226 protein-coding genes, 6 tRNA genes, 1 other RNA gene, 3 pseudogenes and 1 riboswitch (2 of these 237 cut by a window edge) are annotated in these 227512 nt (G+C 60.1%); of the genes and pseudogenes, 104 read left to right on the top strand and 132 right to left on the bottom strand.

What is annotated here, in order from left to right; translation table 11 throughout:
* The 6 genes from FBY10_RS01785 to rsmI all read right to left on the bottom strand — a co-directional run.
* Positions 1-920, bottom strand: partial view of a penicillin-binding protein 2 gene (locus FBY10_RS01785; protein ID WP_178116719.1) — the 5' portion only. 823 nt of this gene lie to the left of the window's left edge; only the first 920 of its 1743 coding nucleotides appear in the window; it begins with the start codon at positions 918-920; its stop codon lies beyond the left edge, outside the window.
* Complete coding sequence (ftsL, locus tag FBY10_RS01780) at positions 920-1213, bottom strand: cell division protein FtsL (protein ID WP_003216203.1); 294 nt, start codon at positions 1211-1213, stop codon at positions 920-922. The genes FBY10_RS01785 and ftsL overlap by 1 nt, the downstream gene beginning before the upstream one ends.
* Positions 1210-2157: a 16S rRNA (cytosine(1402)-N(4))-methyltransferase RsmH gene (rsmH, locus tag FBY10_RS01775; protein WP_010213048.1), complete on the bottom strand. Its 948-nt coding sequence runs from the start codon at positions 2155-2157 to the stop codon at positions 1210-1212. The genes ftsL and rsmH overlap by 4 nt, the downstream gene beginning before the upstream one ends.
* On the bottom strand, positions 2154-2609 hold the full coding sequence (mraZ, locus tag FBY10_RS01770) for a division/cell wall cluster transcriptional repressor MraZ (RefSeq protein ID WP_003171868.1): 456 nt from the start codon (positions 2607-2609) through the stop codon (positions 2154-2156). Before mraZ ends, rsmH begins: the two co-directional genes overlap by 4 nt.
* A gap of 354 nt (positions 2610-2963) precedes the next feature.
* An RNA gene (rnpB, locus tag FBY10_RS01765) (RNase P RNA component class A) lies at positions 2964-3317 on the bottom strand.
* A 96-nt stretch (positions 3318-3413) separates the two neighbouring features.
* Entirely contained in the window at positions 3414-4286 is an 873-nt protein-coding gene (rsmI, locus tag FBY10_RS01760; protein WP_078731724.1) for a 16S rRNA (cytidine(1402)-2'-O)-methyltransferase, read from the bottom strand.
* Positions 4287-4495: 209 nt separating this feature from the next.
* Between rsmI and FBY10_RS01755 the strand changes: the two genes are divergently transcribed.
* From FBY10_RS01755 to FBY10_RS01740, 4 genes are all read left to right on the top strand, one after another.
* The gene (locus FBY10_RS01755; RefSeq protein ID WP_131698387.1) at positions 4496-6307 is read left to right on the top strand and encodes a penicillin-binding protein activator; all 1812 of its coding nucleotides are present in this window, start codon (positions 4496-4498) and stop codon (positions 6305-6307) included.
* Positions 6307-6678 carry a YraN family protein gene (locus tag FBY10_RS01750; RefSeq protein WP_074843924.1) on the top strand — a complete coding sequence of 124 codons (372 nt, stop codon included), beginning with the start codon at positions 6307-6309 and terminating at the stop codon, positions 6676-6678. Before FBY10_RS01755 ends, FBY10_RS01750 begins: the two co-directional genes overlap by 1 nt.
* A 92-nt stretch (positions 6679-6770) precedes the next feature.
* The gene (locus tag FBY10_RS01745) at positions 6771-7364 is read left to right on the top strand and encodes a phosphoheptose isomerase (protein ID WP_007904374.1); all 594 of its coding nucleotides are present in this window, start codon (positions 6771-6773) and stop codon (positions 7362-7364) included.
* Positions 7361-7942 carry a BON domain-containing protein gene (locus FBY10_RS01740; RefSeq protein ID WP_027604770.1) on the top strand — a complete coding sequence of 194 codons (582 nt, stop codon included), beginning with the start codon at positions 7361-7363 and terminating at the stop codon, positions 7940-7942. Before FBY10_RS01745 ends, FBY10_RS01740 begins: the two co-directional genes overlap by 4 nt.
* A gap of 68 nt (positions 7943-8010) precedes the next feature.
* Here FBY10_RS01740 and FBY10_RS01735 read toward each other — a convergent pair whose 3' ends face one another.
* Both FBY10_RS01735 and FBY10_RS01730 read right to left on the bottom strand, forming a co-directional pair.
* Entirely contained in the window at positions 8011-8784 is a 774-nt protein-coding gene (locus tag FBY10_RS01735) for an OmpA family protein (RefSeq protein WP_131698388.1), read from the bottom strand.
* A 215-nt stretch (positions 8785-8999) separates the two neighbouring features.
* On the bottom strand, positions 9000-9644 hold the full coding sequence (locus FBY10_RS01730) for an MBL fold metallo-hydrolase (protein WP_145335313.1): 645 nt from the start codon (positions 9642-9644) through the stop codon (positions 9000-9002).
* Between the two features lie 144 nt (positions 9645-9788).
* Between FBY10_RS01730 and FBY10_RS01725 the strand changes: the two genes are divergently transcribed.
* From FBY10_RS01725 to FBY10_RS01710, 4 genes are read left to right on the top strand one after another with little or no spacing between them, the layout of a single operon-like run.
* On the top strand, positions 9789-10379 hold the full coding sequence (locus FBY10_RS01725) for a paraquat-inducible protein A (RefSeq protein WP_131698390.1): 591 nt from the start codon (positions 9789-9791) through the stop codon (positions 10377-10379).
* On the top strand, positions 10376-11020 hold the full coding sequence (locus FBY10_RS01720) for a paraquat-inducible protein A (RefSeq protein WP_145335315.1): 645 nt from the start codon (positions 10376-10378) through the stop codon (positions 11018-11020). Before FBY10_RS01725 ends, FBY10_RS01720 begins: the two co-directional genes overlap by 4 nt.
* Positions 11001-12656 carry an intermembrane transport protein PqiB gene (locus FBY10_RS01715; RefSeq protein ID WP_145335317.1) on the top strand — a complete coding sequence of 552 codons (1656 nt, stop codon included), beginning with the start codon at positions 11001-11003 and terminating at the stop codon, positions 12654-12656. The genes FBY10_RS01720 and FBY10_RS01715 overlap by 20 nt, the downstream gene beginning before the upstream one ends.
* A 17-nt stretch (positions 12657-12673) precedes the next feature.
* Entirely contained in the window at positions 12674-13234 is a 561-nt protein-coding gene (locus tag FBY10_RS01710) for a membrane integrity-associated transporter subunit PqiC (protein WP_131698393.1), read from the top strand.
* A gap of 12 nt (positions 13235-13246) precedes the next feature.
* On the opposite strand, the gene FBY10_RS01705 is transcribed toward FBY10_RS01710, so the two are convergent.
* The 5 genes from FBY10_RS01705 to FBY10_RS01685 form a co-directional block, all read right to left on the bottom strand.
* On the bottom strand, positions 13247-15976 hold the full coding sequence (locus FBY10_RS01705; RefSeq protein WP_145335320.1) for a LuxR C-terminal-related transcriptional regulator: 2730 nt from the start codon (positions 15974-15976) through the stop codon (positions 13247-13249).
* Positions 15977-16218: 242 nt separating this feature from the next.
* A complete protein-coding gene (locus FBY10_RS01700; protein WP_131698395.1) occupies positions 16219-17583 on the bottom strand; it encodes a DUF1329 domain-containing protein in 1365 nt (454 codons plus the stop codon).
* Positions 17584-17612: 29 nt separating this feature from the next.
* Positions 17613-19487 carry a DUF1302 domain-containing protein gene (locus FBY10_RS01695; protein WP_131698396.1) on the bottom strand — a complete coding sequence of 625 codons (1875 nt, stop codon included), beginning with the start codon at positions 19485-19487 and terminating at the stop codon, positions 17613-17615.
* A 330-nt stretch (positions 19488-19817) separates the two neighbouring features.
* The gene (locus tag FBY10_RS01690) at positions 19818-21500 is read right to left on the bottom strand and encodes a fatty acid--CoA ligase (RefSeq protein ID WP_131698397.1); all 1683 of its coding nucleotides are present in this window, start codon (positions 21498-21500) and stop codon (positions 19818-19820) included.
* A 131-nt stretch (positions 21501-21631) separates the two neighbouring features.
* Positions 21632-22264, bottom strand: a complete 633-nt coding sequence (locus FBY10_RS01685; protein WP_131698398.1) for a LysE family translocator — start codon at positions 22262-22264, stop codon at positions 21632-21634.
* Between the two features lie 84 nt (positions 22265-22348).
* On the opposite strand from FBY10_RS01685, the gene FBY10_RS01680 reads away from it, so the two are divergent.
* The 3 genes from FBY10_RS01680 (at position 22349) to FBY10_RS01670 (ending at position 25188) form a co-directional block, all read left to right on the top strand.
* Complete coding sequence (locus FBY10_RS01680; RefSeq protein ID WP_145335322.1) at positions 22349-23314, top strand: 2-hydroxyacid dehydrogenase; 966 nt, start codon at positions 22349-22351, stop codon at positions 23312-23314.
* Between the two features lie 30 nt (positions 23315-23344).
* Positions 23345-24343, top strand: coding sequence for a class I SAM-dependent methyltransferase (locus FBY10_RS01675; protein ID WP_145335324.1), 999 nt, complete (start codon positions 23345-23347; stop codon positions 24341-24343).
* A gap of 51 nt (positions 24344-24394) precedes the next feature.
* Positions 24395-24514, top strand: a riboswitch (yybP-ykoY riboswitch).
* An 89-nt stretch (positions 24515-24603) separates the two neighbouring features.
* Complete coding sequence (locus FBY10_RS01670; RefSeq protein WP_092487038.1) at positions 24604-25188, top strand: TMEM165/GDT1 family protein; 585 nt, start codon at positions 24604-24606, stop codon at positions 25186-25188.
* Positions 25189-25269: 81 nt separating this feature from the next.
* Here FBY10_RS01670 and FBY10_RS01665 read toward each other — a convergent pair whose 3' ends face one another.
* The 4 genes from FBY10_RS01665 to FBY10_RS01650 all read right to left on the bottom strand — a co-directional run bounded on the left by FBY10_RS01665 (position 25270) and on the right by FBY10_RS01650 (position 27350).
* Positions 25270-26088 carry a M48 family metallopeptidase gene (locus FBY10_RS01665; protein WP_131698401.1) on the bottom strand — a complete coding sequence of 273 codons (819 nt, stop codon included), beginning with the start codon at positions 26086-26088 and terminating at the stop codon, positions 25270-25272.
* A 150-nt stretch (positions 26089-26238) separates the two neighbouring features.
* Positions 26239-26859, bottom strand: coding sequence for an SOS response-associated peptidase (locus FBY10_RS01660; RefSeq protein ID WP_131698402.1), 621 nt, complete (start codon positions 26857-26859; stop codon positions 26239-26241).
* A gap of 36 nt (positions 26860-26895) precedes the next feature.
* Positions 26896-27156, bottom strand: coding sequence for a putative signal transducing protein (locus FBY10_RS01655; protein ID WP_131698403.1), 261 nt, complete (start codon positions 27154-27156; stop codon positions 26896-26898).
* Between the two features lie 11 nt (positions 27157-27167).
* The gene (locus tag FBY10_RS01650) at positions 27168-27350 is read right to left on the bottom strand and encodes a CPXCG motif-containing cysteine-rich protein (RefSeq protein ID WP_027604787.1); all 183 of its coding nucleotides are present in this window, start codon (positions 27348-27350) and stop codon (positions 27168-27170) included.
* 133 nt (positions 27351-27483) lie between these two features.
* Between FBY10_RS01650 and FBY10_RS01645 the strand changes: the two genes are divergently transcribed.
* Positions 27484-28647: a 1-acyl-sn-glycerol-3-phosphate acyltransferase gene (locus FBY10_RS01645; RefSeq protein WP_178116709.1), complete on the top strand. Its 1164-nt coding sequence runs from the start codon at positions 27484-27486 to the stop codon at positions 28645-28647.
* Positions 28648-28681: 34 nt separating this feature from the next.
* Here the strand turns inward: FBY10_RS01645 and FBY10_RS01640 are convergent, their stop codons facing one another.
* Positions 28682-28939, bottom strand: coding sequence for a hypothetical protein (locus FBY10_RS01640; protein WP_131698405.1), 258 nt, complete (start codon positions 28937-28939; stop codon positions 28682-28684).
* Positions 28940-29121: 182 nt separating this feature from the next.
* On the opposite strand from FBY10_RS01640, the gene FBY10_RS01635 reads away from it, so the two are divergent.
* Entirely contained in the window at positions 29122-29331 is a 210-nt protein-coding gene (locus FBY10_RS01635; protein ID WP_090409383.1) for a hypothetical protein, read from the top strand.
* 58 nt (positions 29332-29389) lie between these two features.
* Here the strand turns inward: FBY10_RS01635 and FBY10_RS01630 are convergent, their stop codons facing one another.
* Positions 29390-29977 carry a YajG family lipoprotein gene (locus FBY10_RS01630; protein WP_131698406.1) on the bottom strand — a complete coding sequence of 196 codons (588 nt, stop codon included), beginning with the start codon at positions 29975-29977 and terminating at the stop codon, positions 29390-29392.
* A 194-nt stretch (positions 29978-30171) separates the two neighbouring features.
* Between FBY10_RS01630 and FBY10_RS01625 the strand changes: the two genes are divergently transcribed.
* Entirely contained in the window at positions 30172-30405 is a 234-nt protein-coding gene (locus tag FBY10_RS01625) for a hypothetical protein (protein WP_145335326.1), read from the top strand.
* A 729-nt stretch (positions 30406-31134) separates the two neighbouring features.
* Positions 31135-32661 carry a malate dehydrogenase (quinone) gene (gene mqo / locus FBY10_RS01620; RefSeq protein ID WP_131698408.1) on the top strand — a complete coding sequence of 509 codons (1527 nt, stop codon included), beginning with the start codon at positions 31135-31137 and terminating at the stop codon, positions 32659-32661.
* 130 nt (positions 32662-32791) lie between these two features.
* Here mqo and FBY10_RS01615 read toward each other — a convergent pair whose 3' ends face one another.
* From FBY10_RS01615 to FBY10_RS01600, 4 genes are all read right to left on the bottom strand, one after another.
* The gene (locus tag FBY10_RS01615; protein WP_145335328.1) at positions 32792-33079 is read right to left on the bottom strand and encodes a PA4642 family protein; all 288 of its coding nucleotides are present in this window, start codon (positions 33077-33079) and stop codon (positions 32792-32794) included.
* A 132-nt stretch (positions 33080-33211) separates the two neighbouring features.
* Positions 33212-33697 (bottom strand): hypothetical protein, encoded by a 486-nt coding sequence (locus FBY10_RS01610; protein WP_145335330.1) that lies wholly within the window; start codon positions 33695-33697, stop codon positions 33212-33214.
* 35 nt (positions 33698-33732) lie between these two features.
* Entirely contained in the window at positions 33733-34200 is a 468-nt protein-coding gene (locus tag FBY10_RS01605) for a WbuC family cupin fold metalloprotein (protein ID WP_131698411.1), read from the bottom strand.
* A 3-nt stretch (positions 34201-34203) separates the two neighbouring features.
* Positions 34204-34761, bottom strand: coding sequence for a hypoxanthine-guanine phosphoribosyltransferase (locus FBY10_RS01600; protein ID WP_131698412.1), 558 nt, complete (start codon positions 34759-34761; stop codon positions 34204-34206).
* Positions 34762-34924: 163 nt separating this feature from the next.
* Between FBY10_RS01600 and upp the strand changes: the two genes are divergently transcribed.
* The gene (upp, locus tag FBY10_RS01595; RefSeq protein WP_027604798.1) at positions 34925-35563 is read left to right on the top strand and encodes a uracil phosphoribosyltransferase; all 639 of its coding nucleotides are present in this window, start codon (positions 34925-34927) and stop codon (positions 35561-35563) included.
* A gap of 2 nt (positions 35564-35565) precedes the next feature.
* On the top strand, positions 35566-36840 hold the full coding sequence (locus FBY10_RS01590; RefSeq protein WP_131698413.1) for a uracil-xanthine permease family protein: 1275 nt from the start codon (positions 35566-35568) through the stop codon (positions 36838-36840).
* 130 nt (positions 36841-36970) lie between these two features.
* Here FBY10_RS01590 and hisC read toward each other — a convergent pair whose 3' ends face one another.
* The 10 genes from hisC to FBY10_RS01540 all read right to left on the bottom strand — a co-directional run bounded on the left by hisC (position 36971) and on the right by FBY10_RS01540 (position 45001).
* Positions 36971-38023, bottom strand: a complete 1053-nt coding sequence (gene hisC, locus FBY10_RS01585; protein ID WP_131698414.1) for a histidinol-phosphate transaminase — start codon at positions 38021-38023, stop codon at positions 36971-36973.
* A 3-nt stretch (positions 38024-38026) separates the two neighbouring features.
* Positions 38027-39346: a histidinol dehydrogenase gene (gene hisD, locus FBY10_RS01580; protein WP_131698415.1), complete on the bottom strand. Its 1320-nt coding sequence runs from the start codon at positions 39344-39346 to the stop codon at positions 38027-38029.
* A 128-nt stretch (positions 39347-39474) separates the two neighbouring features.
* Positions 39475-40110 carry an ATP phosphoribosyltransferase gene (hisG, locus tag FBY10_RS01575; RefSeq protein ID WP_027604802.1) on the bottom strand — a complete coding sequence of 212 codons (636 nt, stop codon included), beginning with the start codon at positions 40108-40110 and terminating at the stop codon, positions 39475-39477.
* Positions 40111-40323: 213 nt separating this feature from the next.
* Complete coding sequence (gene murA, locus FBY10_RS01570) at positions 40324-41589, bottom strand: UDP-N-acetylglucosamine 1-carboxyvinyltransferase (RefSeq protein WP_024073479.1); 1266 nt, start codon at positions 41587-41589, stop codon at positions 40324-40326.
* A gap of 23 nt (positions 41590-41612) precedes the next feature.
* Positions 41613-41852 carry a BolA family protein gene (locus FBY10_RS01565; protein ID WP_027604803.1) on the bottom strand — a complete coding sequence of 80 codons (240 nt, stop codon included), beginning with the start codon at positions 41850-41852 and terminating at the stop codon, positions 41613-41615.
* 114 nt (positions 41853-41966) lie between these two features.
* Positions 41967-42272, bottom strand: coding sequence for a lipid asymmetry maintenance protein MlaB (locus FBY10_RS01560; protein WP_145335332.1), 306 nt, complete (start codon positions 42270-42272; stop codon positions 41967-41969).
* Entirely contained in the window at positions 42269-42916 is a 648-nt protein-coding gene (locus FBY10_RS01555) for a phospholipid-binding protein MlaC (RefSeq protein WP_131698417.1), read from the bottom strand. The genes FBY10_RS01560 and FBY10_RS01555 overlap by 4 nt, the downstream gene beginning before the upstream one ends.
* Before the next feature lie 11 nt (positions 42917-42927).
* Complete coding sequence (gene mlaD / locus FBY10_RS01550) at positions 42928-43395, bottom strand: outer membrane lipid asymmetry maintenance protein MlaD (protein ID WP_131698418.1); 468 nt, start codon at positions 43393-43395, stop codon at positions 42928-42930.
* Positions 43395-44192, bottom strand: a complete 798-nt coding sequence (gene mlaE, locus FBY10_RS01545; protein ID WP_131698419.1) for a lipid asymmetry maintenance ABC transporter permease subunit MlaE — start codon at positions 44190-44192, stop codon at positions 43395-43397. Before mlaE ends, mlaD begins: the two co-directional genes overlap by 1 nt.
* On the bottom strand, positions 44192-45001 hold the full coding sequence (locus FBY10_RS01540) for an ATP-binding cassette domain-containing protein (protein ID WP_003171811.1): 810 nt from the start codon (positions 44999-45001) through the stop codon (positions 44192-44194). Before FBY10_RS01540 ends, mlaE begins: the two co-directional genes overlap by 1 nt.
* Positions 45002-45312: 311 nt before the next feature.
* Between FBY10_RS01540 and FBY10_RS01535 the strand changes: the two genes are divergently transcribed.
* The 10 genes from FBY10_RS01535 (at position 45313) to FBY10_RS01490 (ending at position 52322) form a co-directional block, all read left to right on the top strand.
* Positions 45313-46287 (top strand): KpsF/GutQ family sugar-phosphate isomerase, encoded by a 975-nt coding sequence (locus FBY10_RS01535; RefSeq protein WP_131698420.1) that lies wholly within the window; start codon positions 45313-45315, stop codon positions 46285-46287.
* Positions 46288-46812 (top strand): HAD family hydrolase, encoded by a 525-nt coding sequence (locus FBY10_RS01530; RefSeq protein ID WP_131698421.1) that lies wholly within the window; start codon positions 46288-46290, stop codon positions 46810-46812.
* Positions 46813-46820: 8 nt separating this feature from the next.
* A complete protein-coding gene (gene lptC / locus FBY10_RS01525) occupies positions 46821-47393 on the top strand; it encodes an LPS export ABC transporter periplasmic protein LptC (protein ID WP_131698422.1) in 573 nt (190 codons plus the stop codon).
* Complete coding sequence (gene lptA, locus FBY10_RS01520) at positions 47380-47913, top strand: lipopolysaccharide transport periplasmic protein LptA (RefSeq protein ID WP_027604809.1); 534 nt, start codon at positions 47380-47382, stop codon at positions 47911-47913. The genes lptC and lptA overlap by 14 nt, the downstream gene beginning before the upstream one ends.
* The gene (gene lptB / locus FBY10_RS01515; protein WP_027604810.1) at positions 47913-48638 is read left to right on the top strand and encodes an LPS export ABC transporter ATP-binding protein; all 726 of its coding nucleotides are present in this window, start codon (positions 47913-47915) and stop codon (positions 48636-48638) included. Before lptA ends, lptB begins: the two co-directional genes overlap by 1 nt.
* Positions 48639-48823: 185 nt before the next feature.
* Positions 48824-50317, top strand: a complete 1494-nt coding sequence (locus FBY10_RS01510) for an RNA polymerase factor sigma-54 (protein ID WP_065924292.1) — start codon at positions 48824-48826, stop codon at positions 50315-50317.
* 75 nt (positions 50318-50392) lie between these two features.
* Positions 50393-50698, top strand: coding sequence for a ribosome hibernation-promoting factor, HPF/YfiA family (hpf, locus tag FBY10_RS01505; protein WP_090409416.1), 306 nt, complete (start codon positions 50393-50395; stop codon positions 50696-50698).
* Between the two features lie 10 nt (positions 50699-50708).
* A complete protein-coding gene (ptsN, locus tag FBY10_RS01500; protein WP_145335334.1) occupies positions 50709-51173 on the top strand; it encodes a PTS IIA-like nitrogen regulatory protein PtsN in 465 nt (154 codons plus the stop codon).
* A 2-nt stretch (positions 51174-51175) separates the two neighbouring features.
* Positions 51176-52033: an RNase adapter RapZ gene (gene rapZ, locus FBY10_RS01495; protein WP_027604814.1), complete on the top strand. Its 858-nt coding sequence runs from the start codon at positions 51176-51178 to the stop codon at positions 52031-52033.
* A 16-nt stretch (positions 52034-52049) separates the two neighbouring features.
* Complete coding sequence (locus FBY10_RS01490) at positions 52050-52322, top strand: HPr family phosphocarrier protein (protein ID WP_131698424.1); 273 nt, start codon at positions 52050-52052, stop codon at positions 52320-52322.
* Positions 52323-52358: 36 nt separating this feature from the next.
* On the opposite strand, the gene FBY10_RS01485 is transcribed toward FBY10_RS01490, so the two are convergent.
* The 6 genes from FBY10_RS01485 to pmbA all read right to left on the bottom strand — a co-directional run bounded on the left by FBY10_RS01485 (position 52359) and on the right by pmbA (position 57613).
* Positions 52359-53252, bottom strand: coding sequence for a ZIP family metal transporter (locus FBY10_RS01485; RefSeq protein WP_145335336.1), 894 nt, complete (start codon positions 53250-53252; stop codon positions 52359-52361).
* Between the two features lie 33 nt (positions 53253-53285).
* Positions 53286-53897 carry a superoxide dismutase gene (locus FBY10_RS01480; RefSeq protein WP_131698426.1) on the bottom strand — a complete coding sequence of 204 codons (612 nt, stop codon included), beginning with the start codon at positions 53895-53897 and terminating at the stop codon, positions 53286-53288.
* 1 nt (position 53898) lies between these two features.
* A complete protein-coding gene (locus FBY10_RS01475; protein ID WP_131698427.1) occupies positions 53899-54327 on the bottom strand; it encodes a hypothetical protein in 429 nt (142 codons plus the stop codon).
* A gap of 27 nt (positions 54328-54354) precedes the next feature.
* Complete coding sequence (locus FBY10_RS01470; RefSeq protein WP_131698428.1) at positions 54355-55731, bottom strand: aspartate ammonia-lyase; 1377 nt, start codon at positions 55729-55731, stop codon at positions 54355-54357.
* Positions 55724-56119, bottom strand: coding sequence for a FagA protein (locus FBY10_RS01465; protein ID WP_131698429.1), 396 nt, complete (start codon positions 56117-56119; stop codon positions 55724-55726). The genes FBY10_RS01470 and FBY10_RS01465 overlap by 8 nt, the downstream gene beginning before the upstream one ends.
* A 147-nt stretch (positions 56120-56266) precedes the next feature.
* Positions 56267-57613: a metalloprotease PmbA gene (pmbA, locus tag FBY10_RS01460; protein WP_131698430.1), complete on the bottom strand. Its 1347-nt coding sequence runs from the start codon at positions 57611-57613 to the stop codon at positions 56267-56269.
* Between the two features lie 108 nt (positions 57614-57721).
* Between pmbA and yjgA the strand changes: the two genes are divergently transcribed.
* Complete coding sequence (gene yjgA / locus FBY10_RS01455; RefSeq protein ID WP_017138246.1) at positions 57722-58243, top strand: ribosome biogenesis factor YjgA; 522 nt, start codon at positions 57722-57724, stop codon at positions 58241-58243.
* A gap of 45 nt (positions 58244-58288) precedes the next feature.
* On the opposite strand, the gene tldD is transcribed toward yjgA, so the two are convergent.
* The 8 genes from tldD to mreB all read right to left on the bottom strand — a co-directional run bounded on the left by tldD (position 58289) and on the right by mreB (position 69498).
* Entirely contained in the window at positions 58289-59731 is a 1443-nt protein-coding gene (tldD, locus tag FBY10_RS01450; protein ID WP_131698431.1) for a metalloprotease TldD, read from the bottom strand.
* A gap of 16 nt (positions 59732-59747) precedes the next feature.
* Positions 59748-60596, bottom strand: a complete 849-nt coding sequence (locus FBY10_RS01445; RefSeq protein WP_131698432.1) for a carbon-nitrogen hydrolase family protein — start codon at positions 60594-60596, stop codon at positions 59748-59750.
* Positions 60597-60644: 48 nt separating this feature from the next.
* Positions 60645-64460 carry a YhdP family protein gene (locus tag FBY10_RS01440; RefSeq protein WP_145335338.1) on the bottom strand — a complete coding sequence of 1272 codons (3816 nt, stop codon included), beginning with the start codon at positions 64458-64460 and terminating at the stop codon, positions 60645-60647.
* Positions 64461-64536: 76 nt separating this feature from the next.
* On the bottom strand, positions 64537-65994 hold the full coding sequence (gene rng, locus FBY10_RS01435; RefSeq protein ID WP_010213134.1) for a ribonuclease G: 1458 nt from the start codon (positions 65992-65994) through the stop codon (positions 64537-64539).
* Between the two features lie 70 nt (positions 65995-66064).
* A complete protein-coding gene (locus FBY10_RS01430) occupies positions 66065-66661 on the bottom strand; it encodes a nucleoside triphosphate pyrophosphatase (RefSeq protein WP_145335340.1) in 597 nt (198 codons plus the stop codon).
* Between the two features lie 51 nt (positions 66662-66712).
* Complete coding sequence (gene mreD / locus FBY10_RS01425) at positions 66713-67201, bottom strand: rod shape-determining protein MreD (RefSeq protein ID WP_131698435.1); 489 nt, start codon at positions 67199-67201, stop codon at positions 66713-66715.
* Positions 67201-68322, bottom strand: coding sequence for a rod shape-determining protein MreC (gene mreC, locus FBY10_RS01420; RefSeq protein WP_145335341.1), 1122 nt, complete (start codon positions 68320-68322; stop codon positions 67201-67203). Before mreC ends, mreD begins: the two co-directional genes overlap by 1 nt.
* 138 nt (positions 68323-68460) lie before the next feature.
* Entirely contained in the window at positions 68461-69498 is a 1038-nt protein-coding gene (gene mreB, locus FBY10_RS01415) for a rod shape-determining protein MreB (RefSeq protein WP_002555108.1), read from the bottom strand.
* A gap of 210 nt (positions 69499-69708) precedes the next feature.
* Here mreB and gatC point away from each other — a divergent pair, with 210 nt between their 5' ends.
* From gatC to FBY10_RS01385, 6 genes are all read left to right on the top strand, one after another.
* Positions 69709-69996, top strand: coding sequence for an Asp-tRNA(Asn)/Glu-tRNA(Gln) amidotransferase subunit GatC (gatC, locus tag FBY10_RS01410; protein ID WP_003171764.1), 288 nt, complete (start codon positions 69709-69711; stop codon positions 69994-69996).
* A gap of 16 nt (positions 69997-70012) precedes the next feature.
* A complete protein-coding gene (gatA, locus tag FBY10_RS01405; protein WP_145335343.1) occupies positions 70013-71464 on the top strand; it encodes an Asp-tRNA(Asn)/Glu-tRNA(Gln) amidotransferase subunit GatA in 1452 nt (483 codons plus the stop codon).
* Between the two features lie 10 nt (positions 71465-71474).
* Positions 71475-72920: an Asp-tRNA(Asn)/Glu-tRNA(Gln) amidotransferase subunit GatB gene (gatB, locus tag FBY10_RS01400; RefSeq protein WP_131698438.1), complete on the top strand. Its 1446-nt coding sequence runs from the start codon at positions 71475-71477 to the stop codon at positions 72918-72920.
* A 113-nt stretch (positions 72921-73033) separates the two neighbouring features.
* Complete coding sequence (locus FBY10_RS01395) at positions 73034-73405, top strand: septal ring lytic transglycosylase RlpA family protein (protein ID WP_131698439.1); 372 nt, start codon at positions 73034-73036, stop codon at positions 73403-73405.
* A gap of 58 nt (positions 73406-73463) precedes the next feature.
* Entirely contained in the window at positions 73464-74510 is a 1047-nt protein-coding gene (locus FBY10_RS01390; RefSeq protein ID WP_145335656.1) for a calcium/sodium antiporter, read from the top strand.
* Complete coding sequence (locus FBY10_RS01385; RefSeq protein ID WP_065924306.1) at positions 74507-74887, top strand: carboxymuconolactone decarboxylase family protein; 381 nt, start codon at positions 74507-74509, stop codon at positions 74885-74887. The genes FBY10_RS01390 and FBY10_RS01385 overlap by 4 nt, the downstream gene beginning before the upstream one ends.
* Here FBY10_RS01385 and FBY10_RS01380 read toward each other — a convergent pair.
* From FBY10_RS01380 to kdgD, 5 genes are all read right to left on the bottom strand, one after another.
* The gene (locus FBY10_RS01380; protein ID WP_131698440.1) at positions 74884-75825 is read right to left on the bottom strand and encodes an AEC family transporter; all 942 of its coding nucleotides are present in this window, start codon (positions 75823-75825) and stop codon (positions 74884-74886) included. The two genes, FBY10_RS01385 and FBY10_RS01380, sit on opposite strands and share 4 nt — an antisense overlap.
* A 163-nt stretch (positions 75826-75988) precedes the next feature.
* A complete protein-coding gene (garD, locus tag FBY10_RS01375) occupies positions 75989-77542 on the bottom strand; it encodes a galactarate dehydratase (RefSeq protein WP_065924307.1) in 1554 nt (517 codons plus the stop codon).
* A gap of 11 nt (positions 77543-77553) precedes the next feature.
* Positions 77554-78918: an MFS transporter gene (locus FBY10_RS01370; protein ID WP_131698442.1), complete on the bottom strand. Its 1365-nt coding sequence runs from the start codon at positions 78916-78918 to the stop codon at positions 77554-77556.
* 99 nt (positions 78919-79017) lie between these two features.
* Positions 79018-80463 carry an aldehyde dehydrogenase family protein gene (locus tag FBY10_RS01365; RefSeq protein WP_027604836.1) on the bottom strand — a complete coding sequence of 482 codons (1446 nt, stop codon included), beginning with the start codon at positions 80461-80463 and terminating at the stop codon, positions 79018-79020.
* 54 nt (positions 80464-80517) lie between these two features.
* Positions 80518-81429 (bottom strand): 5-dehydro-4-deoxyglucarate dehydratase, encoded by a 912-nt coding sequence (gene kdgD / locus FBY10_RS01360; protein WP_027604837.1) that lies wholly within the window; start codon positions 81427-81429, stop codon positions 80518-80520.
* Positions 81430-81671: 242 nt separating this feature from the next.
* On the opposite strand from kdgD, the gene FBY10_RS01355 reads away from it, so the two are divergent.
* Both FBY10_RS01355 and FBY10_RS01350 read left to right on the top strand, forming a co-directional pair.
* Positions 81672-82844 (top strand): phospholipase, encoded by a 1173-nt coding sequence (locus FBY10_RS01355; RefSeq protein ID WP_131698444.1) that lies wholly within the window; start codon positions 81672-81674, stop codon positions 82842-82844.
* A 110-nt stretch (positions 82845-82954) separates the two neighbouring features.
* Positions 82955-83368 (top strand): hypothetical protein, encoded by a 414-nt coding sequence (locus FBY10_RS01350; RefSeq protein WP_131698445.1) that lies wholly within the window; start codon positions 82955-82957, stop codon positions 83366-83368.
* A gap of 16 nt (positions 83369-83384) precedes the next feature.
* Here FBY10_RS01350 and FBY10_RS01345 read toward each other — a convergent pair whose 3' ends face one another.
* A complete protein-coding gene (locus FBY10_RS01345; protein WP_131698446.1) occupies positions 83385-84134 on the bottom strand; it encodes a FadR/GntR family transcriptional regulator in 750 nt (249 codons plus the stop codon).
* A gap of 278 nt (positions 84135-84412) precedes the next feature.
* Here FBY10_RS01345 and FBY10_RS01340 point away from each other — a divergent pair, with 278 nt between their 5' ends.
* The gene (locus FBY10_RS01340) at positions 84413-86002 is read left to right on the top strand and encodes a glucan 1,4-alpha-maltotetraohydrolase domain-containing protein (protein WP_145335345.1); all 1590 of its coding nucleotides are present in this window, start codon (positions 84413-84415) and stop codon (positions 86000-86002) included.
* A gap of 61 nt (positions 86003-86063) precedes the next feature.
* Here FBY10_RS01340 and FBY10_RS01335 read toward each other — a convergent pair whose 3' ends face one another.
* The 7 genes from FBY10_RS01335 to rplM all read right to left on the bottom strand — a co-directional run bounded on the left by FBY10_RS01335 (position 86064) and on the right by rplM (position 90952).
* A complete protein-coding gene (locus tag FBY10_RS01335; protein ID WP_131698448.1) occupies positions 86064-86483 on the bottom strand; it encodes a ClpXP protease specificity-enhancing factor in 420 nt (139 codons plus the stop codon).
* 17 nt (positions 86484-86500) lie between these two features.
* Positions 86501-87118, bottom strand: a complete 618-nt coding sequence (locus tag FBY10_RS01330; protein WP_027604841.1) for a glutathione S-transferase N-terminal domain-containing protein — start codon at positions 87116-87118, stop codon at positions 86501-86503.
* A 148-nt stretch (positions 87119-87266) separates the two neighbouring features.
* Positions 87267-88046, bottom strand: coding sequence for a cytochrome c1 (locus FBY10_RS01325; RefSeq protein WP_145335348.1), 780 nt, complete (start codon positions 88044-88046; stop codon positions 87267-87269).
* A complete protein-coding gene (locus FBY10_RS01320; protein WP_003171746.1) occupies positions 88046-89257 on the bottom strand; it encodes a cytochrome bc complex cytochrome b subunit in 1212 nt (403 codons plus the stop codon). The genes FBY10_RS01325 and FBY10_RS01320 overlap by 1 nt, the downstream gene beginning before the upstream one ends.
* Complete coding sequence (gene petA, locus FBY10_RS01315) at positions 89257-89850, bottom strand: ubiquinol-cytochrome c reductase iron-sulfur subunit (RefSeq protein ID WP_027604843.1); 594 nt, start codon at positions 89848-89850, stop codon at positions 89257-89259. Before petA ends, FBY10_RS01320 begins: the two co-directional genes overlap by 1 nt.
* A gap of 266 nt (positions 89851-90116) precedes the next feature.
* On the bottom strand, positions 90117-90509 hold the full coding sequence (rpsI, locus tag FBY10_RS01310; RefSeq protein WP_003171743.1) for a 30S ribosomal protein S9: 393 nt from the start codon (positions 90507-90509) through the stop codon (positions 90117-90119).
* 14 nt (positions 90510-90523) lie between these two features.
* Complete coding sequence (gene rplM / locus FBY10_RS01305; protein ID WP_003171742.1) at positions 90524-90952, bottom strand: 50S ribosomal protein L13; 429 nt, start codon at positions 90950-90952, stop codon at positions 90524-90526.
* Between the two features lie 248 nt (positions 90953-91200).
* Here rplM and FBY10_RS01300 point away from each other — a divergent pair, with 248 nt between their 5' ends.
* Positions 91201-92241: an NADP(H)-dependent aldo-keto reductase gene (locus FBY10_RS01300; RefSeq protein ID WP_131698449.1), complete on the top strand. Its 1041-nt coding sequence runs from the start codon at positions 91201-91203 to the stop codon at positions 92239-92241.
* A 77-nt stretch (positions 92242-92318) separates the two neighbouring features.
* On the opposite strand, the gene FBY10_RS01295 is transcribed toward FBY10_RS01300, so the two are convergent.
* Positions 92319-93455, bottom strand: coding sequence for an acyl-CoA dehydrogenase family protein (locus FBY10_RS01295; RefSeq protein WP_145335350.1), 1137 nt, complete (start codon positions 93453-93455; stop codon positions 92319-92321).
* Positions 93456-93675: 220 nt separating this feature from the next.
* On the opposite strand from FBY10_RS01295, the gene FBY10_RS01290 reads away from it, so the two are divergent.
* Entirely contained in the window at positions 93676-94596 is a 921-nt protein-coding gene (locus FBY10_RS01290; protein WP_178116718.1) for a GlxA family transcriptional regulator, read from the top strand.
* Between the two features lie 111 nt (positions 94597-94707).
* On the opposite strand, the gene zapE is transcribed toward FBY10_RS01290, so the two are convergent.
* The 3 genes from zapE to FBY10_RS01275 all read right to left on the bottom strand — a co-directional run bounded on the left by zapE (position 94708) and on the right by FBY10_RS01275 (position 97891).
* On the bottom strand, positions 94708-95802 hold the full coding sequence (gene zapE / locus FBY10_RS01285) for a cell division protein ZapE (protein ID WP_053131627.1): 1095 nt from the start codon (positions 95800-95802) through the stop codon (positions 94708-94710).
* A gap of 79 nt (positions 95803-95881) precedes the next feature.
* On the bottom strand, positions 95882-97237 hold the full coding sequence (locus tag FBY10_RS01280) for a tryptophan--tRNA ligase (protein WP_145335354.1): 1356 nt from the start codon (positions 97235-97237) through the stop codon (positions 95882-95884).
* Between the two features lie 24 nt (positions 97238-97261).
* Positions 97262-97891 (bottom strand): alpha/beta hydrolase, encoded by a 630-nt coding sequence (locus FBY10_RS01275; protein ID WP_145335355.1) that lies wholly within the window; start codon positions 97889-97891, stop codon positions 97262-97264.
* A 147-nt stretch (positions 97892-98038) separates the two neighbouring features.
* On the opposite strand from FBY10_RS01275, the gene FBY10_RS01270 reads away from it, so the two are divergent.
* The gene (locus tag FBY10_RS01270; protein WP_003171734.1) at positions 98039-98476 is read left to right on the top strand and encodes a YhcB family protein; all 438 of its coding nucleotides are present in this window, start codon (positions 98039-98041) and stop codon (positions 98474-98476) included.
* 68 nt (positions 98477-98544) lie between these two features.
* Here FBY10_RS01270 and FBY10_RS01265 read toward each other — a convergent pair whose 3' ends face one another.
* The 3 genes from FBY10_RS01265 to FBY10_RS01255 form a co-directional block, all read right to left on the bottom strand.
* The gene (locus FBY10_RS01265; protein ID WP_145335357.1) at positions 98545-100269 is read right to left on the bottom strand and encodes an ABC transporter ATP-binding protein/permease; all 1725 of its coding nucleotides are present in this window, start codon (positions 100267-100269) and stop codon (positions 98545-98547) included.
* A 100-nt stretch (positions 100270-100369) separates the two neighbouring features.
* Positions 100370-100930 (bottom strand): response regulator transcription factor, encoded by a 561-nt coding sequence (locus FBY10_RS01260; protein WP_003171731.1) that lies wholly within the window; start codon positions 100928-100930, stop codon positions 100370-100372.
* On the bottom strand, positions 100923-102185 hold the full coding sequence (locus tag FBY10_RS01255) for an ATP-binding protein (protein ID WP_090409478.1): 1263 nt from the start codon (positions 102183-102185) through the stop codon (positions 100923-100925). Before FBY10_RS01255 ends, FBY10_RS01260 begins: the two co-directional genes overlap by 8 nt.
* A gap of 204 nt (positions 102186-102389) precedes the next feature.
* On the opposite strand from FBY10_RS01255, the gene FBY10_RS01250 reads away from it, so the two are divergent.
* The 10 genes from FBY10_RS01250 (at position 102390) to FBY10_RS01205 (ending at position 115797) form a co-directional block, all read left to right on the top strand.
* A complete protein-coding gene (locus FBY10_RS01250; protein WP_145335359.1) occupies positions 102390-103103 on the top strand; it encodes an SIMPL domain-containing protein in 714 nt (237 codons plus the stop codon).
* A gap of 92 nt (positions 103104-103195) precedes the next feature.
* Complete coding sequence (locus tag FBY10_RS01245; RefSeq protein ID WP_131698455.1) at positions 103196-104797, top strand: ABC transporter substrate-binding protein; 1602 nt, start codon at positions 103196-103198, stop codon at positions 104795-104797.
* A 258-nt stretch (positions 104798-105055) separates the two neighbouring features.
* Positions 105056-106684, top strand: a complete 1629-nt coding sequence (locus tag FBY10_RS01240) for an ABC transporter substrate-binding protein (protein ID WP_131698456.1) — start codon at positions 105056-105058, stop codon at positions 106682-106684.
* 304 nt (positions 106685-106988) lie between these two features.
* Positions 106989-108593 carry an ABC transporter substrate-binding protein gene (locus FBY10_RS01235; RefSeq protein ID WP_131698457.1) on the top strand — a complete coding sequence of 535 codons (1605 nt, stop codon included), beginning with the start codon at positions 106989-106991 and terminating at the stop codon, positions 108591-108593.
* Between the two features lie 171 nt (positions 108594-108764).
* Complete coding sequence (locus FBY10_RS01230) at positions 108765-110162, top strand: OprD family outer membrane porin (protein WP_131698458.1); 1398 nt, start codon at positions 108765-108767, stop codon at positions 110160-110162.
* A gap of 80 nt (positions 110163-110242) precedes the next feature.
* Complete coding sequence (locus tag FBY10_RS01225) at positions 110243-111838, top strand: ABC transporter substrate-binding protein (RefSeq protein ID WP_131698459.1); 1596 nt, start codon at positions 110243-110245, stop codon at positions 111836-111838.
* A 76-nt stretch (positions 111839-111914) separates the two neighbouring features.
* Positions 111915-112925, top strand: a complete 1011-nt coding sequence (locus FBY10_RS01220; RefSeq protein ID WP_003171721.1) for an ABC transporter permease subunit — start codon at positions 111915-111917, stop codon at positions 112923-112925.
* A gap of 10 nt (positions 112926-112935) precedes the next feature.
* On the top strand, positions 112936-113847 hold the full coding sequence (locus tag FBY10_RS01215; protein WP_131698460.1) for an ABC transporter permease subunit: 912 nt from the start codon (positions 112936-112938) through the stop codon (positions 113845-113847).
* Positions 113848-113857: 10 nt separating this feature from the next.
* Positions 113858-114826, top strand: a complete 969-nt coding sequence (locus tag FBY10_RS01210) for an ABC transporter ATP-binding protein (protein WP_131698461.1) — start codon at positions 113858-113860, stop codon at positions 114824-114826.
* A complete protein-coding gene (locus tag FBY10_RS01205; RefSeq protein ID WP_017138288.1) occupies positions 114826-115797 on the top strand; it encodes a peptide ABC transporter ATP-binding protein in 972 nt (323 codons plus the stop codon). Before FBY10_RS01210 ends, FBY10_RS01205 begins: the two co-directional genes overlap by 1 nt.
* Before the next feature lie 129 nt (positions 115798-115926).
* On the opposite strand, the gene FBY10_RS01200 is transcribed toward FBY10_RS01205, so the two are convergent.
* Both FBY10_RS01200 and FBY10_RS01195 read right to left on the bottom strand, forming a co-directional pair.
* Positions 115927-116172: a hypothetical protein gene (locus tag FBY10_RS01200; RefSeq protein ID WP_131698462.1), complete on the bottom strand. Its 246-nt coding sequence runs from the start codon at positions 116170-116172 to the stop codon at positions 115927-115929.
* A 195-nt stretch (positions 116173-116367) separates the two neighbouring features.
* The gene (locus FBY10_RS01195; protein ID WP_131698463.1) at positions 116368-117951 is read right to left on the bottom strand and encodes a peptide chain release factor 3; all 1584 of its coding nucleotides are present in this window, start codon (positions 117949-117951) and stop codon (positions 116368-116370) included.
* Between the two features lie 331 nt (positions 117952-118282).
* Here FBY10_RS01195 and FBY10_RS01190 point away from each other — a divergent pair, with 331 nt between their 5' ends.
* The 5 genes from FBY10_RS01190 to FBY10_RS01170 all read left to right on the top strand — a co-directional run bounded on the left by FBY10_RS01190 (position 118283) and on the right by FBY10_RS01170 (position 123356).
* Positions 118283-118999 (top strand): ABC transporter permease, encoded by a 717-nt coding sequence (locus FBY10_RS01190; protein ID WP_145335361.1) that lies wholly within the window; start codon positions 118283-118285, stop codon positions 118997-118999.
* 20 nt (positions 119000-119019) lie between these two features.
* The gene (locus FBY10_RS01185) at positions 119020-119913 is read left to right on the top strand and encodes a glycine betaine ABC transporter substrate-binding protein (protein WP_145335363.1); all 894 of its coding nucleotides are present in this window, start codon (positions 119020-119022) and stop codon (positions 119911-119913) included.
* A gap of 12 nt (positions 119914-119925) precedes the next feature.
* Positions 119926-120579: an ABC transporter permease gene (locus FBY10_RS01180; protein WP_131698465.1), complete on the top strand. Its 654-nt coding sequence runs from the start codon at positions 119926-119928 to the stop codon at positions 120577-120579.
* A complete protein-coding gene (locus tag FBY10_RS01175; RefSeq protein ID WP_053131666.1) occupies positions 120576-121733 on the top strand; it encodes a betaine/proline/choline family ABC transporter ATP-binding protein in 1158 nt (385 codons plus the stop codon). Before FBY10_RS01180 ends, FBY10_RS01175 begins: the two co-directional genes overlap by 4 nt.
* Before the next feature lie 459 nt (positions 121734-122192).
* Positions 122193-123356: a type III PLP-dependent enzyme gene (locus FBY10_RS01170; protein WP_014716890.1), complete on the top strand. Its 1164-nt coding sequence runs from the start codon at positions 122193-122195 to the stop codon at positions 123354-123356.
* A gap of 49 nt (positions 123357-123405) precedes the next feature.
* Here FBY10_RS01170 and FBY10_RS01165 read toward each other — a convergent pair whose 3' ends face one another.
* On the bottom strand, positions 123406-124155 hold the full coding sequence (locus FBY10_RS01165) for a tetratricopeptide repeat protein (RefSeq protein ID WP_131698466.1): 750 nt from the start codon (positions 124153-124155) through the stop codon (positions 123406-123408).
* A gap of 1 nt (position 124156) precedes the next feature.
* On the bottom strand, positions 124157-124837 hold the full coding sequence (locus tag FBY10_RS01160) for a Fe2+-dependent dioxygenase (protein WP_145335365.1): 681 nt from the start codon (positions 124835-124837) through the stop codon (positions 124157-124159).
* 206 nt (positions 124838-125043) lie between these two features.
* Between FBY10_RS01160 and FBY10_RS01155 the strand changes: the two genes are divergently transcribed.
* Together FBY10_RS01155 and FBY10_RS01150 are read left to right on the top strand one after the other, a co-directional pair.
* A complete protein-coding gene (locus tag FBY10_RS01155) occupies positions 125044-127347 on the top strand; it encodes a TonB-dependent siderophore receptor (protein ID WP_145335367.1) in 2304 nt (767 codons plus the stop codon).
* A gap of 132 nt (positions 127348-127479) precedes the next feature.
* Complete coding sequence (locus tag FBY10_RS01150) at positions 127480-130005, top strand: sulfite reductase flavoprotein subunit alpha (protein ID WP_145335369.1); 2526 nt, start codon at positions 127480-127482, stop codon at positions 130003-130005.
* A gap of 56 nt (positions 130006-130061) precedes the next feature.
* Here the strand turns inward: FBY10_RS01150 and FBY10_RS01145 are convergent, their stop codons facing one another.
* The 4 genes from FBY10_RS01145 to ptsP are packed head-to-tail and all read right to left on the bottom strand — an operon-like array spanning position 130062 to position 137154.
* Positions 130062-131603, bottom strand: a complete 1542-nt coding sequence (locus FBY10_RS01145; protein WP_145335371.1) for an alkaline phosphatase — start codon at positions 131601-131603, stop codon at positions 130062-130064.
* 44 nt (positions 131604-131647) lie between these two features.
* Entirely contained in the window at positions 131648-133363 is a 1716-nt protein-coding gene (locus tag FBY10_RS01140) for a PTS fructose-like transporter subunit IIB (RefSeq protein WP_131698471.1), read from the bottom strand.
* 11 nt (positions 133364-133374) lie between these two features.
* Positions 133375-134295, bottom strand: coding sequence for a 1-phosphofructokinase (gene pfkB / locus FBY10_RS01135; RefSeq protein ID WP_131698472.1), 921 nt, complete (start codon positions 134293-134295; stop codon positions 133375-133377).
* On the bottom strand, positions 134296-137154 hold the full coding sequence (gene ptsP, locus FBY10_RS01130; RefSeq protein WP_145335373.1) for a phosphoenolpyruvate--protein phosphotransferase: 2859 nt from the start codon (positions 137152-137154) through the stop codon (positions 134296-134298).
* Between the two features lie 294 nt (positions 137155-137448).
* Here ptsP and cra point away from each other — a divergent pair, with 294 nt between their 5' ends.
* Positions 137449-138444, top strand: a complete 996-nt coding sequence (gene cra / locus FBY10_RS01125) for a catabolite repressor/activator (protein WP_131698474.1) — start codon at positions 137449-137451, stop codon at positions 138442-138444.
* 2 nt (positions 138445-138446) lie between these two features.
* The gene (locus tag FBY10_RS01120; protein ID WP_145335375.1) at positions 138447-139223 is read left to right on the top strand and encodes a TatD family hydrolase; all 777 of its coding nucleotides are present in this window, start codon (positions 138447-138449) and stop codon (positions 139221-139223) included.
* On the opposite strand, the gene FBY10_RS01115 is transcribed toward FBY10_RS01120, so the two are convergent.
* From FBY10_RS01115 to FBY10_RS01095, 6 genes and pseudogenes are all read right to left on the bottom strand, one after another.
* Positions 139170-139601, bottom strand: a complete 432-nt coding sequence (locus FBY10_RS01115) for a hypothetical protein (protein ID WP_145335377.1) — start codon at positions 139599-139601, stop codon at positions 139170-139172. The two genes, FBY10_RS01120 and FBY10_RS01115, sit on opposite strands and share 54 nt — an antisense overlap.
* 126 nt (positions 139602-139727) lie before the next feature.
* Positions 139728-140432: a methyl-accepting chemotaxis protein gene (locus FBY10_RS32095; RefSeq protein ID WP_371920961.1), complete on the bottom strand. Its 705-nt coding sequence runs from the start codon at positions 140430-140432 to the stop codon at positions 139728-139730.
* A gap of 153 nt (positions 140433-140585) precedes the next feature.
* Positions 140586-140783: pseudogene (locus tag FBY10_RS32090) on the bottom strand (HAMP domain-containing protein); the annotation flags it as partial.
* 1157 nt (positions 140784-141940) lie between these two features.
* On the bottom strand, positions 141941-142777 hold the full coding sequence (ampE, locus tag FBY10_RS01105) for a regulatory signaling modulator protein AmpE (protein WP_145335381.1): 837 nt from the start codon (positions 142775-142777) through the stop codon (positions 141941-141943).
* The gene (gene ampD, locus FBY10_RS01100) at positions 142774-143337 is read right to left on the bottom strand and encodes a 1,6-anhydro-N-acetylmuramyl-L-alanine amidase AmpD (RefSeq protein WP_145335383.1); all 564 of its coding nucleotides are present in this window, start codon (positions 143335-143337) and stop codon (positions 142774-142776) included. The genes ampE and ampD overlap by 4 nt, the downstream gene beginning before the upstream one ends.
* Before the next feature lie 61 nt (positions 143338-143398).
* Positions 143399-145549, bottom strand: a complete 2151-nt coding sequence (locus FBY10_RS01095; protein ID WP_145335385.1) for a DUF1631 domain-containing protein — start codon at positions 145547-145549, stop codon at positions 143399-143401.
* 245 nt (positions 145550-145794) lie between these two features.
* On the opposite strand from FBY10_RS01095, the gene nadC reads away from it, so the two are divergent.
* Positions 145795-146643 (top strand): carboxylating nicotinate-nucleotide diphosphorylase, encoded by an 849-nt coding sequence (gene nadC, locus FBY10_RS01090; protein WP_131698480.1) that lies wholly within the window; start codon positions 145795-145797, stop codon positions 146641-146643.
* Positions 146644-146650: 7 nt separating this feature from the next.
* On the opposite strand, the pseudogene FBY10_RS31995 reads toward nadC, so the two are convergent.
* The 5 genes and pseudogenes from FBY10_RS31995 to FBY10_RS01070 all read right to left on the bottom strand — a co-directional run.
* A pseudogene (locus tag FBY10_RS31995) lies at positions 146651-146740 on the bottom strand (outer membrane lipoprotein carrier protein LolA); the annotation flags it as partial.
* A 21-nt stretch (positions 146741-146761) separates the two neighbouring features.
* The gene (locus FBY10_RS01085) at positions 146762-147067 is read right to left on the bottom strand and encodes a DUF6388 family protein (RefSeq protein ID WP_027604882.1); all 306 of its coding nucleotides are present in this window, start codon (positions 147065-147067) and stop codon (positions 146762-146764) included.
* Between the two features lie 178 nt (positions 147068-147245).
* Positions 147246-147318, bottom strand: a tRNA-Thr gene (locus FBY10_RS01080).
* Between the two features lie 48 nt (positions 147319-147366).
* Positions 147367-148767, bottom strand: a complete 1401-nt coding sequence (locus tag FBY10_RS01075; RefSeq protein WP_131698481.1) for an O-antigen ligase — start codon at positions 148765-148767, stop codon at positions 147367-147369.
* A 35-nt stretch (positions 148768-148802) separates the two neighbouring features.
* Positions 148803-149213 (bottom strand): pilin, encoded by a 411-nt coding sequence (locus FBY10_RS01070; RefSeq protein ID WP_131698538.1) that lies wholly within the window; start codon positions 149211-149213, stop codon positions 148803-148805.
* A gap of 202 nt (positions 149214-149415) precedes the next feature.
* On the opposite strand from FBY10_RS01070, the gene FBY10_RS01065 reads away from it, so the two are divergent.
* From FBY10_RS01065 to yacG, 4 genes are read left to right on the top strand one after another with little or no spacing between them, the layout of a single operon-like run.
* A complete protein-coding gene (locus FBY10_RS01065; RefSeq protein WP_145335387.1) occupies positions 149416-150624 on the top strand; it encodes a type II secretion system F family protein in 1209 nt (402 codons plus the stop codon).
* Complete coding sequence (locus FBY10_RS01060) at positions 150621-151487, top strand: A24 family peptidase (RefSeq protein WP_145335389.1); 867 nt, start codon at positions 150621-150623, stop codon at positions 151485-151487. Before FBY10_RS01065 ends, FBY10_RS01060 begins: the two co-directional genes overlap by 4 nt.
* Positions 151484-152107 carry a dephospho-CoA kinase gene (gene coaE / locus FBY10_RS01055; protein ID WP_027604887.1) on the top strand — a complete coding sequence of 208 codons (624 nt, stop codon included), beginning with the start codon at positions 151484-151486 and terminating at the stop codon, positions 152105-152107. The genes FBY10_RS01060 and coaE overlap by 4 nt, the downstream gene beginning before the upstream one ends.
* Positions 152104-152304, top strand: a complete 201-nt coding sequence (yacG, locus tag FBY10_RS01050) for a DNA gyrase inhibitor YacG (protein WP_003188437.1) — start codon at positions 152104-152106, stop codon at positions 152302-152304. The genes coaE and yacG overlap by 4 nt, the downstream gene beginning before the upstream one ends.
* On the opposite strand, the gene FBY10_RS01045 is transcribed toward yacG, so the two are convergent.
* The 3 genes from FBY10_RS01045 to FBY10_RS01035 all read right to left on the bottom strand — a co-directional run bounded on the left by FBY10_RS01045 (position 152301) and on the right by FBY10_RS01035 (position 153745).
* Entirely contained in the window at positions 152301-152516 is a 216-nt protein-coding gene (locus FBY10_RS01045) for a hypothetical protein (RefSeq protein ID WP_003171680.1), read from the bottom strand. The two genes, yacG and FBY10_RS01045, sit on opposite strands and share 4 nt — an antisense overlap.
* A 75-nt stretch (positions 152517-152591) precedes the next feature.
* Positions 152592-153281, bottom strand: coding sequence for an energy-coupling factor ABC transporter permease (locus tag FBY10_RS01040; protein ID WP_145335391.1), 690 nt, complete (start codon positions 153279-153281; stop codon positions 152592-152594).
* Complete coding sequence (locus FBY10_RS01035; protein ID WP_145335392.1) at positions 153278-153745, bottom strand: FAD/FMN-containing dehydrogenase; 468 nt, start codon at positions 153743-153745, stop codon at positions 153278-153280. Before FBY10_RS01035 ends, FBY10_RS01040 begins: the two co-directional genes overlap by 4 nt.
* A 104-nt stretch (positions 153746-153849) precedes the next feature.
* Between FBY10_RS01035 and FBY10_RS01030 the strand changes: the two genes are divergently transcribed.
* The 3 genes from FBY10_RS01030 to FBY10_RS01020 are packed head-to-tail and all read left to right on the top strand — an operon-like array spanning position 153850 to position 156066.
* Complete coding sequence (locus FBY10_RS01030) at positions 153850-154479, top strand: DUF1780 domain-containing protein (protein WP_027604891.1); 630 nt, start codon at positions 153850-153852, stop codon at positions 154477-154479.
* Between the two features lie 54 nt (positions 154480-154533).
* The gene (locus FBY10_RS01025; protein WP_145335395.1) at positions 154534-154707 is read left to right on the top strand and encodes a DUF3094 family protein; all 174 of its coding nucleotides are present in this window, start codon (positions 154534-154536) and stop codon (positions 154705-154707) included.
* Between the two features lie 60 nt (positions 154708-154767).
* Positions 154768-156066 carry an NAD(P)/FAD-dependent oxidoreductase gene (locus FBY10_RS01020; protein WP_145335397.1) on the top strand — a complete coding sequence of 433 codons (1299 nt, stop codon included), beginning with the start codon at positions 154768-154770 and terminating at the stop codon, positions 156064-156066.
* Positions 156067-156197: 131 nt separating this feature from the next.
* Here the strand turns inward: FBY10_RS01020 and FBY10_RS01015 are convergent.
* From FBY10_RS01015 to rluD, 7 genes are all read right to left on the bottom strand, one after another.
* Positions 156198-156274 (bottom strand) — tRNA-Pro (locus tag FBY10_RS01015).
* Between the two features lie 92 nt (positions 156275-156366).
* Positions 156367-156442: transfer RNA gene (locus FBY10_RS01010), tRNA-Lys, on the bottom strand.
* A gap of 5 nt (positions 156443-156447) precedes the next feature.
* Positions 156448-156524, bottom strand: a tRNA-Pro gene (locus FBY10_RS01005).
* Positions 156525-156533: 9 nt separating this feature from the next.
* A tRNA-Asn gene (locus FBY10_RS01000) sits at positions 156534-156609 on the bottom strand.
* Positions 156610-156912: 303 nt separating this feature from the next.
* Positions 156913-159477 carry an ATP-dependent chaperone ClpB gene (gene clpB / locus FBY10_RS00995; protein WP_131698487.1) on the bottom strand — a complete coding sequence of 855 codons (2565 nt, stop codon included), beginning with the start codon at positions 159475-159477 and terminating at the stop codon, positions 156913-156915.
* 146 nt (positions 159478-159623) lie between these two features.
* On the bottom strand, positions 159624-160349 hold the full coding sequence (pgeF, locus tag FBY10_RS00990; RefSeq protein WP_131698488.1) for a peptidoglycan editing factor PgeF: 726 nt from the start codon (positions 160347-160349) through the stop codon (positions 159624-159626).
* Complete coding sequence (gene rluD / locus FBY10_RS00985) at positions 160346-161308, bottom strand: 23S rRNA pseudouridine(1911/1915/1917) synthase RluD (protein WP_090409564.1); 963 nt, start codon at positions 161306-161308, stop codon at positions 160346-160348. Before rluD ends, pgeF begins: the two co-directional genes overlap by 4 nt.
* 149 nt (positions 161309-161457) lie before the next feature.
* Here rluD and FBY10_RS00980 point away from each other — a divergent pair, with 149 nt between their 5' ends.
* Both FBY10_RS00980 and FBY10_RS00975 read left to right on the top strand, forming a co-directional pair.
* A complete protein-coding gene (locus FBY10_RS00980) occupies positions 161458-162483 on the top strand; it encodes an outer membrane protein assembly factor BamD (RefSeq protein WP_131698489.1) in 1026 nt (341 codons plus the stop codon).
* Between the two features lie 126 nt (positions 162484-162609).
* A complete protein-coding gene (locus FBY10_RS00975) occupies positions 162610-162843 on the top strand; it encodes a PP0621 family protein (protein WP_145335399.1) in 234 nt (77 codons plus the stop codon).
* On the opposite strand, the gene thiO is transcribed toward FBY10_RS00975, so the two are convergent.
* The 5 genes from thiO to pilV all read right to left on the bottom strand — a co-directional run bounded on the left by thiO (position 162830) and on the right by pilV (position 166136).
* Positions 162830-163939, bottom strand: coding sequence for a glycine oxidase ThiO (gene thiO / locus FBY10_RS00970; protein ID WP_145335401.1), 1110 nt, complete (start codon positions 163937-163939; stop codon positions 162830-162832). The two genes, FBY10_RS00975 and thiO, sit on opposite strands and share 14 nt — an antisense overlap.
* 62 nt (positions 163940-164001) lie before the next feature.
* A complete protein-coding gene (locus FBY10_RS00965; RefSeq protein WP_145335403.1) occupies positions 164002-164403 on the bottom strand; it encodes a type IV pilin protein in 402 nt (133 codons plus the stop codon).
* Between the two features lie 11 nt (positions 164404-164414).
* The gene (locus tag FBY10_RS00960; protein WP_371920954.1) at positions 164415-164942 is read right to left on the bottom strand and encodes a PilX N-terminal domain-containing pilus assembly protein; all 528 of its coding nucleotides are present in this window, start codon (positions 164940-164942) and stop codon (positions 164415-164417) included.
* Positions 164943-164952: 10 nt separating this feature from the next.
* Positions 164953-165654, bottom strand: coding sequence for a prepilin-type N-terminal cleavage/methylation domain-containing protein (locus tag FBY10_RS00955; protein WP_145335407.1), 702 nt, complete (start codon positions 165652-165654; stop codon positions 164953-164955).
* The gene (gene pilV / locus FBY10_RS00950) at positions 165651-166136 is read right to left on the bottom strand and encodes a type IV pilus modification protein PilV (protein ID WP_145335409.1); all 486 of its coding nucleotides are present in this window, start codon (positions 166134-166136) and stop codon (positions 165651-165653) included. Before pilV ends, FBY10_RS00955 begins: the two co-directional genes overlap by 4 nt.
* A gap of 204 nt (positions 166137-166340) precedes the next feature.
* Here pilV and FBY10_RS00945 point away from each other — a divergent pair, with 204 nt between their 5' ends.
* Positions 166341-166922 (top strand): GspH/FimT family pseudopilin, encoded by a 582-nt coding sequence (locus tag FBY10_RS00945; protein WP_145335411.1) that lies wholly within the window; start codon positions 166341-166343, stop codon positions 166920-166922.
* Here FBY10_RS00945 and ispH read toward each other — a convergent pair.
* The 6 genes from ispH to murJ all read right to left on the bottom strand — a co-directional run bounded on the left by ispH (position 166876) and on the right by murJ (position 174342).
* On the bottom strand, positions 166876-167823 hold the full coding sequence (ispH, locus tag FBY10_RS00940; RefSeq protein ID WP_027606852.1) for a 4-hydroxy-3-methylbut-2-enyl diphosphate reductase: 948 nt from the start codon (positions 167821-167823) through the stop codon (positions 166876-166878). The two genes, FBY10_RS00945 and ispH, sit on opposite strands and share 47 nt — an antisense overlap.
* Before the next feature lie 126 nt (positions 167824-167949).
* A complete protein-coding gene (gene fkpB, locus FBY10_RS00935; protein WP_174244855.1) occupies positions 167950-168387 on the bottom strand; it encodes an FKBP-type peptidyl-prolyl cis-trans isomerase in 438 nt (145 codons plus the stop codon).
* A 7-nt stretch (positions 168388-168394) separates the two neighbouring features.
* Positions 168395-168907, bottom strand: coding sequence for a signal peptidase II (gene lspA / locus FBY10_RS00930; RefSeq protein WP_131698498.1), 513 nt, complete (start codon positions 168905-168907; stop codon positions 168395-168397).
* Positions 168900-171731, bottom strand: a complete 2832-nt coding sequence (gene ileS / locus FBY10_RS00925) for an isoleucine--tRNA ligase (protein WP_131698499.1) — start codon at positions 171729-171731, stop codon at positions 168900-168902. The genes lspA and ileS overlap by 8 nt, the downstream gene beginning before the upstream one ends.
* Before the next feature lie 14 nt (positions 171732-171745).
* Positions 171746-172684: a bifunctional riboflavin kinase/FAD synthetase gene (gene ribF / locus FBY10_RS00920; protein ID WP_065924072.1), complete on the bottom strand. Its 939-nt coding sequence runs from the start codon at positions 172682-172684 to the stop codon at positions 171746-171748.
* Between the two features lie 119 nt (positions 172685-172803).
* Positions 172804-174342, bottom strand: a complete 1539-nt coding sequence (gene murJ, locus FBY10_RS00915; protein ID WP_131698501.1) for a murein biosynthesis integral membrane protein MurJ — start codon at positions 174340-174342, stop codon at positions 172804-172806.
* A gap of 253 nt (positions 174343-174595) precedes the next feature.
* Between murJ and rpsT the strand changes: the two genes are divergently transcribed.
* Entirely contained in the window at positions 174596-174874 is a 279-nt protein-coding gene (rpsT, locus tag FBY10_RS00910) for a 30S ribosomal protein S20 (protein ID WP_145335413.1), read from the top strand.
* Between the two features lie 202 nt (positions 174875-175076).
* Here rpsT and FBY10_RS00905 read toward each other — a convergent pair whose 3' ends face one another.
* Entirely contained in the window at positions 175077-175562 is a 486-nt protein-coding gene (locus FBY10_RS00905; RefSeq protein ID WP_027606858.1) for a peptidylprolyl isomerase, read from the bottom strand.
* Between FBY10_RS00905 and FBY10_RS00900 the strand changes: the two genes are divergently transcribed.
* The 3 genes from FBY10_RS00900 to FBY10_RS00890 all read left to right on the top strand — a co-directional run bounded on the left by FBY10_RS00900 (position 175561) and on the right by FBY10_RS00890 (position 178930).
* Entirely contained in the window at positions 175561-175851 is a 291-nt protein-coding gene (locus tag FBY10_RS00900; RefSeq protein WP_306100277.1) for a DUF3565 domain-containing protein, read from the top strand. The two genes, FBY10_RS00905 and FBY10_RS00900, sit on opposite strands and share 2 nt — an antisense overlap.
* 79 nt (positions 175852-175930) lie before the next feature.
* A complete protein-coding gene (gene pta, locus FBY10_RS00895) occupies positions 175931-178030 on the top strand; it encodes a phosphate acetyltransferase (RefSeq protein WP_053131777.1) in 2100 nt (699 codons plus the stop codon).
* Complete coding sequence (locus tag FBY10_RS00890) at positions 178031-178930, top strand: acyltransferase (protein ID WP_145335417.1); 900 nt, start codon at positions 178031-178033, stop codon at positions 178928-178930.
* 112 nt (positions 178931-179042) lie between these two features.
* Here FBY10_RS00890 and cysN read toward each other — a convergent pair whose 3' ends face one another.
* From cysN to FBY10_RS00870, 3 genes are all read right to left on the bottom strand, one after another.
* Complete coding sequence (cysN, locus tag FBY10_RS00885) at positions 179043-180941, bottom strand: sulfate adenylyltransferase subunit CysN (protein ID WP_131698504.1); 1899 nt, start codon at positions 180939-180941, stop codon at positions 179043-179045.
* A 9-nt stretch (positions 180942-180950) separates the two neighbouring features.
* Positions 180951-181868, bottom strand: coding sequence for a sulfate adenylyltransferase subunit CysD (gene cysD, locus FBY10_RS00880; protein ID WP_017137614.1), 918 nt, complete (start codon positions 181866-181868; stop codon positions 180951-180953).
* Positions 181869-182004: 136 nt separating this feature from the next.
* Positions 182005-182763: a Nif3-like dinuclear metal center hexameric protein gene (locus FBY10_RS00870; RefSeq protein ID WP_131698506.1), complete on the bottom strand. Its 759-nt coding sequence runs from the start codon at positions 182761-182763 to the stop codon at positions 182005-182007.
* 102 nt (positions 182764-182865) lie between these two features.
* On the opposite strand from FBY10_RS00870, the gene algW reads away from it, so the two are divergent.
* Both algW and FBY10_RS00860 read left to right on the top strand, forming a co-directional pair.
* On the top strand, positions 182866-184020 hold the full coding sequence (gene algW, locus FBY10_RS00865; protein WP_145335419.1) for a Do family serine endopeptidase AlgW: 1155 nt from the start codon (positions 182866-182868) through the stop codon (positions 184018-184020).
* A gap of 112 nt (positions 184021-184132) precedes the next feature.
* Positions 184133-186229: a TonB-dependent siderophore receptor gene (locus tag FBY10_RS00860; RefSeq protein ID WP_145335421.1), complete on the top strand. Its 2097-nt coding sequence runs from the start codon at positions 184133-184135 to the stop codon at positions 186227-186229.
* A gap of 89 nt (positions 186230-186318) precedes the next feature.
* Here FBY10_RS00860 and hemH read toward each other — a convergent pair whose 3' ends face one another.
* A complete protein-coding gene (gene hemH / locus FBY10_RS00850) occupies positions 186319-187344 on the bottom strand; it encodes a ferrochelatase (protein ID WP_131698509.1) in 1026 nt (341 codons plus the stop codon).
* 15 nt (positions 187345-187359) lie between these two features.
* Positions 187360-188259: a TIGR01777 family oxidoreductase gene (locus FBY10_RS00845; protein ID WP_145335423.1), complete on the bottom strand. Its 900-nt coding sequence runs from the start codon at positions 188257-188259 to the stop codon at positions 187360-187362.
* Positions 188260-188471: 212 nt separating this feature from the next.
* On the opposite strand from FBY10_RS00845, the gene FBY10_RS00840 reads away from it, so the two are divergent.
* From FBY10_RS00840 to FBY10_RS00785, 12 genes are all read left to right on the top strand, one after another.
* Entirely contained in the window at positions 188472-189458 is a 987-nt protein-coding gene (locus FBY10_RS00840; RefSeq protein WP_145335425.1) for an NAD(P)/FAD-dependent oxidoreductase, read from the top strand.
* Positions 189455-189670 (top strand): TIGR02450 family Trp-rich protein, encoded by a 216-nt coding sequence (locus FBY10_RS00835; protein ID WP_131698512.1) that lies wholly within the window; start codon positions 189455-189457, stop codon positions 189668-189670. The genes FBY10_RS00840 and FBY10_RS00835 overlap by 4 nt, the downstream gene beginning before the upstream one ends.
* 112 nt (positions 189671-189782) lie before the next feature.
* Complete coding sequence (locus FBY10_RS00830) at positions 189783-190748, top strand: DUF523 and DUF1722 domain-containing protein (protein WP_145335427.1); 966 nt, start codon at positions 189783-189785, stop codon at positions 190746-190748.
* A 15-nt stretch (positions 190749-190763) separates the two neighbouring features.
* On the top strand, positions 190764-191693 hold the full coding sequence (locus tag FBY10_RS00825; protein WP_131698514.1) for a MerR family transcriptional regulator: 930 nt from the start codon (positions 190764-190766) through the stop codon (positions 191691-191693).
* Complete coding sequence (phrB, locus tag FBY10_RS00820; protein WP_145335429.1) at positions 191694-193136, top strand: deoxyribodipyrimidine photo-lyase; 1443 nt, start codon at positions 191694-191696, stop codon at positions 193134-193136.
* A complete protein-coding gene (locus FBY10_RS00815; RefSeq protein ID WP_145335431.1) occupies positions 193129-193551 on the top strand; it encodes a nuclear transport factor 2 family protein in 423 nt (140 codons plus the stop codon). The genes phrB and FBY10_RS00815 overlap by 8 nt, the downstream gene beginning before the upstream one ends.
* Entirely contained in the window at positions 193548-194330 is a 783-nt protein-coding gene (locus FBY10_RS00810) for an SDR family oxidoreductase (RefSeq protein ID WP_145335433.1), read from the top strand. The genes FBY10_RS00815 and FBY10_RS00810 overlap by 4 nt, the downstream gene beginning before the upstream one ends.
* Positions 194327-195574: an NAD(P)/FAD-dependent oxidoreductase gene (locus FBY10_RS00805; protein ID WP_145335435.1), complete on the top strand. Its 1248-nt coding sequence runs from the start codon at positions 194327-194329 to the stop codon at positions 195572-195574. The genes FBY10_RS00810 and FBY10_RS00805 overlap by 4 nt, the downstream gene beginning before the upstream one ends.
* Positions 195571-196380, top strand: a complete 810-nt coding sequence (locus FBY10_RS00800) for a DUF1365 domain-containing protein (protein ID WP_131698519.1) — start codon at positions 195571-195573, stop codon at positions 196378-196380. Before FBY10_RS00805 ends, FBY10_RS00800 begins: the two co-directional genes overlap by 4 nt.
* Positions 196367-197638: a cyclopropane-fatty-acyl-phospholipid synthase family protein gene (locus FBY10_RS00795; protein WP_145335437.1), complete on the top strand. Its 1272-nt coding sequence runs from the start codon at positions 196367-196369 to the stop codon at positions 197636-197638. Before FBY10_RS00800 ends, FBY10_RS00795 begins: the two co-directional genes overlap by 14 nt.
* On the top strand, positions 197631-198110 hold the full coding sequence (locus FBY10_RS00790; RefSeq protein ID WP_145335439.1) for a DUF2878 domain-containing protein: 480 nt from the start codon (positions 197631-197633) through the stop codon (positions 198108-198110). The genes FBY10_RS00795 and FBY10_RS00790 overlap by 8 nt, the downstream gene beginning before the upstream one ends.
* A gap of 54 nt (positions 198111-198164) precedes the next feature.
* A complete protein-coding gene (locus FBY10_RS00785; protein ID WP_016977069.1) occupies positions 198165-198470 on the top strand; it encodes a YkgJ family cysteine cluster protein in 306 nt (101 codons plus the stop codon).
* Between the two features lie 136 nt (positions 198471-198606).
* Here the strand turns inward: FBY10_RS00785 and FBY10_RS00780 are convergent, their stop codons facing one another.
* The 6 genes from FBY10_RS00780 to hemA form a co-directional block, all read right to left on the bottom strand.
* Entirely contained in the window at positions 198607-199125 is a 519-nt protein-coding gene (locus tag FBY10_RS00780) for an acyloxyacyl hydrolase (RefSeq protein WP_131698522.1), read from the bottom strand.
* 102 nt (positions 199126-199227) lie between these two features.
* Entirely contained in the window at positions 199228-200022 is a 795-nt protein-coding gene (gene murI, locus FBY10_RS00775; RefSeq protein WP_145335441.1) for a glutamate racemase, read from the bottom strand.
* Positions 200015-200770: a molybdopterin-synthase adenylyltransferase MoeB gene (locus tag FBY10_RS00770; RefSeq protein WP_145335443.1), complete on the bottom strand. Its 756-nt coding sequence runs from the start codon at positions 200768-200770 to the stop codon at positions 200015-200017. Before FBY10_RS00770 ends, murI begins: the two co-directional genes overlap by 8 nt.
* Positions 200764-201594, bottom strand: coding sequence for a peptide chain release factor N(5)-glutamine methyltransferase (prmC, locus tag FBY10_RS00765; protein WP_131698525.1), 831 nt, complete (start codon positions 201592-201594; stop codon positions 200764-200766). The genes FBY10_RS00770 and prmC overlap by 7 nt, the downstream gene beginning before the upstream one ends.
* Entirely contained in the window at positions 201595-202677 is a 1083-nt protein-coding gene (prfA, locus tag FBY10_RS00760; RefSeq protein ID WP_027606884.1) for a peptide chain release factor 1, read from the bottom strand. It lies immediately after the preceding gene.
* Positions 202674-203960, bottom strand: a complete 1287-nt coding sequence (gene hemA / locus FBY10_RS00755) for a glutamyl-tRNA reductase (RefSeq protein ID WP_145335445.1) — start codon at positions 203958-203960, stop codon at positions 202674-202676. Before hemA ends, prfA begins: the two co-directional genes overlap by 4 nt.
* Positions 203961-204234: 274 nt before the next feature.
* On the opposite strand from hemA, the gene FBY10_RS00750 reads away from it, so the two are divergent.
* The 16 genes from FBY10_RS00750 to FBY10_RS00670 all read left to right on the top strand — a co-directional run bounded on the left by FBY10_RS00750 (position 204235) and on the right by FBY10_RS00670 (position 218718).
* Complete coding sequence (locus FBY10_RS00750; protein ID WP_145335447.1) at positions 204235-205959, top strand: tetratricopeptide repeat protein; 1725 nt, start codon at positions 204235-204237, stop codon at positions 205957-205959.
* Positions 205960-205963: 4 nt separating this feature from the next.
* Entirely contained in the window at positions 205964-206581 is a 618-nt protein-coding gene (lolB, locus tag FBY10_RS00745; RefSeq protein ID WP_131698528.1) for a lipoprotein insertase outer membrane protein LolB, read from the top strand.
* Between the two features lie 49 nt (positions 206582-206630).
* A complete protein-coding gene (gene ispE / locus FBY10_RS00740) occupies positions 206631-207434 on the top strand; it encodes a 4-(cytidine 5'-diphospho)-2-C-methyl-D-erythritol kinase (protein WP_256663403.1) in 804 nt (267 codons plus the stop codon).
* Between the two features lie 37 nt (positions 207435-207471).
* Positions 207472-207546, top strand: a tRNA-Gln gene (locus tag FBY10_RS00735).
* A gap of 46 nt (positions 207547-207592) precedes the next feature.
* Complete coding sequence (locus FBY10_RS00730) at positions 207593-208534, top strand: ribose-phosphate pyrophosphokinase (RefSeq protein WP_003171603.1); 942 nt, start codon at positions 207593-207595, stop codon at positions 208532-208534.
* A 138-nt stretch (positions 208535-208672) separates the two neighbouring features.
* Positions 208673-209272 carry a 50S ribosomal protein L25/general stress protein Ctc gene (locus FBY10_RS00725; protein ID WP_131698529.1) on the top strand — a complete coding sequence of 200 codons (600 nt, stop codon included), beginning with the start codon at positions 208673-208675 and terminating at the stop codon, positions 209270-209272.
* Between the two features lie 167 nt (positions 209273-209439).
* Positions 209440-210024: an aminoacyl-tRNA hydrolase gene (pth, locus tag FBY10_RS00720; protein WP_131698530.1), complete on the top strand. Its 585-nt coding sequence runs from the start codon at positions 209440-209442 to the stop codon at positions 210022-210024.
* A gap of 22 nt (positions 210025-210046) precedes the next feature.
* The gene (gene ychF, locus FBY10_RS00715; protein WP_065924046.1) at positions 210047-211147 is read left to right on the top strand and encodes a redox-regulated ATPase YchF; all 1101 of its coding nucleotides are present in this window, start codon (positions 210047-210049) and stop codon (positions 211145-211147) included.
* A gap of 314 nt (positions 211148-211461) precedes the next feature.
* Positions 211462-212385, top strand: coding sequence for a sigma 54-interacting transcriptional regulator (locus tag FBY10_RS00710; protein ID WP_131700406.1), 924 nt, complete (start codon positions 211462-211464; stop codon positions 212383-212385).
* Between the two features lie 966 nt (positions 212386-213351).
* On the top strand, positions 213352-214152 hold the full coding sequence (sctJ, locus tag FBY10_RS00705; protein ID WP_122309105.1) for a type III secretion system inner membrane ring lipoprotein SctJ: 801 nt from the start codon (positions 213352-213354) through the stop codon (positions 214150-214152).
* A gap of 573 nt (positions 214153-214725) precedes the next feature.
* On the top strand, positions 214726-215298 hold the full coding sequence (sctL, locus tag FBY10_RS00695) for a type III secretion system stator protein SctL (protein WP_145335450.1): 573 nt from the start codon (positions 214726-214728) through the stop codon (positions 215296-215298).
* A 107-nt stretch (positions 215299-215405) separates the two neighbouring features.
* Positions 215406-215612 (top strand): hypothetical protein, encoded by a 207-nt coding sequence (locus tag FBY10_RS00690; RefSeq protein ID WP_145335452.1) that lies wholly within the window; start codon positions 215406-215408, stop codon positions 215610-215612.
* 1 nt (position 215613) lies between these two features.
* Positions 215614-216006, top strand: coding sequence for a type III secretion protein (locus FBY10_RS00685; RefSeq protein ID WP_145335453.1), 393 nt, complete (start codon positions 215614-215616; stop codon positions 216004-216006).
* 14 nt (positions 216007-216020) lie between these two features.
* Positions 216021-218156: a type III secretion system outer membrane ring subunit SctC gene (gene sctC / locus FBY10_RS00680; RefSeq protein WP_131700411.1), complete on the top strand. Its 2136-nt coding sequence runs from the start codon at positions 216021-216023 to the stop codon at positions 218154-218156.
* A complete protein-coding gene (hrpT, locus tag FBY10_RS31650) occupies positions 218153-218356 on the top strand; it encodes an HrpT family type III secretion system protein (protein ID WP_145335455.1) in 204 nt (67 codons plus the stop codon). Before sctC ends, hrpT begins: the two co-directional genes overlap by 4 nt.
* A gap of 11 nt (positions 218357-218367) precedes the next feature.
* Positions 218368-218718 (top strand): transcriptional regulator, encoded by a 351-nt coding sequence (locus tag FBY10_RS00670; RefSeq protein WP_145335457.1) that lies wholly within the window; start codon positions 218368-218370, stop codon positions 218716-218718.
* On the opposite strand, the gene sctU is transcribed toward FBY10_RS00670, so the two are convergent.
* The 13 genes and pseudogenes from sctU to FBY10_RS00605 form a co-directional block, all read right to left on the bottom strand.
* Positions 218719-219816, bottom strand: coding sequence for a type III secretion system export apparatus subunit SctU (sctU, locus tag FBY10_RS00665; RefSeq protein WP_131700414.1), 1098 nt, complete (start codon positions 219814-219816; stop codon positions 218719-218721). It abuts the gene before it with no gap.
* A complete protein-coding gene (gene sctT / locus FBY10_RS00660) occupies positions 219813-220601 on the bottom strand; it encodes a type III secretion system export apparatus subunit SctT (RefSeq protein ID WP_131700415.1) in 789 nt (262 codons plus the stop codon). The genes sctU and sctT overlap by 4 nt, the downstream gene beginning before the upstream one ends.
* Before the next feature lie 10 nt (positions 220602-220611).
* Entirely contained in the window at positions 220612-220875 is a 264-nt protein-coding gene (gene sctS, locus FBY10_RS00655; protein ID WP_065938437.1) for a type III secretion system export apparatus subunit SctS, read from the bottom strand.
* Between the two features lie 7 nt (positions 220876-220882).
* A complete protein-coding gene (gene sctR / locus FBY10_RS00650; RefSeq protein ID WP_115486563.1) occupies positions 220883-221536 on the bottom strand; it encodes a type III secretion system export apparatus subunit SctR in 654 nt (217 codons plus the stop codon).
* Positions 221533-221745: pseudogene (locus tag FBY10_RS00645) on the bottom strand (FliM/FliN family flagellar motor switch protein); the annotation flags it as partial. The pseudogene FBY10_RS00645 and the gene sctR, both read right to left, overlap by 4 nt.
* 177 nt (positions 221746-221922) lie before the next feature.
* Positions 221923-222285, bottom strand: a complete 363-nt coding sequence (locus FBY10_RS00640) for a Mor transcription activator family protein (protein ID WP_145335459.1) — start codon at positions 222283-222285, stop codon at positions 221923-221925.
* On the bottom strand, positions 222282-222722 hold the full coding sequence (locus FBY10_RS00635) for a gp16 family protein (RefSeq protein ID WP_218571033.1): 441 nt from the start codon (positions 222720-222722) through the stop codon (positions 222282-222284). Before FBY10_RS00635 ends, FBY10_RS00640 begins: the two co-directional genes overlap by 4 nt.
* A 183-nt stretch (positions 222723-222905) precedes the next feature.
* A complete protein-coding gene (locus FBY10_RS00630; RefSeq protein ID WP_145335461.1) occupies positions 222906-223595 on the bottom strand; it encodes a DUF2786 domain-containing protein in 690 nt (229 codons plus the stop codon).
* Position 223596: 1 nt separating this feature from the next.
* Positions 223597-224046 carry a hypothetical protein gene (locus FBY10_RS00625; RefSeq protein ID WP_145335463.1) on the bottom strand — a complete coding sequence of 150 codons (450 nt, stop codon included), beginning with the start codon at positions 224044-224046 and terminating at the stop codon, positions 223597-223599.
* Position 224047: 1 nt separating this feature from the next.
* Positions 224048-224725, bottom strand: coding sequence for a DUF3164 family protein (locus FBY10_RS00620; protein ID WP_256663394.1), 678 nt, complete (start codon positions 224723-224725; stop codon positions 224048-224050).
* Positions 224722-224970 carry a hypothetical protein gene (locus FBY10_RS00615; RefSeq protein ID WP_256663395.1) on the bottom strand — a complete coding sequence of 83 codons (249 nt, stop codon included), beginning with the start codon at positions 224968-224970 and terminating at the stop codon, positions 224722-224724. Before FBY10_RS00615 ends, FBY10_RS00620 begins: the two co-directional genes overlap by 4 nt.
* 70 nt (positions 224971-225040) lie before the next feature.
* On the bottom strand, positions 225041-226222 hold the full coding sequence (locus FBY10_RS00610) for an ExeA family protein (RefSeq protein WP_145335467.1): 1182 nt from the start codon (positions 226220-226222) through the stop codon (positions 225041-225043).
* On the bottom strand, positions 226222-227512 hold the 3' portion of the coding sequence (locus FBY10_RS00605) for a DDE-type integrase/transposase/recombinase (RefSeq protein WP_145335469.1). The gene runs 485 nt beyond the window's last position; the window shows 1291 of its 1776 coding nt (coding positions 486-1776); the start codon falls outside the window, past its right edge; it ends in the stop codon at positions 226222-226224. Before FBY10_RS00605 ends, FBY10_RS00610 begins: the two co-directional genes overlap by 1 nt.

Here is a 227512-nt window from a genome sequence, read left to right as displayed (position 1 = left end):
CAGCGACCGGTTTCCAGGGCGGCACTCATGGAGATGGCTTTCATGGTCGAACCCGGCTCGAACACGTCGATCATTGCGCGGTTACGCATCATCGCCGGTTGCAGGTTGCGACGGTTGTTCGGGTTGTAGGTCGGCTGGTTGACCATGGCGAGGATCTCGCCGGTCTTCACGTCCATGATCACAAGGCTACCGGCCTTGGCGCCGTTCTCGATGATCGCGTTACGCAGCTCGCGGTTGGCCAGATATTGCAGGCGCAGGTCAATCGACAACGCCAAGGGCTTACCGGCCTTGGCGTTCTTGGTGACCTGGACATCCTTGATCAGTCTGCCGCGCCGATCCTTGATGACTTGTCGTTTGCCGGGAACCCCGGCGAGCCATTCATCGTAGGCGAGTTCCACGCCTTCACGACCGTGATCATCGATGTCGGTAAAACCCACCATATGGGCAGTGGTTTCACCGGCCGGGTAGAAACGACGGAATTCCTCGATGCCGTAGACACCGGGGACTTTAAGGTCGAGCACTTGCTGGCCTTGCTCGGGGGTAAGGCCGCGAACGAGGTAGATAAATTCTTTATTTGCCTGGGCTTCAAGGCGCTCGGCCAAGGCTTTCGGGTCCTGGCCCAGGGCGGCAGCCAGTTGCGGCCACCTGTCCTTGGCAACCTGCAATTCCTTGGCGTTGGCCCACAGGGTGGTCACCGGCGTACTCACCGCCAACGGCTCGCCGTTACGGTCGGTGATCAGGCCGCGGTGCGCAGGGATCGGAATATGACGCAGGCTACGGGCATCGCCCTGGCCGATCAGGAAGTCACGATCGACCACTTGCAGGTCGATGATCCGCCAGGTAATCGCCCCCACCATCAATGCCAGCAAGCCGAGCATCAGGCGGAAGCGCCATGGGTAGAGTGCACCTTCAAGTTTCATCATGGCGCCACCATGCGAACTTCGGCCGCGCCCGGGATGTGCATTTTCAGCTGTTCGGTGGCCAGCACTTCGATACGGCTATGGGCCGTCCAGGTGCTTTGCTCGAGGATCAACCGGCCCCACTCCGCCTGCGCTTTGTCACGCACGCTCAATTCCCCATAGAGGGTATTGAGCAGTTGACGGTTGTAGTGGGCGCTGTAGGACACCGCAATTGCGGACACCAGCACGCCGACAAACAGCAGCAACATAAAGAAGCTGCCGCCCGGGAGGGGCTTGGCGAAAAGCTTGCTCACCGCAGCTTCTCCGCAACGCGCATGACGGCGCTACGGGAACGTGGGTTGGCCTTGAGTTCGGCTTCGGAAGCGAACTGCGCTTTGCCATGGATTTTGATTTTCGGCACAAAGGCTTCGAAACGTACCGGCAGGTTGCGCGGCAGGTTATCGGACTCGCCCTTGACCAGGCGGCGCATGAACAGCTTGACGATGCGATCTTCCAGGGAGTGGAAACTGATCACCACCAGGCGACCGCCCACTTCCAGCGCCTCAAGGGCAGCCTCAAGGCCAGCCTCCAGGTCGCCCAATTCGTTGTTGACGTGAATACGCAGGCCCTGGAACGCACGGGTCGCCGGGTTTTTGCCCTTTTCCCACGCTGGGTTGGCGACTTTAAGCACTTCGGCCAGGTCGGCGGTGCGCTCGAACGGCTGGATTTCGCGGCGCTCCACCACGGCACGGGCCATGCGGCCGGCGAAGCGTTCTTCACCGTATTCCTTGAACACGCGGGCAATTTCTTCCACCGGCGCGGTGGCAATGAACTGCGCGGCACTGACGCCACGGGTCGGGTCCATGCGCATGTCGAGGGGGCCGTCGTTCATGAAGCTGAACCCGCGCTCCGGGTCATCGAGCTGCGGCGAAGACACGCCCAGGTCGAGCAAAACCCCGGCCACCTTGCCCGCCATGCCGCGCTCGGCGACTTCGGCACCCAGCTCGGCAAAGCTGCGCTGCACAACGACAAAGCGGCCGTCTTCGGCCGCTAGCGCTTGCCCGGTGGCAATCGCTTGGGGGTCTTTGTCAAACCCGAGGAGCTTGCCGTCGGGCCCGAGCTGGCTGAGTATCAACCGGCTATGCCCGCCCCTGCCGAAGGTACCGTCCAAATAGCAGCCATCCGCGCGTACGGCGAGAGCCTCAACGGCTTCGTCAAGCAGTACGGTGATGTGGTTAAAGCCGCTATCAATAGTCACAGGATCAAATCACGCAGTTCATCAGGCATGGCGCCCGGTTGTTGAATAGCAGCCAGGTCAGCTGCAGAAACAGCATCCCAGGCATCTTCGTCCCACAATTGGAACTTGTTCAGTTGGCCGACCAGCATCGCGCGCTTATCCAGCTTGGCGTACTCGCGCAAGCGCGGGGGCACCAGGAAACGACCACTGCCATCGAGCTCGAGGTCGACGGCATTACCAATCAGCAAACGCTGCAGGCGGCGGTTTTCTTCACGCAATGAAGGCAGGGCACGCAACTTGGTCTCAATCAACTCCCACTCATCGAGGGGGTAAACACATAAACAAGGGTCAACGGCATCAATGGTGATGATCAACTGCCCGGAACTTCGCGAAATCAGCTCGTCACGATACCGGCTCGGCATGGCGAGACGGCCTTTTGCATCGAGACTGATAGCGTTAGCTCCGCGAAACACAGATGCGTTTCTCCAAATTTTAGCGTTTTACGTTCAAAAAACCCACTTTGTGCCACTTTCCGCCACTTGCGCACACTATAGGAATGCGCCCACCACACCGTCAAGGCGCGGATTCAAGGAAAAGCCTTACAGATCGGAGATTTAGGAGCGTAAAAGGAGGAGAAACCAGAGTTCGGCGGTGTTTTTGGCTCGATAAGCACAAATAGCTCAAAGAGCTACAGCTCAAAGTTAAAGTAATTTATTAAGAGTAAGATTTTTTTGGTATTACGAAGATGCATCTGCCAATGATTTGGCAGGGAGGGTTTCTTGCGTTACTACCGGTTTTCTGTCCGAGATTCGCACAGAAGGAAAAAGGTGGAGAGTCGATCTATAAGCCGGGTTCTGTCTTGAACAGTCATTCGTCTACGATGGCCATCACTGGACATCTTTAGCAACCTACCCGGTCCCAGCGCGGGCCACGCCTTGGGACCCTATTTGGTCTTGCTCCAAGTGGGGTTTACCTAGCCACGAACTGTTGCCAGTCGTGCGGTGCGCTCTTACCGCACCTTTTCACCCTTACCGGCACCGAAATGCTTAGGCGGTTATTTTCTGTGGCACTTTCCGTAGGCTCACGCCCCCCAGGCATTACCTGGCACTTCGCCCTATGGAGCCCGGACTTTCCTCCCCCCCCTAATTTTCATAGAGGGCAGCGACTGTCCAATCGACTCTCCGCCGCGCAGGTTAACGGCACGGCGGCCTCAGGACAAGTATTAAAAGTGCAGCATTGCCATCACGTTCGGACGGAATACCGGTTTAACCCCGGAACTATTCGGCTTTCTGTTTATCCAGCGCAACTTGATACAGCACATTCTTGCGTACACCGGTAATTTCCGCCGCCAACGCCGCCGCGCGCTTGAGGGGCATCTCCTTGAGCAACAGGTCGAGGACACGCATGGCCTCGCTGCCGACTGCGTCTTCCGCCTCCGGTGCTGTCCAGCCTGCCACCAGCACCACGCACTCTCCACGCTGCTGATTGCTGTCGCCTTCGACAAACGCGCGCAGTTCTTCCAGCGGCAAGCCCTTGAGGGTTTCGAACGTCTTGGTCAGTTCACGCGCCAGCAACGCAAGACGCTCGCCACCAAACACCAGCTCCATGTCCTGCAGGCATTCGAGGATACGGTGCGGGGCTTCGTAGAAGATCAGGGTGCGCGGTTCTTCCTTTACCGCCTGGAGACGGGCACGGCGCCCCACCGCCTTGGCCGGCAGGAAACCTTCGAAGATAAAGCGATCCGAGGGCAGGCCCGCCGCCGACAACGCCGCTATCAGCGCGCACGCCCCGGGAACAGGTACTACATTGATACCTGCGGCCCGCGCCTGGCGAACCAGGTGATAGCCCGGATCGGAGATCAGCGGCGTACCCGCATCGGAGATCAGTGCGACATCGTCACCGGCCAACAGGCGGACAATAAAGCGGCTGCCTTCTTCGCGCTCATTGTGTTCGTGGCAGGCCGCCAGTGGTGTGCTGATACCAAAATGCTGCATCAAGCGCTGGGAGTGCCGGGTGTCTTCGGCCGCGATCAATTTAACCTCGCGCAACACTTTCAGTGCTCGGGCACTGATGTCGTCCAGGTTGCCAATGGGCGTCGCCACGACAAAAAGCGAGCCTGCAGTGGAATTCAAAGGACCTGGAGCAGTCAAAGCGCACACCTCGATGGTTGGCAAAAGCCATATTGTAGCGCGTAGGCGCCTTGAAAATATGCCATCACGGCCGATGCCTTTTCTGCCATCAATTGCCAACAGCAACATTTGCACGACCTAAATCAAAGGTTTCACGCCAGTAACATCGCGCCTGGGCCAGTGCTTGGGTACAATTCCACGCTAATTTGATCGGTATCAGGAACACTTACATGATCGCTTGCCTGCGGCTGCTCTCCGCCCTCTGCCTCGCTGCCTTACTGGCCGCTTGCGCCAGCTCGCCCTCGTCCAGCCTTGGCGACCTTCCACGGACCCCGGACGCCAGTATCGAGCAACTGCTCGAACAGGCCACCACCGCCAAGACACCAGAAAAGGCCGCATTGCTGCGCCTGAGTGCGGCAGACATGGCCTACCGCCAGAACAACCCCGGCCGCTCGTCGCAGATTCTTGCGCAAGTGTCCCTGGATGTCCTCAAGCCAGCCGCGCAAGTCTTTGCCAGCACCCTGGCCGCCGAATTGGCCATGACGCGCAACCAGCCCAAGGCCGCGTTGACCGCCTTGAACCATCCGAGCCTGCAAAGCCTGAAGGAGCTGCCGACCGAACAGCAGATCCGCACCGGCACCGTGCACGCCCGCGCTTATGAAGCCGATGGCCAGACCCTGGCCGCTGCTCGCGAGCGCGTTGCCATGGCGTCACTGCTCAGCGGCGATGCGGCTAAAAGCAATCACGACGCCATCTGGACCTTGATTGCCGCACTGCCTGCAGAACAACTGCAAGCCAGCGGCAACCCGACCCTGGACGGCTGGATCACCCTGGCCCAGGCGGTCAAGGGCGCCGGTACGCTCGAGCAACAACAGGCCGCTATCGACACCTGGCGCGCACAGAACCCAGGCCACCCGGCCGCCGTGCAACTGCCAACCCCGCTGACCAAGCTCAAGGAGCTGGCCAGCCAGCCCTTGAACAAGATCGCCCTGCTACTGCCGCAGGAAGGCCCACTGGCCTCCGTCGGCAAGGCGCTGCGCGAAGGCTTCATGGCGGCGCACTACCAGGCTGAACAAGCCGGGCAGAAGCCACCGGCCATCGAGTTCTATGACAGTTCGCGCCTGACCTCCATCGACGACTTCTACGCCAAGGCCCAGGCCGCCGGCGTGCAACTGGTGGTCGGCCCGCTGGAGAAGCCGCTGGTCAAACAACTCAGTGCGCGCCCTCAATTGCCGATCACCACCCTCGCGCTGAACTACAGCGAAACCGACCAGAGCCCACCGCAACTGTTCCAGTTCGGCCTGGCCGCTGAAGACGAAGCCCGCGAAGTGTCGCGCCGCGCCCGTGCCGATGGCCTGCATCGCGCTGCTGCCATGGTGCCCCGTGGCGAATGGGGCGAGCGTGTCTACAAGGCCTTCCGCCAGGATTGGGAAGCCAACGGTGGCACGGTTGTCGGTGTTGAGTATGTCGACCAGCCGGTCGCCCTCGCCCAGCAAATCGCCGACCTGTTCCAACTGCGTAAAAGCGAAGGTCGCGCCAAGAGCCTGCAAAGCACAGTGGGCACAGACGTAGCGGCACAGCCGTCACGTCGCCAGGACATCGAGTTCATCTTCCTGGCCGTTACCCCGCAGCTGGCCCAGCAGATCAAGCCGACCCTGAACTTCCAGTACGCCGGTGATGTGCCGGTGTACGCCACGTCCCATGTATTCAGCGCCAGCGGCGACAAGAACCAGTACCTGGACATGACCAACGTGATGTTCTGCGAAACCCCTTGGCTGCTCAACACCACTGACCCGCTGCGCAACCAGGTTGCCGCACAATGGCCGCAAGCCAATGGCAGCCTTGGCCGCCTGTACGCGATGGGCGTCGACGCTTACCGCCTGGCACCGCGCCTGGGCCAGTTGAAGGCGCTGCCGGATACACGGGTTGACGGTCTCTCGGGCAACCTGGGCATCAGCACCAACCAGCGCGTCGATCGCCAGATGCCATGGGCGAAGTTCGTCGGTGGCGAGATCCAACGCCTGCCGGACACCCCGCGCTGATGCCGGAGCGGTCCACTGCACAAAGCGGCAAGGATGCCGAGCTTCAAGCGCTGAAACACTTGCAACAACAGGGTCTGCGCCTGCTGGCGCAGAACTGGTTGTGTAAACGCGGCGAGCTTGATCTGGTCATGCTTGACGGCGATACAGTAGTATTCGTCGAAGTCCGCTACAGAAAACACGCACAATGGGGTGGCGCGCTCGCCAGTATCGACGGGCGCAAGCGTCAGAAGCTGATACTCGCTGCGCAGTTTTTCCTGCAAAAAGAGCATCGCTGGGCCGACGCCCCCTGCCGTTTCGATGTAGTTGCCATGGAAAGCACACCGTCTGGTCAAGTTGATCTGAACTGGCTGCAAAATGCCTTCGACAGCTGATTCGCCGGACACCTTCATCACACACTTTTGCTCTTTGCTTTGCGGGCTGCACATTTCTGTGCCAAACAGCCGCGCTACTTAAGGTCACACAGATGGACATGCAATCCCGAATTCGCCAGCTTTTCCAGGCCAGCATCGACACCAAGCAACAGGCGATGGACGTACTTGCACCGCACATCGAGCAAGCCAGTCAGGTCATGGTCAATGCCTTGCTCAACGAGGGCAAAATGCTTTCGTGCGGCAACGGCGGTTCGGCCGGCGATGCCCAGCATTTTTCGTCGGAGTTGCTCAACCGCTTCGAGCGTGAGCGCCCGAGCCTGCCGGCCATCGCCTTGACCACCGATTCGTCGACGATCACCTCGATCGCCAACGACTACAGCTACAACGAAATTTTCTCCAAGCAGATCCGCGCCCTGGGCCAACCAGGCGATGTGCTGCTGGCGATTTCCACCAGCGGCAACTCGGCGAATATTATTCAAGCGATCCAGGCCGCACATGATCGCGAAATGATTGTCGTAGCATTGACCGGACGCGACGGCGGCGGCATGGCCTCGCTGCTGCTGCCCGAAGATGTGGAGATTCGCGTCCCGGCCAATGTCACCGCACGTATTCAGGAAGTCCACCTGCTGGCGATCCACTGCCTGTGCGATCTGATCGACAGCCAACTGTTTGGGAGTGAAGAATGACCGTTAACCGCCTCGGCCTTTTGGCCATTACGTTGTGCCTCGGCATCAGCGGCTGCAGCACGGCAATCACTGCAACACGTGACACCCCTATTCAGGATGACAAGGGCACCCGCACCTTCGGCAGCAAGATTGACGACTCGCTGATCGAAACCAAGGTCGAAGTCAACATTGCCAAAGCCGCCACGGACCTGGGCAACGGTGCTTCACGTATCGTCGTGACCAGCTTCAACGGCGTGGTACTGCTCGCAGGCCAAACGCCACGCGCCGACCTCAAGGCCCAGGCCGAACAAGCCGCCTCGGCCGTACAACGAGTCAAGAAGGTCCACAACGAATTGCAGGTGATGGACCCGATCACCCTATTGGCCATCAGCAACGACGCCCTGCTGACTACCAAGATCAAGGCGCAGATGCTGACCGACAACGCGATTCCCGGCTCGCGGATCAAAGTCGTTACCGATAACGGCATCGTCTACCTGATGGGCCTGCTGACCCAGGCGGAAGCCACGCGCGCAGCCAACCTGGTTCAGGGCGTGTCCGGCGTGCAGAAGATCGTGAAGGTGTTCGAATACATCGATTGATGTAAGCGGCAGCTATAAAAAAGGGCGCCATGCATTCACTGCATGGCGCCCTTTTTAGTGAGCAGCGTTTATTGGTACTGCTGGTACGGGTTGCCCTGGAACTGGTTGTTCTGCTGCGGCACTTGTTGCTGCGCGCCAGGTTGGCCGTACTGCTGGCCCGGGATCGGACCGAGGTTCACTTCTACCCGACGGTTCTGGGCACGGCCATTGACGTCGGCGTTGCTGGCAATCGGGTTATCCGGGCCGGCACCGCGTGCGCTGAGGTTCGCACCATTGACGCCTTGGGAAGTCAGGTAGTTGGCCACGCTCTGGGCACGGCGCTGGGACAGGTCCATATTCAGTTGGCGGCTGCCGGTGCTATCGGTGTAACCCACGATCTGGATGGTGTTCTGGTTGAACTGCTTGAGGGAGTTGGCCAAGTTGTTCAGCGGCTGGTAAAAGCTGCTGGAGATCGCGTCCGAGTTGGTGGCGAAGGTGATGTTACCCGGCATGATCAGCTTGATCTGGTCGCCCTGGCGCTGAACTTCAACCCCGGTATTGGCCATGCTTTCGCGCAGTTTCTTTTCCTGCTGGTCGGCGTAGTAGCCATAGCCCGCGGCGCCGGCACCCGCAACCACTGCGCCAATGAGCGCGCCCTTGCCACGGTTGTTATGGTCGATGGCAGCCCCCGCCAATGCACCGGCCAGGGCACCCAGGCCACCGTACTTGGCGGTCTTGCTCATACCGCTGGATTCATTATTCGCCTGTCCCTGGCTGCTGCCGTCATAAGGATTAGGTGAAGCGCAGCCGGACAACAAGGCTACGGCGGTAGCGACAACAAGCAGACGACGCGGAGTGAACATGAAGGGAGCTCCTACTTTTTGCATTCTGTGGTGCAAAGGACATTGGCAATGGACCCGTGCCGAGTTTGGAACGCGACAAACGGTAAAAATTCCGTGTACACGCCCCGACCTGTAACAAAACGTTCGGGACTTGCGTTGCTACAGAAACCGTAGCAGACACATGCTGAACGCGGCCTGTGTTTTTGCTACAGCGGATTGCCGTTTGAACCATCGCTTCACGCCCGCACAAACGGGTTCTCACGCATCTCGTCACCCAGGCGCGTGTCCGGGCCATGCCCGGTCACCACCGTCGCGCCTTCATCCAGCGTGTAGAGCCGTTGCTTGATCGAACGCACGATCGTCGCCTGGTCCCCGCCCCACAAATCCGTACGCCCTACCCCGCGCCGAAACAGCGTGTCCCCGGCAATCAGTAGTTGGGCATCGGCAAACCAGAAGCTCATCGAGCCTGGCGTATGCCCCGGTGTATGCAGCGCCACACCGCACCCACAGGCCAACTCTTCATCATCGGCCAGCCAGCGATCCGGCGACGGCACCGGAGTGTAGGGCACACCAAACATCTGGCACTGCATCTCCAGATTGTCCCAGAGAAACTGGTCTTCCTTGTGCAGGTGCAGGGTGGCACCGGTCTTCTCCTTCAATTGCCCCGAGGCCAGGAAGTGATCGAGATGGGCATGGGTGTGAATGATGCTCACCACTTTCAGGCCCAGTGCATCGAGACGTGCCAGGATCAATTCATGATTGCCACCCGGGTCGACCACGATGGCCTTTTTGGTGATGGGGTCGCCAATGATCGTGCAGTTGCACTGCAACGGGCCGACCGGGAAGGTTTCGCGGATCAGCGCGGCTTTTTCAATATTCATCGGTGCTCCTGCGGGCTCTATGGCATATTCCGCACAGTATGGTTGACGAGGTGCCAGACCTGAAGAGCAGCGACTGCTAAGCTTGCCCACACCATCGAAAAACAACCCAGCCCCCCGCCACTGTGCCGCGTTGGAGCGATCTCCATGGCGAATCAACTGATCATCTGCGAGCACTGCGACTGTGTTTACGAAAAAGTCACGCTCGCCAGACATCAAAAAGCCCACTGCATACGGTGCGCTGGCGTACTCCAGCGCTACAACGGCCTGTCGGTGCAACAGCGCCTCGCCCTGACCCTGACGGCTGCGGTGCTGTGGACTTTCGCCAATTTCTATCCCGTGATGAGTATCAGCCTGCAAGGCCTGAAAAGCAGCGCCACGTTATGGGATTCGGTAGTAGCGCTGAGCCTGGGGCCGATCACCTTTATCGCGCTGGTGGCGGCCATTTCCATCATCATCGCGCCCGTGTTCCAGTTGCTGCTATTGACGTGGGTCTTGAGTTTCGCCCTCGCGGGCAAGCGCTCACCGGCGTTCCGGCTGTGCATGCGTTGGCTGGAGGCGCTCCGGCCCTGGAGCATGCTGGAGGTGTGCCTGCTCGGGGCAATGGTGGCGGTGTTCAAGCTGGCCGGCATGCTTGATGTGATACCCGGCACCGGCCTGTTTGCCCTGGCCGTGCTCAGCCTGTTGCTGATCCGCATTGCCGGACGTGATGTGCGCGACCTATGGGACACCGTATGAACACACCACCGACGGCCAGTGAGCTCGATCTGTGCCTCTGTCACAGCTGCGGATTGTCCTGCGACATGCGCGCCGGGCCGACCGAATGCGAACGCTGCGGTGCGCCCTTGCACCGGCGCAAGGTCAGTTCCCTGACACGCACCTGGGCCTACATGCTCACCGCGCTGGCGTTCTATGTGCCGGCCAACCTCCTGCCGGTGATGAACACCACCATGCTCGGCTCAGGGGCGGACAGCACCATCATGAGCGGGGTCCTGGAGTTCTGGCAGCATGGCGCGTGGGACATTGCGCTGATTATTTTCATCGCCAGCATCGCAGTGCCCGGCATCAAGTTTGTGTCCCTGACCCTGCTGCTGGTCACCGTGCAGCGCAATAGCCTTTGGGCACGCAAGGAACGTTCGAAGCTGTTCCGCTTCGTCGAACTGATTGGTTACTGGTCCATGCTGGATGTCATCGTGGTTGCGCTGGTGGCCGCACTGGTGAAGTTCCAGGCCCTGGGCACCATCGAGCCGCGCCTGGGCATCCTGTTTTTCGGCCTGGTGGTGGTGTTTACCATGCTGGCCGCCATGAGCTTCGATCCGAGGCTGATCTGGGAAAACCCGCACAACAAGGAGACCTCGGATGACGTCACATCCCACTGACACCCCCCAAGCCCTAGGGTCACCTGCGATCAAGACACGGCGCTTCAGCGTTTCGCTGGTGTGGATCGTGCCGATCGTCGCGGTGCTGGTGGGGATTTCGCTGGTGGTACACAGCGTCCTCCAGCAGGGCCCGACCATCACCCTCAATTTCAAGACCGGCAGCGGTTTGACCGCGAATAAAACCGAGGTCAAGTACCGCAACGTGGTGATCGGCCAGGTCACCGACGTCGCCTTGAGTGACGACCAGAAAAGCGTCAACGCCACCGTTCAACTGGCCAAGCAGGCCGAAAGCTTCACCCGCGCCGACTCGCAGTTCTGGGTGGTGCGCCCGCGTATCGGCGCCGGCGGTGTATCCGGCATCGACACCCTGCTCTCCGGCGACTACATCGGTGCCGACATCGGCCAATCGGAGACACGTGCCAAGCAGTTCAAAGGCCTGGAAAACCCGCCGCCCATCACCTACGGCGAACCGGGCAAGCGTTTCACGCTGCACACGCAGACCCTTGGTTCGCTGGATATCGGCTCACCGGTGTACTACCGCAAAATCGAGGTCGGCCAGGTGGTGGCCTACGAGCTGGATGCCGAAGGCAAGGGTGTCAATGTCGAGGTGTTCGTGCATGCGCCCAATGATGCCTATGTCACCGAAAACACGCGTTTCTGGAATGCCAGCGGGGTTGACCTGAGCGTGGGCGCCAATGGCTTTGCGCTGAAGACCGAATCGCTCTCGTCCATGCTGGTCGGTGGCATCGCCTTTCGGGCGCCGCCGTACAGCCCGAACGACAAACCGGCCGACGAAGCACGTACCTTTGAGCTCTTCGACGATCAAGACAGCGCCCTCGCCCCACCCAGCGGCGAGGGCCAATACATGGTCCTGCGATTCGACCAGGCATTGCGCGGGCTCAAGGTCGGTGCGCCAGTGGAATTCCTCGGTGTCGAGTTTGGCAAAGTGGTGTCGATCAACCTGGACTTCGATGCTAATAAACGCAGCTTCCCACTCAACGTCGGCATCGTGATCTATCCACAGTTGCTCGGGCAGGCCCACACCAAGCTGCTCAAGGTCATGAACCATAATCCCAACGACGAGGCCGCCGGCGTACGTCTGATCGGTTCGTTCATCGAAAATGGCCTGCGCGCCCAGGCGCGCAGCGGAAATCTGCTGACCGGCCAGTTATACATCGCGCTGGACTTTTACCCGAAAGCCGAGAAGGTCAAATTTGACCCCAGCCTGCGCCCAGTCGCCATTCCAACCATTCCCGGCAACCTGGAGCAGTTGCAGGAAAAACTCGAGAGCATCGTCAACAAGATCAACCAACTGCCGATCGAACGCATTGCCGGCAACCTCGACAGCAACCTGGTCGAGCTGCGCAAAGGCCTGACCCAATTCAACGCCAAAACCCTGCCCGGCGTTCAGAACACCCTGGCTGACGTGAGCAAGACGCTGCAATCGGCCAGCTCGACCCTGGCCGAGGATTCACCGCAGCGCGAGCAGCTGACCCAGACCCTGGATGAACTGGGCCGTATGTCGCGCTCGCTGCGCGAACTGTCGGACTACCTGGGCCGTCACCCGGAATCGCTGATACGCGGTCGCCCCGACAACGCCGCGCCCCTGGACCTGCAAGGACCTCCGCGCAAATGACCCCTGGAGCAAGCGCCATGACGTTTCCGTTGAAAATCACCTTGATCGGCATGTTCATGTTGCTGGCGGCGTGCAGCAGTACTCCGATTACCTTTCATACGCTGACCCCGGCGCACTGGAATACGGCCACTGGAGCCGACGCAGGCACCCTCCGGATTGAAAGCATCACCGTTCCACCCCAGGTCGACCGACCGCAGATTGTGATCCGCCAGGGCGACAGTGGCGTGGCGATCCTGGAAACCCAGTGGTGGGCCGCGAGCCTCGCGGATGAGTTGAGGAGTGCGCTGGTGGACCAACTGGCCAACAGCAAACCTCGGCAATCGATGTTGCTGCGTCTTGAAGTACAGCGCTTTGACTCCGTACCCGGCCAGTACGCGCTGCTCGACGTCAAATGGCGCCTACGCCCGGCCGGCGGCACCGAGCGCCCGCCGCTGACCTGCCGGACCACATTGCAGTCGCCCGCCGGGCCGAGCATCGATGACGTGGTGCTCGCCCATCAAAACAATATCAAGCGCTTTGCCGCTCAGGTCAGGCAGGCGGTCGACAGGTCAGCCGGCCAGTGCCCGACGGCACCGTAAACCGCCCAGCACTTACGCCAGCAAGCCCATCGCCTTGGCTCGCGCCACGGCCTGGGTGCGCCGCTCCACCCCAAGTTTGCTGTTGATGTGGCTGGCGTGGGTCTTGACGGTGTGCAGGGAGATAAACAGCTGGTTGCTGATCTCCTGGTTAGAGCAGCCTTGGGCGATCAGTTGCAAGACCGCCAGCTCGCGCGTGCTCAGGGTTTCGTGGCTGGTCGTGACCTCGGGCGTCACAACCGCCGGGAGAAGTGCGAGCAGCCTCTGGTGCAGCGGACCTTGCGGGTCTTTGCCCAATTGCTCGCGCATCCAGTCCGGATACCCGTCCAACAAGCGTTGGAACGGCTGTAACGCGCCCCCGGCGCCCGCCTCAAACGCCTGGGCCAGCACCGGCCGCGCCCTGGCTTCCTGACCGCACTCGAGCAGCAACTGGGCCTGCTGGGTCAGCGCCATCAGAGCAATCATCTGGCGCCCGCTGTTGCGGGCCTGTTGCGCCAATTCTTCAAGCCGCTCCAGCGCCGCCTGGGGCTGATGGCGCACGGCATCGAGGGCGGCTTGTTGCAGCCCGATATGTTGCGGCAGGTGCGGGTGGAATTCCGGTGCAGCGGCGGCTTTTTCGCCGTTGTAGGTCTGGCCCAGCCGCGTCAGCCAGGCATCCGCCAGGTCGGTGCGGCCTTGGGCCAGCCACAGTTCGCATTTGATCAGGGTAATCATCGCCAGGTAGTAGATCGGCGGCACATCCCAGATATGCATCAAACGCTCGGCTTCGGCGAGTTCGGCGAAGGCTCTGGGAAAGTCATGGCGCCGCCCTTCGAAGCTGGCGATCACGCAATGGCCGATCAGCACGCTGATATCGCGACAGGCCCGCGCCTCGGCCACGCCCGCGCGCAGGTGGGCGATGCCGGCTTCGGACTGGTTACGCACCAACAGCAAGTAGCCTTCGTAGAGCGACAGCCGCGCACGCACCGCATACAGTCGCTGCGGTGCCAGGCCGTGCAGGCGCTGCTGACCCTGGCGCACCTCATCGAGGGCGCGCAGGATTTCGCCACGGGCCTGTAACACCCGTGCACGGTCGTAATGGGCCAGGGCTTCGAACAATGGGTTGCCGACGCGCTGCGCCAGTTCCAGGGATTCACGGTTCAGGCCACGGGCGCGCCACAAATCGCCATCGGCGATGGCCAGGTTGGACAGGGTCGACAGGCACACCAGGCGCTGGCCGTAACGCCGTTGCGGCAGGCTTTCCAACGCCTCGCTGCAATAGCGCTGAGTCAACTCACGCTCACCTCGGCCGCGGGCGATAATCCCGCTCAGCGCCAGCCACTGGGCCAGCATCGAGCGCTGTGCAGTGGCCGAGGGCGCCGGCAGGAAGCGACTGAGGTACGCGGATAACTCCTCCGCCGCATCCAACTGGCAGGCCAACCCCAATGCCCAGCTGTACAGCACAATCAGACGCGGCGTGCTGATCAGCAGGCTGTCGGGCAAGTCCATTTTCCAGCGCAGCAACATGCCGACATTCTGCTCGGCCAGCAGTTGTTCTTCGGACAGGTTCTGTACCAGGTTGGCCGCCACGTCGAGGTGCCCGGCGCGCAATGCTTGCTCCACCGCCTCGTCGATCAAGCCCTGGGCGTTGAACCAACGGCACGCGCGCAGGTGCAGGCTGGCGGCCGGCAATACATTGCTGCTCGCGCGGCGGGTGCGCAGCAGGTCGGAGAACAAATGGTGATAACGGTACCAATGCCCCTGTTCGTCCAAGGGCACCAGGAACACCTGGTGGGCTTGCAGGTAACGCAGGATCTCGGCGCTGTCATGAGCTTCGCGCACGGCATCGCACAACTCGCTGCAAAAACGGTCCTGGGGCGCGGTGTCGAACAGGAACGCTTGCACTTCGGGTGGCAGGCAGTCGATCACTTCTTCCAGCAGGTAATCGCGGATCAGCCCTTCCCCACCGTGCAGGCTTTGCGGCAGGGCGTCCTCGTTGCCGGCTTCGGAGGCCGCCAGCAACCAAAAGCGCAGGCCGGCCACCCAGCCTTCGCTGCGGCGGATGAGGTTGTCGAGGGCTTCACCACTCAAGGAGTTGCTGTGGCGATCCAGCAAGGCCTGGGATTCGGCATGGGTCAGGCGCAGGTCTTGCTCGTGCAACTCCAGCAAATGCCGTGACAACCGCAAGCGCGCCAGATGCCAGTCCGGGCGCTGGCGGCTGGTGACCAGCAGCACCAGGCCATCGGGCAAATGGTTGAGGAAAAACTGCAGGCAACGGTCCAGCACCGGTCCCTGGGCCAGATGGTAGTCATCCAGCACCAGCAATAAAGGCGCACGGGTCGACAGGTGCACGGTCAGCTCATCGAGCAGACCATCGAGCCATTCTTCAAATGCAAAGGGTTGGTGCCGCTGGCGCATTTTCAGCAGGCCCAGGGATTGGGTGCCGAGTGACGGGAAGTAGTGCTGCAACCCTTCGAGCAGACGCTCAAGAAAACGCCCGGGCTCGTTGTCCCGGGGGCTCAGGCCCAGCCACAGGCTTTGCCAGTGAGCCGGCAGGCCCTGGCAGAACTCCACCGCCAACGAACTCTTGCCGAACCCAGCCGGTGCGCTGACCAGCAGCAACCGCCCTTCCAGGCCGGCGCTCAGCCGTTCACACAGCCGCGGGCGCAGCACGTAGCCGTCGGGTAGAGGAGGCCTGTAGAAGCGGCCTTCCAGGGTCGGGATTACCGCACTGGCGGGCCCTTGGATTCGGGACAGATCAGTCATCGCCGGGCTCTTGTAGAAGGCTGTTGTCGGCATTGCAGATGACCGCAGACTAGCGGTAAAAGCGGCGAGTTTGTAGATCTTTGCAACATTTGCCTGAAAAAGAACTGAGACAAGAAATATCGCCACAAACAAAAAGTGGGAGGGGGCTTGCTCCCGATAGAGGCGGATCAGTCAATGCATGCGCTGACTGTCACATCGCTATCGGGGGCAAGCCCCCTCCCATATTGAGGCGCTAGTGGAATTTAGCGAACACCTTCCTGGCGCAGGGCCGCTGGGGTGAAGTCGCTGGTGGTGGCGGTGAAGCCGAAGTCATAGGCCTGTTTCTCTTCGTTCTTCATGCCCAGTGCCAGGTAACGGCCGGACTGCAGGTCGTAGAGGGTTTCGAGGGCGTACCACGGTACTTGCTTGTCGTAGTAGTTCTCGGCATGGGCCTCGGCAACGCGCCACAGTTGGCCACGGCCGTCGTAGTGGTCGATCACTGCGGCTTGCCAGGTGTCTTCGTCGATGTAAAAGTCACGCTTGGCATAGATATGGCGCTGGCCTTCCTTCAAGGTGGCGACCACGTGCCAGACACGGCGCAGCTCGTAGCGTGTCAGGTCCTGGTTGATGTGGCCGGCCTTGATGATGTCGGCGTACTTGAGCTTCGGATCGTCGATCTTGTAGCTGTTGGAGGCGATGTAGATTTCCTTCTTGCCTTCCAGTTTCCAGTCGTAGCGGTCCGGCGCACCGTTGTACATGTCGAGGTTGTCGGAGGTCCGCAGGCCATCGGCGGCGGTACCCGGCCCGTCATAGGACACTTGCGGTGCCCGGCGCACACGGCGCTGGCCGGCGTTGTAGACCCACGCCGAACGCGGCTCCTTCACCTGGTCCAGGGTTTCGTGCACCAGCAGCACACCACCGGCCAGACGTGCCGGAGCGGTCACTTGCTGCTTGAAGTAGAACAGGATGTTGCCTGGGTTTTTCGGGTCGAAGTCCTTCATCTTGTCGCGGAACACGAACTGGTCGCGGAAGTACACCAGGCTGTAGGAACCGTTGGTTTGCGGCGTGGCCTGGGTCACCAGACGAGTCACGCTGCCACCGCGATAACGGGTGATGTGGTTCCAGATCACTTCCACACCGCTTTTCGGGATAGGGAACGGTATGGCGGTTTCGAAGTTCTCCAGGCCGTTGCCGCCAGACACCAGGTTGGTGGTGGTGGCGTTCTTCTTGATGGATGCGAACACATCGGCCGGCACGGTAGCGCCGCGATGAGTTGGGTAGACCGGCATCTTGAAGGTTTCCGGGTAACGCTTGAACATCGCGTACTGCCCCGGTGCCAGCTTGTCTTTGTACTGCTCGACGTTCTGCGCGGTGATGGTGAACTGCGGCTGCTCACTGGCGTAAGGGTTGGCGAGGAAACCTTTGGCATCCACGGCGCCGGCGTTGGTCGGCATCGGCGACCATTTCGGGATGGTGCCGGCGGCGTTACCGGCCATTTCCGCACCCATCGGTGTCAGGGTCGTGCCCAGCTTGGCGGCTTCATCCGCCGACACTGCCGCCATGACATTGCTCGCCAGGATCGACAGTCCAAGCACACCCACGTGCAACAGACTTTTGGTTATTTTCATGTTCTGGTCTTCCTGAAAATACAGTGTGCTTAGAAGTTCGCGCCGAAGCTCAGGGCGACGAAGTCGCGGTCACTCGAGGTATTGAAGTCGCCCCCAAAGAAGTTGGTATAGGCAAGGCTCGCTGTGTAGGTGTTCTGATACTCAGCATCCAACCCCAGGCTCACCGCTTTGCGACCCTCTTCAAAGTTGCCACCAGGACCTGGCGAATAACCGCTCACGTCATGGGACCACGCCACGTTGGGTTTGAGATTCACACCGGCAAAGACATCCGGGTATTCCCAGATTGCGCGGCCACGGTAGCCCCAGGAAGTGGAGGTGGTGAAGCCATCATTGTTGCAGTTAGCCGTACGGTTGCTGGCATCGGCACCAGGACCGGCACCGGTGATCGTGCCGGAGTTAAGCGTTGCACAGAGAGCACCTTGTCCAGGGCCGTACACAGGGTCACGCCCGTAACGCGCTTTGTCGCGGCTTTCCAAGCCCCCCACATGCGTCACGCCCACTTCGCCGACCAGCGTAAGACGACTGGCACCCATGACCTGATCGAAAAAGTGCGTGAAGGTTGTCTGGAACTGAGTGATTTCCTTACGGCGATAGCCGTTCAGGTCCGTGTCGGCAGCACCCTTGAGCGGAGAAGCAGCGCCCAGACCAATCAGCGGCGTGACGCCCGCGTAGAGGATGTCAGTGGTATTGAGTTGCACCGGAGCGTTTGGTCGGTAGCTGAGTTCTCCGCTCCATGCCGTGCCGGTAGGTAACGTCGTGGAGAAGCTCAAGCCATAAAGGCGGATATCCTCTGGGTACTCGACAAAGTAGCTGGAGTTACCCGCGACAATGAGCGGACGCAGGCCCACCGCCGGCGTAGGTGTCAGAGAGTTGGCCGCTGCATAAGTCGCAGCCGACGCCCCCCGCGCACTGAAAATCGGAGCCCGGCTGTGATAGTTCATGAAGTAGGCGCCGAACTCGGTGTCCAGCGGTTCGTAGTTATAGTGAAACGCCACGCCGAATTGACCACTGTCGCGCGCATCACGATCAGGCCCACGCTTGACCAGCACGCCCTCTTCGTTAACGTTGACCCCAAAGTTGTTCAGCAGCGGTAACGCGCCAGGCTGAGTCGCGAGGAACGAACGTTTGCTGAGCAGTCGGAGGTTGTCCGTACAGCCATCGGAAATAACATCAGGCTGAGAGAAGAACGTCCCGCAGTTATCCGTAACGGTCTGGTCCCATTCCAACTGATAAAACGCTTCTGCCGACAAGTTATCGGTCAGGGTTTGCGACACATAGAACATGTTGACCGGAATCAAGCCTTCCTTGATTTCGGCACCCGGACGACGGAATGCGGACACGTCGATCGGGTTGACGGAGTTGATGCCGCCGCCGATGAAGGTGCTTTCACCCCAGCTCACTACCTGCTTGCCGAACCGCACGTTGCCGGGCTGATCGGCAATGGAATAGTTGTGGTAGATAAACGCATCAAGAATCTGCCCACCAGAAGACTTGGCGCCCTCTTTGCGGTTGTTATCGCTGATGTCCTTGAACTCACGGCTTTCATCCTTGAGTTCGAAGTCATACCAGTACTTGCCGCGCACAAACACACCGGTATCGCCGTACTTCAGTTCCAGATCGTGGATACCCTTGAATATCTTCGAAAACGTTTCCCCACGCTTGAAGTTCAAGTGGCCGTCATCGGAGGTCTGGGACAATCCCTTGCCACCATTGTTGACGCCAATGAGGTCACGGTTGGGCTTGGCTGTCGACCAGCTCGCCCCCACAGACAGCGACGAGTCAAAACTCCCTTCGATTTCACCGATATTGAAACTGACGCCGAATGCGGGCCCGGCGAGCGTAGAGGCGAGACTGACGGCCAGGGGCAGTCTTGCCCGGCGCCAGAACTGGTTTACTGAGGTCATCGACGCTACTCCATGTGCATTATTGTTATGGCAGTGAGTTCTTTCTGTGATGCTTGTAACGGCCGGAATACAACGATTCCAATGCCGCCTGGCAACTGAACCTCCATGGCCCGAAGCGACGCATCCTTGAAAAACTCTGGGTGGGACTATAGCCAGCAGGGGGTACCGCTTGATCCCTCTAAAGTGTGATTTGCATCACCAACCCGTCTGCCACAGTCCTTTCGCCATGTCGGCGAAGGCCGACGCGGCAAGGATGGCTGAAAATTGGCAAATCACAAGTGAAGGCGCGAGATAGAGCATCGCCGTGCCACGAGGGCACGGCAAATCAGCTCAGAGGGTGGACAGGAAGGTGCTGTTGTTGGCCTGCCATTCAATGATGTCAACGCGGATACGTTTTTTGTCGAGCTTGCCGACACTGGTCTTGGGAATTTCCGTAACAACGGCAATCTGGCTCGGAATCGCCCACTTGCTCAAATGGCCCAATTCGACAAAAGGCTTGAGATGTTCCTTGAGCTCGCGAGCCCCAATCTCATGGCCATCACGCACCACCAACAACGCAAACGGGCGCTCGCCCCACTGCGGGTCGGCGATGCCCACCACCGCTACTTCGCGTACCGCCGGGTGACGGCTTACCAAGTCTTCGAGGGCCAGGGAGGAGATCCACTCGCCGCCGGTCTTGATCACATCCTTGATGCGGTCGCGAATATCGATCACGCCAAATGCATCGAGGGTGGCCACGTCGCCCGTGTGCATCCAGCCGCCCGCCCACAGCTCAGCGCCCTTCTGCGGCTCGTTGTAATAACCCTCGGTCAGCCACGGCGCGCGCAGGACCAACTCGCCCTGGGACTCGCCGTCGGCGGGCAGAAAGTTACCCTCAGCGTCCATGATCGCCGCCTCCACCAATGGCCCAGGCACACCGGCCTTGATGCGGTAGGTGATGCGCTCGTCCTCGGTGCCGGCCATCAGTTCTTCGTTGAGGTGGGCGCAGGACACCAGCGGACCGGTCTCGGACATGCCGTACGCGGCGGTCAGTTGAATCCCACGAGCCTTTGCCGCCTCATACAGCGTACGGTTGAGGGCGCTGCCACCGATGACGATTTTCCAACCGCCAAAATCCACGCCTTGGGCGGCCTTGGCGTTGAGCACCATTTGCAGGATGGTCGGCACGCAGTGGGAGAAGGTGACCTTCTCCTTGCGCCACAGCTCCACCAGGTATTCCGGGTCGTAGCGGCCGGGGTAGACCTGTTTCAGGCCGAGCATGGTCGCCACATACGGCAGGCCCCAGGCATGCACGTGGAACATCGGCGTGATCGGCATGTACACGTCGTTGGTGCCCAGCAGGCGCACGCTGTCGACGCTGCCCATGATGGTCGCCACGCCGATGGTGTGCAGCACCAGCTGGCGATGGGTGAAGTACACGCCCTTGGGGTTACCGGTGGTGCCGGTGGTGTAGAAGGTGGTGGCGACGGAGTGTTCGTCGAAGTCCTGGAAGTCGTACTTCGGGCTGGCGGCAGCCAACAGGGTTTCATACTCACCCACCAGGTTGGGCAGCTCGGCGGTCTTGGCTTCGCCGTCAGTGAGCAGCAGGGTCTTGTCGACGGTGGTGAGCTGCCCGGCAATGGCCTGGTAGAGCCCCACGAACTCGCTGTTGACCAGTACGAAGCGGTCCTCGGCGTGGTTCATGGTGTAGAGAATCTGTTCCGGCGACAGGCGCACGTTGATGGTGTGGATTACCGCGCCGATCATCGGGATGGCGAACATGCATTCCAGGTAACGATGACTGTCCCAATCCATCACCGCCACCGTGTCACCGGCCTTGACCCCGGCTTCGGTGAGCACGTTAGCCAAGCGCGCGACCCGCTCGATCAAGGTCGGGTAGGTGTAGCGCAGCTTGTCGCGGTAGACGATTTCCCGGGTCTTCTCGTAACGGGTACCGGACATCAACAGGCGCTTGATCAACAGCGGGTATTGATACGCACCTTCGGCGGGCGGAATAACACGGGTCTGCAACATACGAATCCCTTTTATGACTGCACGGTCTTGGCTTGAAGACCTGCACTGTAGAGAGGTTATGTTTCAGCTAAATCAGCCAAAGGAATGATTTGCAGACCGCCGCAAATGCTAGCTTTGCGCCAGCATCCGCCCTATTTCACGCTGGTAAACGCCAACTTCACCCCAATCGCAATCAACACCGCTCCCATGGTCCGATCAAACCAATGCCCCATCCGCGCAAAACCCGCGCGCACGCGTTGCTGGCTGAACAGCATGGCCACCAGGCAGAACCACAACGCCGTCGCCACCGCCAGGTACACGCCGTAACCGGCCTGGATCGCCAGCGGCGTGTGCGGGTTGATCACCACGGTGAACAGCGACAGGAAGAACAACGTCGCCTTGGGGTTCAGGCCGTTGGTGACGAAGCCTGCGGTAAACGCGCCACGCGGGGTACGCTCGCCCGCTTCGCGGTGCAACTCGCCCTCGGCGGCAGGCTTGGCTGGTTTGGCGCGCAGGGCCTTGAAGCCGATGTACAGCAGGTAGGCGGCGGCCGCCCATTTCAGTGCGTTGAACAACACGATGGACTGGGACACGATCAGGCCGATGCCGAGCAACGAATAGCCCACGTGCAGGAAAATCGCCGAGCCCACGCCCAACGCAGTCCAGGTTCCGGCGCGGCGGCCGTGGGTCACACTCTCGCGCACTACCACCGCGAAATCCGGGCCGGGGCTGGCCACCGCCAGCAAGTGAATCAGGGCTACGGTCAAAAACTCGGCGGCGTACATACTCACTCCATTAAGTAACGGATTATTTCATCTGATAGGCTCGGCAGATTACGCCTTCGAACCCTGTCGCAAAAGGTACAGTTGATGACGAACAATCGCCGCGCCGTCTTCCTTGATCACCCCTCCCTGGATCTGGGCGACCTCGACCTCAGCGAGTTGCGGGACAGTTTCAGCGACTTGCAGCTGTTGACGGGCACCACGCCGCAGAATGTGGTCGAGCGCCTGCAAGGCGCGCAGGTGGCGATCAGTAACAAAATCCCACTCAATCGCGAAACCCTGGCGGCCTGCCCGGAACTCAAGTTGATCTTGGTTTCGGCCACCGGCACCAACAACATTGACCTGGAAGCCGCCCGCGCCCATGGCATCACCGTGAGCAACTGCCAGGGCTACGGCACACCGTCGGTGGCGCAGCACACGATCATGCTGTTGCTCAACCTGGCGACGCGGCTGAAGGACTATCAGCGGGATGTGACTGCCGGCAAATGGCAGGAGGCCAAGCAGTTCTGCCTGCTGGACCACCCGATTGTCGAGCTGGAAGGCAAGACCCTCGGCCTGCTGGGCCATGGCGAGTTGGGCAGTGCCGTGGCGCGCCTGGCCGAAGCCTTCGGGATGCGCGTGCTACTCGGCGCGATTCCCGGGCGCCCTGCCCGTGCCGACCGCGTGCCGCTGGATGAATTGCTGGCGCAGGTGGACGCACTCACCTTGCACTGCCCGCTCAATGAACACACCCGTGACCTCATCAGCGCCCGTGAATTGGCGCTGCTCAAGCCCGGCGCGTTTATCGTCAACACCGCCCGTGGTGGTTTGATCAACGAACAAGCCCTGGTCGATGCCTTGCGCAGCGGCCACTTGGGCGGCGCAGCGACCGATGTGCTGAGTGTTGAGCCTCCGGTCAATGGCAACCCGTTGCTGGCCGGCGATATTCCTCGATTGATCGTCACGCCCCACAATGCCTGGGGCAGCCGTGAAGCGCGCCAGCGTATCGTCGGCCAACTGGCAGAAAACGCCCGGGGCTTTTTCAGCGGCGCCCCGCTGCGCGTCGTCAGTTGATAAACTGCGCCCCTTTTCAAGGAGCAGACCATGGATCCGCGCAGTGAAGTACTGCTTCGTCAGGCCGAACTTTTTCAAGGCAACCTGCTGCTGGTGGGCTTGCCCGCCGATGACCTGCTGGGTCGGCTGCCCAACGCCCACGGCTGGTGCTGGCATGCCGGCGACCAGGCGGCGCTCGAAGCACGCTTCCCGGAGCGCAGCCAATTCGGCGTGAACGTGCCCGAGCGTGGGTTTGATGCGGCAGTGATCTTCCTGCCCAAATCCAAGGACCTCACCGACTACCTGCTCAACGCCGTGGCAGCGCGACTGCCCGGCGCCGAGCTGTTCCTGGTGGGGGAGAAAAAAGGCGGTATCGAAAGTGCCGCCAAACAGATGATTCCCTTCGGCAAACCACGCAAGCTCGACAGCGCGCGGCATTGCCAGCTGTGGCAAATCACCGTGGCCAACGCGCCGCAAGCGGTCGAGCTGGAGAGCCTGGCGCAGGTGTTTGAGGTGCCCCTGGCGGAGGGACCGCTGAAGGTGGTGAGCCTGCCGGGCGTGTTCAGCCACGGCCGTCTGGATCGCGGCACCGAGTTATTGCTGGAGCACTTGGACAAACTGCCGAGCGGCCATTTGCTCGACTTCGGTTGCGGCGCTGGTGTACTGGGGGCGGCGGTCAAACGTCGCTACCCGCACAATACCGTGACGATGCTGGATGTGGATGCTTTCGCCGCCGCCAGCAGCCGCTTGACCCTGGCCGCCAACGGCCTGGAAGCGGAGGTATTGACCGGTGACGGCATCGACGCCGCGCCGATGGGGTTGAATGCAATCTTGAGCAACCCACCGTTCCATGTCGGCGTGCACACCGACTATTTCGCCACCGAGAACCTGCTGCGAAAAGCGGCGAAACATCTGGCAAAAGGTGGCGAACTTCGCCTGGTTGCCAACAGTTTCCTGAAATACCAGCCGTTGATCGAGGAGCACCTGGGCGTGTGTGCAGTCAAGGCCGAGGGCAATGGTTTTCGCATCTACCGCGCCAAGCGAGGCTGATGGCTATTTGAAAAAGAAGGCTTGCCGAATGGATTTTGCCTAGGCAGAATCCGCTCCGTCCTAGGGGAGTAGTCTCCCACGAGCGCCACGCTCGTCCGGCATACGTCAACATACTTGGTCAACAGGCCATGGCGTATGCGACCCAGGAGTCCGCACAGACGGACCGGGGTTTGACAAGACCTATGACACGCACACCTTACCCGGGGCGGGAAGGCTGTACGTGTCATAGCCGTGTCGACCCGCCCCTGGAAGCCTACCTGATGCTGGATTCATTACTCGTTCCTACCGCAATCGTTGCCTTGGCCGAAATCGGCGACAAGACGCAACTGCTCGCGCTCATCCTTGCCGCACGCTTTCGCAAGCCCTGGCCGATCATCGCCGGCATCGTTGCCGCGACCCTGGCCAACCATGCGGCGGCCGGTGCCGTGGGGGCCTGGTTCGGAAGTTTCTTCTCGGATGCGGTATTGCACTGGATTCTCGCGGCCAGCTTCTGCGCCACCGCGCTGTGGACCCTGGTGCCAGATAAACTCGACGATGACGAAGCCAGCACCTCCCGCAAGTTCGGGCCGTTCCTGACCACACTGATTGCATTCTTCCTGGCGGAAATCGGGGACAAGACCCAGATCGCCACGGTGATGCTGGCGGCGCAATATCCGGAGCTGTGGCTGGTAATTATCGGCACCACCCTGGGCATGCTGATTGCCAACGTACCGGTGGTTCTGGCGGGGAATTTTGCGGCGGAGAAACTGCCGCTGACGTTGATTCGTCGACTGGCGGCTACGGCGTTTTTTGTCCTGGCCATCGTGGCGGTGTACAAGGCCATGCAGAGCAGTGGCTGGATCTAGCTGCAAGCTTCAAGCCTCAAGTTGCAGGAAGAAGCAGTGCTTTTTCTTGCAGCTTGAGGCTTGCTACTTGTAGTTGAAGTCTTAGGACTTCTTGGCCTTCTGGTAGAGCGGCATCACCTTCGGAATCGCCGCCTGCAACGAGGCGATCCGGCTGTCGGAGGCCGGGTGAGTGCTCATGAATTCAGGCGGCGCGCCTTCCGAAGCCTTGGCCATCTTGTTCCACAGCGTGATGGCCGCGTTCGGGTTGTAGCCGGCGCGAGCCGCCAGTTCCAGACCGATCAGGTCCGCTTCGTTTTCATTGCTGCGGCTGTTGGGCAAGGTCATGCCGTAGTTGGCCACGGTATCGGCCAGCGCCAGGCTGTCCTGGCCCAGGCCGAACAGCGCACCGGCGCCCTGCTTGGCCATCTCGATGCCGTAGGCCTTGGACATGGCTTCGCGGCCGTGCTCACGCAAGGCGTGGGCGATTTCATGGCCCATCACCGCAGCCAGTTCATCATCGGTGAGCTTGAGGTTGTCGATCAACGCGCTGTACACGAAAATCTTGCCGCCAGGCCCGCAGTTGGCGTTCATCTCATCGCTCTTGATCAGGTTCACTTCCCACTTCCACTGCGCCGCATCCGGGCGGAAGGTGGGCGCCTGGGCGATCAGGCGATTGGCGATCGCCTGCACGCGCTTGGCATTGGCGCTGGTCTTGTCCAGCTGGCCTTTGCTACTGGCCTCGCCCAGGGTCTGCTGGTAGGACTGGGCGTACATCTGGTCGACTTCCTGGCTCGACAGCATGCTGAACATATACTGCTTGCGCTCAACCCCGACGGCGCCGCCGCTGGTGGTGTTGACCGACTGACACCCGGCCAGCAGCATCGCCGCAGCCAATACACTTACCGCCAATGATTTCTTCATCAATACACTCTCCCTGAAAAGACGCCCTGAAAACATGGCGCGTATCGTAGGCGCTCATTTGTATCGGCGCCAGATACACCAGACGCGTAACCGATGAATTTCGGATACATCTCACACATCCGACAATTCAGCGAGCAATCGGCCTCAGGCTCAGGCCGGGGTCAGGCACTCCGGCCCGTTGAGCTTGGGATCATTGACCATGTTGGCCAGGACCCGCTCGCGCAACGCGACCGGCTCACTGGCCAACAAGCCTTGCAACACATGCAAGGGCGTCTCGGGATCGAGCCAGGCGGCTTGCCCCGCCGCATCCAGAATCAACGGCCGGCGCTGACTCTGGGCGGCCTGGGTCACCACTGCCGTGCTCAGCCACACCTGCTCCTGCACCGGGTATGCCTCCCAGATCGCGGCAAAAAACAAGGTGGAGCCCTCCCCCGGCGTCAGCCAGTACGGGCGTTTGCGCTGGGTGCCGCGCCATTCATAGAAACCGTTGGCCGGCAGCAGGCAACGGCGCTGGCGAAACGCTTCGCGAAACATCGGTTGTTCGGCCAGGGTTTCGGCACGGGCATGGGCCGGCGTGCGGGAAAGGTCCGTCAGCCAGGGCGGCGTCAGGCCCCAGCGCGCCCGGGCCAGGGTGCGCTGGCCTTCGTTCTGGCGCTGGATCAGCACCGAATCATTCGGGGAGATGTTCCACTGGGCCTGCTGGTCGGCCGGGAAGCCAGGCAAGGCAGCAAAGGTAGGGTTCCAGCGAAACAGGGCATAACGTCCACACATGGGCTAACACGACTCTTGGGTAAACCGACCGACAGCCTAACAGACCAATACGTCAGGGAAGCTGTCGGGTTCATCGCCGGGCAGGGGTTGCGCGCCGATATAGGCGGTAATCAGCTCGCGGGCTTCAGCCGCCCGGTCGTTAGCCACTTCCAGCCCCAGCAGGCCAAAGATCGGCAACTCCCCCGTACCGCCGAGCAAATGGCGCCCTACCAGGTGCGCCTCGATGCCCTCGCTGGCAAGCATTTGTTGCAGCAGCTCGCCTTCCATCAGGTTTTCCGGTTCGTAGATTCGCTGCATGGGCGTACCTGTTATTCGTTTTCACTGCGGGTTTCGAGCATCCACTCTTCACCATGGACCTGCAGGTTGAAAATAATCGGTCGGCAACACACCTGACAGTCTTCTATGTACGTCTGATCACCGCCGGATAGATCCACCGCGGTCTCTACCGCTTCACCACAATAAGGACAATCGTACAGCGCAGTTTCCAGCATCGCAGTCTCCCAAGTGACTTGTGCGTATAATCGCCGGTCTATTTACAGGGCTATTTTCCGGCCGGGTCAATTACCTGGGCCACACCCTGGTATTTCCTTTACTTACCCTAGCCGTTTCTAACAAGAGAGCATGATGGGCGAATTCGATACCATCCGACCTTACAACGACAGCGAAGTCCCGGCAGTGCTGGCACGGCTGTTCAGTGACAAGGCCTTTCTGGACATCCTGACCCACTTCCGCTTCCCGCGCTTTGCCGGCACTCTTGGCTGGCTGCTCAAGCCGATGATCGCGCGCAAACTGCGCCGTGAGTTCGCCGGTGTCACCACCGTGGCCACGCTGCAGGACAAAGTCGAGTATTACGTCGACCACACCATTGACCGGGCGACCGACGGCGTGACCTATACCGGCGTGGAACAGCTCAAATCGGGCACTGCCTATGTGTTTCTGGCCAACCATCGCGACATCGTGATGGATCCGGCCTTTGTCAACTATGCCGTCTACCACGCCGGCCTGCCGACGCCACGCATCGCCATCGGCGACAACCTGCTGCAAAAGCCATTTGTCAGCGACCTGATGCGCCTGAACAAGAGCTTCATCGTGCACCGCTCGATCACCGGGCGAAAGGAGAAAATGGCGGCGTTCAACCTGCTGTCGGCCTACATCAACCATTCGATCCGCAACGACTGCCAGTCGATCTGGATCGCCCAGGCCGAAGGCCGCGCCAAGGATGGGGATGACCGCACCGAGTCGGCGATTCTCAAGATGTTCCATGTCAGCCGCAAGGACGAGCCGTTTGCTGAGGTGATCCAGTCACTTAACCTGACGCCGGTGTCCATCAGCTACGAGTACGACCCGTGCGATGCCGCCAAAGCACGTGAGCTGTATATTCGCGCCACCACCGGCACCTACGTCAAGGCACCGGGCGAAGATGACGTCAGTATTGCCCTGGGCATCACTGGCTACAAAGGCCGTGTACATATCAACTTTGCACCGCCGATTACCGAGCGCTTCGAAGACACCAAAGTGCTGGCCGTGGAAATGGATCGGCAGATTCTCGGCGGCTATCGGCTGTTCCCGGTGCACTACCTGGCCTACGCCCAATGGAGCGATGCCGACCCGCAGTTGCAGGTGCCAAAGGCGGCCGACGTGTTCCCGGCGGACGAACTGGCCAAGGCAAAGGCAGAGTGGGAGCGGCGCCTGAGCGAATGCCCGGCCGAGCACCGGCCGTTCCTGGTGGTGCAATACGCGACGCCAGTGCGCAATCAGTATCGGGTCAAGGCTGGAATCCCGCTGTAACCACCGATCAAAAAAATGTGGGAGCGGCGGTTTTTTAGATTCGGGTGCTGAGCCAGGAAATAGCCAGCGCCAACCCAAGGCAGGCGAACCCAATGCGGTAAGCCACACGATTCGCCCGCTCGGTGCGCACATCCAGGAACAGCATGGGCTGGTCAATTGCGCGCTCTTCACTTTGCGCAGCCAGATCAGCCATGGCGCGTTGCTGGCGCAGGCGGGTGATGAACAGCAGCGCTGCGCCTGGGCAGGCCACCAATAAAGCCACAACATTGATCAACAGTGCGGGCAGCGCCATCGCAAACCTCGGGTGAAACGGTGTCTGGGTATCGGTCAGATATCAACCTGAACGGTAGTGGCAGCCAGCGCCAAACCGCTCCCTCTCCCATGGACGGCTAATGTATCCAGTAATTTACGGCGTCACCTGAACGTCACCTTAACAAGCCACTCTGTTGCCCTTCGAACATTCAGGAGCTTGTCATGCTGCACGCGCACAACCAGGATCGGCTGTATCTGATAGCCCCAAGCGACGAGCAAGAGGCGCTGATCGGCGGCCTCGCGTTCAACGTGCAGGACCGCCACTGGCTGGTGTATTGCGCCCTTGGCGGGCACCAGCATGCGGACTTGCCGGAGGCCGATCTGTTGACGGGGGTGAGCATGCTGGACTTTTGTATCGACACGGCCGCGTGAAACTGAAGGCATAAAAAAACCGGACTCATCGCTGAGCCCGGTTTTTTTGTTTGAGCGGTTACTGCGCGCTGAGCAATGAACCGATGCTTGGGTCCTTGAACAGGCGGGTCAAGGCGTCACTCAGGACGTCGCTGACCAGCTTGGTGTTGGTTTCCTGGTTAGGCGACATGCCGAAACGCTGGTTTAGCGAAGCACCGTAACGGCCGCTGTAGCGACGAGTGCCGGCGGTGACGTCGGACTTGAAGGTGGCGCCAATGGACGCCTCGGTCACGTAAAGACCGTCTTTAGGCGACTGATACTTCAATTCGGCCAGGGTGATCGTCAACTGCGGAGCGCCCGGCGCGTTGGGGCTGGGGGTGAACCCCAGCAGGCGCACAGCTGCTTCGGCCTGGGCTTGCAGCTTGGGCAGCACGTCTTGAGCGTTCACCGACACCAGGGCGGTTTCCGGGTACAGGCCACCGCGCGAACCGAGTGTCGGCGAAGGACGACCGTCCACCACCCGTACCGACACCGGCTGGCCGTGGCCCACCGGGGCCAGTTGCGTGGTGATTTTCGGTTCCGGGCTCAGTTGCTGCGGGCTGTTGGCGCAGCCAACCAGGGTCAAGCTGGTCACAGTGATCAAACCGAACAACAGGCGTTGCAACATGCGCTTCTCTCCAGAAATCAGGTACCGACAGGCGGGCAGTATAGCGGGGCGCGCCCGCAGGGAACTAGCGTCAGTTACAACCTATGACCGGGCGCCCCGGCGGCGGTTCGTTGTCACCGATATGTAATAGCCGTTACATCCGCTCGTCATCCCCGACGGGCATGCTTGGCCCCAATCTTAGGAGGTCTATCGCCATGCATTTTCTCTGGTCGCTGTTTACGCGCAAGCCCGCCCTTCGCCAGTTTGCCCTGCTCGATGCGCAAGGCCGTTGCCAGGCCTTCAAAGAGTGCTGCCAGCCTCCCGTCGGCGAAGGCTGGGTGGAAATCGAAGAAATTCGCCTGAGCTGGATGCATCATCCATTGCCGGCCCGCGCCCGTGTAAGCCCACGCCAGGCGCGGTCGTCCCGCCACCAGGCGTTGGCCGCCTGACCGAACGCCTAATAAAAGTCATAAAACACGTCCATTTCCCTGACGTTCTTCGCTACAATCTCCCCCCGATTATAAGGACGTCTCCTGATCGGGCCTCGCAGCATCGTTAATGCCTCGGTATTAACCCCCAAGAATCGCCCACAGAGAGCCGCCCACACAGATCGAGTGAAGCTGGCGCGCTTGCTGTTTCCTTTGCAAACCACCCGCCTTTACCGAATCTGCCAGAGCTGCCATTGCGCTCGGCCACTTGAGTTGTTTGCCCGTTTTGCCGCGTGTCGGCAGAGGTTTGCGGGCCAGGTGCCAGGCCGGGGTAGCCCTTTTTTGAGGTTCACGTCTTCAAAAGAGCGTGAAAAAAACGGGTTTTCACAACTTCACAAGAGTGTGGCGAGCAAATGAATAGTTTGGCGTTTGTACAAGCACCATCAGCGTCTGGAACAGCCCAACCACACAGGCCCGAGTACTCCGCAAACACCGGAGCTTGAGCCTGTCCGCTACGGATTGATTGCACGAATCGCACGCTTTGACCATAAGTCGAATTGCCACAGCCGCCCATGAATGCGTTCATAGGCAGATCAGGCCGGGCAGGAAGCGTGCGCTGAAGTTGCAAAGAATTGCGAAACGGACATGGCGATCCTGGCCATGGGTACCCTGGGGCAACACGTGAACCGCCCCGTCACTCCTGGCAGCCATGCCGTCAATTTGGTGCTGCAGATTTTGGAGACGCGTTAAATGGCGCATAACGAAGCAGTCGACGTAGTACTGGTAGGGGCCGGCATCATGAGTGCCACCCTGGCCGTACTGCTCAAAGAGCTCGACCCCGGCCTCAAGCTGGAAGTCGTTGAGCTGATGGACTCGGGTGCCGCGGAGAGTTCCAACCCGTGGAACAACGCCGGTACCGGCCACGCCGGGCTGTGTGAGCTGAACTACACGCCCCAGGCCGCCGATGGCTCCATCGACATCAAGAAAGCCGTACACATCAACACCCAGTTCGAGGTGTCGAAGCAGTTCTGGGCCTACCTGACCAAGAAGGGCACCTTTGGCTCGTCCAAGTCCTTTATCAGCCCGGTGCCGCACCTGAGCTTCGTGCAGGGCGAAAAAGGCGTGGAGTTCCTCAGGAAGCGCTTTGAAACCCTCAGCCAGCACCATGCGTTCTCGGACATGCACTACACCGAAGACCGCAACGAGATGGCCGAGTGGATGCCACTGATGATGCCGGGCCGCCCGCTTGACGAAAAAATCGCGGCCACCCGCGTGATGAACGGCACCGACGTCAACTTCGGCGCCCTGACCAACCAGTTGCTCGCTCACCTGACCAGCTCCCCGGACGCCCAGGTCAAGTACAGCAAGCGCGTGACCGGCCTCAAGCGTAACGGTGCGGGCTGGACCGTGAGCATCAAGGACGTCAACAGCGGCAACAGCCGCGAAGTGGACGCCAAGTTCGTGTTCCTCGGCGCCGGTGGCGCGGCCCTGCCGCTGCTGCAAGCCTCGGGTATCGAAGAAAGCAAAGGGTTTGGCGGTTTCCCGGTCAGCGGCCAGTGGTTGCGTTGCGACAACCCGGAAGTGGTCAAGCACCACCAGGCCAAGGTCTACAGCCAGGCTGCCGTGGGCTCGCCGCCGATGTCCGTGCCGCACCTGGACACCCGCGTAGTCGACGGCAAGAAATCCCTGCTGTTCGGGCCATACGCCGGCTTCACCACCAAGTTCCTCAAGCACGGCTCGTTCCTCGACCTGCCTCTGTCGGTTCGCGCCGGCAACATCGGCCCGATGCTTGCTGTGGCCCGCGATAACATGGACCTGACCAAGTACCTGGTCAGCGAAGTGATGCAATCGATGGAGCAGCGCCTGGAATCCCTGCGTCGTTTCTACCCGGAAGCCAAAGCTGAAGACTGGCGCCTGGAAGTGGCCGGCCAACGGGTGCAGATCATCAAGAAGGACCCGAAGAAAGGCGGCGTGCTGCAATTTGGCACCGAGCTGGTCGCGGCCAAGGACGGTTCACTGGCAGCGCTGCTGGGTGCCTCCCCAGGCGCTTCGGTGACGGTGTCGATCATGCTGGACCTGATCGAGCGTTGCTTCCCGCAGAAAGCTGCCGGTGAGTGGGCGACCAAGCTGCACGAGATCTTCCCGGCTCGGGAGAAGGTCCTGGAGACTGATGCTGAGCTGTATCGCAAGATCAACGCGCAGAACAACATCAGCCTGGAGCTGGTTGAACCTGCCGCCGAGACCGATAGGAGCGAGCTTGCTCGCGAAGATCGTTAACGCTAACGCCGCGCATCTGGTTTAACGCGGCGTTCTCTGGTTTTTCGCGAGCAAGCTCGCTCCTACAGTAAAAAGCAAAAACGCCCCGTTCTCGCGATGAGAACGGGGCGTTTTTTATGGCCAGGAAGCATCAGCCGCGGGCGTTGTCGATCAGCTCGATGTACTCGGCGGCGTTACGCTGGTCCTTGATCAGGTCGACGAAGGTCTGGCCGTGCTCATCCTTGCCATCCAGGTCCAAACCGGCTTCCTTGAAGAAAACCAGGAAGCGCTCGAAGTCGTCGATACGCAGGCCACGGTAGGCCTTGATCAGTTTGTGCAAGGACGGGGAAATCGCGTCAACCGGCTCGAAGTCCAGGAACAACTTGATCTGATCGTCGCCGATCTCGTCACCAATCACCTGTTTCTTATCTTTACGCATTACCGACTCCAGCCAGCAGACATTTACACGGGGTTTGAAGTCTACCTGTGCAACACAGGCTTCGAAAGCGCTCGAGGACCAATGCGGGACGGGACTTGCCCCCATCCCACACTTGGATCTTCAGTGTTTTTGCTATTTGCTACGAACAGCACCGGTATGCAAATCCGCCCAGATATGCCCGTTGGCGTAACTGAGGAACTGCACATACACCGTGTCATTGCGCAGCAAGTCGACAATCACTCGGTACTGGGCCACCGGGTACGACAGGATCAAGGTTTTACTCTTCTCATCGTATGCCGGCTTTTTCAGGCTTTTGCTTTCGGCATCGAAGTTGAGCACCACCTGGTTGATGGTCGCGCCCTTGTTCAGGGACTTGCCCTTGAGGCGGATCATCAGCGGTGAGGTCACGGGGATCGGTTGCTGGTTGGATTGACGTTGGTTGCCCACCACCACGGTGTACTCGGTGACTTGCAGCAACTGCTGCTGGTCAGGCGCCTCGGCGCGCAGGGCAAGGTCGTCGGCCGGCAGGAATTGGTTGTGCATCGGTGCAGGAGCAGCCGCCAGGGGCAAACTGACGGTCAACGCCAGGGCGGCGCAGGTGCGTATCAACAGGCTCATGGGCCGCTCCGCAAGAGGTGGCCCAGCACTGTAGCTCAATCGAACTGGGCAAGCATCCAGCGTTGATACTCGGCCACGTTGGCGTCGCCTTCGCGGGGCGCCCAATCGGCCAGTTCGCCCTCGCCCACCGGCCGATAAGGCCCGGCCTTGCACTCGAACATCACCGTGTCGGGCGCGAGCACCACCAGGCCATGAAACACGCCAGGCGGCAGGTCGACGCCCGAGCATTCGCCGCCGGCCTGCATCACCCGCTTGGCGAGCACCTCGCCGGTATCGCTGAACACCAGCAAGCCCAAGCGCCCCTGGAGGACCAGCAAGGTTTCCGCCTTGTCAGCGCTCAAGTGCCGATGTGGCGGCACATACGTGTTGGGCTGCAGACCCACGGCCAGGCGATGGCACGGCTCTTCCATTTGATGGAAGTTGTGATGATGCCGACCACGCGGGCTGGCGCCCGCTTTCTCGGCCAGCTCGGCAAACAGCGTCTGATCAAGAAAGCGCGTCATACGTTACATACCTTTGACGGCGTAGATTCCATTGGCGTTGCGCCAGTAGCCTTTGTAATCCATACCGTAACCGAAGATGTAGCGATCGATGCATGGCAAGCCGACGAAATCGGCTTTCAACTCGGGACGGGCCTTGCGGTCGTGGTCTTTGTCGATCAGCACGGCGGTGTGCACTTTGCGTGCGCCAGCGTGTTTGCAGAAGTCGATGATCGCACCCAGGGTGTGGCCCTCATCGAGGATGTCGTCGATGATCAACACGTCGCGGTCGATAAACGAGACTTCCGGCTTGGCTTTCCAGAACAGGTCGCCGCCGGTGGTTTCGTTGCGATAGCGAGTGGCGTGCAGGTAAGACGCTTCCAACGGGAATTGCAGGTGAGTCAGCAATTTGCCGGCGAAAATCAGGCCACCGTTCATCACGCAGAAGACCACCGGGTTGGTGTCGGCCATTTCGCGGGTGATGTGTGCGCCAACCTTGGCGATCGCTGCTTCGACTTGCGCTTCGGTGTACAGGCAGTCAGCCTCGCGCATGATTTGACGGATATGCTCGAGATCAGCGGACATGGCGCTCTCCAAGGGGTGCTGTGGCAAGAAAAGCGGGCAAAGGTACGCATGTGAGGCGCAACGATCAAGCCTTAATGGACTAACGTACTAGATGTCTATAGGACAACACCCTCGGATAGATTAATCTAGGCCGGTTTTTTTGCCCGCCGCCGGAGCCTTTCCCATGCCCACTCGCGAGATCCGCCACCCGCTGATCCGACACAAACTCGGCCTTATGCGCCGTGCCGACATTAGCACGAAGAATTTCCGTGAGCTTGCTCAGGAAGTTGGAGCGCTGCTCACTTACGAAGCCACCAAAGATTTGCCTCTGGAAACCTACGACATCGAAGGTTGGGCAGGCACCGTTCAGGTCGAGAAGATCGCCGGTAAGAAAATCACCGTGGTGCCGATCCTGCGCGCCGGTATCGGCATGCTCGAAGGCGTGCTCAGCCTGATTCCGGGCGCCAAGGTCAGCGCCGTCGGCGTAGCCCGCAACGAAGAAACCCTGCAGGCCCACACCTACCTGGAAAAACTCGTACCGGAAATCAACGAGCGCCTGGCCATGATCATCGACCCGATGCTCGCCACCGGCAGCTCCATGGTTGCCACCATCGACCTGCTGAAAAAAGCCGGTTGCCGGGACATCCGCGCCATGGTGCTGGTGGCCGCGCCCGAAGGCATCGCGGCCGTCGAGAAAGCCCATCCGGACGTGCAGATCTACACCGCCTCCATCGATGAGCGCCTGAACGAACACGGTTACATCATCCCAGGCCTGGGCGATGCCGGTGACAAGATCTTCGGCACCAAGCAGAAGGACGCGTGAGCATGCAGGATGAATTCAACGACCCGCTTTGGCGCCAGATCCTGTCTGGCGCACAGATGCTCTTCGTCGCATTTGGCGCGCTGGTGTTGATGCCACTGATCACAGGTCTTGATCCAAACGTCGCACTGTTCACCGCCGGCCTGGGCACGCTGTTGTTCCAGGTGGTGACAGGGCGGCAGGTGCCGGTCTTCCTGGCGTCGAGCTTTGCCTTCATCACCCCGATTATTCTCGCCAAGGGCCAGTTCGGCCTCGCAGCGACCATGGGCGGGGTGATGGCAGCCGGGTTTGTCTATACCTTCCTCGGCCTGGCCGTGAAGATCAAAGGCACCGGTTTCATCGACCGCCTGCTGCCTCCGGTGGTCATCGGCCCGGTGATTATTTCCATCGGACTGGCCATGGCACCGATCGCCGCGAATATGGCGATGGGGAAATCCGGCGATGGCGCCGAACTGATTCATTACCAGACGGCGATGATGATCTCGATGCCTGCGCTGCTCACCACGTTGATCGTGGCGGTGTTCGGCAAGGGTATCTTCCGCCTGGTGCCGATCATCTCCGGCGTGCTGGTGGGCTTTGCCATGGCCTTCTACTTTGGCGTGGTCGACACGGCGAAAATCGCCGCCGCACCGTGGTTCGCCCTGCCCCACTTCACCGCGCCGGAGTTCAACTGGCAGGCGATCCTGTTTATCGTCCCGGTAGCGCTGGCGCCGGCGATCGAACATATCGGCGGTGTGATTGCAGTAGGCAGCGTGACCGGTCGCGACTACCTGAAGAAGCCTGGCCTGCACCGCACCTTGCTCGGTGACGGCATTGCCACCACCGCCGCCGGCCTGTTTGGCGGCCCACCGAACACCACGTACGCCGAAGTAACGGGCGCGGTGATGCTGACCAAGAACTACAACCCGAAGATCATGACCTGGGCGGCAGTGTTTGCCATCAGCCTGGCGTTCATCGGCAAGTTCGGTGCACTGCTGCAAAGCATCCCGGTGCCGGTGATGGGCGGGATCCTGTGCCTGCTGTTCGGCTCGATTGCTGCGGTGGGGATGAACACGTTGATCCGCCACAGGATCGACCTGGGTGAAGCGCGCAATCTGGTGATTGTGTCGGTGACCCTGGTGTTCGGCATTGGCGGTGTGCTGGTGGGGACCGGTACGGGTCCGGATGACTTCGGCCTGAAGGGCATTGCACTGTGTGCGGTGGTAGCGATTGGCTTGAACCTGCTGCTGCCGGGCAATGATGGCTGGAAGAACAAGAAGCCGGAAGAGCCGCTGATCTAACACATATGGCAGAACCTAATGCGGGAGGGGGCTTGCTCCCGATGGCAGTGTGTCAGTCAATTCATTAGCTGACTGATACACCGCTATCGGGGGCAAGCCCCCTCCCACATTTTTTGATCTTCAGTGTGGCTTAGAGCTCACCCAACCCATCGATCAGCGCCTGGTTCTGCTCCGGCGTACCGATGCTGATCCGCAGGAACTGGGCAATCCGCTCCTGCTTGAAGTGCCGCACAATCACCCCTTGCTCACGCAACTTGGCCGCCAGGCCGGCAGCGTCGTGCCGTGGGTGGCGGGCAAAGATAAAGTTGGCCGCTGACGGCAACACTTCAAAGCCTTTACCTTCCAGTTGCGCGACCAGCTGGTTGCGACTATCGATAACCAACTGGCACGTCTTCTCGAAGTACTCACGATCCTCGAAGGCCGCTGCCGCGCCGACAATCGCCAGGCGATCCAGCGGGTAGGAGTTGAAGCTGTTCTTGACCCGCTCCAGCGCTTCGATGAGGTCCGGGTGGCCCACGGCCAGGCCCACACGCAAACCGGCCAGTGAGCGCGACTTGGACAGGGTCTGGGTCACCAGCAGGTTCGGGTAACGGTCCACCAGACTGATGGCGGTTTCGCCACCGAAGTCGATATAGGCTTCATCGACCACCACCACCGAATCCGGGCTGGCCTTGAGGATCTGCTCCACGGCGTCCAGCGCCAGGACGCAGCCGGTGGGCGCGTTCGGGTTGGGGAAGATGATCCCGCCGTTGGGCTTGGCGTAGTCCGCGACGCGGATCTGGAACTGCTCGTCCAACGGCACCGGGTTGGACTTGATGCCGTAGAGACCGCAGTACACCGGATAGAAGCTGTAGCTGATATCCGGGAACAGCAGCGGCAGCTCGTGCTGGAACAAGCCGTGGAAGATGTGCGCCAGGACTTCATCGGAACCGTTGCCAAGGAACACCTTGCCGGCGTCGATCCCGTAATACTTGGCCACGGCCTGCTTGAGCAGGTCGCTGTTGGGGTCCGGGTACAGGCGCAGGTTGTCGTTCAACTCGGCCTGCATCGCGGCCAGCGCCTTGGGAGACGGGCCGTAGGGGTTTTCATTGGTGTTGAGCTTGACCAGTTTGGTCAGCTTCGGTTGCTCGCCGGGCACGTAAGGCACGAGGTCCTTGACGAAGGGGCTCCAGAATTTGCTCATGTGTTATTTCCCCTCTTCCAGGATTCGATACTCAGCACTACGGGCGTGGGCGCTCAGGGATTCACCACGGGCCAGCACCGAGGCGGTCTTGCCCAATTCGGAAGCGCCTTGTGGAGAGCAAAAGATGATCGACGAACGTTTCTGGAAGTCATACACCCCCAGCGGCGACGAGAAGCGCGCGGTGCCGGAAGTCGGCAGCACGTGGTTAGGGCCGGCGCAGTAGTCGCCCAGCGCTTCGCTGGTGTGGCGGCCCATGAAGATCGCACCCGCATGGCGAATCGACGGCAGCCAGGCCTGCGGATCGGCCACGGACAGCTCCAGGTGCTCCGGCGCGATACGGTTGGCCACTTCGATGGCCTGTTCCATGTCACGCACCAGGATCAGCGCACCACGACCATTGATCGACTTCTCGATGATCTCGGCGCGGTCCATGGTCGGCAGCAGCTTATTGATGCTGGCGGCGACCTTGTCGAGGAACTCGGCGTCGGGGCTGACCAGAATCGCCTGGGCGTCTTCGTCGTGCTCGGCCTGGGAGAACAGGTCCATGGCGATCCAGTCCGGGTCGGTCTGGCCGTCGCACACCACGAGGATTTCCGAAGGGCCGGCGATCATGTCGATACCGACCTGGCCGAACACATGGCGCTTGGCAGTGGCGACGTAGATGTTGCCGGGACCGACCACCTTGTCGACCTTCGGCACGCTTTCGGTGCCATAAGCCAGGGCGGCAACCGCTTGGGCACCGCCGATGGTGAACACGCGGTCGACACCGGCAATACAGGCGGCAGCCAGTACCAGTTCGTTGATTTCACCGCGCGGGGTCGGTACCACCATGACCACTTCGGTCACGCCGGCCACTTTGGCCGGGATCGCGTTCATCAATACTGAGGACGGGTAAGAAGCTTTCCCGCCCGGTACGTACAGACCAGCACGGTCCAGCGGCGTGACCTTCTGGCCCAGCACGGTGCCGTCGGCCTCGGTGTAGCTCCAGGAGTCCTGCTTCTGTTTTTCGTGGTAGCTGCGCACTCGGCTCGCGGCGACTTCGAGGGCTTCGCGCTGTGGCGCGGTGATGCGCGTCAGGGCCAGTTCCAGGCGTTCGCGAGGCAGGATCAGGTCAGACATGGACTTGACGTCCAGACCGTCGAACTGGCGGGTGAAGTCCACCAACGCCGCATCACCGCGCTCGCGCACGGCCTTGATAATGTCGAGCACCCGCTGGTTGACCGAGTCGTCGGACACGCTTTCCCAGCTCAGCAGATGATCCAGATGATGGGCGAAATCCGGGTCGGCAGCATTGAGTCGGGCAATTGCAGTGGACGTGGTCATAGCGAGGGCCTCAATAGAATTGGCAAAAACTCAGGCGCCCTAAACTAGCAGTCGTTTCCGCTTGGGCACCTGAGAATTCTGGCTATGAGGCGGATAGACGGGCGCAGCTTTTCAGCTACGCAGGTGAGTCAACCGCGGTGTCGAGACTCCACTGCCTGGCGCAGGGTGTCGATCAACGCCTGGATACGGGCGTGTTGCATCTTCATCGACGCTTTGTTGACGATCAGCCGAGAGCTGATATCGGCGATAAAATCCTGTGGTTCGAGACCGTTGGCACGCAGGGTGTTGCCGGTGTCGACCACGTCGATGATCTTGTCAGCCAGGCCGATCAGCGGCGCCAGCTCCATCGAGCCGTAGAGCTTGATGATGTCGACCTGACGGCCTTGTTCGGCGTAGTAACGCTTGGCAACGTTGACGAACTTGGTGGCCACGCGCAGGCGGCCTTTAGGCTCGACATCACCGACACGGCCGGCGGTCATCAGCTTGCACAGGGCAATGCGCAGGTCCAGCGGCTCGTACAGGCCTTGGCCGCCGTATTCCATCAGCACGTCTTTACCGGCGACACCGAGGTCGGCCGCGCCATGTTCAACGTAAGTCGGCACGTCGGTAGCCCGTACGATCAGCAGGCGAACGTCGTCCTGGGTCGTAGGGATGATCAGCTTGCGGCTCTTGTCCGGATTCTCGGTCGGCACGATGCCCGCTTCAGCCAGAAGCGGCAAAGTGTCGTCAAGGATGCGGCCCTTGGACAGTGCGATGGTCAACATGGGAAACGTCAATCCTTCATCAGGCTATTGCTGTCCGGTCGCAAACGGCGCCAGACACAGATCGAGGCCATGACAGCCTCGACTTGAAACAAATCAGTGTATGTAGGAGCGAGCTTGCTCGTGAAAAACGTCAACGATAACGCGTTTATTCAGACTCAACGCGGTGCCCACGAGTTCTTCGCGAGCAAGCTCGCTCCTACAATGCAGTGGGGACTAGCCCGGTACGCGGCGGATTTTCGCGCCGAGCATCTGCAGTTTTTCCTCGATGCACTCGTAACCACGGTCGATGTGGTAGATGCGGTCGATCAGGGTATCGCCTTCGGCGATCAGCGCCGAGATCACCAGGCTGGCCGAAGCGCGCAGGTCGGTGGCCATGACTGGCGCGCCCTTGAGCTTCTCGGTGCCGGTAACGATGGCAGTGTTGCCTTCAACCTGGATCTTCGCGCCCATGCGGTGCAGTTCGTACACGTGCATGAAGCGGTTTTCGAAGATGGTCTCGATCACTGCACCCGTGCCTTCGGCAATGGCGTTCAAGGAGATGAACTGCGCCTGCATGTCGGTCGGGAACGCCGGGTACGGAGCGGTACGCACGTTAACGGCTTTTGGCCGCTTGCCGTGCATGTTCAGCTCGATCCAGTCTTCACCGGTGGTGATTTCGGCACCGGCTTCGCGCAGTTTTTCCAGGACCGCTTCCAGAATGGTCGGATCGGTGTCCTTGACCTTGACGCGACCACCGGTGACGGCGGCAGCAACCAGGTAGGTACCGGTCTCGATACGGTCCGGCATCACTTTGTAGGTGGCAGGGTGCAGGCGTTTCACACCGTCAATGGTGATGGTGTCGGTGCCGGCGCCGGTGATGTTGGCACCCATGGCGATCAGGAAGTTGGCCAGGTCGACCACTTCAGGCTCGCGCGCAGCGTTTTGCAGAACACTGCGGCCGTTGGCCAGGGCAGCGGCCATCATGATGTTTTCGGTACCGGTCACGCTGACGGTATCAAAGAAGAAGTTCGCGCCACGCAGGCCGCCTTCCGGCGCCTTGGCCTTGATGTAGCCGCCTTCGACGTCGATGGTCGCGCCCATGGCTTCAAGGCCACGGATGTGCAGGTCCACCGGACGCGAGCCAATGGCGCAACCGCCAGGCAATGCGACTTCGGCCTCGCCGAAACGGGCGACCATCGGGCCCAATACCAAGATCGACGCACGCATGGTTTTCACCAGTTCGTACGGGGCGATCAGGGTCTTGATGGTGCGCGGATCGATTTCGACGGACAGCTTCTCGTCGATTACCGGCTCAATACCCATGCGACCAAACAGCTCGATCATGGTGGTGATGTCGTGCAGGTGCGGCAGGTTGGCTACGGTTACCGGGCCATCGCACAGCAAGGTCGCGGCCAGGATCGGCAAGGCAGAGTTTTTCGCACCGGAAATGCGAATCTCGCCATCGAGGCGGGCACCGCCGGTAATAATCAATTTATCCATAAGAATCTCGACGCCTTGGGGGCTCAGGTGCGCTCGGCCCAGGCCGCGCGACTGAAAAATTTCATAGTGACCGCGTGGATGCTGCCATCGGTGATCCACGGGTTCAAATGGGCATAGATCTGCTGCTGACGCTTGACCGGGCTGAGTGCCGCCAGTTCATCGCTAATCACGTTCAGCTGGAAGTTGCAGCCTTCGCCTTCAACTTCTACGTTCGTATCCGGCAGCTTTCCTTCGAGAAAGCTCTTAACTTCTAGGGCCTGCATGATCAACCTCTATCGGCGCCCAGTGCGCACGGGTCGCACATCATACAAAAAAGCCCCGCGCCTGCGAACCCCGCATAGCAGGACTCTGACGGGGGGCTTCATCGATAATGTGTATTAAGGATGCGCCAATAGCTCGGTCAAACCGGAAACTTCGGCGATTTCACGCATGTCTTCAGGCAATGCACGGATGCTGACCGGTTTTTTGGCCGCCTCAGCATCACGCATGAAGCACAGCAGCAACGACAAGCCGACGCTGCTGGACTTGGTTACCGCCGAGCAATCCAGCACCAACGCAGGGGCAGTGCTGGCCTTGATCAGCGCCTGGCCCTGCTTGCGCAGGTCAGGCCCGGTGCGGTAATCCAGCACGCCGCTGAGGAACAACTCGCCAGCGTCGCCGAGACGAACAGCCGACTCGGTCATTGCGCAGGCTTCCCTGCAGTTTTATCGGTCTCTTCCTTGGCCTTGGCGACTTCACCGGCCCAACCATTGATGGTTTTGTCCAGGTCGTTGCCATTGCGCTGCATGGCGTCGGCGAACTGGTCACGGAACAGCTTGCCGATGTTGATACCGTTGATGATCACGTTGCGCAGTTTCCACTCGCCACTGATCTTCTCCAGCGTGTACTGCACCGGGTAAACGGCACCATTGTTGCCCTTGACGCTCATGTTGACACTGGTGCGGTCACCCGACTCATCCCCGGCAGGAGCGACGGTGATGCCCTGGTTGTTGTACTCAAGCAAAGCGTTGCCATAAAACTGGAACAGGCCGCGCTTGAAGTTTTCCTGGAACGTTTGCATTTGCGCAGGAGTGGCCTTGCGCGAATATTTGACCGTCATGATGCTTTTGGAGATACCTTCAGCATCCACCACGGGACCAACAATAGTGTTGAGCGCTTCATAAAACTTGGAAGGGTCTTGCTTGTACTGCTCTTTATTGGCAGTCAGGTCAGCCAACATCCTGTTGGTAGTGTCCTGCACCAGTTCGTGCGCAGAACCTGCTGCGTTGGCCATCAACGGCAGCGCTGCAAGCAGTACCAGGAGACCACGTCGCAAGGTAGAGATCATGTACAGATTCCTCATTTAGCGTCTTTATTGACCGTATTGAGCAGGAATTTACCGATCAGGTCTTCAAGCACCAACGACGACTGTGTGTCGTGGATTGTCGAGCCATCCTTGAGCAGGGCTGTTTCCCCGCCCACGCTGACACCGATGTATTTCTCGCCCAGCAGACCCGCAGTGAGGATAGATGCAGTGGAATCGGTAGGCAGATTATCTACCTTCTTATCCAGCTGCATCGTCACTCGACCCGTGAAGCTGTCATGATCCAGATCGATTGCCGTGACCTTGCCGATGGTGACACCGGCCATGGTCACTTTAGCTCTGACAGTCAAACCAGCGATATTGTCGAAGTAAGCGTAAAGTTTATAAGTATCGGCGGTCGGGCTGGCGGAAAGGCCACTGACTCGCAGGGCCAGCAACAGTAAAGCCAGGATGCCAGCCAGCAAGAAAAGGCCGACACCGATTTCCACAGTGCGGTTTTGCATCAGAAATCTCCAAACATCAAGGCGGTCAAAATGAAGTCAAGGCCCAGTACCGCCAGTGAGGCGTACACAACGGTCTTGGTGGTGGCGCGACTGATCCCTTCTGAAGTGGGCTCACAGTCATAGCCTTGGAATACGGCGATCCAGGTCACTACAAAGGCGAAGACGATGCTCTTTATGACGCCATTGAGCACGTCACCGCTGAAAGTCACGCTGTTTTGCATGTTGGCCCAGTAGGAGCCGTCGTAGACGCCCAGCCAGTCCACTGCCACCCAGGAGCCGCCCCAGATACCGACCACGCTGAAGATCATCGCCAGCAAAGGCAGGGAAATAAAGCCGGCCCACAGGCGCGGGGCAACAATGTACTTGAGCGGGTCCACGCCGATCATTTCCAGGCTGGACAACTGCTCGGTGGACTTCATGTTGCCGATTTCGGCAGTCAACGCGGAACCCGCTCGTCCGGCGAACAGCAACGCGGTCACGACCGGCCCCAACTCACGCAGCAGCGTCAGGGCAACCATCTGCCCCACCGCCTGCTCCGAACCGTAGCTGGACAGGATATTGAAGCCCTGCAACGCCAGCACCATCCCGATGAACATCCCGGAGACCACAATGATCACCAGGGACATCACGCCCACCGAATGCAGTTGCTTGATCAACAGGCCGAAGCCGCCACCAATGCCACCGCGGCCGAGCAAGGCGTGAAACAGGAAAATTGTCGAGCGACCCAGCACTTCGACGATGTCGATACCGGATCGACCGAAAAGGCGAACCTTCTCGATGAGAGATGTCTTGCGCATCAGCGCTTCCCCAGAAGGTCTGAGCGGTAATCCGCTGCCGGAAAGTGAAAAGGCACAGGGCCATCGGGATCGCCGGTCATGAATTGGCGAATACGCGGGTTGTCGGCGTTCATCAGTTCTTCAGGCGTACCCTGCCCCAGCACCTGGCCATCGCCGACTACATAGAGGTAATCGGCAATGCTCGCGGTTTCTGCAAGGTCGTGAGAGACCACGATGCTGGTGATACCCAGCGCATCGTTGAGCAGACGAATCAGGCGCACCAGCACACCCATGGCAATCGGATCCTGGCCGACGAAAGGCTCGTCGTACATGAGGATCTGCGGGTCGAGGGCGATGGCACGCGCCAGAGCCACACGGCGCTTCATGCCGCCGGACAGTTCGTCGGGCATCAGGTCGATGGCACCACGAAGGCCTACGGCCTGCAATTTCAGCAACACAATGTCACGAATCATTTCGTCGGACAGCTGGGTATGCACCCGCAACGGAAACGCCACGTTCTCGAACACATCGAGGTCGGTAAACAGCGCACCGCTCTGGAACAGCACGCCCATATGCTTGCGAGCATCGAACAGATCGCTGCGCGACAAGGTCGGCAGGTTCTGGCCGTTGACCCACACTTCACCGGCGCTGGGGCGCAATTGCATGCCCATCAGACGCAACAGCGTGGTCTTGCCGCAACCGGACGGACCCATGATGCCCGTGACCTTGCCGCGGGGAATGCGAATATCGACGTTATTGAAGATGCTGCGCGTCCCGCGCTTGAAGGTCAGTCCCTTCAGCTCGACCGCGTAGGCGTTATCGGCACTCATCTAAACTCCTTGGGATGCAGCCTCTCACTCAGACACCATGCATGCGACAAACGTTTGCAACGGTGACGCATATAGATAGCCTCATGGGCTGGGCGGACTGAACTGGCGGCGAACTATATCACTGCTGGTACAGGGCGCCCAAGGCCGGAACAGCGCTAGTTCAGTTTAGGGACAGGGAAAAAAGGTTGCTGGCTATGTTACTGAGGATCGATCTCAGGTATTCGTTGAATAAAGCCTGACGAACTTGCGTGAGGGAATTGATCATTACCGCTATAATCGCCGACTTTTCGTCAGGCTATACGACTTCAGACATGAGCCAATCCAGCGACCTTATTCAATCCGCGCAACGCACCATCCGCCTCGAAGTTGAAGCCGTAGAAGGCTTACTGGCCCATATCGACGCAGATTTCGTACGCGCCTGCGAGATGATTCTGGCCAGCAAGGGCCGTGTTGTCGTGGTCGGCATGGGCAAGTCGGGCCACGTCGGCAACAAGATCGCCGCCACCCTGGCCAGCACCGGGACCACCGCATTTTTCGTACATCCGGCCGAAGCCAGCCACGGCGACATGGGCATGATCACCAAGGATGACATCATCCTGGCGCTGTCCAACTCCGGCACCACCAACGAAATCGTGACCCTGCTGCCGCTGATCAAGCGCCTGGGCATCAAGATGATCAGCGTCACCGGCAACCCGGAATCAACGCTGGCCAAGGCCGGCGACGTGAACCTGAATGTTCACGTGGACCACGAGGCCTGCCCGCTGAACCTGGCGCCGACCTCCTCCACCACCGCAGCCCTTGTCATGGGCGACGCCTTGGCCGTAGCGCTGCTGGAAGCCCGCGGATTCACCGCTGAAGACTTCGCGTTTTCCCACCCAGGTGGTGCCCTGGGCCGCCGTCTGTTGCTGAAAGTGGAAAATGTCATGCATTCGGGCGAGGAATTGCCCCACGTCCAGCGCGGCACCCTGCTGAAGGACGCGCTGATGGAAATGACCCGCAAGGGCCTGGGTATGACCGTGATCCTGGAAGCCGATGGGCGCCTGGCCGGGGTATTCACTGACGGTGATTTGCGCCGCACCCTGGACCGCACCATCGATATCCGCACCGCGACCATCGACGCCGTGATGACCCCCCATGGCAAGACTGCACGCCCTGAAATGCTGGCAGCCGAAGCATTGAAGATCATGGAAGACCACAAGATCGGCGCACTGGTGGTGATCGATAGCGACGACCACCCGATTGGCGCCCTGAACATGCACGACTTGCTGCGTGCGGGAGTGATGTAAATGACCAGCGACCTGTTGCAACGCGGCAAACACATCAAACTGGCGATTTTCGACGTTGACGGCGTACTGACCGATGGCCGCCTGTACTTTCTCGAAGACGGCAGCGAATTCAAGACGTTCAACACCCTCGACGGCCAGGGCATCAAGATGCTGATGGCTTCGGGCGTGCAAACGGCGATTATCAGCGGCAGAAAAACCCCGGTTGTGGAACGCCGCGCACAAAACCTCGGTATTCCTCACCTGTATCAGGGCCGCGAGGATAAACTGGTGGTTCTGGACGAGCTTCTTGGCAAACTCAACCTAAGCTATGAGCAGGTCGCCTATCTGGGCGATGATCTGCCTGACTTGCCGGTCATTCGCCGAGTAGGCCTGGGCATGGCCGTCGCCAATGCGGCGACATTTGTTCGCGAGCACGCCCACGGCATCACCACCGCCCGCGGCGGCGAAGGTGCCGCCCGCGAGTTCTGTGAACTGATCCTGCGAGCCCAAGGCAGTCTTGAAGCGGCCCACGCCGCCTACCTATAGAGCGTTTTATGCTGAGCAAAAAGATTCGCAACTTCCTGCTATTCGGAGTCATCGCCGCGCTGTTCCTTGCGGTGGGCTACTGGAATATCAGCCCGGGGCGCTTCCTCGACCAGCCTGCCGCGCAGGTTGACGACGGGGCCATCGACTATTACGCCACCAATGCCTATAGCGTGCAGTTCTTGCCCGACGGCAAGGTGCAGTACGAAATGACGTCGGACAAAGTCGAGCACTTGAAGGCCACGGAAGTCACCCTGCTGACCAACCCGGACCTGAACCTGTACCGCGGCACCGAGTTTCCGTGGCATGTCACGAGCAAGCGTGGCGAGGTGAACCCGGACGGCACCGAGGTAGAACTGATTGACTCGGTACGCGTTGCGCGTACTGACGCCAAAAACCGTGACACCGTGATTACCAGCAGTCGCATGACCGTATTCCCACAGAAGCAATATGCGCAGACCGAGCAAGACGTTAGAATCGACGGCGCTGGCGGTGTATCGACTGGCAAGGGAATGAAAGCGTATTTGAAAGAAAGCAGGATACACCTGCTATCGAACGTAAGAGGACAGTATGAGGCTCGTTAAAACTCTCCCTATTTTGCTCGGCCTGGGCGCAGCACTGGGAAGCGTGAGCGCCTGGGCTCTGCCGAACGATAGCCAGCAACCGATCCACATCTCGGCTGACGATGCGCAACTGGATGACAAGCAAGGCGTCGCCACCTATACCGGCGGCGTGATCATCACCCAGGGTTCGATGAAGATCACCGGCAACACGGTGACACTGACGCGCACCCAAGCGGGCGATATCGACGTGGTGACATCGGTGGGCAACCTGGCTTACTTCGAACAGAAGCAGTCGGCTACCGACACCGGCCCGATGAAGGGCTACGGCAAGACCATCCAGTATCACGCCCAGCAGAATCGCATCGTGCTGATCGACCAGGCCAAGGTACTCAGCCCCGATGGCAACTCCACGGAAGGTGAAAAGATCACCTATGACACCGTGAAGCAGATTGCCAACGCCGGTCGCGCCAATGGCAGCAAGGTCACCGCGCCACGCCCCCGTATCGATATGGTTATCCAGCCGAAGAAGAAGGCCGAGTAATGGCAACCCTGAAAGCCCAGCATCTGGCCAAGGCCTATAAAAGCCGTCAGGTCGTGCGCGACGTCAGCCTGTCGATCGACAGCGGCCAGATCGTCGGCTTGCTTGGCCCCAACGGCGCCGGCAAGACCACCTGCTTCTACATGATTGTCGGCCTGGTCCAGGCGGACCAAGGTCGCGTACTGATCGACGACCTGGATGTGAGCCACCAGCCAATGCACGGGCGCGCCCGTGCCGGTATCGGCTATCTTCCGCAGGAAGCGTCGATCTTCCGCAAGCTGTCGGTATCCGACAACATCATGGCCATCCTTGAAACCCGCAAGGAACTCGACCGTGAAGGCCGCCGCAAAGAATTGGAAAGCCTGCTTCAGGAATTCCACATCAACCACATTCGAGACAACCTTGGCATGAGCCTGTCCGGTGGTGAGCGGCGTCGCGTGGAAATCGCCCGCGCCCTGGCCACCGCCCCCAAGTTCATCCTGCTGGACGAACCGTTTGCCGGCGTCGACCCCATCTCGGTCGGCGACATCAAGCAGATCATCCATCACCTCAAGGCCAAGGGCATCGGTGTACTGATCACCGACCACAACGTGCGTGAGACCCTCGACATCTGTGAAACCGCGTATATCGTCAACGATGGTCAGCTGATCGCCGAAGGCGACTCTGCCACCATCCTGGCCAACGAGCTGGTCAAGGAAGTGTACCTGGGTCACGAGTTCCGCCTGTAAACACCGTGGTGTCACGGCCGCTCGCCAAAGCGCGCGGGAGTCAATGAAAACCTCCGGATTTTTATTGTTACCGCGCTCTAGGCAAAGCCCCCGATATCAGGCATATAATTTGCTTATGTTTGGCGCTCACGCGCCCTGTCGTGGATGGCGCATTGCGCCGGCGAATAAGGTGTTAAGCCCCTGCCATGAAACCATCGCTAGTCCTGAGAATGGGCCAGCAGCTGACGATGACACCGCAGCTGCAACAGGCCATCCGCCTGCTCCAATTGTCGACCCTGGACCTGCAACAGGAAATCCAGGAGGCCCTGGAGTCCAATCCGATGCTCGAACGCCAGGAAGAAGGCGACGACTTCGATAATGCAGACCCACTGGCCGACAACATCGAGCAAAAACCCAATTCCGACGTACAGGAACCCTCCTACCAGGAAACCGCCCCCACGGTGGATAACCTTGAGGAAGGCGATTGGAACGAACGTATTCCCAACGAGCTCCCGGTGGACACCGCCTGGGAGGATGTCTACCAGACCAGCGCCAGCAGCCTGCCCAGCAATGACGATGACGAGTGGGACTTCACCACCCGCACTTCCGCCGGCGAGAGCCTGCAGAGCCATCTGCTGTGGCAACTGAACCTCGCGCCGATGTCGGACACCGATCGCCTGATCGCCGTGACCCTGATCGACTGCATCAATAACCAGGGCTATCTGGACGAGACGCTCGAAGAGATTCTCGAGGCCTTTGACCCGGAACTGGATATCGAGCTGGACGAAATCGAAGCGGTCCTGCACCGCATCCAACAATTCGAGCCCGCCGGCATCGGTGCCCGCACCCTGAGCGAATGCCTGCTGCTGCAACTGCGTCAGTTGCCCGCCAAGACCCCATGGCTCGCCGAGGCCCAGCGCCTGGTCACCGACTACATTGACCTGCTGGGCAGCCGCGACTACAGCCAGTTGATGCGGCGCATGAAGCTCAAGGAAGACGACCTGCGCCAGGTCATCGAGCTGGTGCAAAGCCTCAACCCGCGTCCAGGCTCGCAGATTGAGTCCAGCGAAGCCGAATACGTCGTTCCCGACGTGATCGTGCGCAAGGACAACGAACGCTGGCTGGTGGAACTGAACCAGGAATCGGTGCCGCGCCTGCGGGTCAACCCGCAATATGCCGGTTTTGTGCGCCGCGCCGACACCAGTGCCGACAACACCTTCATGCGCAACCAGTTGCAGGAAGCCCGCTGGTTCATCAAGAGCCTGCAGAGCCGCAACGAAACCCTGATGAAAGTGGCCACCCAGATCGTCGAGCACCAGCGCGGCTTCCTGGAATATGGTGACGAGGCGATGAAGCCGCTGGTCCTGCACGACATCGCAGAAGCAGTGGGCATGCACGAATCGACGATTTCCCGGGTGACCACACAAAAATTCATGCATACCCCACGGGGTATTTATGAGTTGAAATACTTTTTCTCCAGTCATGTCAGCACCTCGGAAGGTGGTGAATGCTCGTCCACGGCAATCCGCGCGATCATCAAAAAACTGGTTGCTGCGGAAAATCAGAAAAAGCCGTTGAGTGACAGCAAGATCGCTGGTTTACTGGAAGCACAAGGCATTCAGGTCGCCCGTCGAACCGTCGCCAAGTACCGCGAATCCCTTGGGATCGCGCCTTCCAGCGAGCGTAAGCGTTTGATGTGACGGGCGGGCCACAGCGTTCCAGTGGCGGGTATTCCTACCCGCCGCTTTATGCACTGGCAACGAAGGAGAAGCTGTATGCAAGTCAACATCAGTGGACACCATATAGAAGTCACCCCTCCACTACGCGACTACGTCGAGCAGAAGCTGAGGAAGCTTGAGGGCCATTTCGACAAGATCACCAACGTGCAGGTCATCATGAAGGTCGACAAGCTTCAGCAGAAAATCGAAGCGACACTTCAGATACCCGGTGGAGAAGTGGTCGCCAATGCCGAACATGAAGACATGTATGCATCAATCGACTTGCTCACAGACAAGCTTGACCGCCAACTCAAAAAGCATAAGGAAAAGAATCTGAGCCTGCTTCAGGGCACAGGTCGTTAACTCTCCCCCCATGATCCGACTTGAAACCATCCTGCCCCCCGGCCGTTCCCTCGTGAACGTGCCGGGCGGCAGCAAGAAGAAAGCCCTCGAACAAATTGCCAACCTGATCAGCAGCCAAGTGCCTGATCTGGAGATGCAGGATGTCTTTGAGGCTCTGATCGCCCGTGAAAAACTCGGTTCCACCGGTTTTGGCAACGGCATCGCCATTCCTCACTGCCGCCTCAAAGGCTGCGAGACACCTGTCAGCGCCCTGCTGCACTTGGACGCACCTATCGATTTCGACGCGATCGACGGTGCCCCGGTGGACCTGCTTTTTGTTCTGCTGGTCCCACAGGCCGCCACCGATGCACACCTGGAACTGCTTCGGCAGATCGCAAGCATGCTCGACCGCAAGGAAGTACGCGACAAACTGCGCAGTGCCAGTAGCAACGAGGCGCTGTACCAAGTTGTCCTGGATGAGCAAAACGGGCAGTAATCATGCGTTTGATCATCGTCAGCGGCCGCTCCGGCTCGGGTAAAAGTACTGCCCTCAACGTTCTTGAGGACAACGGATTCTATTGCATCGACAACTTGCCGGCCGGACTGCTCCCGGAATTGGCAGAGCGGGCACTGATCCATACCGAATTGGCGCAACCCCTGGTCGCCGTTTCGATTGACGCCCGCAACCTGCCGAGCCACCTCACGCGTTTTCCGGAATTGCTCGAAGAAGTGCGCGCCAAGCACATTCACTGCGATGTGCTGTATCTGGACGCCGACGAAGAAACCCTGCTTAAGCGCTTCTCAGAGACCCGTCGACGTCACCCCCTCAGCAGCCCACACCGTTCTCTGGCCGAAGCCATCGAGGATGAAACCAAGCTGCTGGGGCCGATCATTGACCTCGCCGATCTCAAGATCAACACCACCAGCCTCAACCTGTATCAGTTGCGCGATGCCATCAAGCTACGCCTGCTGAACCAGCCGGAGCCTGGCACGGCATTTCTGGTCGAGTCCTTTGGGTTCAAGCGTGGCATGCCGGTGGATGCCGACCTGGTGTTCGACGTGCGCTGCCTGCCCAATCCTTATTGGAAGCCGGAACTGCGTGACCAATCGGGGCTGGATCAGCCAGTGGCCGATTACCTGGCCGCGCAACCGGATGTGGAGGAGATGTTCCAGGACATTTCCAGCTACCTGCTCAAATGGTTGCCGCGTTTTGCCGCGAGCAATCGAGCCTATGTCACCATTGCCATCGGCTGCACCGGCGGCCACCACCGTTCCGTCTACCTGACCGAGCGCCTGGGCCAGGTGCTGCAACAAACCCTCAAGAACGTCCAGGTTCGCCACCGCGACCTTAGCTGAAAGGAACACCCCCGCGATGCCCGCTCTGGAAATTGAAATCATCAACAAGCTGGGCCTGCATGCCCGCGCCTCGGCCAAATTCGTCGGTATTGCCGGGCAGTTCCCTTGCCAGGTCCGCGCCGGGCGCACACCGGAGAGCATGGTCGATGGCAAAAGCATCATGGCGATGATGATGTTGGCGGCCGGCAAGGGCACAAAGATTCATTTGAGCACCGAGGGCGAGCAAGAGCAGGAAGCAATGGACGCCCTGGTGGCGCTGATCAACAACTTCTTTGATGAGGGTGAGTAAAACCCACCCGTTGAGGCGGGTGTGAAGCAAGAGGCTTCACCCCAAGGCGGTATCCATCACCATCATCAAGCAGAACCCCATGCACAACCCCAGGCTCGCAAGCTTTTCGTGACCATTGCGGCGCGACTCCGGGATCACTTCGTGGGTGACCACCAACAACATCGCGCCAGCGGCCAGCGCCAGGCCCAACGGCAACAGCACCTCGGCCAGGCTCACCAGCCAGGCGCAAAGCACGGCGAACACCGGTTCCACCAAGCCTGACGCGGCGCCGATCAGGAATGCCTTGACCCGCGACATCCCTGCCCCCGCCAATACCAACGCAATCACCAGACCTTCTGGCACATCCTGCAAGGCAATGCCCATGGCCAGGCTGTCGGCATCCGGCATGCCGCCGCCGGCTGAGACGCCAACCGCCATGCCTTCGGGGATGTTGTGGGCGATGATGGCAAACACGAACAGCCAGATACGCGGTGGAATCACCGGTTTATCCGGCGTACCCACCAACATCTCCGGGCTGGCGCCGGAGACCTTGCGATCCACCAGATACAGACCGAACGCCCCCAGCATGATGCCGAAGCTGATCAGCCCCCCTGCCCCCCAGGGCGAAAGACCAATCGCTTCGGCAGCGGCAATACCCGGTACGACCAGCGAAAAGGCGGTCGCCGCCAGCATCACGCCAGCACCGAAGCCCAACAAGGTATCGCTCAACGCCAGCGGCATCCGTCGAATCACCAAGACCGGAACTGCCCCCAGCGCCGTGCCAAGCGCGCAAATCGCCCCGCCCTGCAAGGCGCGCATGATGCGCGGCTCCAGATCCAGCCAGGCCAGCCCGTGAGCCACCAGCAATGCAGTACCTGCCAATAGCAGCAACGAGCCAAACGCATAACGAAACATTCGCACGCTGCTGATCGCCAGTGTTTCAGTGCCCATAGTCGGCCTTAGATCTTGTTATCGAAGGGAATGTCAGGCCAACGCGGCCTGATAGCGTGCGGCAACTTCCGGCCAGTTAATAACACTGTAGAAGGCATTGATGTATTCAGGACGACGGTTCTGGTACCGCAGGTAATAAGCATGCTCCCAGACGTCCAGGCCGAGGATCGGCGTATTGCCATTCATCAGTGGGCTGTCCTGGTTGCCGCTGCTTTCCACTATCAGCATCTTTTGCGGGGTGACGCTCAGCCAGGCCCAGCCGCTGCCGAAACGGGTCAAGGCGGCTTTGGTGAAGGCCTCCTTGAAACTGTCGAAACCGCCGAGTTGTTCTTCAACAGCTTTTCCCAACGCACCGTCGGGCTTGCCGCCACCTTTAGGTGACATAACCGCCCAGAACAGTGAGTGGTTGGCATGGCCGCCGCCTTGGTTGATGACGGCCGCACGTAGTTTTTCCGGCAGCTGCTGCACGCTGGACACCAGTTTCTCTACAGGCCAGCCCGCAAATTCGGTGCCCTCGACCGCAGCATTGAGGTTATTGATGTAGGTCTGGTGGTGCTTGGTGTAGTGAATCTCCATGGTTTGCGCATCGATATGCGGTTCCAGGGCATCGTAGGCATAGGGCAAGGCAGGCAAGGTGTAGGTCATATCAATGTGCTCCGTATTGAGACGTGGTCGGCTGCACCGCAGCACCGCCCAGTAAGCGATGGGTGCGCGGGTACTCACCGTGATCGCTGATGAAATTCAACAGTTCGACGTAAGTCTTGCTGCTCTGGCGCAGGGCCGCTTCGCGCAGCTGCGGGCTCAGGCGCACGTCCTGCATGGCCTGCAGCAAGCGCTGGTGAATAGCGCAGAGGTATTCGGCACTTTCCTCGGGCTGATTCAGGCGCAGGTGCAGGTCTGCCAGGTTGTGATGGGAAATGACACAAGCCGCGACTGCTTCGTCGGCATTCGCCCAGCGTTCGAACAGCACTTGAGCCAGGGCCAGGGCCTGCAGATAGGCCTCGCGAGCGTCAACCAACTCGCCCTGCATAAAGCAGTGATTAGCGCGTTCGATCGTGCGTTTCCAGTGCTCCATGGTGAGCCTCCAAAGCAGGGTCGGTGATTACACCCCGCCAGCCGTGAGTTTTTCCGGATCCAACAGGACTTCCAGTTGGTTACGGGGCAGGTCGGTGTGCTCAAGGGCCACCTCAATCACCGGACGGCCTTGCTGATAAGCCTTCTTGGCAATCTCGGCGGCCTTTTGGTAACCAATGATCGGGTTGAGTGCGGTGACCAGGATCGGGTTGCGCGACAACGCTTCCTTGAGCTTGGCTTCGTTGACCTTGAAGCTGGCGATGGCCTTGTCCGCCAGCAGGCGGCTGGCGTTGGCCAGCAATTCGAGACTGCTGAGCAGGTTCTGGGCAATGATCGGCAGCATCACGTTCAATTCGAAGTTGCCGGATTGGCCGGCAACGGTAATCACCGTGTCATTGCCGATGACTTGTGCAGCCACCATGGCCGTGGCTTCCGGAATCACCGGGTTGACCTTGCCTGGCATGATCGAGGACCCCGGCTGCAGGCCTTCCAGTTCGATCTCCCCCAGGCCGGCCAGCGGGCCGGAGTTCATCCAGCGCAGGTCGTTGGCGATTTTCATCAGCGATACGGCGGTGGTCTTCAACTGGCCGGAGACGGCGACGGCAGTGTCCTGGGAGCCGATCAGCGCGAACAGGTTCTTGCCGGGCGTGAATTTCACGCCGGTCAGGCTGCTCAGCTGTTGGCTGAAACGTGCCGAAAACTCCGGATGTGCGTTGATCCCGGTGCCAACAGCGGTACCGCCCTGGGCCAGAGCCTGCAGGGCCGGCAACAAGTCCTGCAGGTGGCCGATATTGGCCTTGAGTTGCTGCGCCCAGCCGTTGAGCACTTGGCTCATGCGCACGGGCATGGCATCCATCAGATGAGTACGGCCGGTCTTGATGAACGGGTGAACCTCTTCGGCTTTCTGCTCGATCACTTGCACCAGATGCTGCAAGGCCGGCAGCGTTTGCTCGTGCAGCACCAGCGCAGCACTGACGTGGATGGTGGTCGGAATGATGTCGTTGCTGCTTTGGCCACAGTTCACATGATCGTTGGGATTGACCGCTTCGCCAAGCAAACGGCTGGCGAGCGTCGCAATCACTTCGTTGGCGTTCATGTTCGAACTGGTGCCGGAACCGGTCTGGAAGATATCCACCGGGAAGTGCTGCATATAATCGCCTTCGAGCAAGCCTTGGGCGGCATCGACGATGGCTTTGCCCTGCCCTTCACTGATCTGCTTGAGGTCGACGTTGACCTTGGCAGCAGCCGCCTTGGCCAGGATCAGTGCGCGAATGAATTGCGCCGGCATGCGTTGGTGGCTGATCGGAAAGTTGTTCACCGCGCGCTGGGTTTGCGCACCGTACAAGGCCTCGGCGGGGACTTGCAGTTCGCCCATGCTGTCGCGTTCGATACGGGTGTTACTCATCGTTAGATCCTTGCACCAAGTCGGAGTGAGAGATTGATGGCAGCAATTCGCAGGTCGCCAATTGCCAGGCAAAGGTCTGCCAGCGCTTGAGGCGGCAGGCACAGTGAGAGAGTTTTTCCAGGTCGCGTAATGGGCGCCAGGCCTGGTCAAGGCAAATGGAGCGCCAATGCCACGGCAGTGCAATATCGCTGGCGGTGTCGATCAGCAGGCGGAATGAGGTTTCAGCGATGGTCCACGGATGGGTCGCGGTACAACACGCCAGGTATCGGCCCTCGTTGAGGTAATGTTCGATCAGGCGAGGTTCATTGGGATCCAGACCACAGCGAATCTGGCGACTCATCCAGCGCCAGCTTTCCAGGTAAGGATCCTCATGCAGGACAGAACTCATGATCCACACTCATCCGGTAATGATATTTATTATTAAATGATATTGAGAATCAAAACAAGAGCGACACCTCAAACCTCCTGAAACACGTCCACAAAAAAGGCGCGCCATCCGTAAGAAGGCGCGCCTTTTTGTGAAGCTGCAGCGGGATTAACTGCCTGCGACGGTCATCCGCTCGATCAGCACCGAGCCTGTGCGAATATTGCTGCGCAGCTCCAGGTCATTCCCCACGGCAACGATCTGCTTGAACATATCGCGCATATTGCCGGCGATGGTCACTTCCTGGACGGCGAACTGAATCTCACCGTTTTCCACCCAGAAACCCGCCGCACCACGTGAATAATCCCCAGTGACCATATTCAGGCCATGGCCCATCAATTCGGTCACCAAAAGACCACGTCCCATGCGACGCAACAGCGCCGCCTGGTCTTCGTCGCCATGGGTCACGAACAGGTTATGCACGCCGCCGGCGTTGGCAGTGCTTGGCAGGCCGAGTTTGCGGCCTGAATAGGTGCCGAGTACGTAAGACACCAGCTCACCGTTTTCGACGAACGGCTTGGCATACGTGGCCAGGCCGTCCCCGTCGAACGCCGAACTGCCCATGGCACGCATCAAGTGCGGACGCTCATCGATGGTCAGCCACTCGGGAAACAACGTCTGGCCGATCGCCCCTTCAAGGAACGAAGACTTGCGATAAAGATTGCCGCCAGAAATGGCCCCCAGGAAACTGCCGAACAAACCGCCTGCCAGCTCCGCCGAAAACAGTACAGGCACTTCACACGTCGGCACCGGGCGCGCGCCCAGGCGGCTCGCGGCACGTTGTGCGGCACGTTGACCAATACTGACCGGGTCTGCCAGCAATTCACCCTGACGACTTACGTCGTACCAGTAATCACGCTGCATCTGGCCATTGGCCTCGGCGATCATCACGCAACTCAAACTATGGCGAGTGGACGCATACCCGCCAATAAACCCGTGGCTGTTGCCGTATACGCGACAGCCCTGGTGAGTGTTCAACGTGGTTCCATCGGCGTTCTTGATGCGGGTATCGGCATCGAACGCTGCCGCTTCACAGGTCAGCGCCAGCTCGATGGCCCGCTCGGGCGTGATATCCCAGGCATGGAACAGATCGAAATCCTTCAAGTCCTTGGCCATCAGCGCCTTATCGGCCAAGCCCGAGCTTTCATCCTCGGAGGTGTGCTGGGCAATCGCCAACGCGGCGGCAACCGTTTCGCGTATAGCCTCCGGGCCGCTGGCCGACGTACTGGCCGAACCTTTGCGCTGCCCCACGTACAAGGTGATGCCAAAGCCCTGATCACGGTTGAATTCGACGGTCTCCACTTCCCGTTGACGGACCGACGTCGACAACCCCTGCTCCAGCGACACCGCCACTTCACAGGCACTGGCCCCCTGGCGCTTGGCCTCGGCAAGGATCTGCTCGACTTGTTCCTGCAGGGCCGGTAACGCTTGCGGACCGACGCTTTGGGCTGCACTCATGGTTTTCTCCACTCAAATTCTGCTTTCGGTTAAGGCCATCGAGCGACCGGGCCGGACAAGCGGCCCCCGACTGGTTATCATGGCGGCGTTTCTTTGCGGACTGCCACCATGGTTGATTCTTACGACGACTCCCTCGATGGGGAGAAAAGCAAAACCCAGGTCAAACGTGAGCTGCATGCTCTGGTTGACCTGGGCGAGCGCCTTACAACGCTCAAGAAAGACTTGATTGCAAAACTGCCACTGACCGACGAAATGCGCCGGGCGCTTGCGGACGCGCCCAAGCACACCGCGAATATCGCGCGTAAACGGCACATCATGTTTATCGGCAAGCTGATGCGCGATCAGGACACTGACGCCATTCTCGCCTTGCTTGATCAAACCGATGCCTCCACTCGCCAGTACAACGAACGTTTCCATAACCTGGAACGTTGGCGTGACCGCCTGATCTCGGGCGATGACGCGGTGCTGGAGAAATTCGTGCTGGATTACCCGGACGCGGACCGCCAGCAACTGCGCTCCCTGATCCGTCAGGCCCAGCACGAGCAAGCGCATAACAAGGCGCCGGCCACCAGCCGTAAAATCTTCAAATACATCCGTGAGCTGGACGAGACTCAACGCGGCCTGCGTTGATGCCCTTCCCCGGGTGGCGATCTTCGCCACCCGAAGCTCCACCCCTTACGACCCCGTGCCACCCACGGTGATCGCATCAATTTTCAGCGTTGGCTGGCCGACCCCTACCGGCACCGACTGCCCATCTTTCCCGCACATGCCCACACCACTGTCCAGGGCCAGGTCGTTGCCGACCATCGACACCTTGCTCATGGCTTCAGGGCCATTGCCAATCAACGTTGCCCCTTTGACCGGCGCGGTAATCTTGCCGTCTTCGATCAGGTACGCCTCGCTGGTGGAGAACACGAACTTGCCGCTGGTGATATCCACCTGGCCGCCGCCGAGGTTGGCGCAGTAGATACCGCGCTTCACCGAGGCGATGATCTCCGCCGGGTCGCTTTCGCCACCGAGCATGTAGGTGTTGGTCATGCGTGGCATCGGCAGGTGCGCATAAGATTCGCGACGGCCATTACCGGTGCGTGCCACGCCCATCAGACGGGCATTGAGCTTGTCTTGCATGTAGCCCTTGAGCACACCGTTTTCAATCAAGGTGGTGCATTCGGTCGGCGTGCCTTCATCATCGACGCTCAGCGAGCCACGGCGACCGGCCAGGGTGCCATCATCGACAATGGTGCAGAGCTTGGACGCAACCATCTCGCCCATGCGCCCGCTGTAGGCGGAACTGCCCTTGCGGTTGAAGTCGCCTTCCAGGCCATGGCCCACGGCTTCGTGCAGCAATACGCCGGACCAGCCTGAGCCCAACACCACCGGCAACGTGCCGGCTGGCGCCGGAATGGCTTCGAGGTTCACCAACGCCTGGCGCAAGGCTTCACGGGCATAGCCCATCGCACGGTCGTCGGTGAGGAAGTACCGGTAGTCGGTACGCCCGCCGCCGCCATGGCCGCCACGCTCGCGGCGGCCGTTCTGCTCGACGATCACGCTGACGTTGAAACGCACCAGCGGCCGTACGTCCGCCGCCAGGCCACCGTCGGTGGACGCCACCAGGATGCGCTCCCACACACCGGCCATGCTCACGGAGACCTGCTGGATACGCGGGTCCAGGGCGCGAGTGGCGGCGTCGACACGCTTGAGCAGCTCGACCTTTTCCGCGCGGCTGATCACTTCCAAGGGGTTGTCCGGGGCATACAACTGCGCCACGTCCTGGGTACTGAACGCCTGCACGGTGCCATTTTGGCCCGCACGGGAGATCGAACGCGCAGCACGCGCGGCCAGGCCCAACGCCTCCAGGGTGATCGCGTTACTGTAGGCGAAACCGGTCTTTTCACCGGATTGCGCACGTACGCCTACACCTTGGTCAAGATTGAAACTGCCTTCCTTGACGATGCCATCTTCCAGGGCCCAGGACTCGGAGATCTGCCCCTGGAAATACAGGTCGGCGGCATCGATGCCTGGCCCGGCCAGGTCGCCAAGCACGGTTTGCAAGCTTTCGATGGTCACGCCACCGGGCGCCAGGAGGTGTTCACTGACTGAGGACAACAACTCGCTCATAGGTTTGGCCTTAAATTCATCGTTCTGAAGCAGGTCGCTGTGCGCCCTGCGAGAAAAAGCGCCGATGGTTCACCACCGGCATGCGCGCCCGTATCGACGCCTGTTCACTGCTATCGCGTTCGGCCAGCAACACCGCTTCGCCTTGATCCTGTTGTGTCAGCAGCCGACCCCACGGGTCGACAATCGCCGCATGTCCATAGGTTTCCCGTGGCCCCGGATGCACACCGCCCTGGGCGGCCGCCAGCAGGTAACACTGGGTCTCGATGGCCCGCGCACGAATCAGCACGTCCCAGTGGGCAGCGCCGGTGACGGCGGTAAAGGCCGAGGGCGCGGTGATCAATTCAGCCCCCGCTGCGCGTAGCTCGCTGTACAGCTCAGGGAAGCGCAGGTCGTAACAGACCGTCAGGCCCAAACGGCCAACCGGCGTATCCGCCACCACCACATTCCTTCCGAAAGCATAGTCATCGGATTCCCGATAGCGACCCCGGGCGTCCGCCACATCCACATCGAACAAATGCAGCTTGTCGTAACGGGCAACGACTTCGCCGCGATCATCAATCAGCAGCGAGCAGGCGTTGGGCTTGGCGTGTGGATGGTCCTTGGGCGGCAACGGTAATGTGCCAGCCACTATCCATAAGGTGAGGTCACGGGCGGTCTGTTTCAACCACGGCAGGATCGGACCTTCGCCCAGTGCCTCGGCGCGGCCAATATCCGCGGCGTCGCGGCGGCCCATGGCGGCAAAGTTTTCCGGCAGCACCGCCAGCTTCGCACCGCGCGCCGCCGCTTGCTCCAACAAGCGCCGGGCCTGGACCAGGTTGGCCAGCACATCGCTCTGACTGACCATTTGAATTACCGCAAAGGACATGGGCCGATACTCCATAAAAGGCATGGGGCCATGCTACTCCACAGGCTCTCAGTTTGGTTTTTCAAAGGGCTTGTCGAAGGTGATTTTTGGATCCTTCCATGGGCCTTCCACCTTGTATTGCACGCTGGCGAAACGCGAAACACGGTCACCGATCAGCTTGTCGATCAGGAACAGTGCGCCACCAATCGCCGGCGCGCCCACGATCAGCGCGGCAATCGGCAGGTTGTTGGTCACCGGCAACGTCACCAGCAACTTGGCATCGACACGATCAGCCACCAGGTCCAGGGTGCCATTGAGCTCCAGGTTGCTCGACGGGCCTGTCATGGTGATCGGCTCGCGCGTCACGAACACGCCATTGCTGGCGACCAATTGCCCCTTGACCCGGTCATAACTCAAGCCCTTGCCCAGCAGGTCGGAGAAGTCCAGGCGCAGGCGGCGCCCGATGGAGTTGAAGTTGAGCAGGCCGAATACCCGCAGCGCCTGGGCGCCACCTTCCACCTCGACAAACTGACCTTTACGGAACGCCGCATCCAGGCTGCCGGAAAAACGCTTTGGCCCGACCCAGGCCGGCGAACCCGGCCAACGCCCATCCACATCCAGGTGGAAGTTCTCGCTGGTGACCGTGGGCGCATAGCCCCAGCCTTTGAGTACGTCGGCGATGTTCTTGCCGTCCAGGCGGCCCTTGTACCAGCTGCTGCTGTCACCCGGAGCCCCTTCCCATCCGCCGGCGCCCTTGAGTTGCATGCCCTTGAGACCCAGGTCCAGCGTATTGAACGCCAGGCCCTTGGCAGTTGGTCGGATCTTGAGCGACCAGGCGCCAATCAGGTCCGGCCCCTGAAACAGCTGGTCAATGGCAATATCCAGCGCGGGAATATCCTTGGGATCAATACTGGCCAACGGGTCCGGTGCATTTTCATCAGCCTGTACCGTCGGGTCCACCGCCGGCAGCTTCACGTATTGCAGGTTGACCGCAATCGGCGCGCCCTTGGCATCCGGCAGGTTCACGGCCCCCTTGGCCTGCTGGCTGTCGAACTGTAAGCCCCAGGCAGCGGACTTGCGATCCAGCAGCAGGTTGACCTGATCGAACTGGGTACCCAGACCGGTTAGCTTGCCAATCTTGAATTCGGCACCGCTCAGCAGTTGCTTGGCACTGCCACCAGGGTCATTGCCAGCATACTGGTTCACCAGCTTTTTCCATGGGTCGATATCCAGTTCCGAGAGCACGCCGCGGATGCGCAAACCCTTGGCGCCTGGCAGTACGGCATCACCATCGCCGAGGAACAACTCGCCACGGCCGTCATTGAGTTTGTCTGGCGGCGCGGCGAAGGTGAAGTTGGCCAACTCACCATAATCGAACCAGTAGCGGCGCTCAGCCCCCTGCAAGGTCATGCGGAATACGCTGTCACGTCCCTGGCTGGCAGGCATGCCGAACGGCGCAGGCAAATCCACCGCAACGCCCTTGAGATTGGAGCTGACCATCAGTTGGCTGTCGGCACCGTCCAGGTTGAGCTGCAACTGATACGAAATATCACCGGACACCGGCAACGGCTGGCTGACTTTCAACCAATCCGTCAAGCGCTTGACCGTCACCTGCCCCCTGGCGGCGACACGGGTACTGATATTACCCGGCTTGCCATCGGCAAATATCTGCGCGGTGATCGGCCGGTCAAATGCCTGGGCTGTAATCTTTTCGCCGCTCAGGCCCTTGGCGCTGTCGAAGCGGAAACTGCCCTTGAGCTGCGTCAGGTCCAGGGGCGGCTCCGCCAATTGCAGGCGCGCCTTGTCAGTCTGGAAATCCACCACGATCCTGGGCTCGATACCCTTGACCAGCGGAACGTCCAGATCCAGCGTGCCTTGCAGGTCTCCTTCGCCTTTCCAGCCGGCGAAGGTGGATGCCGTGCCAATTGGCGCTTCCTGGAGGATCTTCAGCCCATCACCCAGGCCACCGGCAAAACCACCGGTAAGCAACAGATGACTTTCCTTGCCGGACGGCGCGTGGGGAATATTGACGTAGACGTCCTTGACCTTGGTGTCGAGCAACTGCCCCTTGCTGGCCAGGATGCGTACGCCAGTCTCCTCGACAAACACTTCACCATTGACCTTGTTCACATGGGGCCAGCCCGGCTGGAAAGCCAGTTCTGCGTCATGCACCTTGAAGAACAGGCTGATATTGCGCGCGGCTGGCAACGCGTCGTGGTTCAGCGACCCCTGGTACTGGAAGAACCCCTGATCCACCGCGCCCTTGAGAATTGCCGTGCGCAGCCACTCATCCAACGCGGGGCTCAGCACGGCCGGCAGGTATTTAGGGGTAAAGCGTCCATCGCCATCGACCATACCGACCCGCAGGTCCATATAGTCTTCCTGGCTGTGGTCGAAATGCAGGCGAATCAGGAAATCGGCGGCGATCTTGCCTTCTTCCCCCAGCACCTTGATATACGGGGCGATCAGGGTGAAGCCTTCTTTATCCAGCTTCCACGTCAGGCGTGCATTGGCCTGGAGATACTGCCAGGGCTTGGCGAAGATCGGATCGAGGTGCAGGGAAAAATCCTTGCTGTCCATGCGCAACTCGCCACGGCCCAGGTCGCCGCTGATGCTGCCGGAAACGTTGCGCGCAGCCGGCGCACCGAAGTAGGCATCAAACCCGACCCGCTCCAGGTTGGCGGCAAAGCTGACTTTTTGATCCGTAGTGTCTTGAGGACGGAAATCCACCAGCACATTACGCAGCAGGCCGGTGGCCTTCAGATGCTCGACGGTCTTGGCGACACCTTCCGGCAGCGGCGCCAGGGCGTTGAGCAACGGTGTGATGGGGGTCAGGTCGAGGCGGTCAGCCTGCAGCTTCCAGGCTTCCTGAGCCTTGTCGGTAGCCAGTGTCTGCTGCAATTGCAGGCGCGATTCCCATCGGGTCTCGCCCAGGCTCATCGCCAGGGAATCAAACAACACCTTCAAGCCGGTATCACTGCGTTGCAGATAGGCCGTAAGTGCAAGGTTTTCGATATGGACCGGCTTGCGCTCGGCGTAGCTGCCCTTCACTTGCGGCGAGTTGAGGCGCACTACTGCACTTTGCACAGTGCCTTTACCCCAGCTCAGCCAGAATTCACCACCGGCCTTGAACTGCGTGAGTTTCCACTGCTGGGTCAGCCTGGCGGGAATCCACTTGGCCCAGTCGCTTTGGGGCAGGCTCAGGTAGGCCTCGACTTCAGCGTCCTTCCACTGGCTCGCGCGAATACGACTGCGCAGGCTCAGGGCAAGGGGCTGGCCGTCGGGCAAGGTCAGGCGAGCGTCCAGGCGCTGGCGGGTGACGCCCGTGTGCAGGCTCAGGCCCACATACGTCAGGGTCAGCGGCGCCTGATCGAACGGTTGCAGGGTGACCTGGCTGTCGAGCAGCGACACGCGCTTGACCATCTGCATGCGCTTGAGCAATTGCTCCGGATCCAGCGGCTGGTCATCCTGCATCGGCAAGCCTTGCAGGGCCCAATGGCCGTCCTTGTCTTCCTTGGCGTTCAGTTGCAGGCCACTGACTTCCAGGTGCGCAATACGCACTTCGCGCGCCATCAGGCTCGCCCATATATCCGGCACCACTTCGACCTGATCCAGGCGCAAGGCACTGCTACCCTCGCCGACCATCACGTCGTGGGCCAGCAACATGGGCGCGAAGCCGCTCCAACGGCCTTCAAGGCTGCCGATGTGCACAGGCATGTCCACCGCAGCCTGGGCCTTGGCTTCGATTTCCGCGCGGTATTCGGCCACCAGCGGGGTCAATTCACGCCCCAGGCTCACATACACCGCCGCCAACACCAGCAGCAAGGCGCACAGCCCAAGGCCCCAACGGGTCAAAGCGGCAAAAAAGCGTATCAGACGCTCCATGTCAGGCGACCCTCAAGGCAGTAGACGGACTGCAGATCAAGGCCTGCGAGTCGCGTAAAGAGAAAGCGAATGGGGATCAGAGCAGCACCACGTCATATTGTTCCTGGGAATACATGGTTTCGACCTGGAAGCGAATCGTACGCCCGATAAAACCCTCCAGTTCAGCCACGTTACCGGACTCTTCATCCAGCAGGCGGTCAACCACTTTCTGGTTGGCCAACACTCTATAACCTTCGGCCTGATAGGCCCGCGCCTCTCGCAGGATTTCCCGGAAAATCTCGTAGCAAACCGTTTCCGGGGTCTTCAACTTGCCGCGGCCCTGGCAACTGCTGCACGGCTCGCACAGCACCTGCTCCAGGCTCTCGCGGGTGCGCTTGCGGGTCATCTGCACCAGGCCCAGCTCAGTGATGCCGATGATATTGGTCTTGGCGTGATCGCGCTCCAGCTGCTTTTCGAGGGTGCGCAGCACCTGACGCTGGTGCTCTTCATCTTCCATGTCGATGAAGTCGATGATGATGATACCGCCCAGGTTACGCAGGCGCAGTTGGCGAGCAATGGCCGTGGCCGCTTCGAGATTGGTCTTGAAGATGGTCTCTTCAAGGTTGCGATGGCCAACGAACGCACCGGTGTTGACGTCGATGGTGGTCATGGCTTCCGCCGGGTCCACCACCAGGTAACCGCCGGACTTAAGCGGCACCTTGCGCTCCAGGGCTTTCTGGATTTCGTCCTCGACGCCATACAGGTCGAAGATCGGCCGTTCGCCAGGGTAGTGCTCCAGGCGATCGGCAATTTCCGGCATCAGCTCGGCAACAAATTGCGTGGTGCGCTGGAAGGTTTCCCGCGAGTCGATGCGAATTTTCTCAATCTTGGGGCTGACCAGGTCGCGCAATGTGCGCAGGGCCAGGCCCAGGTCTTCGTAGATCACGCTCGGCGCGCCGATGGTCTTTATCTGTGCGCCGATCTGGTCCCACAGGCGCCGCAGGTAGCGAATGTCCATGAGAATTTCGTCAGCGCCGGCGCCCTCGGCAGCGGTGCGCAGGATAAAACCACCCGCTTCCTTGATACCTTCGGCGGCCACGCAGTCGCTGACCACCTTTTTCAGGCGCTCGCGCTCTGCTTCATCTTCAATCTTCAGGGAAATGCCGACATGGGCGGTGCGCGGCATATACACCAGGTAGCGCGACGGAATCGACAGCTGAGTCGTCAGCCGCGCGCCCTTGGAACCGATGGGGTCCTTGGTGACTTGCACCACCAGGCTCTGCCCCTCATGCACCAAGGCACTGATGCTTTCCACTGCCGGCCCTTCGCGCAGGGAGATCTCCGAGGCGTGGATAAACGCCGCCCGGTCCAGGCCGATGTCGACAAATGCCGCCTGCATGCCCGGCAACACCCGCACCACCTTGCCCTTGTAGATATTGCCGACGATCCCGCGTTTCTGGGTGCGCTCGACATGCACTTCTTGCAGAACACCGTTCTCTACCACCGCCACGCGCGATTCCATCGGCGTGATATTGATCAGAATCTCTTCACTCATGGCTGGGTCTCGTTCAGGCGTTTTCACAATAGTGACCGATCGCTTAAGGCTGGGCGCTGACGTCACGCGCTCAGCGCACGGTAAGGTGTTGCCAACAGGGTATGCCGAATTGGGCCAGCAGTTGCGCGGTTTCGCACACCGGCAGGCCTACCACGGCGGAATAGCTGCCATTGAGCCCGGCCACAAACACCGACCCAAGCCCTTGAATAGCATAGCCGCCCGCTTTGTCCTGGGGTTCGCCGCTGTGCCAGTAGGTTGTAGCCTCCTCGACAGAAATCCCACGAAAAAGTACACGACTACTGACACATCGGGTTTCACAGCGCAGACCATCAGTGAGCGCGATGGCGGTGAGGACTTCATGCTCACGCCCCGCCAAGGCCATCAACATCGCCAGGGCATCGGCCTGGTCCACAGGCTTGCCAAGGATCTGGCCGTCCACAACCACCGCCGTATCGGCGCCCAGCACGCAAGCACCTGGCTCTTCCCCAAGCGCAGCAAATCCCGCCGCCGCCTTGCCGCGCGCAAGACGCTCAACGTAGGCAACAGCCGATTCATTGATAAGGGGAGTTTCATCAATCGCGGCGCTGACCACAGTGAAAGGCACGCCGATCTGGGTCAGCAGTTCACGCCGCCTCGGGGAGCCCGAGGCCAGATAAAGCGAATTCATTGCAGACTCTCCCTGTGGGGTTCGATAACCAGGCAGAGCCTCGCAATCCATTCAATTGATTTTATAGCGGCGACGTAACCCGCGCAGGCCAAAACTGATCCACGGCCACAGCAGCGCACTGACCAGGGCCGGTAACACGAGCGCCAGGGTTGGCTGGCGGTTACCGGTCAAGGCACTGAGCCACAGCTGTACCAACTGCGCCAGGCCGAAGATCACCAGGATCACGAGGCATTGCTGCCACATCGGGAACATCCGCAGGCGCTGCTGCAACGACAGTATCAGGAAGGTAATCAGGGTCAGGATCAACGCGTTCTGGCCCAGCAAGGTGCCATACAGCACATCTTCCGCCAAGCCCAGGAACATGGCCGTAACCATGCCCACTTTATGCGGCAGGTTCAGCGACCAGAATGCCAGCAGCAATGCCAGCCACAGCGGACGCAGGATCTCCATGAATTGCGGCAGCGGCGAAACGCTGAGCAGCAAGCCGATGGCGAATGTCAGCCAGACGATCCAGCCATTGCTCGAATGGGTACCGGCCATTATTCCTCCCTCTGCCGTGTGGTTGCCGGGGCGGCGGCTGGAGGCTTCGCAGCAGGCGTCGTGGTGGCAGGTGTGGTGGCAGGTGGTTTCGCAGCCGTCGGTTTTACCGGGTGCGCGCTATGGGCTGCAGGCTTGACCGGCGTGGCCACAGGCGCCGTAGCTGCCGGAGTTGCCGCCGGTACAACGGGGGTAGTCGACTGAGGCTTGGGCACGGTCGCAGGAATGATCGGCGCAGTGCCGTTCTTCTTGTCTTCCGCTTCCTGGGCCTGGGCGGCGTCGTTGGCACGCTCTTCCGGGGTCCGGTTGTCGCTGAACACCAGCAGCAGGTAGCGGCTGCGGTTCAGGGCGGCAGTGGGCACGGCGCGCACAATGGCGAATGGCTGGCCGGAGTCGTGGATCACCTCCTTGACCGTTGCCACCGGGTAACCCGCCGGGAACCGCTGGCCCAGGCCGGAGCTGACCAGCAGGTCGCCTTCCTTGATGTCGGCCGTGTCCGCGACGTGACGCAATTCCAGGCGCTCGGGGTTACCGGTACCGCTGGCAATCGCGCGCAAGCCGTTACGGTTGACCTGCACCGGAATGCTGTGGGTGGTGTCCGTCAGCAACAGGACGCGCGAGGTGTAGGGCATCAACTCTACGACCTGCCCCATCAGTCCCCGAGCATCCAGTACCGGCTGACCAAGCACCACGCCGTCGCGCTCACCCTTGTTGATGATGATGCGATGGGTAAAGGGGTTGGGGTCCATGCCGATCAACTCGGCGACTTCGACCTTCTCGTTGACCAACGCGGAAGAGTTGAGCAACTCGCGCAGCCGAACGTTCTGCTCGGTGAGGGCCGCCAGCTTTTGCATGCGCCCCTGCAACAGCAGGTTTTCGGTCTTGAGTTTTTCGTTCTCGGCAACCAGCTCGGTGCGGCTGCCAAATTGGCTGGCCACGCCCTGGTAGAGACGTTGCGGTAGGTCGGTGATCCAGTAGGTCTGCATCAACACCAGCGACATTTGGCTACGCACCGGCTTGAGCAGCGCAAAGCGGGCGTCGACCACCATCAATGCGACCGAAAGCACGACCAGCACCAATAAGCGCACGCCCAATGAGGGGCCTTTGGCGAAAAGCGGTTTAATAAGCCGCTCCTCCCAGGCAAATGTTCTCTTTATTCATACGGCATCTAACCGGCCTGGATGCAGATTGAAGACGATAAACGCCAACAGGCAGCACTGCAAAGTGCTGCCTGCGGGCGAAACATGGTGCAACCAACGATCTTATTCGCTGGAGAGCAGGTCCATGGTGTGTTTATCCATCATTTCCAGTGCACGACCGCCACCACGGGCAACGCAGGTCAGCGGGTCTTCGGCGACGATCACCGGCAGGCCGGTTTCCTGGGCCAGCAGCTTGTCGAGGTCGCGCAACAGGGCGCCACCACCGGTCAGCACCAGGCCTCGCTCGGCGATGTCGGAAGCCAGTTCCGGCGGCGATTGCTCCAGGGCGCTCTTCACAGCCTGAACGATAGTGGCCAGGGACTCTTGCAGAGCTTCCAGCACTTCATTGGAGTTCAGGGTGAAGGCACGTGGAACGCCTTCGGCCAGGTTGCGACCGCGAACATCGACTTCGCGAACTTCGCCGCCCGGGTAAGCGGTACCGATTTCCTGCTTGATGCGCTCGGCGGTGGATTCGCCGATCAGGCTGCCGTAGTTGCGACGGACATAAGTGATGATCGCTTCGTCGAAACGGTCGCCGCCTACGCGTACGGATTCGGCATACACCACACCGTTCAGGGAAATCAGGGCGATTTCAGTGGTACCACCACCGATATCCACCACCATCGAACCGCGCGCTTCTTCAACCGGCAGGCCGGCACCGATCGCAGCAGCCATCGGCTCTTCGATCAGGAACACTTCGCGGGCACCGGCGCCAAGGGCCGATTCACGGATGGCACGACGCTCCACCTGGGTGGATTTGCACGGAACGCAGATCAGCACACGAGGGCTCGGCTGCAGGAAACTGTTTTCGTGAACCTTGTTGATGAAGTACTGCAGCATCTTCTCGCAGACGCTGAAGTCGGCGATCACGCCGTCCTTCATCGGACGAATGGCAGCAATATTGCCTGGTGTTCGACCGAGCATGCGCTTGGCCTCGGTGCCGACGGCAACGACACTTTTCTGATTACCATGGGTCCGAATGGCCACAACCGATGGCTCATTCAGAACGATACCGCGCTCGCGCACGTAAATAAGGGTGTTGGCAGTGCCCAGGTCAATGGAAAGATCGCTGGAAAACATGCCACGCAGTTTCTTGAACATGGGGAAAGGACCCTAGGCAACGCGTGGGTAAAAAAGTGCGGCAAACTCTAACAACGACAGGGATTTTGGGCAAGGCGCCAATGTGCTAAATTGGCCGACTTTCTGTGCACCAACCCCCACAATCGCGGCCGTAAGACCGTAGAAATGCGGTAGTGTTCCGACAATCTAACACACGGACAGCCTCCGTTCTGTTTTCCACTGGAGATTCCCATGGCGCTTGAACGCTCCGACGTGGAAAAAATCGCTCATCTGGCCTCGCTTGGCCTGAATGAAGCCGATCTTCCACAGACCACCGCAGCCCTGAACAGCATTCTAGGGCTGGTTGACCAAATGCAGGCCGTGAATACCGACGGCATCGAGCCCCTGGCTCACCCGCTGGAAGCCAGCCAGCGCCTGCGCGCAGACGTCGTGACCGAACGCAATAATCGCGAGGCCTACCAGTCCATCGCGCCAGCGGTCGAAAACGGCCTGTACCTGGTTCCGAAAGTCATCGACTAAAGGGAAAGAGCCTGCAATGCATCACATGACTCTGGCCGAGATCGCCCGCGGTCTCGCCGACAAAAAGTTTTCTTCCGAAGAGCTGACCAAGACCCTGCTTGCGCGTATCGCCGAGCTGGATCCCAAGGTCAACAGCTTCATCAGCCTCACCGAAGAGCTGGCCCTGAGCCAGGCCAAGGCTGCGGATGTACGCCGCGCCAACGGTGAAAACGGTGCCCTGCTGGGCGCACCTATCGCCCACAAGGATCTGTTCTGCACCCAGGGCATTCGCACCAGTTGCGGCTCGAAGATGCTCGACAACTTCAAGGCGCCCTACGACGCCACCGTGGTCGCCAAGCTGGCCGCTGCCGGGGCCGTGCCCCTGGGCAAGACCAACATGGACGAATTCGCCATGGGTTCGGCCAACGAGTCGAGCTACTACGGTGCGGTGAAGAACCCCTGGAATCTGGAACACGTGCCCGGCGGTTCGTCCGGTGGTTCGGCTGCGGCCGTTGCCGCGCGCTTCCTGCCGGCCGCCACGGCCACCGACACCGGCGGCTCGATCCGCCAGCCGGCGGCCTTCACCAACCTCACCGGCCTGAAGCCGACCTACGGTCGCGTTTCCCGCTGGGGCATGATCGCCTACGCCTCAAGCCTCGATCAGGGCGGCACACTGGCCCGCACGGCCGAAGACTGCGCGATTTTGTTACAAGGCATGGCAGGCTTCGACACGCAGGACTCCACCAGCATCGATGAACCGGTGCCGGACTACAGCGCCAGCCTCAACACTTCGCTCAAGGGCCTGCGCATCGGTGTGCCGAAGGAATACTTCAGCGCCGGTCTCGACCCGCGCATTGCCGAATTGGTGCACAACAGCGTCAAAGAGTTGGAAAAGCTCGGCGCGGTGGTCAAGGAAATCAGCCTGCCGAACAACCAGCACGCGATTCCTGCCTACTACGTGATCGCGCCGGCGGAAGCCTCCTCCAACCTGTCGCGTTTCGACGGCGTGCGCTTCGGCTACCGCTGCGAAAACCCGAAGGACCTGACCGACCTGTACAAACGCTCCCGTGGCGAAGGCTTCGGTGCCGAAGTTCAACGCCGGATCATGGTCGGTGCCTACGCCCTGTCCGCCGGCTATTACGACGCGTACTACCTCAAGGCGCAAAAGATCCGGCGCCTGATCAAGAACGACTTCATGGCGGCCTTTGAAGAAGTCGACGTGATCCTCGGTCCAACCACGCCGAACCCGGCCTGGAAGATCGGCGCCAAGACCGGCGACCCGATTGCCGAGTACCTGGAAGACCTCTACACCATCACCGCCAACCTCGCGGGCCTGCCGGGCTTGTCCATGCCTGCCGGCTTCGTCGATGGCCTGCCGGTGGGCGTGCAATTGCTCGCCCCGTATTTCCAGGAAGGCCGCCTGCTCAATGTGGCGCACCAGTACCAGTTGAACACCGACTGGCACACTCGCACCCCTACCGGCTTCTGAGGAGAACACTATGCAATGGGAAGTTGTGATCGGGCTGGAGATTCATACCCAGCTCGCCACCCAATCGAAGATTTTCTCCGGTAGCGCCACCACGTTCGGCTCCGAACCCAACACCCAGGCCAGCCTGGTAGACCTGGGCATGCCCGGCGTACTGCCGGTGTTGAACCAGGAAGCCGTGCGCATGGCAGTGATGTTCGGCCTGGCGATTGACGCCGAGATCGGCCAGCACAACGTGTTCGCGCGCAAGAACTACTTCTACCCGGACCTGCCCAAGGGCTACCAGATCAGCCAGATGGAATTGCCGATCGTCGGCAAGGGCTACCTGGACATCCCGCTGGAAGACGGCACCATCAAGCGTGTCGGCGTCACCCGTGCGCACCTGGAAGAAGACGCCGGCAAGAGCCTGCACGAAGAATTCAACGGTGCCACCGGTATCGACCTGAACCGTGCCGGCACGCCGCTGCTGGAGATCGTGTCCGAGCCGGACATGCGCAGCGCCAAGGAAGCCGTGGCCTACGTCAAAACGATCCACGCGCTGGTGCGTTACCTGGGTATCTGTGACGGCAACATGGCCGAAGGCTCGCTGCGTTGCGACTGCAACGTGTCGGTGCGGCCAAAAGGCCAGGCCGAGTACGGCACTCGCTGCGAGATCAAGAACGTCAACTCGTTCCGCTTTATCGAGAAGGCGATCAACACCGAAGTGCGGCGCCAGATCGAATTGATCGAGGACGGCGGCAAGGTGATCCAGCAAACGCGCCTGTACGACCCGAACAAAGACGAAACCCGCGCCATGCGCAGCAAAGAGGAAGCCAACGACTACCGTTACTTCCCCGATCCGGACCTGTTGCCGGTGGTGCTTGAGGATTCGTTCCTCAATGACATCCGCGCCACCCTGCCGGAATTGCCACCGCAAAAACGCGAGCGCTTCCAGGCGCAGTTCGGCCTGTCGGTCTACGATGCCAGCGTGCTGGCTTCGAGCCGTGAGCAAGCCGACTACTTCGAAAAAGTCGTGAGCATTGCCGGTGACGCCAAGCTGGCGGCCAACTGGGTGATGGTCGAGCTGGGCAGCCTGTTGAACAAACAAGGCCTGGAGATCGATGAAGCGCCGGTGTCGGCCGAGCAACTGGGCGGCATGCTGCTGCGCATCAAGGACAACACCATCTCCGGCAAAATCGCCAAGACCGTGTTCGAAGCCATGGCCAACGGTGAAGGCAGCGCCGACGAGATCATCGACAAGCGCGGTCTCAAGCAAGTCACCGACAGCGGCGCTATCTCGGCCGTGCTGGATGAAATGCTGGCGGCCAACGCCGAGCAGGTCGAACAGTACCGTGCGGCAGACGAAGCCAAGCGCGGCAAGATGTTCGGCTTCTTTGTCGGCCAGGCGATGAAAGCCTCCAAAGGCAAGGCCAACCCGCAACAGGTGAACGAACTGCTGAAAAGCAAGCTCGAAGGCTGATTGCGATGAATAGCCCGAGGCAGATTTCATGATTGCCTCGGACCCTGTGGGAGGGGGCAAGCCCCCTCCCACATAAGCCCGCGCCCATATTCGATACAGGGGTAACCTTGGAAATGAAGCGTTTACTCGGCCTTTTAGCCCTGTTCTCACTGCTGGCCGGCTGCGCCAGCGGCCTCATCGACCCCAACGGCTACGACGAAACCGGCACCGCCTCTTATTACGGCGCCAGGCACCATGGCAAGAAAACCGCCAGTGGTGAACCCTTCAACCAGAACGCCCTGACCGCTGCCCACCGGCGACTGCCCTTCGGCACCCAGGTCAAGGTCACCAATCTCGACAACGACAAATCCGTCGTGGTCCGTATCAACGATCGCGGCCCGCATACCCGTGGGCGCTTGATCGATCTATCACGCAAGGCTGCCGAGCAACTGGGTATGCTGAGCAGTGGCACCGCACGCGTTCGCGTGCAAGCCCTGCGCAATTGAAGACGGAGCCCTGGCCATTTTCGGATTAACCGCCCTCTCGCCCTGGAGCCTGCTCGAACTGGTCAGCGGCCTGCTGCTGCTGATCATCGGCGCCGAAATTCTGGTGCGCGCCGCCGTGCGCCTGGCCGCCAGCCTCAAGGTGCGGCCGCTGATCATCGGCCTTACGGTCGTCGCGTTCGGCAGCAGCGCGCCACAGATGACCGTCAGCCTGCAGGCCACCCTGGCCGGTAATACCGACATTGCCGTGGGCAGCGTGATCGGCAGCAGCATCTTCAACATCCTCGTGACCCTGGGCCTGTCGGCGCTGATCATCCCCCTGCGCGTCTCGCGACAGCTGGTGCGCGTGGATATTCCGGTGATGATCCTCGCCGGGTTGCTGGTGTTTACCCTGGCGGCCAATGAAGAACTGACGCCGGTCGATGGCCTGTTGCTGCTGATTGCCCTGCTGGCCTACCTCGGCGTGCTGCATTACCAGACTCGCCATTCGCGCCGCCCGCGCACCCTGGATACCGTCGCCCGGGCGCCCTGGCTGAGCAGTGTGCTGCAGATGCTGGGCGGGCTGTTGATCCTGGTGCTGGCCGGGCACTTGCTGCTCGGTGCGGCGGTGGATGTGGCGGCTGACCTGGGCCTGTCGGAGCGCATCATCGGCCTGACGCTGATCGGCGTCGGCACCTCCCTGCCATGCCTGGCCACCTCACTGATTGCCGCCCTGCGCGGCCAGCGGGACATTGCCGTGGGCAACGTGATCGGCAGCAACCTGTTCAACCTGCTGGGCGTATTGGGGCTGACCGCGCTGCTCGCGTCCTCGCCGCTGTCGGTGTCGCCCAACGCCCTGGACTTCGACCTGCCGGTGATGCTTGGCGTGGTGGTGTTGTGCCTGCCGGTGTTTTATACCGGCTACCGCGTCACCCGCGCCGAAGGCCTGGTGTTGCTGGGCCTGTACCTGGCGTATGGGCTGCACGTGATGTCATTCACCACCGGCATGCCCCTGGCCAACAAGCTTGAACAACTGATGCTGTATTACGTCCTGCCAGTGCTGGTGGCTTTCCTGTTGTTCAGCACGCTGCGAGCCTGGCGCCGCCAACACAAGAGGGAATCGCAATGACCGATCAGAAAAAGCCCGGGGTTGAAATGCGTCGCCAGGTGATGGGCGATGTGTTCGTCGACCGCGCCCTGGGCAACGCCACCGAGTTCACCCAGCCGCTGCAGGACTTCGTCAACGAACATGCCTGGGGCAGCGTGTGGACCCGCGAAGGCTTGCCGCTGAAGACGCGCAGCCTGATCACCCTGGCCGCCCTCACCGCACTCAAGTGCCCGCAGGAGCTCAAGGGCCACGTGCGTGGCGCGTTGAACAACGGCTGTACGGTGGAGGAAATTCGCGAGGCGCTGCTGCATTGCGCGGTGTATGCCGGCGTACCGGCGGCGATTGATGCGTTTCGGGCGGCGCAGGAAGTCATCGACACCTATCAGAAAGAAGGCTAGATCCAGCCACCCGCCTGCAACACGAAAATCCCGATATTCGTGGTCACTGCCGCCATCAGCGTGGTGATCACGATAATCGCCGCCGCCAGTTCATGATTGCCCTCGGCCGCCCTGGCCATCACGAAGCTCGCCGCGGCGGTCGGTGCGCCGAAGTACAGGAACAGAATCCCCAATTCCGGCCCGCGAAAGCCCAGCAGCCACGCCCCTAAGGTCGCGACCACCGGCAGCCAGACCATCTTCATCAAGCTCGCGCTCAGCGCCATATTGCCGCTCTTGCGCAACGCCGCCAGGGACAAGGTGCCGCCAATGCAGATCAATGCCAGCGGCAAGGTGGTGTCCGCCAGGTACTGCATGGATTTTTCCAGCCAGCCGGGCAGGCCAATCTGAAAATAGGCGAACGGCGCCGCCACGATGACGCTGATGATCAGCGGGTTGGCCACGACACTTTTGCAGATACTCCACGGGTCGGACTTGATCACCGGGCTGTACACCGCCAGCACAATGGTCGACAGCGTGTTGTAGAACAGGATCACCAGCGCCGCGAGGATCGCGCCGAGGGAGATGCCGTAGTCGCCATACATGCTGGCGGCCAGGGCCAGGCCGATCACCCCGTTATTGCCGCGAAACGCGCCCTGGGTGTAGATGCCCCGGTCTTCACGCTTGCAGCGAAAAATCGCCCAGCCCCAAGCCAGCGCAAAGCTCACCAGTGTGGCAATGGAGAAGTAGATCAGCAAACCCGGCTTGAGCGCCGAGTGCAGGTCGGCGTGGAGGATGCCGAGGAACAGCAACGCCGGCATGGTGACGTTGAACACCAGGGACGAAGCCGTGTGGATAAAGTTGTCGTTGATCCAGTTGATGCGCTTGAGCAGCACACCCAGGAACAGCATGGCGAATACCGGCGCGGTGATGGTGAGGGTGGTGAGGAAGATAGCCAGCATGCCGGGGAGAACCTTGGTGAGCGTCGTCAGGTGGCTAATGATAAGCCATACAGCCCAACGGCGCCTGATAGACCGCTATCGGGGGCAAGCTCCCTCCCACAGTTTGAATGGTGAATACCTTCAGTGTGAGAGGGGGGCTTGCTCCGATGCAGGCGACTCGGTCTCAGGTAATCGGCGCCGGGTTGAACAAGGTGATGTCGTTATGCAGCTTGTGATGCTCCGCCCAGGTCTGCTTCTTACCGCTGGCCACGTCCAGATAGAAGTGGAACAACTCCCAGCCCAACTCCTCAATGGTCGCGCGCCCGGTGGCAATGCGCCCGGCGTCGATATCGATGAGGTCCGGCCAGCGCTGCGCCAGCTCCGTACGCGTCGAGACCTTCACCACCGGCGCCATCGCCAGCCCGTATGGCGTGCCGCGCCCGGTGGTGAACACATGCAGGTTCATCCCCGCCGCCAATTGCAGGGTGCCGCAGACAAAGTCACTGGCCGGCGTCGCGCAAAAGATCAGGCCCTTGCTTTTGAAGCGCTCGCCCGGGCCCAGCACGCCGTTGATCGCGCTGCTGCCGGACTTGACGATGGAGCCCAGGGACTTCTCGACAATGTTCGACAACCCGCCCTTCTTGTTGCCCGGTGTGGTATTGGCACTGCGATCCGCCTCTCCCTTGGCCAGGTAACGGTCGTACCAGTCCATTTCCCTGACCAACTCTTCGGCAACTTCCTTCGTCTCTGCGCGCGAAGTCAGCAGGTAAATGGCATCACGCACTTCGGTGACTTCAGAAAACATCACCGTCGCCCCCGCCCGCAGCAACAAATCCGAGGCATAGCCCAGCGCCGGGTTGGCGGTGATGCCGGAAAACGCATCACTGCCTCCGCACTGCATGCCCAGGATCAGCTCGGACGCCGGCACGGTTTCCCGGCGGCGCTGGTCGAGCTTCTTCAGGCGCACTTCGGCCAGGTCCATGATCTGCTCGATCATCTCGGTAAAGCCATGGCTGGAATCCTGCAACCGATACAGCCACGGCTCGCTGAGGTCGACGGAGCTGTCGTTGTCGTGCATCACCTGCCCGGCCTGCAACTTCTCGCAGCCCAGGCTGATCACCAGGGCTTCGCCCCCCAGGTTCGGGTTGCGCGCCAGGTTACGGACGGTACGGATCGGGATGTAGGCATCCGTCGCGGTAATCGCCACCCCGCAGCCGTAGCTGTGGGTCAGCGCCACCACGTCATCGACGTGGGGGTATTTGGGCAGCAATTCGTCCTTGATGCGCTTGACCGCATGGTCCAGCACGCCCGTCACACACTGCACCGTGGTGGTGATGCCGAGGATATTGCGCGTGCCCACAGTACCGTCGGCGTTGCGATAGCCCTCGAAGGTAAACCCCTCCAACGGTGCCTGGGCTTCAGGCACCTCGGTGGACAGCGGCAAGCTGTCCAGCGGTGGCGCGGTGGGCATGCGCAGTTGATCTTCCTGGACCCAACTGCCGCGCGGAATCGGCGCCAGGGCGTAACCGATGGTCTGGCCGTAGCGAATAATCTGACCGCCTTCGGGGATGTCTTCCAGGGTCACTTTGTGGCTCTGGGGGATGAAATCCACGGTCACCAGGCCGTCCGGGAACTCGGTCCCGGCCGGTACGCCCTGGTCGTTGACCACGATCACCACGTTGTCGCGCTCGTGCAGGCGAATGGAGCGCGGCGAGTCGGCATGTTCAATCAACTGCATCACGGGGCCCCTCAGGAATGCGCTTCGGTTAGGTTGGTCAACTCAGGCCCCTTGCTTGGCGGCTCTTTGAGTACTACACGCTTGATCGGGCCGACGATGACCAGATAGCTGAACACCGCCACCAGTGCGTTGGCGCCGACAAACACCAGGGCCCACTTGAACGAGCCGGTGGTGCTGATGATGTAGCCGATGACAATCGGCGTGGTGATCGACGCGAGGTTACCGAAGGTGTTGAACAAGCCGCCACTGAGCCCGGCGATTTGTTTCGGCGAGGTGTCGGATACGACCGCCCAGCCCAGTGCGCCAACGCCTTTGCCGAAGAAGGCCAAAGCCATGAAACCCACCACCATCCATTCAACGTCAACGTAGTTACACGCGATGATGCTACTGGAGACCAGCAGGCCTGCAATGATCGGCGCCTTGCGGGCGAACGTCAGCGAATGGCCTTTGCGCAGCAGATAGTCGGAAATCACCCCGCCCAGCACACCACCGATAAACCCGCAGATCGCCGGCAACGAGGCGATGAAACCGGCCTTGAGGATGGTCATGCCGCGGTCCTGCACCAGGTAAACCGGGAACCAGGTCAGGAAGAAGTAGGTGATGCCGTTGATGCAGTACTGGCCCAGGTACACGCCAAGCATCATGCGGTTGGTCAGCAACTGACGGATGTAATCCCACTTCGGACCGTCGGTTTTCTTACCCTTGCCCTTGTCCTGATCCATATCGACCATCGCGCCATTGGCGGCGATGTGATTGAGCTCGGCTTCGTTGATCATCGGGTGCTGGCGCGGACTGTGGATAACTTTCAGCCAGATCAGCGAGAACACGATGCCGATCACGCCCATCACGATAAACACGTGCTGCCAGCCGAAGCTGTAGACGATCCAGCCCATCAACGGCGCGAACAACACGGTGGCGAAGTACTGCGCCGAGTTGAAAATCGCCGAAGCCGTACCGCGTTCGGCGGTCGGGAACCAGGCAGCAACAATGCGCGCGTTACCTGGGAAGGACGGCGCCTCAGCCAGGCCCACCATGAAGCGCAGCATGAACAGCGCAACCACTGCGGTGGAGACACCGAACTCACCGACATAGCCTTGCAGCACGGTGAACAGTGACCAGGTGAAGATGCTCAGGGCATAGACTTTTTTCGAGCCGAATCGGTCCAGCAGCCAGCCGCCGGGGATTTGCCCGGCCACGTAGGCCCAACCGAATGCGGAGAAGATATAACCGAGGGTGACCGCGTCGATGCCGAGGTCTTTTTGCAGGCTGGAGCCCGCGATTGCAATGGTCGCCCGGTCGGCGTAGTTGATCGTGGTCACCAGGAACAGCATGAGCAGGATCAAATAGCGGACATGGGTCGGCTTGGTCGCTTGCATGTAGCAGTACTCCCACTAATTATTTTTTTTGCGGGTAATGGTTTTCTATATTTTGTCGTGGGGACCGGCAGGCCTCCGGCCCCCACTGGGTGTTGCGTATTACGAACCGATGTAGCTGGTTTTCACCACGGTGTAGAACTCCTGCGCATAGCGACCCTGCTCCCGCGAGCCATAGGACGAGCCTTTACGGCCACCGAATGGAACGTGGTAATCCACACCTGCCGTCGGCAGATTGACCATCACCATCCCCGCCTGGGAATGACGCTTGAAGTGGTTGGCGTACTTCAACGATGTGGTGGCAATACCCGCCGACAAACCGAACTCGGTGTCGTTGGCCATGGCCAGTGCCGCCTCGTAGTCAGCCACGCGCACGACGTTGGCGACCGGGCCGAAGATCTCTTCACGGCTGATACGCATGGCGGCTTCGCTGTCGGCAAACAGCGTCGGCGCCAGGTAGTAGCCTTCGGTGTCACACGTCACCAGGCCACCACCGCTCACCAGCCGCGCGCCTTCGCTTTGGCCGATGTCGATGTACTTCATGTCCTGGTCCAGTTGGGCCTGGGAAACCACCGGGCCGATGTCGGTGCCGCTTTTCAGCGCATGGCCGACCTTGATCGACTTCATGCGCTCGGCCATGGCCGCGACGAACTGGTCGTGAATACCGGCGGTGACAATCAGGCGGCTGGACGCCGTGCAACGCTGGCCGGTGGAGTAGAACGCGCTCTGTACCGACAACTCGACGGCCTGCTTGAGGTCGGCGTCGTCGAGAATGATCTGCGGGTTCTTGCCGCCCATTTCCAACTGCACTTTGGCTTGGCGCGACACACAGCTGACAGCGATCTGACGACCCACACCGACGGAGCCGGTGAAGCTGATGCCGTCGACTTTCGGGCTGTTGACCAGCACATCGCCCACCACACGACCGCTGCCCATCACCAGGTTGAACACACCGGCAGGGAAACCGGCGCGGGAGATGATCTCCGCCAGGGCCCAGGCGCAGCCCGGTACCAGTTCAGCCGGTTTGATCACCACGCAGTTACCGTAGGCCAAGGCCGGGGCGATTTTCCAGGCGGGGATGGCGATCGGGAAGTTCCACGGGGTGATCAGGCCGACCACACCCAGGGCTTCGCGGGTGACTTCCACGTTGACGCCCGGGCGTACCGACGGCACGTAGTCGCCGGACAAACGCAGGCATTCACCGGCGAAGAACTTGAAGATGTTACCGGCGCGGGTCACTTCGCCGATGGCTTCCGGCAGGGTCTTGCCTTCTTCACGAGCCAACAGGGTGCCGAGTTCTTCGCGACGGGCGAGGATTTCGCTGCCGACTTTATCCAGGGCATCGTGGCGAGCCTGGATCCCGGAAGTGGACCAGGCCGGGAATGCGGCGCGAGCAGCGTCGATGGCGGCGTTGACCTGGGTGACGTCGGCCTTGGCGTATTCACCAATGACATCGGACAACTCCGACGGGTTGAGGTTGACGCAGTAGTCGGCGCCGGCAACCCATTCACCGTTGATGTAGTTCTCAAAACGCTTTACTTGGGACACGAATCTTCTCCTGACGCAAAAGGCCGCTGATTGCTCAGCGGCCTTGTGGATAATTTATTGCGGACCTTGCTTGTCGATCAGCGCGGCCAGGGCTTCGTATTCTTCCGGCAGCAGATCGGTCAGCGGCGTGCGCACAGGGCCTGCGTCATAGCCGACGATTTTTGCACCCGCCTTGACGATGCTCACGGCATAACCGGCCTTGCGGTTACGGATGTCCAGGTACGGCAGGAAGAAGTCGTCGATGATCTTGGCGACGGTGGCGTGATCATCCTTGGCAATGGCGTGGTAGAAGTCCATCGCGGTTTTCGGGATGAAGTTGAACACCGCCGAGGAGTACACCGGTACGCCCAGGGCCTTGTAGGCAGCGGCGTAAACCTCTGCAGTCGGCAGGCCGCCGAGGTAGCTGAAACGATCGCCTAGACGGCGGCGGATCGACACCATCAACTCGATGTCACCCAGGCCATCTTTGTAGCCGATCAGGTTCGGGCAGCGCTCGGCCAGGCGTTCCAGCAGCGGAGCGGTCAGGCGGCACACGTTGCGGTTGTAGACCACCACACCGATTTTGACCGATTTGCACACGGCTTCAACGTGGGCGGCAACGCCGTCCTGGCTGGCTTCGGTCAGGTAGTGCGGCAGCAGCAGCAGGCCTTTGGCGCCCAGGCGCTCGGCCTCTTGCGCGTACTCGATGGCCTGGCGGGTCGAACCACCGACACCGGCGAGGATCGGCACGCTGGTGGCGCAGGTATCAACGGCGGTCTTTATCACTTGGGAATATTCGCTGGCGGCGAGGGAGAAAAACTCACCGGTGCCGCCCGCTGCGAACAAAGCAGTGGCGCCGTAAGGTGCCAGCCATTCCAGGCGCTTGATATAGCCTGCCTGGTGGAAGTCACCCTGGGCATTGAAATCGGTCACCGGGAAAGACAGCAGACCGTGGGAGAGGATGGACTTCAGTTCTTGTGGATTCATTATTCGAACACCCTGGGCGAAGACTTTCTATTGAAAGGTTGTTGGTTTTGTTGATGTCGTACGTCATCGTACAACTATAAATAATTTCGTCAACTCCAATTCATCGGCGTTGTGCATTTGAGTGAGTTGAACGGCTCAGGCAGCGGTGTTCTTGACGTAGGAAATTATTCCTCTATGCTCTGCTTAACTGTATATGCATACAGCTATCAAGGAAGATTCCTACGACATAGCAAGGAGCTAACATGTCAGGTCTTGAACTCGCAGCACCCGAAAAGAAACCGCCAGTCCTACGTTTCGAAGGGGGTGAACACACCGCCATCGGCGACGATACGTTGTTGCGCTTTAGTAAGGACGCACCGGCGATTCCCGCGCGACAAGTCGAACTGCATCTGCCCAACGGGCTGGCACTGACCTACGGGCAAGTGATCGCCCTGGGCGGTGACTTTTATGGCATCCCCGGCCAGCCTATCAACGAGGGCACCTCACCTGCCGATCGTGTGCAACGCTTTAGCGCAGCGTTCAACTCACTGGCCGTGCTGCCAGCCGCGCGGGACGAAGCACCGAAAATCCTGGCGGTGATGCAAAAAGAGATCAGCGCGGTCAACCAGGCGATCAAGGACGGCAAGCAAGCCCATGAAGCCTATGATGCCCTGGGTGATACGTTGTCCGAGGAATGGAACCGCATCACCGGTGGCGGCAGCGCGGTGTCGGCACTGGTCCCATTGGGGCGCTACCTGAAACTGGCGGCGGACAATGCCGACCACTTCGGCGAATGGGCGCTGGCGGCCTACCTGGCGGGGCATGCAGCCGCATTGCAACAGGCCGTGGTGTCGCATCAAACCGGCACCGACCAGGCATTGGAACTGGCCTACGCCATGAACAGCTTTGCCGATCACTTCTTGACCGATCTGTTTTCTGCCGGGCACCTGCGGGTGCCGCGCAAACAGCTGGCAGCGGTCGTCACACCGGGCGAATTGGGTTCTCTGATCAGCCGCTTCATGCACGATGAAGACAGCAAGTTCGGTCTCAAGGTACGCAATGCCATGGGTGACGAGTGGCATGCCTATGGCGACAAACGCTATTTCGACAGTATCGACGCAGCCAATCGGGCACAGGTCAAACGCGCCGTTCAGGCATCCGCTGATGAGATCTTCGAAACCTTCATCAATGGCGTTGCGCCCTCCCCGGCTGACTTCAAGGCACCGCTGTATGTGCCGGATTTGAACGCGGCACAGAACCCGGCGAATAACTTCTCGCCGCTGTTCAAAATGGAGGGGGATAAGGTGCTAAGGCGTAAAGATGTCAGTGACCTGAACGACAAGCACTGGACGAATGACTGGTGGGGCTGGAGTACGTATTTGTTGTTGAAGGACTACAAACCCAACACACCTCATGAGAAGGACCGCTTGTCGTAACTGTTATTTCTAACAGTTACGCAGGATCTGTCCACGGTAGATAAGTCTCTTCAGGGCCGCACTGCCGCCCCTGAAGAGCATCGTGCGCTCATAACCAGAGGAACTCCATCATGACGCTTCCACTCCCCACCCTTGACCATCCGGCGACGGGCACATTGGCCCAGGGCGAGGTGACTGTTTCGCGCCTTGGGACCGAAATGAGCCTGAGCATCTCGAACACAGCCGATTTACCGAGTGATGGGAAAATCTACGCTTTTATCCTGAGCGATAAAACGGATGATCCCGAATCCCCAAGCTGGTCTGGACAGAAAACGCATGCGACCGAAACGGGCGACTGGTACGTCCTGCATGGCGAAGACCCGGAGGACGGGGAATTCCGCCGGCGCATAAACATTCAGGTCAACATCCCTAAAAGCGAGCTGCAGAAGCACACCGGGGAAAAAATTTATGTTGGCTATACGGCCGTAGCCAGTGAGTCCGGTGTGACCGAAAGCTCTGGGACGATTGAACTGACCGTCAAGTGAACCAGGCTCTCATGCTTCAACCCCGCTGCGCTTCTGCCTCTTCATGAGCATGGCGCAGCCGCTCGCGACTGTTGGTCAGGTGCAAACGCATGGCCGCCCGCGCCGCATCCGAATCCTGGCGGGCAATCGCCTCATAAATCTCTTCGTGTTCGCGACTCAGGCGTCCCATGTAGTGCTGGTGGTCATCATGGGCCAGGCGTGCCGAGTTCAGGCGCGTACGCGGAATGATGCTGGTGCCCAGGTGGGTCATGATGTCGGTGAAGTAGCGGTTGCCGGTGGACAACGCAATTTCCAGGTGGAAGGCGAAGTCCGAGGCCACTGCATCACCGGCGTGCGCCGCGCTTTCATTGAGGGCATCGAGGGCCGCGCGCATGGAGGCCAGCTGTTCATCGCTACGGCGCAGTGCGGCCAGCCCGGCGGATTCCACTTCCAGGCTGATACGCAGTTCGAGAATCGCCAGCACATCACGCAGGGTCACTACGGTGGCCGGGTCGATGCGAAAGCCGCTCGGGCTAGGCGTGTCCAGCACAAAGGTGCCGATACCATGACGGGTTTCCACCTGCCCCGCCGCCTGCAAGCGGGAGATGGCTTCCCGGACCACGGTGCGGCTGACGCCATGGGCGTCCATGATCGCCGATTCGGTGGGCAGCTTGTCGCCACGCTTGAGTTGGCCGTCGCGGATCTGCTCGGACAACACCGTGACCAATTCCTGGGCAAGGCTGCGGCGCTTGCGGGGAAGACGAGGGGCGGTGCTGGCGTTTTCCATGTGGAATCATCTATCTCGGCGGACTAAAACAGCATCATAGCCCATGGCGGTTGTACGATCACCGTTTGTACCGCACTTTCATGTACAAGCCGGCAGCTTTCAGCCCCGGCCATACATGCCCCCCCGTGCAAAGGGGTTCAAACTCGAACATAACGCGTGGCTACTTCACACCTGAATCTTAGTGCCAAACGATCTCGCGCACCTGGCAACTATGACAGCAGACGGGTTTGCATCCTCGTAGCAGAGTAAAGCCTGTTCCATCAAACAGGTGACGGGTGATGAAACGCACAGGCTGGTATTGCACAACGATTGTCTGGCTGCTGGCATGCACCGTCCACGCGGCGCCGCCGACTGTGCGCAATGGCGGTGGCGAAGACATCCTGCTGCAAGGCTTCCACTGGAACTCCAGCCGCAATGCTCCGCAGAAATGGTATGAAGTGCTGGCACAAATGGCCCCCACTATCGGCCAGGACGGCTTCACCAAAATCTGGCTGCCACCCGCCTGGACCGATCAATCCAGTTGGAGCGACGCGGCGTCGGGAACGTCCGGTGGCGGTGAAGGTTACTTCTGGAGCGACTTCGACAAGAACAGCCGATACGGCAGTGACAGCCAGCTCAAACAGGCGGTCGCCGCCTTGGCAGGGGCCGGCGTGCAAGCAATATACGACGTGGTGCCCAACCATATGAACGACAAGCTGCCGAGTCAACAGATACGCTTCCCCAGGGGCCTCAAGCTGTGGCGCGATGACTGCACAACGCCCGTCGTCTGTGATGAGGGCGACGCGTTCATGAGCGGTTCGGCCGACCTCAACACAAGCAACTCGGAAGTCTCGCAGCGCTTCATGCAGGAATTCAGGAACCTGCGGGACAACTACAGCGCCAAAGGCTTGCGCTTCGATTTTACGCGCGGCTACGCACCGGAGCGGGTCGATGTGTGGATGAAAAACTTTGGTGACCAAGCGTTCTGCGTCGGCGAGTTGTGGAAAGGCCCCAGCGAGTATCCGGCGAACGACTGGCGCAGTCAGGCCAGTTGGCAGGATGCGTTGAAGGACTGGTCGGATCGGTCCCACTGCAGCGTGTTCGATTTCGCCCTCAAGGAGCGCATGCAAAATGGCAGCTTGGCCGAGTGGCGCCATGGCTTGAATGGCAACCCCGACCCGGCATGGCGACAGGTCGCGGTGACCTTTGTCGATAACCACGACACCGGTTATTCGCCAGGGCAATACGGCGGGCAGCACCATTGGTCCCTTGCCGATCCGCAACGCAATATTGCCTATGCCTATATCCTGCTGAGCCCCGGTACGCCCACTGTGTATTGGCCTGATATGTACGACTGGGGCCGGGGCGACCTGATCCGCAAGCTGATCAGCCTGCGCAAGGACGCCGGTATCAGTGCCGATTCACCGATCAGGTTCCAGACCCACTATTCCGGATTGGTGGCCGCCATCCAAGGCAGCCGCAAGCGCCTACTGATCGCTTTGGACTCCGACCTCTCCAAGGTGCCTGACGGTTTCAGCCCTGCGCTGTTTGCGGACGGGCAGCGCATCCGCTCGTGGCAGGCCGCTCCGGCACCTTCCGACACCACCACCACTTTGCACTGCGACAACGTCAGGCCGGGGCTCGGCCAGGCAGTCTACGCAGTGGGATCGCCTATCGAACTCGGCGCCTGGGACCCGGCCCACGCCATCGCACTGCAACCCGGCGCAGCCAATCGCTGGAGCGGTACTGTCGTGTGGCCGACCCAGCAACACATCGAATGGAAATGCCTGATCCGCAGCCTGAGCAATATCAACGAGGTCTACTGGCAAGACGGCCTCAACAATCAGTTCACCACGGGGGCCGCCAGCGAAACAGCGGGGAATTTTTGACAAAAAAATGCCCCGGCAGAGCCGAGGCATTTTTTAACGTAGGCCCGAAGACTTACGCACTTTACTTCACCACTTTCAGGCTCGGCCGACCGCTCGGACGCGGCGGCTCGGTCTCCGGTGGCGGCACATCATCGCCGTCTTCGTTTTCAATCGCTTCGTCGTCCTCGAAAGGCGACTCCAGATCGAACACCATGCCTTGGCCGTTCTCCCGGGCATAGATGCCGAGGATAGCGCCAATCGGCACGAACAGCGTATGCGGCACACCGCCGAAACGCCCTTCGAAGCTGACCGCTTCATTGTCCATGTGCAGGTGGCGCACGGCACTGGGTGATACGTTCAACACAATCTGCCCGTCACTGGCAAACCCCTGCGGTACCTGAACCGCAGGAAATTCGGAATTGACCAGCATGTGCGGGGTGCAATCGTTATCCACAATCCACTCATAGAGCGCGCGGACCAGGTAAGGTCGACTGGAGTTCATCAACGGCTCCTTAAGCCTTAGCGCATATCGCGTTCGACACCAGACAGACTCGCCTGGAAAGCCTCACGCGCGAACTGGCGCTCCATGTAATCAAGCAACGGCTTGGCCGGCCGTGGCAGTTCAATGCCCAGAATCGGCAAGCGCCAGAGTATGGGTAATAGGCAGCAATCCACCAAGCTTTGTTCCTCACTGAGGAAAAAAGGTTTATCGGCGAACAACGGCGAAACACCGGTCAGGCTCTCGCGCAATTCCTTGCGCGCCTGCACCCGAGCAGCTTCTTTGCTGCGGGTATCCAGAATCAAATCCACCAGCCCGCACCAATCTCGCTGGATCCGATGGATCAGCAGGCGGCTGTTGGCACGGGCCACCGGATACACCGGCAGCAAAGGCGGATGCGGGTAACGCTCATCCAGATATTCCATCACCACGGTTGACTCCCACAACGCCAGGTCACGATCGACCAGGGTGGGCAAGCTGCCGTAAGGGTTCACTTCGATCAGTTTCGGCGGATGACGACCCACCTCCACACTGATGATCTCGGCGCTGACACCCTTCTCTGCGAGTACGATGCGTACTCGGTGGGAATAGTGGTCGGCGGGGTCGGAGTAACAGGCCAACCGATTGGTCACGCCCATGGCGGTCCTCCTCGCTTGTTGAAATTATGGAAAGCTCAAAAACGAGCGCGCCCAGAAAGCATCTCTGCAGCCTCTGGAAAGTCCAGATCGCTACGGGTTAGAGATGCCGCTGGGCGCGCAAGATTAACAGCAATTGCTTACGGTTGGATCAATGCACATCCTTCCAGTATTCGCGTTTAAGCAGATAAGCGAATACGAAGAAGAAAGCCAGGTACAGCAAGACATACGTCCCGATGCGCTGGTGTTGCAGTTTGACCGGGTTGGCGGAATAGGCCAGGAAGGTCACCAGATTCTTGACCTTCTCGTCAAACTGCTCGTCAGTCAACAAACCAGGGGTTTCTATCTTCAGTTGATCGCACGCTTCATGAGTCAAAGGCGTACCGGTCAACGGATCATATTGCTTCTTGCCGTCTTCGACGACCTGAACCTGCTTGCATCCTACCACTTGCTTGCCTTGCAGGCCGACCAGAACGTTAGGCATGCCGACGTTCGGGAACACACGGTTGTTCACGCCATAAGGGCGCGCCGGGTCCTCGTAGAAGGATTTCAGGTAGCCGTAGAGCCAGTCGGTGCCGCGTACACGTGCCACCAGAGTCAGGTCAGGAGGCGCTGCGCCGAACCAGGTCTTGGCGTCGGCAGGCTTCATGCCGATATTCATGTGGTCGCCGATCTTGGCACCGGTGAACACCAGCTTCTCCAGCATCATTTCATGGGGGATACCGAGGTCATCGGCCACCCGCTCGTAACGCTGGAACTTGGCGCTGTGGCAGCCCATGCAGTAGTTGGCGAACGTACGCGCGCCGTCTTGCATAGCCGCCTTGTCAGACACGTCGATATCGACTTTTTCCAGTTCCGGGCCGCCGTGCTCGGCAGCGAAGGACAGTAGCGGCAGCGCCGCAAGCATCAATGCAACGAATAATTTTTTCATCAGCCAGTCACCCTTTCCGGAACCGGTTTGGTCTTCTCGAGCCGGGTGTAGAACGGCATCAGAATGAAGTAGGCGAAGTACAGGAAGGTGCAGACCTGCGACAGCAGCGTACGCTCAGGGGTCGGCGCCAATACGCCCAACACGCCCAGAATCACGAATGCAATGCAGAACACCCACAGCCAGATTTTGCTCAGCCAGCCTTTGTAGCGCATGGACTTGACCGGGCTTCGGTCGAGCCACGGCAACACGAACAGCACCGCAATGGCCGCGCCCATGGCGATGACGCCCATGAGTTTGTCGGGGATCGCCCGCAAGATCGCGTAGAACGGCGTGAAGTACCAGACCGGGGCAATGTGCTCAGGTGTCTTGAAGGCGTTCGCCTGTTCGAAGTTAGGCTTCTCGAGGAAATAACCACCCATCTCCGGGAAAAAGAACACGATCGAGCAGAACACGAAGAGGAACACGACCACGCCGACAATGTCTTTCACGGTGTAGTACGGGTGGAACGGGATGCCATCCAGCGGGATGCCGTTCTCGTCCTTGTGTTTCTTGATGTCCACGCCATCCGGGTTGTTGGAACCCACTTCGTGCAGCGCCAGGATGTGCAGCACCACCAGGCCCAGGATCACAATCGGCAGCGCTACGACGTGCAAAGCGAAGAAGCGATTCAGGGTGATACCGGAGATCAGGTAGTCACCACGGATCCACTGGGTCAGGTCGTTGCCGATGACGGGAATGGCACCGAACAGCGAGATGATCACCTGGGCGCCCCAGTACGACATCTGGCCCCATGGCAGCAGGTAGCCCATGAAGGCTTCCGCCATCAGCGCCAGGTAGATCAGCATACCGAACACCCACACCAGCTCCCGTGGCTTCTGGTACGAACCGTAGAGCAAACCACGGAACATGTGCAGGTAGACCACGATAAAGAACGCTGAAGCGCCGGTGGAGTGCAGCAGGCGCAGGATCGAGCCGTACTCGACGTCACGCATGATGTATTCGACGGAGGCAAACGCTTCTTCCGCCGACGGGGTGTAGCTCATCGTCAGCCAGACACCGGTGACGATCTGGTTAACCAGCACCAGCAGTGCCAGGGAACCAAAGAAGTAGAAGAAGTTGAAGTTTTTTGGCGCGTAATACTTGCTGAGATGGTCTTCCCACATCTTAGTGGCGGGGAAGCGTGCATCCACCCAATCCATGAACTTGCTCATCACGCGTTCTCCTTATCGAGGCCAATGACAATGAGGTCGTCAGTTTCGTAGGTATGCGGAGGCACGGGCAGGTTCAAGGGAGCGGGCTGGGACTTGTAGACGCGCCCCGCCAGATCGTAGTGGGAGCCGTGGCAGGGACAGAAATAACCACCGACCCAGTCTTTACCCAGATCGACCGGGGCGACTTCGGGGCGGAAGGTGGGCGAGCATCCCAAGTGGGTACACAGGCCAACCAGCAGCAGAATCTCTGGCTTGATCGAACGTGCTTCATTTTTGGCGTAGGCGGGTTGGTCGGATTTCTCAGATTTGGGGTCAGACAACTGGCCTTCGATCTTTTTCAGATTTCCCAGGATTTCCTCAGTACGACGAACAATGAATACCGGCTGGCCGCGCCACTCAGCAATCATCTGCTGGCCTGGTTCGATCTTGCTGATATTCACCTTCACCGGTGCACCTGCGGCTTTCGCCTTGGCACTGGGAAACCATGACCCCACGAACGGGACCGCAGCCCCCACCGCTCCTGCAGCACCCACCACGGATGTGGCTGCTACTAAGAAGCGACGCCGGCCTGCATTCACGCCGTCATTGCTCATTCAGTCCTCTCCCATCAGCTTTTTGGCCTGTTAAATCAGGCGTCTACTAAGTATTAAATCTGAACTTATAAAAATTTTGCCGAATGGTAATGAAAAGCCCCACGTATGACAAGGGAATTGCCCGGGGCTCCGCCTCCAAGCCTTGTAGTATAGGGGGTCTACGGATGTGGCAAGTTGTCACGGTGAAAAATGTGCATAAATCGCAGGCAATAAAAAACGCCCAGCTCCGTAAGGAGGCTGGGCGTTTTTGTGGAACGTAAAGCGAATTAACGCTTCGAGTACTGCGGACGCTTACGCGCTTTACGCAGACCGACTTTCTTACGTTCAACTTCACGGGCATCACGAGTCACGAAGCCAGCTTTGCGCAGAGCGCCACGCAGGGTTTCGTCGTACTGCATCAGAGCGCGAGTGATACCGTGGCGGATTGCGCCAGCTTGACCACTTACACCGCCACCGATAACGGTGACGTAGATGTCGAACTTTTCAACAGTCTCGGTCAATTCCAGCGGCTGACGAACTACCATGCGGGCAGTTTCGCGACCGAAGAAGTTGTCCAGAGTGCGGTTGTTTATCGAGATGTTACCAGTGCCCGGACGCAGGAAAACGCGTGCGGTTGCGGTTTTGCGACGGCCAGTGCCGTAATTTTGAGTCGCCGACATAATGAACTATTCCGTTAAAACTTCAGTTCTTGGGGCTGCTGAGCAGCATGAGGGTGTACAGCGCCCGCATAGACTTTCAGCTTGCGAAACATATCGCGACCCAGTGGGCCCTTCGGCAGCATGCCTTTGACCGCGATTTCGATCGGGGCTTCAGGCTTCTTGGAGATCAGGCCTTCAAAGTTGGAAGACTTGATACCGCCTGGGAAACCGGAGTGACGGTAGTACATTTTGTCTTGCGCTTTGTTGCCGGTAACACGTACCTGCTCAGCGTTGATGATCACGATGTAGTCACCGGTGTCAACGTGAGGGGTGTACTCAGGCTTGTGCTTGCCACGCAGACGGCTGGCGACTTCAGTGGCCAGACGACCCAGGGTCTGACCAGCGGCGTCGACGACAAACCAGTCGCGCTGAACTGTTTCCGGTTTTGCAGTAAAAGTTGTCATTCTTTAATAGCCTCAGGGGCCGCCCTGTAAATTAGACGGCGGATCTTACTGAATAGTGCTTACTTTGACAAGTCAAAGGCAGCCGGATACAGACGCTATCGGGGGCTCGGGTCGGCGCGTCCGTTCAACGGCAAGATTCTTCGGCAGGCGGCGCATCACTTCCACTGCAGAAAGAGGTGGGCAATTATGCAGATTGCGAAAAAAAATTCAACCTGCTTTTATGATTGTTTTCCCTGAAGGAGCACCCGATGGATTATCGACAGCTGGGCCGTACGGATCTGAACGTGAGCGCGATAGCCCTGGGCACCATGACGTGGGGTGAGCAGAACAGCGAGGCAGAGGCCTTCGCGCAGATCGAACGGGCCAAGGCGGCGGGGATTAACGTCCTCGACACCGCAGAAATGTACCCGGTGCCGCCCAAGGCCGACACCTATGCCACCACCGAGCGTTACATCGGTAATTACTTCAAAAGCCGCGGTGACCGTGCCGACTGGATCCTCGCCAGCAAGATCGCCGGCCCCGGCAACACCATCGACTACATCCGCGACGGCCATCTGCGCCACAACCGCAAGCACATCGTCGAAGCCCTGGACGCCAGCCTCAAGCGCCTGCAAACCGACTGGATCGACCTCTACCAGCTGCACTGGCCGGAGCGCAGCACCAACTTCTTCGGCCAATTGAGCTACAAACACAAGGACGAAGACGACCTGACCCCGCTGGAGGAAACCCTCGAAGCGCTGGATGAGCAGGTGAAGGCTGGCAAGATCCGCCACATTGGCCTGTCCAATGAAACCCCGTGGGGCGCCATGAAGTTCCTGGCCCTGGCCGAAGCCCGCGGCTGGACCCGCGCGGTATCGATCCAGAACCCCTACAACCTGCTCAACCGCAGCTTTGAGGTTGGCCTGGCGGAAATCGCCATTCGTGAGCAGTGCGGCCTGCTGGCTTACTCGCCCCTGGCATTCGGCATGCTCAGCGGCAAGTACGAAGGTGGCGCACGCCCGGCCAAGGCGCGCCTGACGGAGTACAGCCGTTTCAGCCGCTACTTCAACCCGCAGTCGGAGGCGGCGTGCAGCCGTTATGTGGCACTGGCGCGGGAGCATGGCCTGGATCCTGCGCAGATGGCATTGGCGTTTGTGACACAACAGCCGTTCGTGACCAGCAACATTATTGGCGCAACATCGCTGGAGCAACTGGACAGCAACATCGCCAGTGCTGATCTGAAGCTGTCGAAGGAAGTACTGGAAGGGATTGAGGCGATTCAGAAGGATCATCCGAATCCGGCGCCTTGATCGATCTGTAGGCCGCTATCGGGGGCAAGTCGAATCGTCGCACCGCCCCGATAGGGCCCTCACAAACAACACAGCACTCAAAGCGCCCGCGCAATGATCTCCTTCATGATCTCGTTGGTCCCCGCATAAATCCGCTGCACCCGCGCATCCGCCCACGCCCGTGCAATCGGGTACTCCCACATGAACCCGTAGCCGCCGTGCAACTGCACGCACTCATCGAGCACCTTACATTGCAGGTCCGTGGCCCAGTACTTGGCCATCGCGGCAGTGGGCACATCCAGCTTGCCTTCCAGGTGCAACGCCATGCATTTGTCGACGAACACGCGGCCGATCTGAATCTCAGTGGCCATCTCCGCCAACTTGAACCGGGTGTTCTGAAAGTCGGCAATCGCCTTGCCGAACGCCTTGCGCTCACGGGTATATTCCAGGGTCCACTGCAACGCCGCCTCGGCAGACGACAGCGCGCCAATCGCGACAGTCAAACGCTCCTGCGGCAATTCCTGCATCAAATAGGCGAAGCCCATGCCGGCCTGGCCCAGCAGGTTTTCCTTGGGTACGCGCACGTCCTGGAAAAACAGCTCTGACGTGTCCTGGGCCTTCATGCCGACCTTCTCCAGGCGCTTGCCCTTGGCGAAGCCGGGCGTATCGGCGTCCACCAGAAACAGGCTGGTGCCCTTGGCACCCGCCTTGGGATCGGTCTTGGCGACCACGATCACCAGCTCAGCCAGGTACCCGTTGGTGATAAAGGTCTTGGAGCCATTGATCACGTACTCATCACCGTCCAGCACGGCTGTGGTCTTGACCCCTTGCAAGTCGGACCCGGCACCCGGCTCGCTCATGGCGATGGCCGTGACCCTCTCACCGGAGATCAACTTGGGCAGGTACTTGTGCTTCAGCGCCTCACTGCCGTAATGCAGGATGTAGGGCGCGACAATGTCCGAATGCAGGGAAAAGCCGATGCCGGTCAGGCCCAGGCGGCTGATCTCCTCGATCACTACCGCGCTGTAGAGAAAGTCCGCGCCCAGCCCGCCGTATTCCTCCGGCAGATGGGAACACAACATCCCCGCCTCCCCTGCCTTGCTCCACAGGTTACGGTCGATGTAGCCCTGCTTCTCCCATTGCCCGTGAAACGGTGCAGCGTCTTTTTCAAGAAAGGTGCGCACGCTCTGGCGGAAGAGTTCGTGCTCCGGGCTGAACAAGGTTCTCGGAATCATGGGTCACCTGCGTGGATTGTCGGACAAGGACGAGCCCACAGAGCCTATGCCCCGATGGCGTCACAGGACACTGGACACATGCGACAAAAAATAAGACGATCCAGCCGTCTGGTGACCACTTTCCCCTATAAGAATAAATGAAATTATGTCTAACCAAATCTCCACGCCGTTGCGGCGCGTCAGCATTTTGGCCATTGATCGGGTATTCGCTTCTACCCTCATGCAAGCCAAGGATTTCTTCCATCTCGCCAGCCTGCGTTATGGCAAACAGCAAGGCCTGGGCCTGACCCCAGCGTTCGAAACACGCCTGGTGAGCCCCGACGGAAAATCGGTGCGCAGCTTCAGTGATGTGATCATGCCGGTGGACGGCGGCCTGGAAGACGCCGACATCATCGTGCTACCGGCCTTCTGGGATGACTTCGATGCCCTGTGTGTGCGCTACCCGCAAGTGCTGCCGTGGCTGCGCGAGCAACATGCACGCGGCGCGGTACTCTGCGGCGAAGCCACCGGGGTGTTCTGGCTGGCCGAAGCCGGACTGCTCGACGGCAAGGAGGCGACCACCTACTGGCGCTTCTTCAACGCGTTCAGCGAACGCTTCCCCAAAGTCCAGCTCAATCAGGACAAACATCTCACCGACGCCGACAACCTGTATTGCGCCGGCGGCACCACCTCGGCGTGCGACCTGTATATCTACCTGATCGAACGCTTCTGCGGCGCCAACATCGCCCAGGCCGTGGCCCGCGACATCCTCTACGAAGTACAGCGCAGCTATTCACCCGGACGCATCGGTTTTGGCGGCCAGAAGCTGCACCAGGACGTGATCATCCTGCAGATCCAGCACTGGCTCGAAGAGCATTTCGCCGACAAATTCCGCTTCGAAGACGTTGCCCGGGAACACGGCATGAGCATCCGCAATTTCATGCGCCGCTTCCAGACCGCCACCGGCGACAAGCCGCTGCATTACCTGCAACGACTGCGTATCGAGACGGCCAAGGGCCTGCTCTCGGGCAGCCGCAAGAGCATCAAGACCATCAGTTATGAGGTGGGTTACGACGATGCGAGTTTCTTTGCGCGGTTGTTCAGACAGCACACGGAGCTGTCACCGAACCAATATCGGCAACAGTTCCAACAAGCCGCGTAAGCAAATGAGGGAGGGGGCTTGCTCCCGATAGCGGTGGATCAGTCAGTGCATCTGTTACTGAAAGACCGCTATCGGAGGCAAGCCCCCTCCCACATTTGACCTACATCGCTCTTAAGGCTTGTGCCCGCGCGACAGGAACTCGTGGGATTGCATTTCCAACAGGCGGCTCAGGGTGCGCTGGAATTCAAAGTTCAAGCGCCCGCCGGTATACAGATCCTTGAGTTCGACTTCCGCCGAGATGATCAACTTGACGTTACGGTCGTAGAACTCGTCGACCATGTTGATAAACCGTCGTGCGATGTCGTCGGTGGTGACGCTCATCTGCTCCACGCCGCTGAGGATCACCGCGTGGAAGATCTTGCCCAGTTCGATGTAGTCGTTCTGGCTGCGCGGGCCGTCGCACAACTGGCGGAATTCGAACCAGGCCACGTCATCGCAGGTACGCAGAGCGATGATTTCGCGGTTCTCGATCATCAGCTTGTCGTTTTCCACCGCCTGGGTGCATTCCGGCGTGAGGGCGCGGAAGCTTTTGCGCAGGCTTTCGTGCGCCGCTTCGTTCAGCGGGAAGTGGAACAACTCCGCTTGCTCGAGGTGACGCAGACGGTAGTCGACCCCGCTGTCGACGTTGACGATCTCGGTGTTCTGCTTGATCAGCGCGATGGCCGGCAGGAAGCGAGCGCGCTGCAGGCCGTCCTTGTACAGGCCGTCGGGCACGATGTTCGAGGTGGCGACCAGGGTCACGCCGTTCTTGAACAGCTCTTCCATCAGGGTGCCGAGGATCATGGCATCGGTGATGTCAGAGACGAAGAATTCATCGAAGCAGATGACCCGCGCTTCATCGGAGAAACGCTTGGCGATGATGGTCAGCGGGTTTTTCTCACCCGGCAGGGTCTTCATTTCTTCGTGCACGCGCTTCATGAAGCGGTGGAAGTGGGTGCGGACCTTTTCCTTGAACGGCAGCGCTTCAAAGAACGTATCGACCAGGTAGGTCTTACCCCGGCCTACACCGCCCCAGAAATACAAGCCCTTGACCGGCGTGTGGTCTTTCTTGCCAAACAGCTTGCTGAGCATCCCCGGCTTGCTTTGCGAGGCCGCAACCAAGTCGTCGTACAGGCGCTGCAAATGACGCACCGCCGTTTCCTGGGCCGCGTCATGGAAGAATTCAGGGCGTTTCAGATCAGCTTGGTATCGTTCTAGGGGCGTCATAATTTCGTTAGCAAGGCAACAAAAACGGGCCGTCACTGTAACGACGGCCCTGGATAATGGCAATCAACCCTTGGTCGGGTTAATCCTCGATTGGGGTCAACGCAGTGCGCAAGGCTTCGATGGCGGCATCACGCGATGCACCATCGGCGAACTCGGCGCTGTCGGCCACTGCGGCACCGTCCAGCCATACGCTGAAGCTCAGGGCTTCGGTGCGTAAGTCCAGCGCAGCGCCACTTTGCAGTTGTTTGGTGACTGCGCCGGCCGCTTTACCATCGGCAAAGTTGCGCGACAGCAGCAATTGCTCGCCATCGGCGGCCAACAGGCGGAAGCGGAAGCTGCCGTCATCTTCACGGAAGCTCACGAAACGCGCGGCCTTGGCGGCCTTCTTCTTGGTGGCGATCGGCGCTGCAGCCTGCTCGACGAACGAACGCAGGCCCACCGCTTCACGCAACTCGGCCAGGAATGGCGCGGCTACGGCACGGGCTTTCCTGGCCCCGACCTGCAACAGGTCTTCCATGTCCGACGGGCGCGACATCAACTGGTGGTAACGCTCGCGGGCCTCGCCCAGTTGGCTGTCCAGCAGTTGGAACAGACGGCTCTTCGCCTCGCCCCAACCCAGGCCTTGCAGCAGCTCGCCGCGGAACTCTTCTTCCTGGGCCTTGCTGGCAAACGCCTGGTAGAGGGTGAACAGGTGCGAGTTGTCGGGGTCCTTGGCTTCGCCGGGCGCGCGGGAGTCGGTGACGATCCGCGAGATGGCGTCCTTCATGTCCTTGGCGCTGGTGAACAACGGGATGGTGTTGTCGTAGCTCTTGGACATCTTGCGGCCATCCAGGCCCGGCAAGGTGGCAACGCTTTCTTCGATCAGCGCCTCGGGCATGGTGAAGAATTCTTTACCGTTGCCGAACAGGTGGTTGAAGCGCTGGCCGATGTCGCGGGCCATTTCAACGTGCTGGATCTGGTCGCGGCCCACCGGCACCTTGTGCGCGTTGAACATCAGGATGTCCGCCGCCATCAGCACCGGGTAGCTGTACAGGCCCATGGTGATGCCCGCATCCGGGTCTTCGCCGGTTTCCACGTTCTTGTCCACCGAGGCCTTGTAGGCATGGGCGCGGTTGAGCAGGCCCTTGGCGGCGACGCAGGTCAGCAGCCAGGTCAGCTCGGGGATTTCCGGGATGTCGGACTGGCGATAAAAGGTCACCCGGTTCACATCCAGGCCACCGGCCAGCCAGGTCGCGGCGATTTCCATACGCGAACGCTGGATGCGCTGCGGGTCATCGCATTTGATCAGGGCGTGGTAGTCGGCCAGAAAGTAGAAGGAGTCAGCATTGACGTCCTGGCTGGCAAGGATCGCCGGGCGGATCGCACCAGCGTAGTTGCCCAGGTGCGGCGTGCCGGTGGTGGTGATGCCGGTGAGGATGCGGGTACGAGTCGTCATGGGTAATCGCTTATCAGACTGCTATCAATTCGAGAGGCGCGGCAGCACCAGATCCTTGAGATCGGTGAGCTTGCCATGAAAAAAGTGCCCGCATTCTGCCACTTTCAGCAGCTCATGGGGGCGTTTCAAGGCGGCAGACCAGTCGTAGACCAATTGCGGATCGACCACTTCGTCGGTTTCCGGTTGAATCAAGGTCAATGGGCAGGTCTGGGGCAGCACGTCGTTATTGCTCAGACGCATCACGGCGGCGGCGACCATAAACAGGTGCGCGAGCTTTTCGCCTTTGGCTTCCAGGCGGCCGCCGAGGCTTGCCGCCACGTAGCCACCAAAGGAAAAACCGAGCAGGGTGAGCGGCAGGTTGGGGTGTTTTTCACGCAGCCAGGTAACAGCCGCTTCGGCATCGTCCACTTCACCGGTGCTCATGTCGTGGGTGCCGGCACTCGCGCCGACGCCACGGTAATTGAAACGCAAAGTAATCAACCCGGCATCGCGAGCTGTGCGTTGCAGGGTCGAAACGACTTTATTGAGCATGGTCCCGCCCTGCACCGGATTAGGGTGGCAGATCAGCGCCAGGCCACGTGGCTCGGGGTGATCCAGGTACAGTGCTTCCAATTGGCCTACCGGGCCATCGATCAAAACGGGGGTTTCACGCATGAGCAAGGAATGAACTCCGTGACCTCTCAAAGGGTCGACTCGTCTAGCTAAAAGTCTGTGCATGGCATCATTGCGAGCTTAATCGCGGTATACAGCGCAGGTTTGAGCCGTTAACGTAAAGCAAAGCCGTTTATAGAGGAAGGACTCGTGGAACACTCGCTCTTAGTTTGGTTGTTGCCGACTCTCGCCTTGGTTGCCGGTGTCGCCATTGGATTCCTGGTTGCCCGCCTGCTGCCGAATGCCGCGCCTAACCGCACGCAGCGTCAGTTGGATGACATTCAGGAACGTTTTGACAGTTATCAGAACGAGGTTGTTACCCACTTCAACAGCACCGCGACCCTGGTCAAGAAACTCACCCAGAGCTACCAGGAAGTACAGGATCACCTCGCCGATGGCGCAAACCGCCTGGCCCTCGACGACATCACCCGTCAACGCCTGCTGGCCGCGCTGCATTCCGATGCACCGCAAACTCCACGGGAACGCCTGACCCCACCCCGGGAAAACCAGGAGCCGCCGCGGGACTACGCGCCAAAAACGCCAAACGCCCCGGGCATGCTGGATGAGCATTACGGCTTGAAGAAGTAAGTTATTTTCAAGCGATAAAAAGCCCGGCTGATCGATGATCAGCCGGGCTTTTTATTGGGCCTCACTCTTCAGGACATGGTCTGTTCCTGCAACCAACCGCCCTCGATCCGCACATGCCGCCCATGGAAGCGCTTGAGGCTGCTGCGATGCCCGACGCTGACAATGCTCAACCCCGGCAGCTCATCGATCAACGCTTGATACAGCGTCGCCTCATCCTCTTCATCCATGGCCGAGGTGGCCTCGTCCATGTACAGCCATTGCGGCGCGAACAACAAGGCACGGGCAAAGGCCAGGCGCTGTTGTTCGCCCGGCGAGAGCATGCGTTGCCAATGGTTGGCTTCATCCAGACGCCCCACCAGGTGCGGCAGGCGACAGGTTTCCAGCACCTGTGCATAACGCTCTGCCGAATAGACGCTGTCGTCCTGTGGATAACTCAACACCGCCTTGAGTGTGCCGATCGGCAGGTAGGGCTTCTGCGGCAGGAACAGGTAACGCCTGGCCGGCAGGCGAATGCTGCCGTGACCAGCAGGCCAGAGATGGCCCATAGCGCGCAGCAAGGTACTTTTGCCGCTGCCGGAGCGGCCGCTGAGCATGACGCGCTGACCCGGTTCAACGATCATGTTGGCGTCGGTCAGCAAGTGGCGACCATCCACCAGGCTCAAGCCCAGCCCTTGCACCACAAGACGCTCGCCCTCTGCGCTGACGTCGATGGTGGCTGAGCGCTGCTCGTTTTCACTCATAGCCTGCTGAAAACTCAGCAGACGGTCACTGGTCGCGCGCCAGCCGGCCAGGTCAGCGTACGCACTGATAAACCAGCTGAAGTTGCCCTGCACGTTGCCGAACGCCGAGTTGATTTGCATCAGCTCGCCCAGTTCGATCGTGCCGGAAAAGTAGCGCGGGGCAGCCACGATAAACGCAAAGACGATCGCAATCTGTTCATAGCCGGCAGTGAAGAACGTCAGGCGCTTGGACACCTTCATGATGTCCCAGTAGTTATGCCAGACCTTCCCGAACCGCGCACTCAAACGCTGATTCTCATTGGGCTCGCCGTTGTACAGGGCGATGCTCTCGGCATTCTCCCGCACCCGCACCATGGAGAAACGCAAGTCCGCTTCGAAGCGTTGTTGCTGGTTGCTCAAACCGATCAAACGACGACCGATCAGATGGGTCAGCCAACTGCCGACACCGGCATAGACCAAAGCACACCAGAACATGTAGCCGGGGATGGTGATACCGAACACTTCAATACTGCCCGACACGCCCCACAGGATAATGGAGAACGACACCAGGCTGACCACATTGCGCAGCAGCCCAAGGCCAAGACTCAGCGTGTTCAGGGTAAAGCTATTGAGGTCTTCGGAAATTCGCTGGTCCGGGTTATCGGTGTAGCCGCCCTGCTCCAGCTGGTAGTAGTTCTTGTTGCCAAGCCAGCGGGCGAAGTGTTTTTCGGTCAGCCATGCGCGCCAGCGAATGGTCAGCATCTGAGTGAGGTAGAGACGGTAGACCGCACCGAGAATCGCCACCGTGGCGATACCGCAGAAATAAACGATCTGCTGCCAGAAGGCGGCGGTGTCCTTCTTTTCCAGAGCGTTATAAAAATCCTTGTACCAGTGGTTAAGCCACACGGAAATGGCCACGCTGAACAGCGACAGGCCGATCACGACTGCGAGCAACAACCAGGCCTTGCCCTTCTCTTCACTGCGCCAATAGGGCGTGATCATCGCCCAAGTTCGGCGAAAAAACTGCCCACGCACCGCGTCGTTGACCGCGGAATACTCAGCGTTCTGATTCATCGTTCAGGCTCGATAGGAGGGTGGTGACAGGCGTTTGAACCGATCATAGATGATCGGTTCAGGGCTCCGTGCGGCCTGAAGCGGGTTGTTCAGCTTAGGTTCAGCGGCGTACCGGACGCTTCTGCAGCTTGCGTTGCAGGGTGCGCCGGTGCATGCCCAGGGCGCGGGCAGTGGCAGAGATATTGCCTTCGTGTTCGGTGAGGACGCGCTGGATGTGTTCCCACTGCAGGCGGTCCACCGACATCGGGTTTTCAGGCACCAGGGTGTCGAGGTCGGCGTGCTCGGACAGCAACGCAGCCAGCACGTCATCGGCATCCGCCGGCTTGCACAGGTAGTTGCAGGCACCGCGCTTGATGGCTTCGACGGCCGTGGCGATGCTGGAGTAACCGGTGAGGATCACCACGCGCATTTCCGGGTCGAGCTCCAGCAGTTTGGGCAACAGCACCAGGCCGGAGTCGCCGTCCATTTTCAGGTCGAGCGCGGCGTAGTCCGGCAAGTCGGCCTGGGCGATGGTCAGGCCTTCTTCGGCGGAGCCTGCGGTGCTCACGCGAAAGCCGCGACGGCTCATGGCGCGCGCCATCACGCGGGTAAACGTGGCGTCATCATCTACCAGCAACAGATGCGGCAGTTCTTCGCCTTCGACTTGGATCTCGTCACTCATCGATATCTCCTCGTGCGACACGGGGCAGGCGCAGCTCGGTGAGCGTGCCGCCTTCCTCATGACTATAGAGCTTCACTGAGCCGCCCGCGCGGGTCACGCTGGCCTTGCTCAAAAACAGGCCCAGGCCGAAGCCTTTGCCCTTGGTGGTAAAGAAAGGTTTGCCGATCTGCTCAGCAATGGCCAGCGGCACGCCTGCGCCGTGATCGCGGATGCTGATCGTCAGGTCATCCACATCCCAGTCCAGCCGGACTTCCAGGCCTTCGGGGCAGGCGTCGGCGGCGTTGTTCAGCAGGTTGAGCAAGGCTTGGGTCAGGTCCGGCGGTGGCGCCAGGCGCGGAACAGTGCCCTGCCCCAGCAGATGGAAACGGTAGCTGGCCTCGGGGCGCATCAAATGCCAGCGGTTCAGGGCTTCGTCGAGCCACTGGGTCACGTCCTGCATATCGACCGCCAGGCGGCGATTGGCTTCAGCCGCGCGTACCAGTTGCTGCAAGGTTTGCTTGCATTGCTTGACCTGTTCGCGCAGCACGCCGAGATCCTCTTGCAGCGCCGGGTCGTGGTGGTCCTGGGTCATTTCGTTGAGCAGCACGCTCATGGTCGCCAACGGCGTGCCCAATTCGTGAGCCGCACCGGCGGCCTGGGTGGCGACGGCGAGCAGTTGCTGGTCACGCAGGCCTTCTTCGCGGCGAATGGCGCGCAGTTCTTCCTGGCGGCGCAGCTCTTCGGCCATGCGCGCGGCAAAGAAGGTGATCACGGCGGCAGACAGGGCAAAGCTCAGCCACATCCCGTAGATCTGCAGGTTTTCGCGGGCGATGGGGAACGTTTGCAACGGATAGAACCGCGCCAGCAGCAAGGTGTACAGGGTCAGGGCGATGCCCGACAGCACCACCGAGTAGCGCCACGGCAAGGTCACCGCGGCGATGGTCAGTGGCACCAGGTAATAAGAAACGAACGGGTTGGTGGAACCGCCGGAGAAATACAGCAACACACTGTGGATAAACAGGTCGCAGGCCAATTGCAGGGCGTATTCCAGCTCGGTCACCGGCCATGTGGTACGCAACCGAATGGCGGTAAATACACACAGCACGATGGAGAAACCCAGGGTCACGCCCAATTGCAGCCACGGCAGCGGCAGCAGGTCGAACCAATAGGCAAGCCCGACCGAACCGGCCTGTGCGGCCAGTACCAGGGTACGGATGAACGTCAGGCGCCAAAGGTTCTGGCGGGTGGCGGAAGTCAGTTTTACGGCGGCGAGCATGAGCTCTCCCGATGAGCGCTGCAGGCGGATCGGCAGGAGTATAAACGAAGCAAGCGCGCTGGCATGGCGCGTGTGGCTCTTTGCCGCAGGCCGAGCGAACAACCGTTCGTCGGCGTCCGCACGATGTGTAGCGAATATGTAAACCCGAAGAACCCGATACCACCGTCTACAGTCATACCGATACGAACACCCTAAGGAGCTTCCATGTCTCGTTTCACTCGCAGTGCAGTTGTTCTCACCCTCAGTGCCAGCGCCCTGGCCAGCCTTCCGGCACTGGCCGCCGATGCACTGAATTACAACCAGATATCCCTGCGCGCCGAGGTCAGCCAGGAAGTGGCCCGGGACAAGATGATCGTCACCCTCTACACCGAGTCCCAGAACCCCGACCCGGCCAAGCTCGCGGCCGAAATCACCACCACCATGAACAAGGCCCTGGGCCAGGCGCGCGAAGTCCAAGGCGTGACCCTGCGCCAGGGCAGCCGTAACAGCTACCCGATCTACGACAACAAGAACCAGAAGATCACCGGCTGGCGCGAGCGCGCCGAACTGCGCCTGGAAAGCGCGGACTTCCCGGCGCTGTCCAAACTCACCGGCGAGTTGCTCAACACCCTGAAAATGGAAAACATGGACTTCGCCATCGCCGACACCACGCGCAAGACCAGCGAAGACGCCCTGCTCAAGGACGCGGTTGCCGCCTTTAAAGCACGCGCGCAACTGGCCACCGATGCGTTAGGCGGCAAGGGCTACAAGATCGTCAACTTGAACTTCAACACCAATGGCTACCCACAACCTTATGCCCGTGGCGGAATGATGATGAAGGCGGCCATGATGGATTCAGCACCGACGCCGGAAGTGGAGGCAGGTACCAGCCAGGTCAGCATGAGCGCCGATGGGGTGATCGAAGTGCAGATGCCGTAACCCCTACCCGACAAACCTGAACGGCGGTAACCTCGGTGACCGCCGTTTTTGTTTGGGCAGCTTTTATATGCCTGCCACTTTTAGGGGTCTCCATGGAAAGAACCACCTTCAAACCACTCCTCTTTACCGCCGGCCTGCTGGCCTTTATGCCGATGGCCCACGCAGCCAGCACCCTGGTCTACTGCTCCGAAGCCAGCCCCGCCGGTTTCGACCCCAGCCAGTACACCAGCGGCACCGACTTCGATGCGTCCGCCGAAACCGTGTTCAACCGCTTGACCCAGTTCAAGCGTGGCGGCACCGAAGTGGAACCAGGCCTGGCCACCCGCTGGGAGGTGTCCAAAGACGGCCTGACCTACACCTTCCACCTGCGCGATGGCGTCAAGTTCCACACCACTGACTTCTTCAAACCCACCCGCGATTTCAACGCGGATGACGTGCTGTTTACCTTCAATCGCCTGCTGGATGCCGAGAGCCCGTTCCGCAAGGCCTACCCTTCCGAATCGCCGTACTTCACCGACATGGGCCTGAACACCACGATCAAGAGCGTCGACAAACTCGACGAGCACACCGTGCGTTTCAACCTGAACAACGTCGATGCCTCGTTCGTGCAGAACCTGGCCATGAGTTTCGCCTCCGTGCAATCGGCCGAGTACGCCGCCCAGCTATTGAAGGAAGGCAAGGCCGAAGACATCAACCAGAAACCGGTGGGCACCGGGCCGTTCGTGTTCAAGCGTTACCAGAAGGACTCGCAGATCCGCTACGTGGCAAATAAACAGTATTGGAAACCCGAGGATGTGAAGCTCGACAACCTGGTGTTCGCCATCACCCCGGACGCCGCCTCGCGCCTGCAAAAGCTCAAGGCCGGCGAATGCCAGGTCAGCGGCTACCCGCGCCCGTCGGACATCGAGGTGATGAAGCAGGACCCCAACCTGCGCGTGCTGCAGCAAGCCGGTTTCAACCTGGGCTTTCTGGCCTACAACGTGACCCATCCACCGCTGGATCAACTCAAGGTCCGCCAGGCCCTGGACATGGCCATCGACAAGCCGGCGATCATCAAGGCCGTGTACCAGAGCGCCGGACAATTGGCGCAGAACGCACTGCCACCGGCGCAGTGGTCTTATGACCCGTCCATCAAGGATGCCCCGCACGATCCGACCAAGGCCCGCGCGCTACTAAAAGAAGCAGGGGTTGCACCAGGTACCACCATCAACCTGTGGGCGATGACCGTGCAACGCGCCTCCAATCCGAATGCACGCATGTCGGCACAAATGATCCAGCAGGATTGGGAGAAAGTCGGCATCAAGGCCAATATCGTCAGCTATGAGTGGGGCGAATACATCAAGCGCGCCAAAAATGGCGAGCACGATGCGATGATTTATGGCTGGACCGGCGACAACGGCGACCCGGATAACTGGCTCGGTGTGCTCTACAGTTGTGCTGCGGTCAAGGGCAGCAACTACGCCAAATGGTGTAACCCCGCCTATGACAAGCTGGTGCAGCAGGCCAAAGTCAGCAGTGACCGTGAACAGCGCATCAAGTGGTATCAACAGGCACAGAAAATCCTTAAGGAACAAGTACCTATAACGCCTATTGCAAACTCGACGGTTTTCCAACCGCTGCGCAGGGAAGTGAAGGACTTCAAGATCAGCCCCTTCGGGCTGACACCGTTCTACGGCGTGAGTCTAGATAAGTAACAGCAACGCCCCAACCGAGTGCGCCAGACGCCCCGGTTGACCCTTCATGGTGCGCGCCATGCACCGAAAAAAACCTATAAATATGCTCAAATATGTCAAAACTTTCATAATTGCGACATTCCTGTACGTTCGTACCACTCTTTCTACCTTCCAACGGTTCAGCATCTTGCAATGGGTATGGCGCCTGCATAAGTATCCGCAGGCCGACTCACGAGGTCGCCCTCACCACCAAAAATGACAACAAATCATGAGGCCAACATGCTTAAACACGCAGTCCTTCCGTTATTAGTGAGCGCTGGCCTTATGGCCGCGGCCCCTTTCGCCCAAGCGGCGACTAACCTGGTGTTCTGCTCCGAAGGGAGCCCGGCCGGTTTTGACCCAGGCCAGTACACCACCGGAACAGACTTCGATGCCTCGGCCGAAACCATGTTCAACCGTCTGAGCCAGTTCGAACGAGGCGGCACCGCCGTTGTTCCTGGCCTTGCCACCAGCTGGGACGTGTCCCCGGATGGCCTGACCTACACCTTCCACCTGCGCGAAGGCGTCAAGTTCCATACCACCCCGTACTTCAAGCCCACCCGTGAGTTCTCGGCTGACGACGTACTGTTCACCTTCAACCGGATGATCAATAAAGACGATCCATTCCGTAAGGCTTACCCCACTGAGTTCCCGTACTTCACGGACATGGGGATGGACACCAACATCAAGAACATCGAGAAGGTCGATGCCCACACCGTCAAGTTCACCCTTGGCACCGTGGACGCCGCTTTCATCCAGAACCTGGCAATGAGCTTCGCTTCCATCCAGTCGGCTGAATACGCAGCCCAACTGTTGAAGGAAGGCAAACCTGCGGACATCAACCAGAAACCGGTCGGTACTGGCCCGTTCGTATTCAAGAGCTACCAGAAAGACTCGAACATTCGCTACACCGGCAACAAGGACTACTGGAAACCTGAAGACGTGAAGATCGATAACCTGATCTTCGCCATCACCACCGACCCGTCGGTGCGTATCCAGAAGCTGAAGAAAAACGAGTGCCAGATCACCCTGTTCCCACGTCCGGCCGACCTCAAGGCGCTGGGTGAAGACAAGGACCTGAAACTGCCGCACCAGGCCGGTTTCAACCTGGGCTATGTCGCCTACAACGTCATGGACAAGATCAAGGGCAGCGACCAGCCAAACCCACTGGCTGACCTGCGCGTACGCCAGGCGCTGGACATGTCGGTGAACAAGCAGCAGATCATCGACTCCGTCTACCAGGGCGCAGGTCAACTGGCGGTCAACGCCATGCCGCCAACCCAATGGTCCTACGACAACACCATCAAGGACGCCAAGTACGATCCCGAGAAAGCCAAGGCGCTGCTCAAGGAAGCGGGTGTCAAGGAAGGTACCGAGATCGTTCTGTGGGCGATGCCCGTTCAGCGTCCGTACAACCCGAACGCCAAGCTGATGGCTGAAATGCTGCAAAACGACTGGTCCAAGATCGGCCTGAAGGTCAAGATCACCAGCTACGAGTGGGGCGAGTACATCAAGCGCTCTAAAGGCGGCGAGAACCAGGCCATGATCATTGGCTGGAGCGGCGACAACGGTGACCCGGACAACTGGCTGAACGTGCTGTTCGGCTGCGACTCGCTGGCCGGCAACAACTTCTCCAAGTGGTGCGACAAGAAATTCGACGGCGTCGTGAAAGAAGCCAAGGCTACGTCGGACGTCGCCAAACGCACCGAGCTGTATAAGCAGGCGCAACATATCCTCAAAGATGCAGTCCCGATGACACCTATCGCGCACTCGACGGTGTATCAACCCATGCGCAACACCGTGCAGGACTTCAAGATCAGCCCGTTTGGCCTGAACTCCTTCTATGGCGTGAGCGTAAGCGGCAAGTAAGGACCAATGACGGTGGCGTTTCATAACGTCGCCGTTATTGCATCCGCCTGGACCGTAGGAAATAGACCACGCTAGCAATCGCCGCGTCCTACAGCTGCGAACTGCGACAAGCAACTCTTTTGCCTACAAGGTCAGTCCGATTTGGCGCATTTACTGCGAAGTCCGCGACCCATACCGTCGTAGGACAGCAGAGGCTCCAACCTGGAAAAGGCACTTGCTGTGTGTGGGATCAGTAATGTCTCCCTGGCCGTACGCCAGGGTGATTGCTTGCTGATGACAACTACAAACAAGGATCGGGATCGTCATGCGCCATACCACCGTTCTATCCGCAATTTTTGGCTCCAGCCTGCTGGCCATAGCCACGATGGGCCAGGCGGCCGACAAGAAGAGCCTGGTGTTCTGCTCCGAAGGCAGCCCGGCGGGGTTCGACACCGCGCAATACACCACCGCCACCGATAACGATGTGGCCGAGCCGCTGTACAACCGCCTGGTTGAGTTTGAAAAGGGCGCGACCAACGTCGTACCTGGACTGGCGACCAAGTGGGATATTTCCGAAGACGGCCTGACCTACACCTTTCACCTGCGTGAAGGGGTGAAATTCCACAGCAACAAGGAATTCAAGCCGACGCGGGACTTCAACGCCGACGACGTGCTGTTCACCTTCAACCGCATGCTTGACCCCGACCACCCGTTTCGCAAGGCCTACCCCACCGAGTTTCCGTATTTCAACGGGATGAGCCTGAACAAGAACATCGCCAAGGTCGAAAAAACCGACCCGCATACCGTGGTGATGACGCTCAACTCGGTCGACGCTGCGTTCGTGCAGAACATCGCCATGAGCTTTGCCGCCATCCTGTCGGCCGAATACGCCGAGCAGTTGCTCAAGGAAGGCAAGCCCAGCGACATCAACCAGAAGCCGATCGGCACTGGCCCCTTTGTATTCCAGCGCTACCAGAAAGACTCGCAGATCCGCTATGTGGGTAACAAACAGTACTGGGACCCGAGCAAGGTCAAGCTGGACCAGCTGATTTTTGCCATCAACACCGACGCCTCGGTGCGCGTGCAAAAGCTCAAGGCCGGCGAATGCCAGGTCACCCTGCATCCCCGCCCGGCCGACGTCGACGCGCTCAAGGCCGACCCGAACCTGCAACTGCTGACCAAGCCGGGTTTCAACTTGGGCTACATCGCCTACAACGTGCGCCACAAGCCGTTCGACCAGCTCGAAGTGCGCCAGGCGCTGGACATGGCGGTGAACAAGCAGAGCATCTTGAATGCCGTGTACCAGGGCGCGGGGCAGTTGGCAGTCAATGCCATGCCACCGACCCAATGGTCCTACGACGACAGCATCAAGGACGCCGCCTACAACCCGGAAAAAGCCAAGGAACTGCTCAAGGCCGCCGGCGTGAAGGAAGGTACCGAGATCACCCTGTGGGCGATGCCGGTGCAACGGCCGTACAACCCCAACGCCAAGCTGATGGCCGAGATGCTGCAAAGCGACTGGGCCAAGATCGGACTGAAGGTCAAGATCGTCAGCTACGAGTGGGGCGAATACATCAAGCGCACCAAGAACGGTGAGCACGATGTCAGCCTGATCGGCTGGACCGGCGACAACGGTGACCCGGACAACTGGCTGGGCACCCTCTACAGCTGCGACGCCATCGGTGGGAACAACTACTCCATGTGGTGTGACCCGGCGTACGACAAGCTGATCAAGCAAGCCAAGGTCGTCACCGACCGAGAACAAAGGACTGTTCTGTACAAACAGGCGCAGCAACTGCTCAAGCAGCAGGTGCCGATCACGCCCGTAGCCCACTCGACGGTCAATCAGCCGTTAAGCGTCAAAGTCGAAGGCTTCAAAGTAAGCCCCTTCGGCCGCAACGTGTTCTCGGGCGTCAGTATTACCCCATAAGAAAATAACCGGATTGCAGGGAGCGAAGTTGGCTCTCTCGCAAACGCGCAGCCTTTTGTTGGGATTTTTCCTACAGCAAACGTTTGCACCAGCTTGATCGAGTTACACACCCAATAGCCGGATCACCAAAAAAGACCGGCATTAAAAAGAGAACCAAAGGAGCTTCAACCCATGAAACTGAGCAGCAAAGCGCTTCTGGCCCTGGCCATCAGCACCATCACGGCAACCGCCTACGCTGAAACCCAAAGCCAGGACTTCGTTCCTACCACGTTGGCCGGCACCAGCGCTCAAAGCGAGGCCAAAGGCTTTATCGACGGTCAAAGCCTGGGCGGTACTACCCGTAACTGGTACTCCACCGAGAAGAGATTCCGTGGCCAGCGTTTCTCCTACGAGAAACACAATCAGACGCGCACCGACGCAAACCGCACCAACTGGGTACAAGGCACCATCCTCAACTACTCCTCGGGCTTCACCCAAGGCACCGTAGGTGTGGCGACCGAAGTCGCGGCTTACAACGCCGTGGTCCTGGACCGCAGCAAGCGAGATATCAAGGGCGGATCCAACCGTACCCTGGCTGACTCCGACGGTGATGCAGTAGGCCAATGGAGCAAGCTGGGCCTGGCTAACGTCAAGTTCCGCGTGTCCAACACCACCTTGACCGCCGGTCGCCAGAACTTCAGCAGCGGCATCGTCGACACCATCGGCAACCGTGCCCTGCCGTCGAGCTTCGAAGGTGTGAGCTTCAACAGCGAAGAGCTGAGCAACCTGTCGTTCCAAGGCGGTATTTTCGATCGCGTTTCGCCGCGTACCGAGCAGAGCCTGTCGAAATTCCGTTCCGAGTACGGTAATGGCCAGGAAACCGACAAGGTCAAAACCCTGGGCTTCAACTACCAGCCGTTCAAGAGCCTGAAAACCAGCGTGTTCGCCGCTAACGTCGAAGACTTCTGGAACCAGTACTACTTCGGTGCCACCCACGAATTGGGTGATGCACAGACCCTGGCACTGACCACCGGCCTGAACTACTACAAAACCACCGACACCGGCAGCAAGAAGATGGGCAACATCGACAACGACACTTACTCGTTGTCCCTGGGGCTGACCCACCAGGCCCACAGCCTGACCTTCTCGTACCAGGAAGTTAACGGTGACGAGTACTTCGACTACCTGCACGAAACCAACGGCATCTACCTGGCCAACTCCCTGACCTCCGACTTCAACAGCCCGAACGAGAAGTCCTTCCAGGTCGCCTACGCCATCAACATGGCCGAATACGGCGTGCCAGGCCTGAAGTTCAACGTCTACTCGGCGCGCGGCTGGGGCATCGACGGTACTCACTACAACGGTACCGCCTACGGTACTGCCGGTGAGAGCCGCAGCGACCTGCGCCTGATGGACGGTGAGAAACACCAGGAATACGGCGTTGGCACCTCCTACGCGATTCAGAGCGGCCCACTCAAGGCCACCACCATCCGTGGCACCTACGTGACTCACCGCGCCAGCGCACAACAGGCTGACGGCAACATCAAAGAGTTCCGTCTGGTCACCACCATCCCGTTCAACATTCTTTAATTAGCGCCAGGTAGACGGCGGGCTCAGGACGAGCCCGCCGTCTACGCTTGTCTGGTCCCATCGATTGCAGAGGGCTCTGAATGAAAATGCTCCCGCTACAAGCTGCCGTTGCCGCTGCGCTGTTAAGCGTCGCTATCGGCGTATCGGCCAAACCCCTGGTGGTCTGCACCGAAGCCAGTCCGGAAGGCTTCGATCCGGTCCTGTACACCACCGCAGTCACCGCCGATGCCGCCGCTGAAACCATGTTCAACCGTTTGGTGGACTTCAAGCCCGGCACCACCGAGATCGTGCCAGCGCTCGCCACTTCCTGGGAAATCAGTGACGACGGCCTGACCTATACATTTCATCTGCGCGACGACGTCAAGTTCCACACCACCGACTACTTCAAACCCACGCGCAACATGAATGCCGACGACGTACTCTGGAGCTTCCAGCGCCAGCTGGACCCAAAACACCCGTGGCACAACAAATCCAACGTGGGCTACCCGTACTTTGAAAGCATGGGCTTCAAGGAACTGCTCAAGAGCGTGGAGAAGACCGATGACCATACCGTGGTCTTCACCCTGACCCGCCCTGAGGCACCGTTCCTGGCCGATGTCGCGATGCCGTTTACCGCCATCCACTCCGCCGAGTACGCCGACAAGCTACTCGCCGCCGGCAAGACCGAAGAGCTCAACAGCAAGCCGATCGGCACCGGCCCGTTCATTTTCACGCGATACCAGAAGGATGCTCAGGTGCGCTTCAAGGCCAACCCGGAGTACTTCCGTGGCAAGCCTCCGGCCGATCCGTTGATCCTGGCCATTGCGGTCGACAACAACGTGCGCCTGCAGAAGCTCAAGGCCAACGAATGCCAGATCGCGCTGTATCCCAAGCCCGATGACCTTCCCAGCATCAAGAAAGACCCGAACCTGAAGGTCGCCGAACTGGCAGCGATGACCACCGCCTACACCGCCCTGAACACCACCCACAAGTACATGAGCGACGCGCGGGTGCGCCACGCGATCAACATCGCGTTCGACAAGAAAGGCTACAACGAATCCCTGTATGGCAAAGGCAACGCCGTTGATGCCACCGGCCCGTATCCACCGACCCTGCTGGGCTTCAACGACAAGCTGAAAAACCCTGAGCGCGACCTGGACAAGGCCCGTGCCCTGCTCAAGGAAGCCGGCGTACCGGAAGGCACCGAGTTCACCCTGTTCACCCGTAACGGCGGCGGTCCGACCAACCCTAACCCAATGCTCGGCGCCCAGCGCATGCAGGCGGACCTGGCGCAAATCGGCCTGAAAGTGAACATCAAGGTCATGGAATGGGGCGAGATGCTCAAGCGCGCCAAAGCCGGCGAGCACGACATGGTTTCTGCTGGCTGGGCCGGTGATAACGGCGACCCGGATAACTTCCTCACGCCGAACCTGAGTTGCGATGCAGCCAAAAACGGCGAAAACTACGCACGCTGGTGTAACAAAGAGTTTCAGGACTTGATCGATAAGGCCCGTGCTATCGCTGAACCCACTGAACGCGCCGCACTCTATGAACAAGCACTGGACGTTTTCGACAAGGACCAACCATGGATTCCCATGGCTTACCCGAAAATGTTCACCGCCATGCGCAAGAACGTCGAGGGTTATACCCAAAGTCCTCTGACGAACAATAACTTCGCCACTACCCAGGTGAAGTAAATAAGAGAAACGCTCGGCACCGCCCACCAGGACGGTGCCGAACCTGCCTAACCGGCTGATTGAGGTACACCACAAGATGTTTAGTTTTATTGCCCGCCGACTGGGGTTATTGATCCCCACGTTTTTCGGCATCACGTTGCTCACGTTTGCGTTGATACGCATGATCCCTGGCGACCCTGTCGAAGTCATGATGGGCGAGCGGCGCGTCGACCCCGAGATGCACGCACAGGCAATGGAACGCCTTGGCCTTAACAAGCCGCTGTATGCGCAATACCTGGACTATGTCGGCAAGCTCGCCCAGGGCGACCTTGGCGAATCGCTGCGCACCCGCACCAGCGTGTGGACCGAGTTCACCGCCCTCTTCCCGGCGACCCTGGAGCTGTCCATGGCCGCCCTGCTGTTCGCCGGCATCCTGGGCCTGTTGGCCGGGGTGATCGCGGCACTCAAACGAGGATCCCTGTTCGACCATGGAGTGATGGGCATCTCCCTGGCGGGCTATTCGATGCCGATCTTCTGGTGGGGCCTGATCCTGATCATGTTCTTCTCCGTGAGCCTGGGCTGGACCCCGGTTTCCGGGCGTATCGACCTGCTCTACGACATTGAGCCGCGCACCGGCTTCATGCTGATCGACACCCTGCTGGCTGACGAGCCGGACGCGTTCTGGGATGCGCTGCACCACCTGATCCTGCCGGCCATCGTGCTCGGCACCATCCCGTTGGCAGTGATCGCGCGGATGACCCGTTCATCCATGCTCGAAGTGCTGCGTGAAGACTACATCCGTACCGCCAAGGCCAAAGGCCTGTCGCCGGCGCGCGTGGTGTTCGTGCACGGCCTGCGTAACGCGTTGATCCCGGTACTCACCGTGGTCGGCCTGCAAGTCGGCACCCTGCTGGCCGGTGCGGTCCTGACCGAAACCATCTTCTCGTGGCCCGGCATCGGCAAATGGCTGATCGAAGCCATTGGCGCGCGGGACTACCCGGTGGTGCAAAACGGCATCCTGCTGATCGCCTGTCTGGTGATCCTGGTGAACTTCGTGGTGGACATCCTCTACGGCTTCGCCAACCCACGCATCCGTCACCAGCGCTGAGATCATGACCATGACCACACCTACTCAAGTGTCAGCAGTCGATCAAAGCCTGCTGTACCCGTCGCCGTACAAAGAATTCTGGCAAGCCTTCTCCAAGAACAAAGGCGCGGTTGCCGGCCTGCTGTTCATGTTGCTGATCGTGTTCTGCGCGATCTTCGCCCCCTGGGTAGCGCCGCATAACCCCACCGAGCAATACCGTGATTTCCTGCTGACCCCGCCGTCGTGGCTGGAAGGCGGGCAGATCCAGTTCCTGCTCGGCACCGATGAGCTGGGCCGCGACCTGCTCTCGCGCCTGATCCAGGGCTCGCGCCTCTCGTTGCTGATCGGCTTGTCGTCGGTAGTGATGTCGCTGATCCCGGGCATCCTGCTGGGCCTGTTCGCCGGGTTCTTCCCGCGCCTGCTTGGCCCGACCATCATGCGCCTGATGGACATCATGCTGGCCCTGCCGTCGCTGCTGCTGGCGGTTGCCATTGTCGCGATCCTCGGCCCTGGCCTGATCAACACCGTGATCGCCATCGCTATCGTCTCGCTGCCGTCCTATGTACGTCTGACCCGCGCTGCGGTGATGGGCGAACTGAACCGCGACTACGTGACTGCCGCCCGCCTCGCCGGCGCCGGCCTGCCCCGCCTGATGTTCATCACCGTGCTGCCTAACTGCATGGCACCGCTGATCGTTCAGGCCACCTTGAGTTTCTCTTCCGCGATCCTCGATGCCGCCGCGCTGGGCTTCCTCGGCTTGGGCGTACAACCGCCAACGCCTGAGTGGGGCACCATGCTGGCTTCGGCTCGCGACTACATCGAACGCGCATGGTGGGTCGTCAGCCTGCCGGGCTTGACCATTTTGCTCAGCGTGCTGGCAATCAACTTGATGGGTGACGGCCTGCGCGACGCGCTGGACCCGAAACTCAAGAACGCCGCCTGAGGAGATTCCCATGTCACTGTTAGAAATCAAGAATCTCAACGTCCGCTTCGGCGACAAGACCGCCGTGCCGGTGGTCGATGGCCTCGATATTTCCGTCGACAAAGGCGAAGTCCTGGCCATCGTTGGCGAGTCGGGCTCGGGTAAATCCGTGACCATGATGGCGCTGATGGGCCTGATCGAGCACCCCGGCATCGTCACCGCCGACGCCCTGAACTTCGACGGCAAGGACATGCTCAAGCTGAGCAACCGCCAGCGCCGCCAGATCGTCGGCAAAGACCTGGCGATGGTGTTCCAGGACCCGATGACCGCGCTGAACCCCAGCTACACCGTGGGTTTCCAGATTGAAGAAGTGCTGCGCCTGCACCTGAAGATGTCCGGCAAGCAAGCGCGTAAACGGGCCATCGAGCTGTTGGAAAAAGTCGAGATCCCGGGCGCTGCCAGCCGTATGGATGCCTACCCGCACCAACTGTCCGGCGGTATGAGCCAGCGAGTAGCCATCGCCATGGCGATTGCCGGCGAACCGAAATTGCTGATCGCCGACGAACCGACCACCGCGTTGGACGTGACCATCCAGGCGCAGATCATGGAACTGCTGCTGGCCCTTCAGAAAGAGCAGAACATGGGCCTGGTGCTGATCACCCACGACCTCGCGGTCGTGGCTGAAACCGCCCAGCGTGTGTGCGTGATGTACGCCGGCCAAGCGGTGGAAGTCGGCCAAGTGCCGCAATTGTTCGACATCCCGGCGCATCCGTACAGCGAAGCGCTGCTCAAGGCGATTCCCGAGCACAGCCTCGGCGCCACGCGCCTGGCCACGCTGCCGGGTATCGTGCCTGGCCGCTATGACCGCCCGCAGGGTTGCCTGCTGTCGCCACGCTGCCCGTATGTGCAGGAATCCTGCCGTGCCCAGCGACCCAGCCTTGATCCGAAAAGCAACAGCCTTGCGCGATGCTTCTACCCCTTGAACCAGGAGGTGGCGTAATGGCCGTCGTTCTTACCGCCCGCGACCTCACCCGTCACTACGAAGTGTCCCGTGGCCTGTTCAAGGGCCATGCGCTGGTACGCGCGCTTAATGGTGTGTCGTTTGAACTGGAAGCCGGCAAAACCCTCGCGGTTGTAGGCGAGTCGGGTTGCGGCAAATCCACCCTGGCCCGTGCGCTGACGCTGATTGAAGAGCCGTCTTCAGGCTCGCTGAAAATCGCCGGCCAGGAAGTCGCCGGCGCCGACAAGGCCCAGCGCAAGCAACTGCGCAAAGACGTGCAGATGGTGTTCCAGAGCCCCTACGCCTCGTTGAACCCACGCCAGAAGGTCGGTGATCAACTGGGCGAACCGCTGTTGATCAACACCAACCTGTCCGCCGCCGAACGTCGCGAGAAAGTGCAGGCGATGATGAAGCAAGTGGGCCTGCGCCCTGAGCATTATCAGCGCTACCCGCATATGTTCTCCGGTGGCCAGCGCCAGCGGATCGCCCTGGCCCGCGCCATGATGCTGCAACCGAAAGTGCTGGTGGCGGATGAACCGACCTCGGCCCTCGACGTATCGATCCAGGCCCAGGTGCTCAACCTGTTCATGGACCTGCAGCAGGAGTTCAACACCGCCTACGTGTTCATCTCCCACAACCTGGCGGTGGTGCAACACGTCGCCGATGACGTGATGGTGATGTACCTCGGCCGCCCGGTGGAAGTTGGCCCCAAGGAAGATATCTACGCCCGCCCCCTGCACCCGTACACCCAGGCGCTGCTGTCGGCCACCCCGACCATTCATCCGGATCCGAACAAACCGAAGATCAAAATCGTTGGTGAGTTGCCTAACCCACTGAACCCGCCGCCAGGCTGCGCTTTTCACAAGCGCTGCCCGTATGCGACGGCGCGTTGCAGCAGCGAGGAGCCGCAGTTGCGGGCGTTGGATAACCGCCAGGTGGCTTGCCACTACGCGGAGCAATTCGTGGCCTGAAACCCTGTGCCGGCATTCCCACGCGGAGCGTGGGAATGATCAATGTGTAAGCAGTAAATACAGCGTTCTACAGCCCTTCCCGTCAGGTTGCGCATCAGCCTGGCGGGAGGGGCTTTCTTTTGGATGCAATTAACTGTCGCCGTCGTCGTAGGTTTCGCTGTCTTCCCCTTCGTTGTAGGGGTTTTCTGCGTCCTCTTTTGGCGCGGGCTGGGCCTGGGGTTGCCAACTGCCGGAGTTGACCTCGTTCTGCTTTTTCTTGGTGACCGGGCCGGTGTCTTTCCACTGCGGCGCTCCTGCGCCCGCCAGCGCCGGAAGGGTCGTCAGCCCCAGGACGGCCAGCAACACCAGGGGAATGGCGCGTTGAGCATTTCGCACGGTGGTCTCCTTTACAGTCGGTGGGTAAACGCTAGACCCGATGCCGGATTCTCGCCAATCCCATGCCTGGTGGAGACCAAAAATGTGGGAGGGGGCTTGCCCCCGATAGCGTAGTGTCAGCCCCCAAGGTACTGGCTGACACACTGCTATCGGGGGCAAGCCCCCTCCCACATTTTGTTTTGCGGCGCTCGGACCTTAGTGGTGCTCGCGGGTCGCGCGGAATTTCACATCCGGCCAGCGCTCTTCCATCAACGCCAGGTTCACCCGGGTCGGGGCCAGGTAGGTCAGGTGACCACCGCCATCGACCGCGAGGTTTTCCACGGCCTTGTTGGAGAACTCTTCCAGCTTCTTCTTATCGGCGCATTCGATCCAGCGCGCGGAGTACACCGTGATCGGCTCGTAGGAGCACTCGACCTTGTATTCCTCTTTCAAGCGGCTGGCGACCACATCGAACTGCAGCACGCCGACGGCGCCGAGGATGATGTCGTTGCTGCGCTCGGGGAAGAACACCTGGGTCGCGCCCTCCTCTGCCAGTTGCTGCAGGCCTTGGCGCAGTTGCTTGGATTTGAGCGGGTCACGCAGGCGCACGCGGCGGAACAGTTCCGGAGCGAAGTGCGGGATACCGGTGAAGCCCAGCGCTTCGCCTTCGGTGAAGGTGTCGCCGATCTGGATGGTGCCGTGGTTGTGCAGGCCGATGATGTCGCCGGCGTAGGCCTCTTCGAGCTGTTCACGCTCGGAGGAGAAGAACGTCAGGGCGTCGCCGATGCGCACGTCCTTGCCGGTGCGCACGTGGCGCATCTTCATGCCTTTTTCGTATTTGCCCGAGCAGATGCGCATGAAGGCAATACGGTCGCGGTGCTTGGGGTCCATGTTCGCCTGGATCTTGAACACGAAGCCGGTGAATTTCTCTTCCACCGGTTCCACGGTGCGCTCGTTGGCGACACGGGCCAGCGGCTTCGGTGCCCAGTTCACGACGGCGTCGAGCACGTGGTCGACGCCGAAGTTGCCCAGGGCGGTCCCGAAGAACACCGGGGTCAGTTGGCCGTCGAGGAATTCCTGCTGGTTGAACTCATGGCAGGCGCCCTGCACCAGTTCCAACTGGTCGACAAAGCGGTCGTACTCGTCACCCAGGTGGGCGCGGGCTTCGTCGGAGTCGAGCTTCTCGATGATTTTCACATCGGTGCGTTCGTGACCGTGGCCGGCGGTGTAGACAATGATGTAGTCGTCGGCCAGGTGGTACACACCCTTGAAGTCGCGGTAGCAACCGATCGGCCAGGTGATCGGCGCGGCCTTGATCTTCAGGACGGCTTCGATTTCATCCAACAATTCGATCGGGTCGCGGATGTCGCGGTCGAGTTTGTTGATGAAGCTGACAATCGGCGTGTCACGCAGGCGGCACACGTCCATCAGCGCGATGGTACGTGGCTCGACGCCCTTACCGCCGTCGAGGACCATCAGTGCCGAGTCCACCGCAGTCAGGGTGCGATAGGTGTCTTCGGAGAAGTCTTCGTGGCCCGGGGTGTCGAGCAGGTTGACCATGTGGTCGCGATACGGGAACTGCATGACCGACGTGGTAATGGAAATACCCCGTTGTTTTTCCATTTCCATCCAGTCGGAGGTGGCATGGCGGTCGGATTTGCGGGATTTCACCGTGCCGGCCACTGCGATCGCCTTGCCCATCAGCAGGAGCTTCTCGGTGATGGTGGTTTTACCGGCATCGGGGTGGGAAATAATGGCGAAAGTGCGGCGTTTCGCGACTTCGGCGGCCTGGTGGGTCATGGGAAATCGCCTGGCAGGTGAGTCAAAAAAGGGCGGCGAGTATAGCGCAAACCGGGAGTGACGGACCACCGTTCACCCCTTTGGGGGTGGCTAAATACTGCCAACTGTGGAACCTTTTAAAAGGTAGAGACGTCCACTCCCCTGCTATCGCACTCGGAACAGGGGCTGAAAAATCAGCAAGTTAGCCTGACGAGGCTGCGCTTATGGCTCGATTTGATACCGCGTTGCCGGTATTGGCGAGCTGCTTTTCGCGAACTCATTCAGAGGCAGCCAGGAATGGCATTGCCGCTCGGAAATGTGTTCGCCGACAAAAGAAAAAAGGAGTCCGCCTGTGGCTATTCGCTATGGCAAAGGGCTGATAGGAGGAGTGGTTATCGTCGCTCTCCTGGCCCTGCTGGTCCACTGGATCGGCATCAACACGATCGAACTGTGCCGCGACGATTTGTTGTTTTACCTGCAAGCTCATTTGATCCTTGTTCTAGTCTCCATGCTGGCGGCCCTGATTGTGGGCATCCCCGCCGGTATCCTGCTCAGCCGACCGAACATGGTCGGGCGCGCAGAACGCTTCATGCAGATCTTCAACATCGGCAACACCGTCCCCCCTCTGGCCGTACTGGCCATCGCCCTCGGCGTCCTCGGCATCGGCAGCGGCCCGGCCATCTTCGCGCTGTTCCTCGCCTCCCTGTTGCCCATCGTGCGCAACACCTACGAAGGCCTCAAAAACGTTCAGGGCTCGCTGAAAGAAGCCGCCACCGGCATCGGTATGACCCCGCGCCAGGTGCTGTTTCGTGTCGAACTGCCGAATGCCGTGCCGATCATCATCGGTGGCGTTCGCGTGGCACTGGCGATCAACGTCGGTACCGCACCGCTGGCGTTCCTGATTGGTGCCAACAGCCTGGGCAGCCTGATTTTCCCCGGCATCGCCCTGAACAATCAGCCGCAACTGCTGCTTGGTGCCGCATGCACCGCACTGCTGGCATTGCTGCTCGACGGTCTGGTGACCATGGCCAGCCGCCTCTGGCTGGAACGCGGGTTGCGTCCGTCTTAAGGCTTGGCAAAGGAAATCACATGAAAAGACTGACCTTGATATTGAGCTGCGTCCTGCTGTTTGCAGGTTTTGCGCAAGCGGCTGAAAAACCGGTAATTCGCATCGGCGCACGGGTGTTCACCGAACAGACCCTGCTCGCCGAAATCACCTCCCAGTACCTGCGTACCAAGGGCTACGACGCCCGCGTGACCGGCGGCCTGGGCAGCAACCTGGCGCGCAGTGCCCAGGAAAGCGGGCAACTGGACCTGATCTGGGAATACACCGGCGTGTCGCTGGTGGCCTACAACCATGTGGACGAGAAGCTCGACAGCGAACAGTCCTACGCCCGGGTCAAAGAACTCGACGCGAAAAAAGGCCTGGCCTGGCTGTCGCCGTCGAAATTCAGCAACACCTACGCCCTGGCATTGCCGGAAAACGTGGCCAAGGAATTCCCGCAGATCAACACCATCAGCGACCTGACCCAAGCCCTGGCCCAGAAAACCAAAGGCACGCGCCTGGTGGCCCTGGACACCGAGTTCGCCAACCGTTCCGACGGCATGGGCGGCATGGTCAAGCTGTACGACATGAACCTGACGCGTAAAAACACCCGGCAGATGGACGCCGGCCTGGTCTACACCGCGTTGCGTAACGGCCAGGTGTTTGCCGGTCTGGTCTACACCACCGACGGTCGCCTGAACGCGTTCAAGTTGAAGCTGCTGGAAGACGACAAGCACTACTTCCCGGACTACACCGCCGCCCCGGTGATTCGCCAGCAATACCTCGACCAGCACCCTCAACTGGCCGCCGAGCTCAAGCCATTGGCCGAACTGTTCAACGACGCAACCATGCGCGAGTTGAATGCACGGGTCGACGTCGAGCATGAAAGCCCATCCGCTGTTGCCGCCGATTTCCTGCGCCAACATCCGATCAACTAAGAAGGAGAAGACATGGAATTCCTGAACGCCTTTTCCCATCTTGATTGGGCCCAGGTCCTGCACCTGACCTGGCAGCACATCACCCTGGTCGGTATCGCGGTGATCCTGGCGATTGTCGTCGGCGTGCCCCTCGGCGTGCTGATGACCCGCTTCCCAACCCTCGCCGCCCCCCTGCAAGCCAGCGCCACGGTGCTGCTGACCGTACCGTCCATCGCGCTGTTCGGCCTGCTGCTGCCGTTCTACTCCAAGTTTGGCCAGGGCCTGGGGCCGATGCCGGCGATCACCGCCGTGTTCCTCTACTCCCTGCTGCCGATCATGCGTAACACCTACCTGGCCCTCACCGGCGTTGAACCGGGCATTCGCGAGGCCGCCAAAGGCATCGGCATGACCTTCGGCCAGCGCCTGCGCATGGTTGAGCTGCCCATCGCCGTGCCGGTGATCCTCGCCGGTGTGCGTACCGCCGTGGTGATGAACATTGGCGTCATGACCATCGCCGCCACCATCGGCGCCGGTGGCCTGGGTGTACTTATTCTGGCTTCCATCAGCCGCAGCGACATGTCGATGCTGATCGTTGGCGCCGTGCTGGTCAGTCTCCTGGCCATCTTCGCCGACCTGCTTCTGCAATGGCTGCAACGCTCGCTGACTCCAAAAGGACTGCTCAAATGATCGAACTTCAAAACCTGACCAAGACTTTTCAAAGCAACGGCAAGACTGTTTCGGCCGTGAACGACGTAAGCCTGACCGTCAACGAAGGCGAGATTTGCGTATTCCTCGGCCCTTCGGGCTGCGGCAAGAGCACCACGCTGAAAATGATCAACCGCCTGATCAAGCCGACCTCGGGCAAGATCCTGATCAACGGCGAAGACACCACCGACCTCGACGAAGTGACCCTGCGTCGCAACATCGGCTATGTGATCCAGCAGATCGGCCTGTTCCCGAACATGACCATCGAGGAAAACATCGTGGTCGTGCCCAAGCTGCTGGGTTGGGACAAACAGAAATGCCACGACCGCGCCCGCGAGTTGATGAGCATGATCAAGCTGGAACCCAAGCAGTACCTGCATCGCTACCCGCGTGAACTGTCGGGCGGCCAGCAACAGCGCATCGGCGTGATTCGCGCACTGGCGGCCGATGCGCCGTTGCTGCTGATGGATGAGCCGTTCGGCGCGGTCGACCCGATCAACCGCGAAATGATCCAGAACGAGTTCTTCGAGATGCAACGCGCGCTGAACAAGACCGTGATCATGGTCAGCCACGACATCGACGAAGCCATCAAGCTGGGTGACAAGATCGCCATCTTCCGCGCCGGCAAGCTGCTGCAGATCGACCACCCGGATACGCTGCTGGCACATCCGGCGGATGAGTTCGTCAGCAACTTTGTGGGCCAGGACAGCACCCTCAAGCGCCTGCTGCTGGTGAAAGCTGAAGATGCGGCCGACAACGCCCCGTCGGTGAGCCCGGAAACCCCGGTAGCCGAGGCCCTGGAGCTGATGGACGAAACCGACCGCCGCTATGTGGTAGTCACGTGCGCCGAGAACAAGGCACTCGGCTATGTACGCCGTCGCGACCTGCACCGTCAGACCGGCACCTGCGGCCAGTACCTGCGTGAGTTCAACGCCACGGCGGCGTACGACGAGCATTTGCGCATCCTGTTGTCGCGTATGTACGAGTTCAACCGCTCGTGGCTGCCGGTAATGGATGCGGAGCGGGTGTTCCTGGGTGAGGTGACCCAGGAATCGATCGCCGAGTACCTGAGCTCCGGTAAGTCCCGTGGGGGCAAGACCAGTATTGTCTCCCCTGCCGAGACCGCCCTGGCCTGATCTTATGTGGGAGGGGGCTTGCTCCCGATGGCGGCGTGTCAGTCACTTCATCTGTCACTGATCCACCGGTATCGGGAGCAAGCCCCTCCCACATTTGGTCCGCGATCTGTCAGGGAAATACCTTCAATTATCCCCATCCGGGGAACATCATTCCGTCACACGTGTCGGTTACATAAGTAGCTGCACGCGGTCCCGCGACGAACGCGTGCAAAAACGCGACATTTTTAGTTGATCTATGGCCCCTCACGTCCTAAAGTTCGCGCCGAACGTCCATGCTGGAAACGATCCATCCGGCTCAAGTACTGACGACGAGACAGCAAGGCCAAGGGAAGCGGTTGTTCCCATGGCCTTTTTGCTTTCGGCGACATGCCTTGGGAAGTAGGCGAACCAAAGTGGGGATACGGAGGACGTTCATTTGCACCCATTGATCAATTTAGTTTGCCCTTAGGAGTTCCCAGCATGTCGATCAACGTCGAAGATTATTTCGCGCGCGCCACTTTTGACAAAATGAAGGCGTTCGCCGACAAGCAAGAAACCCCGTTCGTGGTGATCGACACCGCGATGATCAGCCAGGCCTACGATGACCTGCGCGCCGGTTTCGAATTCGCCAAGGTGTATTACGCGGTCAAGGCCAACCCTGCCGTCGAGATCATCGACCTGTTGAAAGACAAGGGTTCGAGCTTCGACATCGCCTCGATCTACGAGCTGGACAAGGTCATGGACCGCGGCGTCAGCGCCGACCGTATCAGCTACGGCAACACCATCAAGAAATCCAAGGACATCCGCTACTTCTACGAGAAAGGCGTGCGCCTGTTCTCCACCGACTCCGAAGCCGACCTGCGCAACATCGCCAAGGCCGCACCGGGCTCGAAAGTGTACGTACGTATCCTCACCGAAGGCTCGACCACCGCTGACTGGCCTCTGTCGCGCAAATTCGGCTGCCAGACCGACATGGCCATGGACCTGCTGATCCTCGCTCGTGACCTGGGCCTGGTGCCGTACGGCATTTCGTTCCACGTTGGCTCGCAGCAACGCGACATCAGCGTGTGGGACGCGGCAATCGCCAAGGTCAAAGTGATCTTCGAACGCCTGAAGGAAGAAGACGGCATCCACCTCAAGCTGATCAACATGGGCGGTGGCTTCCCGGCCAACTACATCACCCGCACCAACAGCCTGGAAACCTACGCCGAAGAGATCATCCGTTTCCTCAAGGAAGACTTCGGCGATGACCTGCCGGAAATCATCCTCGAGCCAGGCCGCTCCTTGATCGCCAACGCCGGTATCCTGGTCAGTGAAGTGGTATTGGTTGCACGTAAATCCCGTACTGCCGTCGAGCGTTGGGTGTACACGGATGTGGGCAAGTTCTCCGGCCTGATCGAAACCATGGATGAAGCCATCAAGTTCCCGATCTGGACCGAGAAGAAAGGCGAGATGGAAGAAGTGGTCATCGCCGGCCCGACCTGCGACAGCGCCGACATCATGTACGAAAACTACAAGTACGGCCTGCCGCTGAACCTGGCGATCGGTGATCGTTTGTACTGGCTCTCGACCGGTGCCTACACCACCAGCTACAGCGCGGTTGAGTTCAATGGCTTTCCGCCGCTGAAGTCGTTCTACGTGTAAGACGGCTGCGCACAAAAAACCCATGACATGTCATGGGTTTTTTTATGCCTCAGGAAAGGCTCACGGCCCGTTGGCGGTAGGCCTCCGCCAGCGCTCTAACCTGCGGATCACTCGCCGCAGCCAAGGCCTTGTGGGCTGTTCGCAGGAACTTGAGATTTCCGCCCGCCAGCGCCTTGCGCAGCCACGCCAACGCCGCCTCGACCTGGCCCCTGTCGGCCAACACCGCCGCATAGCTGAACTGCCCGCGAAAATCCCCGGCCTCGGCTGAACGTCGATACCACTCGACAGCCGCCTCCAGGTCCCTCGGGCAAACCTGAGCGTCTTCCAGATAGCGCCCCAGCAGGTTCATCGACTTGGCATGGCCCTGTTCTGCGGCTTGCCGATACAGGGCCAGCGCTTGCTGTGGGTTCTCGGCAACACCCCGCCCCGTCGCCAGCAGATTGGCATAGTTGTACTGGCCCCAATCCAATCCCGCGTCTGCCGCCAACCGATATTCCCGTGCAGCCGCCGTTTCGTCGATGGCACACCCCCAGCCATGCTCCCGGCAACGCCCGGCCATATTGCGCGCCATTAAATGCCCACCCTGCGCCGCAATCTGGAACCAACGCAGCGCCAGCGCTTCATCGCGCGCTATACCGCGGCCTTCCAGCAGGATTTGCCCGAGCAAGGCTTGGGCATCCACCACGCCCTCCTTGGCCGCGATCAAAATCGCCTGGGCCGCGCGCACCGGCGAGTCGTCGAGCATGCCCTGCAATTGCTCAACGTTGAGCACTTCTTCGCGGCGCAATAAAAAGCCCATGTCAGACCTCGACCCAACGACGCAACAGGTTGTGATAGGTGCCGGTGAGTTGGATCAGGGCCGGGTGATCAGGTACATCGCGGGTCAGTTGCTGGATGGCGCCGTCCATCTCGAACAGCAGCGTACGCTGGCTGTCTTCACGCACCAGGCTTTGGGTCCAGAAAAATGAGGCATAGCGCGCACCACGGGTCACGGCGTTGACTTTGTGCAGGCTGGAGCCGGGGTACAGCACCATGTCGCCGGCCGGCAACTTCACGCGCTGCAGGCCGAAGGTGTCCTGGATCTCCAGTTCGCCGCCGTCATAGTCGTCCGGGTCGCTGAAGAACAGCGTGGACGACAGGTCCGTACGCACCCGCTCATGGCTGCCCCTGGCCTGGCGCACGGCATTGTCGATATGGAAGTCGAAGCTGCCACCGGCTGTGTAGCAATTGAGCAGCGGCGGGAAGACCTTGTGCGGTAACGCTGCCGACATAAAGAGAGGGTTTTTCCACAACCTTTCGAGCATCGCCGCGCCGATTTCCTTGGCCAGTGGGTGGCCTTCGGGCAATTGCAGGTTGTGCTTGGCTTTGGCGGACTGGTGCCCGGCGGTGATTTTGCCATCGGCCCAATCGGCGGTTTCCAGGGCGTGGCGGATGCGCTGCACTTCCTCGCGAGAGAACAGGCCGGGAATGTGCAGCAACATGGGGCAATACCTGTAGGCAAAGAGGCGCTAATGGTATTGATTCTTATCCGCCCTGTAAAACGCCAAAGACGAACGAGATCGTAAAAACCGTAAGCCAAAAGTGTAAAGAATGTAAATTCAGCGCGAATAGTAATGTATCTCAATTGATAGAAAGTCTTGTTCACCCTATATTCCGCCGCCTCACATCCTTGGGGAAAGGACACGTCATGTCGCGCACCACCACAAAAACACCTGTTGCTTCACCCCGTATGCTGGCTTCGGCCATCGGCGTTGCGCTCAGCGCCAGCTCTGTCGCCCATCTGGCGCAGGCGGCCGAAGACACTGAACAAAAAGGCCAGCGCAACAGTATCTCCCTCGGCGCCACCAGCATCACCGGCGAAGAACAGGACAACACCGCTTACCAGGTCGAAAAAGCCTCGTCGCAAAAATACACCGCGCCGCTGGTGGATACGCCGCGCTCGGTGACCGTGGTGCCACAACAAGTCCTCAAGGACACCGCCGCCACCTCGTTGCAGGATGCCCTGCGCACCGTACCGGGGATTACCTTCGGCGCTGGCGAAGGCGGCAACCCGCAGGGCGACCGTCCATTCATCCGTGGTTTCGACGCCCAGGGCGACACCTACCTGGACGGCGTGCGCGACACCGGCGGCCAGAGCCGTGAGATTTTCGACATCGAGTCCATCGAAGTCAGCAAAGGCCCGAACTCCTCCTTCGGCGGTCGTGGCTCGGCCGGTGGCAGCCTCAACCTGGTGAGCAAGACCCCGCAAGCCCGGGACTTCACCAACGGCGGCTTCACTTACGGCTCCGACCAGACCCGCCGCTATGTACTCGATGTGAACCGTCAATTCCTCGACGACAGCGCCGCGTTCCGCCTGAACCTGATGAGCCACGAGCAGAACGTGGCTGGCCGTGACGCTGTAAATTACGACCGCTGGGGCGTGGCCCCATCGCTGACCTTTGGGTTGGGCACGCCGACCCGCGTCAACCTCAGCTACTACCATATGGAAAGCAATGACCTGCCGGATTCGGGCATTCCGTATGGCTACAGCTCTGCGACCGCCACCACCCACGCGCACGACAAACCCACCGACGGCGGCGACAGCAATAACTTCTACGGTCTCAAGGACCGCGACTTCCGCAAGACCCGCGCGGACATCAGCACGTTCTCCATCGAGCACGACCTGAACGACGACATGACGCTGAAAAACACCCTGCGCCATGGCAGCACCGGCCAGGACTACGTACTTACCCAGCCGGACGATAGCCAACGCAACGTCAACCGTTTCGGCACGGTGTGGCGTCGCGCGAACGCTCGCGTCTCCACCACCACGACCACCACCAACCAGACAGATCTGTTCGGCAACTTCCAGGCGCTTGGCTTCAAGCACAGCTATTCCACCGGCCTGGAGTTCACCGGCGAAGAAACCCGCGTCAGTGGTTACACCGTCACACCGAACACCAACCCGACGTGCACCGTGGCCGGCGGCGGCCGGGGTGGCCAATGCACCTCGCTGAGCAACCCGAATCCAGACGATGCCTGGACCGGCAGCATCGCGCGCAACTACAACGGCACCAACACCAAGGCCACCAGCCGTGCCGCCTATGTGTTCGACACCATTGAGCTGGACCCGAAATGGCTGCTGAACGTCGGCCTGCGCTACGACACCTTCGACACCGAAGCAAACATCAACGCAGTGCCCAGCGCGACCGTGAAGGCACGCAGCAAGGTCAAGGACGACAGCCAGTTCTTCAACTGGCAGGCCGGCCTGGTCTGGAAGCCTTTGGAGAACGGCAGCATCTACACCTCCTACGCGACCTCGGCCTCACCGGCAGGTGGACTGGTGGGCGAAGGGGTCGACAGCAATGCGATTCCTACCGGCATCAACACCAGCGACCTCAAGCCCGAAGAAACCGTCAACTACGAGCTGGGCACCAAGTGGGACCTGTTCCACAACCGCCTGTCCCTGTCTGCCGCAGTGTTCCGTACCGAGAAGAAAAACACCCGCATCCTGGTGGACTCCAACACCTACGAAACGGCGGGCGAATCGCGGGTCGATGGCCTGGAACTGTCCGCCAGCGGCAAGCTCACAGAGCTTTGGCAAGTATTCGCCGGCTACAGCTACCTGAAAGCCGAACTGGTTGACCCCGGCAAAAACGGCAACCGCCAGGGCGTCGTCCAGGCAGGTTCCAACAAAGGCAACCAGATGCCCAACACGCCGGAGAACTCGTTCAGCCTGTGGACCACCTATAACGTGACCCCGAAGCTGACCATCGGCGGTGGCGCGTTCTACGTCGATCAGGTTTACGGCGATGCGGCCAACACCGTGTATGTGCCGTCCTACACACGCTACGACGCCATGGCCAGCTATAAGCTGACCAAGAACGTCGACCTGCAACTGAACGTGCAGAACCTGACAGACAAGACCTACTACGACAAAGCCTACGCCTCGCACTTCGCCAACCAGGCGGCGGGCCGCACGGCGCTGCTGTCCACAAGCTTCCACTTCTAAACGGTCAGCAGCCCACAAAGCCCCACGCATCGGATGCGTGGGGCTTTTGCGTGTCAAACAGAATGTTTCTCGACAACCCACGGCATAATGCGCGCCGTGCCCTACATATTCAGATAGACGAGGCGGTCCGACGTGTTGAAGAAAACCCTGTTCCAGTTGCACTGGTTCTTCGGCATCACTGCCGGGCTGGTGCTGGCCTTGATGGGGATCACCGGGGCTGCGATCTCGTTTCAGGATGAGATTCTGCGCGCGCTCAACCCGAGCGTGTTGAGCGTGGAGAAGCGCGAAGCCGGCGTGCTGCCGCCCGCCGAGCTGGTGCGCAAGCTGGAAGCCACCGAAGGCAAGACCGTGTCCATGCTGTGGGTGGAAAGCGAAAGCGGCAACGCCGCCCGCGTGTTCTTCACCCCGCCGCCGGGCGAACGCCGTGGCCAGATGCGCTATTTCGACCCCTACACCGGCGACTACATGGGCGACGCGTTCGGCCAGGATGTGCTCGGCTTTATCCTGCAACTGCACCGCTTTTTGGCCATGGGCGAAACCGGCCGGCAGATCACTGGCGCCTGCACACTGATCCTGGTGTTCTTCTGCCTATCCGGCCTGTACCTGCGCTGGCCGCGCCAGGTCGCCAACTGGCGTGCCTGGCTGACGCTGGACTGGCGCAAAAAGGGCCGCAGCTTCAACTGGGATTTGCATTCGGTGTTCGGCACCTGGTGCCTGCTGGCCTACCTGCTGGCGGCACTGACCGGTCTGTCCTGGTCCTACGACTGGTACAGCCAGGGCCTGACCAAACTGCTGTCCGACGCGCCGCAAAATGAACGGATGCGCAAGCGCGGTCCGCCGCCCGAAGGCCCGTCCCCCGTAGCCAACTACGACGCAATCTGGAGCAGCATCTACAGCACTGCCGGCCCAGGCTTGAGTACCTATAACATCCGCATGCCAGCCGTCGCCGGGCAACCCGCCATCGTCTATTACCTGCTCAAAGACTCACCCCACAACCGCGCACTGAACCAGATCAACCTGGACCCGGCTACCGGCGAGGTCAAATCCCATGACGCGTACGCCGACAAAACCTTTAAGTCGCAGTTACTGACCAGCCTCTACGCGCTGCACACCGGCAGTTATTTCGGCCTGGCGGGGCGCATTATCCTCACCGTCAGCTCGCTACTCATGCCGTTGTTCTTCATCTCCGGCTGGCTGCTGTACCTGGACCGTCGGCGTAAAAAACGCCAGGTGCGCGACGCGCGCAAAGGCCTCAGTGCCAACCGCAGTGATGCCCCGGCCTGGCTGATCGGCTTTGCCAGCCAGAGCGGGTTTGCCGAGCAACTGGCCTGGCAGACCGCCGGACAATTGCAGGCGGCCGGCTTGCCGGTGAAGGTGCAGCCATTGGGCAGTGTCAGCCAGGACGACTTGCGTCAGTCGGAAAATGCGTTGTTCGTAGTCAGCACCTTCGGCGACGGCGAAGCCCCCGACAGCGCCCGCAGTTTCGAGCGCAGCGTGCTCGGCCAGGATCTGTCGCTCAAGGGCCTGAACTACTCGGTACTGGCCCTGGGTGATCGCCAATACGAACACTTCTGCGGCTTCGCCCGTCGCCTGCACTTCTGGCTGACCAACCAAGGCGGCAACCCGTTGTTCGCCCCAGTGGAAGTCGACAGCGGCGACACGGCCGCCCTGCTGCACTGGCAACAACAGCTTGGCCAACTGACCGGCCACGCACCGGCGGCGGCCTGGCCGACCGCCCAGTATGAAAACTGGACTCTGAGCCAGCGCACCCTGCTGAACCCTGGGAGCGCCAGCTCGGGCGTCTACCTGCTGGGCCTCACATCGCCATCGAAACAAAACTGGCTGGCCGGCGACCTGGTGGAAATCCTGCCGCGCAATTGCCCGGGGGCCATCGAGCACTTCCTCCAAGGCCTGGGCCTGACCGGCGCCGACGGCGTGCTGGTCGACGGCCTCGCACACACCCTCAACCAAGCCCTGGCGACCCGCCAACTGCCGGACAACCGCGCACATCTGGTGGGCTTGCATGCCCAAGCGCTGGTGAATGCGCTCGCGCCCCTGGGCATGCGCGAATACTCCATCGCCTCGATTGCCAGCGATGGCGTGCTGGAATTGATCGTGCGTCAGGAACGCCACCCCGACGGCAGCCTGGGTGTGGGCTCCGGTTGGCTCACCGAACATGCCGCCATTGGCTCGACGATCAGCCTGCGCCTGCGCCGCAACAGTGGCTTCCACCTGCCGGACACGCCCATACCGCTGATTCTGCTCGGCAACGGCACTGGCCTGGCCGGCCTGCGCAGCTTGCTCAAGGCACGCATTGCCGAAGGCCAGCAGCGCAACTGGCTGCTGTTCGGCGAACGCACCATCGCCCACGACTTCCTCTGCCAGGACGAGCTGCAAGGCTGGCTGACCAGTGGTGATCTGGCGCTGCTGGACCTGGCATTTTCCCGGGATCAGGAGGAGAAAATCTACGTGCAGGATCGCCTGCGCGAATCCGCCGATGTCCTGCGGAAATGGCTCGCGGACGGCGCGGCGATTTATGTGTGCGGGAGCTTGCAGGGGATGGCGACGGGCGTGGACCAGGCGCTGGTCGACATACTGGGGAGTGAAGCGGTGGAGCGCTTGATCGAACAAGGTCGCTACCGCCGCGACGTCTATTGATGTGATCCAATGTGGGAGGGGGCAAGCCTCCTCCCACATTTGGATCGCATTTCAAGTCAGACCGGTTGCAGTTTTTGCTGGAACACCGAGACCCCATCCAGGTCGCGCAAAATAACGGTCAACTCCGCTGTCTGCCCATCAATCTGCACTTCGCCAAAAAACTGAAACCCGGCAAACGGCGAGGTGTTCTGCGCGGGCGGGGCCTTCTCGAACACCACCTCAGGGCCAAAGGTTTTATCCAGTGGATTGGGGCCGAAGCTGCCCGCATTCAGAGGCCCGGCGACAAACTCCCAGAACGGTTCGAAATCCTGGAACGCCGCACGATCCGGGTGGTAGTGATGGGCCGCGCAGTAATGCACATCGGCCGTCAGCCACACATGGTTGCGCACCTTCTGCGCGCGCAAAAAGCCCAGTAATTCGGCGATTTCAAGCTCGCGACCTTGCGCCGGGCCTGGGTCATTGTTGGCGATGGCTTCCCAGCGCGGCACGCCGGGGCTGACTTCGCCGTCGGGCACGCCGAGGCCGATGGGCATGTCGGCGGCGATCACCTTCCACTGCGCCTGGGACGCCTTGAGTTCGCGCTTGAGCCAGTCCAACTGCTCGCGGCCGAGGAAGGGTTTTTCGCCGCCCAGGTTGTCATCGTTGGGGCCGCGATAGCTGCGCATGTCGAGCACGAATACATCCAGCAGCGGGCCATAGCTGAGCTTGCGGTAAATCCGCCCGCCGCCGTCTGCGCTCTGCCGGCGCATGGGTGAATATTCCAGCCAGGCCTGGCGTGCACGGCCGACCAAGGCATGGATGTCCTTGGTCTCGTAGCGCTCATCGAGCTGCTTGCCAGGGGACCAGTTATTCACCACTTCGTGGTCGTCCCACTGCCAGATCTGCGGCACTTCGGCATTGAAGCGACGCACGTTTTCATCCAGCAGGTTGTAGCGGTAGTTGCCGCGATATTCGTCGAGGGTTTCGGCGACTTTGCTCTTGGCTTCGGTGGTGATATTGCGCCAGATACGCCCGCCCTCGGTGGGCAATTGCGCGGGTACCGGGCCGTCGGCGTAGATGGTGTCGCCGCTGTGGATAAAGAAGTCCGGCAGGCGCAGGCGCATGGCTTCGTAGATACGCATGCCGCCGATGTCCGGGTTGATGCCGAAGCCCTGGCCGACGGTGTCGCCACTCCACACAAACCGGATGTCGCGACGCTGTTGCGGCACGCTGCGCAGATGGCCGAACCACGGCTCGCTGGCGACGCCAGTCTGGGCGTCTTCAAAATGCACGCGGTAGAAAATCGCCTGGTCGGCGGGCAGCCCGGTGAGTTCGACGCGGGCGGTAAAATCGGTGCGGCTGTCGGCCAGGGGCGAGACGAATTTGCGCGGGTTGCTGAACACGCTGCGGGTGTCCCACTCCACCACCATCTTCGCCGGGCGGTCGCTGCGGCTCCAGATCATCGCGCGGTCACCCAGCACATCGCCGGACTGCACACCGTCGGTGAGTTGCGGCCGGTCCTTGACCGAAGCGATCACCGCCGGGGCCAGGCCCGGCAGCAACAGGCCGGCGCCGACGGCTTGCATCACACGGCGACGGCCGAGATCGAAGTGGCTCATGCAGGTGCCCTCTTGAGTATCAAAAGGGCCACTAAAGCATGCGGTTATGACACCGGTGCGACAGCCAGCTCGGCCGCTTCCGGACGCTTGATCAGCGCATACACCAAACCGGTCAGCAGGCTACCGGCGACAATCGCCAGCAAGTACAGCAGCGCATGGTTCATCGCATTCGGAATGATCAACACAAACAGGCCGCCATGGGGGGCGGCCAGTTTGCAGCCGAAGTACATCGACAGAGCACCGGTCAACGCGCCACCGGCGATGCTGGCCGGGATCACGCGCAACGGGTCCTTGGCGGCAAACGGGATCGCGCCTTCGGAGATAAAGCACATGCCCAGAATCATCGCGGCCTTGCCGGCCTCGCGTTCAGTCTGGGCAAACTTGCGTCGCGCCAGGAACGTGGCGATGCCCATGCCGATTGGCGGCACCATGCCGGCCGCCATGGTCGCGGCCATCGGTGCGCCGCTCTGTGCCGCCAGCAAGCCGACGGAAAACGCGTACGCCGCCTTGTTGATCGGCCCGCCCAGATCGACACACATCATGCCGCCCAACAAGATGCCCAGCAGCACCGCATTGGTGGTGCCCATGGTCGCGAGAAAATCGGTCAGGCCTGTAAGCATGCGCGCCACCGGCGGCCCCACCAGGTAGATCATCGCCAAGCCCGTAAACAGGCTCGCCAGCAACGGGATGATCAGGATCGGCTTGAGTGCTTCCAGGCTCTGCGGCAACTTCACCGCACGGGTGATCAGCTTGACGCAATAACCGGCGAGAAAACCGGCGAAGATCCCGCCGATAAAACCGGCCCCCAACGTACCCGCCAACAGGCCACCGATCATGCCGGGGGCAATGCCCGGGCGGTCGGCAATCGAGTAAGCGATATAACCCGCCAGCAACGGCACCATCAGCATAAAGGCACGGTCGCCGACGGTTTTCAGCGCAGCCGCGAGGGTGCCTTCCTGTTCAAACGCATGAATGCCGAACACGAACGACAAGGCGATCAGCAAACCGCCCGCCACCACCATCGGCAACATGAACGACACACCGGTCAGCAGGTGTTTGTAGACGCCGGTTTTTTCTTGCTTGGCCACGGTACCGCTGGCGGCACTTTCCACCGCGCCTTCGGCCAGGGCCTTGTTGAGGGTCGCCTCGGATTGCTTGAGCGCAATACCGGTGCCGCAACGGTAGATCTTCTTGCCGGCGAAACGCTCGGTGGCGACTTCGATGTCGGCCGCCAGCAGTACCACATCGGCATTGGCGATGGCCTCGGGGCTCAACGGCGTACGCGCACCGACCGAGCCCTGGGTCTCGACCTGCAAGTCATAGCCCAGACGTTTGGCGGTCTGTTGCAGGGCCTCGGCGGCCATGAAGGTATGGGCCACGCCGGTCGGGCAGGCGGTAATCGCGACGATACGCGGGGCATGCTTCGACGCAGCCGCTGCTTGGCTGACGACATACTCCTGGGCTTCTTCAGCGCCTCGGCGCAACACCGCTTCGACATCCGCCAGCGCCTGGGCCGGTGTGCTCTGGAACACCCGCTTGCCGACAAACCGCTGCATATCCACCGCGGTGCTGCTGACCAGCAACACCCATTCGGCGTCGTCGATCGTGGCCTGGGACAACTGGCGCTCCGGGCGCTGCACATCCACCACCTCGACGCTGGTGCTCCAGCCCTGGCGTTGCGCGGCGGCGTCCAGCAAGCGGGCGCACAGCACACTGGTGACCATGCCGTTCGGGCAGGCAGTAACAATGGCTAACTTCATGACAAACCCTCTTATTGTTCTGTCAGCGGGCGTACAGCGACGCCGCTTTCAAGACGCGCCAACTGCTCGGCGTCGCTGATGCCAAAACCGATCTGACTCACCGCCATGGCGGCAATTGCCGTGGCGCGGCGCAGGGTTCGTTCGGGCGCTTCAGATTCAAGCAAACCATGGAGCATCCCGGCCAGCAGCGAGTCGCCGGCGCCTACAGTACTGGCCACCGTGACCTTGGGCGGCGTGGCATGCAGGGTGGGAGCCCGGCTGTACCAGCTCACGCCCGCGGCACCGTCGGAGACGACCACATGTTCAACACCCTGCTGATGCAGTTGGCTGATCACCTCAGTGGAATTGCCCAGGGCATCGGCCAACTCTTCGGTATTGGGTTTGATCAACCACGGGGCCGCCTTAAGACCGGCACGCAGCGCCTCGCCGCTGGTGTCCAGGGCGACTTTCAAGCCGAGACGCTTCAAGTGTTCCAACAGCCCCTGCAACCACTGCGGGCTGACCCCACACGGCAAGCTGCCGGCGACGACCACCGCATCATGGCCCGGCGCAATGCGCGTCAATTGGTCGAGCAACGCTTGCTGCGCCTGCTCACTGACCAACGGCCCCGGCGCATTGATGTCGGTGACCCGGCCGTCCTGCTCGGCAATCTTGATATTGCTGCGGGTTTCGCCGGGCACGCGGATAAACGCGTCGGCAAAACCACGCTGTGCAATCAGCGCCTCGAAGGCGTGGGGATTGTCCTCACCGAGAAAACCGCCCACGGTCACTTGATGGCCCAGGTCGGCCAAGACTTGCGCCACATTCACGCCTTTGCCGGCGGCATGGCTGAGCAGGGTTTCGCTGCGGTTGACTTCACCCGGTTCCAGGTGCGCCAGGCGTACCGTCAGGTCCAACGCCGGGTTCAGCGTCAGAGTCAGAATCCTTGCCATCTACACGGCCTCCACAAGGGCACGCACTTCGGCGGGCGTGCCCACCACCAGTGCTTTTTGCGCCAGGCCCTGGGCCTCGCTCAGACTGAATTCACGCACCCGCGCCTTCACTTCGGGAATGCTGCGGGCCGACACGCTCAACTCATCCACACCCAGGCCGATCAGCACCGGCACCGCCAGCGGGTCCGCCGCCAGTTCGCCACACACACCGACCCATTTGCCATGGGCATGGGCCGCGCGCACGGTGATGTCGATCAGTTGCAGTACCGCCGGGTGCAGGCCGTCGGCCTGGGCCGACAAGGTCGGGTGGCCACGGTCGATAGCCAGGGTGTACTGGGTCAGGTCGTTGGTGCCGACACTGAAGAAGTCCACTTCCTTGGCCAGCACCGGCGCGAGCAAGGCTGCCGACGGGATTTCGATCATGATGCCCAGTTGCAGGTCGGCCACCGGAATTTCCAGGCGCAGGCGCTCGGTCATATCCCGTGCCGCACGCCACTCATCCACGCTGCCGACCATCGGGAACATGATGCGCAACGGGCGGTTATCCGCCGAGCGCAGCAGCGCGCGTAATTGCGCCTCCATGATCTGCGGGCGTTGCAGGGTCAGGCGAATACCGCGTACGCCGAGGAAGGGGTTTTCTTCCTCGGCAATCGGCCAATAAGGCAGCGGTTTGTCGCCGCCCACATCGAGGGTGCGCACCACCAGCGGACGGCCCCCGAGGCCGTCGAGCACACGGCGGTACTCGGCTTCCTGGGTGGCTTCGTCCGGGGCTTGCGGGTGGGCCATGAAAATCAGTTCGGTGCGCAGCAAACCAATGCCTTCGGCGCCCTGCTCCACGGCGCTGGCCACACCGGCGCTTTCGCCGATATTGGCGAACACTTCCACGGCGTGACCATCACGGGTCAGCGCCGGTTCGTGGCGCTGGGCCGAGGCGGCCTGCAAGCGTTGCTCACGGGTATCGCGCTCGACGGTGGCGCGTTGCAGGGTGGCCGCGTCAGGATCTACATGCAGGCGGCCACGTTGGCCATCCAGCAACAACGGCGTGCCGGCGGCCAGCAGCAGCACCGCCGGGCCTGCGCCGACCAACGCCGGAATACCGAGGGCACGCGCGACAATGGCGCTGTGGGCTGTTGCGCCGCCACGGGCGGTGAGGATGCCGGCGACGCGGGCCGGGTCCAGGCGCGCGACGTCGGAGGGGCCGACTTCGTCCATTACCAGGATGTAGGGTTCGCTCGGCTCCTGGGCGGTTTCGACGCCGCACAGTTGCGCCAGCACCCGGCGACCGATGTCACGCAGGTCGGCAGCGCGCTCGGCGAGCAAGGCATCCTGCAACGATTCCTGCTGTTTGGCGGCGGCTTCGATCACGCTCATCCACGCCGCTTGTGCGCTTTCACCTTGCTTGAGACGGGTGTCGACTTCGTCGGTGAGTTCCGGGTCGTCGAGCATTTCCTGGTGGGTGATGAAAATCTCGCGGATGGCTTTGGCTTGGCTGCGTTCGATCAGGCCCTGGATGTCCCGGCGCACATCGGCCAGGGCGTCTTGCAGGCGCTGGCGCTCAATGGCCGAGGACTCGCCGCGCAAGGGGTAATCGAACACCTGTTGAATCTGGATATGTGCAGGGCCAATGGCGATGCCCGGCGCTGCGGCGATGGCCTGGAGCTGGCTGCCAGCCTGTGGCGCGCTGATCACTGGCGCGATATCAAGGGCTTCGGGCTGTGCGCTCACGGTCGGCAGTGGCTCGACCTCTTCGCCCAGGCCCTCTTCGACGGCGGCCAGCAGCGCGGGCAATGCATCGCCGGCAATCGTGGGTTCAGCAACAAACTCCAGCACCTGGCCACGCCGGGCGCCAAGGCTCAGCAACTTGCTCAGGCTCTTCACCGACACGGCGCCCACCGGGCCATCGACGATGCGCACACGGATGTCGCCTTCAAAACTTTTCGCCAACTGCGCGAGGATCTTTGCCGGCCGGGCATGCAGGCCGTGGGCGTTGGCCAGGGTGACGCGGGCGCTCGGCCAATCAGGCGGCAGCTCACCGCCGAGCACTTCGAGCACCGCGCGACTGCTGGTGGCGCTGCCCAATTCCTGGCCGCGACCTTCGATCAGCAAGGCGCACAGGCGCTCAAGCAGGGCCTGGTGCGCCTCACCCAGGCTGGCCAGGCAGAACAGCCCATTGAGCGGCTGGCCCAAGTAGCGCATGGGTTTATCCGGGGTGACAAACGCCAGGCCCGGGCGCTTGACCGTCTGCTCGCTGTGCAGCCACCACAAGCCATCACCCAGGGGCAGCGCATCGACCTGCTGCAACACGGCGGCAAACCCATTGCTGACGCAATCGGCCTGGCGCAGCAAGCGTGCGCCTCTCCAGACAAGTTCTTCGAAGTCATCGGCCGACACGCCCAGGCTGATCATCTGCGCGTCCAGCGCCAGCTCCTGCGGTGCGCCTTGCAGCAGTTTCAGCAAGGCTTCAGCCGTGCCGGCGCGGCGCAGCGCCTGGCCCAGGTCGGTTTCACCGAGGGCGCGGGTGAGCAGTTGCAGCAGGCGCAGGTGTTCGTCGGATTTGGCGGCAATACCAATGGCCAGGTACACAATCTGCCCATCGCCCCAGTCCACCCCTTCGGGGAACTGCAACAGGCGCACGCCGGTGGAAAACACCTGATCGCGGGTTTCGGGGGTGCCATGGGGGATGGCAATACCTTGGCCAAGAAAGGTCGAGCCTTGGGCTTCACGGGCTTGCAAGCCGCTGAGATAACCCTCGGCAACCAGGCCATCAGCCACCAGTTTGTCTGCGAGCAGGTGCAAGGCAGCAGATTTATCCACAGCCACCTGGCCCATGGAAATCTGCTCTACAGTGAGCTCAAGCATGCCGTTCTCCTAGTTAGTGCGATGGACGCACTAGGTATTGTTTTGAATAAAACAGTGTAATGGTGTTCCGGGATAACTGACTGAGCAGTCAATTGGCAGTAGGCACTCAGTGGCTAACGTCGTAAAAATACGCTGGCTGAAACGTTTAATCTAGAATTTATGGCAGGTTACGCGTTAATTGCGCATCCTTGAAGAACCACTCGGCACTTGAGCTGAGACATTGGTCGTGTGCAGGAATCGGTTACGATTGGACAAAATGTCGGGGCGAGCTCCAAAAAACAAGGAAATCCCGGTTTGAAACTCAGTGATATCGCACGTCTGGCCGGTGTGTCCGTGACCACCGCCAGCTATGTCATCAATGGCAAAGCCGCACAGCAACGCATCAGCAGCGCGACCGTCGACCGGGTGCGTGCGGTGGTCGAAGCCCATGGCTTTACGCCCAACCCCCAGGCCGCCGGGCTGCGCAGTCGGCATACCCGTACCCTGGGGTTCATCCTCCCGGATCTGGAAAACCCCAGTTACGCACGCATCGCCAAACTGCTGGAGCAAGGTGCACGGGCACGCGGCTATCAGTTGCTGATCGCCAGCTCAGACGATGAAGCCGACAGCGAGCGCCAACTGCTGCAACTGTTCCGCGCCCGCCGTTGCGACGCGCTGTTCGTCGCCAGTTGCCTGCCGGCCAGCGACGACAGTTACCGCGAGCTGCAAGCCAAGGGTCTGCCGGTGATTGCCATCGACCGGGTGATGGGGGCGGACCAGTTCTGCTCGGTGGTCAGCGACGACCGCCAGGCCTGCCAGCAACTGACCAGCAGCTTGCTGCAACCGTTGCCCAAGCAGATCGTACTGATTGGCGCGCGGCCCGAGCTGAGCATCAGCCAGGAGCGTGCGGCTGGCTTCCGTGAAGCGCTTGACGGTTTCACCGGCGAGGTCATCGTCGAACACGGCGAAGCCTTCAGCCGCGACTGTGGCCGACAGCTGATGGAGCAACTTCTGCATCAACTGGGGCACTTGCCTGACGCCTTGGTGACCACGTCCTACGTGCTGTTGCAAGGCGTGTTCGACGCACTGCATGACTTCCCGCTCAAGTCGCGCCCGCTGCGCCTGGGCACGTTTGGTGACACCCAGTTGCTGGACTTCCTGCCGCTGCCGGTCAACGCCATGGCCCAGCAACATCAGCTGATTGCCGACACCGCCCTGCGCCTGGCCCTGGCCGCCATTGAAGAAGAACAGTACCAACCGGGCGTGCACGCCATCGGCCGGACCTTCAAGCAGCGTATCCACGAGGCCTGAGCGTGGAGCTGATCGACACCCACACCCACCTGGATTTCCCGGACTTCGACAGTGATCGCCGGGAAGTCCTCGCTCACAGCCGCACATTGGGCGTACAGCGCATGGTGGTGTTGGGGGTGTATCAGCAGAATTGGCAGCGGCTGTGGGATCTGGTGCAGGCGGATGCAGATTTGTTCGCAGCCTTTGGCCTGCACCCGGTCTATCTCGATGACCACAAGCCCGCCGACCTGACGGAGCTGGGCGACTGGCTGACCCGCCTGCACGGCCATCGACAGCTCTGCGCGGTGGGTGAAATCGGCCTGGATTACTTTCTTGAACAGCTGGATCGCGAACGCCAGCAAGGCCTGTTCGAAGCCCAACTCAGACTGGCGGTGGACTTCCAACTGCCGGCGCTGCTCCACGTACGCCGCAGCCACGCGGCCGTGATTGCCACACTCAAGCGCATCCGCCTGCCACGGGGCGGCATCATCCACGCGTTTGCCGGCAGCCGGGAAGAAGCCCACGAATACATCAAGCTGGGGTTCAAGCTCGGCCTGGGCGGCGCAGCCACATGGCCCCAGGCCCTGCGCATGCACAAGGTGCTGGCACACCTGCCGCTGAACGCGGTCGTACTGGAAACCGACGCCCCCGACATGGCGCCGGCCATGTACCCGGGCCAGCGCAACAGCCCGGAGCACCTGCCGGCGATCTGCACCGCCTTGGCCGAGCGCATGGGCACCAGCCCCCTAGCGCTGGCCGAGGCGAGCACACGCAATGCGTGCGAGCTGTTCAATTGGTAGTACCGGGGTCACCGCTTGCAGGTTCAAGGTCATGCGCTGCCGATGACGGGCATAGCGCAACACCAGGAAATGCACCAGCAGCACCACTAACGACACATTGAGTTGCCCGATCAGGCTGATCAGCCCCACCCACTCCATCACCAGCGCCACGATCAGCACCACGCAGGTCAGCACGGCCATGCTCGGGCGTACCAGCGCCCAGTGGTCCAGCGCCTTGAAATGGCGCAACTGCCGGGGGCAGTTCAACGCCAGGATGCGCTGGCAATACGGGCAATCAAAGGGCTCTTCAATGGCGATGGCATTCAACTGCCAAGGCTTGAGTTCAAACGTGATGTCGCAATGGGCGCAGTGCCCCTTGATGCCGATTGCAGGGGTCATCGTCGTGCCTCCCTTGGACCTTGATTGAGTGACACAAATTTTCACTCATTCACCCGCGCAAAAAAGGCACTCCGGGAAATCAGGACAGGCACTACACCAAACCAAGACCAATCCTACGACATCGCCTTACACACGAAAGGCCCCGATCAGTTGCTTCAATTCGATCACCTGTATCGACAGCTGCCGGCTCGCCGCTTCAGTCTGATGCGCGCCTTCGGCAGCGTGCTCGCCGGCACGATTGATTTCGACGATATTCTGGTCGATGTCATGAGCAACGGCGGTCTGCTGCTCCACAGCCGCGGCGATCTGCTGATTCTGATCGACGATCATGCCCACGGCACCGAGGATATTTTCCAGGGCTTGCTGGACCTTATCCGACTGTTCCACGGTGCCGCTGGCCATTTCATGGCTGCTGCCCATGGCCTTCACGGCCGCTGCCACGCCGCTGTGCAGGCGGCTGATCATTTGTTCGATTTCTTCGGTGGAATGCTGGGTCCGCCGGGCCAGGGTTCGCACCTCGTCGGCCACCACGGCAAAGCCGCGTCCCTGCTCACCGGCCCGCGCGGCCTCGATGGCCGCATTGAGTGCCAACAGGTTGGTCTGCTCGGCGATGCTTTTGATCACCTCCAGGACGCTGCTGATGGATTGGCTGTCAGTGGCCAATTGGTTGATCACCCTTACCGACTGGTCGATCTCCGAGGCCAGCTGCGCAATGCTGCCCTGCTGGGATTGCACCAGGCCACGGCCGTTGACGGTTTCATCGTTGACGCTGTGGGCACTGCTGACCGCCGCCGCCGCATTGCGCGCCACCTCCTGGGCTGTGGAAGACATTTGGTTCATGGCCGTCGCCACCTGCTCAATCTGCATGCGCTGGCCAGAGACCGCCTGATTGCTCCGGGCCGAGACCGTTTCCACTTGACCGGCCTGTAATTCGACCTGGCTGACGGTGTGCCCGACGCGCTCGATCAAGTCATGGATTTTCGCTACGGTACCGTTGAACACTTGGCCCAGATCGCCCAACTCATCGCGGCTTTGGGCAACAAAGGTAACGGTCATGTCGCCGGCGGCCACCTTGTCCATCATCGCCCCCAGACGCCGCAACGTAGTACGCGTAGACGCGTAGAACCCCGCATACAGGTAGAAAATCAGCAAAAACACCGCCGTCAGCGCCGAGACCAGCATCACCATGTGCGTACGGTTCTGCGCCAGGCGCTGCTCCAGTTGCTGCCCGAGGAACATCAGGGTGGCGTCATCGAGCTGATAGGTGTGGTCCATCAATTGGCTGACGCTGTCATAGAAACCCTGCCAGGGGGCATCAAGGGTTTCGGCCATCACCACCTGTTCTTCAAATAACTCACTGCCGTGCTTGAGGCTGGCGTTACTGGCCTTGGCCAGGCTGTCGAGTGCCGCATGCGCGGCGTTGCTGGAGCCCAGGACGTCCTGCAATTTCAAGGCGTATTCGGCCTGGAGCTTTTCCAACTGTTGCAGCAGTTCGTCGAAGCGGGTACTGGAAGATGAGTTGAGAAAACCCTGGCCCAGGGAGTAGGCGCCCATCGCCCGACCTTCTCCCAAGGTCTGGGTGACCTGCGGGGTGACGCTGGTGATCAGTTCGCTGAGTTGGCGCAAGTCACTCTGGGGGTCGCGGCTCAAGCCGGACTGGCTGGCAATGATCTGGCTGAGCATCTGTGCCTTATTGAGCAACTTGCCGATCAACGCACTTTTGCTCTGCAGCGAGCTTTCCTGCTGCTGGGCCTGGAAGGCCGCGATCAGTTCGTCACGCTTACCTTCAAAGGCGGCGATTTGCTCAGGTTCGGCAGCCATCGGGTTGAGGCCTTGCAGACGGGCGAGCACGCTCTGCTCCAACGCGCTGATCTTGTCCTCAAGGTCAGCGGCCTTGCCGGACTGACCGAGCGTTGCGTTGATCTGCACCTGGTTATTCAGGGTTTCCAGGTCACGGCGCAGGACCAGGCTGCTGCCGAGCAAATCCAGGCTTTGCAGCTCGACACGAGTGCCCTGGAATTCGCGCCAGGAATCGCGCACCAGGTAATAGTTGGTCGCCAGCATCGGCAGCAGGAACAGCACGCTGATCAGGCTGAACTTCAGGCCGAAGCTAAGACGGTTCATCAGCGCGATGGCGGGATAGAGCAAGCTCTTCACAGGTGACCTCCCCTTTCTTTTATTTTTATTGAGGCGCAGGGCGGCGGCAGAAAGCCACTATTTGGCGCTCTGTCTGTATAGCTCAATTTGAAAGGGAGTTTTGTAACGTAAAGTTAACGAACCAGGATTGCGGGGGGGCTGCTGCGCAGCCCGGCGCGGGGCAAGCCCGCTTATCACAGGAATCAGGGCAACACCGTCCAGATGGCGAAGCCGGCATACCACAGCACCGCCGCACGCAGCAGCAGTTCCCACAGGCGATCCAGGCTGTTGATGCCGTCGGCACCCACGGCCGGAGGGGGGATTTCAGCGGCGACCAGACCGACTTTTTCCACCAGTTGCGCCGCGCTGATGTCCCAGCTCAGCAACTCGTGAAGCATGACACGGCTGACCGCGACGAAATTGCCCACCAGCGCAAAACTGGCCGCCAGCAAGCGCACCGGCAACCAGTCAAACGCGTGACGCAGCTGCCCGGCGCGCTCAGCCACCAGAGGGTTGTGGCTATGCTCACTGGCGAGCGCCAGCAGTCGATAGGCCAGCGCGGCGACCGGCCCTAACAGGAAGTACCAGAAAATCACGGCGAAGAAGCTCTGGTAGACCTGCCACAACAGATAGCCCTGGACGCGCTCCAGCAGTTGCTCGCCGCTGTCGGCGCCCAGCTTCAGGTCGCGCTCGGCCACATGTTCGGCCGCCTGCAGGTCACCACGGCGCCAGGCATCACGAAATGGCCCCAGCCCAGCCAATAGATCGCCACGGCCCAGGCTGTAGATCACCACCAGCAAGTGCACCGGCAGCGCCAACAAACCATAGGCCACCGGTTCCAGCACCAGCAACAACAACGCCAGCAACGCCACCGGCAGCAACACCAGCAGGACCAGAATCAGCCAAGGCTGCTTGCCCGTGCGCGGGCTCGACTCCAACTTGGCCAATTCGCGCAACCAGCCGCCGTCACGCTGCAACCGCTGGCGCATGGCCGAGAACTTCTCGATCCACACTGCCAACACCAACACCAGAAAACTCATCGTGCGTGTCCTCCATCCTGCAGGGCGCTGCGAAAGCGCGCCCAATCAAAAGCGGGGCCGGGATCGGTCTTGCGCCCCGGAGCAATATCGCTATGGCCGCAAATACGCTGCGGCGTAATACCTGGGTAGGCTGCCAGCAACTGACGGGTCAGGTCGATCAGCGATACATACTGAGGGTTGGTGAACGGCAAATCATCCGTGCCCTCAAGCTCTATCCCCAAGGAAAAGTCATTGCACGTCTCACGCCCTTCGAAGCACGAGACCCCGGCATGCCAGGCCCGGTCGATACAGGACACAAACTGCGTCACCGTGCCATCGCGCTCAATCAGAAAATGCGCAGACACCCGTAGGTCGGCAATCCCTTCAAAGTAGGGATGTTCCGTGACGTCCAGGCGATTCTGGAAAAACTCCTGCACTTTGCCGGTGGCAAACTGCGCGGGTGGCAGGCTGATGTTATGCACCACCAACAGCGAGATTTCGCCTGTCGGGCGCTCGTTGAAGTTGGGTGAGGGGCAATGGCGAATGCCCTGGCACCAACCGCTGGCGGGGTCCAACTGCATACAGGATCCTTGAACGTGACTAAGTGTGACCAGTATGCCGCGTTCGACCCCGTGGTTGCGATCACTTGCCGCGATTGAGTTGACGCAGCTTGCCCACCACCGCCGCCAGCGCCCGCTCGAACAGCGGCTCATCGTCCAGGTTATGCAGCGCGCCCCGTTTGAACGCCATCGCCAGTTGGCCCGCACTCTTCTCCAGGACCTTGAGCCCGGTACGGCCGACGAAAACATAGGTGCTGGCCGGCGCCATGATCGCCGTCAGCTTGCACCGCAGGGTGCCTGCCTGGCCCTGCTGGAACACGAACCAGTCGCCGATTCGCAATTGGTGCACCTTGGCCAGGTCCGGATCATCGTCCGGCAGGCCCTCGACTGGATCGAGCGGCAGTGCGCTGAACACAAAGGGCTCACGCACTTCGAGCCATCCATCGCCCCCCTCGGGCGGCCGGACATGCAGGGTCTGCAAGCGCACAAAAAAATCGCGGGTGCTGAAGGGGTCGAATGCAGCGCTGGTCAAGCCGTCGCGCAGTGCCTTGAGCAACCCCGGCAACTGCTCCAGCAAGTGCACCCCGGCTTCAGTGTCTGCCGGCAGGCTGACACTCCAGATCAGCTCATCCATGGTGCGCAGCCCTGCCTGCCATTGCACCGACTGCTCGCCGTGCTTGAGGCTGGCCAGCAACAGCACCTGGCTCCAGGCCTGTTGCAGGAACTGCACCACCGCCTGCGGCAAAACCTTGCCCAGCATCCGTCGATTGAGTACCTCAGCCACCCGCGTACGCGCCGCTTCAGTGCGCACGCGCCCTTCTTCAGCATTGCGGGTGTGTTGTTCAAGCAATTCGCTACGACGACGCTCATCGGCGGTGAACGCTGTGAATTCAGTCAGCAATTGGGAAAAAATCGCCGGATCTTCAACAAACTCATTGAGTAAACGCTGAACCACCTGCTCTATGCGCAGGTACAGGCTGTCGCGCTGGAAGTCATCGACGGGGCTCCAGCCCATGGCAGTGGTCGCGATTTCATTCAACAGGCGCCGAGCCGGGTGGCCGGGGCGACTGAAAAAGCTCTTGTCCAGCACCGCCACTTTCAGCATCGGGATCTGCAGGCGGCCAATCAAGGCCTTGAAGGCGTCCGGCACCGCGCGGTCATTAAGGATAAATTCGAACAGCAGGGCGATCAGGTTGATCACATCTTCATCCGCATCCTCCACCACCCGCGACTTGCCACTCTTGACGCTGACACGGGTGAGCAACTGCTCGAGCTGGTTACACAAGTCAAAATCATCTTCGGCGTCCGGCTCCGGGACGTACTGCTGCAAATGGGATAACAGGCGCAGCAGATCGCGGGTGGCGATGGGCTGGGGTTCGGCACTGGCTTCAAGGGTAGGCGACACGCTACCGCGCACGACGGTCAACAATGCCTGCAAGGCGGTGAAGGCTTGCTGGCCATTTTCGTCGACGGGTTGGTCGGCGCTCGACAATGCCTCCTCGCGATGATGATCGCGGGTGGCACGACCGCCAGGACGACGGGATGGCACGGCCTTGAGTTCCGGCAACACGCCGGTCGCGACCAGCAGTTGATTGGCTTCACCGTACAGTTGGTCAGCATCACTGAGGACGTACTTTTCAAACAGCTTGAGCATGATCAGCTTGACGCGGATCTCCACGCCCAGACTGCGCCCGGCACGCAGGAAAAACTCGCACAGCAGCGCCGGGCCCAGGGGGTTCTCACGGTCGTCCAGGCGATTGCCGAGCAATACACTCAAGCGTGCAGTGAGTTGCGACAGCGCCAGGCCGTCGCGGTGACGCACCCGGCCTAGCATGGCCTCAAGCGCGACAGCTTTTTCCAGGTCGTCCCTGGACGTGCCTGAGGCCGCGTCATAGGACACCACCGGCACCAACTGAAGCTCACCATGCCCCGCCTGCCCCAGGCTTCCAAAGGCCTCGAACAGCCGCTCCATGAACACGCGCTCGAAATTCTTGCGCTTGAGGCGCAGGTCGCGCATGGCTTCAAAGAAAATATGGTGGTCCACGTTGCTGCGAGCCTTGTCGGCCATTTCGAACAAGGTGTCGTCGGCGTTATCGAACAGTTCCTGCAAACCCTGCTGCAACTGCTGCGCCGCCTTGTCCCGAACCTGCAGCAACACCACCGGCAGGCGCGCGAGCGGCGATGGCGTGGCTTGTGCCTTGTTGATCGGCACCACCTTTCCGTCATTGTGCATCCTGGCCTCCTGAAACGGCGGTAAAGCGTTGGGGAAAGATCGTGTACAGGCCCAATAAGCGCTGTGGATAACCGGTTACCACCAGGGCGTCAAAGCTATGACGCCAATTGCAAGGCGCAAGATTATCTTGCAAATGAGTGCGGTTGCGCCAGCAAACTCTGACATTGCGCTGTAAATGAGTGGTGAGCCTGGGTTCAAACGCACGCTGCCCCTATAATCGGGGCACTTTGTTTGTGGAGCCTGTTATGCCAAATCTCCGTCTTGCCGACCTCACCGCCGAAATCGAAGCCAACGTGCGCCGCGCGCTCCTGGAAGACATCGGCAGCGGCGACATCACCGCACAGTTGATCCCGGCCGAACGGCTGGCCACGGCCACCATCATTACCCGCGACGACGCCGTCATCGCCGGCACAGCATGGGTGGACGCGGTATTCCGCCAACTGGACCCGCGGGTTGCCGTGCACTGGCAGGTGGCCGACGGCGAGCGCGTCAGCCCCAACCAAGTCCTGTTCCGTCTGGAAGGTCCGGCGCGTTCGCTGCTCAGTGGCGAACGCTCTGCCCTGAACTTCCTGCAATTGCTCTCCGGGGTCGCCACACGTGCTCGGTTCCTGGCGGATTTTGTCGCCAGCACCCAGGTGAAGCTGCTGGACACCCGAAAAACCCTGCCCGGCCTGCGCCTGGCGCAGAAATACGCGGTGACCTGCGGTGGCTGCCACAACCACCGCATCGGTTTGTATGACGCGTTCCTGATCAAGGAAAACCATATCGCGGCCTGTGGCGGGATTGCCCAAGCCATCAGCGCCGCCCACAAGATCGCACCCGGCAAGCCGGTGGAAATCGAAGTGGAGAGCCTGGACGAACTGCGCGAAGCGCTGGCGGCGGGCGCCGACATCATCATGCTCGATGAATTGAGCCTGGAAGATATGCGTGAAGCCGTGCGCCTGAACGGCGGCAAGGCCAAGCTGGAAGCCAGCGGCGGGATCAATGAAACCACCCTGCTGCCTATCGCCGAGACGGGGGTGGACTACATCTCCATTGGTGCGATGACCAAGGATGTGAAAGCAGTGGATTTGTCGATGCGTCTCAGTATTTGAGCACCTTAACGGTAGGAGCGAGCTTGCTCGCGAAAAACCTGAGAATGCCGCAGGGAACCAGGCAGCCCGCGTCATCGTTAGCGATTTTCGCGAGCAAGCTCGCTCCTACAAGCTGCTTTTAAACGACCAAATCGTTCATCTCGCAATACTCTTCCCATTCGACACCCAGCACCTCGGCCGCCTCTTTGTGCAAGGCCAGCCGTGCCGCTTCGAATTCTTCCGGTGTCGAGGTGTACTTGAGGGTCAGTTCCCAAGGCTGGAAGCCCTGGCTCTCGGCTTCGTCCTCGAAGGCCCACTGGATCTGGTCGCGCTGATCATCGGCGCTCAGGTCCTTGATCTCTTCTTTAAGCTGCGGCGATTCCTCAAGGTATTTTTCGAGGGCTGCTTGATGCCGAACTTCCTGGGTCATTTCAGTCGTGGTCATGTTGTTCTCTTAGATCGAGGAATGGGGATGCATCTGGGTCATCAAGGTTGCGCAGATACAAAAGAGCGGGCACACGTGCCAACTCGTCTGGCCTTCAGAACCATTCTGGGATCATCTGAAAACATTGCCTTTGAAACACTGCCGTTAAAACACCGCAGCTAAAACAGTAGCGCCTTTTTGCCCGAGACAGGAATCGAACCTGCGACCTTCGCGTTACGAGTGCGCTGCTCTACCAACTGAGCTACACGGGCGGTGAGCTAAAGCTAGCACCGCATCGGGCGTCCGGCAACTTGCGCCCTTCAACGGGCAATGACCCCCTGAGCCCAGAAGCGTGGTTGCAGGTGACGACCTTCGCCGTCCTGGTACTGCTGCTGGGCTTGCTGGAGGTGAGGCACATCGCGCATCGCGATAAACACCAACAGACCAACGGCCAACACACTCAAGGCTTTCCATAGGTTCCGGGCCAACGGCAGCGCAGCGCTTGCTGGCATGTGCGACACATGCAGCGCCATCAGCCAGCCCACCACCAGCGCCAACCAGACCTGGGAGTTGGGCATCACGATCACGCCATCGACCATGGACTGCACCAGCGCCCCCACCAACGCCGCAGACAGGCACAAACGCAGCAGGTCAACACGCTCGGCGGACAGCGCTCGCTCGCGTAGCACAGCCAACATGGCCCAGCCGCCTCGCCCTGCCAGCACCGCCACGCACAGCGCCGAGGGCACACCCCATTCGCTGGCCCATTGCAGAATCGCCTGATGGGGATGAGCGGCAATCCTGTTGGCGATATCGGCAAAATGCATCGGCCCGAAACCAAGCCACGGCCGCTCGACGAGCATGTACCACGCCTGCCACCAGATCGGGCCACGTCCCGACAGCGAGGTGGTGAGGCGATCTCCGGCACCACTGGAGAGCTCAATCCCCAGGTAATCCGCCAGCACCGTGAATATCAGCCAATACAGCAACAGCCCAACCAACACCGCGGCCAACTGCCAGCCCAGCCAGCGACGCCCCCAAGGCCCAAGCACCGCCAACACCAGGCCTGCCACGCCCATACCGAGCCAGGTACCCCGCGTGCCGCCGCTGATTGCGATCAGCCACCAGACACACAGCAACGCAAACATCGCACCTCGCAAGGCACGGGAGATATTCGGGATCAGTAAAGGCAGCGCCAGCAATGGCAGGGTAAATGTCTGAAACTGGCCGTAGAAACGCTTGTTGGAAAAGCCGGACAACAGCCGGTCAGGGTCCAGCGCGCGCTCGCCACTGGTGAACGCGAGCGTACCGGCATAGAGATACTCGGCCGACTTGATCAGGCACAACACCACCACAACCAGGATCAGCACGCGATCCAAAGACTCGCCGCCGTGACGACGAAGCAGGGAAAAGGCGACGGCAATCGCCGCGCAGCTGATAAACAGCGCCACTTCGGTGAGCGCCCACAGCGGCTGATGGGCAAGCGCCGAAGACAGCAGGCCCAGCCCGACAACCAGCGCTACTCCCCAGGCCGTGGGCCTGTCCACCCAAGGTTCAGTCGAGGTAACCGACAACCCATACAGCACCGCGCAAAACCCGATGGCAATTTGCATTCCACGCTGTAGATCATGCCCACCGAACGGTGCGCAAATCCCGACAGTCATCAGGCACGCAGTTGCTATCAGGAAAACTCCGCCTCGCTGCTGTACGGATAACGCCATCGGCCACCTCGACCTCCCTGTGGATGGTTTAGCAGTTATGCCCCGTCGGTGCCGCAGCCCTTGCCGACATATTTCGCTTCAGCGGTAGTCGTGCACTTCCAGCCGGTGGCGCTGCGCACCAGGCTGATGGTCTTGCCCAGCACCGGCGCCGGCGCGTCGAGTATTTCGCAGCTGATGGAGCCCGCGCCCGTGGCCACGTCGCCTGCCACATCGATCTTGCAGTTGGCGGTGGGACTGGTGCCGCCGATCAAGGCCAAGGTAGGTACGGTGCCCTGGTTGATGGTGTCTTCGTAGCCGGCCTTCAACGCGGCAATTTCAGCCAGGCCGGCAGTGAACTTGGCCTTGGCCTGGTGCGTGGTGTACATGGGCAAGCCGATGGTGGCCAAAATGCCGATGATTGCCACGACGATCAACAACTCGATCAGGGTAAAGCCTTTCTGACGTATCACATTCACTCTCCAGAATAGAACTCATGACAAGGCGCGTCCTGCACCCCGTTTTTGCAACGGCGCCAGTGTACTCACCCGCAAGCGGTCAATCGCGTTCAAGACGCACATTCTGACATTTTTATCCTGCGCCATCGGCATGCCCGAATCCGTCACCTGACTAAGCTATAAATCTTCGACAGTCTGTATGCGGAACCGCGACATGAACAATGCTTCGACGATTTACGCCTGGGAAGGCATCAACCGCAAAGGGCGCAGGGTGTCCGGGCAAACCAAGGGGCACAACCCTGCCCTGGTCAAGGCACAACTGCGCCAGCAAGGGATCAGCCCCGGCCGTGTGCGCAAGCAATCTCCGCTGCTGCCAAGCCTCGCACCATCAGTCAAAGCGGCTGACATCACCCTGCTCACTCGCCAACTGGCTACGCTGCTGAAGGCAGGGGTTCCACTTCTGCAAGCCTTCGACATCATCAGCGAAGGCGTCGACAACCGAGCAGTGCGCGAACAGGTGCAAGGACTTAAACAGGCGATCGCGGCCGGCAGCAGCCTGGCTGATGCATTGCGCAAACAACCGCGTTATTTCGATGCGCTGTACTGCAACCTGGTGGCCGCCGGCGAACAGGCCGGGGCGCTTGAGACACTGCTGGAAAGGGTGGCGATCCACCGGGAAAAAAGTGAGCAGCTCAAGGCCAGGATCAAAAAGGCCATGACGTACCCCATTGCAGTCCTGGTGGTTGCCAGCCTGGTCACCGGCATACTGCTGGTCCATGTGGTGCCGCAGTTCCAAAGCCTGTTCGCCGGGGTCGACGGCAAACTGCCGGCATTTACCTTACATGTGATCGCCTTGTCGGCGTTCATGCAGCACGCATGGTGGATGCTGGTGTTGGGCATAGCCGCGGGCGCCATGGGACTTCGCCAGGCTTATCGGACCTCGTCGGGTTTTCGCTACTGGCTGGACGCCGGTTTGTTGAAAGCGCCCCTGGCAGGCAAACTGCTGACAAAATCCGCTGTGGCCCGTTACGCCCGCACGCTCTCCACGACCTTTGCCGCCGGTGTCCCACTGGTACAGGCATTGGATTCAGTCGCCGGCGCCGTGGGAAATGGCCCGTTCAAACAGGCAATCGAACATATGCGTCACGATGTATCCACTGGTATGCAACTGAATCAATCCATGGTCAACAGTGGCCTGTTTCCCAGCATGGCGATCCAGATGACGGCGATCGGCGAAGAGTCGGGCACCCTGGAATACATGCTGGAAAAGGTCGCCAGCCACTATGAAGCGGAGGTGGACAACCAGGTCGACAACCTCACCAGCCTGATGGAGCCGTCGATCATGGTGGTCCTGGGGGGGATTGTCGGCGCGCTGGTCATCGCCATGTACCTGCCGGTCTTCCAATTAGGGAGCGCATTTTGAGCGTGCTGCTGAACGAGCACCCATGGGCTTTTGTCGCCATAGCGTTGGTACTGGGGCTCATCGTCGGCAGCTTCCTCAACGTGCTGGTCTGGCGCCTGCCTAAAATGCTCGAACGGGAATGGCGTGCCCAGGCCCATGAGATGCTCGGTCTACCTGCCGAACCTGACGGGCCGACCTACAACCTGATGCACCCCAACTCATGCTGCCCACACTGTGATCATCCCATTCGGCCCTGGGAAAATATCCCACTGCTCAGCTACCTGATACTCAGGGGCCGCTGCGCCCATTGCCGGGGGGCCATCAGCCCCCGCTACCCTTTCACCGAACTCGCCTGCGGGTTGATCTCGGCAGGGGTCGCCTGGCATTTCGGCTTTGGCTGGGAAGCCGCAGCGCTGCTGGTGTTGAGTTGGGGATTACTGGCGATGAGCCTGATCGATGCAGACCACCAGTTGCTGCCGGATGTGCTGGTGCTGCCATTGCTGTGGCTGGGGCTGATCGTCAACAGCTTTGGATTACTGACGACATTAGCCGACGCGCTATGGGGTACCGTGATCGGCTACATGAGCCTGTGGAGCGTGTTCTGGCTGTTCAAGCTGGTCACCGGCAAAGACGGCATGGGCCACGGTGATTTCAAGTTGCTGGCCCTGCTCGGCGCCTGGGGTGGCTGGCAGCTATTGCCGATGACACTGTTGATGTCCTCGCTGGTGGGGGTGGTTGTCGGGTTGATCATGATGCGCCTGCACAAGACCCAGACGTCCACGCCGATGCCATTTGGCCCGTATCTGGCAATTGCCGGCTGGATTGCAGTGCTCTGGGGTGGTCAAATAACCGACTTCTATTTGCAGTCTGTCGGTTTCAGATGACCACTCCTGTTGCAACACCCTGGATTCTTGGCCTCACTGGCGGCATCGGCAGCGGTAAAAGTGCGGCAGCCCAGCACTTTATCGACCTGGGCATTGACCTGGTGGACGCCGATCACGCCGCGCGCTGGGTGGTCGAACCCGGCCGCCCGGCATTGGCACGCATCGCCGAGCATTTTGGTGCTGGCGTATTGCAGCCTGACGGCCAGCTGGACCGCGCAGCTCTGCGCAAGCTGATCTTTGAGGTGCCCGAAGAGCGCCGCTGGCTGGAAGCCCTGCTGCACCCGTTGATTGGCGAGGAGATTCGCAGTCACCTGGCTCGCGCCCGCTCGCCTTACGCGATCCTGGTGTCACCGCTGCTGATCGAATCGGGCCAGTACAGCATGACCCAGCGCATCCTGGTGATCGATGTGCCGCAATCGCTGCAGATTCAGCGTACCCTGCAGCGCGACGGCATCAGCGAACAACAGGTTCAGGCAATCCTCAAGGCCCAGTCCAGCCGTGAAGACCGCCTGAACCATGCCGATGACGTGCTGGTCAATGACCAAGACCTCGCCTGGCTGCACAGCGAGGTCGAGCGACTGCACCACTTTTACCTTACTTTGCGTGGAGGCCGATCATGAGCCAACCCTTGACCGTCGACTGCCCAACCTGCGGCGCACCCGTGGAATGGAAAGCGACCAACCTCAACCGGCCGTTCTGCTCGGACCGTTGCAAACTCATCGACCTGGGCGCGTGGGCCGCCGAGGAACACAAGATTCCCGTGGCTCCGGATGCCGAAGACGAGCTGTTTTCCGAAGACTTGCCGCCACGCCACTAAGGCCGCATAAAGGCGTATTCCTGCTGGTCGTCGAGGTTTTCTGCGAGGTATTGCAGCTCGTCGGCCAGGTCTTCGAAACTGCGTACGCCCTTGCTCTGCTGTACCACCGCACTGAGCATCGCGCGCAGGGTCAAGCCTGGGTCGAAACCGATTTCCTGTGCCGCATCCTGGCTTCTGCGCAACTCCTGCCGTGCCCACTCGTACACACTCATGATTCGTGCTCCCGCCTTGCCTAGGAAAATTTCGCAGAGCATGGGCCTGCTCGGCTGCGCGAGATTTGATCTGGGTCAACGCTGCGATTCGTCATCCTTCCAGGGTGCCGAGAGGTAGCGTGTGCGGTTGAATGTCTCCAGCCATTCCGGACAAAACACCACCAGTGCGCTGATCACCATCCCGTTGATAAAGGCCTCGGGGAAGATGATCAGCCACAGGTAACCGACGAAATCCTCCAGCCATTCCGGCATAGCAAAACGACCGTCGAACCACAGCAACCCGAGCCCCAGCAGCAGGCAAAACAAGGCCGACAACGCGGCAGCAAAAAAACCGGAGCAGAAGATATACACGAAGGGATTGCGCGGCTGCGCTCGCTCGACCACAAGCGCACAGCCTTCGGTGATCAGCACCGGCAGCACGACCAGCAGCAGGCCGTTGACGCCAAGGGCTGTCAGGTCCTGGCGCCCAAGCAGCATTAACCCGAACTGGGCGGCAAAACCACCGACGATGGCCAGGGGCCAATCCAGCAGCAGGGTTACGGCGGTCATACCGATAAAGTGGTAGGACACTCCGGTGTCGAAATCCCGTCGCACCAACCACAACATGAACAGTGCGAACACCGTACCGAACAGCAAATGCTGACGCCGCCGGTCGGCAAACAACTCGACCCAGGGCGAGCGCAGGATCGCCCATAACAGCACCGGCGCATACAACAGCCAGCCGATGCCGAGGGTTGTGGGCGCCAGCACTGCGGCGCTGATCACGGCTTCACCTGCTCCAGGGCCTGGCGCAGTTCGGCAGCGGTGCCGTATTCATGTTGAGAAACCAACGTACCGTTATCCAGCTGCAGCCACAGCACTTTATCCGCCGCCGCGGGATAACGCGGGGCGATACGCGCGTCACGGTCCAGCATGACGCGGTAGTTGTAGGATTGCATGGCCGGTACCGCGAACAATTTGGCGATCAGTCGAGGCATGCGCTGGATGTCAGCGACGAACACTGCATGCCGCGCTTCGAGGTAGCCTTTAGGTTGGCCTTGCAGCGCCGCGTCGACCAGCTTGGCCGCGTCCATGCTGCGCGCCACCAACAGAATCTGCGCCTGGTTATCGAGGGTATAGGCTTGGTCGAATTGATCGAGCAAGGTCCAGGGAGCGAGGCGTTCGCCCACTTCAATAGCCTGTGCCCATACCGGTAAAACACTTAGCAATAGCACCACCAGAAACTTCACTGCACGCTCCTCATTCGGGGGAATTACGCTTGAAAGGCCAGTCTACACCCTGGCTTTTGCAGCAGGACTTCCTGCGGTCATCATTTGGACGCTAAGCTGCAAGCATGGATGACTCAGATTATTTGCGCCTGCTCACCGTAGCAGCCGAACAAGCCAATGCGTTCCTGTCCAATGCCCGCAAATGGGAGCGTGAGCGTTGGGTTTGCCAGCGCCTGCTGCAAGGCTTGAATGTGCCCTACCGCGCCGAAGAGTTTCATCCCGCCGGGCAAGAGCCGCCTGACGTGCTGTTTCGCGATGCCAGTTTCGAGGTGTTTTTCGTACTCGATGAAGGCCGGCGCCTGAACGACGAATGGCGCGATGAGTTGCTACGCCGGCGCAGTGCATTTTCCCTGAGCCAACTGGTGCGCCGCGAAGCCAAGCCTCGGCGCATCCCCGCCCATGAATTCCTGCTGCGCCTGGCACCCACGCTGCGCAAAAAAGCGCACAACTATAAGGAGCGCGGCATGGACCTGGGCGAGTTGGATATCGTCGCCTTCACCAGTCTCAAGCGCGAAGTGCTCGACCTCAACAGCCACTTCCCACCGCCAACGGAATACCTGCGCCAGGGCTGGCGCTCGCTGTCGCTGGTGGGGCCAACGTTTGCACGGGTGCTGTTCGCCCACCCGGACGCGCCGGATTTCTTGCGCAACAACTTGGGTCGCAGCATAGTGTTCGACGTGGGCATCAGCCTCTGATCCCCTCGCTGTAACGTGGCGCCCCTTTGCAACGTCTACCTGACGAGGCCTTATATGACCAGCCGCCTGAACCCCGACGACCAACAGCATGTCGAAGAGTACCTGCAACTTTCCCAGAACCGAGTCGAGCGCAAGCCTTTCCGGCCGTGGCTGCTCCTTGGTGTGGTGCTGATGGTGGTGATCGGGCTCGGCCTGCTGAGCCGCCTTTTGAGTTACCTGACGCTATGAGCTGCCTGGCGCTCGCGGGGGTAACTGCTCCGATTTCTTTTAGCCTTGCGAGATATCCCCATGACCCATCGTATTATTATCGTCGGCGGCGGCGCCGGCGGCCTGGAGTTGGCTACGCGCCTGGGTAAGACTCTGGGCAAGCGCGGCACCGCCAGCATCACGCTGGTGGACGCCAACCTCACCCACATCTGGAAGCCTTTGCTGCACGAAGTCGCTGCCGGCTCACTGAACTCTTCGGAAGACGAACTCAATTACGTCGCCCAGGCCAAATGGAACCACTTCGAGTTCCAGCTGGGGCGCATGAGCGGGCTCGACCGTGAGCAGAAGAAAATCCAGCTGGCCGCCACCCTCGACGAAGAAGGCCGCGAATTGGTGCCTGCGCGCGTGCTGGGCTATGACAGCCTGGTGATTGCGGTAGGCAGCACCACCAACGATTTCGGCACCGAGGGCGCGGCACAGCACTGCCTGTTCCTCGATACACGCAAGCAGGCCGAGCGCTTCCACCAGCAGTTGCTGAACCACTACCTGCGCGCCCATGCCGGGCAGACCGATGTGGTGGAAAAGATCAGCGTTGCCATCGTCGGCGCGGGTGCGACCGGGGTCGAATTGGCCGCCGAACTGCATAACGCCGCCCATGAGTTGGCGGCGTATGGCCTGGACCGCATCAAGCCGGAAAACATGCACATCACCCTGATCGAAGCAGGCCCACGTGTACTGCCGGCCCTGCCGGAGCGGATCGGCGGGCCGGTGCATAAAACCCTGGAGAAGCTCGGGGTGACGGTACTGACCAACTCTGCGGTCAGCGAAGTGACCGCAGACGCATTGATCACCAGCAGTGGCCAGGTGATTCCTGCCAGCCTCAAAGTGTGGGCCGCCGGGATTCGTGCACCGGGCTTCCTCAAGGACATCGACGGCCTGGAAACCAACCGCATCAATCAACTGCAAGTGCTGCCCACTCTGCAAACCACCCGCGATGAAAACATCTTCGCCTTTGGCGACTGCGCCGCCTGCCCGCAACCGGACACCGATCGTAATGTGCCGCCACGGGCCCAGGCCGCGCACCAACAGGCCTCGTTGCTGGCCAAGTCGTTGAAACTGCGTATCGAAGGCAAGGACCTGCCGTCGTACAAGTACACCGACTATGGGTCGCTGATCTCGCTGTCGCGTTTCTCGGCGGTAGGTAACCTGATGGGCAACCTGACCGGCAGCGTGATGCTGGAGGGCTGGCTGGCGCGGATGTTCTATGTGTCTCTGTACCGCATGCACCAGATGGCGCTGTATGGCTTCTTCCGCACGGCGATGTTGATGCTGGGCAGCAAGATTGGCCGCGGGACTGAACCGCGCCTGAAACTTCACTGACGGCAGAGTCCCTGGTGGGACTCGTTCAATGTGGGAGGGGAACCGCCTCTCCCACATTAGTTTTATGTTGGAGTTGAGATAATTTCAGGCAAAAAAAATCCCCGTATCTTTCGATACGAGGATTTTTAATATGGTCGGGGTAAGGGGATTCGAACTCCTGACATCCTGCTCCCAAAGCAGGCGCGCTACCGGACTGCGCTATACCCCGGAAAAAAAGGCGACCTTTCAGTCGCCTTCTTCGATCAGCGCTTTTGGCCTCTGATCTTAAGATTCGATTCCAGCGTTAACTGGTCTCAAAAATGGTGGGTCGTGTGGGATTCGAACCTACGACCAATTGGTTAAAAGCCAACTGCTCTACCAACTGAGCTAACGACCCAAATATGGTCGGGGTAGGGGGATTCGAACTCCCGACATCCTGCTCCCAAAGCAGGCGCGCTACCGGACTGCGCTATACCCCGGTTTGAAATTGGCTCCGTGACCAGGACTCGAACCTGGGACCCAATGATTAACAGTCATTTGCTCTACCGACTGAGCTATCACGGAACTACATATTTCAAAGTACAACTTTTACTGCTGTGTAACCTTCTCTTCGACCCTGTCCGTATCGCTACGTTAGCGTCTCTGAGGCGCGCTATTCTACAATCTTAAAAACCCCTGTCAACCCTTTAAATTGCTTTTAAGACAATGATTTGCGCTTCTTTCTGATTTCTTCTTGGGGAGAAGAAACCCGTGGGCTGACGTTGCTGCGGGGCGCACTTTACAAGCCTTTGCCTTACAGTTCAACGCCCTATCGAAAAAAAAGGCCCTGGGATGCAGGGCCTTCTCTTATTGCAGTGCAATTCGGGCTCAGTGGAAGACGATTTCGTCGTTCTCCACAGTCGCCTCGACGCTGGTGCCCGGCATAAAGCTGCCCGACAGGATCAACTGCGCCAGCGGGTTCTCGATCCAGCGCTGGATCGCACGCTTCAAAGGTCGTGCGCCATACACCGGGTCGTAACCGACCGCGATCAGCTTGTCCAACGCCTCGCGGCTCAGTTCCAGCGACAACTCGCGTTCCGCCAGGCGACCGCGCAGACGCCCCAACTGGATCTCGGTGATGCCCGCGATCTGATCCCGCGCCAATGGCTCGAAGATCACCACTTCGTCGACCCGGTTGATGAATTCCGGACGGAAGTGCGTAGTCAACGCATCCATTACAGCCGCGCGCTGGGCCTCACGATCACCTACCAGCTCCTGGATCTGCGCCGAGCCCAGGTTGGAGGTCATCACGATCACCGTGTTGCGGAAGTCCACCGTACGCCCGTGGCTGTCCGTAAGCCGACCATCTTCCAGCACTTGCAGCAAGATGTTGAATACGTCCGGGTGAGCCTTCTCGACCTCATCCAGCAGGATCACCGAGTAAGGCTTACGCCGCACGGCTTCGGTCAGGTAACCGCCTTCCTCATAGCCTACGTAGCCTGGTGGAGCACCGATCAGGCGAGCCACAGAGTGTTTCTCCATGAACTCGGACATATCGATCCGCACCATGGCCTCTTCAGTATCAAAGAGGAACTCGGCCAATGCCTTGCACAGCTCGGTCTTACCCACGCCGGTCGGGCCGAGGAACATGAACGAGCCGCTCGGGCGATTCGGGTCGGACAAGCCTGCACGGGAGCGGCGAACCGCGTTGGACACCGCCACGACGGCCTCTTCCTGGCCGATCACGCGCTGGTGCAACAGGTGCTCCATCTTCAGCAGCTTGTCACGCTCGCCTTCGAGCATTTTCGACACGGGGATACCGGTCCATTTGGAGACGACCTCAGCGATTTCTTCCTCGGTCACCTTGCTGCGCAACAGCTGATTTTCAGCCTTACCGTGCTGGTCGACCATCTGCAGGCTGCGTTCCAGGTCCGGGATCACCCCGTACTGCAACTCGGCCATGCGGTTCAGGTCGCCTTTACGGCGTGCGGCTTCCAGCTCCTGGCGCGACTGCTCGATCTTTTGCTGGATCTGCGCAGAGCCCTGTACTTCGGCTTTTTCCGAGGTCCAGATTTCTTCAAGGTCCGAATACTCGCGTTCCAGGCGGAGGATCTCCTCCTGGAGTTTTTCCAGGCGTTTCTTGGCTGCCTCGTCCTCTTCTTTCTTAAGTGCCTGGGATTCGACTTTCAGTTGAATCAGGCGACGATCCAGGCGGTCGAGCACTTCCGGCTTGGAGTCGATCTCCATGCGAATGCGGCTGGCCGCTTCGTCGATCAAGTCGATGGCCTTGTCCGGCAATTGACGGTCGGTGATGTAGCGATGGCTCAATTTGGCCGCCGCAATGATCGCGCCGTCGGTGATCGCCACTTTATGGTGGACCTCGTAGCGCTCTTTCAGGCCCCGCAGGATCGCGATGGTGTCCTCTTCGCTCGGCTCTTCCACCAGGACTTTCTGGAAACGACGCTCAAGGGCCGCGTCCTTTTCAATGTACTGGCGATACTCGTTGAGCGTAGTAGCACCGACACAATGCAACTCGCCTCGCGCCAAGGCGGGCTTGAGCATGTTGCCAGCATCCATGGAGCCCTCGCCTTTACCGGCGCCGACCATGGTGTGCAGTTCGTCGATAAACAGAATGATCTGCCCTTCCTGCTTCGACAGTTCATTAAGCAGGGATTTCAGGCGCTCTTCGAACTCACCGCGAAACTTTGCACCGGCGATCAACGACCCCATATCCAGGGACAGCAGGCGCTTGCCTTTAAGACCGTCCGGCACTTCACCATTGATGATGCGCTGGGCCAACCCTTCGGCAATCGCGGTTTTACCCACGCCAGGCTCACCGATCAGCACCGGGTTGTTCTTGGTGCGACGCTGCAGAACCTGGATGGTGCGACGAATTTCATCGTCACGGCCGATCACTGGGTCAAGCTTGCCCTCTTCGGCACGCTTGGTCAGATCGACGGTGTACTTGTCCAGGGCCTGGCGCGATTCCTCGTGGTTAGGGTCGTTAACCGCATCACCACCACGCAGGTTGTTGATGGCGTTTTCCAGGGCTTTCTTGCTTACACCCTGGCCGAGTAGCAACTTGCCAAGCTTGCTGTTCTCGTCCATGGCGGCGAGCAGCACCAGTTCGCTGGAGATGAACTGGTCACCCTTCTGCTGGGCCAGGCGATCGGCCTGGTTGAGCAGGCGCGCCAAATCCTGGGACATATTCACGTCCCCGGTCGGATTTTGGATTTTCGGCAGTTGGTCGAGCTCTTTGCTCAATTCCTTGCGCAGGCTGCTGACATCAAAGCCCACCTGCATCAACAAGGGCTTGATAGAACCACCTTGCTGTTCCAGGAGCGCCTGCATCAAGTGCGCAGGCTCGATGGCCGGGTGGTCGAGACCCACCGCCAAGGATTGGGAGTCCGATAAGGCCAACTGCAATTTGCTGGTTAAACGATCAATACGCATTAGTCACCTTCCTTTTGAGCAGGCCGGAGCTATAAAACATCCTGAATGAAGAAACCTGCCAGATACCCTTATAGATGGGGTGGATTCTGGAAGATTCAAGCAAGCGGCGGTTGATATGGATCAGCATTGACCCAGATCAGCAGAGTCTAGCGCTCAAGCCAGATAAGGGAGGCAAAACGTCCGGTGCGGGGGCTGCGCCGGTACGAAAAGAAGCGTGGATCGGTCACGGTGCAGAAGCCACCACCATAAACAGCAGTGACGCCACGCGCAGCAAGGCGCAGGCGGGCCAACTGATAGATATCGGCCATGAATTTGCCGGGATTGCGGCTTGGTACAAAGGCTTCGACCGTTGTCGGCAGTTGCTGAATGAAGGCTTCACGCACTTCGGGGCCGACTTCAAAGGCTTGCGGGCCAATCGCCGGGCCCAGCCAGACCAGTACGTCGGCAGGCTCGGCATCCAGGCGTTCAAAAGCGGCTTCCAACACACCAGCCGCCAGCCCACGCCAGCCGGCATGGGCTGCCGCGACACGGGTGCCGGCACGATTGCAGAACAACGCAGGCAGGCAATCGGCGGTCATCGCGGTGCAGGCTATGCCAGGGGTGCTGCTCCAGCTGCCGTCGGCTTTGGCGGTGCGGCCAGGGTCGGCCTCAACCACATCCACGCCATGAACTTGGCGCAGCCAGGCCGGCTGAATATCGAAGGCTTCGGTAAGGCGACGACGATTCTCAAGGACGGCCTCAAGGCTGTCCTCAACGTGATCGCCCAGGTTAAGGCTGTCGAACGGCGCCAGGCTGACGCCGCCCGTACGGGTAGTCACACAGGCTTTCACCCCGACAGGCGCGGGCCAGTCAGGAATCAGCCAGTTGTTCACCCGACAAACGCCTCGCGATCCTGCTTGAGCAGCGACAGCAACCAGACAAAATCGTCTGGAAGTGGCGATTCCCAGCTCATGCGCTTACCGCTCGTCGGATGGTCCAGCTCCAGGAAACGTGCATGCAAGGCCTGGCGCGGGAACGTCTTGAGCGATTCGACCATGGTCTGGCTCGCCGCAGGCGGAATGCGGAAGCGGCCACCGTAGGCAGGATCGCCTACCAACGGGAAGTTGATATGGGCCATATGCACGCGAATCTGGTGGGTACGACCGGTTTCCAGCTTGACCCGCACATGGGTGTGGGACCGAAAACGCTCCAGCACGCGGTAGTGGCTCACCGCCTGCTTGCCGCCTTCCATCACCGCCATACGCTGGCGCTGCTGGCCGTGGCGACCGATCGGGGCGTTGATCTTGCCACCCGCCACGACCACGCCGATCACGATGCACTCGTAGATACGGCTGACGCTGCGGCTCTGCAATTGCGTCACCAGTTGCGTTTGCGCCTGAATGGTCTTGGCCACCACCATCAAGCCGGTGGTGTCTTTGTCCAGACGGTGCACGATGCCGCAACGCGGCACGTTGATAATGTCCGGGATGTGGTGCAGGAGGGCATTGAGCAAAGTGCCATCAGCGTGCCCGGCCGCCGGGTGAACCACCAGGCCTGCGGGTTTGTTGATGACCAGGATGTCGTCGTCTTCATAGACGATATCCAGCTCGATGTCCTGGGCGACCCATTCTCCCTGGGCTTCCTGCTCGGCAGTCAGCTCAAGAATCGCACCACCATGGACTGTGTCTCGCGGGCGGATAACCGCTCCATCCACAGTCAGGCGGCCGTCTTTGATCCAGGCGGAAAGGCGCGAGCGCGAGTGCTCAGCGAATAATTGTGCGGCGACTTGATCGAGGCGTTGGCCGCCCAATTCGGACGGCACCTCTGCGCGAAGTTCAATTTTATCGGACATGCTCAGACTAGGCGTGGCACAGCCTTTGGTTTCGGCTGCGCGCTTGTGGTTAAATACGGCGTCTTTTGCCCCGAGGCTTTCAACGGGGCGCTCATCATAACAGGACGGCCCCGCCCAAGACAGCGGCCGTCATAGGGACGCAAGCCGCCATGCAAGTGAAACACCTGCTGCTGATCGCCATCCTCGCCATGACTGCTGCTTGCTCGTCAACAAAGGAAGTCGTCGACGAAAACCTGAGCGAAGTCGAGCTGTACCAACTGGCACAGAAAGACTTGGACAATAATAGCTACACCAGCGCCACAGCGAAGCTGAAGGCACTGGAGTCGCGTTATCCGTTCGGGCGCTACGCCGACCAGGCCCAGCTTGAGCTGATCTACGCCAACTACAAGAACGCCGAGCCGGAAGCGGCCAAGTCCGCCGCCGAGCGTTTCATCCGCCTGCACCCGCAGCACCCGAACGTGGACTACGCCTACTATTTGAAGGGCCTGACCTCGTTCGACCAGGATGTTGGCCTGCTGGCGCGCTTCCTGCCGCTGGACATGACCAAGCGTGACCCGGGCGCCGCCCGCGACTCCTACAACGAGTTCGCCCAGCTGACCAGCCGCTATCCAAACAGCCGCTACGCACCGGATGCCAAGCAGCGCATGATCTACCTGCGCAACCTGCTGGCGTCCTATGAAATCCACGTGGCCCACTACTACCTGACCCGTCAGGCTTATGTAGCCGCCGCCAACCGTGGTCGTTATGTCGTAGAAAACTTCCAGGAAACGCCGTCCGTGGGTGACGGCCTGGCGGTGATGACCGAGGCTTACCAGCGTCTGCACCTGGACGAGCTGGCCAACACCAGCCTGGAAACCCTGAAGCTCAACTACCCTGATCACCCGAGCCTGAAAGACGGCCAGTTCGTGCCTCAGGTTGCCGAAGCGGACAACCGTTCGTGGCTGAGCAAGTACACCCTGGGCCTGATCGAATCGCGTCCACCGTTGCCGCCGGGTGAAACCCGCGCCAACCAGGACGTGATCAAGCAGTTCCAGGATGCCAAGGAAGCCATTCCTTCGGACCTCAAGCCGCATGACGAGAACGGCGACGTGATCGAGGAAGAAGAGCCGCAGGCCCTGGGCAACAACCAGGACCGCTCGTGGTTCAGCTACATGACCTTCGGTGTGTTCGACTGAGTCTGTCGACGCAACGCAAAAAAGGAGCCCCGAGGGGCTCCTTTTTTATGGGTTAGCATTATTGCGCTGTGCGCCTGCCACGTCCTTGGCTAAACTGGCGCATTACTTATCGAGAATCCGCCCATCATGCTTCGTCTTCTGTTCTGGATTGCCGTTATTGCTGCCGCGGTATGGTTCTGGCGCAAATTCAAAAGCCCGACCGCCAGGCAGCAACGCACCAGCGAGCCCGGTGCAGCATTGATGGTGCGTTGTGCACACTGCGGCGTGCACTTGCCACAGGATCGCGCTCTGAGTTCGCGCCAGGAGTGGTATTGCACCCAGGGGCATCTGGAGCAAGGACCGAAATCTATCCAGCGTTGATCCGACCTTCGGGGGCATAGGGTGCCGGGTCGATAATCGGAGCACGTTCCAGTAGCAAATCGACAAATAACTGGCACGATGCCGGCGCCAGGACCAACCCGTTGCGGTAATGACCGCAGTTGAGCCACAGCCCTTTAAAACCGGGGACCCGGCCGATATAGGGGATGCCCTCCGGCGAGCCGGGCCGCAAGCCGGCCCAATGCCCCACCACTTCGGCGTCGGCCAGGGCTGGAATCAGTTCCACAGCCGAGGCCTTGAGGCTTTCCAGTGCGGTGTCGGTAGGCGTCTTGTCGAACCCCTCATGTTCCAGCGTGCTGCCGATGAGAATGTGTCCGTCACGCCGAGGGATCGCATAACGCCCTTTGGCCAGGACCATGCTCGACAGGAAGTCCGAGGCGCACTTGTACAAAATCATCTGCCCCTTGACCGGCTCCACCGGCAGCGCCAGTCCCAACATGGCGAGCAACTCACCGCTCCACGCCCCCGCTGCAAGCACCACTTGATCCCCCAGAATCGGCCCCTCTGCCGTATCCACGCCAACGACATTGCCGCCGTCCAGAATAAAACCGGTCACTTCACACTGTTCGTGAACGGTCACGGCAGGCAACGCCAATAGCGCGGCCTTCAGGGATTTGACCAGGCGCGGATTGCGCACGTTGGCCACGTTGGCCATGTAGATTGCCTGGGAATACCCACCGCCCAGAACAGGGACAGCATCATGGGCGGCAGATACATTCACTTTGCTCAGGGGCCGGCCTTCACGGGCCGCCCAGTCCAGTGCCTCGGTTTCGTCGTCCAGGTCCAGCCAGTACAAGCCCGTGGTATGAACCTCCGGGTCGACACCGGTAGCGGCAAACAGCCGATCAGCCAGTTGCGGATAAAAGTCCTGGGACCAATGGGCCAACGCTGTGACCGCCGGGCTGTAGCGCCACGGATAGAGTGGCGACACAATGCCCCCGCCCGCCCATGACGACTCCTGCCCGACACCGGCGCGCTCCAGCAGGGTTACAGCCTGCCCCTGGGTCGCCAGATTAAACGCCGTCAACAAGCCGATGACTCCGCCACCGACAATCACCACTTGCTGTTGCTTAGCCATCATTTGATCCAGCCGATAAATAGGAAAACGCGCACCCGGCGCCCAATCATCCAGCACCCTCATCATTGCCCCCAGCATATCTGGCGCGACATTTCAGGTGCAGCACCCGGATTGCCACGCGCACCAGTGCTGCCCAAGCTGAAGTCACCGCAAGGGTCGCCAGCCATCACCGAGTCAGCACCCGGCGTAGCGACCAGGTAGAAATCCTGAGGGTTCAACGATGCGGTGATTCTATAGCGATGATTGCCCGTACTGACGCCGCTTGCGTCAATAAAAGTGCCGTTCCTCACATAAAAGCGCTCCAGATGCTGAGCTTGCTCAGTCAGCAGCGCGACAATTTCCGCGCGATAGACCTTTTTCACATGGCCGGTGTACCCGGGATAAGCGATTCCGGCCAGAAATGCGATGATCGCCACGGCGATCAATAACTCGATCAGGGTAAAGCCCTGGCTGTCCTTGCCCATTCCAATGCTCCTTATTGAAGTTGCCGCCACGAAACCCGCCGAAACCGCGAGCCACTTTCCTCCTCCACCCGCACATACACGCTCTCCAATACCGTGCGCGATTGGCCACTGAGCCCGACCGCTGTTATCCGGTACAACGTCGCCAGGGTTTGCGGCGGCACATGCGGCAGCCCTACAGCCGGCCCCAGGGACTGAATACCGTAGAGCCCACCCTTGATGGCAACCCAGTTGACCGATGACACAGGATGGGGCCCGGCACCCACCACCGAAAACGCTTCATCCGGTGGCCCGCAGGCAGCGATCGACGGGCACTGCGGCAAAGCCGCCCCCTTTCGCCTCACACCTTGCTCTCCAAGCCTCAAACCACTTTCTGCAGTTTGCAGCGACTGGTTGCGGTGCCACAGGCTGCCTGCGATCTTTTGCTGGGTTATCGCCCCCTCTATGGAAGACAGGCCGATCACCGACAACAGCAGCAAAAACACCAGGCTTATCAGCAGGACCATTCCCCGCTGCCGCAACAAAACACCTTCCGCCTGCATCATGGCCTCCCTACCCCACACGGTTTCGCAGTGCCGCCACGACGCTGTAGGTTTGATCTTTTACCCGCCCCGTCGGGTCTTGCAGCGTCATGCGGATGCGTACGCTGCGGATCAAGGATTCATCGGTTGGGATAGCGTCATAACGCACAACCCGAACGGATGCCGGGCTGGCAGCCACGCCGAAACTGACATCGAAAGCCCGTACGTTATCCACCAACACAGCCTTGGCCGGCGCGGCAGGCGTGCTGACCTTCAACTGGCCCGCCTCGAAGGTGTAGGTCAGTTGCCGAATCGCAAAACGAATCTGCCCGGGAGCAGGCGCAGGTGAGCTGCCTGAATAGGCTTGAGCGGTAGCAGTGCAGTCGGAGAGCACCGTCCAGTCAGGCCTGCCATCGCCGACATCGGCGGTGACCAGCGTGAGCGACTTTGAACTGTCCCCGGCACTCCAGCTGACAGGCCTTTCAAAGGCTGGCGGGGCGTTCTCGATAAAGACCGGGGCCAAACAGCCAAACATTCCCGCCTGACGAATGTCCTGGATCATCTTGCCCAGTACAAACCGCGCATCATCCTGCAGCAACATGGCCGCCTGATGGCTGGCGTAGGTCACTCGGGAACTGATCAGCACTTGGCTCCCCCCCAGCACCAGCACTAAACCGACGACCAGGGCCAGCAACAATTCCACTAGGCTGAAACCTCTAACTCCATGTCTCATCGCATCACACCAGGCTCATTGTCGATGCGACTGGTCAGGGTGAAGGTTTCCCGCGCGCCAGGCCTATTTGCACCCCGGCTGTCATCCCAACTGATACTGACAGTCACTTCGTCTGCACTGACCGCCACGGAGCCTTTGGCACTTTCCCCGGCAAAACCGCGGATATTGGCCTGGAAATCATGTAGGTCCACATCACGCACGCTGGTGGTCGCAGTACTCGTCGGCGCCCGTTCGTCCCGGCGCAATGAATAGTCGGCGCCGGAATTGGCACGGATTCGGTCGAGCATATCGTAAGCGATGAAACTGGCCTGGCTGGTCATCCTCGAATTGTCGGTGTACTTGAGGGCATTGAGCTGGAGCACCACCGCACCTAGCAGGCCGACGGCGAGAATCAGCACCGCCACCAGCACTTCGATCAACGTCGTGCCGATTTCATAACGAGGAAAAGCCAGGGGCGAACAGGTTTTCAGGCAAGTAAGCATTACCGTCGTCATCCATGTCGAGGGCCGAAGAAAAACAGGAAAACCCTGCCGTGCGACACCAGACTAGCGTCGGTTTTTGACCAGCGCTGCCCACGGAACAAAGGGAAATACTTTGGACACAAAGGCCACCATTCGGTAACCCGAACTGGACGCTATACCTAGATTTCAACCCGCTATGCACACACGTCCACGGAGGGACGGCGTATGGAACAACGAGGTTTCACCCTGATCGAACTGCTGCTCGGACTGCTCGTGAGCGGCATCCTGGCGCATCTGGCCACCCCCAATTTCATGGGCCTGCTGGCATCACAGCAGCGACAAAGCGCCGCGCAATCACTGACGAACGGACTTCGCTTCGCGCGCACTGAAGCCATCGCGCGCAATCGGGCAGTGGTCATCCATGCACTGGACGATGACTGGAGCCAAGGTTGGCGGGTCATTTTGGATGTAAGTGGGCGCGGTCATCTGGACGACGACAACCCGGTGCTACTGGAACGCCAGGGCAGCGGTCGGGTGCCGATAGTCGGGAATGGACCGGTTAAAAGCCAAGTACGCTTCAGCGGGCTGGGCGAACCGGTATTTGCTGGGGGAGGTTTTCGTGCTGGCACTGTACACATCTGCGCCACGGACTCGCTGCAGAGCCTGCACCAGGTGGTGCTGGCGCCCAGTGGGCGCATCAGCCTGCGCAGCGATAGAGCCGAACAGGCGTTGTGCCGAAGTTACTTCGGCACCCTGGCATTCAGAGCAGCGAGCGAACCCGCAGCTCCTTGGGCATGGAGAAAGTGATGTTCTCTTCACGACCGGCCAACTCATCGGCGCCCGTAGCCCCCCAGGCATGCAACTGCTGGATGACACCGCGCACCAGGACTTCCGGGGCCGAAGCGCCCGCCGTGATACCAATACGCTCGACACCATCGAACCAACTGCGCTGCATATCTTCAGCACCGTCGATCAGGTATGCCGGTGTCGCCATGCGTTCGGCCAATTCGCGCAGGCGGTTGGAGTTGGAGCTGTTAGGGCTGCCGACCACCAGCACTACATCGCATTCATCGGCCAACTGCTTGACTGCATCCTGGCGGTTTTGGGTGGCATAGCAGATGTCGTCCTTGCGTGGCCCACCAATGGCCGGGAAGCGGCTGCGCAGCGCGTCGATCACGCGGCTGGTGTCATCCATGGACAAAGTGGTCTGGGTCACGAATGCCAAACGCTCAGGGTTGTGAACCTGCAAGCTGGCGACGTCTTTTTCGTCTTCCACAAGGTAGATGGCGCCACCATTGCTGCCATCGTATTGGCCCATAGTGCCTTCGACCTCCGGGTGGCCGGCATGGCCGATCAGGATGCATTCGCGACCATCACGGCTGTAGCGCGCGACCTCGATATGTACCTTGGTGACCAGCGGACAGGTGGCGTCGAATACTTTCAGGCCACGGCCAGCCGCTTCGGTACGTACGGCCTGGGAAACACCGTGGGCGCTGAAGATAACGATAACGTCGTCCGGCACCTGCTCCAGCTCTTCGACAAAGATGGCGCCACGTGCACGCAGGTCTTCGACCACGAACTTGTTATGGACGACCTCATGGCGCACATAAATCGGCGGCCCGAAGACTTCCAGGGCGCGGTTGACGATTTCGATCGCCCGGTCCACGCCGGCGCAGAAGCCACGGGGGTTGGCGAGTTTGATTTGCATGCTGTGCCTCGTGTCTGGCGCTTGGTCAGAGTTGATGCTAGTGAACTGACAATGGAGATCAAAGGAGGGAGGGGGCTTGCCCCCTCCCTCCCCGGCCCGATCCCACATTTTAGATCGGGGCGTTGATCAAAGTGCTTTAACGTCGAAGATTTCAACGTCGAACGTCAAGGTTTTACCGGCCAACGGGTGGTTGAAGTCGATGGTTACTTGCGCGTCATCGAAGGTTTTGACCACACCAGGCAGCTCGGTATTCGCCGCATCGTTGAAAATCACCAGCAGGCCTTCCGATAGGTCCATGTCCTGGAACTGCGAACGCGGGATGATCTGCACGTTTTGCGGGTTGGGCTGGCCAAAGGCGTTTTCCGGCAGAATCTGCAGGGTGCGCTTGTCGCCGGCCTTGAAACCGAACAGTGCCGCTTCAAAACCCGGCAGCAGGTTGCCGTCGCCGACCTTGAAAGTCGCCGGGGCTTTGTCGAACGTGCTATCGACCGTGTCGCCATTCTCCAGGCGCAGCGCGAAATGCAAGGTGACTTCCGTGTTCTGGCCGATGCGTTGCTCAGCCAATACCTGATCAGTCATTGACGGTCTCTCCGGTTTTCTTACTTTTGAACATGTCCAGCGCCAGCATGATTGCGCCGACGGTGATGGCGCTGTCGGCAAAATTGAACGCCGGGAAGTAATGGCGGTTCTGCCAATGCACCAGGATGAAGTCGATCACATGGCCCAAGGCAATACGGTCGTACAGGTTGCCCAGGGCGCCGCCCAGTACCAGGGCCAAGGCGATGGCCAGCCAGGTTTCATCGCGGCCCAGGCGTTTGAGCCAGACCACGAGCACCGCGCTGACCACCACGGCGATCAGCGCGAACAGCCAGCGTTGCCAGCCGCCACCGTCAGCCAGGAAGCTGAAAGCGGCACCGGTGTTGTAGGCCAGGGTCCAGCTGAAGTAATCCGGGATCACCACGATTTGCTGGAACATTTCCAGGGAGCCCTCGAAGTGAGCCTTGCTGACCTGGTCAATGACCAGGACCAGCACGCTCAGTACGAGCCAGCCCAGACGTCCGAAACGACTGGCTGCATTAGGCATAGTGGCGAACCTCGCCTTCACCGGAGATGTTGTCGACGCAACGACCGCAGATTTCCGGATGCTCAGGGTTCACCCCGACATCTTCCCGGCAGTGCCAGCAACGGGCGCACTTAGGGAAGGCCGACTTGACCACTTTGAGCTTGAGGCCCGGTACTTCAGTGGCCACGGCGTCCGCCGGTGCCTGGGCAAACGGTGCCAGGCTCGCAGTGGAAGTGATCAACACGAAGCGCAGCTCGTTGCTCAACTTGGTCAGGTCGGCAGTCAGGCCTTCCTCGGCAAAGAGGGTGACTTCGGCCTGGAGGTTGCCACCGACGGCCTTGGCCGCACGCTGAACCTCCAGCTCCTTGTTCACCGCAACCTTGACGGCCATTACGCCTTCCCAGTACTCGCGGCCCAGTTCGAAGTCGGCCGGCAGTTCGGTCAAGCCTTGGTACCAGGTGTTGAGCATGACGGACTCGTTACGCTCGCCCGGCAGGTATTCCCACAGTTCGTCGGCGGTGAAGGCCAGGATCGGTGCGATCCAGCGCACCAGCGCTTCGGAGATGTGGTACAGCGCGGTCTGCGCCGAACGGCGGGCCTTGCTGTTGGCACCAGTGGTGTACTGGCGATCCTTGATGATGTCGAGGTAGAAACCACCCAGCTCCTGCACGCAGAAGTTGTGGATCTTCGAGTACACGTTCCAGAAGCGGTATTCGCCGTAGTGCTCTTGCAACTCGCGTTGCAGCAACAGGGTACGGTCCACAGCCCAACGGTCCAGGGCAAGCATGTCCTCGGCCGGCAGGATGTCGGTGGCCGGATTGAAACCGGTCAGGTTCGACAGCAGGAAGCGTGCGGTATTACGGATACGGCGGTAGGCGTCGGCGCTACGAGCCAGGATCTGGTCCGATACGGCGATCTCGCCCGAATAATCGGTCGACGCCACCCACAGGCGCATGATGTCGGCACCCAGCGTGTCATTGATCTTTTTCGGTTCGATCACGTTCTTCAGCGACTTGGACATCTTGCGGCCCGTCTCGTCGACGGTGAAGCCGTGGGTCAGCAGCTCGCGGTACGGCGCGTGGTTGTCGATAGCGCAACCGGTCAGCAACGAGGAATGGAACCAGCCACGGTGTTGGTCGGAGCCTTCCAGGTACAGGTCGGCACGCGGGCCGGTCTCGTGGCCCATCGGGTGCGAGCCGCGCAGCACGTGCCAGTGGGTGGTGCCCGAGTCGAACCATACGTCCAGGGTGTCGCTGATCTTGTCGTACAGCGGTGCCTCGTCGCCCAGCAGCTCGGTAGCATCCAGCTTGAACCAGGCTTCGATGCCTTCCTGTTCGACACGCTGGGCCACCACTTCCATCAGTTCGACGGTACGTGGGTGCAGCTCACCGCTTTCCTTGTTAAGGAAGAACGGGATCGGCACACCCCAGTTGCGTTGACGGGAGATGCACCAGTCCGGACGGTTGGCGATCATCGAATGCAGGCGCGCCTGACCCCAGGCCGGTACGAACTTGGTGTCTTCGATGGCCTTGAGCGAGCGCACACGCAGGGTGTCGCCGCTGGTCGGCTCTTTGTCCATGCCGATAAACCATTGCGCGGTGGCGCGGTAGATCAGCGGGGTTTTGTGACGCCAGCAGTGCATGTAGCTGTGCTTGATGGTGTCGGTTTGCATCAGCGCACCGACTTCACGCAGCTTGTCGATGATCGGCTGGTCGGCCTTGAAGATGAACTGGCCGCCGAAGAATTCCAGCGACGGCACGTAAACACCGTTGCTTTGCACCGGGTTGATGATCTCATCGTTGACCATGCCGTACTTTTTGCAGATCACGAAGTCGTCCACCCCATAGGCGGGCGAGCAGTGAACCACACCGGTACCCGAACCTAACTCGACGTAGTCAGCCAGGTACACCGGCGACAGACGGTCATAGAACGGGTGACGGAAGTTGATCAGTTCCAGCGCGGAACCGGTGGTGGTGGCAATCACCGAACCTTGCAGCTCGTAGCGAGCCAGGCACGCTTCGACCATTTCCTCGGCCAACACCAGCAGGCGATCACCGACGTCCACCAGGGCGTAGGTGAATTCCGGGTGCACGTTCAGCGCCTGGTTGGCGGGAATGGTCCACGGGGTAGTGGTCCAGATCACGATGGCAGCCGGTTTGCTCAGGCTTGCCAGGCCAAACGCCTGGGCCAGCTTGGCGTCGTCGGCAATCGGGAAGGCTACGTCGATGGTCGAGGACTTCTTGTCTTCGTACTCGACTTCCGCTTCAGCCAGGGCCGAACCGCAATCGAAGCACCAGTTCACAGGCTTGAGGCCCTTGAACACGAAACCGCCCTTGACGATTTCGGCCAAGGCACGGATTTCACCGGCCTCGTTCTTGAAGCTCATGGTTTTGTACGGGTTGTCCCACTCGCCCAGCACACCCAGGCGGATGAATTCGGACTTCTGCCCTTCGATCTGCTCGGCAGCGTAGGCACGGCACAGCTCGCGGGTTTTATCGGCACCCAGGTTCTTGCCGTGGGTCACTTCGACCTTGTGTTCGATCGGCAGGCCGTGGCAGTCCCAACCCGGGACATAAGGCGCGTCGAAGCCCGAAAGGGTTTTCGAGCGCAGGATCATGTCCTTGAGAATTTTGTTCAGCGCATGACCGATGTGAATCGTGCCGTTGGCATAAGGAGGGCCGTCGTGCAGAACGAATTTCGGACGATCCTTGCCAATTTCGCGCAACTTTCCGTACAGGCCAATACTGTCCCAGCGCTGCAGGATCTGCGGTTCGCGCTGTGGCAGGCCGGCCTTCATTGGGAAGGCGGTGTCCGGAAGGTTTAGCGTGGCTTTATAGTCGGTCATTTAAGGCTCTTCGGTTAGCGATGGGCGCTAGGTGCGGCTAGTGCACGGGCGGCGGCGACATCCGCATTGATCGCCGTTTTCAACGCCTCAAGGGAGGCGAAACGCTGCTCTTCACGCAGCTTCTGGTGGAAAACCACCGTCAAACGCCGGTCATACAGATCACCGGCAAAATCCAAAAGGTGAACTTCCAGGTGGGCCTTGCCATCACCTGCAACCGTGGGCCTGACGCCTATGTTGGCGACTCCCGGCCACGACTGGCCGTCGATGTCGACGCTGACCAGGTAAACCCCGGTCAGCGGCACACGGCGGCGCTTGAGTTGCACGTTGGCGGTTGGCGTGCCCAGTTGGCGCGCCAGCTTCTGGCCGTGCAGTACCCGCCCGGCAATGCGGAACGGGCGACCGAGCAAACGCTCGGCCAAGGCGAAGTCGGCAGCGGCCAGGGCGTTACGCACTTGGGTGCTGCTCACGCGCAGGCCATCCAGTTCGACGGTTTGCGCGGCTTCGACGGTAAAACCCTGGGTGATACCGGCGTGTTGCAGGAATTCGAAATCCCCGACCCGGTCGCAACCAAAACGGAAGTCGTCGCCGACCTCCAAATGCTGTACGCCCAGGCCATCTACCAGTATGCGGTCGACGAACTCGGCGGCACTGAGGCTTTGCAAACGCTGGTTGAAAGCCAGGCAGAGGACGCGGTCCACGCCTTCTTCGGCCAGCAGTTGCAGCTTGTCCCGCAGGCGGGCCAGACGCGCCGGCGCCGTTTCCGGGGTGAAATATTCCCGCGGCTGCGGCTCAAAAATCACCACGCAGCTGGGTACGCCCAACTCAACCGCACGCTCGCGCAGCCGGGCCAGGATAGCCTGGTGGCCACGGTGAACACCGTCAAAGTTGCCAATAGTGGCGACGCAGCCCCGATGCTCAGGGCGCAGGTTGTGGAGACCTCGAACCAGCTGCATAACGCGCTTCTTGCTCATAAAGTGGTCGATTATAACCACACCCGGCCCCGGACGACAGGCAACAGCGCAGGGCAAATGGATCGAATCGATAAAACAACCGTTTTATCGCGACAAACTCTCTAACTCAACGACTTGCGATTGAAATCCCGCAGGCGGAAGCCCTGCAGCAGCAACATCCCGAAGTACACCACCACACCGGCCACCACCAGCATGCCCAGGCGCATGAAGCGCTCCAGCATATGGCCTTCATCCCAGGCCGGCATGAAGTGCATCAGGCCGAGCAATACCGCCGACATCATCGCAACAGCCACCAGTAACTTGAGGGCGAACATGCCCCAGCCAGGCTGAGGCTGGAACATCTGTTGCTTACGCAGTTGATAAAACAGCAGGCCGGCATTGATGCAGGCTCCAGCACTGATGGCCAGGGCCAGGCCGGCATGGGCCAGCGGGCCGATAAACACCAGGTTGAGCAGTTGCGTGACGATCAGGGTGAAGATCGCGATCTTTACCGGGGTGCGGATGTTTTGCTGGGCATAGAAACCAGGCGCCAACACCTTGATCACGATGATGCCGAGCAGGCCGACGGAATAAGCCACCAGCGCATGCTGAGTCATCAATGCATCATGGGCATCGAATTGCCCGTATTGGAACAGCGACACTGTCAGCGGCTCGGCCAGGATCCCCAAGGCCAGTGCGCACGGCAACACCAGGACGAAGCACAGGCGCAGCCCCCAGTCGAGGATGCGCGAGTATTCCTGGCGATCCTTGCTGGCGTAGGTGCGCGCCAGCGTCGGCAGCAAAATGGTGCCCAGGGCCACGCCCAGCACGCCGGACGGTAACTCCATGAGGCGGTCGGCGTAATACATCCACGACACCGAGCCGGATACCAGCAACGAGGCGAACGCGGTGTTGATGATCAGGGAAATCTGGCTCACCGACACGCCAAGGATCGCCGGCAACATATTGCGCATCACACGCCAGACGCCGGTGTCCTTGAGGTTCAGGCGCGGCAACACGAGCATGCCGATCTTTTTCAGGTGCGGCAGTTGGTAGAGCAACTGCGCCAGGCCACCGGCCAGCACGGCCCAGCCAAGGGCCATGACCGGCGGATCGAAGTAAGGTGTCAGGAACAGGGCAAAGATAATCATGCTGACGTTAAGCAGCGTCGGCACGAACGCCGGTACCGAGAAACGGTTCCAGGTGTTGAGGATCGCACCGGCCAGGGATGACAGCGAGATCAGCAATATATAAGGAAAGGTCACTCGCAACAGATCAGTGGTCAGCGCGAATTTTTCCGGCGTATTGGCAAAACCCGGCGCCGTGGCCCAGATCACCCAAGGCGCGGCGAGCATGCCGACGATGGTCACCAGCATCAACACCAGGGTCAGCAGGCCCGAGACGTAGGCAATGAAGGTACGGGTCGCCTCCTCCCCCTGCTGGGTCTTGTACTCGGCCAGAATCGGCACGAACGCCTGGGAAAATGCGCCCTCGGCAAAGATCCGCCGCAGCAGGTTGGGCAGTTTAAATGCAATAAAGAATGCATCCGTGGCCATGCTGGCGCCAAAAATACGCGCCAGCAGGGTGTCACGCACAAACCCCAAAACCCGGGAGATCATCGTGATAGAGCTGACGGCGGCCAACGATTTGAGCAGATTCATTGAAAGAGTTTGCGCCTATAGATAAAGAGCAGGCGAACTAAGCGCCTACTTATGCGATACTGCGCGCCTGCAACAGCACAGCGCCAAAGCTCGCGAGTTTACAGGTCAAGCGCCGGAAATAAATCACCCGCCTCTTCAGATCGACCACTCAGCAGTTCGCATCAGCCGGCCTTGACAACACATCAAGTCATCGGCATGATTCGCGGCCTATTTTGTTTGCTATTTCCTAAAAAGTCTTTCGAGGAGCTCGACGGTGGCCAACACACCTTCCGCCAAAAAACGTGCAAAACAGGCTGAGAAGCGTCGCAGCCACAACGCCAGCCTGCGTTCCATGGTTCGTACCTACATCAAGAATGTAGTTAAAGCCATCGACACCAAAGACGCTGAAAAAGCTCAAGCAGCTTACGTTCTGGCTGTGCCAGTTATCGACCGTATGGCCGATAAAGGCATCATCCACAAGAACAAGGCCGCTCGTCATAAGAGCCGCCTGAATGGCCACATCAAGGCTCTGAGCGTTCTTGCTGCAGCCTAAGTGGTAGCAACTGCAACGCAACCCCGGTTGCGAAACAGTTAAGAAATGCCCCATACCGAAAGGTCTGGGGCATTTTTGTTTGCGCCTGAAAATACACCACGAGCAAAATGTGGGAGGGGTATCCGGTAGAGATTTTCAAGCGCACAAAAAAACGCCCCGAACCAGTCGGGGCGTTTTTGCTACCACTTGATCAAAACATCAATCAATGGTGATGACCGCCTTCACCGTGGACGTGACCGTGGGCCACTTCTTCCTGGGAAGCGTCGCGGATGGCAACGATCTTCACTTGGAAGTTCAGGCGCTGACCAGCCAGAGGGTGGTTGCCGTCGACGGTGACGTCGTCGCCGTCCAGATCACGGATGGTGACGATCTGCATTTGACCGTCCGGCGCGGAAGCGTGGAACTGCATGCCCACTTCCAACTCATCAACACCTTCGAACATGCTGCGGCTCAGGGTGCTGACCAGTTCGGCGGAGTATTCGCCGTAGGCATCTTCAGGTTCTACGGCAACGGTCAGCTCATCACCAACGCTCTTGCCTTCCAGAGCCTTTTCCAGGCCTGGGATGATGTTACCTGCGCCTTGCAGGTAGACCAGCGGCGCGCCGCCGGCTGAGCTGTCGATGACCTCACCAGCGTCGTTGGTCAGGGTATAGTCGATGGAGACAGCCTTGTTAGCGGCGATCGTCATGGGGCGAGACCTTTTGCATAAGAATGAAGAACGGACAAGTCTAAACAAGGATTTGCCCGAAAGCGAACAGAACCCGGACGGACGGGGCCGATCAACGGCATCCTTGATCATCGGTTTCCACCAGGACGAGGAGGGTCACTGGGTTGCCGAGCTGTCTTGCGGCCACACCCAGCACCTGCGCCACCAGCCTCCGTGGCAGTCCCGCGCCTGGGTTCTGGCCCCCGCGCAGCGCCTGGAAAAAATAGGCCAGCCCTTTGCCTGCGGCTGGTGTGCGCAAGCGCCCGAATAACGATAACCTTGGCACCTGATTCCCGGCAGGCACTCAACCATAGAGCGCCACCGAAGCCATGCACCTCCAGAGAATTCGCATGCAGACTTTTTTTATCGCGCCCACCGATTTTGGTGTGGGCCTGACCTCCATCAGCCTTGGGCTGGTGCGTACCCTTGAGCGAGCCGGCCTGAAAGTCGGCTTCTTCAAGCCGATTGCCCAGCCGCACCCTGGCGATACCGGCCCTGAGCGCTCCACTGAACTGATAGCGCGCACCCACGGACTAAAACCACCACAGCCCCTGGGCCTGGCTCACGTGGAGCGGATGCTCGGCGACGGCCAGCTCGACGAACTGCTCGAGGAAATCATCACCCTTTACCAGCAAGCCGCCGTGGGCAAGGACGTGCTGATCGTCGAAGGCATGGTGCCGACCCGCAGCGCCAGCTATGCGGCCCGGGTCAACCTGCACCTGGCCAAGAGCCTGGACGCAGAAGTGATCCTGGTCTCGGCCCCGGAAAACGAAGTGCTCACCGAACTCTCCGGCCGCGTGGAATTGCAGGCCCAACTGTTCGGCGGCCCGAAAGACCCGAAAGTGCTCGGCGTGATCCTGAACAAGGTACGCACCGACGAAAGCATGGAAGCCTTCTCGGCGCGCCTCAAGGAGCATTCCCCCTTGCTGCGCAGCGGTGATTTCCGCCTGCTCGGCTGCATTCCTTACCAGCCGGAACTCAACGCGCCGCGCACCCGCGACGTGGCCGATCTGATGGGCGCGCAGATCCTCAACGCCGGCGACTACGAAACCCGGCGCATGACCAAGATCATCATCTGCGCCCGCACCATGCGTAACACCGTGGAGCTGCTCAAGCCCGGCGTGCTGGTGGTGACCCCCGGCGACCGTGACGACATCATCCTCGCCGTCAGCCTGGCCGCGATCAACGGCGTGCCCCTGGCCGGCCTGCTGCTGACCAGCGATACCCTGCCCGACCCGCGCATCATGGAGCTGTGCCGCGGCGCCTTCCAGGCTGGGCTGCCGGTTTTGTCGGTGAGTACCGGTTCCTACGAAACCGCCAACCTGCTCAACAACCTCAACAAGGAAATCCCCATTGATGACCGCGAGCGCGCGGAGATCATCACCGATTTCGTCGCCAGCCACCTCGACGCGCGCTGGCTGCACCAGCGCTGCGGCACGCCACGGGAGATGCGCCTGTCGCCGGCGGTGTTCCGCTACCAGTTGATCCAACGCGCCCAGGCCGCTAACAAACGCATTGTGCTGCCCGAGGGCAGCGAGCCGCTGACCGTGCAAGCCGCCGCCATTTGCCAGGCAAGGGGCATCGCGCGCTGCGTGCTGCTGGCCAAGCCGGCTGACGTGGAAGCCGTCGCGCGCGCCCAAGGCATCGAATTGCCCGAAGGCCTGGAGATTCTCGACCCGGACCTGATTCGCCAGCGCTACGTCGAGCCCATGGTTGCCCTGCGCAAGAGCAAGAGCCTGAATGCGCCGATGGCCGAGCAGCAACTGGAAGACACCGTGGTGATCGCCACCATGATGCTCGCACTGGATGAAGTGGACGGTCTGGTCTCCGGAGTTATCCACTCCACCGCCAACACCATTCGCCCGGCCTTGCAGCTGATCAAGACCGCACCGGGCTGCACCCTGGTGTCATCGGTGTTCTTCATGCTGTTCCCCGAGCAGGTGCTGGTCTACGGCGACTGCGTGATGAACCCGCACCCAAGTGCCGCCGAGCTGGCGGAAATCGCCTTGCAAAGCGCCGACTCGGCCGCCGCCTTCGGCATCACCCCGCGTGTGGCGATGATCAGCTACTCCAGCGGCGACTCGGCCAGCGGTGAGGAAGTGGAGAAGGTCCGCGAAGCCACCCTGCTCGCTCATGAGCAGCAAAGCTCGCTTCTGATCGACGGCCCCCTGCAATACGACGCCGCCGCCAACGAAACCGTCGCCCGCCAACTGGCCCCCGACAGCCTGGTCGCCGGTAAAGCCACCGTGTTCGTGTTCCCAGACCTGAACACCGGCAATACCACGCACAAGGCCGTGCAACGCAGTGCCGATTGCGTCAGCCTGGGGCCGATGCTCCAAGGCCTGCGCAAACCGGTCAACGACCTGCCTCGTGGCGCCCAGGTCGACGACATCGTGTACACCATCGCGCTGACTGCGATCCAAGCCGCCAACCGACCTATGGATATCTAAATGCTGGATTTTCTACCTGCCGCCGTACGCGGGGTGATCGCGTCCTTGTTGCTGGCGCTGAACACGATCCTGCTGTGTTCGTTCCTGTTTGTCGTGGCGCTGTTCAAGGCCCTGCCCTTCGCCAAACGCTTCAGTGAATGGCTGATGAACCACACCCATGAAGCCTGGGTCACCAACAACAAGGGTTGGATGAACCTGGTGCGCAGCACCCGCTGGCACCTTAAAGGCCTTGAAGGCCTGGACTACCAGCACTCGTACCTCGTCACCAGCAACCACCAGAGCTGGGTCGACATCATGGTCCTGCAATACGTGCTCAATCGACGCATTCGCCCGCTGAAGTTCTTCCTCAAGCAGGAGTTGATCTGGGTGCCGGTGATTGGCTTGGCGTGGTGGGCGTTGGGCTTTCCGTTCATGAAGCGCTACACCAAGGCCTACCTGGAGAAGCACCCGGAGAAAAAAGGCAAAGACCTGGAAACCACCCGCAAGACCTGTGCGAAGTTTCGCAACAATCCGGTGGGCATTTTCAACTTTGCCGAAGGCACGCGCTTTACGCCGAGCAAGCACGCACAGCAGAAGTCGCCGTTTCGCTACCTGCTCAAGCCCAAGGCGGGTGGTATCGCGTTTGTGCTGGATGCCATGGGGGAACAGCTGAAATCACTGGTCAACGTGACCATTCACTACCCTGGCGGACGCCCTGGGTATTGGGATTTGCTGTGCGGGAATGTGAAGGACGTGGTGGTGCAGTTTGAAGAGGTGCAGATTCCGGCCGAGTTTATCGGCAAAAATTATGAGCAGGATGGGGAGTATCGGTTGGCGTTCCAGGGGTGGATCAACCAGCTGTGGGAAACCAAGGATGCGTTGCTGGACCGACTTCACAAAGACTTCCCAGACAAACGATAACCAAAATGTGCGAGGGGGCTTACCCCCGATAGCGGTGGATCAGTGACAGATGTACTGACTGACACACTGCTATCGGGGGCAAGCCCCCTCCCACATTTGACTGCAGCGAGGTTTAGATCGCGCCGCGCTGACGCAACAGCTCCAACACTTGCTTGACACTGTCTTCCAGCGACAGGGCCTGGGTGTCGATTACCAGGTCGGCATTCAACGGCACGTCGTACGGGAAGGATTCGCCAGGGATGTTATCCCCACCCGCCGCGTACAGGCCCTGCGGATCACGCTCGGCACACACCAGCGGCGAGGCCTGCACGTACACGGTCAGCAGGCGATCGCTGCCAATCAGCGCCTTGGCCTGTTCACGGCCTTCGGCATCCGGGGCGACGAACGCGGCCAGGGTCAGCAGGCCGGCTTCGTTGAACTGACGCGCCACGTGAGCGGCACGACGCCAGTTCTCGGTACGTCCGGCACGGTCCTGCGGCAACCCTTTATTCAGGTCGTGACGCAGGTTCTGGCCATCCAGCACAAACACCGCACGGCCCATGTCGAACAGCTTGCGCTCGACCGCATAGGCCAAGGTGCTCTTGCCCGCGCCTGACAGGCCGCTGAACAACACTGTGGCCGGTTGCTGGCCGAAACGCTGGGCGCGCTCCTCGGTGGCGACATGGGCCAACTTGCCATGATGGGCCGCACTGCCGTGGGTAATCGGCGGTGCGATGATCATGCCGGCGCCCACGGTACCGTTGGTCAAGCGGTCGATGACGATAAACGCACCGGTGGTGCGGTTGCTGTCGTAGCCATCCAATGCGATGGCGGCGTCGAGGCTGACCTTGACCCGGCCGATTTCGTTCAACTGCAGCGAACTCGCCGGGCCTTCGGCCAGGGTGTTCACGTCCACACGGTGCACGATGCTGGTGATGGAACCCGGCACGTAGCTGGTGGCGCGCTTGATGTCATATTTCTTGCCCGGCAGCATCGGTTCTTCGGCCATCCACACCAGCATGGCGTCGAAGGCGTCGGTCACTTGCGGCACGTTGTCGGCATGCACCAGCAGGTCGCCACGGGAGATGTCGATCTCGTCTTCCATGGTCAGGGTCACGGCCTGGCCTGGGCCGGCGTGCTCCAGCTCACCTTCGAAGGTGACGATGGATTTGACGCGGCTGCTCTTGCCCGACGGCAGCACCACGACGTCGTCGCCCTTGTGCACGATGCCGCTGGCCAGGGTGCCGGCAAACCCACGGAAGTTCAGGTTCGGACGGTTGACGTACTGCACCGGGAAACGCAGGTCGGTGTAGTTGCGGTCATTGGCGATCTCGACGGTCTCGAGGATCTCCATCAGCGACTGGCCGGTGTACCAGGGCGAGTGCTCGCTCTTGTTCACCACGTTGTCGCCCTTGAGCGCCGACATCGGCACGAATGCCATGGTGCTCGGCTTGAAGGCGATGCCCTCGGCGAACTTCAGGTAATCGGCCTTGATCGACTCGAACACGCTTTGGTCAAAGCCATTGATGTCCATCTTGTTGACGGCGATCACGATGTGCTTGATGCCCAGCAACGAGGCGATATAGCTGTGGCGACGGGTCTGGGTCTGCACGCCGTAGCGGGCGTCGATCAGGATGATCGCCAGATCACAGGTGGAGGCACCGGTGGCCATGTTGCGGGTGTACTGCTCATGGCCGGGGGTGTCGGCGATGATGAATTTGCGCTTGGCGGTGGAGAAATAGCGGTAGGCAACATCGATGGTGATGCCCTGCTCACGCTCGGCCTGCAGGCCGTCGACCAGCAACGCCAGGTCGATGTCGTCACCGGTGGTGCCGGACTTTTTCGAGTCACGGGTGATGGCTTCCAGGTGATCTTCGTAGATCATCTTGGAGTCGTGCAGCAGGCGCCCGATCAGGGTGCTCTTGCCGTCGTCGACGTTGCCACAGGTCAGGAAGCGCAACATTTCCTTGCGCTCGTGCTGGCCCAGGTAGGCGAGGATGTCCTCGCTGATCAAATCAGATTGATGCGACATGACAGCCCCTTAGAAATAGCCTTGACGTTTTTTATCTTCCATCGAGCCTGCACCATCGTGGTCGATGACACGGCCCTGGCGCTCGGAAGTTCGCGTCAGGAGCATTTCCTGAATGATGTCCGTCAGCGTCTCGGCTTCGGACTCCACCGCGCCCGTCAACGGGTAGCAGCCAAGGGTACGGAAACGTACTTTCTTTTTGACGATTCGGGCTTTGTCTTCGTCGGACAGGTGCTCGAGGATGCGGTCGTCGTCGATCATGATCAACGTGCCGTTCTTCTCGATGACATCGCGTTCGGCGGCGAAGTACAGCGGTACGATCGGGATGCCTTCCAGGTAGATGTACTGCCAGATGTCCAGCTCGGTCCAGTTGGACAGCGGGAACACACGGATCGACTCACCCTTGTTGACGTTGCCGTTGTAGACGTTCCACAGCTCCGGGCGCTGGTTCTTCGGGTCCCAGCGGTGCTTGCTGTCGCGGAACGAGTACACGCGCTCTTTGGCACGGGATTTCTCTTCATCGCGACGGGCACCGCCGAAGGCAGCGTCGAAACCATGCTTGTCCAAGGCCTGCTTGAGGCCTTCGGTCTTCATGATGTCGGTGTGCTTGGCGCTGCCGTGGGTGAACGGGTTGATGCCCTGCGCCACGCCGTCCGGGTTGACGTGGGTGATCAGGTCCAGGCCCAGCTCTTCGACCATTTTGTCGCGGAACTTGTACATCTCCTGAAATTTCCAGCGGGTGTCGACGTGCATCACCGGGAACGGCAGCTTGCCCGGGAAGAAGGCCTTGCGCGCCAGGTGCAGCATCACGGCGGAGTCTTTACCGATCGAGTAGAGCATCACCGGGTTATCGAACTCGGCGGCGACCTCGCGGATGATGTGGATGCTTTCCGCCTCCAGCTGTTTCAGATGCGTCAGTTTGTCGACCATGGTTACTCACGGAAAAACGATCTTATGGACGGCCAGCGGGCCGTGTTCGAGCGGGGCATGCTAGCACAGCACCTTCTTCTATTCAGGGCGCCGGCTAGATCGAAACGGTATATCAATATGCCCCAAGGTTTGGCCGTCAAATCGGGTTGGGGCAATCGATGAACAGATGCTCCAAGGCAAAGCGCCGCGCCAGGTAGTCGCCCAGAGCCTGTACGCCGTAACGCTCGGTGGCGTGGTGGCCGGCGGCGATAAAGCTGATGTCGTTTTCCCGGGCGCTGTGGAAGGTTTGCTCGGAGGCTTCACCGCTCAGGAACAAGTCGACGCCGGCGGCGATGGCGTTGTCGATGTAACCCTGGCCACCACCGGTGCACCAGCCGACGCGGCGGATCATCTGGCTGCCTTCGATCAGCAGCGGCTCGCGGCCCATCACATCCTGCACACGCCGGGCGAAGTCGCGGGGCGACAGCGGTTCGGCGAGCGAGCCGACCAGACCGACGATCTTGGGGTTGCTCGGGTCCAGTGGGCCTTCGACGGTGACTTCCAGCTGTCGGGCGAGTTGCACGTTGTTGCCAACGTCGGGGTGCAGGTCCAGCGGCAGGTGGTAGGCCAACAGGCTGATGTCGTGCTTGAGCAGGGTTTTCAGGCGGCGTTGCTTCATGCCGGTGATACAGGGGTTTTCGCCTTTCCAGAAATAACCGTGGTGCACCAGGATCAAATCGGCCTGGGCTTCGACGGCCGCGTCCAGCAGGGCCTGGCTGGCGGTCACGCCGCTGACGATGCGCATCACTTGCGGCCGCCCCTCGACCTGAAGGCCATTGGGGCAATAATCGGCAATTTTTGCGCTGCCAAGGTAGCGGTCCGCTTCCTCGACGAGGGTGGTAAGGGGGACGGCCATAAAAGACTCCTAAATATCCCGTTCCGAGGCGCTCGCAGCCTCGTATAATGCGCGACATTATGGGCGCTCTCCCGCCCCCTGCAACCTGTCAGGACTTACTTGATGCTCAAGGCACTGCGTTTTTTTGGATGGCCATTGCTGGCTGGCGTGCTGATCGCGATGCTGATTATTCAGCGTTATCCCCAGTGGGTGGGCTTACCCACCTTAGATGTCAACCTGCAACAGGCGCCGCAGACCAGCTCGGTGGTGCAAGGCCCGGTGACTTACGCGGACGCGGTGGTCATCGCCGCTCCGGCCGTGGTCAACCTGTACACCACCAAGGTCATCAACAAGCCGGCCCATCCGTTGTTTGAAGATCCGCAGTTCCGCCGTTATTTCGGTGACAACGGGCCCAAGCAGCGCCGCATGGAGTCCAGCCTGGGTTCCGGGGTGATCATGAGCCCCGAAGGCTACATCCTCACCAATAACCACGTGACCACCGGCGCCGACCAGATTGTGGTGGCCCTGCGTGACGGCCGCGAAACCCTGGCCCGCGTGGTGGGCAGCGACCCGGAAACCGACCTCGCGGTCCTGAAGATCGATTTGAAAAGCCTGCCTTCCATCACCCTCGGCCGCTCCGATGGGCTGCGGGTGGGTGATGTGGCACTGGCCATCGGCAACCCGTTCGGGGTGGGCCAGACGGTGACCATGGGCATCATCAGCGCCACAGGGCGTAACCAGTTGGGGCTGAACAGCTACGAAGATTTCATCCAGACCGACGCGGCGATCAACCCGGGCAACTCCGGCGGCGCACTGGTGGATGCCAATGGCAACCTGACCGGCATCAACACGGCGATTTTCTCCAAGTCCGGCGGTTCCCAGGGCATCGGCTTTGCGATCCCGGTGAAGCTGGCGATGGAAGTGATGAAGTCGATCATCGAGCACGGCCAGGTAATTCGCGGCTGGCTGGGGATTGAAGTGCAGCCGTTGACCAAGGAACTGGCCGAATCGTTTGGCCTGACCGGGCGCCCTGGCATCGTGGTCGCCGGGATCTTCCGCGATGGCCCGGCACAGAAAGCCGGCCTGCAGTTGGGGGATGTGATCCTCAGCATCAACGGCGAACCGGCCGGTGATGGGCGCAAGTCGATGAACCAGGTCGCGCGGATCAAGCCGACCGACAAGGTGGCGATCCAGGTGATGCGCAACGGTAAAGAAATCAAGCTGCTGGCGGAAATCGGCCTGCGCCCACCGCCTGCACCGGTCAAGGAAGAGGAATAAATCACCTCGGCAGGTACCCGTTCGCGGGTACCTGTAAGCTCATGTTTCAGAGCAGAAGCATTCTCATTGGACATGTTATATTGTTTCAATATCGCCATTGGAACGCTCTATCATGCCGTCTCGAAAGTTTGCCCCCCTGGCTGGCCTGGCCTTGGGTTTGTTGCTGGACCCCGCCTTTGCCGAAGACAATACCGTTGAGCTGGACGCCATCAGCGTCACCACCGACGCCTATGAATCCGCCACCGGCCCGGTCAACGGCTACCGCGCCACCCGTTCTGCCAGCGCGACTAAAACCGACACCGCCCTTCGCGACATCCCACAGTCCATCAGCGTGATTCCCGCCTCGGTACTCACGGACCTAGGCAGCACCAGCGTGGAACGCGCCCTGGAGTTCGCCGGCGGCGTGTCCAAGCAGAACAACTTTGGCGGCCTTACCCTCTATGAATACAGCGTGCGCGGTTTCACCACGTCGGAGTTCTACCAGGACGGTTTCAGCGCCAACCGTGGCTATCCGAGCACGCCGGACGCGGCCAATATCGAACGTATCGAAGTGCTCAAGGGCCCGGCAGCCAGCCTGTATGGCCGTGGTGATCCCGGCGGCACCGTGAATATCGTCACCAAAAAGCCTCAGCCTGAAGCCTTCACCACCCTGCAAACCAGCGCCGGCAGTTGGGATCGCTATCGCACCGCCTTGGACGTCAACACGCCACTGGACAGCGAGGGCAACCTGCTGTCGCGGGTCAACCTGGCGGTGGAAGACAACAACAGCTTCCGCGATCACGTCGAGAGCAAGCGCGTATTTGTCGCGCCCTCATTCAGCTGGCAGCTGGACCCGGACACCCGCCTGCTGGTGGAAAGCGAATTCGTACGCCACAGCTCCACCTTCGACCGGGGCATCGTCGACGCCCCCGGCGTATCGCGCTCCACTTTCCTCGGCGAACCCAACGACGGCGATATCGACAACCACAACAACCGCATCCAGGCCACCCTTGAGCATCACCTCAACGACGCCTGGAAACTGCGCCTGGCCAGCCATTACAAGCAAGGCAGCCTGTGGGGCGACGCCTCGGAAAACCGCGCGCTGAACGCCGACGGCCACACCCTCAACCGCCGTTACCGCGAACGTTCCATGGGTTGGCACGACAGCATCACCCAACTGGAACTGCGCGGCCTGTTTGAGATTGGCAGTTGGCAACATGAACTGCTGGTCGGCACCGAGTACGAGGATTACCGCAAGAAGGAGCGCGTCACCGCCATTGCCGGCAGCCTCTACCCCATCGACCTCTACAACCCGGTCTACGGCCAGCCCAAACCCAACGGCGAACGTTCCGGCACCGACTTCTTCGAACAGACCAAAAGCCAGGCGCTGAACCTGCAAGACCAGATCATCTTCACCGACCGCCTGCGCGGCATGGTCGGCGCGCGCTTCGAGCATTTCGAACAAAGCACCGACGACTTCACCCGTAACCATGCCAAGAGTCGGCAAACCCACGACGCACTTACCCAGCGCGCCGGCCTGCTCTACCAACTGACGCCAGAGGTCGGCGTATTCGCCAACGCCTCCACCTCGTTCAAACCCAACAGCGGCCTGGGCGCCACCGGTAAGACCTTTAAGCCCGAAGAAGGCGTGGGCTATGAGGTGGGGATCAAGAGCGAGCTGTTCGACGACCGCCTCAGCGCCACCCTCGCTGCCTTCCATATTGAAAAGGAAAACGTGCTGGCCCTGGACCCGGCCACCAATACCAACCGCGCCATGGGCAAGGCACGCAGCCAGGGCTTCGACCTGCAACTGACAGGACAACTGACCGATGCCGTACGAGTGATCGGCGCCTTTGCCTACATCGACGCCGAAGTGACCAAGGGTGATAAATCCATTCCAGCAGGTAGCCGAATTCTTGGCGTGGCCAAGCGCAGCGGCAGTCTGTTGGGAGTGTATGAATTCCAGGAAGGTGCGTTACGCGGTTCAGACCTGGGCGCGGCGTTCACCTATGTAGGGGATCGCTCGGGTGAAGCGGGCAGTCGCTTTGAGCTGCCCGCCTACCACACCGTCGATTTGCTGGCCCATTACAAGGCCACGCAGAACGTCACCGTGGGCCTGAACCTCAACAACCTGTTCGATGAAAAGTACTACGAGCGGTCCTACAGCAATTACTGGGTCAATCCCGGCGAGCCGCGCAACTTCACCGTCAGCCTGACCCTCAACCTCTAACCGCCCCTTGCTCGCGAAGCACCTGAGAGCGCCGCATTACCCCAGATGCACTGCGTTATCGTTAACGACCTTCGCGAGCAAGCTCGCGCCTACAGTGACAGCGGTGCTCTTTCGCAGAGGGTATTGAGCGCCGCCGCCCATTGCGGGTCATCATTGAGGCACGGCACCAGCACCAACTCCTCACCGCCCGCCTCGCGGAATTGCTCCCGACCACGATCACCGATCTCTTCCAGGGTCTCGATGCAATCGGCAACAAACGCGGGGCACATCACCAGCAGCTTTTTCACCCCTTGCTGGGCCAGCGCTTCCAGGCGTGCCTCGGTGTAGGGTTCGATCCATTTCGCGCGACCCAGGCGCGATTGAAATGCCACTGACCATTTGTCGTCGGGCAAGCCCAGGCGCGCGGCGAAATCCCGGGCAACGCTGAAGCATTGCGCGCGGTAGCAGGTAGCGAGCACCTCAGGCGAGGCATTCTTGCAGCAGTCCGCGTCCTTGAAACAGTGCGCACCGGTAGGGTCGAGCTTTTTCAGATGGCGCTCGGGCAAGCCGTGGAAGCTCAGCAGCAAGTGGTCGTAATGCGCGTCTATATAAGGTCGGGCGCTGGCTGCCAACGCATCGAGGTATTCAGCCTGATCGTAGAACGGCTGCAGGATCGAGAACTGTACGTTGAGCTTTTTGTCACGCACCACCCGCTTGGCTTCCTCAATCACCGTGGTCACGGTGCTGTCGGCAAATTGCGGGTACAAGGGCGCCAGCGTGACCTTTTGAATACCTTGGGCGGCCAACCGCGTGAGGGTCGTTTCCAGGGAAGGCTCGCCATAACGCATCGCCAACTCCACGGGCCCCTGGGTCCACTGCGCGGTCATCTGCTGTTGCAGGCGACGACTTAGTACCACCAACGGCGAGCCCTCGTCCCACCAGATCGAGGCGTAGGCATGGGCAGACTGCTCGGGGCGCTTGATCAGGATCAGCGATACCAGCAAGCGCCGTACCGGCCACGGCAGGTCGATTACATAAGGGTCCATCAGGAACTGATTGAGGTAGCTGCGCACATCGGCCACCGAAGTGGACGCCGGTGAGCCCAGGTTGACCAGTAACAACGCGTGATCCGTCATGCAACATCCTATCTCTTAGAGGCGGCTGGAAACGTCGTCCAAAGCCGCACGCAACTCAGTGAACTGGAAAGTGAAACCGGCCGCCACCAGGCGTTCGGGCAATGCTTTCTGGCCGCCCAGCAACAAGCCGGACAACTCGCCCAAACCCACCTTCAACGCAAAGGCCGGCATCGGCATGAACGCCGGGCGGTGCAGCACCTGGCCCAATGTCTTGGCGAACTCGCGGTTACGCACCGGGTGCGGCGCGCAGGCATTATAAGGACCGCTGGCGTCATCCTTGTGCAGAAGAAAATCAATCAGGGCGATTTGATCCCTGATATGCACCCAAGGCATCCACTGCCGCCCGTTGCCGATAGGCCCGCCCAGCCCGAGCTTGAACGGCAGCAACAGGCGCGACAAAAAGCCGCCCTCGGCCGCCAGCACCAGGCCGGTACGCACCAGCACCACGCGGATGCCCATCGCTTCGGCACGCTGGGCGGTTTCTTCCCAGGCGATGCACAGTTGGCTGGGGAAATCGTCTTGTACCGGCCCGCTGGCCTCGGTCAGTTCGCGCTCACCACCGTCGCCGTACCAGCCCACCGCCGAACCGGAAACCAGCACCGCCGGTTTCTGCGCCTGGCTTTCGAGCCAGGCCAGCAGGGTTTCGGTCAAGCCGATGCGGCTACTCCAAAGCAACGCCTTGCGTTTGTGGGTCCAGGGACGGTCAGCAATCGGCGCACCCGCCAGGTTAACCACCGCGTCCACCGCGCCAATCACCTCCTCCAGACGACCCACGCCCAGCACCGTTGCACCACACAACCGGGCGACGTCTTCAGGATGACGGCTCCACACCGTCAGGCGATGCCCTTGGGCAATCCAGTGTTGGCAGAGTTGGCGACCGATCAGGCCGGTACCGCCGGTCAGCAAAATATGCATGGGACGCTCCTCATGTAACGTTCGCCGCCGATCACTAGTCTATTTTATAAGCAGGGATCAATTTGTAATCGAGCGTGACTTTTGTTTAAGCCTCATGGTTAACCATAGGTCACGCCAAGCGATCAGGTACGCCAAAACTTATACCAAAAAATAATATTGTACAGCTATTGGTGTCGGCGTAGCCTGTACCCAACGGTAAAACGAGGCCTCCCATGACTGTCCCCATCGCGATCATCGGCACCGGCATCGCCGGTCTCTCCGCCGCCCGAGCGTTACAAGACGCCGGGCACGTTGTACAACTCTTCGATAAAAGCCGCGGCAGCGGCGGCCGCATGTCCAGCAAGCGCAGCGACGCCGGCGCACTGGACATGGGCGCCCAATACTTCACCGCCCGCGACCGACGCTTCGTCAACGAAGTGCAGCGCTGGCAAAGCAACGGCTGGGCCGAGCAATGGAAACCCCAGCTGTACAACTTCAAGTCCGGCCAGCTCACGCCCTCCCCCGATGAACAGATCCGCTGGGTCGGCACGCCACGCATGAGCGCAATCACCCGCGCCCTGCTCGACGACCTGCCGGTGGAGTTCGGTTGCCGTATCACCGAAGTGTTCCAAGGCAAGCAACACTGGAACCTGCTGGATGCCGACGGTGAAAACCACGGCCCCTTCAGCCACGTGATCATCGCCACGCCCGCCCCCCAGGCCACTGCCCTTCTGGCCGCCGCCCCCAAACTGGCGAGCGCCGCCGCCGGCGTGAAGATGGACCCGACCTGGGCCATCGCCCTGGCCTTCGACAAGCCCCTGGATACACCAATGGAAGGCTGCTTCGTGCAAGACAGCCCACTCGACTGGCTGGCGCGCAACCGCAGCAAGCCCGGGCGCGACAACACCCTCGACACCTGGGTGCTGCACGCCACCAGCACTTGGAGCAAGGCCCACCTGGACCTGTCCAAGGAGGCGGTGATCGAACACCTGCACGGTGCCTTCGCCGAATTGCTCCACAGCGCCATGCCCGCACCGTCCTTCAGCCTGGCGCACCGCTGGCTCTACGCACGACCGTCCAACGCCCATGAATTCGGGGTGCTGGCCGACGCCGACCTGGGCCTGTACGTGTGTGGCGACTGGTGCCTCTCGGGCCGGGTGGAAGGGGCATGGCTCAGTGGCCAGGAAGCCGCGCGACGTTTGATCGAGCACCTGCAATGAACCGCATCAACCCCGCCAAACTGCTGCTGTCGAAGTGGACGGCAGCCCGGCCCCGCAACAAAGAAAAACACTTCTTGGTGACCGAGCTGTTTCGTGACGAAGAAGGCACCGTGCTGGAAATCGAGCTGCAAGCCGTGATGACCAAGCGCACTGATCGCCTGGCCTGGCAAACCCTGCAAAATGCCGAGGATTGGCAAATCGGCTGGAAATAGCTCCCGAGCAAATACTTGTACAAATAATTTGACTTGTACAGCATCAAACCTATGATGAGACTTGGTTGTACAGATTTTATATTTTGTACAGGAATCTTGCAGAGGTTTGGCCATGCCCGCACCATCGTCCATCAAGCCGAAGATTGGCATCAGCGCCTGCCTGCTGGGCGAGAACGTGCGTTTCAATGGCGGTCACAAGCAATCCCAGCTATGCAGCGAAGTACTCGCCGAGTATTTCGACTTCGTGCCGCTGTGCCCGGAAGTGGCGATCGGCCTGGGTATCCCCCGTGAAACCATTCGCCTGGTGGGCGATGCCGAACAACCCCAGGCCGTCGGCACCGTACACCGCGAGCTGAATGTCACCGCGCCGCTGGACGCATACGCCCGCAAAATGGCCGCCGAACACACCGACCTGTGCGGTTACATCTTCATGCAGAAGTCGCCATCCTGCGGTCTGGAACGCGTCAAGGTCTACCGTGAAAACGGAGCGCCGGTGGAGGGCGGCGGGCGTGGCATTTACGCCCAGGCGTTCTGCGCGCGTCACCCGAACCTGCCTGTGGAAGAAGACGGCCGCCTGAATGACCCGGTACTGCGGGAAAACTTCCTGACCCGCGTCTTCGTCTACGCCAGTTGGCAGCAACTGCAGGCCGAGGGCCTGACCCGCCACCGCTTGCTGGCGTTTCACTCGCGCTACAAGTATTTGCTGATGGCCCACAGCCTGATGCATTACAAGAGCCTGGGCCACCGCCTCGGCAGCATGGCCAAGGACGTCGACCTCGACGAGTTGGGCGCCTGCTATTTCAGCGACTTGATGACCGGCCTGAAAAAGTGCGCCACCCGCGGCACCCACACCAACGTGCTGCAACACATCAGCGGCTACCTCAAGCAGGCCATCAGCGCCGATGACAAACAGGAAATACAGACAGTTATCGGCCAGTACCATCAGGGCATCGTGCCACTGGTGGTGCCGTTGACCCTGCTCAAGCATCACTTTCGCCAACACCCGGACCGCTACATCGCGCAGCAGGCCTACTTGCAGCCGCACCCGGAAAATCTCAGCCTGCGTAATGCGATCTAAACCATGAAAAGCGTCATGACCGCTATCTTGCAAGACGAACCCGGCGCAGACATCGCCCAAGCCCTCGAAGACGGTTGGCTGCCGATCCGCGAAGTGGCGCGCCAGACCGGCGTCAACGCCGTGACTCTGCGCGCCTGGGAACGCCGTTATGGCCTGATCGTGCCCCAGCGCACGCCCAAGGGCCATCGGCTGTTCAATGCCGAGCATGTACAACGCATCCACACCATCCTCACCTGGCTCAATCGCGGCGTACCGGTCAGCCAGGTCAAAGGCCTGATCGATTCCGCTCAAGCCCTTCCCGATGCCGTAAAGAACGAGTGGCAAGCCTTGCGCCAGAACCTGGTGCAGGCCGTCAGCGAGCTGGCCGAACGCCGGGTGGACGATGTGTTCAACCAGGCCATGGCGCTGTACCCGCCGCGCACCCTGTGTGAGCAACTGCTGCTGCCGCTGCTGCAGGAGTTGGAGCAACGCTGGCAAGGCCAGTTTGGCGCACAGATGGAACGGGTGTTTTTCCTGTCCTGGCTGCGCAGCAAATTCGGTGCACGTATCTACCACAACAATCGCCAGTTGCACGGCGCGCCACTGTTGCTGGTCAACCACTCCGACCTGCCCCTGGAGCCGCACCTGTGGCTCAGCGCCTGGCTGGCCAGCAGCGCCGATTGCCCGGTGGAAGTCTTCGACTGGCCATTGCCCACCGGCGAATTGGCCCTGGCGGCGGAACACCTGCAACCGCGTGCCGTGCTCCTGTATTCGAGCAAGGCCCTGCAATTGCCCGCACTGACCAAGCTGCTGGGCGGAGTCAGTTGCGCAAAACTGCTCGTCGGACCCACGGTCTGCATCCACCAGGCCGAGCTGGCCGTATTAACCCAAGACACTCCTGAATTGTTCGTGGCCGAAGACCCGCTGTCGGCCCACCAGCTCCTGATCCAGCGTGGACTTATTTAAATGCACTTGATCTGGCTGCGCACCGACTTGCGCCTTCACGACAACACCGCCCTGGCTGCGGCCTGCCAGCGAGGCCCGGTGGCGGCCGTGTACCTGATCACGCCTGAGCAATGGCTGACCCATGACGATGCGCCGTGCAAAGTGGATTTCTGGCTGCGCAACCTGCAGCACTTGAGCCAGGCCCTGGGCGCACTGAACATGCCCTTGCTGATCCGCCACGCCGCCACCTGGGACCAGGCCCCCGCCGTATTGAATCAACTGTGCCGGGAACTGGCCGTGGAGTCGGTGCACGTCAACGAGGAATACGGCATTCATGAAAGCCGTCGCGATGCTGCTGTCGCTGAGGCGCTGGAAGCCGGCGGCGTGACGTTCCACAGCTACCTGGACCAACTGTTTTTCCAACCGGGCAGCGTGCTGACCAAGACCGGCACCTACTTCCAGGTGTTCAGCCAGTTCCGCAAGGTCTGCTACGCTCGCCTGCACAGCGCCCTGCCGCGCTTGGTCGCGACGCCACAGGCCCAAAGCCCGATCCCCCTCAAGAGCGATCCGATTCCCGAACAGGTCGAAGGCTTTGAGCCACCCAGCGAGACCCTGCGCGCCCTCTGGCCCGCCGGCGAAGACGAAGCCCGCCGCCGCCTCGACGCCTTCGCCGACCAGCAGATCAGCTACTACAAAGACGAACGCGACTTTCCGGCCAAGCCCGGCACCAGCCAGCTCTCCGCCTACCTGGCCGCCGGCGTGGTTTCGCCGCGCCAATGCCTGCACGCCGCACTGCAAACCAATCAGGGCGAGTTCGAAAGCGGCGACATCGGCGCCATCACCTGGATCAATGAACTGCTGTGGCGTGAGTTCTACAAACATATTCTGGTCGGCTACCCACGGGTCTCCCGTCACCGCGCTTTCCGCCCCGAGACCGAAGCCCTGGCCTGGCGCGATGCACCCAAGGACCTTGCCGCCTGGCAGCAAGCCCGCACCGGCCTGCCGATCATCGATGCCGCGATGCGCCAACTGCTGGAAACCGGCTGGATGCATAACCGCCTGCGCATGGTGGTGGCGATGTTCCTGACCAAGAACCTGTTGATCGACTGGCGCGAAGGCGAGCGTTTCTTCATGCGGCACCTGATCGACGGCGACCTGGCGGCCAATAACGGCGGCTGGCAATGGAGCTCATCCACCGGCACCGACTCGGCGCCGTACTTCCGGATTTTCAGCCCGCTGAGCCAGTCGGAAAAATTCGACAGCGAAGGTGTATTTATCAAGCACTGGCTGCCGGAGCTGGCCACGCTGAACAAGAAGGAAGTACACAACCCGGAAACCGCCGGCGGTTTGTTTGGCGTGACAGATTATCCGCGCTCGATTGTCGACCTGAAAAAATCCCGCGAACGCGCCCTGGCGGCCTTTCGCAACCTGCCTTCACGCCAGGAGGTCGCCGAACATGAGTGACTTCCTGCCCCGCTTCGCCCAGGCCTTCGCCTCGCTGGACAAGCACAACCTGCAGTTGCTCGACGGCCTCTACAGCAAGGACATCGCGTTCACTGACCCGCTGCATGAAATCCACGGTCTGACTGCGCTGCACACGTATTTCGCCGAGCTGTACAGCAACGTCAGCCAACTGCGCTTCGACTTCCACGGTTTCGACCAGGTGGCCGAAGGCGAAGGTTACCTGCGCTGGAACATGAGTTTCTGCCACCCGCGCCTGGGCAAGGGCAAGGTCATCCGCGTGGAGGGCTGCTCGCATTTGATGTGGCGGGACAAGGTGTACCACCACCGCGACTACTTCGATGCCGGCGCCCTGTTGTACGAACACCTTCCCGTGCTGGGTGGGGTCGTCAGTTGGTTGAAAAGGAGAGTGGGATGAACGCACTGCCGCCCCGTCGTTATTGGCTGACCGGTGCCAGCAGTGGCATCGGCGCTTCCCTGGCCGTGGAGCTGCTCAACAGCGGCGCCCACGTGGCCGTCAGTTCGCGCACCAAAGGCCCGCTGGAAGCACTCGCCCAACGGTACCCCGGCCAGGTGCTGGTGGTGGCCGGCGACCTGACCAATAGCCAGACCGTGCGCGAGATCGGTGAATACATCGGCGCGGCCTGGGGTTCGGTCGACACCGTAATCCTCAACGCCGGCACCTGTGAATATGTCGACGCCAGGCAATTCGATTCCTCGATTATCGAACACGTGGTGCGCACCAACCTGCTGGCCAGCAGTTACTGCATTGAAGCGGCGCTGCCGTTGTTGCGCGCCGGGCGCACGCCACACCTGGTGGGCGTCGCCAGCGCCGTGACCTACCTGCCGATGCCACGGGCCGAAGCGTATGGCGCATCCAAGGCTGGGCTGCGCTACCTGTTCGAATCCCTGCGCATCAGCCTGTCGCCCGAGAACATCGACGTCACGGTGATCAGTCCGGGCTTTGTCGACACCCCGCTCACCGAACGCAATGACTTCCCGATGCCCCTGAGCTGGTCCGCCGACAAGGCCGCGCGGCATATTTTCGCCAAGCTGGAGAAGCGCCCGCTGGAGATCGCCTTCCCTGCGCTGTTTATCGCCACGCTGTGGCCGCTGTCGAAACTGCCGAACCGCGCGCAATTGATCATCGGCAAACGCATGTTGCGCAGCCCGCCACCGAAGAAGGACGACCTGTGAAGATCGCCATTATCGGCAGCGGCATCGCCGGGCTAACCAGCGCCTACCTGCTCAGCCGCCGTCACGACATCAAGCTGTTCGAGGCGGGCGAGCGTATCGGTGGGCATACCCACACGGTCAACGTCACCGTAGAGAGCGAACCCTATGCGGTGGACACGGGCTTCATCGTGTTCAACGACTGGACCTACCCCAACTTCATTCGCCTGCTGGGGCAGATCGGCGTCACCTTCAAGCCCACCGAAATGAGCTTTTCGGTGTGCGACCAGAGCAACGGCTTCGAGTACAACGGCAACAACCTCAACAGCCTGTTTGCCCAGCGCCGCAATATCCTGTCGCCGGGCTTCTGGGGCATGCTGCGCGACATCCTGCGCTTCAATCGCCAGGCACCGCGGGACCTGCAAGAGCAGCGCATCAGCGCCGAGATGACCCTGGGCGACTACCTCGAAGCCGGCGGTTACGGGCCGCGATTTATCCGGCATTACATCGTCCCGATGGGCGCAGCGATCTGGTCGATGTCCCTGGCGGACATGCTGAACTTTCCGCTGCAGTTCTTTGTGCGCTTCTTCAAGAACCACGGCTTGCTCTCGGTGAACAACCGGCCGCAGTGGTGCGTGATCGAGGGCGGTTCCAGTCGTTATATCGAACCGCTGACCCGCAGCTTTCGTGAGCACATCCGCCTCAACTGCCCCGTGCACCTGGTCGAGCGTGACGCTGAGGGGGTGATTATCCACAGCGCCGCCGGCACCGAAGCTTTCGACAAGGTGGTGTTCGCCTGCCACAGCGACCAGGCACTCGCCTTGCTCAACGAGCCGAGCCAGGCCGAGCAGGAGATCCTCGGCGCCCTGCCCTATGCCGACAACGACGTGGTGCTGCACACCGACACGCGCCTGCTGCCCGACCGCAAACTGGCCTGGGCCAGTTGGAACTACAGGCTGAGCGGCGACGCGCAGACCCAGGCCGCTGTCACCTATGACATGAACATCCTGCAAGGTATCGACAGCGCCACCACCTTTTGCGTCAGCCTCAACCAGACGTCGCTGATCAACCCGCTGAAGATCCTCGCACGCTACACCTACGCCCACCCGCAATACAGCCTGGCCGCCGTGGCCGCGCAAGCGCGTTGGGAGGAACTGAACGGCACGCGACATACGTGGTATTGCGGCGCCTATTGGGCCAATGGTTTCCATGAAGACGGCGTGGTCAGCGCCTTGCGCGTGGCCGAAGCCTTTGGGGAAAGCCTGTGAACAGCGCCCTGTACAGTGGCTGGATCGCCCATCGGCGGTTTGCCCCCAAGGCCCACGCCTTTCGCTACCGCATCGGTCTGCTGTACCTGGACTTAAGTGAACAGGACGAAGTGCTCGGGCTATCGCCCCTGGCCGGCGCAAGTCGCCTGGCGCCCTTCGGTTTTCGCCAGCAGGACTACCTGCATGAATTCACGCGCCACGGCATGAGCTTGACCGATGCCGTGCGCCAGGAAGTCGGCAAGGCTCTGGGGCATACACCCCAGGGCGTTATCTGCCTGCTGACCCAGGCCCGCAGTTGGGGCCTGGCTTTTAATCCGGTGAGTTTCTTCTACTGCTTCGAGGCCGATGGGCAACTGGCCGCGATCCTGTGCGAAGTGACCAACACCCCATGGCGCGAGCGCTATCACTACGTGCTGCCAGCCCAGGCCCTTGGTGCGGAGGAGCACCAGCACTTCGCCGTGGCCAAGGCGTTTCACGTGTCGCCGTTTTTGCCGCGCGACCTGGAATACCGCATGAGCTTCAGCCCGCCCGCCGCCAAGCTCGGCGTGCACATGGCCGATTGGCAGGGCGAGGTGAAAGTCTTCGATGCCACCTTGAGCCTGCACAAAGAAACGCTGAACCGCGCCAGCCTGCACCGTTACCTGTGGCGCTTTCCGTGGATGACCGCCAAGACCTGCCTGGCCATTTATTGGCAGGCCCTGCGCCTGTTGCTCAAGCGCACACCGATTTTTTCCCATCAGGCCGCCGACGGCGCCTCTCGCACAGCTGTCGGGTACACCAAGGATCGACGCCATGAAATCCCCTAGTTTATCGGTCAAGACCAACCGCCTGAACGTCAACGGCATGACCAGTGCGCTGCTGCGCAAGGGCGTGCTGCGCCAACTCAGCCAACTGCGCCATGGCCAGTTGGTGGTGATCGAGGACGGCGAGCGCCAGGTATTCGGCGCACGGGAAGCGCACCTGCTGGGGGAAATCCAGATCCTCGATTCGGCGGTATGGGGGCTGGTGGCGGCCAACGGTTCCATCGGCGCCGGCGAAGCGTTTATCCATGGGTATTGGAGCAGCCCGGACCTGACCGCAGTGGTGCGGGTGATGGTGAGTAACCTGGATGTGCTCGACGCGATGGAGGGTGGCCTGGCGAGACTGGCGCGGCCGTTCACCCAAGGCCTGCACTGGCTCAACCGCAACACGCGCAAGGGCTCGCAGAAAAACATCGCCGCCCACTACGACCTCGGCAACGAGCTGTTCGAAGAATTCCTAGACCCGACCATGATGTATTCGGCCGCGCAGTTCCTGACGCCCGACGACACCCTGGAGCAAGCGCAACTGAACAAACTGGAACGCATCTGCCAGAAGCTCGCACTCAAACCCACCGATCATCTGCTGGAAATCGGCACCGGCTGGGGCAGCATGGCGCTGTATGCGGCGCAGCATTATGGCTGCAAGGTCACCACCACGACCTTGTCCAAAGAGCAGTTCGCCTACACCGAAAAACGCATCGCGGCCCTGGGCCTGCAAGACCAGGTCACGTTGCTGCTGCAGGACTACCGCGACCTGACCGGCGAGTACGACAAGCTGGTGTCCATCGAGATGATCGAAGCGGTGGGCCATCGCTTCCTGCCGACCTACTTCAAGCAGTGCGCGCACCTGCTTAAGCGCGATGGCCTGATGTTGCTGCAAGCCATCACCATCCGTGAACAACGCTTTGAACAGGCGAAGAACAGCGTCGACTTTATCCAGCGCTATATCTTCCCCGGCGGCGCCCTGCCCAGTGTGCAGAACATGCTGCACATCGTCAGCCGCGACACCGACATGAACCTGCTGCATATGGAAGATTTCGGCCTGCACTACGCACGAACCCTGCGCCTGTGGCACGAGAACTTTCGCCACGCCCACGGCCGCCTGACGGAGTTGGGCTACGACGAATATTTCCTGCGGTTGTGGGAGTTCTACCTGTGCTACTGCGAGGGCGGCTTTATGGAACGCACTATTGGCACGGCGCAATTGCTGTTGGCCAAACCGTCGGCCATCAACCCTCCGTTGCTCGGGCGCTTCAGTGCTTAAACCACTGGCCAATGCCGTGCTGTTCCAGTGCGGGTGGTTTGCCTGTGTACTCGGTGGCGATAGCCCTTGGTTGCTGGTGGGGCTGGCGGTGCTGGCAATCCACCTGCTGTGGATAAGTTCGTGGGCCCAGGACGGCGCGCTGATTATCCGCGTGACGCTGCTCGGCACGGTACTGGATACGATGCTGCGCAGCCTGGGCGTCTTTCAATTTAGCGAGCCGGGACCACTGATTCCGTTGTGGCTCATCCTGCTGTGGGCAGTGCTGGCCACCACCCTGCGCCATTGCCTGGCCTGGAGTGCACGGCCCTGGTGGCGTGCGGCAGCATTGGGAGCGATCGGGGGGCCGCTGTCGTATTACGCCGGGAGCCAGTTGGCGGGCGTGCATTTTGGCTACCCACTGCTACCCACCATGGCGGGGCTGGCGCTGCTTTGGGCGGCGGTGTTCGTCGGACTGCATCGGCTGGCGCGCTGACGCCTGTCAGACCTTTCACACCTGCGTCACCCGCTTGCCTTACACTGCGCGCCTATGACCAACATCCCGCACACTCAAATCACCGAACCCGCCGTCACCTGCTCGACCTGCGCGGCCTGCTGCTGCCAGCTGGAAGTGATGCTGATCACCGACACCGGCGTGCCGGAGCGCTATATCGACACTGACGATTGGGGCGGTGAAGTGATGCTGCGCCTGGACGACGGCTGGTGCGCGGCACTGGATCGCGACACGATGATGTGCACGATCTACGAGCGTCGGCCGCTGATTTGCCGCGAGTTCGAGATGGGCGCACCGGAGTGCCTGACCGAGCGCGAAGGAATCGCCACGGCCTACCGCTGATCTCAGGCCAGTGAAGACCTTAATGTGGGAGGGGGCTTGCCCCCGATAGCGGAGTGTCAGTCGCGGAATTTGCCAACTGATCCATCGCCATCGGGTTCAAGCCCCCTCCCACACTGTTTTGCAGCGTTCCTGGGAATTACAGCGGCATGGTGTAGTGCAGCGAGTAACTTTCTACACCATCGTTATTGCTGCTGATCCCGGCATTGGAGTAGTGCGTGGCGCGAATGCCCACTTCATGCCCACCGGTGAAGCGCAGGCCGAAACCCAAGCGGTCTTCGAACTGAAAAGCCTGGCCGATGTTGTTGTCTTCCAGCTTGGTACGGGAAAACACCGCTACACCGATCCCGGCTTCGATGTAGGGCTTGACCGACTGGCCGGCAAACTCATACACGAATACCGGCGAGAACGACAGGCTGCTCGCGCCTGCACGGTCATCACCTTCCCAATAGGTATAGGCGCCGCTCCAATAGCCGGTCAGGCGACCGACGTCGCTTTGCATCCAGCTTTTGTCCCAATCCGAGGTCAGGCCCAGTCGATAGGTCAACGTCGAATCACTGGTGCTGCCAACCCCAAACTCCAGGCCTGCGGCCTGGGTCGAAACAGAGTGTCCCACCACTACAGCCGCAATCGCGGCCAAACAGAACAAGCGCTTCATAAGAAACAGTCCTTTGAAAACGAAGTTGTATGATTTTTTACAGGCCATCTCGCTATAGAAGCTGACGCACACTCAGAAGTTCAGCGACATTTCACGAAATTTTCACGACCCGAAGCTTCGCACAACTCCAGAATGTTTCCATAGTGTCGGTAGGATATTTCTTAGGTGATACACATCACCACTGGTCCAGAACTGTGTCGGCTCAGGATCGCCGAGGGCCAGCAGATCGCGTTCGCCCAGCAAACGCTTGAGCTGCCGCGCGACGGCAGCGCCGGTGTCGATGAGGATGATGCTGGCGGGCAGCATCTGCGCCAGAAGCGGCTTGAGGAAGGGATAGTGGGTGCAGCCGAGGATGATGGTGTCGCAGCCGGCGCTGAGCAGCGGGTCGATATAGCCCTGCAACAACTGACGCAGGGTCGGGCTATCCAGATCACCGGTTTCAATCAGCTCCACCAGGCCCGGGCACGGCTGGGTGATCACCCGCACATCGGTGGCAAAACGGTCGAGCAACGCGGCGAACTTAGCGCTTTGCAGCGTACCGGTAGTGGCGAGCACCCCGACCACGCCACTGCGAGTGGCAGCAGCAGCGGGCTTGACTGCGGGCTCCATGCCCACCAGGGGCCAATCGGGGTAGTCCTGGCGCAAATCCGCGACGGCCGCAACGGTGGCGGTGTTGCAGGCGATCACAAAAGCCTTGGCACCCTGCTCGCGGAAAAATTCGGCAACCGACCGGGAGCGCTCAAGAATGAACGCCGGGGTTTTCTCACCGTAGGGGATATGTCCGCAATCGGCGACGTACAACAGTGACTCATGGGGCAGCAATTGCTGAATCTCATCCAGCACCGACAAGCCGCCGACGCCGGAATCGAACACACCGATCGGCGCATCCTTACCCATGTCGCGTCCCGCAGACACTGCAACCGGGATCACGCTTGACGCGCAATTCACGAAAGCGTGTGGTCAATGCGTCGATCAGCAGCAAGCGGCCCACCAGCGGCTCGCCGAAACCGGCCAGCAGTTTCAGCGCCTCCAGGGCTTGCAGGCTGCCGACCAGGCCGACCAGTGGGCCAACCACGCCCGCTTCGCTGCAGGTGAGTTCAGTGTCGCTGCCGTGCCCGTATAAACAGTGGTAGCACGGGCTGTCGGCCCGACGTGGATCGAATACTGACAGCTGCCCTTCAAGACGAATCGCCGCGCCGCTGATCAATGGCTTGCACGCCGCCACGCAGGCGGCATTGACCGCCTCGCGGGTGGAGAAGTTGTCGCTGCAATCGAGTACCACGTCCACGGCCGCCACGGCCGCCGCCAAGGTATCGGCATCCAGCGCGATGCGATGGGCGACCAATTTGATTTCGGGGTTGAGGGCGCTCAGGCGATGGATGGCCGAGTCGACCTTGGCCTGCCCGACGCTGTCGGTGTCATGGATGATCTGGCGTTGCAGGTTGGTGAGGTCGACGGTGTCGAAATCCGCCAGGTGCAATTCGCCGACGCCGGCGGCGGCCAGGTACATCGCCACCGGGGCGCCCAGGCCACCGAGGCCGACAATCAACGCACGGGCGTTTTTCAGGCGCAATTGGCCGTCGATGTCGACATGCTGCAACAGAATCTGTCGGCTGTAGCGCAACAGCTCCTGATCGGTCAGCACGGCCAGCGTCCCAGGGAGATGCGTTCGTGACCGCCAAGGTCGATACGGCTGTGCACCTGCTCGAAGCCTTGGCTCAGCAACAGGTCGCGCACCGCGGCGGCCTGGTCGTAACCGTGCTCCAGCAGCAGCCAGCCGGCGGCGTTCAGGTGGGCCGGGGCCTGGGCGGTGATCAGCCGCAGATCGTCCAAACCATCATGGCCCGCCACCAGGGCGCTGGCCGGTTCAAAACGCACATCGCCGGCCACCAGGTGCGGATCATTGTCGGCGATGTAGGGCGGGTTGCTGATGATCAGATCGTAAGTGTGGCCTGCCAGGGCGCTGAACCAATGGCTGTTGAGCACCGTGGCGTTATTAAGGTGCAGGCGCTGGCGATTGCGCTCGGCCAGGGCCACGGCTTCCAGCACGCGGTCGACGGCCGTGACGTGCCAGGCCGGGCGCTCGCTGGCCAGGGCCAGGGCGATGGCGCCGCTGCCGGTGCCCAGGTCGAGGACCTTGACGGGGGTGGCCGGTAACAATTCCAGGGCCGCTTCCACCAGCAGCTCGGTGTCCGGACGCGGGATCAGCGTGTGGGGCGCGACCTCCAGGTCCAGCTTCCAGAAACCTTGCTGACCGAGGATATAGGCCACTGGTTCACCGCCGCGGCGGCGTTGCAGGTAGCCGGCAAAGGTCAGGGCGTTTTCGCTGCTGACGATTTTTTCCGGCCAGGTGTGCAGGTAGCTGCGGGACTTGCCCAAGGCAGCCGCCAACAACAGTTCGGCATCCAGGCGCGCCGTGGGCGAGTCGGGCAAGTCAGCGGCGCGCAACAGGCTGGCGATAATGGTCATTTATTCACCTATCGCCGCCAGTTGATCGGCCTGGTATTCGGCGAGCAATGGCTCGATCACCGCATCCACGCCACCAGCGAGAATCTCGTCCAGCGAGTAAAGGGTGAGGTTGACCCGGTGGTCGGTGACCCGACCCTGGGCAAAGTTGTAGGTACGGATGCGCTCGGAGCGGTCGCCCGAGCCCACCAGCAATTTGCGCTCGCTGGCAATCGCGTTGGCGGCGGCGCTGGTCTGCTGGTCATTCAGCTTGGCCGATAGCCAGGACATGGCCCGCGCACGGTTCTTATGCTGGGAGCGCTCTTCCTGGCACTCCACCACGATGCCCGATGGCAAGTGGGTGATACGGATCGCCGAGTCCGTCTTGTTGACGTGCTGACCACCGGCGCCCGACGAGCGGTAGGTGTCGACCCGCAGGTCGGCTGGGTTGATCTCGATAGCTTCCTGCTCGTCCGGCTCAGGCAACACGGCCACGGTGCAGGCCGAGGTGTGGATACGGCCCTGAGATTCCGTCGCCGGAACCCGCTGCACGCGATGGGCTCCGGACTCGAACTTCAGCTTGCCATAGACGTTGTCGCCTTCGACCCGCGCAATGACTTCTTTATAGCCGCCGTGCTCGCCCTCGTTCTCGGACAGGATCTCGACCCGCCAGCCGCGACGCTCGGCATAACGCGAATACATGCGGAACAGGTCGCCGGAGAAAATCGCCGCTTCATCACCGCCGGTGCCGGCACGGATCTCGAGAAACACGTTGCGCCCGTCATTGGGGTCCTTGGGCAGCAGCATGCGTTGCAGGTCGCCTTCCAGCTCGGCCAACTTTTCCTTGGCTTCGCGGACTTCTTCCACGGCCATTTCACGCATGTCCGGGTCGCTGTCCTTGAGCAGTGCCTGGGCACCTTCGAGGTCGGCCTGCACTTTGGTGAGGTTTTTGTAAGTAGCCACAATGGGCTCAACTTCGGCGTATTCCTTGGAATAGGCGCGGAATTTGGTCTGATCGGAGATGACCTCGCCATCGCCGAGCAAGGCGGTCAGTTCTTCGAAACGGTCCTGGAGGACGTCCAGTTTATTGAGCAGTGACGCTTTCATTGCGATTTTTTATCCGAAGAGCTGGGCGCGCCCTCACCGAGGGCAAAGAGTTCCTGGGCCATGGCCAGCGCATCGAGGCGGCCTTCGGCAGTCAGTTTTTTTAATTGTACGCTGGGCGCATGCAGCAGCTTGTTGGTCAGGCCGCGGGCCAGTTGCATCAGCACCTCCTCGGCGCTGCCGCCGTTGGCGAGCAGGCGCTGGGCCTTGATCAACTCTTCATCACGCAGGCGTTCGCCCTGCTGACGATACGCCTTGAGCACGTCCACCGCTGCCAGTTCACGCAGGCGCACCATGAACTCTTCGGCGCCGATGCTGACCATCTCCTCAGCAGCCTGGGCAGCGCCCTGGCGACTCTTGAGGTTTTCGGCCACCACTTCATGCAGATCGTCGACGCTGTAGAGGTAAACGTCGTCCAACTCGCCGACTTCGGGCTCGATATCCCGCGGAACGGCGATATCGACCATGAAGATGGGCTTGTGCTTGCGCAGTTTCAGCGCGCTTTCAACCGCGCCCTTGCCGAGGATCGGTAGCTGGCTGGCGGTGGAGCTGATGACGATATCGCTGCGCACCAGTTCGGCCGGGATGTCCGACAGCAGCACCGCGTGGGCGCCGAACTGCTCGGCGAGGATGCTGGCGCGCTCCAGGGTACGGTTGGCGACCACGATGCGCTTCACGCCCAGGTCATGCAGGTGGCGGGCAACCAGGGTGATGGTCTCGCCGGCGCCGATCAACAGCGCCTGGCTGCGCTGCAAGTCGCTGAAGATCTGCTTGGCCAGACTGACGGCGGCAAACGCCACGGACACCGGGTTTTCACCGATGGCAGTATCGGTACGCACCTGCTTGGCGGAATTGAAAGTGGCCTGGAACAGACGGCCCAGCAGCGGACCGACGGTGCCGGCCTCGCGCGCCACGGCGTAGGCGGACTTCATCTGGCCCAGGATCTGCGGCTCGCCCAACACCAGCGAATCGAGACCGGATGCCACACGCATCATGTGACGAACTGCCGCATCGTCTTGGTGCACATAGGCGCTCGCGCGCAGGTCTTCGAGGCTTAAATGGTGATAATCGGCCAGCCAGCGCAGTACCACATCCGCTGAAAGATGTTCCTGCTCTATATAAAGCTCACTGCGATTGCAGGTCGAAAGGATCGCAGCTTCGCGGCTGTCGGTGAGACGGCAGAGCTGCTGCAAGGCCTCAACCAACTGCTCTGGCGTAAACGCCACGCGCTCGCGCACGTCTACGGAAGCAGTCTTGTGGTTAATACCGAGTGCGAGGAAGGCCATTCAATATCGCTGATGATGTCGGGAAGCCGACAATTGTCCTACTTCGAAAGATTCAGAACAACCACCGTCGTCTATTGTCCTAGTAGCTTATGCCTATAAAAAGGCCATCTGTAGGCGCAAGCCTGCTCGCGATGGTCGTGAACCATGACGCGGCCTCCTGATAAAACGCGTTGTCCTCAGGCTTATCGCGAGCCAGCTCGCTCCTACACGGTTATGTTTGACCGAAGGCTTGTGTCATGATGATCCGACCGCAGGTTAGTCGTCCTCTTCCTATATGAATAGATCCTCCGCGTTGCTCCTTGCTTTTGTCTTCCTCAGCGGCTGCCAGGCCATGGCACCCGTGTCGCCGGACGGTACACCGCCGGTGGAAGACAGCACCCCCGCCCCTGAAAAGCCCAAGGTTTATTCCTCGTTCAGTGAAGAAACGGTGTTCAGCCTGCTCAGTGCGGAACTGGCCGGCCAGCGCAATCGCTTCGATATTGCGCTGGATAATTATGTGACCCAGGCCATCAACACTCAGGATCCGGGGATTTCCGAGCGGGCGTTCCGTATTGCCGAGTACCTGGGGGCCGATCAGGCCGCACTGGATACCTCGCTGATCTGGGCAAAGAACGCGCCGGACGATCTGGAGGCACAACGGGCAGCGGCCATTCAACTGGCCCGCGCCGGGCGCTATGACGACTCCATGGTCTATATGGAGAAAGTCCTGCAGGGCAAGGGCGACACCCATTTCGACTTCCTCGCGCTGTCGGCTGCCGACACCGACCAGGACACCCGAAACGGCCTGATGAAGAGTTTCGACCGCCTGCTGCAAAAACACCCGAAGAACAGTCAACTGGTGTTCGGCAAGGCCCTGCTGCTGCAACAGGATGATGAAGCCGAAGCCGCATTGAAGCTGCTGGAACAGAACCCGCCGGAAGACGGCGAGATCGCGCCGATTCTGCTGCGCGCGCGCCTGCTGCAGAACCTCAACCGCGGCAAGGAAGCGATTCCACTGCTGGAAAAAAGCATCAAGAAATATCCGGACGACAAGCGCCTGCGCCTGACTTACGCGCGCACGCTGGTGGAGCAGGACCGAATGGAGGACGCCAAAGTGCAGTTCGCCAACCTGCTCCAGCAATACCCGGACGACGATGAACTGCGTTACTCCCTGGCGCTGGTGTGCCTGGAAGCGAAGGCCTGGGACGAGGCCAAGGGTTATCTGGAAGAGCTGATCGAGCGCGAAAGTCATGTCGACTCGGCGCACCTGAACCTGGGCCGCATCGCTGAAGAGCGCAACGACCCCCAGGCCGCCCTGCTTGAATACGCACAAGTCGGGCCAGGCAACGACTACCTGCCGGCCCAACTGCGCCAGGCCGACATCCTGATGAGCAACGGGCGTACCGATGAGGCAGAAAAACGCCTGGCTGCTGCACGGGATGCCGAACCGGACTACGCGATCCAGCTTTACCTGATCCAGGCGGAGACCTTGTCAGCCAATAATCAGGGCGAGCGCGCCTGGAAGGTGCTGCAACAAGCCTTGCTGCAATTCCCCGACGATTTAAACCTGCTGTACACCCGCGCCATGCAGGCGGAAAAACGCAATGACCTGGCGCAGATGGAAAAAGACCTGCGCCTGATCATCAAGCGTGACCCGGACAACGCCATGGCCCTCAATGCCCTGGGCTACACCTTGTCCGACCGCACCACGCGTTACGACGAAGCCAAGGTATTGATCGAACAAGCGCACAAGCTCAACCCGGAAGACCCGGCTGTACTCGACAGCCTGGGCTGGGTGAACTATCGCCTGGGCAACCTCGACGAAGCCGAACGCTTGCTGCGCCAGGCCCTGGAGCGCTTCCCCGATCAGGAAGTCGCTGCACACCTGGGCGAGGTGCTGTGGGCCAATGGCAAGCAGCGCGAAGCCCGCCAAATCTGGGAAAAATTCCTCAAGGAACAACCCGAAAGCCCCATCCTGCGCGGCACCATCAAGCGCCTGACCGGATCCGAGACCCTTTAAGCTTATGTTCTTGCGCCACGTTATCGTTTTCAGCTTCATTGCCCTGCTCGCCGGTTGCGCGGGCTTCGGTGCCCGCGAATCCGTTGAGGGCCAGGGCAACCCGGCGCAATGGAAGCAGCACAAGGATCAGCTCGCCAGCATCGACGGCTGGCAGATCGAAGGCAAAGTCGGGGTTCGCGCACCGAAAGACTCCGGCAGCGGTACCTTGTTCTGGCTGCAACGCCAGGACTACTACGACATTCGCTTGTCCGGCCCCTTGGGGCGTGGCGCTGCTCGCCTGACGGGTCGCCCAGGACAAGTCAGCCTCGAAGTCGCCAATCAGGGTCGCTATGAGGCCACATCGCCCGAAGCGCTGCTGGAAGAACAGATTGGCTGGAAACTGCCGGTCTCACATCTGGTGTGGTGGGTCCGCGGCTTGCCTGCGCCGGACAGCAAGAGCCGCCTGAGCCTTAACGGTGACAGCCGCCTGGCCACCCTGGAACAAGATGGCTGGCAGGTCGAGTACCTCAGCTACGTGGAACAGGGCGGTTATTGGTTGCCAGAGCGTATCAAGCTGCATGGCACCGACCTGGACGTCACGCTGGTGATCAAGGACTGGCAACCGCGCAAGCTGGGGCAATAACGTGGCCGTAGAAAGACTGACCCTGCCCTCGCCGGCCAAACTCAATCTGATGCTGCACATTCTCGGTCGCCGTGAAGACGGCTATCACGAGTTGCAGACGCTGTTTCAATTTCTCGACTACGGCGATGAGCTCACCTTCGCCCTGCGCGACGATGGCGTGATCCAGTTGCACACTGAATTCGAAGGCGTGCCCCACGACAGCAATCTGATCGTGAGAGCCGCCAAAAAACTCCAGGAGCAGTCCGGCTGTTCCCAGGGCATCGATATCTGGATCGATAAAATTTTGCCCATGGGTGGCGGAATCGGTGGTGGCAGCTCGAATGCCGCGACCACACTGCTGGGACTGAACCACTTGTGGCAACTGGGCTGGGACCATGATCGCCTGGCTGCGCTGGGCCTCACGCTGGGCGCCGACGTCCCGGTTTTCGTGCGTGGACACGCCGCTTTTGCTGAGGGTGTGGGGGAAAAACTCACCCCGGAATACCCCGAAGAGCCGTGGTATGTCGTGCTTGTCCCGCAAGTATCTGTAAGTACAGCAGAAATTTTTTCAGATCCGCTGTTGACACGTAACTCTCCTCCCATTAAAGTGCGCCCCGTTCCCAAGGGAAACAGTCGAAATGACTGCTTACCGGTTGTAGCAAGGCGTTATCCAGAGGTACGTAACGCTTTGAATTTGTTAGGTAATTTTACCGAAGCAAAATTAACCGGAACTGGAAGTTGTGTGTTTGGGGGCTTCCCAAGCAAAGCTGAAGCTGATAAAGTCTCGGCCCTTCTTACAGAGACCCTTACAGGGTTTGTAGCAAAGGGAAGCAACGTTTCGATGTTGCATCGCAAGCTGCAAAGTCTGCTCTAAAAGGAATCGAGTACTGGGTACTCGTTGCAACAGATACAGGGGCGTCGCCAAGCGGTAAGGCAGCAGGTTTTGATCCTGCCATGCGTTGGTTCGAATCCAGCCGCCCCTGCCATTTTCTAATACTCATCCAGGTTACCCTCAGCCTCTAGGTACTGCGCGTGTCCAAGATGATGGTCTTTACGGGGAACGCCAACCCCGATCTGGCTCGACGTGTCGTACGTCAGCTGCATATCCCTCTCGGTGACATCTCTGTCGGTAAATTCTCCGACGGCGAAATTACAGCCGAGATCAATGAAAACGTCCGCGGTAAAGACGTCTTCATTATCCAGCCGACCTGCGCTCCGACCAACGATAACCTGATGGAACTCGTCGTGATGGCTGATGCCTTCCGCCGCTCCTCAGCGACTCGAATCACAGCTGTAATCCCTTACTTTGGTTATGCACGTCAGGATCGCCGTCCGCGTTCCGCACGTGTGGCTATCAGCGCGAAAGTCGTTGCTGACATGCTCACCGTGGTAGGCATCGACCGTGTGCTCACGGTTGACCTGCACGCTGACCAAATCCAGGGGTTCTTCGATATTCCGGTAGATAACATCTACGGCTCCCCCGTATTGGTGGATGACATCGAAGACCAGCGCTTTGAAAACCTGATGATTGTGTCCCCGGACATTGGTGGCGTCGTGCGTGCACGGGCTGTTGCCAAATCCCTGGGCGTGGACCTCGGGATCATCGACAAACGCCGCGAGAAAGCCAATCACTCTGAAGTGATGCATATCATCGGTGATGTCGAAGGGCGTACCTGTATTCTGGTTGATGACATGGTCGACACCGCCGGCACCCTGTGCCACGCGGCCAAAGCCTTGAAAGAGCACGGTGCAGCTAAAGTCTTCGCCTACTGCACACACCCTGTGCTGTCGGGCCGAGCGATCGAGAACATCGAGAACTCCGTGCTGGACGAACTGGTGGTGACTAACACCATCCCGTTGTCCGCCGCTGCTCAAGCCTGTGCGCGTATCCGTCAACTGGATATCGCGCCGGTAGTTGCCGAAGCGGTTCGCCGCATCAGCAACGAAGAATCGATCAGCGCGATGTTCCGCTAAGGGTCAAACCTTCGGAACACCTCACTGACGAAAAGCGCCCCGCCCCAGCATACTGTTGGGGCGGGGCTTTTTTGCCCATATCGCCTTTAGCGCTGGTCGCAAACGCTGGGGCGAATGTGGTTATTTTGGAGATACAACATGAACGATTTTACTCTGAATGCTGAAGTGCGTTCCGACCTGGGGAAAGGTGCGAGCCGCCGCCTGCGTCGTCTCGCAAGCCTGGTTCCAGCTGTAGTTTACGGTGGCGACAAAGCCCCTGAATCCATCAGCATGCTGGCTAAAGAAGTTGCCAAACTGCTCGAAAACGATGCGGCCTACAGCCACATCATCGAGCTGAACGTTGGTGGCAAAAAGCAGAACGTCATCATCAAGGCCCTGCAACGTCACCCAGCTAAAGGCCACGTGCTGCACGCTGACTTCGTACGCGTCGTAGCGGGTCAGAAACTGACCGCTATCGTACCTGTGCACTTCGTGGGTGAAGAAGCTCCGGTCAAGAAAGGCGGCGAAGTCTCGCACGTTGTTGCTGAAATCGAAGTGACCTGCCTGCCGAAAGACCTGCCTGAGTTCATCGAAGTCGACCTGTCGGCTCTGGAAATCGGCGACATCATTCACCTGTCCGACCTCAAGGCCCCTAAAGGCGTTGAGTTCGTTGCACTGGCTCACGGTGATGACAAAGCTGTTGCAAACGTACACGCTCCACGCGTTGCTCCAGAAGCTGAAGAAGGCGCTGCAGAGTAATTCACTCTGTATTGCCGGAGCTTGAGGAAACATCGCGGACCGAAACGTAGCGAGAAAGCGGGCGATAACGCGAAGTTTATCTCTGGATAAGTTAGCTCCTGTCGTCCACTTTCGCCGCACTCAGGTCAGGCGATGTTATCCACAACTCCAAAGGAAGGGCCCCTGTCGTGACTGCCATTAAACTGATCGTTGGCCTGGGAAATCCAGGCGCCGAATACGAACAGACCCGGCATAACGCGGGGGCCCTTTTTGTTGAGCGCATCGCCCACGCCCAAGGTGTAAACCTGGTGGCCGATCGCAAATATTTTGGCCTGACCGGGCGCTTCTCGCACCTGGGTCAGGATATTCGTCTGTTGATTCCCACCACCTACATGAACCGCAGCGGCCAGGCTGTCGCGGCGCTTGCGGGCTTCTTCCGGATCAAACCCGAGGAAATCCTGGTGGCCCATGACGAACTGGACCTGCCACCCGGTGTTGCCAAGCTCAAGCAAGGCGGCGGGCATGGCGGGCACAATGGCCTGCGCGACATCATCGCGCAGTTGGGCAATCAGAATAATTTTTACCGCCTGCGGCTCGGCATAGGCCACCCAGGCGTCGCCAGTATGGTTTCAAATTTCGTCCTGGGTCGTGCGCCACGCGCCGAACAGGAAAAACTCGATGCCAGCATCGACTTTGCCCTCGGCGTGCTGCCGGATATCTTCGCCGGTGAATGGAACCGCGCGATGAAAAACCTGCACAGCCAGAAGGCCTGACTTTTTTCCGAGGGGAAACACCATGGGATTCAATTGCGGCATCGTCGGCCTGCCCAACGTCGGCAAATCCACCTTGTTCAACGCTTTGACCAAGTCCGGTATTGCGGCGGAGAACTTCCCCTTCTGCACCATCGAACCCAACAGCGGCATCGTGCCGATGCCCGATCCGCGCCTGGAAGCACTGGCGGCCATCGTCAATCCCAAGCGCATCCTGCCGACCACCATGGAGTTCGTCGACATCGCAGGCCTGGTAGCCGGCGCGTCGAAAGGTGAAGGCCTGGGCAACAAGTTCCTGGCCAACATCCGTGAAACCGATGCCATCGCCCACGTGGTCCGCTGCTTTGAAGACGAGAACGTGATTCACGTCTCCAACAGCGTCGACCCGAAACGCGACATCGAGATCATCGACCTTGAACTGATCTTCGCCGACCTCGACAGCTGCGAGAAGCAACTGCAGAAAGTCGCACGCAACGCCAAAGGCGGCGACAAGGACGCTGTGGTCCAGAAAGGCCTGCTGGAACAGTTGATCGCGCACTTCACCCTGGGCAAGCCGGCACGCAGCCTGATGAAGACCATGGGCGCTGACGAGAAGGCCGTGGTCAAGGGCTTCCATCTGCTGACCACCAAGCCTGTGATGTACATCGCCAACGTCGCTGAAGATGGCTTCGAGAACAACCCTTTGCTCGACGTGGTCAAGGCCATCGCCGACGAAGAAGGCGCCATCGTGGTGCCGGTGTGCAACAAGATCGAAGCGGAAATCGCCGAGCTGGATGACGGCGAAGAGAAAGACATGTTCCTTGAGGCCCTGGGCCTGGAAGAACCTGGCCTGAACCGCGTGATCCGCGCCGGCTACGAAATGCTCAACCTGCAGACCTACTTCACCGCCGGTGTCGAAGAAGTCCGCGCCTGGACCGTAAAAGTCGGCGCCACTGCGCCACAGGCTGCCGGTGTGATCCACACCGACTTTGAAAAAGGCTTTATCCGCGCTGAAGTGATCGCCTACAACGACTTTATCCAGTTCAAGGGTGAGGCCGGTGCTAAGGAAGCCGGTAAATGGCGTTTGGAAGGTAAGGAATATATCGTCAAGGATGGCGACGTGATGCACTTCCGCTTTAACGTGTAAACGTCACTCTTAATACACCAATAAAAAAGCCGATGCATTGCATCGGCTTTTTTGTGGGCACGTATTTAATTTTATATAGCCTTCATATCCGAATATTAAATACTTTCAGACTTATCCTATTTGACTTGCTTATTCCTCGCACCCACCAAGAACAGTGCGACTTCATCGCTACAACAGAAAGACACTTTCCTACAGCAATTGCCCGTCGCCCCCCTTTAAGAATGAATGACAGCCCCTATAATCTACGCCACTGGTCATCGCGAGCATAACGTCCTTTTAACAATGAATTAATAGCAGGAAGGGAACATCTTTCAATGTCGACAACCTTCAACATGGAAAATGAAACGGCATTTTCACTCATTGAAGGCCCAGATATTGAAAACACACTAAACAACACGGCTACCCTCAACATTGACATTTTGTTACTGGGGGAAACCGGTACAGGCAAAGATACGCTAGCACAACGGATTCATCTTCTATCGGGACGGAGAGGTAATTTTGTTCCCGTGAACTGTGCAGCCATCCCGGAAAGCCTCGCGGAAAGCCAATTGTTCGGCGTCAACAGCGGCGCCTATACCGGGGCGATGCAATCCAGGGCCGGCTTCGTAGAGGCTGCCCACCTGGGCACGCTTTACCTTGATGAGATCGACAGCATGCCATTGAACCTGCAGGCCAAGCTGCTACGCGTGCTGGAATCACGCGGCGTGGAGCGCCTGGGTTCGACCCGCTTCATCCCTGTGGACATGCGCGTCATTGCGTCTGCCCAGCACTCGCTGCACCAGATGGTCGAACACGGCACCTTCAGGCGTGACCTGTATTTTCGCCTGAACGTCGTGAATATTCAGCTCCCGGCACTGCGGGAGCGACGCGAGCGCATCATTCCGCTGTTCCTGGAAATGATCCGGCAAGAAGCAAACCACTTCAAATGCACTGCCCCGCACCCTTCTGAGGGGCTACTGCAACAACTGCTATGCCACACCTGGCTCGGCAACGTGCGTGAACTACGGTCAACGGCCAAACGGTTCGTGTTGAATTTGCCACCGTTTTCTACTCCCATGAGCAGCGAACAAGAAGTTCAAGCAAGCCTCAAGGAGCGCTTGCAGCAAATTGAAAAAGCGCTAATTGAAGAGTCGTTGTTCCGGCACCAACACTGTGTAGACAATGTAGCGGTTGAGCTTAAGGTAACCAAGCGGACTTTATACTATAGGATGAAACAGCTAGCGATATCGCTGAGGTAATCAGGTTGGCTTGAAGGTGCATTTTCTCTAGAAACATTTGCCCCCCCTGGGTACACCTCGAGAAATTCAGCAACTCCATGCCTTAACAAAAATATCATACCGACATTCATGCCAGCAACACATTTAGAAATATCTAATTTACTCATGACATGGAACGCCACCGACCTACAAGCCACATATCTAACGCCAAGATCATTTGTGAGAAAAAATGACCTTTTCCACATTTTTGATCGACAGCAAAAAACAAACTTGAAAATTAATGTTCTGGAGTTTTTCTCATGGCTATATCCGGTCTCTCCCCAACAAGTCTATATCCTCAACAGCAAAACTACGGCGCCTTACCGAGCTCGGGATCGGGATCTAACTCCACCGCAGACGCTCTTGACGGCCTTGACAGAGAGAATAAAATTGAAACTGCCTTGAAGCAAATTGATAAGAAAAAATTTAACGACCTCCTTCAAGTTGCCAAAACTTAATAGTTTCTACCTCTCGGGCATATCAGCCCGAGAGGCCCCGCCTCGACCCCAAACCGTAGTGAGCGCTCACTATTCTTTGTAAATTTTTCTGCGGCGCTTTATATAATAGGTATGTTATGCAAATAAGAGAACTTGTTGACTTAGAGAAAAAGCTAGATCTCGGCACTACTAACACCAAACGAGATCAGTCAACCTGCCATAGCGACTCTTGTTTCTTCACATCATTGCTCGAAGAGCATACAAAGATAAACGCATCTAATACCAGGCCTTCTCTAGCCCCCGGGATTGCTGAGGCTATCAATCCGTTATACACCTCTAAAATGCGAATGGCAAAACTGCTTAAATCAACTAACAAGCAGCTGGACATGACTAAATTCCGGGAATTCCCTGGAGTGCTGGCGAATATACAAACAACCTCCCAACTGCTAGTAAAATGCCTTGCCAAGACGACACAAAGCATTGACAAAGTTTCTAACTTGCAATAATCAACATGAATAACTTATTGCCTTTCGTATTACTCCTGGCAACTATACTTATGCTGAACGGTTGCGGTGAGCGGGTCGAGCTCCATAGCAAGCTCTCTGAGCAAGAGGCCAATGAGGTCATAGCAGAACTTGCAGATAAACACATTCGCGCGAAAAAAGTCCCTAGCAAAGATGGTGTCATTGTGACGGTCAACGCAAACGACATCGGGCGCGCCGTACGTACCTTGGAAGCCGCGGGTCTGCCACGAGCGGCCAGGACGACACTGGGCGAAACATTTCGCAAGGAAGGCGTTATCTCCACGCCGCTCGAAGAGCGAGCGCGCTACATCTATGCCTTGTCCCAAGGACTTGAGGCCACGCTGTCCAACATTGACGGAGTCATCGTTGCCCGAGTCCACGTGGTACTGCCTGAACGCATCGCACCCGGTGAACCGGTCCAGCCCGCATCTGCTTCTGTGTTTATAAAACACGACCCACGCCTGGATCCCGACAACATCCGCGCACGTGTTCGCAGGATGGTGGCAGGCAGCATCCCAGGCATGGCCACGGCAATCGACAACCCTCAAAAACTCAGCGTGATATTCGTTCCAGCGACTGCTTATCAGGAGCAGCAACGCCTAGTGTATTTTGGCCCCTTCCTGGTGCCCGGCGAGGATCTAGGTTTTTGGCGTAGCACATTAATCACCGCTCTGCTTGGCGTGGTGGTAACTGTTGTTGCCACGCTATTTATGCACCGTCGGCGTCAGCGATTTCTGCACGCGTCGTCAGTAATGAACGATTCTGCCGGACCTGCGAATGATGCCTAAGATCGAATACCCACTGAGTGAGCACCTGGCATGGGTTCAGTGGTGGGCATGCCCTTGGCAAAACGCCCATGAAGACTGGAAGGAGGGTCAGCACGCTACGTTTGATACCCTTTATCAGGGCAAACAGCCGGTAGGGGGCGTATTCATGGGTGTGAAAGCCTGTTTACCCCCTGCGACAAACCCCACCGTGCTGCGCTTGGCCCTTGCGTCAAGTGAACAACTCGACCTGGCGCTGACACTGGCTCACGACACCGTTAATCCTCATGCGGCTCCAACGTTGAGTGAAAGTCATCACCACTGGTGCAGACGCCTATCTAAGGCACTTCCTCCTGCAATGCTTTCCCCCGAAGCAGATCCATTACAACTGCTACTTAGCTGGCTCGACCCTCCTATCTGGCAGCGCCTTAGATTGCGCTTTCCCCGTCAGAGAACGTATGAGGTTGAAAAAAAATCTATCTGCCTAGAGAACACAAGCAACCGATTAAGCACCCTCTGGCAGGCGGTCGTCTGGCGTGTAACCTCCTTGCCAAGCGACTCTATACCCCCTGGCTCACATGGGTAAGGAGATCAGTGATGTTATACCGACATACCATTGATGTGCCCAAGGACAGGCACGAATTGCCTCGCAGTCTCATCCCACGGGAAGAACTTGCAAATTGGATACAGGCAGAACAGCTCTTGAGGCACGCCAACGATCAAGCCGATAAGTTGCTGAGTTTGGCGCAAAAAAGATGTGAGACGTTGAAGGAGGAAGCATCTCTGGAAATCTGGCGACGCGCTGATGCTCAGCTCAAACGTTGGGAGCACGATCGTCAAGCCATGTGCGACAAGCTCGAGCAACATGCGAGTTTCATCACCCGTGAGGCTATTCGATGCCTGCTTGATGAAACACCCCGTCCCATCAGGCTGGCGGCACTCCTGAGGCAATTGATGGCGAATCAAGTCCACGAAGTCTGCGCGGACCTATTCTGCCATCCGCATGATTTTGATGAGATAAAACGATGGTTTGCTCATCAAAAACCTACTATTTGGAAACTTAACGCGGATGAGGCGACCCCTCCTCAAACACTGATCCTGAAAACAGAGGAGGGAGACTTTTGTATCAGCTGGGAGACCATGCTCACCGCTTTTTTTCACACCTTATAAAGAATATCGGAGCAACATCTAATAATGCTCAGTTCATGCTGAAAACTGCGCTCTGCAAAAAACCAAATCAGTAAAAAATACCAATAACAGAGTTTAAAGGAACCGCTATGTCCGCTACCAAGACACTCGCGCACCAAGCAACAAAAATGGCTGACTCTTCGTACAAACGGCTTCAAGCCAGCGTGAGCGAAGAATTGGACGGTGAACTATTCCATAGGTTATCAATGCAGTCTTTAGCGACCCACGGGATGTTCACTGAGAATCATCGAGTTGAGCTGCTTTCTCTAAAAACGACCATTGAAAGTTTTCAATAACATGAACGACCTGATTCTTGAATGGTTACGTAGCCAAGAGGAGCAACTCAACTTATCTGAAAATAACGACGAAATTATTTTAAAACGACAGGGACCCTTCATTTTATTGGAAGCTCAACTGACATCCGTGTCTTCAGATAACGCGAGCTTGCAAAGTTGGATGCGCTTGGGCGCGGTCAGCCTAAGCCGCTTCCAAGGCGTATTGGTCCGAAAAGCTGACAGTGAAGACCTTTGGCTGATTCAAACCCTGCGCGAGGAGCGGGAAGAAGCACAAGTGCTCTGTTGCTTTGAAACCCTGCTCAACCAGCGCGACATATGGCGAGCCACGTTCGCACGCCTCGCTCGCCCAGCCCAAAACCTCAAACCCACCTCACTCCGTTCACTCTCGTACTAACCAGAGAATTGTCTATGTATAACAAGATCCACAAGCGCAGTTGCTTGCGCTTTGATTCGCCTGGCAAGTCGCCCAAAAGAGCCCATTGGCGCACCATACTCCTGTTGCCCTGGCTACTGATTCCAGTGGAACACACATTGGCGGCCATCCCCCCCGAATGGAAAAACACCGCCTACGCCTATGAAGCCGAGCACAAACCCCTACGGGAAGTACTCGAAGACTTCGCCCAGACCTTCGGCACACAGCTTCAAGTCGAGGGCCTGCTGGAAGGCAACGTCAATGGCAAGATCCGCGCCAATACCCCGCAGTCGCTGCTCGACCGTCTCGGTGTAGAGCACCGTTTCCAGTGGTACCTGTACAACAACACCCTCTATATCAGCACCCTCGACCAGCAGGAATCCGCACGCCTGGAAGTCTCTTCCGAAACCATCGCCGACCTCAAACAGGCCCTCACCGATATTGGCCTGCTCGACAGTCGTTTCGGCTGGGGTGAGTTACCCGAAGATGGCGTAGTGCTCGTCTCCGGTCCTCGACGCTACATCGAGCAGATCAAGCAGTTCAGCAGTCAACGCCGTTCACCGGATGAAAAACAGAGTGTGCTGAGTTATCCGCTGAAGTTCGCAAATGCAGCGGACCGCCTGGTGGATTATCGCGGCGAGAAGCTCACCATCCCAGGGGTGGCCAGCATTTTGCGCGGCTTGTTGGAGCCGCGCTCCTCCTCAACGCTTGCGGGGCTGAGTCAACGTCCCACCTCTCAACCCGCGCCGCTCACACCCACCATTCCCCGGCTGGGCAACCCGTTGCTGGGGCAGATGCTCGGTGCTAACGCCAACCCGGCATCACTGGACATCGGCCCCGCGCTCACCCCACGCGCCCCGGTCTCCAATAGTCGGATTCGCGTCGAAGCCGATGTGCGCAACAACGCGGTGCTGATTTATGACTTGCCGGAACGCCAGGCCATGTACCGCGAGCTGATCACCCAACTCGATGTGGCGCGCAAGCTGGTGGAAATCGACGCGATCATTCTCGATATCGAACGCACGCAGTTGCGTGAGTTCGGGGTGAACTGGGGTTTCCAGAACAGTCGTTTCCGCGGCGGTGCCAACGTGTCACCGGGCACCTCGTCGCAGCTGTCGATCGAAAATCGCGATCGCTTCTATGCCGATATACGCGCATTGGAAGCCAAGGGACTGGCAACCATGGTCTCCAACCCTTCGGTGCTCACGCTGGAAAACCAACCGGCGGTGATCGACTTCAACCGCACGCAATACCTGACGCCCGGTAGGGAGAACGCAACCATTTTGCCGGTCACCGTGGGCACCAGCTTCCAGGTAGTGCCACGCGTCATCACCAGCCGTGGCGGCCATCAGATCCACTTGGTGGTGGATATTGAAGACGGCAATTTCGACGAGACCAACCCCCTCCCCGGCAACCTTGACGTACGCCGAGGCAAAGTCAGCACCCAGGCTGTGATGGCGGAAAAACGTTCATTGGTGGTCGGCGGTTTCCACGTGACCGAAAACACTGACAAGCACAACAAAGTGCCTCTGCTGGGTGATATCCCCCTGCTGGGCAAGGCGCTGTTTTCCTCGACCGAACGGCAGAACAATCGGCGTGAACGCCTGTTCATTCTCACCCCGCGCGTCATCGGTGACCAGGCCGATCCGTCGCGCTACCTGCCCCAGGACGACCAAGTCGAATTGCAGGCAGCCCTCGCACCGTTGGCGCGGCGCTATAGCCCTCACCAACCGGTGATCAAGCGCAGCGATATCATCAGCACCCTGGCGCATTTGGTCAGCGGTGAAGTGCCCAAGGCGTTCAAGGCGGCACCGATGCCGCTGGGGCTGAATACCCTGTGCAACACCCGCGACTTGCTGGCGCTGAACACCGAACGCAGCCAGTGGTATGCAGGCCCTGAGTACAACGTAGCGGTGGTGGTGTTGCGCAACCAGTTCAAACGCAATGTGCGTATCGACGAAAAGGAGTGCAGTAACTCCCAGACCCTGGCCGTCAGCGTATGGCCGCGCGCCTGGCTCAAGCCGGGTGAAGAAGCCGAGGTATTTATCGCCATGCGCCCTGTGGTGAAGGATGAACACCTCAGTGTGCCCCGCCCCTCCTTGATCACTCCTGCTCAAAAGGCTACCCCATGAAACACCGCTTATTTTGCGTCGCCCTGATCGGCACTGTACTGCTCGTCGCCGGCTGCACCCCCACCTGCAAGGGTGACTCGTGCTCTCGCCCGCAAGCGACCAAGGACAAAATGGTGATCTGGTGGCCACCGCAGATGCGTGTCGAGCCTGGCCCCGCCGGGGAGCGAAAAGACTATCAAACGGTATCACTGGAACGATGAGCGTGAAGGAAATGCCCGACGCACAACGCCAGGTGTTTCTGAACAGTCTGGTGAGCGGCGCTGCCGCTCACCAGCTGCTCGCTCCCGGCATCAAGCTGTGCGCGCTGCAAGGCGGCAGTCAGCCGGGGGTGGCCTTGCATATCGCCCGTGAAGCGCAACAAACCGGGCAACTGCAATGGATACTGGAGCGACGCTTTGAGTACGCGTCGTTATACGATGGCTTTTTCATCTACCTCGATGCCCAGTACGCCCTGGTGATCTGGCACGCGCTGCCTGCAGCGCATAACACGCTGGACAAGATTTTCAGCCGGATGTTATCGCTGGCCAACCTCGGCGCCCTGGACGCGCCTTCCAGTCGCTGATCAACGCCGCTCAAGCTCCGGCAATTCCAGGGTTTCGCGCTTGGCTTCGTCATCCAGCTCGCGCAAGGTGCGGTAGATCAGCGCAACGGCCTGCAAGGTTTCGCGAGGAATGCTCGCGCCGAGCTGTTTCGTATAGAGCGTGCGGGCCAGCCACACACACTGGATCACCGGCACCTCGGCGGCCTTGGCTCGTACGATCAACGTGCGGGCCTCGGCGTCGGTGCCTTTGCCGATCAGTAACGGCAGCGGCGTCTTACCGGGCCGGTAGTACAAGGCGACCGCAAAGTGCGTCGGGTTGACCACCAGCATATCGGCCTCCTCCAGCTTGGGCAGCTTGACCTTCGGCTCCTCCTGGGCCAGCTGGTACGCCAACGAGCGGCGCTGGCCTTTCACATGGGGGTCGCCTTCCATGTCCTTGTACTCCTTGACGACCTCGACCTGGGTCATGCGCATGCGTTTGGCGAAGAAGTGTTTCTGCAAGGCCAGGTCAATCAGGGCCAGCACCAGCAGCAACCCAAGGCAGGCGTGCAGCAGATGGCGGAACAGGGCAATCAGCGCCAGCAGGTAACTTTGCAGATCGCTGTTTGCCAAATTGATCAACACCCCCAGCGAAGGCCAGACCACCAGATACACAATCAGGCCGATAAGGAACGCCTTGGCGATGCTCATCATCAGATTCATCACCGACTGGGCAGAGAACATTTGCTTGATCTGGCTGACAGGGTTGAGGCGATTGAAATCGAGCTTCAGCGCTTCCGGGGCGAACAGCAACCCGAATTGCATCCAACTGCTGATCAGCTTCGCCGTGATCGCCACTGCGACCATCAACAGGGCAAACGAAGCAAACATGACCAGCCCTTCAACCAGCACCTCCTCCAACGCGCGTACAAACGGCTGGTTCAAGCGCGACATCGGCAACACCATCAATTGCTGGAAGCGCTGAAGACTGGTCTCGGCGGTTAACAAGGCGATCTCACTGATGGCGGTGAGCACCACTAATTTGGGAACATCCTGGCTCTGGGCGACCTGGCCTTTCTTGCGCTGGTCGCGCAGTTTCTTGGCTGAAGCCGGGTGCTTTTTTTCCCCCGAGTCACTCATGGTACTGAGGCCTTGAAGAGAAGCCCCAGCGAGTGTTTCAGGTCACCCAACTGGAGCATGCGCCCGACAATCAGGTCCTGCAGCAGCGCAAAGTACAACAGCACAATACCAATACCTGCCAGGCTCTTGACCGGCGGCGCCAGCGTACTCACCTGTAATTGCTGGCTGTAGACCCCCAGCAACGCAATACCGAACTCCAGCAGCAACAGCACCGCAATGAAGGGCGCGGCGTACAGCATCATGTGCGTGAAGGTATCGCCCAGCAGGCCGACAAATACACTCATGCCATTAGGCGCAGGCAGCGGAAACCACACGGTGGGGGGCCAGATCAGGTAACTGTCCCAGATCACCTGCGTCACCGCGCCCAACCCCAGGCTGACCATCAGCAGAAAAATCGCCAGCTGCTTGAACAAGTGCCCGATGGGCGTGGCATCCGGCCCAAGCGAAGGGTTGAGCTGACCACCGGCAAGCGCACCGCGTTGGTTATCCAGCAATGCCCCCACTGCTTCGAACATCCAGAACGGCATCGCCAGCAACACTCCCAGCAACAACCCCAGCGCCACCTCCTTGAGCACCAACCCACCGAGCATGAGCGCCGAGTAATCCTGGCCCTCCAGCGCCGCATGGATACCAGGCGCGGGCAGCAATGCCATGACCATCACAATGGTGTGCCGAGGCATGCCGCGTATGTGCTGAAAACAAAACGCCGCCACCAGGATGGCACAGGGGTAGATACGCGCCATGCCGATCACCAGGCTGGGCAGGAATTCGAGATAGAGCAGCACAGGCGAGGCCTCAGTTCAGGGCCGAGCGGCCGATCATCTCGAAGGTGAGGTTGATCAGTTGGATCAACTCCACGCCAATCCAGCGCCCGGTCATGATCAGCGTAATACCCACCGCCACCAGCTTGATGCCAAAGGGCAGCGTCTGGTCCTGTATCTGCATCAGTGCCTGCACCAGGGACGTCAGCACACCCACCACGACGGCTACGATCAACGGTGGCGCCGACAACACCACCACCAACAGCATGCCCTGTTTGAACAGCACGATCGGTTCCATAAGCCACTCAGAGATAGGAGAGGAACAAGCTGTCGAGCAGCCGCGACCAGCCGGACACCAGCACGAACAACAGCAGTTTGAGCGGCAGGGAAATGGTCATCGGCGAGACCATTTGCATGCCCAGCGCCAGCAGCAGGTTGGAGACAATCAGGTCGATCACGATGAAGGGAATGTAGATCAGGAAGCCGATCTCGAACCCTGCCTGCAACTGCGATAGCACAAAGGCCGGAATCAGCAGGATCAGGTCCTCGCGCTGCACCTCCTGCGCCATCTGTGCGGGCCACAGCCGCGCGGTATTTTCCAACAGATGCGTCAGCACATCCGGGTCCACGTTGCGCAGCATGAAGGCACGCAACGGCTTGATGGCTTCTCCACCCGTCTGCAGTACCGTTTGCACATTGCTCATGTCCAAGGGCGAAGCCTTGACGCTCTCGGCGATCTCGTAACCCACCGGCGCCATGATGAACAACGTCGCTGCCAACGCTATGCCATTGATTGCCATGCTGGGTGGCACTTGCTGCACGCCGATGGCATTTCGGGTAATCATCAGCACAATCACGATTTTCAAAAACGATGTGCAGATGACCAACAGCAGGGGCATCAACGTCAATGCCCCAAGAAAAAGCGCGAGAACGAGGGGGTCGAGCCCCTGGAGTATCATCGGCCGAACAGCACACGAGATAACTGCAAGCCAAGGCGCCCGTCGACTTCCACCAACTGCCCCTGGCCAATAGGCCGATCACCGTAGTACAGGCCTGCCATACCAGGGGCATAGCCGGCAATACCGAGTATCGAGCCGGGTGCGAGATTACGCAGCTCACCCAGCGTGAGGTTCAGCGTTCCGCAGCGTACATTCAGCGCCATGCTCAATGTTTAGGACTGAGATAAATCCATAGGGAGTGGTGAGATAAACCTGGGCTAATCCGGGATACGCTGGCCTTGATTGGGATGGGTTGTGAAATAGAGTTGCAGCTAGTGCAATTGGAAGTAGCCCCCGATCAGTTGGTGCTGGCGGGGGCATGTGACTGGGTTTAGATCGTAGCGGGCTCAAGCATGCTCATCGTCCGGTGGTGGGAATAAGTCTCCCTGGTCACGGGCGATGATTGCCAGGCGCATACGTTTCACCACTGTATATACGTGCTGAACAGAGACGCCGTGCTTCGTCGCCACCTGGTGGTGATTCCGTCCTGTGAAGTCATCGTAGATTTTTTGGTGGAGCTTCGAAGCTTGGATAAAAACGCCCTTCGGGACGTATACCACCTGGCCCCCCCACAAAAATGCGAACAGCGTGGTGATTTCCACGCTCGTCGCTTCGGCCAGCTCGGGACTGACCCCTAGAGTTTCGCGAATCACTTTGGCAATAGGCTCGACGGCTTCGCTCAAAAGATCACTGCCGCGTAATGTACTCATTGCTGGACTCTCCCCATCCATTGTTTCAGGTTCTCAATGACCCGGCTTGCCTGGGCCGTGGTCAGCCACTGCAGCGCTTCGATACGAGTCATGCTCTGTACGAACTTGGCCAGAGCCGCCTCGGAGGGGTCACGCACCGCACCCAGGCTGTGCAGCTCCAACCACAGTGATCGGATCTTCTTCGATTGAATGTCGTCGGCCAGCGGCCGCTTCTGCTCTTTGTTTGGACGAACCTTGAAACCCTTCAGCTTGAGCTGTTCCAAAACCCTGAGCAGGTTTGGAACGCTCAGATCAGCGGTGGACGTTGCGCCGTCCAAACCCTTCATGCCAGCCAGCATCAGGCGATAGGTGTCATCTTCCATGCGTAGCTCACGTCGGGCGACATGGATCAGCTTGATCAAGCGCAGGCGGTTCGGGTTGGAAGGCGCGGCTTTCACTGGGCACCTCCCTGCGTCGAACGTGCGCTATTGCTCTGCTGGTTTCGGGCAGCGTGAATCTGTTGCCGAGCCTTGCTGCATTTTGTGTGGTTACCAGTGTTCCGGGGGCGCTGGCACTGATCGCAGATCGCCAGGAACTCCAGTACACCGGCTGAAAGTTTCCCTGTGCTTGTCGTGGTCATCTCAAAGCCCCATGGTCAAGCGTGCGCGAGGCTGGTGATTCACAGCCTGGTGCAGTTGAGCGGATTTGCCAGACTCATAACCGGCCTCACTGGCGCCTTCATTGCGTGCTTTGACCTTGCGGCGCTTGAGTTCGACGCTCTCCAACTCAGGGTGATGTTTCTGCATGAAAGCCTCGATCGCCTCCGCAATATTGTCCTCAACTCCCGCGAAAGCCTGGATCTTGCTGTGGACAGCATCTAGCCAACCGTTGGCGAACGCGTCACCTCGGGCAACTTTGGTCGAGCGCTTGCAACGCTTCTGAGTGTCCAGAAAGTCACGGCGTGCTTTCTGCAGTTGTCGTCCCAGCACCTGGTACGCGTAACCGGCCAGTTCAGGTGCAGCTGAACAGCCAACAAAGATGAAGCGAGCTGCACTCCACCGAGGATTGGAAATGATGAACCTGGTGCCGAATGCATCTGCGCAGACTTGGGCCAGGCGCACACGCCAAACAGGTGGAGAACCCTCAGATCCAGCAAGGATTGTATGCTCGCTCGCCATGCTGGCGAGTACATCACCCACCTCCAGGTTGTACATCTCCATCAGCTTGTGGGCTTGGCGTAGAGCGGTTTCAGCCTCATGGGGGTTGCTGGTTTTGGACTTGGCCATCTCCAGGCACTTCTTGATTTTTTCCAGCGTGCGGTTGTTATCCATGTCACACAACCTCCAGGGGAGTGATGCGCCATTTACTATGCAAGCGCCCGAACGGAGTGCATGGCAGGCGCTCCACGCTCGCGGATAGTCCGGGAAAGAGCTTTTCAGCCAAGCGTTTCACTGGGTATTCATAATCATGGGTGCAAGAGACGCGCTTGCCCCGCACGGTGCTGGTGACGTACCCATCACCATCCTGACGTACCGATACCTCCGCTGGTACCAGCGGTTGTATCGAACGTATCGGGTACTTAATGGATTGGTCACGGGTATCACCATCCCGGAAAAACTCAACCATACCGCCCACCTTCAGGCTTGCCAGGTTCACAATCCTCACCCCAGCCCAAAGGTCGGTATGGTAAGGCCAGCTTCTAGTGACGATGCCAGACTCATCGACAGTCCACACCAGGAAGTCCTGCTGATGGTCCTGAAACTCGATCAATGTTTTGGTCATGTCACACCACCGCCAGGTCGAGTGGGATTGCCTTGTAGTTGTCCGAGTCGCCGATCCGCTCATAAACGCGGATATACACGGAACTTCCCGAGACCATGATTGAGTCTTTAACCGCTTGCATAGCGGCCTTCCAGTTGGAGTCATCGATCTCCAGCCGCAGTAGGTCAAGGACATCAGTGGTTTTGATCTGGCCGTTACGATTGGGACTAAACGTCCGCTCGACGATAGCCAGCAGGTGGCCGTCGGCTCCCTTGCTCCACGCCCGAATGCAGTCGTAGACCATGGCCTTGGCTACTTCCATTTCCTCGGTAAACGTCAGTCGGTCGGCATACGAGCGCTGCACCTTAAACTGACCGTCGTAGGTCGCGATGGTGACGTTGCCTTTCTTGCCCCCCATCTGGACGCCGTAACGTTCACCGGCAATGCTGATCAGGTCGGCTACGTCACCGAGCGATTTTTGCTTGAAGGTCTTCAGCGCCAGGTTCAGCGCCTTCGCCGCTTCAGCCAGTTCGCGGGCAACCTGGTCGCGCAGTTTGTCCTGTTCGCGTATCTGGTCGACCGGCACCAAGTGGCCGACAGCGTTGCGGACAAAACCTTCTGGAATCGGTTTGTCAGACATGGTTTTTTCCTCGTCGGAAGATGCTGGTCGCCGGATGTTGATTTCAGCTGACAGGTTCATTGGTCTTGCTCCTTCACCAGGGAGTACCAGGCCACATCCACCCCCCGCACCGTCACGGTGTTACGCGTAAACCGTCCAGCTGACGAGTAGCTAACCCCACGCAGTTCATGCCCAAATCGGCGCAGGAACACCTCAACGCTGCCCTGTTGGATGAAGATTTTGTTGTCCAGCACCACCAGGTGCTTAATCCCGATACCGGCGTTGCGGATATCGCGGGTCAATTCGTTGAATGCCGAAAGCTTCACTGGAAAATCTTCAGTAAGAATGCTGAACCGTGGAGCCACTGGTGCGCTAACCAGATACAGAGCGGCCATCTCACACCCCCTTCACAACATCGGCGGTGACTGTCGGCACACCGAGGTTGGTGGCCAGGTTCATCGCGGCAACCATCAGGTTGCCGATGGCCAGCGGATATAGCAGCGAAACAGTGTCGTCACGGCCACCACGGCGATCAGGTTGGGACAGGCGCGTTGCAATGGCCTGAATGCCCCCGGCGTCGATTACTTCGCCCAGCGATTTACCGGCACGCTCGAAGCGGAACTTCAAGAACTCTTCCAGGCGTGCGCCTTCGATTGGCGGCAGCGTGACGCGCTCGCACCGCTGCACTACCTCACGCACATCGGCGTTGCGCTCGCTCAACTTCACGCTCAGCTCGGGCTGGCCGATCATGATGATACTGACCAGCTTGGTGAAACCCATCTCCAGCTCCAGAATGCGCTTGAAATGCTTGAGCGTCGGGATCGGCAGGCTGTGGGCCTCCTCGATTACCAGGCAATGGCGGTAGCCTGCGGCGAAAGAGTCTTTCAACACCTTGTGGAGCTGGGCAAAGCGCGCCTCGGGGCTGTTCTTGGGTTTAGTCAAAGGCGAGACCGCCGCCATCATTGCCTCGGCAATGTGAGTGCTTTTCAGCGATTTACCCTTGGTGTCGTTATCTTCCGAGGCCAATACATAGGGCTCAATGATCAACACCGGGTCGTTGTTTTCTGCGATCCGGTTCACTAGGTCGCGGCGCAAGGTGCTTTTGCCTGCACCCGATTCGCCCTCAATCGCGAGAAAGCCACCGTGCCGTGCAGTTTGGTACATCACCTCACGAACGTAGCGAATATCCGGGCTGACCCACATGTCCTGGGCGCAGGAAAGCTCATCAAACGGGTCGCGGAACAGGCTGAACGCCTTGCGGGTAGATGGCAGCAGAGATTGTTTTGGCAGTAACATAGGTTCGTCCTCCCCGGACGGCTCTTTTTTAAGGGCCGGATCTGTCGTGTTGGCGCACGGCAGATCCACTTCTTCAAAGGCGTTGGCGATATCGGCATCGTTGACGCCGGACTCGGCCAGGAACACACGGATGCGTCCTTGCAGCTCGGCGCTATCTAAGCTCCGTGGCCATTGACCGTGGTTCAGCAGCTGTGCAATAGCGGCTCCGCTGAGTTTCAGCGACTCGGCCAGGGCCGACTGAGGTCGGCCCACCCCCTGTAAAACGTGCTTCAGTTTCAACATCACTCACCTCCACCCGCCGCCCTAACCAGGCTGAGCGGTTTGCGCATGACCTCTATAGGTCGTTTCAGCTCGGCCTCGACGGTGTCGAGCTGCTCCTGGGCGATGCCCTCCGGGTATTGCTCCTGCAACCAGCTAAATGTCTCGGCTGACCAAAGTTCAGCCATCCTCGGGCGCAGCAGTTTCGCGGCCTCGACGTGCGAGAGCAGTACATGCTCAATGGTCGGCACGTTGACTTTCAGGGACGTGCCACGACGCGGCAGGTAGGCCGGGAGCACGGTATCCGTGACGTGTTTGTGTGGGTCGATGAGCCCACCGAAAGGAAGGGCCTTGGCCTTGCGGGCAGCCTGGGCGTCGGCCTCGTTGGTGGTGCTGGTAGCGATTTGCTCCAGCAGCTTGCGCGATGTCTGCGCCGGGGTTTCGGCATGACGCTTGTACTGTTCCCCGATGGTCGCCGACGTCTGAGCGAAGCCGAATTGGTCCATGCCGATCCGCTCAACGACGTGGTAATGCTCGCGACCATCGGCGCCGATCAACACGACAACAGCTGAGTCCTTATCGCGCCAGCAGTTGCGGGTGATCAACAGCTTGTCGCCAACCATGACCTCTGGTACCGAGCTGACATCGAACTGATCGCCTCGGAATGACACCCGCAACAGGTTGCTGACCTTGCGCTGCTCCGGCGTGCTGACAGCCAGTTCCCGGCAGACTTCAACGCTGGGCGCCAGGCGCAACTCGTCCTGCTTGATCATCTGCCACACGCCATAGCGGCTACGGCGGGTACGGGTGTGAATGGAGGTTGCGTTGAAGTAGCGCATCCACTGCCCGGCCCAATCATTGATCTGCGCCAGGCTGCAGGCAGCTCGGAATTTCAGGGCACTCTCAAACTCGCGCTCGACGATGTTGTGAGCCTGTTCCACCTGGCCCTTGGCCCGAGCGTTACCGACCTGGTTGATAATCAGCTCAATGGACATGGCGCGGCACAGGTTGCGGAAGATCCCGCTGGTCATGGCGGCACCGGGGTCAGTCATCAGCATCCATGGAACGCCATGGAATGGATCAGACTCGCTACGTTTCTGCATGGCGTTGATCAGCACGTTGCACAGGTTTTCAGCCGACTCCGCTCCCAGGACGTACTCGACATACAGAGTGCCGCTGGTGTGGTCGGTGATCACGTAACGCCATAGTCGTTGGCGTTCAATCTTCTTCAAGTTGCCAGGCTTGCCGTCGTAGAACTCGGCCTTGAGCATCACCCGTGCGCCATCGTCCGCCAGGTAGAACTGGGTCGAGATG

The organism is Pseudomonas sp. SJZ103 (assembly GCF_007828335.1).
Classification (GTDB): domain Bacteria; phylum Pseudomonadota; class Gammaproteobacteria; order Pseudomonadales; family Pseudomonadaceae; genus Aquipseudomonas.
This window is presented reverse-complemented; position numbering and strand designations above follow the sequence as displayed.

Bases quoted from the DNA above. Each gene is read 5' to 3' on its own strand.
- FBY10_RS01330 (WP_027604841.1), bottom strand. From the start codon at position 87,118: ATGGGCGTGACCAATCGGTTGGCCTGTTACTCCGACCCCGCCGACCAC.
- FBY10_RS00710 (WP_131700406.1), top strand. From the start codon at position 211,462: ATGTCGACAACCTTCAACATGGAAAATGAAACGGCATTTTCACTCATT.
- rng (WP_010213134.1), bottom strand. From the start codon at position 65,994: ATGAGTGAAGAGATTCTGATCAATATCACGCCGATGGAATCGCGCGTG.
- pfkB (WP_131698472.1), bottom strand. From the start codon at position 134,295: ATGGCAAGGATTCTGACTCTGACGCTGAACCCGGCGTTGGACCTGACG.
- FBY10_RS00975 (WP_145335399.1), top strand. From the start codon at position 162,610: ATGCTTCGTCTTCTGTTCTGGATTGCCGTTATTGCTGCCGCGGTATGG.
- FBY10_RS01745 (WP_007904374.1), top strand. From the start codon at position 6,771: ATGGACATGCAATCCCGAATTCGCCAGCTTTTCCAGGCCAGCATCGAC.
- FBY10_RS01240 (WP_131698456.1), top strand. From the start codon at position 105,056: ATGCTTAAACACGCAGTCCTTCCGTTATTAGTGAGCGCTGGCCTTATG.
- FBY10_RS00620 (WP_256663394.1), bottom strand. From the start codon at position 224,725: ATGAACCTGTCAGCTGAAATCAACATCCGGCGACCAGCATCTTCCGAC.
- FBY10_RS00690 (WP_145335452.1), top strand. From the start codon at position 215,406: ATGTCCGCTACCAAGACACTCGCGCACCAAGCAACAAAAATGGCTGAC.
- lptC (WP_131698422.1), top strand. From the start codon at position 46,821: ATGCTGAGCAAAAAGATTCGCAACTTCCTGCTATTCGGAGTCATCGCC.
- FBY10_RS01265 (WP_145335357.1), bottom strand. From the start codon at position 100,269: ATGAATCAGAACGCTGAGTATTCCGCGGTCAACGACGCGGTGCGTGGG.
- lolB (WP_131698528.1), top strand. From the start codon at position 205,964: ATGTTCTTGCGCCACGTTATCGTTTTCAGCTTCATTGCCCTGCTCGCC.
- hpf (WP_090409416.1), top strand. From the start codon at position 50,393: ATGCAAGTCAACATCAGTGGACACCATATAGAAGTCACCCCTCCACTA.
- FBY10_RS01565 (WP_027604803.1), bottom strand. From the start codon at position 41,852: ATGCAGGCCCTAGAAGTTAAGAGCTTTCTCGAAGGAAAGCTGCCGGAT.
- pmbA (WP_131698430.1), bottom strand. From the start codon at position 57,613: ATGAGTGCAGCCCAAAGCGTCGGTCCGCAAGCGTTACCGGCCCTGCAG.
- FBY10_RS01555 (WP_131698417.1), bottom strand. From the start codon at position 42,916: ATGATCTCTACCTTGCGACGTGGTCTCCTGGTACTGCTTGCAGCGCTG.
- FBY10_RS01750 (WP_074843924.1), top strand. From the start codon at position 6,307: ATGCCGGAGCGGTCCACTGCACAAAGCGGCAAGGATGCCGAGCTTCAA.
- FBY10_RS01680 (WP_145335322.1), top strand. From the start codon at position 22,349: ATGACGAACAATCGCCGCGCCGTCTTCCTTGATCACCCCTCCCTGGAT.
- kdgD (WP_027604837.1), bottom strand. From the start codon at position 81,429: ATGAATCCACAAGAACTGAAGTCCATCCTCTCCCACGGTCTGCTGTCT.
- ribF (WP_065924072.1), bottom strand. From the start codon at position 172,684: ATGCAGCTGGTTCGAGGTCTCCACAACCTGCGCCCTGAGCATCGGGGC.
- FBY10_RS00750 (WP_145335447.1), top strand. From the start codon at position 204,235: ATGAATAGATCCTCCGCGTTGCTCCTTGCTTTTGTCTTCCTCAGCGGC.
- FBY10_RS01215 (WP_131698460.1), top strand. From the start codon at position 112,936: ATGACCACACCTACTCAAGTGTCAGCAGTCGATCAAAGCCTGCTGTAC.
- FBY10_RS01225 (WP_131698459.1), top strand. From the start codon at position 110,243: ATGAAAATGCTCCCGCTACAAGCTGCCGTTGCCGCTGCGCTGTTAAGC.
- rapZ (WP_027604814.1), top strand. From the start codon at position 51,176: ATGCGTTTGATCATCGTCAGCGGCCGCTCCGGCTCGGGTAAAAGTACT.
- FBY10_RS01205 (WP_017138288.1), top strand. From the start codon at position 114,826: ATGGCCGTCGTTCTTACCGCCCGCGACCTCACCCGTCACTACGAAGTG.
- rluD (WP_090409564.1), bottom strand. From the start codon at position 161,308: ATGTCCGATAAAATTGAACTTCGCGCAGAGGTGCCGTCCGAATTGGGC.
- FBY10_RS01715 (WP_145335317.1), top strand. From the start codon at position 11,001: ATGACGTCACATCCCACTGACACCCCCCAAGCCCTAGGGTCACCTGCG.
- ileS (WP_131698499.1), bottom strand. From the start codon at position 171,731: ATGACCGACTATAAAGCCACGCTAAACCTTCCGGACACCGCCTTCCCA.
- yjgA (WP_017138246.1), top strand. From the start codon at position 57,722: ATGGTTGATTCTTACGACGACTCCCTCGATGGGGAGAAAAGCAAAACC.
- FBY10_RS01165 (WP_131698466.1), bottom strand. From the start codon at position 124,155: ATGGGCTTTTTATTGCGCCGCGAAGAAGTGCTCAACGTTGAGCAATTG.
- FBY10_RS01560 (WP_145335332.1), bottom strand. From the start codon at position 42,272: ATGACCGAGTCGGCTGTTCGTCTCGGCGACGCTGGCGAGTTGTTCCTC.
- FBY10_RS01470 (WP_131698428.1), bottom strand. From the start codon at position 55,731: ATGAGTAACACCCGTATCGAACGCGACAGCATGGGCGAACTGCAAGTC.
- FBY10_RS01725 (WP_131698390.1), top strand. From the start codon at position 9,789: ATGGCGAATCAACTGATCATCTGCGAGCACTGCGACTGTGTTTACGAA.
- murJ (WP_131698501.1), bottom strand. From the start codon at position 174,342: ATGAATCTGCTCAAATCGTTGGCCGCCGTCAGCTCTATCACGATGATC.
- prmC (WP_131698525.1), bottom strand. From the start codon at position 201,594: ATGACCATTATCGCCAGCCTGTTGCGCGCCGCTGACTTGCCCGACTCG.
- pilV (WP_145335409.1), bottom strand. From the start codon at position 166,136: ATGCTTACTTGCCTGAAAACCTGTTCGCCCCTGGCTTTTCCTCGTTAT.
- FBY10_RS01735 (WP_131698388.1), bottom strand. From the start codon at position 8,784: ATGTTCACTCCGCGTCGTCTGCTTGTTGTCGCTACCGCCGTAGCCTTG.
- FBY10_RS01325 (WP_145335348.1), bottom strand. From the start codon at position 88,046: ATGAAAAAATTATTCGTTGCATTGATGCTTGCGGCGCTGCCGCTACTG.
- FBY10_RS01065 (WP_145335387.1), top strand. From the start codon at position 149,416: ATGAACAATGCTTCGACGATTTACGCCTGGGAAGGCATCAACCGCAAA.
- FBY10_RS01665 (WP_131698401.1), bottom strand. From the start codon at position 26,088: ATGAAGAAATCATTGGCGGTAAGTGTATTGGCTGCGGCGATGCTGCTG.
- FBY10_RS01185 (WP_145335363.1), top strand. From the start codon at position 119,020: ATGAAAAGACTGACCTTGATATTGAGCTGCGTCCTGCTGTTTGCAGGT.
- FBY10_RS01690 (WP_131698397.1), bottom strand. From the start codon at position 21,500: ATGTTGCAGACCCGTGTTATTCCGCCCGCCGAAGGTGCGTATCAATAC.
- FBY10_RS00670 (WP_145335457.1), top strand. From the start codon at position 218,368: ATGCCCGACGCACAACGCCAGGTGTTTCTGAACAGTCTGGTGAGCGGC.
- FBY10_RS01605 (WP_131698411.1), bottom strand. From the start codon at position 34,200: ATGACGCGCTTTCTTGATCAGACGCTGTTTGCCGAGCTGGCCGAGAAA.
- FBY10_RS01380 (WP_131698440.1), bottom strand. From the start codon at position 75,825: ATGCTGGCTATCTTCCTCACCACCCTCACCATCACCGCGCCGGTATTC.
- hemH (WP_131698509.1), bottom strand. From the start codon at position 187,344: ATGACGGATCACGCGTTGTTACTGGTCAACCTGGGCTCACCGGCGTCC.
- nadC (WP_131698480.1), top strand. From the start codon at position 145,795: ATGCCAAATCTCCGTCTTGCCGACCTCACCGCCGAAATCGAAGCCAAC.
- prfA (WP_027606884.1), bottom strand. From the start codon at position 202,677: ATGAAAGCGTCACTGCTCAATAAACTGGACGTCCTCCAGGACCGTTTC.
- ispE (WP_256663403.1), top strand. From the start codon at position 206,631: ATGCTGCACATTCTCGGTCGCCGTGAAGACGGCTATCACGAGTTGCAG.
- FBY10_RS01540 (WP_003171811.1), bottom strand. From the start codon at position 45,001: ATGAGTGCCGATAACGCCTACGCGGTCGAGCTGAAGGGACTGACCTTC.
- FBY10_RS01345 (WP_131698446.1), bottom strand. From the start codon at position 84,134: ATGGAAAACGCCAGCACCGCCCCTCGTCTTCCCCGCAAGCGCCGCAGC.
- FBY10_RS01610 (WP_145335330.1), bottom strand. From the start codon at position 33,697: ATGAGCCTGTTGATACGCACCTGCGCCGCCCTGGCGTTGACCGTCAGT.
- FBY10_RS00685 (WP_145335453.1), top strand. From the start codon at position 215,614: ATGAACGACCTGATTCTTGAATGGTTACGTAGCCAAGAGGAGCAACTC.
- FBY10_RS01115 (WP_145335377.1), bottom strand. From the start codon at position 139,601: ATGACCCCTGCAATCGGCATCAAGGGGCACTGCGCCCATTGCGACATC.
- mlaD (WP_131698418.1), bottom strand. From the start codon at position 43,395: ATGCAAAACCGCACTGTGGAAATCGGTGTCGGCCTTTTCTTGCTGGCT.
- FBY10_RS00870 (WP_131698506.1), bottom strand. From the start codon at position 182,763: ATGGCCGTCCCCCTTACCACCCTCGTCGAGGAAGCGGACCGCTACCTT.
- mqo (WP_131698408.1), top strand. From the start codon at position 31,135: ATGGCGCATAACGAAGCAGTCGACGTAGTACTGGTAGGGGCCGGCATC.
- yacG (WP_003188437.1), top strand. From the start codon at position 152,104: ATGAGCCAACCCTTGACCGTCGACTGCCCAACCTGCGGCGCACCCGTG.
- FBY10_RS01630 (WP_131698406.1), bottom strand. From the start codon at position 29,977: ATGTTGCAACGCCTGTTGTTCGGTTTGATCACTGTGACCAGCTTGACC.
- hemA (WP_145335445.1), bottom strand. From the start codon at position 203,960: ATGGCCTTCCTCGCACTCGGTATTAACCACAAGACTGCTTCCGTAGAC.
- upp (WP_027604798.1), top strand. From the start codon at position 34,925: ATGCCCACTCGCGAGATCCGCCACCCGCTGATCCGACACAAACTCGGC.
- FBY10_RS01140 (WP_131698471.1), bottom strand. From the start codon at position 133,363: ATGAAGTTAGCCATTGTTACTGCCTGCCCGAACGGCATGGTCACCAGT.
- FBY10_RS01275 (WP_145335355.1), bottom strand. From the start codon at position 97,891: ATGCGTGAAACCCCCGTTTTGATCGATGGCCCGGTAGGCCAATTGGAA.
- FBY10_RS01320 (WP_003171746.1), bottom strand. From the start codon at position 89,257: ATGAGCAAGTTCATGGATTGGGTGGATGCACGCTTCCCCGCCACTAAG.
- FBY10_RS00785 (WP_016977069.1), top strand. From the start codon at position 198,165: ATGACCAACATCCCGCACACTCAAATCACCGAACCCGCCGTCACCTGC.
- FBY10_RS00630 (WP_145335461.1), bottom strand. From the start codon at position 223,595: ATGGATAACAACCGCACGCTGGAAAAAATCAAGAAGTGCCTGGAGATG.
- gatA (WP_145335343.1), top strand. From the start codon at position 70,013: ATGCATCACATGACTCTGGCCGAGATCGCCCGCGGTCTCGCCGACAAA.
- FBY10_RS01235 (WP_131698457.1), top strand. From the start codon at position 106,989: ATGCGCCATACCACCGTTCTATCCGCAATTTTTGGCTCCAGCCTGCTG.
- FBY10_RS01740 (WP_027604770.1), top strand. From the start codon at position 7,361: ATGACCGTTAACCGCCTCGGCCTTTTGGCCATTACGTTGTGCCTCGGC.
- FBY10_RS01020 (WP_145335397.1), top strand. From the start codon at position 154,768: ATGACCCATCGTATTATTATCGTCGGCGGCGGCGCCGGCGGCCTGGAG.
- FBY10_RS00780 (WP_131698522.1), bottom strand. From the start codon at position 199,125: ATGAAGCGCTTGTTCTGTTTGGCCGCGATTGCGGCTGTAGTGGTGGGA.
- FBY10_RS01030 (WP_027604891.1), top strand. From the start codon at position 153,850: ATGGATGACTCAGATTATTTGCGCCTGCTCACCGTAGCAGCCGAACAA.
- lspA (WP_131698498.1), bottom strand. From the start codon at position 168,907: ATGCCTAATGCAGCCAGTCGTTTCGGACGTCTGGGCTGGCTCGTACTG.
- cysD (WP_017137614.1), bottom strand. From the start codon at position 181,868: ATGGTCGACAAACTGACGCATCTGAAACAGCTGGAGGCGGAAAGCATC.
- mreD (WP_131698435.1), bottom strand. From the start codon at position 67,201: ATGGCCGGTACCCATTCGAGCAATGGCTGGATCGTCTGGCTGACATTC.
- FBY10_RS01295 (WP_145335350.1), bottom strand. From the start codon at position 93,455: ATGATTCCGAGAACCTTGTTCAGCCCGGAGCACGAACTCTTCCGCCAG.
- FBY10_RS01695 (WP_131698396.1), bottom strand. From the start codon at position 19,487: ATGACCTCAGTAAACCAGTTCTGGCGCCGGGCAAGACTGCCCCTGGCC.
- FBY10_RS01710 (WP_131698393.1), top strand. From the start codon at position 12,674: ATGACGTTTCCGTTGAAAATCACCTTGATCGGCATGTTCATGTTGCTG.
- FBY10_RS00835 (WP_131698512.1), top strand. From the start codon at position 189,455: ATGAACCGCATCAACCCCGCCAAACTGCTGCTGTCGAAGTGGACGGCA.
- FBY10_RS01210 (WP_131698461.1), top strand. From the start codon at position 113,858: ATGTCACTGTTAGAAATCAAGAATCTCAACGTCCGCTTCGGCGACAAG.
- FBY10_RS00945 (WP_145335411.1), top strand. From the start codon at position 166,341: ATGGAACAACGAGGTTTCACCCTGATCGAACTGCTGCTCGGACTGCTC.
- FBY10_RS00725 (WP_131698529.1), top strand. From the start codon at position 208,673: ATGAACGATTTTACTCTGAATGCTGAAGTGCGTTCCGACCTGGGGAAA.
- FBY10_RS01355 (WP_131698444.1), top strand. From the start codon at position 81,672: ATGTCAGGTCTTGAACTCGCAGCACCCGAAAAGAAACCGCCAGTCCTA.
- ptsN (WP_145335334.1), top strand. From the start codon at position 50,709: ATGATCCGACTTGAAACCATCCTGCCCCCCGGCCGTTCCCTCGTGAAC.
- mreB (WP_002555108.1), bottom strand. From the start codon at position 69,498: ATGTTCAAGAAACTGCGTGGCATGTTTTCCAGCGATCTTTCCATTGAC.
- hisC (WP_131698414.1), bottom strand. From the start codon at position 38,023: ATGAGCAAATTCTGGAGCCCCTTCGTCAAGGACCTCGTGCCTTACGTG.
- FBY10_RS01685 (WP_131698398.1), bottom strand. From the start codon at position 22,264: ATGTACGCCGCCGAGTTTTTGACCGTAGCCCTGATTCACTTGCTGGCG.
- FBY10_RS01700 (WP_131698395.1), bottom strand. From the start codon at position 17,583: ATGAAAATAACCAAAAGTCTGTTGCACGTGGGTGTGCTTGGACTGTCG.
- FBY10_RS00625 (WP_145335463.1), bottom strand. From the start codon at position 224,046: ATGACCAAAACATTGATCGAGTTTCAGGACCATCAGCAGGACTTCCTG.
- FBY10_RS01045 (WP_003171680.1), bottom strand. From the start codon at position 152,516: ATGAGTGTGTACGAGTGGGCACGGCAGGAGTTGCGCAGAAGCCAGGAT.
- FBY10_RS00965 (WP_145335403.1), bottom strand. From the start codon at position 164,403: ATGGGCAAGGACAGCCAGGGCTTTACCCTGATCGAGTTATTGATCGCC.
- FBY10_RS01530 (WP_131698421.1), top strand. From the start codon at position 46,288: ATGACCAGCGACCTGTTGCAACGCGGCAAACACATCAAACTGGCGATT.
- FBY10_RS01025 (WP_145335395.1), top strand. From the start codon at position 154,534: ATGACCAGCCGCCTGAACCCCGACGACCAACAGCATGTCGAAGAGTAC.
- zapE (WP_053131627.1), bottom strand. From the start codon at position 95,802: ATGACGCCCCTAGAACGATACCAAGCTGATCTGAAACGCCCTGAATTC.
- rpsI (WP_003171743.1), bottom strand. From the start codon at position 90,509: ATGTCGGCGACTCAAAATTACGGCACTGGCCGTCGCAAAACCGCAACC.
- cysN (WP_131698504.1), bottom strand. From the start codon at position 180,941: ATGTCGCATCAATCTGATTTGATCAGCGAGGACATCCTCGCCTACCTG.
- petA (WP_027604843.1), bottom strand. From the start codon at position 89,850: ATGAGCAATGACGGCGTGAATGCAGGCCGGCGTCGCTTCTTAGTAGCA.
- gatC (WP_003171764.1), top strand. From the start codon at position 69,709: ATGGCGCTTGAACGCTCCGACGTGGAAAAAATCGCTCATCTGGCCTCG.
- FBY10_RS01655 (WP_131698403.1), bottom strand. From the start codon at position 27,156: ATGCAGCGAATCTACGAACCGGAAAACCTGATGGAAGGCGAGCTGCTG.
- ispH (WP_027606852.1), bottom strand. From the start codon at position 167,823: ATGCAAATCAAACTCGCCAACCCCCGTGGCTTCTGCGCCGGCGTGGAC.
- FBY10_RS01160 (WP_145335365.1), bottom strand. From the start codon at position 124,837: ATGTTGCTGCACATTCCCGGCCTGTTCTCTCGCGAGGAAGTGCAGCGC.
- FBY10_RS01335 (WP_131698448.1), bottom strand. From the start codon at position 86,483: ATGAACTCCAGTCGACCTTACCTGGTCCGCGCGCTCTATGAGTGGATT.
- FBY10_RS01340 (WP_145335345.1), top strand. From the start codon at position 84,413: ATGAAACGCACAGGCTGGTATTGCACAACGATTGTCTGGCTGCTGGCA.
- FBY10_RS01095 (WP_145335385.1), bottom strand. From the start codon at position 145,549: ATGCACAATGACGGAAAGGTGGTGCCGATCAACAAGGCACAAGCCACG.
- FBY10_RS01650 (WP_027604787.1), bottom strand. From the start codon at position 27,350: ATGCTGGAAACTGCGCTGTACGATTGTCCTTATTGTGGTGAAGCGGTA.
- FBY10_RS01155 (WP_145335367.1), top strand. From the start codon at position 125,044: ATGTCGCGCACCACCACAAAAACACCTGTTGCTTCACCCCGTATGCTG.
- phrB (WP_145335429.1), top strand. From the start codon at position 191,694: ATGCACTTGATCTGGCTGCGCACCGACTTGCGCCTTCACGACAACACC.
- coaE (WP_027604887.1), top strand. From the start codon at position 151,484: ATGACCACTCCTGTTGCAACACCCTGGATTCTTGGCCTCACTGGCGGC.
- FBY10_RS01660 (WP_131698402.1), bottom strand. From the start codon at position 26,859: ATGTGTGGACGTTATGCCCTGTTTCGCTGGAACCCTACCTTTGCTGCC.
- FBY10_RS01535 (WP_131698420.1), top strand. From the start codon at position 45,313: ATGAGCCAATCCAGCGACCTTATTCAATCCGCGCAACGCACCATCCGC.
- FBY10_RS01465 (WP_131698429.1), bottom strand. From the start codon at position 56,119: ATGAGTTCTGTCCTGCATGAGGATCCTTACCTGGAAAGCTGGCGCTGG.
- FBY10_RS01755 (WP_131698387.1), top strand. From the start codon at position 4,496: ATGATCGCTTGCCTGCGGCTGCTCTCCGCCCTCTGCCTCGCTGCCTTA.
- FBY10_RS01440 (WP_145335338.1), bottom strand. From the start codon at position 64,460: ATGGAGCGTCTGATACGCTTTTTTGCCGCTTTGACCCGTTGGGGCCTT.
- sctU (WP_131700414.1), bottom strand. From the start codon at position 219,816: ATGAGTGACTCGGGGGAAAAAAAGCACCCGGCTTCAGCCAAGAAACTG.
- FBY10_RS01085 (WP_027604882.1), bottom strand. From the start codon at position 147,067: ATGACCACGACTGAAATGACCCAGGAAGTTCGGCATCAAGCAGCCCTC.
- FBY10_RS00980 (WP_131698489.1), top strand. From the start codon at position 161,458: ATGCAAGTGAAACACCTGCTGCTGATCGCCATCCTCGCCATGACTGCT.
- FBY10_RS01720 (WP_145335315.1), top strand. From the start codon at position 10,376: ATGAACACACCACCGACGGCCAGTGAGCTCGATCTGTGCCTCTGTCAC.
- murI (WP_145335441.1), bottom strand. From the start codon at position 200,022: ATGGGTAAGGATGCGCCGATCGGTGTGTTCGATTCCGGCGTCGGCGGC.
- thiO (WP_145335401.1), bottom strand. From the start codon at position 163,939: ATGGCTAAGCAACAGCAAGTGGTGATTGTCGGTGGCGGAGTCATCGGC.
- FBY10_RS01670 (WP_092487038.1), top strand. From the start codon at position 24,604: ATGCTGGATTCATTACTCGTTCCTACCGCAATCGTTGCCTTGGCCGAA.
- tldD (WP_131698431.1), bottom strand. From the start codon at position 59,731: ATGAGCGAGTTGTTGTCCTCAGTCAGTGAACACCTCCTGGCGCCCGGT.
- FBY10_RS01300 (WP_131698449.1), top strand. From the start codon at position 91,201: ATGGATTATCGACAGCTGGGCCGTACGGATCTGAACGTGAGCGCGATA.
- FBY10_RS01260 (WP_003171731.1), bottom strand. From the start codon at position 100,930: ATGAGTGACGAGATCCAAGTCGAAGGCGAAGAACTGCCGCATCTGTTG.
- FBY10_RS01635 (WP_090409383.1), top strand. From the start codon at position 29,122: ATGCTGCACGCGCACAACCAGGATCGGCTGTATCTGATAGCCCCAAGC.
- FBY10_RS01220 (WP_003171721.1), top strand. From the start codon at position 111,915: ATGTTTAGTTTTATTGCCCGCCGACTGGGGTTATTGATCCCCACGTTT.
- FBY10_RS00960 (WP_371920954.1), bottom strand. From the start codon at position 164,942: ATGCAGGCGGAAGGTGTTTTGTTGCGGCAGCGGGGAATGGTCCTGCTG.
- FBY10_RS01255 (WP_090409478.1), bottom strand. From the start codon at position 102,185: ATGCTCGCCGCCGTAAAACTGACTTCCGCCACCCGCCAGAACCTTTGG.
- FBY10_RS00810 (WP_145335433.1), top strand. From the start codon at position 193,548: ATGAACGCACTGCCGCCCCGTCGTTATTGGCTGACCGGTGCCAGCAGT.
- ptsP (WP_145335373.1), bottom strand. From the start codon at position 137,154: ATGCTTGAGCTCACTGTAGAGCAGATTTCCATGGGCCAGGTGGCTGTG.
- FBY10_RS01395 (WP_131698439.1), top strand. From the start codon at position 73,034: ATGAAGCGTTTACTCGGCCTTTTAGCCCTGTTCTCACTGCTGGCCGGC.
- FBY10_RS01280 (WP_145335354.1), bottom strand. From the start codon at position 97,237: ATGACGACTCGTACCCGCATCCTCACCGGCATCACCACCACCGGCACG.
- FBY10_RS00640 (WP_145335459.1), bottom strand. From the start codon at position 222,285: ATGAGTACATTACGCGGCAGTGATCTTTTGAGCGAAGCCGTCGAGCCT.
- FBY10_RS00900 (WP_306100277.1), top strand. From the start codon at position 175,561: ATGGGGCGAGACCTTTTGCATAAGAATGAAGAACGGACAAGTCTAAAC.
- FBY10_RS01290 (WP_178116718.1), top strand. From the start codon at position 93,676: ATGCAAGCCAAGGATTTCTTCCATCTCGCCAGCCTGCGTTATGGCAAA.
- clpB (WP_131698487.1), bottom strand. From the start codon at position 159,477: ATGCGTATTGATCGTTTAACCAGCAAATTGCAGTTGGCCTTATCGGAC.
- FBY10_RS32095 (WP_371920961.1), bottom strand. From the start codon at position 140,432: ATGTCTTCCACAGCCCAGGAGGTGGCGCGCAATGCGGCGGCGGCGGTC.
- FBY10_RS00845 (WP_145335423.1), bottom strand. From the start codon at position 188,259: ATGCATATTTTGCTGACCGGCGGTACCGGCCTGATCGGTCGCCAACTC.
- FBY10_RS00830 (WP_145335427.1), top strand. From the start codon at position 189,783: ATGCCCGCACCATCGTCCATCAAGCCGAAGATTGGCATCAGCGCCTGC.
- FBY10_RS01180 (WP_131698465.1), top strand. From the start codon at position 119,926: ATGGAATTCCTGAACGCCTTTTCCCATCTTGATTGGGCCCAGGTCCTG.
- FBY10_RS01600 (WP_131698412.1), bottom strand. From the start codon at position 34,761: ATGTCCGCTGATCTCGAGCATATCCGTCAAATCATGCGCGAGGCTGAC.
- FBY10_RS00890 (WP_145335417.1), top strand. From the start codon at position 178,031: ATGCTGGATTTTCTACCTGCCGCCGTACGCGGGGTGATCGCGTCCTTG.
- rplM (WP_003171742.1), bottom strand. From the start codon at position 90,952: ATGACAACTTTTACTGCAAAACCGGAAACAGTTCAGCGCGACTGGTTT.
- FBY10_RS00860 (WP_145335421.1), top strand. From the start codon at position 184,133: ATGCCGTCTCGAAAGTTTGCCCCCCTGGCTGGCCTGGCCTTGGGTTTG.
- lptB (WP_027604810.1), top strand. From the start codon at position 47,913: ATGGCAACCCTGAAAGCCCAGCATCTGGCCAAGGCCTATAAAAGCCGT.
- FBY10_RS01145 (WP_145335371.1), bottom strand. From the start codon at position 131,603: ATGAGCCACTTCGATCTCGGCCGTCGCCGTGTGATGCAAGCCGTCGGC.
- FBY10_RS01245 (WP_131698455.1), top strand. From the start codon at position 103,196: ATGGAAAGAACCACCTTCAAACCACTCCTCTTTACCGCCGGCCTGCTG.
- FBY10_RS01490 (WP_131698424.1), top strand. From the start codon at position 52,050: ATGCCCGCTCTGGAAATTGAAATCATCAACAAGCTGGGCCTGCATGCC.
- FBY10_RS01195 (WP_131698463.1), bottom strand. From the start codon at position 117,951: ATGACCCACCAGGCCGCCGAAGTCGCGAAACGCCGCACTTTCGCCATT.
- FBY10_RS01075 (WP_131698481.1), bottom strand. From the start codon at position 148,767: ATGGCGTTATCCGTACAGCAGCGAGGCGGAGTTTTCCTGATAGCAACT.
- FBY10_RS01370 (WP_131698442.1), bottom strand. From the start codon at position 78,918: ATGCAAGCGACCAAGCCGACCCATGTCCGCTATTTGATCCTGCTCATG.
- FBY10_RS01250 (WP_145335359.1), top strand. From the start codon at position 102,390: ATGTCTCGTTTCACTCGCAGTGCAGTTGTTCTCACCCTCAGTGCCAGC.
- murA (WP_024073479.1), bottom strand. From the start codon at position 41,589: ATGGATAAATTGATTATTACCGGCGGTGCCCGCCTCGATGGCGAGATT.
- FBY10_RS01430 (WP_145335340.1), bottom strand. From the start codon at position 66,661: ATGAATTCGCTTTATCTGGCCTCGGGCTCCCCGAGGCGGCGTGAACTG.
- garD (WP_065924307.1), bottom strand. From the start codon at position 77,542: ATGCAGTTGATTGAACATGCCGACTCGCCGCGCTCCATTCGCCTGCAC.
- FBY10_RS01350 (WP_131698445.1), top strand. From the start codon at position 82,955: ATGACGCTTCCACTCCCCACCCTTGACCATCCGGCGACGGGCACATTG.
- FBY10_RS00610 (WP_145335467.1), bottom strand. From the start codon at position 226,222: ATGTTGAAACTGAAGCACGTTTTACAGGGGGTGGGCCGACCTCAGTCG.
- FBY10_RS01510 (WP_065924292.1), top strand. From the start codon at position 48,824: ATGAAACCATCGCTAGTCCTGAGAATGGGCCAGCAGCTGACGATGACA.
- FBY10_RS01645 (WP_178116709.1), top strand. From the start codon at position 27,484: ATGGGCGAATTCGATACCATCCGACCTTACAACGACAGCGAAGTCCCG.
- FBY10_RS01170 (WP_014716890.1), top strand. From the start codon at position 122,193: ATGTCGATCAACGTCGAAGATTATTTCGCGCGCGCCACTTTTGACAAA.
- FBY10_RS00815 (WP_145335431.1), top strand. From the start codon at position 193,129: ATGAGTGACTTCCTGCCCCGCTTCGCCCAGGCCTTCGCCTCGCTGGAC.
- FBY10_RS01590 (WP_131698413.1), top strand. From the start codon at position 35,566: ATGCAGGATGAATTCAACGACCCGCTTTGGCGCCAGATCCTGTCTGGC.
- FBY10_RS01730 (WP_145335313.1), bottom strand. From the start codon at position 9,644: ATGAATATTGAAAAAGCCGCGCTGATCCGCGAAACCTTCCCGGTCGGC.
- sctS (WP_065938437.1), bottom strand. From the start codon at position 220,875: ATGGAACCGATCGTGCTGTTCAAACAGGGCATGCTGTTGGTGGTGGTG.
- FBY10_RS00840 (WP_145335425.1), top strand. From the start codon at position 188,472: ATGACTGTCCCCATCGCGATCATCGGCACCGGCATCGCCGGTCTCTCC.
- FBY10_RS01175 (WP_053131666.1), top strand. From the start codon at position 120,576: ATGATCGAACTTCAAAACCTGACCAAGACTTTTCAAAGCAACGGCAAG.
- FBY10_RS01705 (WP_145335320.1), bottom strand. From the start codon at position 15,976: ATGACTGATCTGTCCCGAATCCAAGGGCCCGCCAGTGCGGTAATCCCG.
- ampE (WP_145335381.1), bottom strand. From the start codon at position 142,777: ATGAGTTTTCTGGTGTTGGTGTTGGCAGTGTGGATCGAGAAGTTCTCG.
- FBY10_RS00955 (WP_145335407.1), bottom strand. From the start codon at position 165,654: ATGAGACATGGAGTTAGAGGTTTCAGCCTAGTGGAATTGTTGCTGGCC.
- FBY10_RS01675 (WP_145335324.1), top strand. From the start codon at position 23,345: ATGGATCCGCGCAGTGAAGTACTGCTTCGTCAGGCCGAACTTTTTCAA.
- hrpT (WP_145335455.1), top strand. From the start codon at position 218,153: ATGAAACACCGCTTATTTTGCGTCGCCCTGATCGGCACTGTACTGCTC.
- FBY10_RS01625 (WP_145335326.1), top strand. From the start codon at position 30,172: ATGCATTTTCTCTGGTCGCTGTTTACGCGCAAGCCCGCCCTTCGCCAG.
- FBY10_RS01385 (WP_065924306.1), top strand. From the start codon at position 74,507: ATGACCGATCAGAAAAAGCCCGGGGTTGAAATGCGTCGCCAGGTGATG.
- ampD (WP_145335383.1), bottom strand. From the start codon at position 143,337: ATGCAGTTGGACCCCGCCAGCGGTTGGTGCCAGGGCATTCGCCATTGC.
- hisG (WP_027604802.1), bottom strand. From the start codon at position 40,110: ATGTTGACCATCGCACTGTCCAAGGGCCGCATCCTTGACGACACTTTG.
- FBY10_RS01230 (WP_131698458.1), top strand. From the start codon at position 108,765: ATGAAACTGAGCAGCAAAGCGCTTCTGGCCCTGGCCATCAGCACCATC.
- mlaE (WP_131698419.1), bottom strand. From the start codon at position 44,192: ATGCGCAAGACATCTCTCATCGAGAAGGTTCGCCTTTTCGGTCGATCC.
- FBY10_RS01640 (WP_131698405.1), bottom strand. From the start codon at position 28,939: ATGGCGCTGCCCGCACTGTTGATCAATGTTGTGGCTTTATTGGTGGCC.
- pta (WP_053131777.1), top strand. From the start codon at position 175,931: ATGCAGACTTTTTTTATCGCGCCCACCGATTTTGGTGTGGGCCTGACC.
- FBY10_RS01475 (WP_131698427.1), bottom strand. From the start codon at position 54,327: ATGGAGCACTGGAAACGCACGATCGAACGCGCTAATCACTGCTTTATG.
- sctJ (WP_122309105.1), top strand. From the start codon at position 213,352: ATGAATAACTTATTGCCTTTCGTATTACTCCTGGCAACTATACTTATG.
- FBY10_RS00905 (WP_027606858.1), bottom strand. From the start codon at position 175,562: ATGACGATCGCCGCTAACAAGGCTGTCTCCATCGACTATACCCTGACC.
- lptA (WP_027604809.1), top strand. From the start codon at position 47,380: ATGAGGCTCGTTAAAACTCTCCCTATTTTGCTCGGCCTGGGCGCAGCA.
- FBY10_RS01485 (WP_145335336.1), bottom strand. From the start codon at position 53,252: ATGGGCACTGAAACACTGGCGATCAGCAGCGTGCGAATGTTTCGTTAT.
- algW (WP_145335419.1), top strand. From the start codon at position 182,866: ATGCTCAAGGCACTGCGTTTTTTTGGATGGCCATTGCTGGCTGGCGTG.
- hisD (WP_131698415.1), bottom strand. From the start codon at position 39,346: ATGACCACGTCCACTGCAATTGCCCGACTCAATGCTGCCGACCCGGAT.
- FBY10_RS01480 (WP_131698426.1), bottom strand. From the start codon at position 53,897: ATGACCTACACCTTGCCTGCCTTGCCCTATGCCTACGATGCCCTGGAA.
- gatB (WP_131698438.1), top strand. From the start codon at position 71,475: ATGCAATGGGAAGTTGTGATCGGGCTGGAGATTCATACCCAGCTCGCC.
- FBY10_RS00825 (WP_131698514.1), top strand. From the start codon at position 190,764: ATGACCGCTATCTTGCAAGACGAACCCGGCGCAGACATCGCCCAAGCC.
- sctR (WP_115486563.1), bottom strand. From the start codon at position 221,536: ATGATACTCCAGGGGCTCGACCCCCTCGTTCTCGCGCTTTTTCTTGGG.
- ychF (WP_065924046.1), top strand. From the start codon at position 210,047: ATGGGATTCAATTGCGGCATCGTCGGCCTGCCCAACGTCGGCAAATCC.
- sctC (WP_131700411.1), top strand. From the start codon at position 216,021: ATGTATAACAAGATCCACAAGCGCAGTTGCTTGCGCTTTGATTCGCCT.
- FBY10_RS00795 (WP_145335437.1), top strand. From the start codon at position 196,367: ATGAAATCCCCTAGTTTATCGGTCAAGACCAACCGCCTGAACGTCAAC.
- sctL (WP_145335450.1), top strand. From the start codon at position 214,726: ATGTTATACCGACATACCATTGATGTGCCCAAGGACAGGCACGAATTG.
- FBY10_RS01445 (WP_131698432.1), bottom strand. From the start codon at position 60,596: ATGTCCTTTGCGGTAATTCAAATGGTCAGTCAGAGCGATGTGCTGGCC.
- FBY10_RS01615 (WP_145335328.1), bottom strand. From the start codon at position 33,079: ATGCGTAAAGATAAGAAACAGGTGATTGGTGACGAGATCGGCGACGAT.